A 222,001-nucleotide genomic window follows, 5' to 3' on the forward strand; every position below is an offset into this window, starting at 1 on the left:
ACAGTTGCATGGCGATTCCCCAATCGATGGCCTCTCCAGCTTCGCGGATCGAGGTTAACCAAGAGTCAATCGCCCGCCGAAATCCGCCCTGACCGGCCGAGGAACCAGCGACGCCGCCTCGCCGCACTCTGCGGAAGCCGGGCTCGGCCGATGACGTCCTGAGACTTTGTCATCGCGTCTCCCCGCAGGGCAAGTCGTCGGAGCATTAGAATTAGACCGACGAAACCGTTTTCCCATCTACAGCGGACAACATGCGCCAAGCAGGCCCGCAAGGTGGCGGGCCTGCAGAAGGGGATCGATTACTGGAAGACCTGCGCGCCACCATGATCCGCCAGCCAGGCGTCGTGCAGCCATTTTTCGGTGCGCCGCCGCCCGGGCAGGGAAATCCAGAAGATGTCACGCTCAAAGACCATGACCTCTTCGCCGGGGCCGACAATCACCCAAAACCACAGCTTGTCGGGCGCTGTGCTGCGCATCTTGACCTTCATGCCGGTCAGGACCAGCCGTTGCCCGTCAAGGGTGATCGTTTCTTCATGGGGGGCGATCCAGTGGAGCTGATGGGCCGCGCGCAAATCGGGCGCATGACTTTGCAGAAATTGCAACGCGATCTCGTGCGCACGCTCCTTGCTCGGCAAGGGGCCCTTGGCCATATCGACCGTCATCCGGGCATACCCCAGCAGACGATCCCCAGCCTCGACGCTTGAGACATGTTCCCCCCCCAAGCTGCGGTTGGGTCTGCCCCGCCGGCTGCGCCCGCGTCAGAACAGCAGGGCGACCGTCAACGAGAACCTCGCCGGAATAGGGAGCCGGGTGCGCAATACGGAAATCAAGATATGAAAAGGGCGCCGATCAGGCGCCCCATATGTAGATTCCGGTGGAAACTCGAGCCCATAAGGTGAGAAAGCGGGTCTGTTCTACCCCCTCAATGGGTCCAGTTCGCCCGCCGGTTCGTCGCGAAATTCTCGCCGTAGCCCATCGGACGGATGTTGACCTTGCGCTTGTGCCCCTCGGTCACCGTGTAATCCAGCCCCTGCGCCTTGGCGAAAGCCTCCGCCGCCGCGCGGCTGTCGAACTTCAGACGCACCTGCGACTGGGTGTCGTCGGTCCCCGTCCAGCCCATCAGCGGGTCCAGATTGCGGGCATCCGCCTGCAGGAAATCGAGATACCAGAGCTTCGTTTTCGCCTGACCGGATTGCATGGCGTTGCGGGCCGGTTGGTAGATGCGTGCGCGCATGGGATCCCCCTTTGTCTTGCCAAGACCTAGGCCGATCCGCGGAAAAATTCAAGCTCTGCATACAATGGTGTGCAGTACGTGTGCCCGATCCGACGCGGCGTTCCGATCTGGGAAAGGGTGCTACCGGCCGGGCTTGGGGAGCGAGGGGTGGGGGTGGTGCCCCGGCCGGTAGCTAATCGCTGCTTGCCTGAACAATATGAGAACTTCCGCGCACAAAAGCAAGCACAAACTATCCATAAGGTCATGTTTTCCATCAGAAAAATGCGCCTCCCCCTTAACCTTCGCTTAACATCTGCAGCAATCCCTTGAAAGAGAACGAAAAGGGACCGACATTGGGGCGGATCAAGGAGGCCCCATGCCCCACAACAACACCGACCGCCCCACCCCGCGCCCCGAGGTTCTGACCCGTCCGAAGCTTGAGGGCGGCAAGCGATTCGTGATGAAGAGCGAATTTTCCCCCGCGGGCGACCAGCCGACGGCGATTGCGGAGATCTCGAAAGCCGTGCTGGCGGGCGAGCGCGATCAGGTGCTTTTGGGCGCCACCGGCACCGGCAAGACCTATACGATGGCCAAGGTGATTGAGGCGACGCAGCGCCCGGCAATCATCCTTGCCCCCAACAAGACCCTGGCCGCGCAATTATACGGCGAATTCAAGGGCTTCTTTCCCGACAACGCGGTCGAGTATTTCGTGTCCTATTACGATTACTACCAGCCCGAGGCCTATGTCGCCCGCACCGACACCTATATCGAGAAGGAATCGATGATCAACGAACAGATCGACCGGATGCGCCACTCGGCCACCCGGGCGCTTCTGGAACGCGACGACGTGATCATCGTCGCCTCGGTCAGCTGCATCTATGGCATCGGCTCGGTCGAGACCTATTCGGCGATGACCCAGGATCTGAGCGTCGGCGGCCTGTACGAGAGCCGCAAGTTCCTCGCCGATCTGGTGGCGCAGCAATACAAGCGCCTCGATGCCGCCTTTCAGCGCGGTTCGTTCCGGGTCAAGGGCGACACCGTCGATCTCTGGCCCGCCCACCTTGAGGACCGCGCCTGGCGGTTTTCCTTCTTCGGCGAGGAGCTGGAGGCGATCATCGAATTCGACCCGCTCACCGGCGCCAGGACCGACAGTTTCCAGCAGATCCGCATCTATGCGAACAGCCACTACGTCACCCCCCGCCCCACCCTGCAGCAGGCGACGAAATCGATCCGGATCGAGCTGGCACAGCGGCTCAAGCAGCTCCATGACGAGGGCAAGCTGCTTGAGGCGCAGCGGCTGGAACAGCGCACCAACTTCGATCTGGAAATGCTCGAGGCGACCGGCGTCTGCAACGGCATCGAGAATTACTCGCGCTATCTGACCGGCCGCGCCCCGGGCGAGCCGCCGCCGACGCTGTTCGAATTCATCCCCGACACCGCCATCGTCTTTGCCGATGAAAGCCACGTCACCGTGCCGCAGATCGGCGGCATGTATCGCGGCGACTACCGGCGCAAGTTCACGCTGGCCGAACATGGCTTCCGGCTGCCCTCCTGCATGGACAACCGGCCGCTGAAATTCGAGGAATGGGATGCGATGCGGCCGCAATCGGTCTTCGTCTCGGCCACGCCTGCGCCCTGGGAGCTGGAACAGACCGGCGGCGTCTTCACCGAACAGGTGATCCGGCCGACGGGGCTTTTGGACCCGGAGGTGGAAATCCGCCCGGTCGAGACGCAAGTGGATGATCTGCTGGACGAAATCCGCAAGGTCGCGGCGCGGGGGCTGCGCGTTCTGGTGACCACGCTGACCAAGCGCATGGCCGAGGATCTGACCGAATATCTGCACGAACAGGGCATCCGGGTGCGCTACATGCATTCCGACATCGACACGATCGAGCGCATCGAGATCCTGCGCGATCTGCGGCTGGGCGCCTTTGACGTGCTGATCGGCATCAACCTTCTGCGCGAGGGGCTCGATATTCCCGAATGCGGGCTGGTGGCGATTCTCGATGCCGACAAGGAGGGGTTCCTGCGCTCGGAAACCTCGCTGATCCAGACGATCGGGCGGGCGGCGCGCAACGCCGATGGCCGGGTGATCATGTATGCCGACCGCATCACCGGCTCGATGCAACGGGCGCTGAACGAGACCAACCGGCGGCGCGAAAAGCAGATCGCCTACAACCTCGAACACGGGATCACGCCGCAGACCGTGCGCAAGAATGTCGAGGATGTCCTGGCCGGGCTTTGGGCTGGCGATACCGACATGGCGCGCGTCACCGCCAAGGTCGAGGCGCCGCAGATCGGTTCGAACCTGGCGGCGCATCTGGAGGCTTTGCGCGCGAAGATGCGCAAGGCGGCCGAGAACCTCGAATTCGAGGAGGCGGCCCGGCTGCGCGACGAGGTGAAGCGGCTTGAGGCGGTCGAGCTTGCGGTCTCGGATGATCCGCTGGCGCGGCAATCGGCGGTCGAGGAGGCGGTCGAAGCCGCGACCCAGGCCAAGGGCCGCTCCACCGCCGGGCGGCCGGGGCAGCGCGGCGGGGTGAAGCGGCCAAAGAAGCGCTAGCCCCCTGCCCTAGCGGCCGACGCTGACATAGCCCTCGAAGCCCGCCTTTTTCGCATCCCGCGCGGAATAGATGTTGCGCAGATCGGCCATCCGCGGCGTCGTCATCTTCTTTGCCAGTTTCTTCAGATCGAGGGCGCGGAACTCGTTCCACTCGGTCAGAAGCACGACGCAATCGGATTTCTGCACCGCCTTGTAGGCATCGTCCATCCAGCTGACACCGGGCAACAGATGCTGCGCCTCGCGCATGCCCTGCGGATCGACGGCGCGCACCTTCGCCCCCGCCCCGATCAGCGCGGGCACGATGGTCAAAGACGGCGCATCGCGCATGTCATCGGTGTTCGGTTTGAAGGCAACCCCCAGAACGGTAATGGTTTTGCCATTCACCGAGCCATCGCAAAGATCGACGATCTTGTCGATCATCCGCCGTTTCACCTCGTCATTGACCTTGATCACCGTCTCGGTGATCTGCATCGGCACGGCATGATCCTGCCCCATCCGCGCCAAGGCCTGGGTATCCTTGGGGAAACACGAGCCGCCATAGCCCGGCCCGGCATGCAGGAACTTGTTGCCGATCCGGCCATCCAGCCCCATGCCGCGCGCCACTTCCTTCACATCGGCGCCGACCTTTTCGCACAGCCGCGCGATCTCGTTGATGAAGGTGATCTTCGTCGCCAGGAAGGCATTGGCGGCGTATTTGATCATCTCGGCGGTCTCAAGATCGGTGTAAAGCACCGGGAATTCGCGCAGGAAGAGCGGCCGGTAAATCTCGCCCATCACCTCGCGCGCGCGCTCCGAGGAGACACCGACCACCACCCGGTCGGGGCGCATGAAATCGTCGATCGCCGCGCCCTCGCGCAGGAATTCCGGGTTCGAGGCAACATCGAAATCCGCATCCGGGCGGGCCTTGCGGATCACCTGCTTCACCGCGCGATTGGTGCCCACCGGCACGGTCGATTTCGTCACCACGACGGCATAGCCGGTCAGCGCGGCGGCGATCTCCTCGGCTGCGGCCATGACATAGCTCAAATCGGCATGGCCATCGCCGCGCCGCGTCGGCGTGCCCACCGCGATGAAGACCGCCGCCGCGCCATCGACCGCCGCCGCCAGATCGCCGGTGAAGGACAGCCGCCCCGCCGCCACGTTCTTCGCCATCAGCGCGTCCAGGCCGGGTTCATAGATCGGCACCTCGCCGCGCAGCAACCGCTCGATCTTGGCCGGGTCCTTGTCGACGCAGACCACGTCATGCCCGAAATCGGAAAAGCAGACCCCGGAAACCAAACCGACATAGCCCGTGCCGATCATCGCAATCTTCATCTCAATTCCTTTCGTCGTGGCCCGACAAAATTCGTTGCCCGGCGCCGCGAAGTCAATCCGCACCGTGCCGGGCCGCGGCGAATGTTTGCATCTGGCCGGAAAACGGCGCCTTTTTGCCCCCTTCGCAGGTCGCTGCGGATGCAATGCTGCCCCGCAGCATGAAATCATCCACAGGGGGGTGCGAAAGTGCAACACTTTATGGAACCCTTATGGAACCGTCCCAGAATTCCCCTTTGCATTTATCGGCTCATATGCTTTTCTCGCCATGATGCTGCCGGGCTTGGCGGCTCTCTACAGCAATGACGGAGATTGACATGAAAAAGATCGCTACCATCGCCCTGGCCCTCGGCCTCTCGGCTTCGACCGCTTTCGCCGGCGGCTACACCGCTCCGGTCGTCGAAGCGACCCCGGTCGTCGCCCAAACCTCGTCGTCGAACGCCGGCATCCTGATCCCGGCGCTGCTGCTCGTCGGCGTCGCCGTGGCTGCCTCGTCGAACTGATTTCGACCAATCAGGCTCGCCTGACAGGCCGGAAAGCGCAAGCTTTCCGGCCTTCTTCTTTGCGCCAGATCATCGCCACGACCCGGCAGATCAGATGCAAAAGGGGCGCCCCGCAGAGCGCCCCTTTGCATGTCGATCGCCAAAGTGTCAGTCGCGCAGGGACTGCAGGGTCAGATAGCCCAGTCGCGGCCCGATCCATTGCCGCGAGGACAGCACCGTCCCCGCCGCCGAGACGATATAGCTGTTGTCGAAGGCGAAGCCATAGCCCTCGCAATGCACGGCCACCGGCGTCCCCTCGAACCGCATCCCGGCAAACTCATAGCCGGTGGGCGCGGCGGTGCCGGTCCGGCAGTCCAGCGGCAAAGGCCGCTCCCTGCCCAGCCCGTCCAGATAGCGCAGCTCGATCTTCACCTGCGTCGTGCGCCGCCCCTGCACCGCGCCGATCAGCGGCCCGATATCCGACGACATCAGATCGTTGCCAAAGCCGCGCGTGCCCGCCAGGATGCCGCCACGGGTGATCACCCCCTGCCCCGAGGGCGAGAACCAGGTCCGCATGCCGTTGTTCTCGCCGCGCAGCCCGAAGACCGAGGTGGATTTCGTCGCCTCGAGCGAGACCAGCATCAGCGGCCCCGGATTGGCCGCCAGCGCCTCGCGCGCGATCTGCTGCGGATCGGGGGCGGCGCCCTTCGGTCCGCGATGGAACAGCCCGCGCAGCATCGCCTTGACCTCGGCCGTCGCCTCGCGCCCGGTTTCCAGCCGGCTCTGATCCGTGCCGCAAGCCGCAAGCCCGGCAACAAGCGCCAGCGCGGCCAGCGCGGCCCGACGCATGTTCGTCATCGCCAGAATCTCCCCCATTCGTTGTAAAGCGAGCCGGTCTGCGCGCCGTGGACGGTGTCGAACAGCCGTCCGTCGATATCCAGCCGCGCGCCGCCGTCCCGCTGCAACGGACGGATCGTCGTCTTCAGCGTGTTGACCGAGGGCTTGCCGGTGCTCCAGGCCACCGGGATCGTCAGGCGGATGCCCTTGTCGAACGAGCCCTCGCCATAATCCTCCGAAGACATGTCGGTGATCGTCGCGAAGGCGCCGACCTTCCAGCCATTCTCGAACTGGCGGTCAAGCTCGATCGTGCCGCCCCAGTCCTGCGCCAGATAGCGGCCCAGATGCACCTCGCCGACATAGCCGCGGCCGAAATCGTAATAGGCCGAGACATGGCCGGTGGCGGTGTCATAGTCCTGAAAGCCGAAATGCTGGTCGAAATCGCGCTGTTTCACCCAGTTCGCCTCGATCCCCAGCGCCAGACGGCTGTCCACGGGTTTCCACAGCACCTCGCCGGAAACCCCGCCATACATCCGTTCCAGATAGCCCACCGTCACGCGCGAGAAGACATCGGGCATCGGCTGGCCGTAATGGCTGAGCGTCAGATATTGCAGCGCCAGATCGCCCTCGCGCTGATACTCGACCAGATCCGAGCGCACATGCTGCACCACCGAATCCGAGACCCGGGTGGAATTGTCGAGATTGCCCACCACCTTCTGCCGGACCAGACCCGACATCACCAGCCCCGGGGCCAGCTCGTATTTCGCCGACAGCTGGGCGCCGAAATCGGCCCGCAGCGGATTGTCGGGGTCGAAGATCGAGGCCTCGGCATAGGGCGTCAGGCCCCAGCGGAAGCGCGGATAAAGATCGGCGGTGCGCACCTGCGCCGGATCATGCGCGTCCGCCGCGGTGATCGTCGTCACCGGCAGGATATCGAGCGCACGGGTGTTTTCCAGCCGCTCCAGATCGCGGCGATGGAAGGTGACCGAGGAAATCGCCAGACCGCGTTCGACCGAGGTGATGGTGATCGTCTCGACCGAGGGCGGCAGGGCGCGGGTGGCGGCGCGGGCGGCATGGCCGATCGCCTGCGGCTGCGCGCCATAGGTCATGTTGCGGATGCGCAGCTCGGCCCGCGTCGCGGAAAGCGACATCGATTCAAGAACTTGCCCGTCCTTCTCCAAGGACTGCGCCAGCGCGCCCTGAATCGCGGGCTGCGCGGTCGGGTCCTTGCTCCATTCGCCCGACCAGCCCAGCCGGTCGGCGGTGACGGGCGGGCGCGGCTGCACCGGCAGGGGCGCCCGCTCGATGCCCGAGGCAAAGGGCGGCTCCTGCGGGTTGATCGCGCGGGTGATCTGGAAGCCGAACTTGTCGCCATGCATGTAGAAGAGCTGCAGGTGGGTAAAGGCTCCCAGCTGGTAATCGGCGCCGATATTGAGCGCGCTTTTCTGGTCCCAGTCGCCAAGCTTGGTTTCCTGCACATAGGCGTCCGAGGAATATTCGGCCTTCAGCGTCAACCGGTCGGTCATCGCATAGGACAGGCCGAAGAAGGGCGCGACATCGCCCCTGAACCAGAACTTGCCGTTGAACTGGCCACCGTTCGAGCTGTAATCATAGTCCGGGCGCGTCCCGAAGCTGCCGATCGATCCTTTCGAGCCAAGACGGCCCCAGCCCAGACCACCGGTCACCCGCAGACGATCCCCGATGCTTTTCGTGGCGACGATATATTCCGAGGAATAGACGCCGGTGCCGACGAAATCGTTCAGACCGACCGCGACGGCGGGGCGCCACCGCCCCTCCTCCAGCATCTGCCAGCGGATATCGAACGAGCGATCGTAAAGCGCCTCGTATCCCGAACCGTCGTCAAGCGGCATCAGCCCGGGCGCGCGCGAATAGCGGAAGGCACCGACCAGATGCGGCGCGATCTGGAAGGTCAGCGTGCCCCGGGTGGTGCCGTCGTCCAGGGCCGTCACACCCACCGCAAGTTCGCCATCGGGAAACATCTCGGCCGAGGGCATGTCGAGCACGCCGGGCATCCCGAAGGTGTTGCGCGTTTTGCCGAGCAGCGGATCGGCCAGCGCAGGCGCCGCGCCAAGGGTCGCGGCAAGAACGACAAGGCTGGTGGCCGAAAGCCAGCGGCCAAGACCGGATTTTCCCGGTTGCGGCAGGGGCGCAATCGCAATCTGCACGAGGATCTCCCAAATCTTTTCCCCGTTATACCCGGTTTCCGCCTCCAGACGAGAGCGAAACGCACCGATTGTGGCAGGAATGTGGGGGAATGGCAGGAAAGCCGCAACCTGTGGGGGATGCCGCAAAGGCTGGGGGTCCGGCGGCGCCAAACCGCCGGACCAACGCTCACAGGCAGGCGTCGAACAGCGCGCGGGTGTTTTCGCGCGTCATCGCGACGGGGTTGCCACCGCAGGAGGGATCTTCCAGCGCCATCTCGGTCAGCATCTCCAGATCCTCGGATTTGACGCCCATTTTCGTCAGCGTTTCGGGGATCTTGAGGCTGGCATTCAGCGCCACGACCGCGGCGCGGAAGCCGTCAAAGCCGCCCGGGATACCGATATAGGCGGCGGCTTTCTCGATCCGCTCCGCGATGGCGGCGCGGTTGAAATCGAGCACCATCGGCATCACGCAGGCATTCGTCGTGCCGTGATGGGTGCCATAGACCGCGCCGACCGGGTGGCTCAGCGCATGGATCGCGCCAAGGCCTTTCTGGAAGGCCACCGCCCCCATCGCGGCGGCCGACATCATATGGGCGCGGGCCTCGATATCCTGCGGGTCCTTGTAGACCCTGGGCAGGTTTTCGAACACCAGCCGCATCCCCTCCAGCGCAATGCCCTGCGACATCGGGTGATAGAAGGGGCTGCAATAGGCCTCAAGACAATGGGCCAGCGCATCCATGCCGGTGCCTGCGGTGATGAAGGCGGGCATGCCCACCGTCAGCTCCGGATCACAGATCGTGACCGCGGGCATCAGCTTCGGATGGAAGATGATCTTCTTCTTATGGGTGAGCGAATTCGTCAGCACCCCGGCACGCCCCACTTCGGACCCCGTCCCCGCCGTCGTCGGCACGGCGACGACGGGGGCGATTTTCGTCGCATCCGCCCGGGTATACCAGTCGTCCACATCCTCCAGATCCCAGACGCTCAGACCCTCGCGCTGATCGGCCATCAGCGCGATCATCTTGCCCAGATCCAGCGCCGAGCCGCCGCCGAAACAGATCACCCCGTCATGGCCGCCCGCCTTGTAGACGGCGATGCCCGCGGCCATATTGCCCTCGTTCGGGTTCGGATCGACCTCCGAGAAACAGGCCCGGCCCAGCCCGCCCTTGTCCATGATCTCAAGCGCTTGGCTCGTGATCGGCAGGCTGGCCAGCGCCTTGTCGGTGACCAGAAGCGGCTTTTGGATGCCCACCGCCTTGCAGTGATCGGCCAGTTCCGAGATCCGGCCGCAGCCGAATTTGATCGGCGTCGGGTAGTTCCAGTTTCTGTTCGGAACGCTCATTTCGTCACCTTCTTCAGATGGTAGGATTTCGGCCGCGTGACCGAATGATAGCCAAGCGCCGACAGCGCCGCGCCGCGGCCGGTGTCCTTGCAGCCGGTCCAGCACAAGGCCGGGTCCAGATAGTCGCAGCGGTTCAGGAAGACGGTGCCGGTCTCGATCCGCGCGCCGATGGCGGCGGCGCGGTCCACATCCTGCGTCCAGAGCGAGCAGGTCAGCCCATAGGGGCTGTCATTCATCGCGGCGATGGCTTCTTCGTCATTGGCCACGGCCATGATGCCGACCACGGGGCCGAAGCTTTCCTCGCGCATCACCCGCATTTCGTGGTTCACATTCACCAGGATCTGCGGGGCCAGATAGGCGCCGCCGTCGTCTTCAGGGAAAAGCGCGGGATCAATCAGCGCCGTCGCCCCCTCGGCGATGGCCTCGGCCACCTGTTCACGCACAACATGGGCAAAGCGCTTGTGCGCCATCGGGCCAAGCGTCGTCGTCTGATCGAAAGGATTGCCCAGTTTCAACGCCTTGACCCAGGCCACCGCCTTTTCGACGAAAGCATCATACAGGCTTTCATGCACATAGATCCGCTCGATGCCACAGCAGCACTGACCGGCGTTGAACATCGCCCCGTCCATCAGGCTGTCCACCGCCGCGTCCAGATCGGCGTCCTCCATCACATAGCCCGGGTCCTTGCCGCCCAGCTCCAACCCCAGCCCGGTAAAGGTGCCCGCCGCCGCGCGTTCGATCGCCGCGCCGCCGCCGACCGAGCCGGTGAAATTGACGAAGTTGAAGGCGCGGTTTTGCAGCAGCTCCTCGGTCACGTCATGGGTCAGATAGACGTTCTGGAACACGTCCTCGGGCAGGCCCGCCTCGGTGAAGGCCTCGACCAGACGCTCGCCCACCAGCATCGTTTGCGTGGCGTGTTTCAAAACGACCGTGTTGCCCGCGATCAGCGCCGGAACCAGCGTGTTGATCGTGGTAAGGTAGGGATAGTTCCACGGCGCGATGATGAAGACGACGCCGACGGGTTCGCGCGCCAGCATGCGTCGGAACTTCTCGCTGTCTTCGACCACGGTGGGCGCAAGGGTCTTTTCGGCGATCCCGGCCATGTAGTTCGTGCGCTCGTTCACGCCGCCGAATTCGCCGCCAAAGCGCGTCGGGCGGCCCATCTGCCAGGCCAGTTCCTCGACCACGCGGTCTTTCATCTCGTTGAGCTTCGCCACCCCCGCCTTGACCAGCGCGATGCGGTCTTCAAGCGGCCGCGCCGCCCAGGCGGGCTGTGCCGCCCGGGCGCGGGCGGCGACCGCCTCGGCCTCGGCCAGCGTCAGCGCCGGGCGCTCCGCATAGATCCGCCCATCCACCGGCGAGATACATTGGATCATCTTCGTCATGTCGACCTTCCTTTGGGGCGCCCTCGCCCCGGTGAACCCGTTACGCCCGCTCAAACCCGCGGTGCCGTTCCCAATCGGTCACGACGCGCAGGCTTTCCTCGATCTCCCAGCGCGCGGCGTGATAATAATGTTCCACCACATCTGCCCCCAGCGCCCGCGCAAGGAAAGAGGAATCCTTCAGCGCCTCGGCCGCCTCGATCAGCGAGCGCGGCACCGCGGGCGCGGTCTCGGACTGATACAGATCGCCGTTCACCGGCTGGCCCGGGTCAAGCATCTGTTCGATCCCCTCCAACCCCGCCGCCAGCAGCGCCGCGCAGGCCAGATAGGGGTTCAGATCGGCGCCGCCGATGCGGCATTCGATGCGGACGGATTTGGTGTTCTCGCCGCAGATGCGATAGCCCGCGGTGCGGTTGTCAAGCGACCAGACCGCTTTTGTCGGCGCGAACATGCCAACGCAGAAGCGCTTGTAACTGTTGACATAGGGCGCCAGGAACACCGAAATCTCGCGCGAAAACGCCAGCTGCCCGGCCAGATAATGCCGCATCAGCGCGCTCATGCCATGTTCGGCGGCGGGGTCGTGAAAGGCGTTCTTGCCGTCCTTCCAGAGCGACTGGTGGATGTGGCTCGATGACCCCGCCTTGCGGTGATCGTATTTCGCCATGAAGGTCACGCTGGCACCGTGTTGTTGCGCGATTTCCTTCACCCCAAGCTTGATCAGGCTGTGCATGTCGGCAGTGTCGAGCACGTCGGAATATCGCGCGTTGATCTCTTCCTGACCGGCCTCGGCCTCGCCCTTCGAACATTCGACCGGAATGCCCGCGGCGTAAAGCTTGTTGCGGATGTCGCGCATGATCTTTTCATCGCGCGCGGTGCCCATCAGGTTGTAATCGACATTGTGGCGTGCCATCGGCGTCGGCAGCGGATAGCCCGCATCGAACAGCGCCGGGAAGCTTTCCTCGAACAGGAAAAACTCCAGCTCGGTCGCCATCATCACGTCAAAGCCCATGGCTTTCGCCCGCTCGATCTGCCGTTTCAGCACCGTGCGCGGCGCATGGGCGACCGGCTCGTGGCTGTGGTGATCGAGCAGGTCGCACATCACCAGCGCCGTGCCCGGCGCCCAGGGGATGGTGCGCAGGCTCGCCAGATCGGGCTTCATCACATAATCGCCATAGCCGCGCGCCCAGCTGGACGCCTTGTAGCCCGGCACGGTGATCATCTCCATGTCGGTCGCCAGCAGATAATTGCAGCAATGCGTCTCCTGATGCGCGCTTTCAAGGAAATGCGCGGCATGGAAGCGCTTGCCCTGCAAACGACCCTGCATGTCGCAAAAACAGGCGATGACGGTGTCGATCTCGCCGCTGGCAACGGCCTTCTTCAGCGCGGCAAAGGTCAGGTTGGCGGGCATCTTTCTCTCCTCCTCGGGCGGGGAAAGGCCGGGGCAGCCCCCGGCCCCACCGATCAGTAGCGATAGGGCACGCCGGCCTTGACCATCGTGTCGTTGTATTTGCGGATGATCCCGACCACCTTCGCCTTGAGCGGGCTTTCGGCGGCAATCTCGTCCCAGAACTTCTGCGCGGCTTCCTCGATCTTCGCGTAATCCTCGGGCGGCAGCGAGGTCAGCGTCATGTCGGCGCCCTCGACGCGCAGCTTCGCCTCGCCCGCCCAGTACCACCACTGGCGGCGGTAATGCGACTGGTCGAAACAGGTCTGCAGCAGCTGTTGCAGATGCGCAGGCAGGGCGTTCCAGCGCTCCAGATTGGCGAAGAAATGCCCGATCCAGGCGCCCGAGATGTTGTTGGTCAGGAAATAGGGCGCCACTTTCGACCAGCCCGCGGTGTAATCCTCGGTGATGCCCGACCAGGCCAGACCGTCCAGCTCGCCGGTCTGCAGCGCCACTTCGACATCTTCCCAGGGCAGCGTGACCGGAATGACGCCGAATTGCGCGAGGAACCGCCCCGCCGTCGGGAAGGTGAAGACGCGCTTGCCCGACAGGTCGGCAAGCGATCTGACCGGCTCCTTCATGTTGAAGTTGCACGGGTCCCAGGACCCCGCCGAGATATGCCTGATGCCGACCTTGGCGTATTCCTCCTTCCAGATCTGATCGAGCCCCCAGCTGTTGAACAGCGCGGGCACATCCAGCGAATAGCGCAAGGCCAGCGGGAAATAGCCGCCGAAGACCGTCACCTCGGTCGGGCTGGCCATGCTGTCATCATCCGACTGCACCGCGTCGATGGTGCCGTTCTGCATGGCGCGGAAGAGCTCGCCCGTCGGCACAAGCTGATCGGCGGTGTAAAGCTCGATCTCCATCTGGCCGTTCGCAATGGTGTTGAAGGCGTCGATGGCGGGTTTCACCACCTCCTCGGCCAGCACCGTGCCCGCATAGGTCTGCAACCGCCACTTGATCGGCGCCGATTGCGCCAGCGCCGGGGTCGCAAGCCCCGCCGCAACCCCCACCGCGCCGGTGGCGAGGAACGTCCGTCTGGTCGTCGTCATTTCTCTCTCCTTGTCGGTTGCTGCCCCGTTTTCGGGGTCGTTCTTCACTCAGCGCCCCAGCATCACCTGCGGCAGCCAAAGCGCGATTTGCGGAAACACCATGATCAGCCCCAGCGTCAGCACCATCACCAGAACGAAGGGCCAGACCGAGCGGTAGATCACCGGAAGCGTATAGTCGGGCGGCGCCAGCGCCTTCATCAGGAACAGGTTGTAGCCAAAGGGCGGGGTCAGATAGGCGATCTGGCAGGTGATCGTGTAAAGCACGCCATACCAGATCAGATCGAAGCCCAAGGCCTTGGCAAGGCTGACATAAACCGGCGCGACGATGACCAGCATCGCGGTATCGTCCAGAAACATCCCCATCACCAGGAAGCTCAGCTGCATCAGCACAAGGATCTGCCAGGGTTCGAGCGCCAGATCCCTGGTGAAAAAGCTCTGGATCGAGCGCCCGGCCCCCAGCCCGTCAAAAACCGCGCCGAAACTCAGTGCCGCGGTGATGATCATCATGAACATCACGGTGATCAGCAGCGTCTGTTTCGTCGCGGTTTCCAGCACATGGCGGCTCATCCGGCCCTTGGCCCAGGCGACCAGCACGGTTGCCGCCACGCCGATCACCGAGGTCTCGGTCAGGCTGGCCCAGCCGTTGAGAAAGGGCAGCATCATCGCCACGAAGATGAAGACCGGCAGCAGCCCCGCCCGCAGCAGGCGGAACCTTTCGGCGCGGGTGATCGCGGCGCGTTCCGCGGCCGACATCCGCGGCGCCAGCGACGGGTTCGCCCAGGTGCGCAGGACGATGTAAAGAATGAACAGCGCCGCCATCAGCAGACCCGGGATGATCCCGGCCAGCCACAGGTTCGACACCGGCTGGCGCGCGATCATCGCATAAAGCACCAGCACGACCGAGGGCGGGATCAGGATGCCAAGGCTCGATCCCGCCTGAATCACGCCGGAAATCATCAGCTTGTCATAGCCGCGCCGCTGCAATTCGGGCAGCGCGATGGTGGCGCCAATGGCCATCCCCGCGACCGAAAGCCCGTTCATCGCGGAAATCAGCACCATCAACAGCACGGTGCCGATGGCAAGCCCCCCCGGCAGCGGCCCCATCCAGACGTGAAACATCCGGTAAAGATCCTCGGCCAGCCGGGTTTCGCTCATCACATAGCCCATGAAAATGAACATCGGCAGCGTCAGCAGCGCCGTCCATTTCATCAGCTTCATCACCGCCGAAAAGCCCATGTCGGCGCCGCCGTCGCCCCACAGCGTCAGCGCCGCGACCACGGCGACGATGCCGATGGCGCCAAAGACGCGCTGTCCGGTCAGCATCATCAGAAGCATCGTCGAGAACATCAGCGCGGCAATGGTGTTGTAATCCATCACAGTTTCACTCCGCGCAGGGTGGCCAGATCGCGGATCAGCAGCGCGACCGCCTGCAGCAGCATCAGCCCGAAGGCAAGCGTGATGACCGACTTGACCGGCCACAGCACCGGGCGCCAGGCGGTCGGATTTCGTTCCGACATTTCAAAGGAATAGACGGTGCTGTCAAAGGCGCCATAAAGCATCACGCCCAGATAGAACATCAGGCAGAAGACGGTGAAGACATCGGTCAGCGCCCGCCCCCTGTGCGACAGGCGCCCGTAGATCAGGTCCATCCGCACGTTCACGTCGGTCTGCAGCGCCCAGGGTGCCCCCAGCATGTAATAGGCGACCAGCGTGAACTGCGCCATCTCGAGCGTCCAGAGCGCCGGGACATGCGCGGCCTTGGTCAGCATCGAGACGATCATGATCGCCATGATCGCGTAAAGCAGATACATCGCGAACCGGCCGATGCGCCGGTTCAGCCCGTCAATGAAATGCACATAGGCGACAAGCACGCGGGGCATCAGGCGGCCTCCCTTGCGGCGGACGGACAGCTTGGCGCGGCAGCGGCACGCGGGATCTGCGCGCAAGCGGCGACGCGCGGCCCCGCCACCGCGCATCCCGTGATGACGACCGCGCTTTTTGTCGGTTCTTTCACCCTGGCTCCCTGATCTTGACGGCGATTCTGCGACCGCCTGTCCTGCAGGCTTGACCGGACGCCAGAAGCTGTCAACATATTTTCAGAAGGTGCAATTCTGTCACGATTTGTTCGGCGGGCGCGGAAGGCTTTGCCGCAGGAGGGGTGCCCGTTTTGGCGGCAAGACGCTCGATCGAAGAAGAGCTGCGCGGCGCGATCGACACGATGACGCGCGCGGAACGGCAATTGGCGGGCCATGTGCTGCGGCATTATCCGGTGGCGCTGCTGGGCTCGGTCACGCAGCTGGCGCGGGCGGCGCAGGTCAGCTCGCCCACGGTGGTGCGGCTGGCGCAGAAAATGGGCTTTGGCGGCTATCCGGGGCTGCAGGGGGCGGTGCGCGACGAGCTGGAGGCACGGCTCGAAGGGCCGCTTGCCAAGCACGACCGCTGGTCGGCACAGGCGCCGAAGGCCCATGTGCTCAATCGTTTCGCCGATGCGGTGCTGGGCAATCTGCAGGCGACGCTGGCGCAGATCGACCAGCAGGATTTCGACGCCACGGCGGCTCTGATGGCCGATCCCGCGCGCAAGGTCTTTGCCACGGGGGGCCGGATCACGCTCGCCATGGCGGAATATTTCGTCACCCATATGAAGGTGATCCGCCCAGAGGTGGAGCTGCTGCTGCCGGTCTCGAACGCCTGGCCCCCGGCGCTGCTGGAGATGCGCAAGGGCGATGTGCTGCTTGCCTTCGACATCCGCCGCTATGAGAACAACGTGCTGCAACTGGTTGAAATGGCAGCCGAACAAGGGGCCGAGGTGGTGCTGATCACCGACCCCTGGATCAGCCCCGCGGCGGCGCATGCGCGTTATCGGTTCTCGGTTCAGGTCGAGGTGCCCTCGGCTTGGGACAGCACGGTGGCGATCCAGCTTCTGGTCGAGACGCTGATGGCGGCGGTGCAGGATCTGACCTGGCAAAGCACCGCAGAGCGGATGGCGCGGCTGGAAGCACTTTACGAACGCGCGCGGTTCTTCCGGGGACGAAAGTAAGGGGGGGCGCTGCCCCCCTCTTGGCCTCGCGGCCAATTCACCCCCCGGGATATTTCGGGCAAGATGAAAGCAGGACCCGGCTGCCCTTTCATCTTGCCCCAAATATCCCGGGGGTGCGGGGGCAGCGCCCCCGCCCTCAGGCGCCGATCACCAGCAGATCAGCCGCATTGAGGCCGAGCGTGACCTCGGTCCCCACCTGCGGCGGCGCGGCGTGGCTGTTGTTGAAGGTGTCGAAGGCGATCGGCTGGCCCGCCAGATCGGCGCGCAGCCGGATCACCGAGCCGAGGAAATCCACCTCGCGGATCGTCGCGGTCAGCTGCGTATCGTGGTTGCCCTGCCCCAGCGTCACAGCCTCGGGGCGCAGGCCCAGCGTCACCGCGCCGGGGGGCAGCGGCCGCGCCAGGTCGATCTCGGTCGCGCCCAGCCGCACCCGGCCGGTCGCGGCGTCCAGCACCTGAACGTCAAGCGTGTTCAGCGTGCCGACGAAGCCCGCGACAAAGCGGGTGGCGGGGCGGTTGTAGATGTCAAAGGGCGTGCCGACCTGATCGGCGATCCCTTCATGCATCACCACGACCCGGTCCGACATCGAGAGCGCCTCTTCCTGGTCATGCGTCACGAAGATCGTGGTGATGCCCAATTCGCGCTGGATCGCCCGGATCTCGTTGCGAAGCGAAACCCGCACCTTGGCATCAAGCGCCGACAGCGGCTCATCGAGCAGCAGCACCGAGGGTTTCGGCGCCAGCGCGCGGGCCAGCGCCACGCGCTGCTGCTGGCCGCCCGAAAGCTGGAACGGATAGCGGTTGCCCAGCTCGGGCAGACCGATCAGCGCCAGCATCTCCTCGACCCGTTTGGCGATCTGCACCTTCGGCGTGCCCTTGACCTTGAGCCCGAAGCCGACATTCTGCGCCACGGTCAGGTTCGGAAACAGCGCATAGGCCTGAAACACCATGCCGATATTGCGCTGGTTCGGCTTCAGATCCGTCACCTCCTTGCCCGCAATGGTGATCGTGCCGGTCGTCGGCGTCTCGAACCCCGCCACCATCCGCAGCACCGTGGTTTTCCCGCAGCCCGAGGGGCCCAGAAGCGAGATGAATTCGCCCTTTTCGACGCTCAGGTTGAAGTCCTTCACCACGCGCAGCGTGCCGAAGCTTTTCTCCAGATGGGTCAGCGCAAGATAGCTCATCGCGGGGCCTTGTCGTGTTTGGTGAACCGGGTGACGAGCTGGATCAGCCCCATGCAGGCCCAGGTGATGATGAAGGCGATGGTGGCAAGCGCGAAAGGCTCATAGGCGCGGTTGGCCCCCATCAGTTGCAGATAGGGCCCGAAGGCCGGGCGATCGAGCAGCGCCGCAAGGGTGAATTCGCCCATGACGATGGCAAAGGTGACGAAGGCGCCCGAAAGTACTGACACGAGCACATTGGGCAGGATCACCCGCGCCAGGATCGTGCCCCATCCCGCCCCCAGCGACTGCGCCGCCTCGGTCAGCGTCGCGACATCAATGGTGCGCAGCCCGGTATCGACGGCGCGATACATATAGGGCAGGCTCAGCGTCGCATAGCCGAACAAAAGCAGCAGGTTGGTGCCCGATGTGGTGCCGGTCAGCGGCAGCCAGCTTGAGGTGTTGTAAAGCCGGATATAGCCGAAAACGATGACGATGGCCGGAATGACCAGCGGCAGCAGGGTGACGAATTCGATCACCGGGCGCCATTCGGGCAACTTGAGCCGCACCCAGAACGCCGTCGGCACCACCAGAAGCACGCCAAAGACGATGGTCAGCACCGCCATCAGAACGGAATAAGAAAAGGTCTCGCGAAAGCGCGGATCGGCAAAGACGACGCGGTAGGCCTCAAGACTGTATTCGCCGCGTTTCATCGACAGCGAGAATTCGACCAGCCCCACCAGCGGCAGGATGAAATAGGCCATGCCCAGCAGCAGGATGGCCCAGGCGGCGGCGGTCCTCATTTCAGCCACCTTTCCGACCGCATCCTGAGCCAGATGTAGAGGATATTGGCCAAAGCGGTGATCAGGATCATGCCAAAGGCCATCGCATAGCCCAGATGCGGATTACCGAGCACATCACCGCGGATCTGCGCAAAGAGCATGATCGGCACGATGTTCAGGCTTGATCCGGTCAGCGCGATGGCGGTGGCAACGGCGCCGAAGGCATTGGCGAACAAAAGCGCGAAGGTGCCCAGCAGCGACGGAAACAGGATCGGCAGCGCCACCGAGGTCCAGTATTGCACCGCGCTTGCGCCAAGCGATTGCGCCGCCTCGCGCCATTCGCGTTTCAGACCGTCGAGCGCGGGGGTGATGATCAGGATCATCAGCGGGATCTGGAAGAAGATATAGGTGATCGTCAGGCCCCAGAACGACAGGATGTTGAAGCCGTAAGCGCGCAGGTTGATGCCGAATTCGGTGCGCAGCCAGACGGTGACAAGCCCGAGCGGCCCGAGCGTCGCCAGAAAGGCGAAGGCGAGCGGCACGCCCGCGAAGTTCGAGGCGACGCCGGAAAAGGTGAGCAAAGGCGCGCGGATCACCCGCGGCAACCCGCCCAGCACCATCGCGGCGGCCATCAGAAAGCCGATCAGCGCCCCAAGCGCCGCCGAGGCCACGGAAATCTTGATCGAAATCCAGTAGCTTGACAGGATCGAGGGGGTGAAAAGCCCGATCAGGTTTTCAAGGGTGAAACTGCCATCGGCACGCTGAAAGGCGCCGATCACGATCTTCATCGTCGGCGCGATCAGGAACAGTCCGACGAACAGCGCGAAAGGAACGAGGCCCAGCCAGGCAAGGCGCAGCCGTCGGCGGGACGGCGCAGCCGGGGGGGCGGCGGAAGGGGAAATGTCGGTCACGGCGGCCCTTGGTCGGGAGCGGGGGAACCGCCCCCGGAAACCCCGGAGGCGGCACGGTCTTTCGAGCCGATTACTGGACGTTGGCGCCCACGACCTTGTCCCAGCCCTCGGTGACAACGGCCTTGTTGGCATCCTGTTCCGCAAGGGTCGGGAAATAGGCGGCCTGATAGGCTTCCGCCGGGGGCAGCTTGGCCATCGCCTCGGCATCAAGCTTGCCCGCCGCCGCCATCGCGTTGAACCGCGCCGGGTGGCAATAGCCCTTCAGCCAGAGGTTCTGGCCTTCATCCGAATAGAGATATTCCATCCAGAGTTTCGCAGCATTCGGATGCGGCGCATAGGCCGAGATCGCCTGCACATAGACGCCCGCCAGAACGCCGGTCTTCGGCACCACCACCTCGACCGGCGGGTTGCCCTTGAGCGTGTCGCGCGCCGACAGCGCGTTGTAGTCCCACATCACGACGATCGGGGTCGCGCCTTGCGCCAGCGTGCCCGCCTTGCCGATCACCGGCACGAAATTGCCCGCGTCGTTCATCGCCTTGAAATACTCAAGCCCCTTGGCCCCGGCTTCGGCCCCGGCCTTGCCGCCATTGGCCATGCCCGCGGCCAGAACCGACAGAATCGCCTGGTTCGAGGCGCGCGGATCGCCCGCCAGCGCCACCTGGCCCGCGTAATCCGATTTCAGCAGATCGGCCCAGTCGGCGGGCGGGGTCGGCACCAGATCCTTGTTCACCATGAAGGACATGACGCCATAGTAATCGCCATACCAGTAGCCGTCGGCATCCTTGATCTCGGCGGGGATCTCGTCCCAGGTCGAGACCTTGTAGGGCTGGATCAGCCCCTCTTCCTTGGCCTGCGGGCCAAACGACAGGCCCACGTCGATCACGTCGGGCGCCTGCGGGCCGGTGTTGCCCTTGTTGGCGCGAATGGCCTCCAGCTCGTCGGCCGAGCCCGCGTCCGGGTTCAGCTCGTTCACCTTGATGTCGGGATACTTGGCCTTGAAGCCCTCGATCACCGCCCCGTAACCGCACCAGTCATGCGGCAGCGCAATGGTCGTCAGCTGGCCTTCGGCCTTGGCGGCGGCTTCCAGCGCGGCCAGGTCTGCGGCCTGCGCAAGCGCCGTCGTGGCCAGCAAAGCGGCCGCACCGGCAAGGACGTGCATCGGTTTCATCTGTCTCTCTCCCCGTTATCGGAAGGTTGGGCCCACTTTGGGCACCAGCCAGCACCTAGGCGCGTTCTGTGACAGTCTGTTGACAGCAAGCCCCCCGGCGGTCGGTCGTGGCCGACAGACGAAGGTTTGCCCGAAAACCAGCCGCTTGCAACAATTCTGTTGTCAGGCCGTCACATTCAGCCACAACGCGAGTCTGCCGCTGCGGCAGTTCGCGCGAAGGTGGGGGATGTGCGGGGGGGGGGTAGCTTTTTCGGGCAACTGCGTCATTCTGATCTTGAGAAAACCGAACGGGAGGATGGAATGGCCGAGATCAGCAAGGATTTCACCGGGCAGACGGTGATCTGCACCTTCGAGATGACGCCTGCGACGGCGATGGAACTGATGGAGGCGCTCAAGGCCGCCTATGCCGAGTGCATCAGCAAATCGGCGGGTTTCCTGGGCGCGGGGCTGCACATGAACGACGCCCACACCCGCATCGCCACCTATTCGAAATGGGAACACCGCGGCGATTATCAGGCGATGCTGCGCAGCCCTGAGATGATCACCCGCAACCGCCACATCGCCACTTTGTGCCGCAGCTTCGAGCCGGTGATGTATGAGGTCGCGGCGGATTTCTAGGTCCGCTCCGGCCCGATTTAGGGGGCGTTACCCCTGTGGGCGCAGGATCGGTGCCTGCGCCGCATGGACCGGGTCCCGCTTCCGGGGCAGGCCCGGTTCTTCACGCTCCGCCTTTTGCGGGCCGGAAGTCCTGCGCTTGTCGATCACATCGCAGACCTGCGGGCCGCGATCGTCGCCGAGGGCGGGGCGGGCGCTGGCCGGGACGCTTTGGCGCCCCGGCGGTCCTTGGACTGCTGTGGCGCGTGACCTCGGCCATGGCCTCGGTCAGACGTTGTCCCGCCAGCGATTCACCATCGGATAGCGCCGATCGAGCCAGAACGCCCGCGTCGTCAGCCGCGGCCCGGGCGCGGACTGGAAGCGCTTCCATTCGGAAATGTAAAGCAAATGCTCGATCCGCTTCACCGTGGCGCGGTCAAACCCCGCCGCGACGATCTGATCGACCGACTGATCGCCCTCCACCAGCCGCTCCAGAATCGCATCCAGCACCTCATAGGGCGGCAGGCTGTCCTGATCCTTCTGGTTCTCGCGCAGCTCCGCGCTTGGCGGCTTGTCGATGATCGCGACCGGGATCACCTCGCCCGCGGGCGCCTGCATCCAGGGCCGATGCGTCGCATTGCGCCACCGACAGGTCTCGAAGACACGGGTTTTATACAGGTCTTTCAGCGGGTTATAGCCCCCCGCCATGTCGCCGTAGATGGTACAGTAGCCCACCGCCACCTCGGATTTGTTGCCGGTGGTCAGAAGCATCGCGCCGAATTTGTTCGAAATCGCCATCAGGATCACGCCGCGCAGCCGCGACTGGATGTTCTCCTCGGTCACATCGGGCGCGGTGCCCGCCAACACATGGGCCAAAGCGCCCTCGACCGCCGCGCGCGGTGCCTCGATCTCGACCGTATCAAGCCGCGCCCCGATCCGCCGCGCCAGATCGGCGGCATCGTCAAGCGAGCCCTGCGAGGTGTAGCGCGAAGGCAGCATCACGCACTGCACATTCCCGGCCCCGAGCGCATCGGCGGCAATGACCGCCACCAGCGCGGAATCAATCCCGCCCGAAAGCCCCAGAACCACCTTGGAAAACCCGGATTTGCGCAGATAATCCTGCAGGCCCAGCACCATGGCGCGGTAATCCTGCTCGATGTCGCCGGGCGGCGGCACGATCTCGCCCGGCACCGCCCGCCAGCCCGCCGCCCCGCGTTCCAGATCGACATGCACCAGCGCTTCCTCGAAGGCGGGCAGCTGCACCGCCACCGATCCATCGGGGTTCAGCACGAAACTGGCGCCGTCAAACAGCTGATCATCCTGCCCGCCGACCATGTTCAGATACAAAAGCGGCAGCCCGGTTTCCGCCACCCGCGCCCCGGCCACCTGCCGGCGCAGATCCAGCTTGCCGCGCCGATAGGGCGAGCCATTGGGCACCATCAGCACCTCGGCCCCCGCCGCCGCCAAGGCCCCCGCCACATCCGAATGCCAGGCATCCTCGCAGACCGGCACGCCAAGCGCCAAGGGGCCAAGCCGCAAGGGGTCGCTGACCGGGCCGGAATCGAAAAGCCGCATCTCGTCAAACACATCGTCATGCGGCAGATGATGCTTGAGCGCGCGGGCGATCACCCGGCCCTCCTTCAGCACCCACCAAGCGTTGTAACGGCCGGTTTCATCGACATAAGGCCCGCCGATGCCCAGCGCCGGACCGTCGCTCACCTGCGCCGCCAAAGCCTGCATCGCCGCCAGCGCATCGCGCAGGAAGGCCGGTTTCAGCACCAGATCCTGGGTCTGATAGCCGGTCAGGAACATCTCGGGCAGCGCCACCAGATCGGCCCCCGCGGCGCGGCCCGCCTGCCAGGCGGCCAGCGCCTTCTCGGCATTGGCGGCCAGCGCCCCCACCGTCGGGTTCAGTTGCGCAAGGGTGATGCGGAAACGATCGGTCATGCTGGATCCTGTCTGTTGCCCCTGATGTAACGCCAAGGGCGGGCGGGGAAAAGCACCCGGGCGCGAAATCCGCGGCCGCCGGGCGCTTGTCACGCTTTTGGCACGCCATTAGGTTTGCGCCGATCGGCCAACAGTCAGGGGAAAAGCATGGGGCAAGCGGGCAAGCGGGGGCTGATGCTGGCGGCGGCATTGGTTTTCGCCGCGACGACGGCAGCGGCCGAGGAAGTGCTGACCAAGCAATACGACGACGGCGGCATCTACGAAGGCACGTTCAAGGACGGCAAGCAGGACGGCCATGGCAAATACCGCCTGCCCTCGGGCTATGAATATGAAGGCGCGTGGCGGGCGGGCGAAATCGTCGGTCAGGGCCGCGCCCGCTTTCCCGACGGCTCGATCTACGAGGGCAGCTTTGCCCGCGGCAAGCCCGAGGGCCGCGGCAAGATCACCTATCCCGATGGCGGCAGCTACGAGGGCGACTGGGTCGCGGGCGAGATCACCGGCACCGGCGTCGCGCTTTATGCCAACGGCACCCGCTACGAGGGCCGGTTCGCCAAGGCGCTGCATGACGGCGCGGGCGTGCTGACCGGCCCCGACGGCTACCGCTACGAGGGCGACTGGGTGCAGGGCGTAAAACAGGGCCGCGGCAAGATCACCTATCCCGACGGCGCCCGCTACGAGGGCGAGATGGCGGGCGGCCTGCGCGCGGGGCGCGGCAAGCTGATCCTGAAGACCGGCGTCACCTATGAGGGCGACTGGAAGGCCGGGCTGATGGAGGGTCAGGGCGTGCTGATCCAGCCCAATGGCGACCGCTACGAGGGCGCGATGGTGGCGGGCAAGCGGCAGGGCAAGGGCCGGGTGATCTATGCCAATGGCGATCTTTACGAGGGCGATTTTCTGGCCGACAAGCCGCAAGGCCAAGGCCATTTCCGCGGCGCCGACGGCTATGACTACACCGGCGGCTGGGTCGAGGGCCGGATCGAAGGCCGGGGCCGGGCACGTTTCCCCGACGGCTCGGTCTACGAGGGCGATTTCCGCAATGACATGCCCGAGGGCCAGGGCAGGATCACCTATCCCGACGGCGCCAGCTACGAAGGCGGCTGGGTCGCGGGCAACATCGCCGGGCGGGGTGTCGCCCGCTATGCGAACGGCCTTGTTTATGAAGGCGAATTCCTGGAGGCCCGGCAGCATGGCAAGGGCCGGATGACCTATCCCGACGGCTATGTCTATGACGGCGACTGGGCCGACGGCACAAGGCAGGGACGCGGCCGGGCCACCCATCCCGACGGCACGATCTACGAGGGCGGCTTCGAGGCCGGGCAGCGCTCGGGCCAGGGCAAGCTGATCACGCCCGACGGCTTCACCTATGACGGCATGTGGCGCGACGGCGAAATCGACGGTCCGGGCAAGGCCATCTACGCCAATGGCGATGTCTACGAGGGCAATTTCGTGCAGGGCCGCCGTCAGGGCAAGGGGGTGATGCGCTACGCCTCGGGCAAGGTCGCGGGCGGCACCTGGGCCGACGACCGTCTGGCCGAACCGGCCCGGCCGCTGCCCCCGCCGCCGCAACCGCAACCGCAACCCTAACCCCGGCCCGCGCCGCTGCCGCCCGGCAGCCCAGCACAATTTCGCCGTGATTTTTCGCATCCATACTGCCGTTATTGGCATCCGGGCGGGGAATGCGGTAAGATGGTAAGAAATGTGTAGGGGAAACCGGGGTATTGCTGAGGCAGGCGGGATTCGGCCTGCGTGGGCGGTCCGCGCGGAACAGCCCGCATCACGCGGGCAGGTGGGTGTGTTGGCAAGTCAGCAGTCCGACATTGATGGCGTCGACGGCCGCAAGGAAATCGACCGCCTGTTCGATCTGGAATACGGCCGCCCGCTGGATACGGCCCTCCGTATCGGTGTCATCCTTTGCGTGGGTGTGCTGCTGTATTTCTACCTCGGAACCACGATGCCGCTGTGGTGGATCGCCGCCCAGCTGATCGGCCATGCCGCGCATTTCCTGTTCCTGCGCAGCCGTGGCGAGACCTGCTCGCGCGGCGAGGTGCTGATCGCGGGGGGGCTGTTCTGGTATCTGGTCGCCGCCTTCATCTGGCTGCCCGCCGAGTTGATCACCGCGCCCGACCCCGCCTTGCGGATCGGCGGCGCAGCCGGGATCGGGGCGATGCTCGTCTTTCTGATCTACCGCTCGGACCGGGTGCTGACGATCATGCTGGGCGAGATCGCGGTGATCGGCGCCGCCATCGCCTGGGTGATCTTCCGCACCATCCAGCAGATCGATCATCCCGGGGCGATCCTTGGCACGGCCTTGGCGGCGGTGGGGCTGCATATCTATTTCTCGCTGACGCTGCTGGCGCATCGCCGCATGAGGATCGAGGCCGAACGGGCCGCGCTGCGCTCGGTCCAGGCGCAGAAGATGGAGGCGATCGGCCAGCTTGCGGGCGGGGTTGCGCATGATTTCAACAACATCCTGACCGCGGTGATCGGCAATCTCGATCTTTACGACGCCATGGACACCGAGGCCGAGCGGCTCAATGCGGTGACCGAGGCGAAGACGGCGGCCCTGCGCGCGGCAGAGCTGGTCAAGCAGCTTCTGGCCTATGCCCGGCGCACGCAGATGCGGATTGCGCGGCGCGATGTCGGCGCGCTGCTCGAACAGCTGCAGCTGCTGACGCGGCGGCTGCTGCCCTCTTCGATCACCCAGGATTTCGAAGCGCCGCCGGCGCCGCTCTGGGTGGCGCTGGATGAAAACCAGTTCATCACCGCGCTGGTCAATCTGGTCGTCAATGCCCGCGATGCGATGCCGGGCGGCGGCACGCTGACGGTCTCGGCGCGGCCGGTGCATCTGTTCACCGACGACGTGCAGCCCGATGGCACGGTCCTGCCCGCGGGCGATTACGCCGAGGTGACGGTGGCCGATACCGGCACCGGCATCCCGCCCGAGATCCTCCGCCGCGTCACCGAACCTTTCTTCACCACCAAGGCCGTGGGTCAGGGCTCTGGGCTGGGGCTGAGCATGGTCGACGGATTCGCCCGGCAATCGGGCGGGCTTCTGACCATCGACAGCTCGCCCGAGGGCACGGCGATGCATCTTCTGCTGCCGATCGCCCCCGCCGAGGAAATCCGGCCCGACACCGCCCCCGACACGACCAATGACATGCCGCCCCCCGGGGCGCCGCAGGCGCAAGGCCGGGCGCAACCGGGCGGCCGCGGCACCGCGCCGGGGCTGCGGATCTCGCAGGCCTGAGCCGCGCCGCGATTTTTCGCGCCGCGCATTTTCGGGCTTTTCATTTTCCCGCCGCCCCGCCATAGTCCCGCCATGGCACGGAACTCGATCAGTTTCATCGGCAAGCGCGGGGCTTTCGCCCCCCTTCTGTCCGTGCGCGGCCTCCTTCTTCTGAGCCTGCTCTGAGCGTGCCCCCGGGCGCGACCGCTCAGATGTATCAGCGCCCACCCCCCGAACCCCAGGCGAGACGCTGGCATTCGGGAGACCGCAAGGCTAAGACACCGACATTGAACATTCTCAGGCTCAGACCATGACCGACAAATCCCGCGTTCTGATTTTTGACACCACGCTGCGCGATGGCGAACAATCGCCCGGCGCCACCATGACGCATGACGAAAAGCTCGAAATCGCCATGTTGCTCGACGAAATGGGCGTCGACATCATCGAAGCCGGTTTCCCGATCGCCTCGGAAGGCGATTTCGAAGCCGTCTCGGCGATTGCCAAAGCCTCGAAAAACTCCGTCATCGCCGGGCTGTCGCGCGCCAATTACAAGGACATCGACCGCTGCTGGGAGGCGGTGAAACACGCCGCCCGGCCGCGCATCCACACCTTCATCGGCACCTCGCCGCTGCACCGCGGCATCACCAACCTCGGCACCGAGGAGATGCTGGAACGTATCCAGGACACCGTGAGCCATGCGCGCAACCTGTGCGAAGACGTGCAATGGTCGGCGATGGACGCGATCCGCACCGAGCGCGACTATCTGTGCCGCGTCGTCGAATGCGCGATCAAGGCGGGGGCCACCACGATCAACATTCCCGACACCGTGGGCTACACCCTGCCCTCGGAATCCTCGGACATCATCGCGATGCTGCTGGAAAAGGTGCCGGGCGCCGACGAGGTGATCTTCGCCACCCATTGCCACAACGACCTTGGCATGGCGACGGCGAACGCCTTGGCCGCGGTTTCGGCGGGGGCGCGGCAGATCGAATGCACGATCAACGGTCTGGGCGAGCGCGCGGGCAACACCGCGCTGGAAGAAGTCGTGATGGCGATCAAGGTCCGCAAGGATCTGATGCCCTTCACCACCGGCATCGACACGACGAAGATCATGCATCTGAGCCGCCGCGTCGCGCAGGTCTCGGGCTTCCCGGTGCAGTTCAACAAGGCCGTCGTCGGCAAGAACGCCTTCCTGCATGAATCGGGCATCCATCAGGACGGCGTGCTGAAAAACGTCGAAACCTTCGAGATCATGAAGCCCGCCGATATCGGCCTGACCGAGACCAATATCGCGATGGGCAAGCACTCGGGCCGCGCCGCGCTGCGCACCAAGATGCGCGATCTGGGGTTTGACCTCGCCGACAACCAGTTGAACGATGTCTTCGTGCGCTTCAAGGCCTTGGCCGACCGCAAGAAGGAAGTCTATGACGACGACCTGATCGCGCTTTTGACCGACAGCACCGCGAACACCGATCAGGACTTCCTGCAGGTGAAATGGCTGCGGGTGATCTGCGGCAGCGACGGGCAGGAAGCGGAACTGAAGATGCTTGTCGATGGCGTTGAAAAGACGGCGACATGCGCGGGCGACGGCCCGGTGGACGCCTGTTTCAAGGCGGTGCAGGCGATCTATCCGACCAAGGCCGAGCTGAAGATCTATCAGGTCCATGCCGTGACCGAGGGGACGGATGCGCAGGCCACCGTCTCGGTGCGTCTGGCCGAGGATGGCCGCATCGTCACCGGCTCGGCCGCCGATACCGACACGATCCTCGCCTCGGTCAAAGCCTATGTCGGCGCGCTGAACCGTCTGCGCGTGCGCAGCCAGAAGACCGCGCCGGATGCCGATGTGAAATCGATCAGCTACAGGCTGTAATCCGTCCAACCACGAAAGCCCCCGGACCTTGCGGCCCGGGGGCTTTTTCTTTTCAAGACAGAACGTTGCGCCGGACCTTCGGGCGCAAGGACGGCGGATCAGCGCGCCGCGCGCAGGATCGCCGCTGGCAATTGGCCAAGCGGCATTTCCTGACCCACGGCGCCGCGGGCCATTGCCTCCTTCGGCATGCCGTAGACGATGCAGCTTTCCTCGTCCTGGCCAAGCGTGGTGGCGCCGGTGTCGCGCATCTCGCGCAGGCCGCGCGCGCCATCGTCGCCCATGCCGGTCATGATCACGCCCACCGCATTACGCCCGGCAAAGCGCGCCACCGAGCGGAACAGCACATCCACCGAAGGCCGGTGCCGCGACACCAGCGGCCCCTCGCGGATCTCGACATGATATTGCGCGCCGCTGCGGGCGAGAAGCGTGTGCTTGTTGCCCGGCGCGATCAGCGCATGGCCGCGCAACAGCCGGTCGCCCGGTTTCGCCTCGCTCACCGTGATCGCGCAAAGCCCGTCCAGACGCTTGGCGAAAGCCCCCGTGAACAGCTCCGGCATATGCTGCACAATCACGATCGGCGGGCAATCGGGCGGCATCGCCTGCAGCAATTCGCGCAAGGCCTCGGTGCCGCCGGTCGAAGCGCCGATCGCCACGATCTTTTCGGTGGTGCGCAGCATCGCCCCGCTTTCGCGCGGCGGCGCCAGCATCGCATCGGCGCTGAGCTTGGGCTGCACCGGCCGTTCGCGCATCGGCTGCACCTTGGCAGAGGCGGCCTGCACAAGCACGTCGCGAATCCGCTGCGCACTTTCGGAAATATACTGCTTCACGCCGATCTCGGGCTTGGCGATCACATCGACCGCCCCCGCCGACATCGCGGCAAGATAGGTCTCGGACCGATCGGAGACGAGCGACGAACAGATCACCACCGGCAGCGGATGCTGCGCCATCAGCTTGCGCAGGAAGGTCAACCCGTCCATCCGCGGCATCTCGACATCAAGGATGATGACATCGGGCACCATGGATTTCAGCCGCTCGGCCGCGGCAAAGGGATCGGCGGCGGTCGCCATCACCTCGAGCCGCGGGTCGGAGCCGATGATGTCGGCCAGCGCCTGACGCACCAGCGCGCTGTCATCGACGATGAAGACCCGGACCGGGCGGCCATCGGGCGGCAGGCGGGTGGATTTCGGATCGGGCATCGCGGTCATTGCCTAGTCCTTTCGAAAGATCGCGGTCCCCGCGGGGGTCAGACCCTCGGGCAGGCTGCGCAGGTTGTCGGAATGGCCCAGAAGCAGATAGCCCCCCGGCCGCAGGCATTGCATGACATTGCGGATCGCCCGGATCCGGTCCTCGGCGTTGAAATAGATCAGCACGTTGCGCAGGAAGATCACATCGGCAAGCGGCACCTGGCCCTCGAGCTTGCCAAGCAGGTTGGCGGCGCTGAAATGGGCGCGGTTGCGCAGCGCCGGGGCGATCCGGTAGACGCGCTGCTTGGGCGAGATCCGCGCCCCCGGTTTCGAGCGCAGCAGATAGTCCGAGCGCAGGTCGAAGGACAGCCCCGACAGCTCCGAGGAGGAATAGATGCCCAGCCGCGCCTTGCGCAGGATCGCGGCGGAAATGTCGGTGCCGACCAGCCCCCAGCGCAGCCCGCCCGGCACCTTGTGGCTGTAGCGATCCAGCACGATGCCCGCCGACCAGAGCTCAAGCCCCGAGGAGCAGGCGGCGCTCCAGACCACAAGCGGATGCGCCCGCCCGGCGCCGGTCTCGATCAGCTTCGGCAGACCGACCGAGTCAAGCCAGTCGTAATGCGCCTTTTCCCGGAAGAAACTGGTGGTATGGGTTGCCAGACTTTCGACCAGCCGCTGGATTTCGGCAGGCCCCTCGGGGCTTTGCAGATGCATCAGATACTGATCGTAATCCTCGAGCCCCAGCGCCACCACCCGCCGGTCCAGCCGATAGGAGATGAATTGCGTGTTCGACGGGTCGATCCGGATCCCGGCTTCCGCCTTCAGGATCGTCACAAGTTTCTGCGCCGCCGCCGTGCTCATCGGCACCGTCGGTTGCGTCAGCAGGTCGGCATAGGCCTGAGAAGAGCCGCGCAAGGCCATCATCTCCGTCAATCGAAGTCGAACGGCCCGGGCAAGGCTGCCGAGCCCGATTGACCCAGCGCCGCGCGCAGGTCGATCATGTAGACAAGCTCCCCCTCGACCCGGGTCAGCCCGAACATCGCCCCGGAATTCCAGCCGCCCGGCACCGAGGGCACCGGATCGACCGCGGCCTCGTCGACCTCGACCACGGTGCGCACCCGGTCGACGACGATGGCGATCGCCGCCGCACGGTCGGTCTGCAGGTCAAGAACGATGATCCGGCCGTTGCGGTCATCGACCTGCCGCGCCAGGCCCAGCGACTGCGCGATGTCCATCACCGCGATCCCTTCGCCGCGCAGGTCGATCATGCCCAGCAGCGCCGCCGTGGCATTGGGCAGCGGCGCAATCACCTGATGGTCGAGGATCTCGCGCACATCCGCCACATCGGCCGCCAGAATCTGGTTGCCGATATCGAAGGTCACATAAGCCCGTCGCGTTTCGGTTGCTTCGGTATCGACCGGGTGGCCGAACTGCGACGGTTCCTGGAGAAGCGGGGCGGCAGTCATCCGGAGATCCCTTTCGTTTCCTGTTGGCGCCCCGGTGGCGGACCCTCCGGGGCAGAGCTGCCCGGCCCTCGGCGGGCCGGACAGGGTGTCGGGCCGCGCCCGCGGTGTCAGATCTTCTCGAAATCCGAGTCGTCCACGTCGTCTTCCGACAGATCCAGCGCGAAGCCGCCGTTGCGGGTGCCCGCCGCCACGCGCGTCTTGCGACGGCTGGCCGGGGCCGCGGCCGGGGCCTCCTGCCGCGCGGTGCGGGTCCAGGCCGCATCCTTGGCACGTTCGGCCCGGTCGGCGCGGCCGGGTTCGCCCTGCACCTTGAAGAAGCCGATCACGTCATGCAGCTGCTCGGACTGGCTGGCCAGTTCCTCGGAGACCGAGGCGGCTTCGGTCGAGGCCGAGGCGTTGCGCTGGATCACCGTGTCGAGCTGGCGGATCGCCAGGTTGATCTGATCGGCGCCGGTGTTCTGCTCGCGCATCGCGGCCGAGATCTCCTGCACCAGATCGGCGGTGCGCTGGATCGCCGGGACCAGCTCGCCCAGCATGTCGCCGGCATTGCGGCTGACCTCGACCGAGCGGATCGACAGCTCGTTGATCTCGCGCGCCGCCTGCTGGCTGCGTTCGGCCAGCTTGCGCACCTCCGAGGCCACCACCGCGAAGCCGCGCCCATGCTGGCCCGCCCGCGCCGCTTCCACCGCCGCGTTCAGCGCCAGAAGGTCGGTCTGCCGGGCGATTTCCTGGATGATGGTGATCTTGTCGGCGATGGTCTTCATCGCACCGACCGCCTCGTCCACCGCCTTGCCGGTGTCGATCGCACGTGTCGAGGCCTGGGTGGCGATCTTCTCGGTCTGCGCGGCATTGTCGGCCGACTGACGGATGTTCGCCGTCATCTCTTCCATCGCCGAGCTGGCCTGTTCCGCCGCCGCCGCCTGCTCGGTGGCGCCCGAGGACAGATCCTCGGCGGTCGCGCTCATCGCATGGGCCCCGGCCGAGACGCTTTGCGACGACACATGCATGTCGATCACGATCTCCTGCAGCTTGCCGACCATGGTTTCGAGCGCGATGCCAAGCGAGTCCGCCTCCGAACGGCGCTTGATCGACACCGTCAGATCGCCGCGCGAGATCGACTCGGCCACATTGGCCATGCCGTCCAGCGCCACGGTCATCTCGCCCAGCGCCTGCATCAGCTCGCCGATCTCGTCCTTCGAGGTGACGCGGGTATCGACCTTCAGATCCCCTTCCGCGACCTTGCGGGCGACGCTCACGGCGCGGTTCATGCCCCGGGTGATGCCGATCAGGATCAGCGTCGCCGCCAGCAGCGAGCCCAGGATCGCAATGCCCGAAATCGTCAGGATCAGCGTCTTGCTGTTGGCATAGCTGGCGTTCAGCTGCTCTTGCGATTTGGTCATCGCCGCGCCGGCGACTTGCGAAATCTTGTCAAGCATGCTGTAGAGCTGCGCGATTTGCTCTTTCATCTCGCCCTGCATGAGCACGGCGGCCTTGCCTTCGGAATTGGCGAAGGTCAGCTGTTCAAGATCATCGTTGATCGAGAGGAAATCCGTCACGATCCCCTCGATCGCATTCACTTCGGCCGGGAAGCGGGTGCCCATTGCCGTGTCGAGCGCGTCCACCGCCTCGGTCAGGGCGGCGCGCAGCTTCTTGACCTCCTCCAGCCGCGCGGCGGTGCCCGCGTCGCTGCTGTCCATGATCGCAAGCGCATTCATCGTCGCGATTTCCATGGTCGCGCGTTCGACCTGCATCACCTGCATCTTCGCCACATCGGCGGGAACCGGCAGCACCGGGGCCTGCGCCACGGCCTTTTGCAGCCCATCGATCGCGATATCCATTTTCTTCAGCTGGTCGTAGGACGTGCCCGAGAAGAGCGCCTCGGCCTTCGCCACCGTCGCCTGGCGCGACAGCCTCAGCAGCTCGGTGCGGGTCTCGGCCACCAGTTTCACTTGCGCGTCAAGCGCGGTCAGCTCCGCCCCGAGAACCCCGGTGTCAAGCGCGCGCATCTCGTCGACAATCTTCGTCCGCTCGACCCGGTCGGCGGCGACACCATCTTCCAGCGCCTGCATGTCCGCCTCGGTGTCGGTGGAGATATGCTGCAGCGTCTTGATGTCGGAATTGGCGTAACTGTTCTTCAGCATCACAGAAAGCGTCTGCATGCGCGCCTGCACATTGGCCATCCGGTTCGCATCGGCATTGGCCGATTGCAACGAGGACAGGCCGATCCAGGAAATGGTGGCCAGAAGCGCCAGAACCACCCCGAAGGTGGCCATCAGCTTGGCCTTGATCGTCAGCTTCATGGTTGTCTCACTTTGTTCGGTTCAAGCCGCCTGTTCGGGACGGAAGAGGTTTTCGGGATCGAGAAGGAGGATGAGATCGTCGCCACGCCGAAGCGCGCCGGTGACATAGTTTGAAGGCCAGGGAGAGCCGTTTTCCGGCAGCGACTCGATCGCGGCGGGATCGATGTCGATCACCTCCTGCACCTCGTCGGCCAGCATCGCGAGCCGGAAGGAATCGGCGCCAAGGGTGATATCAAGCACCACCACCCTGCCCTCGTTCGCGGCATGAACCGGCATCCGCAGCCGTTGCCGGATATCGACCAGCGGCACGACGGCGCCGCGCACGTTGATCAGCCAGGGCGCGAAGGCCGAGGCGCGGGGAACCCGGGTGCGCGGGATCGGGTCGATGACCTCATGCACATGGCTGACCGGGATTGCCAAGGCCTCGCCGCAGACGCGGATGATCAGGGCGATGGAATTGCTGTCCTCCTCGGCAAGGACGGCGGGGACGGAAGACTCTGTCATCGGGCGCCTCCTCAGGCCGCAAGGCTGATGCCGGTGCCGCCCAGACGGCGCAGCAGCATCGCCACATCCAGGATCAGCGCCACCGTGCCATCGGCCAGGATCGTCGCCCCGGCGAAATCGTCGAGATCGGCGTGATAGGCGCTCATCGGTTTGATCACCGTCTGGTGCTGGCCAAGGATGTCATCGACCACCAGCCCCATCCGTTCGCCCTCGGCGCGCACGATCACCACGCGGCGGCGGCCGTCGTTCTCGACCGTGCCCTCAAGCGCATCGGCCAGATCGACGAAGGGCACCAGATGTTCGCGAATCCGCAGCATCCGCCGCCCGCTGTTGCGCGTCAGTTCGGTGACGTCGAATTCGACGCATTCCTCGACCGCGATCAGCGGCAGCACGAAGACATCGGGACCAAGCCGCACCAGCAGCCCGTCGATGATCGCCAGGCTGAGCGGCAGGCGCAGCGTCAGCCGCGTGCCCTCGCCCTTGCGCGAGGTCACCTCGACCGTGCCGCGCAGCCCGGTGATCGCCGAAAGCACGGCATCCATGCCGACCCCGCGCCCCGAGACCGACGAGACCTTGTCGGCGGTGGAAAAGCCCGGCGCGAAGATCATCTGCGCCAGCGCCGCCTCGGTCGGGCGGGCATCGGCGGTCAGCAGGCCCCGGTCGATCGCCTTGCGCCGGATCTTGTCATGGTCCAGTCCGCGGCCGTCATCCTCGATCACGATGACGATCTCGCCCGCATCCTGCGAGGCGGCCAGCCGCACCCGGCCCTGCGCCGGTTTGCCTGCCGCCACCCGCTCGGCCGCCGATTCGATGCCGTGATCGGCCGAGTTGCGGATCATGTGCACCAGCGGTTCGCTGAGCCGGTCGAGCACGTTCTTGTCGATTTCGGTCTCGCCGCCATCGGTGACAAGGACGACATCCTTGCCCAGTTCGGTCGACAGATCGCGGACAACGCGGCGGAATTTGCCGAAAACCGTCTCGATCGGCAGCATCCGCACCGACAGCGTGGTGTCGCGCAGCCCGGTGACCAGCCGATGCACCTCCTCGACCAGACCTTCCAGCGTCGCATCGCCCAGCCGCGCCGCGGTCTGGTTCAGCCGGGCCTGGGCGATCACCAGCTCGCCCAGCTGATCAAGGATCGAATCAAGCTTGGCCGAGGGCACGCGCACCGTATCCTGCCCCGCCATCATCTGGGTCCGCGGCGCGGACCGGGGCGCGGTTGCGGCCGGGGCCGGGGCCGCAGGCGCCGGGGCCGCGGCGGCGGGCGTCTCGGCCGAAGGTGCCTGCTCCGGCGCGGCCGGGGCGGGGGTCTCGTCCTGATCCAGCGCCACGATGCGCGGATCGGCGTCATCGGCAAAGACGAAAACCGTTTCGATCGCCGCACGCGGCTGCGCCGTGGTCAGCTCGACCACCCAGCCCAGATGCGATTGCGTCGGGTCCAGGCTTTCCAGCGCCGGCAGGTCCGAGACATCGCAGCGGACCCGGCAGGCGCCAAGATCGCGCAGTTCCGCCAGCAGCAGATCGGGGCGCATGCCGCAGCGCAGCGCGCCTTTCGACGGGCGGAACGACACTTCCCAGCGGGCAAGGCGCACCACCGCGGGCGGCGCCCCGGCCACGGCGCCTTCCAGCGCCGCCAGAATCCGCCGCGCCTGATCCGAGCCGACCAGCTCCGCCGTCGCGACCTCGTCGCCCCCGGCATCAAGCAGCGCAATCACGTGATCGCGGCCTTCCAGCGCCGCATCGAGCAGCGGTTTCGAAATGCCGATCTTGCCCTCGCGCACGCGGTCGAAGGCATCTTCGAAATGGTGCACGAAGGCCGACAGGGCCGGAAAGCCGAACATCGACCCCCCGCCCTTGAGCGTGTGCAGCGCCCGAAACACCGAATCGATCGCCTCGGGCGAGGCCTCGGTCTCGAGATCGAGCAGCATCTGCTCGAGCTGCGTCAGCAGATCCCGGGCTTCATGAATGTAACTCTGGGCGGCGGGGTTCATCGGATGTCCCTTCTGTCCGTCAACCGGCCAGCTTGCGCGCGACGGCAACCAGCATGGCGGCATCGAAAGGCTTGTTCAGCCAGCCTGTGGCGCCAAGCGCCTTGCCCTCGGCCTTGGCCTCGGGTTTCGTCTCGGTCGTCAGCATCAGGATCGGCACGCCCGAGCCCTTCGGCTCCTGCCGCGCCTTGCGGATGAACTCGAAGCCGTTCATCACCGGCATGTTGAGATCGACCACGACCAGCGACACCGGCTCGCTTTTCAGCTTCGCCAGCCCCTCGAGCCCGTTTTCCGCCTCCACCACGCGGTAGCCCACCCCGGACAGGGTGAAGTTCACCATGTCGCGGATTGCCTTGCTGTCATCGATCGTCAGTACGGTTTTCGCCATCCTCAGCCCTCCCATCCCAGTTGTTCGAGCGCATCGCGGCTGGCGGCATCGACACTGACAGGGCGCCCGGCGGCGGCGGCGGCAGCCATGGCGGCCAGCGCCAGCTGCATCGCCACCGCGCCCAGACGCTCTTCCCCCTCGAACTGCACCTGCACCGCCCCCTCGCCTGCGGCGAGAAGACCCAGAAGGCGCTGGCGGCAGTCTTCAGCATCGGCCACGGCCAGATCGGCCGGGATCGCCAAAGTCAGCATTGTGTCGTCGGTCACATCAGCCTCTCTTTGCGTCGACAAGTCTCGGTTGCAAGCGTTACGCGCGATGTCTTGCGGTATCGTTAATCGCCAAGGGCAGAGAGCGCGGCAAAGAGGCGGGGCCGCGAGGCGAACGGTGCGGAAAATTCTTCACATCTCGTGACGGGCCTAGAGGCTTTCTTAACCCTCCGCGCCGACAGTGGCTGCCGTCGCGGCGCCTCGCCGCCGGTCAGGGTCAGGCAGGGTCAGGCAGGAATGGACAGGCAAACTTCCGTGCACGCGGTACGTCGCGACATGATCGCGTCGCTTGATGCGCTGTCTTCGCTGCTCGTTGATGTGCGCGGGCATCTGCTGACGGTGAACGACCGCACCGGCGCGCTGATCAGCGCGCAGCAGGAGCCGGTCCCCGGCGTCATCCATATTCCCGAGCTGGCGGGCGATCTGGCGCGGGCGATGCGGCACTGGTCGGCCAGCATGGCGAATGGCACCAGCCGCACACTGCTGCGCGAAACCCGCATGCTGCTGAACGGGCTGACGCGGATTCGCATCTTCTTTCAATTCCTTGCCACGATCACCTCGATCCAGATCTCGCGCAGCCGCTCGGGCCAGCTCAGCGCCTTCGTCGGCGCCCTGCGGGGGGTTTCGGCGCAGATCGAAACCGAACTTGCGCAGGCGCAGGGCGGGCTTGACGCCTTTGACCAGTCCTTCGAGGCCATCCTTGCCGTCGCGCGCGAGGGCGCCGATCATCTTGATCCCGCGGCCCGCCGCCTGACCGAGATCCTGGCGCCGATCGTCGCCGGACAGGCGCAGATGACGACGCGGCGGAACCGGGTCACGGCGCAGGCGCAAGAGCTGTCGGGCCGGATCGAACAGGTGGTCGCCCGTCTGGTCAGCACGTTCCAGTTCTCGGATTCGGCGGCGCAGCGGCTTGAACATGTCGAGACGATCCTGGCGCGCGCCGCCGCCCGCCCGCCCGGGCCGGAACGCGCGGCCTTCGAGCGGCTGGCCGCGGCGCAGCTGCAGGGGCTGGAGCGGGATACCGGCGACGTGCTGGCGCTGCTCGAAGACAGTTTCCACACCATCGAAGGGCTTGGCGGCGGTTTCGTGGCCGAGCTTGCCGCGCAAAGGGCCGAGGTGGAGCCGCTTCTGGCGGCGCAGGACCGCGCCTTTGGCCAGCTGAACGAGGCCCTGGCCGCGGTGATGCCGATGCTGCAGGGGATCATCGCCCGCTCGGCCGGGTTCGAGGGACAGATCGACCTGCTGCACCAGCGGCTCGACAATCTGGCGGGCATCGGCCAGACGATCGGGCTGGCCGGGGTGAACTCGCATCTGGAAGCGGCCCGGGCCGAGGTTGGGCAGAAGGAACTGACCTATATCGCGATGTCGGTGAAGGAGACGGCGCAACAGGCGCTCAAGACCTTTGCCGATACCGGGCGCACGCTGGATCAGCTGCGCAAGAGCTTCGACACCGGGGAATTTTCCGCGCTGCAGGACGGGATGAACCGGCTTGAGGCCGATCTGGGGCAGATCGCCGCCGGGCTGGAGCAGGCCCGGACCCGTCAGGGGCTGCTGTCGCGGCTGGAAGACGAGACGCGGACGGAAACCGCGGCGCTGGCGCGGCTGGCGATCTCGGGACGGCAGATGACCGCGGCGCTGGTGCAGACGATCCTGCGCATCGAGGCTCTGGGCGCGCTGCTGCGCGAGGGGCTTGGGGCGACGCCGGATCTGTCCTGTCTGGACGAGATTTCACCGATCTACACGATGGACCGCGAACGCGAAATCCACGCCGAGGTGATCGGGCTGCCGATGGCGGCGGCCGGTTTCGGCGCGGCCGAGCTGGCCTCTGCCGCGGCGCAGGACACATTGGATTCGATCCTGTTCTGAGGATTGCCGTCCATCGCGCCCCTTGCCGCGGGGCTTGCCCGGCGCTTTGGCTCCAGCGCAGCCCCCCTGTTGCGCGGCCCCCCGCTGCACGGTCGATGCGCGCCGCAGATCAGCGGCCGCTGGCCGTTCCCTTCCCGCATCGGCGCCAACCCCCTGATTTGACGCCTGAAGATGCGCCTTGACGGCGCGGGCATCCGCGGGCAGTCTGGCCGCGATGGTTCCCGGCCAAGCCACGCGCGGCCGGGTGAAAAGGGAATACGGTGAGGTGTAGGCATCAGCCGCCAAACCCGTAACTGCCCCCGCAACTGTAAGCGGCGAGCGCCCCCCGGCAACCACTGGCCCCGAACGCGGGGCCGGGAAGGTGGGGGAAGCCAGGACCCGCAAGTCAGGAGACCTGCCATCAGCGTCATCAACCACCGGGCGGGGTGTCCCGGAAGGAGCATGCGATGGATCTGCGCAAGCGGCGGCCTCTGGCCGGGCCGCAGCCTTTTCGGGCCCCTGCCGGGCGGTCCCTGCTGCCGCGTCCCGGGGCGGGGCCGGACTTTGCCCGCAAACCGGGCCCCCTGCCCGCGCCGCCCCGCCCGGTCGCCCCCGCCCGCCGCAGGAAGTCCCCCCGCTGCGAAAGGAAAACGCCGTGACCGTGGTCGAGCTTTCCGGGGTGTTCTGGGGGCCGAAAGGGCAGCCGGACATCCTGTCGGACATCTCCTTTGCCGTGCCCGAGGGGCAGATCCTGGCGATCTGCGGCGCGAACGGGGCGGGCAAATCCTCGCTTTTGCGGCTGCTCTACCGCCACCATGCGCCCCGGCGCGGCACGGTGCGGCTGCTGGGCCGCGATCTGTGGCTGATGAGCGCGCCCGAAGCCGCCCGCGCGCTAGCCGCGGTGCTGCAGGAACAGCCGGGGGAATTCGGCCTGACGGTCCGGCAGATCGTCGCGCTGGGGCGGTTGCCGCATCGCCGCGGCTGGGGCGCGGGGCTGGCCACGCCCGACGGCGCCGATGCCGCCCTTGTCGATGCGGCGCTGCACCGGCTCGACCTTGCGCCGCTCGCCCAGCGCAGCTTCGGCACGCTCTCGGGCGGCGAGCGGCAGCGGGTGATGATCGCGCGCGCGCTGGCGCAGCAGCCGCGGGTGATCGTGCTCGACGAGCCGACGAACCATCTCGACATTCGCCATCAGCTTGACCTGCTGGCGCTGCTGCGGGGCCTTGGGCTGACGGTGATCACCACGTTGCACGACCTGACCCTGGCCGCCGGCTTTGCCGACCGGGTGCTGGTGCTGCACGAGGGCCGGATTCTGGCCGATGGCCCGCCCGGAAGCGCGCTGACCGAGACGGTGCTGGCCCGGGCCTTCCGGGTGCAGGCGCAGATCGACCGCAGCGGCGCCACCCCCCGGTTTTGCTTCCATCTCTGACCCTCCCGAAAGGACCCCCCGATGATCGCCCGTTCCCTTGCGCTTTTGTGCCTGACCGCCTCGGCCGCGCTGGCCGATCCGGTCAGCGTGCAAAGCTGCAACCGCACCGTCAGCTTCGATGCCCCGCCTGCCCGCGCGATCTCGAACGATGTCAACCTGACCGAGATGATGCTGGTTCTGGGCCTGCGCGACCGGATGGTGGGCTATACCGGGATTTCGGGCTGGAAGACGCTTGACCCCGAGATGCGGGCGGGCGTGGCGGAACTGCCCGAGCTTTCGGCGAAATATCCGACGAAAGAGGTTCTGGCCGCGGCCGAGCCGGATTTCTTCTTCGCGGGCTGGAACTACGGCATGAAGGTCGGCGGCGAGGTGACGCCCGAGACGCTGGCGCCTCTGGGCATCAAGACCTACGAGCTGACCGAAAGCTGCATCCATCTGGGGCCGCGGCCGCGCGCCAGCATGGAGGACATGTACACCGACATCCTGAACCTGGGCCGGATCTTCGGCGTCAGCGAGCGGGCCGAGGCGCTGGTGGCGGGCTGGAAGGCCGATCTGGCGCGGCTGACGGCGGGGGTCGATCACAGCACCCCGCCGCGGGTCTTTGTCTATGACAGCGGCGAAAAGGCCCCCTTCACCGCGGGCGCCCATGCCATGCCCAGCGCGCTGATCGAGGCCGCGGGCGGGCGCAACATCATGGACGATCTGGAAAAAAGCTGGGCCGAGATCGGCTGGGAAACGGTGGTGGAGCGCAACCCCGAGGTGATCGTGATCGTCAATTACGGCGATGTGACGGCCGCGCAGAAGATCGCCTTCCTGAAGGACAACCCGGCTTTTGCCGGGATCGCGGCGGTGCGCGATGACCGTTTCGTGGTGCTGGACTATGTCGAGGCGACGCCCGGGCCGCGCAATATCCGCGCCGTCGAAAAGCTGGTGGCGGGCTTTCGGTGAGGGATATCAAGACGCCCCGCCGCGGTCCTGCGGCGGGTGTGACGGCGCGGCTTGCCCTTGCGGCGGGGCTTGTCGCGGTGCTGATCGCGGTGATCGGCCTTGGCGTCAGCCTGGGCGCGGTGCGCATCCCGCTGACCACGGTCTGGGGGGTGGCGCTGGACCATCTGGCGCCGGGCTTGGTCACCCCGGACTGGAGCCCGGGGCGGGAAAGCATCATCTGGGAGATCCGCTTTCCGCGGGTGCTGCTGGCGGCGCTGGTGGGGGCGGGGCTGGGCCTTGTCGGCGCGGCGCTGCAGGCGGTGACGCGCAATCCGCTGGCCGATCCGCATCTGATGGGGATTTCCTCGGGCGCGGCCTTCGGGGCGATTGCGGCGCTGTTGCACACCGGGCTGTTTCTGGGGCTGCTGACGGTGCCGCTTCTGGCCTTTCTGGGCGCGCTGGCGGCGACGGCTCTGGTGCTCGGCGTCGCGCATCTGGCCGGCGCCAGCAGCGCCGAGCGGCTGGTTCTGGCGGGCGTCGCGGTCGGCTTTGTCGTGATGGCCGGGGCCAATATCCTGATTTTCCTGGGCGATCCGAAAGCCGCGCATACGGTGGTGTTCTGGATGCTGGGCGGGCTGGGGCTGGCGCAATGGTCGCATCTCCTTTGGCCCCTGGCCGTGCTTTTGCCCTGCGGGCTTTGGCTTTGGCTGCAATCGGGGCGGCTTGACGCGGTGGGGCTTGGCGATGAAACCGCCGCCAGCCTTGGTCTCGAGGTCGGCCGCTTCCGGCTGACGGTCTTTGCCGTCGCCGCGCTGATCACCGGGGTGATGGTGGCCTTTTCGGGGATGATCGGCTTTGTCGGCCTGATGATGCCGCATCTGGTGCGGATGGTGCTGGGCAGCGCCAATGCCCGCGTCCTGCCCGCTTCGGCCTGGGCGGGGGCGGTGTTCCTGATCCTGGCCGATCTTTGCGCCCGCATCGTCATGGCGCCCGAGGATCTCTCGATCGGCATCGTCACCGGCCTGACCGGGGGGCTGTTCTTCCTGTGGATGATGACCCGCCGCGCCTGAGCCGTCAGCCCGCGTCGAAACGAAACAGCGCCAGCGAGCGTTCGCGTTCGTTCACCTGCAACGGCCGGTTCACCGGGGCATGGGCGCGGGCGGTGCAATCGGCGCGTTCGCACAGATAGCAGTTCAGCCCGATCTCCACCGGCCGGGTGCGGGACAGGTCGATCCCCTCGGCATAGATCAGCCGCGGCGCATAGGCGACATCGCAGCCAAGCCCGATCGCCAGCCGCTGCGCCGGGGCGCCATGCGTGCCCCCCGCCCGTGTCACCGTGCGCGCCACCGAGAAGTAGCTCGCCCCCTCGGGCATGCGGATCACCTGCGTCTGCACCCGGTCGGGCATTTCAAAGGCGGCATGGATGTTCCAAAGCGGACAGGTGCCGCCAAAGCGCGAAAACGGAAACCGCCCGGCGCTGAAGCGTTTCGAAAGATTGCCCGCCCGGTCCACCCGCACGAAAAAGAACGGAATCCCCCGCGCGCCGTCGCGTTGCAGCGTCGACATCCGATGCGCGGTCTGCTCGAAACTGGTGCCGAAGCGATGCGACAGCAGCTCGACATCATAGCGGTTCGCCTCGCAGCTGGCCAGAAACCGGCCGTAAGGCATCATCAGCGCCGCAGCGAAGTAATTCGCCAGACTCACCCGCATCAGCGCCGCCGCCGCCGGGTCCTCCAGCCCCGCCTCGGCGATCAGCCGCGCCAGGATCGGCTCCTGCTCCAGACTGGCCAGCAGCACCCCGATCTGAAAGCGGCGGCTGGCCTGGCCCAGCAGTTCCGAAAGCAGCAATTCCCGCCGCTCGGGGTCATAGCGGCGCAGCTGGCCGCGCATCACCTCGGCCGGGTCGATCCGCACCGTCACCCCATGCGCCGCCAGCCGCCCGGTCAGCGCCAGATGCGGCTCGTGCCGGTGCAGGGCGAGTTCGCCCGCCAGATCCTCGGCGGCACGGTCGAGCGCGTCGACATGGTTGCGCCGGGCGTAAAACCAGGCCCGCACCGCCTCAACCGGGCGCGAGGTCTCGCCCAAAGCCTCGACCTTGTCGCGGTCGGTCAGCGGGTTCTCCTCGGCCATCGGCGCCAGCACCGCCGCGCGATGCGCCGCCTGCAGCCGCACGAAAGCCGCCGCGATCCGCGGCGAGGCCTGCAACACCGCCTCGATCTCGGCGCGCGGCACGGCATCGGCCCCGGCGGCGGGCGTTTTCAGCGCGGCGGCGAAATCGGCGGCCAGCTGCGCATCCGCGGCGGGCGAGAGTTCCGAGATGTTCAGGTCATAGACCTCGGCCAGCCGCATCAGCAGCTTGACCGAGGCCGGGCGCTGATCGGCCTCGATCAGGGTGATGTAGCTGGCCGAGACCCCAAGCTCTGCCGCCATCTGCGCCTGCGTCAGCCCCAAAGACTGCCGCAGCACTTTCAGCCTTTGCCCGATGACCAGCTTTTCCGCCCGTGGCGCCATGTGACAATCCTTACAGATTTCCCGCCTGTCACATGACGAAAGTGACAGAACAACCCAATGCTTTCAAACACATAATGCACATGCAGCGTAACATTACTAGCCTGACTTCACCCGAGTCACCCGGGGCCAGAAGCCCCGCCCCGAAAGGATCCCCATGTCGCTGGATTGCCCATCCCCCACTGCCCCGCCGCTGGTCCTGCGCAGCCTTCCCGGTCAGGATCTTGTGCTGACCCCCGAGGCGCTGGCCTTTCTGGCCGAGCTGCAAAGCCGTTTTGGCACCCGGATTCACGCGCTGATGCTGGCGCGCGCCCGGCGTCAGGCGCGGATCGACGCAGGCGCCCTGTCCGATTACCTGCCCGAAACGAAAGAGATCCGGCAAGGCATCTGGGAGGCCGCGCCGGTGCCCGAGGCCCTGCGCGATCGTCGGGTGGAAATCACCGGCCCGGTCGAGCGCAAGATGATGATCAACGCGCTCAATTCCGGCGCCCGGGTGTTCATGGCCGATTTCGAGGATGCGACGGCGCCGAGCTTTGCCAATATTGTCGCGGGCCATCGCAACATGCTCGACTACCGCGACGGCACGCTGGAGTTCGACGATCCGAAGACCGGCAAAAGCTATCGCGTCGGCGCCGATCCGGCGGTTCTGATCGTGCGGCCGCGCGGGCTGCACATGGCCGAGGCGAATGTGCTGCTGGCCGGGCAGCCGATCTCGGCGGCGCTTTTCGATTTCGGCCTGACGCTGTGGCATTGCGGCCGGGCGCTGGCGGCCAGCGGGCGCGGCCCGTTCTATTACCTGCCGAAGCTGGAAAGCCACCACGAGGCGCGGCTGTGGAACGAGGTCTTCGTCTTCGCCCAGGACCGCGTCGGGCTGGCGCGGGGCACGATCAAGGCGACGGTGCTGATCGAAACCCTGCCCGCCGCCTTCGAGATGGACGAGATCATCTGGGAGCTGCGCGACCATATCGCCGGGCTGAACTGCGGGCGCTGGGATTATATCTTCAGCTACATCAAGACCTTGCGCAACCACAAGGCGTTCACCCTGCCCGACCGCGCCGAGGTGACGATGGACCGCGCCTTTCTGGCCAGCTATGCGGCGCGTCTGGTCAAGGTCTGCCACCGGCGCGGCATCCACGCCATGGGCGGCATGGCGGCGGCGATCCCGGTGCGCGACGACCCCGAGGCCAATGCCCGTGCCTTTGCCCAGGTTCGCGCCGACAAGCTGCGCGAGGTGGGGATGGGCCATGACGGCACCTGGGTTGCCCATCCCGATCTGGTGCCGGTGGCGATGGCGGTCTTTGACGCCGAGATGCCGGGGCCGAACCAGATCCGCATTCCGCGCCAGGCCTGGCGGATCGAACCGGCGATGCTGTTGCGCCCGCATGAGGGCCGGGTGACCGAAGAGGGTCTGCGCACCAATATCTCGGTGGCGCTCGACTATCTGGCGGCCTGGCTGTCGGGGCGCGGCGCGGTGCCGATCCGCAATCTGATGGAGGATGCGGCGACGGCCGAGATCTGCCGCGCGCAGCTGTGGCAATGGCGCCATCATGGCGTGTCGGTGGCGCTTGCGGCGGGCGGCAGCCGGGCGGTGAGTTCCGACTGGCTGGGCGAGCTGATGCAGCAGGAAATCGCGGCGGTGCTGGACCGGATCGGCGCCAATGCCTTCCACCGCGGCCATTACGCCACCGCCGCGCGGCTGCTGCTCGAAGCCGTGACCGCCGAAACCCTGCCCGATTTCCTGACCACCACCGCCTATGCGGTTTTGAACGCGCTCGACTGATGGACCCGATCCCGCTGTTTTCGCCCTTTGGCGGCCCGATCCCCGAAGCTTGCCTGAGACCCTCGGCGCAACCTTTTCCCGCTTCCCCCAAACCCCGGGCAGAGCCCGTCGAAAGGAAACATCATGAAGAAAAGACAGACTTTTTCGGAAATCCGCTCCGCTATCCTGTGCCGCTACCCCTCCGGGGTCACGCCGGGTGGCGTGGCGGTCGATGACATCGTGCAGCTGCGGCTGCAAAACACCTGGGACACCCATCTCGACATCGCGCGCGAGATGGCCGGGGTGATGCGCGCCGACATGGCGGCCTATGACGCCGATCCGACGAAATTCACCCAATCTCTCGGCTGCTGGTCGGGCTTTCACGCTCAGCAGATGATCAAGGCGGTGAAACGGATGCGCGGCACCGCGCGCGGCACCTATGTCTATCTGTCGGGCTGGATGGTCGCCGGTCTGCGCAACCGCTGGGGCCATCTGCCCGACCAGTCGATGCATGAAAAGACCGCCGTCGCCGATCTGATCGCAGAGATTTATACCTCGCTGCGGCAGGCCGACGAGGTGGCGATGAACGATCTCTTCAAGGCGCTGAAAGCCGCGAAGACCGAGACCGAGCGGCAGGCGGCGATTGCGGCGATCGACGGGTTCGAAACCCATGTCGTGCCGATCATCGCCGATATCGACGCGGGCTTTGGCAACGAACATGCGACCTATCTGCTTGCGAAAGAGCTGATCAAGGCCGGTGCCTGCTGTCTGCAGATCGAAAACCAGGTCTCGGATGCCAAGCAATGCGGCCATCAGGACGGCAAGGTGACGGTCCCGCGCGAGGATTTCATCGAGAAACTGCGCGCCTGTCGGCTGGCCTTCGAAGAGCTGGGGGTGGAGGATGGGGTGATCGTCGCCCGCACCGACAGCCTGGGCGCCGGTCTGACGCAGAAGGTGCCGGTGTCGCAGCGCCCGGGCGATCTGGCCTCGGACTACATCAAATGGCTGGCGACCGAGCCGATCACGGCCGAAAACCCGATCCGCGAGGGCGAACTGGCGCTTTACCGCGACGGCGCTTTCGTCAAGCCGCAGCGGCTGGCGAACGGGCTGTTCCCGTTCCGCCCCGGCACCGGCCGCGCCCGGGTGGTGGAAGATTGCATCGCCTCGCTGACGCTGGGGGGCGCCGATCTTCTGTGGATCGAGACCGACACGCCGAATGTGGATGAAATCGCCGGGATGGTGGCCGAGATCCGCAAGGTCGTGCCCGATGCGAAGCTGACCTACAACAACTCGCCCAGCTTCAACTGGACGCTGAACCTGCGCAAGCAGGTGCGCGCGCAATGGCTGGCCGAGGGCACGATCACCGAAGACGCCTATCCGAACGGCCCCGAGCTGATGAAGCCCGACTATGACGACACGCCCCTTGGCCGCGAGGCCGATGCCTGGCTCAAGGCCTTCCAGACCGATATCGCGACGCGGGCGGGGGTGTTCCACAACCTGATCACCCTGCCCACCTTCCATCTGACCGCGAAATCGATGGATGAACTCTCGCGCGGCTATTTCGGCGAAGACAAGATGCTGGCCTATGTCGCCACGGTGCAGCGCGCGGAAATCCGCGGCGGCGTCTCGGCGGTGAAGCACCAGCACGAGGTCGGCTCGGATCTGGGCGACACCTTCAAGGAGATGGTCGCGGGCGAGCGCGCGCTCAAGGCGGGCGGGCATGCCAACACGATGAACCAGTTCGCAGCAGAGTAAACCAAAGGGAGGGCTGAAACGCCGTGCCGCCCCACGACCCCGGGGCGGCCGGTTCTGCCCGTTTCCGACCCCGGCTCAGGCGAAGACGGCGGGCACGGCGCCCTGCGGCCCCGCCCCGATCAGCGTCGCCAGGCTGGCCATCGCCGCCCAGTCGATGCCCTGCACCGGCGCCAGCCCGGCGCGGTGGCGCAGCAGCGCCAGCCGCTCCGCACAATCCGCAAGCGGCCCCGACCCCAGACCGCCCGGCAGGATCTGCCGGTCGGGCAAGGCCTGACGCAGCTGCGCGACCAGCTGCGCCGCGCCCCCCCCGGCGGCCCCGGCAGCCATCCGCGACCCGGTCACGATCACCACCGCCCCCGCCTCGTCGCGCAGCGCGGTCAGGATGGCCCCGATCGCGGGCTCAAGGATCACCCGCACCGACAGCCCCGCCAGCCGCAACAGATCCGCCTTCAGGATCGTGCCGATCATCTCGGTCTCGCCCGGGGGCAGCACAAGGCAGACCCGCCCGCGCGGATCGAGCGGCTGCGACGGCCGCCCCGCCCGCTGCAACAGGCTGTTGAGCCGGGTCAGGGCCAGCGCCCCCTCGGCCAGACCCAGGGCCGCGGCCGCCTGCATCTGGCCGAGCCGCTGCAGGCAGGCCTCGACGAAACCGGCCCGCGCCTGAAGATCGTCGCGCGCCAGCACCGGCAGGACCGGCTCGGCCGCGCAATCCAGCAGCCTTTCGACGAAATCGGGCACCCGCCGCAACAGGTCGGACTGCGCAAAGGACCCCTGCGCATGATCCTGCGCCAGATCGTCAAAGACGCGCTGCGCCAGCGCCAGCAGATCCGCCTCGGGCCGCCAGGAGGTCCCGGACAGCAGCTGCGCGGCGTGATGATGCAACACCGCCTGCCGCAGGGGCCAGCGGTCAAACCGGCGCCGGCCGGTCCAGCCGACCGCAAGCAGCCGTGCCCGCGCCAGCCGCGGATCGGCGGCGATCTGCCCCATCGCGGCGCAAAGCTGCGGCCCCGGCCCCTTGATCCAGGAGAGCCAACCGTCGTCGAGCGCGACCCCGGCACCGCTGAGCGCGAAATCGCCCGGCAGCGCCGCAAGCTCGGCCCGGATCGGCGCCCCCGCCGACGCAGGCTCCGCCGCGGTCGCGCGCCCGCACAGCACCAGCCGCAAAAGCCGTTGCCCCTCGCGCAAAGAATGTTCCATCGTATCCATTTTCACCGCCATGCGCGCACATCCCTGAACAAGGGCCTGAACAGGGGCGGGAAACGGCGACACGAACCAAGGCGCGGGCCTCAGGCTTCACGTCCCCCCGGTTCACCCCGCCCGAAACGTCTGCGATGGCAGGTCTCCTGGCTTGCGGGTCATCGCGCCCCCGGACCTTCCCGGGCGCGGCCCAGTGGCATTTCCGGCGTTGCTCGTCGCTCACAGTTGCGGGGGCAGCCGCGGCCTTGCCCGGACGGGCGCACCGCATTCCCTTTTCAGGCGCAGCCCGGAAGCGGCGCCACCATCGCGGCAAGGATGAAAGCAAGCGGCGGCGCTGTAAACGGGTTTGCGCCCCCCGGGGGCGTCTGCGCGGCACTCGGTCGCAGGCGGGGCGGCCAATCGCCTGTCTGCACGGGCCGGGACGGGCCCTGGGCTGCGGGCACGGCCGGGGCAAGGGGAAACTATATATTGACAGCAAGTGGCAATTGATTGCTATATCGTGACGCTCTGGGTCTTGCGGTTCGCCGCAGGCCAAGAGGGAAGCCGGTGCAAGTCCGGCGCTGCCCCCGCAACTGTAAGCGGCGAGCGCGGCTGATCACGCCACTGGGCCCCGGCCCGGGAAGGCCAGCCAAGCTGTGACCCGCAAAGCCAGGAGACCTGCCCGGAGCTGTTATGACCACCGCTGGCGGAGGGCCGTGCGGGGCGCTTTTCGGACCCCTTGCCGGGGCCGTTTCGCGTTCCCGTCCCTGCAAAAGCCCAAGGACGAGGACCGCGATGCCGATCGCCGATGTTGCTTTGACTGCCCCAGCGGGCTTTGCCACCGTGCGCAGCCGCGATGGCGCGCTTGTGCCCTTTGACGCCCGCCGCATCCTTGCGGCGCTGGCGCGGGCGGGCGATGCCAGCGGCGAATTCGGCGCCGCCGAGGCCGGGCGGCTGACGCAGGCGGTGCTCGACCGGCTGGCGCTGCAAACCCCCTCCAGCCCCCCCGATGTCGAGACGATCCAGAACACCGTCGAGGCGGTTCTGGCCGATACCGCCCATGTCGCCACCGCCCGCGCCTATGCGGTCTACCGCGAGCAGCACGCCCGCCTGCGCGAGGACCGCCGGGTGATGATCGATGTCGAACGCTCGGTCAGCGAATATCTGGAACGCTCCGACTGGCGGGTGAATGCCAATGCCAATCAGGGCTATTCGCTGGGCGGGATGATCCTGAACATCTCGGGCAAGGTGACGGCGAATTACTGGCTGAGTCACGTCTATCCGCCCGAGGTCGGCGCGGCGCATCGCGAGGGCGACATCCATATCCACGATCTGGACATGTTCGCGGGCTATTGCGCGGGCTGGTCGCTGCGCACGCTTCTGCACGAGGGGCTGAACGGCGTGCCCGGCGCGATCGAATCCGCTCCGCCCGCGCATCTGTCCAGCGCGCTGGGGCAGATCGTCAACTTTCTGGGCACGTTGCAGAACGAATGGGCGGGGGCGCAGGCGTTTTCCTCCTTTGACACCTATCTGGCGCCCTATGTGCGGCTCGATGGGCTGAGCTATGCGCAGGTCCGTCAGGCGATGCAGGAATTCATCTACAACCTCAACGTGCCCTCGCGCTGGGGCACGCAGACGCCCTTCACCAACCTGACCTTTGACTGGACCTGCCCCGAGGATCTGCGCGATCAGGTGCCCGTGGTGCAGGGCCGCGAAGTGGGGTTCACTTACGGCGATCTGCAGGCCGAGATGGACCTGATCAACCGCGCCTATATCGAGGTGATGACGGCGGGCGATGCCAAGGGGCGGGTTTTCACCTTCCCGATCCCCACCTACAACATCACCCCCGATTTCCCCTGGGAAAGCGAAAACGCCGATGCGCTGTTCGAGATGACGGCGAAATACGGCCTGCCCTATTTCCAGAACTTCGTGAATTCGGAATTGCAGCCGCATATGGTGCGCTCGATGTGCTGCCGGTTGCAGCTCGACCTGACCGAGCTGCTCAAGCGCGGCAACGGGCTGTTCGGCTCGGCGGAGCAGACCGGCTCGCTCGGCGTTGTCACGCTGAACTGCGCGCGGCTGGGCCATCTGCACCGCGGCGACGAGGACGAGCTGATGGTAGCGCTCGACCATCTGGCGCGGCTCGCGCGCACCAGCCTTGAGATCAAGCGCAAGGTGATCCAGCGCCATATCGATGCGGGGCTTTTCCCCTATACCAAGCGCTACCTTGGCACGCTGCGCAATCACTTCTCGACGCTCGGCGTGAACGGGCTGAACGAGATGGTGCGCAATTTCACCGCTGATGCCGAGGATATCACCACCGAGGCGGGCAAGGCGCTGGCCTTGCGGGTGCTTGATCGGCTGCGCGCGCAGATGGTGGCGTTTCAGGAAGAGACCGGCCATCTTTACAACCTTGAGGCAACCCCGGCCGAGGGCACGACCTATCGCTTCGCCCGCGAAGACCGCAAGCGCTTCCCCGATATCCTGCAGGCGGGCACGGCCGATCAGCCCTATTACACCAATTCCTCGCAGCTGCCGGTGGGCTTCACCGATGACCCCTTCGCGGCGCTGGCGCATCAGGAAGCGTTGCAGGCGAAATACACCGGCGGCACCGTGCTGCATCTTTACATGGGCAGCCGGGTCTCCTCGGCCGAAGCCTGCCGCAAGCTGGTGCGCCGGGCGCTGACGAACTTCCGCCTGCCCTATATCACCGTCACCCCCACCTTCTCGATCTGCCCGAAACATGGCTATATTGCGGGGGAACACGAATTCTGCCCGAAATGCGATGCCGAGCTGATCGCGAAGAAACGCGCCTGCACCTGCTGACCCCGAAGGAGAACCCGATGAACAAGCCGCTGGACCTGACCGAGCTGGACACTGCCCTGAGCCTTGACGATGCCGAACGCACCCGCTGCGAGATCTGGACGCGGGTGATGGGCTATCACCGGCCGATGGCCTCCTTCAACACCGGCAAGAAGGGCGAGGCGGCCGAGCGGGTCTATTTTTCCGAAGCGCGGGCGCATCTTGGCTGAGCTGGCGATCTCCGGCCTGGTGCGGCACTCGACCTGCGACTGGCCGGGGGAGCTGGTGGCGGTCCTGTTCACCCAGGGCTGCCCCTGGTCCTGCCGCTATTGCCACAACCCCGACCTGATCCCGGCCCGGGCGGGAACCCTGCCCTGGTCCGAGGTGCGGGCCTTTCTGGACAGCCGCCGCGGGCTGCTGGACGGGGTGGTGATCTCGGGCGGCGAACCGACCTTGCAGGCCGCCCTGCCCGCGGTCCTGGCCGAGATCCGGGCGATGGGCTTTCGCACCGGGCTGCACAGCGCCGGGCCTTACCCCGAGCGGCTGGCGCGCGTGCTGCCGCTTCTGGACTGGGTGGGCTTTGACGTGAAGGCGCCCTTTGCGGACTATCCGCGCATCACCGGCGTGCCCGGATCGGGACTGCGGGCGCAGGAAAGCCTGCGCCTGCTGCAAGAAAGCGGCGTTGCCCATGCGCTGCGCACGACGGTGCATCCGCTTCTGCTTGGCCCCGGGGATCTGGACCGGATCAGCGCCGATCTGGCCGGGATGGACCTGCCGATGGCCGAGCTGCAACCCTTCCGCGCCGAGGGCTGCATCGACACCGAGCTTTGCGCGACCTGAGCGCTTCGCCCCTCACTCCGAGCCGGAATAGGGGGCGAAGCGGGTTTCCTCGGGGCGCAGCCGCAGGGGCTTGCCCAGCGTCGGAAAGGCGCGCTGCGGGCAATCGGCGCGCTCGCACAGCTTGCAGCCGGGGCCGATCTTCGTGGCCAAATCGGGCGCGCGCAGGTTCATCCCGCGCGCATAGACCAGCCGGTCGGCATGCGCCAGATCGCAGCCCAGCGCGACGGCGAAGCGCTTTTCCGCCGCACCGAAGCCGCCGCCGCCCTGCCGCACCTGCCGGGCGATCCACAGATAGCTGCGGCCATCGGGCATCTGCGCCACCTGCCGCAAGATCTCGCCCGGGCGGGAAAACGCCTCGTAGATGTTCCACAGCGGACACGACCCGCCGATGCGGGAAAAGTGGAAATCCGTGGCCGATTGCCGTTTCGAGATATTGCCCGCCCGGTCCACCCGGATGAAGAAGAACGGCACGCCGCGCGCCTCGGGGCGTTGCAGCGTCGACAGCCGGTGGCAGACGGTCTCGAAACCGACACCAAAGCGGCTGGCCAGCAGCTCGATATCGTAAGACAGCGCCTCCGCCGCGGCCAGAAAGGCGCGGTAAGGCATGATCAGCGCCCCGGCATAATAATTCGCCAGCCCCACCCGCAAGAGCGCCTGCGCCTCGGGGTCGAGCTGCGTCGCCGCGCACAGCCGCGCCATCAGCCCGCCCTGCTCCAGAAGCGCCAGTTGCGTGGCGATCTGAAAGGCCTGCTGGCCGGGCGTCAGATGCGCCCCCAGATGCAACAGCCCCGCCCCGGGCTCGAACCGGCGCAGCGTGCCGCCCTCGGCATGGAGAATGCGGATGCCGTGCCGGGCCGCCAGACGCTCGGCCAAGGGCTGCGCCATCCGTCCCGCGGGCAGATCCGCCCCCACCGCCTCGGCCGCGGTATCCAGATCGGGGACATGGTTGCGGCGTTCGTAAAACCAGTCCCGCACCGCCTCGAAAGCGGCGGGGGTAGAGCTTGCAGGCGTGCTGATCTGCCCCGCCAGCGCATCGGCCCGGTCGGACAGATCGCGCAGCCGCGCCTGCATCGCCACGATCGCGCGCGCGACGGCGGGCATGTTCGCCGCGATCTCCCGCACCTCGGCGAGGCTCGCCCCCGCGCCCTGATCGGCCAGCGCGGCGCGCAGCTCGGCAATCAGCCGCGCCTCGTCGGCATCCGAAAACAGCTGCACATCCAGCCCGAAAGCGGCGTTGAGCTTGAGCAGCACCGGCACCGTCAAGGGCCGCTGGTTGTTCTCGATCTGGTTCAGATAGCTTGGCGAAATCTCCAAAGCGCGGGCAAGGGTCGCCTGGGTCAGGCCGCGATCCTCGCGCAGGCGTTTCAGCCGCACCCCCATGAATGTCTTCGTCATCTTCGCAACCTTCGCAATTTGCCGCGCCAGCCTTCACAATATAACGCATTATCAATACTTTAACGGAAGATCAAAAGCAAGGAAAGCTGCCTTTGCCAATCTTGCAAAGGTTTCCCATGTCCCTCCCCCCTGCCCCGCCGACCGTTCTGGTCGAGATGATCTTTCCCGATCAGGCGAACCATTACGGCACGCTGTTTGGCGGCCATGCGCTGGCACTGATGGCGCGGGCGGCCTTTGTCGCCGCCTGCCGCCGCGCCGCGGGCTCGGTGGTGATGGCGCGCTCGGAACGGGTGGATTTCACCACCCCGATCCGGGTCGGCGAGATGCTGGAGCTGCGCGCCGAGATCCTGCGCGAGGGGCGCAGCTCGATGACCGTGGCGGTGCGGGGCATCGCCCAGCCGATCGGCCCCGGCGCCCCCCGCCCGGCACTCGAGGGACAATTCGTGATGGTCGCTGTCGATGCCGACGGCCGCCCCCGCCCGCTTTCTTCCGCAATCTGACGACAAGACCAAAGACAAGGAAAGACCCGATGAAGACCCATGACCTGCGCAGCTACCGCTCGGCCGAGATCCTGCCGCGCGCCGACCAGCTGGCCTGGAAAATCGCCGAAGTGGCCGCCGATCCGGTGCCGGTGCTGCCCGAAGTGACCGAAATGATCATCAACCGGATCATCGACAATGCCGCCGTCGCCGCCGCCTCGGTCGGGCGCCGCCCCGTCGCCTCGGCCCGGGCGCAGGCGCTTTGCCACCCGATGCGGCGCGGCGCCACCGTCTTCGGGATGGCGCACGACACCCGGGTCTCGCCGGAATGGGCGGCTTGGGCGAATGGCACGGCGGTGCGGGAACTGGATTTCCACGACACCTTTCTGGCCGCCGATTACAGCCATCCGGGCGACAACATCCCGCCGATCCTGGCGGTGGCGCAGCACACCGGGCGCTCGGGCGCCGAGCTGATCCGGGGGATCGCCACCGGCTATGAAATCCAGGTCGAGCTGGTGCGCGGGATCTGTCTGCACGAACACAAGATCGACCATATCGCCCATCTCGGGCCCTCGGCGGCGGCGGGGATCGGCACGCTGCTGAACCTGCCCGCCGAGGTGATCTATCAGGCGGTGCAGCAGGCGCTGCATGTGACCACCACGACACGGCAAAGCCGCAAGGGCGAGATTTCCAGCTGGAAGGCCTTTGCCCCGGCTTTCGCGGGCAAGATGGCGATCGAGGCGGTGGATCGCGCCCTGCGCGGCGAGGGCGCGCCCAGCCCCGCCTGGGAGGGCGAGGACGGTTTCATCGCCTGGATGCTTTCCGGCCCCGAGGCGCGTTACACCGTCCGCCTGCCCGGCCATGGCGAGCCGAAGCGCGCGATCCTTGACACCTATACCAAGGAATATTCGGCGGAATATCAAAGCCAGGCCCTGATTGATCTCGCCCGCCGCCTTGGGCCGCAGATCGGCGACCTTGCGCAGGTCGACAGCATCGTCATTCACACCTCGCATCACACCCATCATGTGATCGGCACCGGCGCCAATGACCCGCAAAAGATGGACCCCGATGCCAGCCGCGAGACGCTGGATCATTCGATCATGTATATCTTTGCCGTCGCGCTGGAGGATGGCGGCTGGCACCATGTCCGCAGCTATGCCCCCGAACGCGCGCACCGGCCCGAGACGGTCGCGCTCTGGCACAAGATCTCGACCGTCGAGGACCCGGACTGGACGCGCCGCTACCATGCCCGCGATCCGAAGCAAAAGGCCTTTGGCGGCCGCGTCGTGGTGACGCTGAAGGACGGGCGGCAGATCGTCGACGAGCTGGCGCTGGCCGATGCCCATCCCGACGGCGCCCGACCGTTCCGGCGCGAGAATTACGTGCGCAAGTTCCTGACCCTGTCCGACGGCATCCTGAGCGGCGCGGAACAGACCCGCTTCCTCGAGGCGGCGGAAAATCTGGCCGATCTGCCCGCCGACGGGCTGGATGTCTTGAATTTCACCGTGGCGGCCGATGCCCTGGGCGCGCCGCGCCCGCGCGGCATCTTCGATTGGCAATGAGGGGGAAAACATGTCCGGTTCGATCGTGAAACCGAAGAAATCCGTGGCCCTGTCGGGGGTTGTGGCGGGCAATACCGCGCTGTGCAGCGTCGGCCAAAGCGGCAACGACCTGCAGTATCGCGGCTTTGACATTCTCGACATCGCCGAGGCTTGCGAGTTCGAGGAAGTGGCGCATCTGCTGATCCATGGCACCCTGCCGACGCTGGCCGAACTGGCCAGCTATCGCGCCAAGCTGCGGGCGCTGCGCGGGCTGCCCTTGGCGGTGCGCCAGACGCTCGAGGCGATCCCGGCCGCCGCGCATCCGATGGATGTGCTGCGCTCGGGCGTCTCGGCCTTGGGCTGCGTGCTGCCGGAAGCCGCCGATCACAACACGCCCGGCGCGCGCGACATTGCCGACCGGCTGATCGCGGTGCAGGGCTCGATGCTGCTTTACTGGTATCACTTCGCGCAGAACGGGCGGCGCATCGAGGTCGAGACCGAAGACGACAGCATCGCCGGGCATTTCCTGCATCTGCTGCATGGCCGCCCGGCGGGCGAGGAAGCGGTGCGGGCGCTGCACACCACGCTCAACCTTTATGCCGAGCATGAATTCAACGCCTCGACCTTCACCGCGCGCACCATCGCCGGGACCGGATCGGATCTTTATTCCTGCATCGCAGGCGCCATCGGCGCGCTGCGCGGGCCGAAACACGGCGGCGCGAATGAACAGGCCTTCGAGATCCAGAAGCGCTACGCCACCCCCGACGCGGCCGAGGCCGATATCCGCGCAAGGGTGGCCGCGAAAGAGGTGATCATCGGCTTTGGCCATCCGGTCTATACGATCGCTGATCCGCGCAATGTGGTGATCAAGCAGGTGGCGCGGCGGCTGGCGCTGCATCACGGCGCACTGCGGATGTTCGATATCGCCGAGCGGATCGAACAGGTGATGGCCGAGACGAAGGCGATGTTTCCGAACCTCGACTGGTATTCGGCGGTCTCCTATCATCAGCTTGGGGTGCCGACGATGCTGTTCACGCCGATCTTCGTCATTGCCCGCAGCGCGGGTTGGGGCGCGCATGTGATCGAGCAACGGCTGGACGGCAAGATCATCCGCCCCTCGGCCAATTACACCGGCCCCGAAACCCGGGCCTTCCTGCCCCTTGAAGCCCGCGGCGGCCTTTTGACCGCGCCCAACCGGACGGAGTGAGACATGCCCTATCTGATCGGTTCCGATCATCCCGAGGCCCCGGCAGGGGCGCGGTTTCGCGCCGCCCTGGCCCGGCCCGGCATCCTGCGCCTGCCCGGGGCGCATAACGGCATGGCGGCGCTGCAAGCCAAGGCCGCAGGGTTCGAGGCGCTGTATCTGTCGGGGGCGGCGATGTCGGCCTCGATGGGGCTGCCCGATCTGGGCATCCTGACGGTGGACGAGGTCGCCTTTTTCATCCGCCAGATCACGCGGGCCTCGGGCCTGCCGCTTCTGGTCGATGGTGACACCGGCTATGGCGAGGCGCTCAACGTCATGCACATGGTCCGGGTGTTCGAAGAGGCCGGGGCGGCGGCAGTGCATCTGGAAGACCAGCTTTTGCCGAAGAAATGCGGCCATCTGAACGACAAGAAACTGGCAAGCCCGGCCGAGATGGCGGCGAAGGTCGCGGCGGCGGTGCGGGCGCGGCGGCATCTGGTGGTGATCGCGCGCACCGATGCGGCCGCCGCCGAGGGGATCGAGGGCGCCGTGGCGCGGGCGCAGCTTTATGTCGAGGCCGGCGCCGATGCGATCTTCCCCGAGGCGCTGACCTCGGTCGAGATGTTCCGCGCCTTCCGCGACCGGCTGCCCGGGGTCAAGCTTCTGGCGAACATGACCGAATTCGGTCGCACCCCGGCCCTGACCGCGGCCGAGTTCGAGGAGCTGGGCTATCAGATGGTGATCTGGCCGGTGTCCTCCCTGCGGGTGGCGAACCGCGCGCAGGAGCGGCTTTACACCGCGCTTGCCCGCGACGGCGCCACCACCGCGCTGCTGCCCGAGATGCAGACCCGGGCCGAGCTTTACGCGACGCTGGGCCTTGCGGCTTTCGAGGCGCTCGATGCCTCGATCGCGCAAAGCGTGCTGCCAAGCGTGGGCTGACAGAAAGGTGACAGGGGGGGCGGCGGTCAGATCCCGACCGCCCCCTTGCCCGAAGGCCGCGAGCTGCGATCATCGCCACCGCGCGCGGTTTCAATATCCGGTCGCGGACCTCGTGGCTGCGGGTTTTGCCACGGCGCGTTTCCCGGCGGCACTGCGCCCCGGCCTTGCACCCGAGCCGCGCCGCACCGACAGGTGCAAGCTTCAAGACCCGTCCAGCCGCGATCCCGGCCTCTTCCGGCCAGACCCGCCTGGCCCGGACACGGCCTTGCGCGGCGCCGCCCAGCCTCGGCGTTGGAGGTGAGCGGGCGGTCAGGTGATCCGCGGGACATGCCTCCGAGGCCCCCGGTGCAGGGCCGAAGCTCAGCGCCCCCCGTCGGCTCCGGGCAAGAAACATGCGCCAGACACGATGTCGCGGGTAGAAATTTGTGCAAATAAGCTCTGGAATGTCAACTTTTTGCGCAGTATGCGAAGCCTCATCCGAGCATTTTGTGGAAAAATCCCTATGAACAGCATCGACGAGAAGCTTCAGCCCATCCTGACAGAGGTGATCCGGCGCAACGCAGGAGAGCCCGAGTTCCATCAGGCCGTCCATGAAGTGCTTGAAAGCCTGGGCCGCGTCGTGGCCAAGCACCCGCAATATCTTGACCTCGCGCTGATCGAACGGATCTGCGAACCCGAGCGCCAGATCATCTTCCGCGTGCCGTGGGTCGACGACCAGGGCCGTGTCCAGATCAACCGCGGGTTCCGCGTGCAGTTCAACTCGGCGCTTGGCCCCTACAAGGGCGGCATGCGCTTCCATCCCTCGGTCAATGTCGGGATCATCAAGTTCCTGGGCTTCGAACAGACCTTCAAGAACGCCCTGACCGGCATGCCCATCGGCGGCGGCAAGGGCGGGTCGGATTTCGACCCCAAGGGCAAGTCCGATGGCGAGATCATGCGGTTCTGCCAGTCGCTGATGACCGAACTTTATCGCCATCTTGGCGAACAGACCGACGTGCCGGCGGGCGACATCGGCGTCGGCGGCCGCGAGATCGGCTACATGTTCGGGCAATACAAGCGGCTGAACAACCGGTTCGAGGCGGGCGTCTTCACCGGCAAGGCGCTGGCCTATGGCGGATCGCGGGCGCGGACCGAAGCCACGGGCTACGGCAACACCTATTTCGTGCAGGCGATGCTTGAGACGAAGGGGCTGTCGTTCGACGGCAAGACGGTTGTCGTGTCGGGGTCGGGCAATGTGGCGATCTATACGATCGAGAAGGTGCAATCCTATGGCGGCAAGGTCGTCGCCTGCTCCGATTCCAGCGGCTATGTTCTGGACGAGGCGGGCATCGACCTCGAGCTGCTGAAGGAGGTCAAGAACATCCGGCGCGAACGGATCGCGGAATATGCGCGCCGTCGCGGTGCGGGGGTGCATTTCATCCCCGCCGGTCAGGGCTCGATCTGGGATGTGCCCTGTCAGATTGCCATGCCCTCGGCGACGCAGAACGAATTGTCCGGCAAGGATGCGGCGCAGCTGGTGCGCAATGGCGTGATCGCGGTCGGCGAAGGGGCGAACATGCCCAGCACGCCCGAGGCGGTCAAGGTCTTCCAGGATGCGGGCATTCTTTTCGCGCCCGGAAAGGCCGCGAACGCGGGGGGCGTGGCGACCTCGGCGCTCGAGATGCAGCAAAACGCCAGCCGCGACAGCTGGACGTTCGAGCAGACCGAGCAGCGGCTGGCCAGCATCATGCGCAACATCCACGACACCTGCCACGCGACAGCCGAGGAATATGGTGCGCCGGGCAACTATGTCCTGGGGGCCAATATCGCCGGTTTCGTGCGGGTGGCCGAGGCGATGCGGATGCTCGGTGTGATCTGAACTCGCACCGGCGCAAGCCCTGACAGGCTGCTGAAGAAATCCTTGCGGGGAATGATCCCCCCGGTTTTGGCGGCGGCGTTTAGCGTTGGACTGGTCACAGGCGATCGGTCCGGGGCCGGACGCCGCCCCTTTGTCAGGCGGCGAGCCGCCCGGGCAGTCGATCGCCTTGCCTTGCGACGGGGCCTCGTTGGCGGCCTTGTAATGCCAGGGCATCAGCTGGCTGTAATCGGTCAGCTCACGCCCCTTTTCGACCTGATCGATGACCCAGCTCAGATATCTGCGCCGTCGTCGCAACTCGTCATGTCGTCGGAGTGCAAAGTTCGAGCGATGCCCTGCGCCGCGATGCCCATCTAACACATTGTAATTGCGCGCGTTATCGCCTGTTATCGGCTATTCCCAGCTGTTCCCGGTTTTTGGCCGATGTACGGGGTGTTTTTGTCGGGTGACAGCTTGCACATGACCCTGAAGGCCCCTGCGTCTAACATTACGATCATCGCTTGTGTAACCTCGTGTGTCACCTCAGGCAACCCACGAGATACACCCAACAAACTGATATCATTGGATATATCAGCATTTAGGTGGCGGAAGCGGTGGGATTCGAACCCACGGAGGGGTCTCCCCCTCGCTGGTTTTCAAGACCAGAGCCTTAAACCACTCGGCCACACTTCCGTGCCCCCTGCCCTAACCGCTCTCACGCGATTCTGAAAGCATCCGGCAAACGAAATCCGCAACCGCCGCCCGCGCGCGCTTTTCTTGCCGCGCCGAACCCGCTACAGTCGGCGCGAAACGCCGGGGCGGCGGCGCCTGACCCCGGTTCGGAACGGTCCCGCCAAGGGGCTGCGGCAACAACGGCCGGGGCCGGACGACGGGCCGGGGCGGCCTGTGGCCCGGTCTGGCGGACAAACGGGCAGGGGCAGACGGGCATGACAGGATCGATGCGGTGGGTCTTGGCGCTGGGAGCGGCGCTGACAATGGCGGGATGCCAGTTGACGGGGGACGGCGCAGACCCGGCCGACGCCCCGAAAGAGGGCGCGAAACCCGCCGCCACCTCCGCTCGTATCGTCGAGCGCGATGTCGAAGCCCCCGAGGTCTTCTCGGCCAATGACACCGGGCTTTGGGACGGGCGGCCCTCGCTTGGCGGCGTCTGGGTCGCGCATCCGACCGTCAAGGACCCCGAACGGGTGATCATCCGCAACCCCGCCAATGGCAAATTCGTCATCGGCGCGCTGTTCCGGCGCGAACGCGAAAACCCCGGGCCGAAGCTGCAGGTCTCCTCGGATGCCGCAGCCGCGCTGGACATGCTGGCGGGGGCGCCGACGAAACTCTCGGTCGTGGCGCTGCGCCGCGAGGAACAGGCCGATCCGGCCGCCACCGCCGCCCCGGTCAAGGACGCCCTGCCCCCGGCCGAGGATATCGCGACCACGCCGCTGGCCAGCCCGCCGCCCCGGCCGGGCGCGAAACCCGCCGCCGCGCCGCCCAAGGGCGCGGGCAAGCCGGGTGCCGACATCGCCGCCGCGGCAGGCGCAGCCCTTGCCGCGACCGGAACCGCACCGCAAAAACCCGCCGCAACCCCGGCCAAACCCGCCGCAGCGGGCAAGGGCCTGGTGCAGATCGGCATTTTCTCGCAGGAGGCGAATGCCAAACGCGCCGCCGACCAGCTGAAGAAATCCGGCATCGGCAGCACGATCCGCACCGAGACCGCCAAGGGCAAGACCTTCTGGCGCGTCGTCGCGGGCCCGGCCGGATCGGCCGCCGACAGGACCGCGCTGCTGACCAAGATCAAGGGCCTCGGCTTCCCCGATGCCTATGCCGTCTCAAGATAAGGACGCCACTGCCATGTCGCCCCTCCGACTGCTTGCCCTCGCCGCACTTGCGGCGCTGACCGCCCTGCCCGCCGCCGCCTTCGACACCCGCGCCCGCACCGCTTGGGTCTATGATCTGACGACGCAGACCGTGCTTTTGGAAAAGGATGCCGATATCGCGGTGCCGCCCGCCTCGATGTCGAAGCTGATGACGCTGAACATGCTGTTCGAGGCGCTGTCCGAAGGCCGGGTGACGCTGGACACCACCTTTGCCGTCTCGACCAAGGCCAAGCAGATGGGCGGCTCGACGATGTTCCTGAATGAAATGGACCGGCCGAGCGTGCGCGAGCTGATGCAGGGCGTGGTGATCAATTCGGGCAATGACGCCTGCGTGGTGGTGGCCGAGGGGCTGGCGGGCTCGGAAAGCGCCTTTGCCGCGGGGATGACCGAACGGGCGAAGATGCTGGGCATGACGCGCTCGACCTTTGCCAATGCCTCGGGCTGGCCGCATCCCGACCAGCGCATGTCGATGCATGATCTGGGGATTCTGGCGGTGCGGCTGATCACGCAATTCCCGCAATATTACCCGCTGTTTTCGGAAACGCAGTTCAACTACAAGAACCGCGCCCCGGCCAATGCGCATAACCGCAACCCGCTGTTGAAGATCGCCGCCGCCGACTGGCATGCCGACGGGCTGAAGACCGGCCATACCGAGGAGGCGGGCTACGGCCTTGTCGGCTCAGCGGTGATGGGGGATCGGCGCATCGTCTTCGTGATCTCGGGTCTGGCGTCAGAGGCCGACCGGGCGTCGGAAGCCGAGGCGGTGGCGAACTGGGCGTTTCGGCAGTTCGTGATGAAGACGGTGGCGAAAAAGGGCACCCGGCTGGCCGAGGCGCCGGTCTGGCTGGGCACCGAGGCCAGCGTCGGGCTGGTGCCTGCGGCCGATGTCGCCATGCTGATCCCGGCGGGTGCGGCCGAGGGGGTGAAGGCCGAGGCGGTCTTTGACGGCCCGGTCACCGCGCCGGTGACAGCGGGCACCGAGCTGGGGCGGCTGGAAATCACCGTGCCGGGGCTGGGGCTGCGCAAGGTGCCGCTGGTGGCGGAAACCGACGTGGCCGAGGGCGGCTTCCTGGTGCGCTTCACCGCCGCCGCGGGCCGGCTGCTGTCGCAGACCCGCCAGATGGTGGCCGGCTGAGCCGATGTTCATCACCTTCGAGGGCATCGACGGCTCGGGCAAATCCACCCAGGCGCGGCTTTTGGCCGAGGCTTTGGCGGGGCTTGGCCGCGATGTCATCCGCACCCGCGAGCCGGGCGGCAGCCCCGGGGCCGAGGAAATCCGGGCGCTGGTGCTGCAGGGCGATCCCGACCGCTGGTCGGCCAGAACCGAGATCCTGCTTTTCACCGCGGCGCGGCGCGACCATCTGGAACGCACGATCGCACCGGCGCTGGCCGCGGGCAAGGTGGTGATCTGCGACCGCTTTGCCGACAGCACGCGGATGTATCAGGGGCTGTCGCGCGGCGATCTGCGCGGGCTTGTCGATGAGCTGCACCGGTTGATGATCGGGCGCGAGCCGGACCTGACCTTCCTGATCGACATTGCGCCCGAAGTGGGCCTTGCCCGTGCCAAGGGGCGGCAGGGCCATGAGGAACGCTTCGAGGATATGGGGCTGGCGATGCAGGCCCGGATGCGCGATGGCTTCCTTGGCCTTGCACAGGAATTTTCCAACCGTTTCAAGGTGATCTCGGGCGACCGCCCGCCCGGGGCCGTCGCCGCCGAAGTGCTCGATGTCACCCTTGCCGCGCTTCGGGCCCGCGCATGAGCCGCGACGAGCTGCCCGATCCGACCCAGGTCGAAGGCGCCCCCCATCCACGCCAGACCCTGCATCTTTACGGGCAGGAAAAGGCCGAGGCCGATTTCCTGAGCGCCTTCACCTCGCACCGGCTGCACCATGCCTGGATGCTGACCGGCCCGCGCGGCGTCGGCAAGGCGACGCTGGCCTGGCGTATCGCCCGGTTTTTGCTGAGCCAGCCGCGGGAAGACGGCGGCGGGCTTTTCGGCACGCCCGAGCCCCCGCGCAGCCTGGACGCCGACCCCGAGCACCCGGTCTGCCGCCGGATCATGGCCGGGGCCGAGCCGCGGCTGTTCCACCTCAAACGCGGGCCGAACGACAAGGAAACCGCCCTCTCGGAAGACATCCGCGTGGTCGAGGTGCGCAAGCTGACCTCGTTTCTGCATCTGTCGGCGGCAGACGGCGGGCGGCGCGTGGTGATTGTCGATGCGGCCGACGAACTGGCCACGGCCGGGGCGAATGCGCTGCTGAAACTGCTCGAAGAGCCGCCGCCCTTGGTCACCTTTCTGCTGGTCACGCACCAGCCCGCGCGGCTTTTGCCCACGATCCGCTCGCGCTGCCGCGAATTGCGGCTTGCGGCGCTGGCCCCCGAGGATCTGGCGCAGGCGCTTCAGGGCGCGGGGGCCGAGACCGAGGACACCCTCGCCCTCTCGGCGCTTGCGGGCGGATCGGTGGGCGAGGCGATCCGGCTGATCAATCTGGACGGGCTCGAGGCTTACCGGGCGCTGATCGGGCTGATGACCGGTCTGCCGCGGATCGACCGGCAAAAGGCCTGGGCGCTGGCCGAGGGCATGACCGGGCGCGGCAACGAGGCGCGGTTTGATCTGATGCTTGGTCTGATGGATCTGTTTCTGGCCCGTCTGGCCCGCGCCGGTCTGACCGGGGCGCCGCAACCCGAGGCCGCCCCGGGCGAGGCCGCGCTGCTGACGCGCCTTTGCCCCGATGGCGCGGCGGCGCAGAAATGGGCCGGGCTGCATCAGGATCTGGGCGCGCGGGCGCGGCATGGCAAGGCGGTCAACCTTGACCCGGCGACGCTGGTCATGGATATGGTTCTTGCCATCAACGCCGCGCCTTAGGCGGCAGGAGAGTTCCTTGACCGCGCCGCTTCCGCTTCTTGTCGACAGCCATTGTCACCTTGATTTCCCCGACTTCGCCGAGGAACTGCCCGAGGTCGTCGCCCGCGCCCGCGCCGCCGGGGTGAGCCGAATGGTGACGATCTGCACCCGGCTGCGCAATGTCCCGCAGGTGCGCGCGATTGCCGAGGCGCATGAGGGCGTGTTCTGGGCCGCGGGCACCCATCCGATGAGCGCCGCCGAGGAACCGATGGCGACGGTCGCGGAGCTGGTCGCGCTGGCAGCGCATCCGAAGTTTGTCGGCATCGGCGAGACCGGGCTTGATTATCACTACACCGCCGAAAGCGCTGATATCCAAAAGGTTTCCCTGCGCCTGCATATCGAGGCGGCGCAGGAAACCGGCCTGCCGCTGATCATCCATTCCCGCGCCGCCGATGACGACATGGCCGCGATCCTGACCGAGGCGATGCGTGCCAAGCCCTTTGGCTGCGTGATGCATTGCTTTTCCTCCGGGCCGGAGCTGGCGCGGGTGACGCTCGAACTCGGCTGCTATCTTTCCATGTCCGGCGTCGCCACCTTCCCAAAATCGCAGGAAATCCGCGACATCTTCAAGACCGCGCCCTTGGACCGCATCTTGCTGGAAACCGACGCGCCCTATCTCGCCCCTCCGCCCTTCCGCGGGCGTCGCAACGAACCCGCCTATACGGCGCATACCGCGAAGATCGGCGCCGAGGTTTTCGGGCTGTCCCTGGCCGATTTCGCCGCCGCTACGACCGCGAATTTCGACCGTCTTTTCGCAAAGGCCCGCCATGGCTGACCGGCTGCGCTTCACCATCCTTGGCTGCGGCTCCTCGGGCGGTGTGCCGCGCATCGGCGGCCATTGGGGCGAGTGCGATCCGGCCAATCCGAAAAACCGCCGCTCGCGCTGCTCGCTGCTGATCGAGCGGATCGGTGCCGCGGGCATCACCCGCGTCCTGATCGACACCTCGCCCGATCTGCGCGAACAACTGCTGCGCGCCGAGGTGGCGACGCTCGATGCCGTGGCCTTCACCCATCCCCATGCCGATCACATGCACGGGCTGGATGACATTCGTCAGATCACCTTCAACATGCATGCGCGGCTGCCGGTCTGGGCCGACGACCCCACGACCGAGGCGCTGATCAACCGCTTCGGCTATGCTTTCGTGCAGCCCGCGGGCAGCGCCTATCCGCCGATCTGCGACCTGCGGACGATCGACGGCCCCTTCACCGTGACCGGCGCGGGCGGGCCGGTGACGCTGGTCCCGTTCCGCGTCGCGCATGGCAATATCCCGGCGCTGGGCTTTCGCATCGGCGGATTGGCCTATCTGCCCGACGTTTCGGCCATTCCCGAGGAGGCCTGGCCGGTGCTTGCCGGTCTCGATATCTGGGTGCTCGATGCGCTGCGCAGGAAGCCGCATCCGAGCCATGCGCATCTGGCGCTTTCGCTCGAGTGGATCGCGCGGGCGGCGCCGAAAGAAGCGGTGCTGACGAACCTGCATATCGATCTCGACCATTCGGATCTGGAGCGCGAAACCCCCGCCCATGTCCGCGCCGCCTTTGACGGGATGGTGCTGGACCTTCCCGCCGCATGAGCGCGCTGATCGACGTGATCCTGCCGGTCTTTTTGGTGATCGGCTTTGGCTATGTCGTTGCGTGGAAAGGGCTTTTCAGCGCGTCGGCGGTCGAGGGGCTGATGCGGTTTGCGCAGAATTTCGCCGTGCCCGTGCTGCTGGCGCGCTCGATCGCGACGCTTGATCTTTCCGCCAGCTACGACGCCGGGCCGATGCTGTCCTTCTACGCGGGCGCGCTGGCCTGCTTTGCCATCGGCGGCCTTGCGGCGCGGCTCTGGCTGAAACGCAGCGGCCCGGATGCGGTGGCGATCGGTTTCGCCTGCATGTTCTCGAACTCGCTGCTTCTGGGCGTGCCGATCACCGAGCGCGCCTATGGCCCCGATGCGCTGGCGGGCAATTTCGCCATCATCTCGTTTCACTCGCCCTTCTTTTACACGGTGGGAATCGTGGCGATGGAATGGGTGCGCAGCCACGGCACCGGCGCGGGGCTCTCGCGCGTGGGGTGGAACGCGCTCGTCGGCATCCTGCGCACGCCGCTGGTCATCGGCATCCTCTGCGGCTTCGCGCTGCAGGCGTTCTCGGCGCTGACGGGCCAGCCGCTGCCCGGGCCGCTGATGGCGGCGATGGAGATGATCGCCAAGGCCGCGCTGCCCGCGGCGCTCTTCGGTCTGGGCGGGGTGCTCTTGCGCTACCGCCCCGAGGGCGACTTGCGCGCCATCGCCATGGTCACCGCGCTGTCGCTGATCGTGCATCCGGGCATCGCCTATGCGCTGGCGCATGGCGTTTTCGACGTGCCGACGGCGGGGCTGCGCTCGGCGGTGCTGACGGCGGCGATGGCGCCGGGGGTCAATGCCTATCTGTTTGCGAACCTTTACGGCACGGCGCAGCGCGTCGCCGCTTCAAGCGTGCTGATTGCCACCGCGCTTTCGATCCTGTCGATCTGGGTCTGGCTCGCGATCCTGCCGTAAGCAAGGGGGGCGCTGCCCCCCGTCCCTGCGGGACTCCCCCCGGGATATTTGTGGCAAGATGAAGGGCCGCACAGCCCTTTCCGACTGTGTTTCACCTTGCTCCAAATATCCTCGGGGGGTGAATTTTGCGCAGCAAAAGAGGGGGGCAGACAGCCCCCCTCTCGCGGTTCGGATCTGGTAGGCCGTCTCAGGCCGGGCTCAACCCGCGCAGCCGCTCCGAGCGGCGGCGCAGCAGTTCCACCACGGTCAGGAGCGCCACCGAGATGATCACCAGAAGCGTCGCCACCGCCAGGATCGCCGGGCTGATCTGTTCGCGGATGCCGTTCCACATCTGCCGCGGGATTGTCTGTTGGTCATTCGCCGCGATGAACAGCACCGCCACCACCTCGTCGAAGGAGGTGACAAAGGCGAACAGCCCGCCCGAGACCACGCCCGGCATGATCAGCGGCATCTGCACCCGGAAGAAGGCGGTGCGCGGATTGGCCCCCAGCGAGGCCGCGGCACGGACCAGCGACTGGTCGAAGCCCGAAAGCGTCGCCGTCACCGTGATGATGACGAAGGGAATGCCCAAAGCCGCATGGGCGAGGATGATGCCCGGATAGGTGCCCGCCAGACGGCCCCATTCGAACCGGCCCTGCGCGTCAATCCCCGGCACCCATTGGCCGGAGTAGAAGAAGAACATGCCGGTGGCCGAAATGATGATCGGCACGATCATCGGCGAGATCAGCACGGCAGTGATCTGCTTGCGCCAGGGCATCTCGGGCCGGGTCAGGCCCAGCGCCGCGACGGTGCCAAGGCCGGCCGAGATCAGCGTGGCGAAAACCCCGATGATCACCGAATGTTTCGTCACCTGCACCCAGGTCGCATTTTCCCAGAAATCCCACCAGAAGGCCATGTCGCGCGGCGCCTCGGGGTTCTGCATCCCGAAGGTGATCAGGCTGTCATACCAGCGCAGCGAATAGCCCGCGGGATCAAGCCGCATCATCTTCTCGGTGAAGGTGAAATAGGGCTCGGCGTTGAAGCTGAGCGGGATCACGATGAGGATCGGCGCAATCAGGAACAGAAGGATCAGCGCGCAAAGACCAAGATAGGTGTAGTGCCACAGCTTTTCGAGCGGGCTTGCGTAGACGGGAAGGGCCATCGGGGTGTCCTCTCAGCCGAGCTTCATCTTGTCGATGCCGACGATGCGGTCGTAGATCCAGAAGAAGATCAGCACGACGATCAGCAGTTGCGCGGCCAGCGCGGCGGCCAGCGACCAGTTCAGCGATTTCTGCATGTGGAAGGCGATCAGGTTCGAGATCATCTGACCATCGGCGCCGCCGACCAGCGCCGGGGTGATGTAATAGCCCATCGCCAGGATGAAGACCAAAAGCCCCCCCGCCCCCACGCCCGGCAGCGTCTGCGGCAGATACACGCGCCGGAAGGCGGTCCAGGAGGTCGCCCCCAGCGACCGGGCGGCGCGGACATAGCTGGGCGGGATCGTCTTCATCACCGAATAAAGCGGCAGGATGGTGAAGGGCAACAGGATATGGGTCATCGCGATGATCGTGCCCATCTCGTTGTAGATCATCTGGATGCGGCCCTTGTCATCGATCACGCCAAGCCAGACCAGCAGATCGTTCAGCACCCCCTGTTGCTGCAAAAGCACCATCCAGGCGGTCGTGCGCACCAGAAGCGAGGTCCAGAACGGCAGCAGCACGAAGATCATCAACAGCATCGCCTTGCGCATCGGCAAGGTGGCCAGCAGATGGGCGATCGGAAAGCCGATCAAAAGGCAGATCGCGGTGATTTCCAAAGACAGCGTCAGCGTGCGCAGCATCAGCTTCTTGTAGACCGCCTGGCCCTCGGGCACCGGCACGATCGCACCCGTCGCGTCGCGCCTGAGATCATTCGCCGCCAGATAGAAATCCAGCGTGAAGGGCGAGGCGGCGGAGCGCATCGCCCGCCAGACATTCGGATCGCCCCATTTCCTGTCCAGCTTGAGGAAGGCCTCCTTGTAGGGCGGCTGCATCTTCTCGGCGCCGCGCGCCGCCGCGGTAAACAGCGAGCGCGTCCCGGCGACATCGTAATTGACCCGCGTGCCCGCCTCGCCCGCGGTCTTGTTGCGCTTCATCGCGACCAGATCGGCATGCAGCGCGGCATAGGCGGCCTCGTCGATGGCGCTGCCGGGCGGATTGGCGTCGAACCAGGCGCTCAGCGCGGGGACATGGGCGGAAAAGCCGTCGTTATAGACGGATTTGAACAGCATCTGCCCGATCGGCACGATGAAACTGATCAGGATGAACAGAAAAAGCGGCGCAACGAGCAGAAGGGCGCGGCGGCGGCGCACGGCCAGAGATTCGGCGAGCGCCGCCTTGAGCGGTCGGCCGTCGGCGGTGGTCAAAGGCGCATGGGATAGGTCAGCGGTTGCGTCGGTCATTCGGTTCCCCGGTCATGCAAAGTTGCCCCGCCGCAGCAGGCTGCGGTCGGCGGCAGGACAGGACGGGGTTGCCCCCGTCCTGAAACAGGCGGATCAGGCGATCAGCCGGCCAGCCAGGCGTTGAACTTTTCGTTCAGCTCGGTGTCGTGGTCGGCCCAGAAGGTCGGATCGGTCCAGATCGGCGCCTTCATGTTTTCCGGGTTGGTCGGCATGTAGGGCGCCATTTCGGTCTTGCCGTCCTGGTAAAGCCCGACCAGCGCATTCGAGGATTTCCGCGCCGGACCATAGGAGATCCATTTCGCCTGATCGGCCAGACGCTGGGTATCGGTGGCGAAGGCAAGGAATTTCTTCGCATCTTCCAGGTTCGGCGCCCCCTTCGGGATCACCCAGAGGTCGTAATCCATGTAGGAGCCGTCCCAGACTGTGCCGAAGGGCTTGCCCTCGGCGACTTCGGCGGCGAAGAACCGGCCATTGTAGCCGTTCGTCATCACCACCTCGCCATCGGCCAGCAGTTGCGGCGGCTGCGCCCCGGCCTCCCACCAGACGATGTCCTTCTTGATCGTGTCGAGCTTCGCCAGGGCGCGTTTCACCCCCTCGTCGGTGCCCAGCACCTCATAGATCTGGTCGGGGGCGACACCATCGGCATAAAGCGCCAGCTCCATCGTGCGCTTGGCCGCTTTCAGCAGGCCGCGCTTGCCCGGATATTTCGTGGTGTCGAAGAAATCGGCCACGGTCGTCGGCGGGGTGTCGCCGACCTTGGTCTTGTCATAGGCGATCACGGTCGCCCAGACGATGCTGGCGACGGCGCAATCCTGGATCGCGCCCGGCACGAAATCCTCGGTGGCCGGGGTGCCATCGGGGGCGGGCGGCAGCATCGCCGGGTCGATCGGTTCCAGCAGGCCCTCGTCGCACATCTTGATCGCATCCGACAGTTCGACATCGGCCAGATCGATGGTGACGTTGCCCGCCTCGGCCTGCGCCTTGAGCGGCGTCGCCGGGTTGTCGGCGTCGATCGAGTTGATCTTGACGCCGGTCATCGCGGTGAAGGGCTTGTGATAGGCCTCGACCTGACTGACCGTATAGGCGCCGCCCCAGGAAACGACGTTGAGCTCTCCCGCCTGCGCGGCGGCGGAAACGCCGGCCAGCGCGGTGGTGACGATCAGAAGTTTCTTCATCAGCTTACTCCCTTGTTGATGGCTCTGTTGGATGGTCCGCCTGCGGATGTGTCCCCGCTTTGCGGTGATGCGGCGCGGCCGCCGCATCGAAAGCTGTCCCTTGCTCCGACCTTACATCGGATCGAGCGCGCGGGCATCGGCCGGATGCCAGCCGATCTTCACATGCTGACCGGCCTGCAGCTTGGTCTGACCGATCGTATTGCGCGATTTCATCACGAAATCCGTGCTGCCCGCAACCTTCATGCGGGTGCGGAAAATGTCGCCCATGTAGATCACCTCCAGCACTTCGGCATCGATCATATGGGCGCCCGGCGGCATCATCTCGGGCTTGAATTCCACCCGTTCGGGGCGGATCGAGACCAGCGTCTCCTGCCCCTTGTGGCGGATGTTGACCGGCGTCGCGTCGATGATCTCGCCGGTGGCCAGCCGCACCAGGCATTTCTCGCCGTCCAGCTCCTCGACGGTGCCGGGCAGCTTGTTGTTCTCGCCGATGAAGCCCGCGACGAAGCTGTTGTTGGGCCGCTCGTAAAGCACATCCGGCGGGGCAAGCTGCTGAATCCGGCCATCGTTGAACACCGCGACGCGGTCCGACATCGTCAGCGCCTCGCCCTGATCATGCGTCACATAGACGACGGTCAGGCCAAGACTGTCATGCAGGTGCTTGATTTCAAACTGCATGTGCTCGCGCAGCTGCTTGTCGAGCGCGCCGAGCGGCTCGTCCATCAGCACCAGCGCCGGATCGAAGACCAGCGCGCGCGCCAGCGCCACGCGCTGCTGCTGGCCGCCCGACATCTGCGCCGGACGGCGGTTGGCGAATTTGCCCATCTGCACCATGTCAAGCGCGCGTATCACCTTGGCCTCGCGCTCGGCCTTGCCCATGCCCCGCACCTCAAGCGGGAAGGACAGGTTTTCCGCCACCGTCATATGCGGAAACAGCGCATAGTTCTGGAACACCATGCCGATGCCGCGCTTGTGTGGCGGCAAGTCGTTGATGTTGGTGCCATCGAGCAGGATGCGCCCGTTCGTCGCCGTCTCGAAGCCCGCAAGCATCATCAGGCAGGTGGTCTTGCCGGAGCCCGAAGGCCCGAGCATGGTCAGAAATTCGCCCTTCGCAATCGACAGGTTCAGGTCTTTGACGACAAGCGTCTCGCCGTCATAGCTTTTCTGCACATGGTCGAAAACGACGAATCCCTCGTCGGTCATTGTCGCAGTCAATGCGGGCTCCCCGTGGTTTTTCTGGTTCGTTAGCTCCCGTGGGGTTGACTAAAACAGTGCCGATCCCGGATTTCAACCGTGATTTCCCATTCGCGTGAACGCAGCGTCAGGTGCCGCCGCTTCGGTCACAAAACCGTCAGAATGCGTCAGATCACGGCTGATGTGCGACCAGTTCGCGCAGAGCGCCCGATCAATTTGGCGGCGCTGCAAAAACCTGCCCGCGGGGGGGCCATAGGCTTTTTGGACAGGCTCCCCGGCCCAGACCACCCCGGCCAGGGCCGGAAGGGCCCGAATCAGGGTCGCTTTCGCCGCCAGATCAAGGGCGGCGAGTCCCACCGGGCCGGGCCAGAAACTCTCTACCCAGAGCCCCTCGACCGAGAGCAGCGCATGCCGGGGCAGCAGCAGATGCAGATAAAGCACCCCGCCCGGCGCCCGCGACCGGCCATGGCGCACCCGCGCGCCGCCCCAGCCCGTTGCCGCCAGATGCCCCGCCCGCGCCAGAAAGCCGCCCGGCACCGCGATGCCATGCAGCGCCGAAAGCTGCACCGGCGCGGTATTGCCAAGCCGCCCGGCCCCGATCTCGACCGGGCGCAGCTGCGGATCGGCGGCCAGCTCTGCCGCATCGACCCGGCGCGTGCCGATCCAGAGCACCGGCAGCGGCGGGCCATCGCGCACCGTGACCAGATCGCCCGGGCGCAGATCCTCGACCGGGACCGGACCGCGCGGCGTGGCGACGCGGCTGCCCGCGACCAGACAGGGCACGCCCATCGCATGCAGCATCCCGGGCGCCCGCACCGTGGCGGGGGCGACCCCCGCAAGCGTAACCGAGGTGCCATCCGGGAAGATCAGCCGCGCATTGCCCAGCCCGTCATCGCCGACCGTCACATCCCGCACCGTGACCGGCGCGCGGGTGCCATCGTGCAGCCCCGAGACATCGAGCTGGTCGGTGGTCAGCCCCCCGTTCAGCGAAAGGTTGAAATCGGTGATGACATCGCTGCCCGCCCCATCCGCCATCACGATCGTGTCGGCGCCAAGCCCGGTGACCAGACTGTCATTGCCCGCGGCGCCGGTGAGCCGGTCGTTCCCCGCGCCGCCCAGCAGGCTGTCGCCAAAGGCCGAGCCGAGGATCGTGTCGGCGCCTCCGCCACCATCGAGCGTGACCTCTGTCAGCGCCAGGGTGGCGTCGAAAGCATCGCCGGCATCAGTCCCGTTGACCCGCTCGATCTCGGTGAAATACATCGAGGCGGTATCGCCCGTATAGGTCGCCGAAGCCGCCCCCCAGTCCAGCCAGGTGATCTGCGCCCCCGGACCTGAAAGCTGCAAGACATCGACATCGGAGCCGCTTTCGCCGCCAAAGATCATCCCGCTGCCATCGCCGTGGGAAAACAGGAACGTGTCGGACCCGCCCTCGCCGAAAAGCTCGTTGCCGCCGGTCCCGCCCGAGAGCGTGTCATTGCCCTCCCCGCCCGACAGCGTGTCGTCGCCGGCCCCGCCCGACAGCATATCCGCGCCCGAGCCGCCAACCAGGTTGTCATTGCCCCCGGCCCCGTCGATCACCACCCCCGAGGTGGTGCCAGCCGCGCTCACGTTGTCGGCAAAGCCGGTGCCGTAAATCCCCTCGATATTGTCGAAGCTGACGGAATTGCTGCCCTGGGTGGCGGTGCCAGCCTCGGCGCCGGTGAAGATGACCTGCACCCCGCCCTGCGTGTCCTGGCTGAAATCGAGCACGTCGAAATCGAGGCCGCCCGCGGTGGCGGTCGCGCCGCCAAAGACGGTGTCGCTGCCCCAGTTGGTTTCAAGATAGATCCGGTCGGCATCGGCATCGCCATAGATCAGATCGTTGCCGCTGTTGCCCGCCAGCCGATCGGCGCCGTCGCCGCCCCGGATCGTGTCATTGCCCTCGCCGCCCGACAGCGTGTCGGCGCCGGTGCCACCGTCGAGGCTGTCATCCCCGGTGCCGCCCTGAATCGTGTCGAGCCCGGCCCCCCCCAGCAGCGTGTCATTTCCGTCCTCGCCCTGAATCGAATCGTTGTCGGCGCCGCCATCCACCAGATCATTGCCCGCTCCGGCAAAGATCATGTCATTGCCCGCATCGCCAAACAGCGTGTCATTCCAGACATATCCGGTCGAATTGGCATAATCGTCGATCAGATCATTCCCGAGGCCCCCCCGCACGCAGTCGCCGCCGGTGCCGAAGGTGATCGAATCATTGCCCGCGCCACCATCGATCGTGTCGGCCCCGCCCTCGCTGGCGATCACGTCATCACCCGCCCCGGCCGCGATGCTGTCGTTGTAGGCGCCGCCATGGATCACATTGACCAGATCGGGGTCGAAGCTCATCGAGGCCAGCGAGTCGTAGATCGGCCCGTTGGACACGTCGGCGCCGCTGATCCCGTCGTTGAGGGCCGAGACCTGATAGGTCACACCCGGCGTCAGCGGCCGTGTCGTCACGTTGCCGATGATCGTGCCGCCGATCTCCAGCGTGAACATCTGCACCACAATGCCCGACGGGTCGGTAAAGGCCGCAGCCCATTCGGCATAGACCCGCCCGGAAGAGAGCAGCGCACCGCCCGCGTCATAGACCGCGACGAACTGGTTCGTGTCGTTGCCGTATTCGTCGGCCATGTAATTGCTGTCGCCGGACAGGGAGGAGTCGTCATCGGTGAAAACGAATGTCCGCCGCGAGGTCGAATAATCCCAGGCGGGATCGACCCTGAACTGCGACCCCGGGCCGAACGTCGCGCCACCGCCGACAACCTGGACCTGGGCGCCATAAAATCCCTGAACAGTCCAGGTCGTCATCTTCCGCGCGCCTCATCCTCCCCGGCGCTGCCGGGACTTTGGGTAAAGGTGACGCAAATTTCCCAATACGGGCTTAACGCTGATGAAAAACCCGGGCCGGGGTCAGGGTCTGGCCGCCGGGCCGGAAACGACGAAGCCCGGGGTGGTGCCCCGGGCTTGCGGCCATCCGGCCAGTGGTGCGGTTGAAAAGACTCGAACTTTCACGGGAGTTACCCCACAGCGACCTCAACGCTGCGCGTCTACCAATTCCGCCACAACCGCATGTTCTGGCTTGGTGAGGGGCGATTTAGCCGAGCCTGCGGGGAATGAAAAGCCCCAATTTGCGGGTTTTTCAAAAACTCTTGCGCCGCGCCCGAAAAAAGGCGCGCAAGCGCGCCCCTTTCGGCCCTGTTTTCCGGGGCTTGCCCCGTCAGGGCGCCGCCGTGGCAGCGCCTTTCGCGGGCAGCATCGCCGCCCCGGTCGAGACCAGCGACGCCGCCGCCCCGGCAAAGCCCGCAAGCCCCCCCGCCGAAGCCGATTTCGTCGCGACCGTCGCCCCCGGCGCGGCCGGAGCGGGCGTCAGAACCGGCACCGGCAGCACCGGCAAGGCCTCGGCCCGGCCATTGATCGCCAGCGCGGCCTTTTCGATCAGCGCCGCCCGGTCGGTCTGTTCGGGCAGGAACACCGGGGTCTGGCCCGCCGCCAGCGCCGTCTGCGCGACATCATACCAGTCCAGCGCCAGACCGGGCTGCGCCGCAATGCCGACGCCCGAGACCAGATGGTGGCCGATCATCTCGGCATAGACCATATTGCCGGTGCCCGTCAGCACCAGCGCCGAGGCCAGCGCCATTTCGGCATCTCCCTGGTCATAGCCGACCCCCAGACAGACCCTGGCGGTGGCCGCCAGCTGCGCCTCGGGCATGGCCGCGGTTTTCAGCCAGCCCTGCATCCCCGCCACCATGTCATCGCGGGGCGTGCTGGCAACCTTCGCCACCTGATCCTTGAGCGCGGCGGCAAAGCCCTTGCACTGATCGGCGATCTGCGCCGGGGTGAAGCCCGGGATCTGCGCCGCCAGCGCCGCCCCATCCGCCTTGGCCGAGGCCGAGACGGCGCAGAACTGCTCGCCCAGCGCCTGCGCCGGATCGCTCATCGCGGCCACGCTCTGCGGCGCGCCATTCGCCCCGGATTTCGCGGCCACAGCGCTGCAATAGCTGGCCATCGTCAGCTTCGGCGGCGTCATCGCGGCGGCGAAATTCGGCAGGGCCGGCGCGGGCGCAGGCGCGGCCGGCTGCGCCACCGGCACCGGCGCGGGCAGCGCGGGCAAAGACGGCACGGGCGCGGGCACGACCGGCTGCGCGGCGCTCGTCGAAGGGGCGCCGCCCGGCTTCACCTCGCAGGTGCCATGGGTGCAGGCAAACATCGCAGGTGTCGCCCCGGCGAGCTGGAAATCGTTGCGCTGATAGCCCTGCGGCGTCGAGGCGAAGACCTGCACCGTGCAGGCCGGGCCGTTGCACCAGAAGCCCGACCCCGAGACCGAGGTATCCAGCATGTAATCGGTGCGCCCGTCCTTATTCAGATCGGTCATCGTCACGAAACCGGCGCGCTGCATCAGCAGCGTCGGATCGACATTGGCGTTGCGGGCAATTTCCTGCACGGCCAAGGAGACTTCGGGCGGCAACCCGCCGATCGAGCCGCCCGGCATGGCCGCAAGCGCGCCCCCCGCGGTCGCGGTGCCCAGCATCTGATCGCGCTGCGCCAGCAGCATGCCGCGGACGCCCTGCGGGCTGGTGGCGAGGACCTGTTGCACCTGCGGCCCGCCGATCATCGCGCGGTTATAGCCGGTGACCAGGATCTGGCGCTCCATCTCGGTCAGCTGGCCGGTGGCGGGAAAGCCCAGCAACACCTGATATTGTGAGATCGCCGCGCGCGATTTCGGGCCGATCGCCCCGTCGGGCGTGCCCACCGGATAGCCGAAATAGTTCAGCGCGGTCTGCACTTCGCGGTTCTGCTCGCGCTGCGCGGCCGACATCGCGGGCTTGTGCGCGGTGGAGCGATGCACCGGCGCGGCACGGCGCTGGTTCTGATCATTGGCGATGGCCGCCCCCAAAAGCCCCCCGACGATCAGACCGCCAATCACGTCGCCCCCGTCGGCAAAGGCCGGAGCGCCGGTGTTGAGCCCGACCCCAAGGGCGAGCAGACCGGAAACAAGACGACTTTTCATGACTCCCTCCGAAACGGGACCAGACAGACGCGCCCTGCAGCCCGCTCCCACGGGGCGGATCACGGTTGATCACCTTTGGTCAACCTTGCTCAACTCTTCGCCCGAATCATCCTTGAGGCAAGGTTTTTGTTGGTTTAACCCGACAGGACAGGAGAATTGCCGATGCCCGAATGGATCACCTCGGACCGTCTTGTGCCCTATCCCGAGGCGCTGGCCTTCATGGAGGCGCGGGCGGCTGCGATCGCGGCCGGAACCGCCGGCGAGGCGATCTGGCTGCTCGAACATCCGCCGCTTTACACCGCGGGCACCTCGGCACGGGCCGCCGACCTGACCGACCCGGACCGCTTCCCGGTCTATGCGGCCGGGCGCGGCGGGCAGTATACCTACCACGGCCCCGGGCAGCGCGTCGTCTATGTGATGCTGGATCTGAACAAGCGCGGCCGCGACGTGCGCTGCTTCGTGCAGGCGCTGGAACATTGGGTGATCGGCGCGCTGGCCGAGTTCAACGTCAAGGGCGAGATCCGGCCGGGCCGCGTCGGGGTCTGGGTCGCGCGCCCCGAGAAGCCGCCGCTGCCCGACGGCTCGCCGCGCGAGGACAAGATCGCCGCGATCGGGGTGAAGCTGCGGCGCTGGATCAGCTTTCACGGCCTGTCGATCAATGTCGACCCGGATCTGAGCCATTTCTCCGGCATCGTGCCCTGCGGCATCCGCGAGCATGGCGTGACCTCGCTCGTCGATCTGGGCCTGCCGGTGACGATGGCCGATCTCGACCTGGCGCTGCGGACCCGGTTCGCGACCGATTTCACCCCGCGCTGCGGCGGCTGAGCCGCCCCCGCGACGCCCCCGCAACCGCTGTCCCGACGGCCGCCCCGCCGCCCGGAAAAGGGCACCGCAGCGGGCGCATTTCATCTGGCATTCACTTTGCATCCGAAATCTTGCCCCGCAGGTCATGGAATTGAAACAAAGGGATATGCGCGACCTTTTGCCTTGTGGTAAAGCGTGAACCGGGTAAGGAATCTGCCCCTTGGCCCCGGCTCGAGACCGGGCAAGCAAACAGACCAAGGATACAGCGATGAAGATCAGCCTCACTGCCGCCACGCTCGCCGCGCTCGTGCTCGCCGCCCCCGCTTTCGCGGGCGACGCCGCGAAGGGCGAGAAAGAATTCAACAAGTGCAAGACCTGCCACTCGATCATCGCGCCCGACGGGACCGAGATCGTGAAAGGCGCGAAGACCGGCCCGAACCTCTACGGCGTCGTCGGCCGCACCGCCGGCACCTACCCGGAGTTCAAATACAAGGACTCGATCGTCGCGCTCGGCGCCTCGGGCTTCGCCTGGACCGAGGAAGACATCGCGACCTATGTGAAAGACCCGGGCGCCTTCCTGAAGGAAAAGCTTGACGACAAGAAAGCCAAGTCGGGCATGGCGTTCAAACTCGCCAAGGGCGGTGAAGACGTTGCGGCCTATCTGGCCTCGGTCGTGAAATAAGCCTTCCGCAACGGCGGAACCGGCCCGGTCGGCCCCCGACCGGGCCTTTTCCTTTGGCGAAAGCAGCAAAGGGGCGTATCCTGCCCGGATCAACCGGAGGATCCCGATGCAGCTGCGCTATGTCATCCTTTATGTCCCCGATGTCGCCGCCACGATGGATTTCTATGCCGAAGCCTTCGGGCTTGCGCGCGGCTTCCTGCATGAAAGCGGCACGTTCGGCGAAATGGTCACCGGCGAAACGAAGCTCTGCTTTACCGCGGTTTCGCTGATGGAGCAGATCGGCAAACAGGTGGCCACCACGCCCCCCGCCCTGCCCTCTTTCGAACTGGCCTTCGAAACCGAAGATGTCGCCGCCGCCCTGGCCCGGGCGCTGGCCGCGGGCGCCAGCCTGGTGCAGGGGGTCGAGCGGATGGACTGGGGCCAGACCACCGCTTACGTCCGCAGCCCCGAAGGCACGCTGGTCGAGCTTTGCACCCCGGTCACGGCCTAGGCCCGACCGCCCTTTCCCCTTGGCGCAGATATCCCCCGGGGGGGGGGGGGGGCCGAAAGACGGGGGGCAGCGCCCCCCTTCCCCACCCGATCAGATGCCAAGCATATGATTTTCCTGACGATCTTATTCCGCCCCGCAGGCCTTGACCAAACCCGCCCCTCCCCGTAGGTTCGGCCGAATTTTGCCCCGGAGAGTCGCGCCATGCCCATGAGCCCCCAGTCGTCGGAAAAACCCACCGCGCTCATCGCCACCGCAGACGGACAACTCTTCTACGGCCGCGGCTTCGGCGCCACCGGCGAAACCGTCGCCGAGCTGGTCTTCAACACCGCGATGACCGGCTATCAGGAAATCATGACCGACCCCTCCTATGCCGGGCAGGTCGTCACCTTCACCTTCCCCCATGTCGGCAATGTCGGCGTCACCCCCGAGGATGACGAGACCGCCGATCCCGTCGCCGCCGGACTGGTGGTGAAATGGGACCCGACCGAGCCGTCGAACTGGCGGGCAGCGGAAAATCTGGTCGGCTGGCTGGAACGGCGTGGCCGGATCGGCGTCGGCGGCATCGACACCCGGCGCCTGACCCGGGCGATCCGGCAGCAGGGCGCGCCCCATGTGGCGATCGCCCACAACCCCGAGGGCGTCTTCGACATCGAGGCGCTGGTGAAAAAGGCCCGCGACTGGAAAGGGCTTGTCGGGCTTGATCTGGCGAAAGAGGTCACCTGCGCGCAAAGCTACAGCTGGAACGAACAGCGCTGGGCCTGGCCCGAGGGCTACACCCGCCGCGAGGGTCCCGGCTTCAAGGTCGTCGCCATCGATTATGGCGCGAAACGCAACATCCTGCGCTGCCTCGCCTCGGCGGGCTGTGACGTGACGGTTCTGCCCGCCAGCGCCACCGCCGAAGAGGTTCTGGCGCTGAACCCCGAGGGCGTGTTCCTCTCGAACGGCCCGGGGGATCCGGCGGCCACCGGCACCTATGCGGTGCCGATGATCCAGGGCGTGCTGAAAACCGATCTGCCGCTTTTCGGCATCTGCCTTGGCCATCAGATGCTGGCGCTGGCGCTGGGCGCGAAGACGATCAAGATGAACCACGGCCACCACGGCGCGAACCATCCGGTCAAGGATCTCACCACCGGCAAGGTCGAGATCACCTCGATGAACCACGGCTTTGCCGTCGATGCCCAGACCCTGCCCAAGGGCGTGACCGAAACGCATGTCAGCCTGTTTGACGGCTCGAACTGCGGCATCGCGGTCGAGAATCGCCCCGTCTTTTCGGTGCAATATCACCCCGAAGCCAGCCCGGGGCCGCAGGACAGCCTGTATCTGTTCGAGCGCTTCGCCGCCGCCATGGCCGCCCGCCGCGCCGCCTGAGACAAGTTATCCACAGACGTTCGCGCTGTGTTCCGGCCGCCCTCGGGCGGCCGAAAAAATGACTCCTGGAATCCGCTTCGAAAGGCATTTTGGTTAACCCAAGATTAACCAAAAAAGCCAAACCTCACCCCCGAACTCAACCAGGGGGCGAAATGCGCAACTCCAGTCACCACAAGACAAGGCGCATCACGGCGGAGGCCCCCTGGCCGAAAGCCGCCCGGCCCGGCGCATCGCCCCGGCAGGACAGCGGCCCCGAGGCGGCGGAGGATCAGGAGACGGCGGAGCAGGTGACGGTCGGGCGGCCACAGCGACCGCAGCCGGATCGTCGGCCTCTGGGGCAGATCCTGCTCGAGATGGGCGCGGTGCAGCCGGGCGATCTGCTCAAGGCCGTGGCGCTGCGCAAACGCCAGGACGCGCGGCTGGGCGACATCCTTCTGACGCAGGGCTGGGTGACCGAGGCCGATCTGATGGCAGCTCTGGCAAAACAATCCGACGCCGCGGTGATCGACCTTCTGGCCGAACCGCCCGACCCGCGGCTGATCGACACGTTCGGGCCGGAACTCTGCCTGAAGGAGGCGATGGTGCCCTGGCGGCGGATCGGCGGCGTCACCCTGATCGCCACCGCCCGGCCCGAGCAGTTCACCCGCCTTGCCGCCGACCTGCCGCCCGACTACGGCCCCTACCGGATGGCGCTGGCACCCGAGCGCGACGTGCACGGGGCGCTGCTGGCGCGGCGCCAGACCGCCCTGATCCGCCGCGCCGAGGTCAAGGTCGACCCCGACCGCTCCTGCCGCAACCACAACGAGAAACTGGCGGCGCGGCTGGTGCTTGCGGTCACCGCCGTCTCGGTCGCAGGGCTGGTCCTCGCCCCGGTCGCGGTCTTTGCGGTGCTGTTCTTCTGGGCGATGGTCACGCTTTACGCCACGATGGGGCTCAAGCTGGCGGCCTGGATCGCCGAGATGACGGCGCAGCGCCGCGACCGCGCCACCGCCGCAAGGCGGGCGCTGCGCCCCGCGCTGATGCAGCGGCTGCCGATGATCTCCATCATGGTGCCGCTTTACAAGGAACGCGACATCGCCACGCGGCTGGTCGCGCGGCTGTCGCGGCTGACCTGGCCGCGCGAGTTGCTCGATATTCTGCTGGTCGTCGAACAGACCGACCTGACCACGCGCGAGGCGCTGTCGGGGGCAAAGCTGCCGCGCTGGATGCGCGTCGTCACCGTGCCCGCGGGGCCGATCCAGACCAAGCCGCGGGCGCTGAACTATGCGCTGACCTTTTGCCGCGGCACGGTGATCGGGGTCTATGACGCCGAGGACATGCCCGAGCCCGAGCAGCTGCATATCGTCGCCCGCCGCTTCGCCGAAAGCCCGCCCGAGGTCGCCTGCCTGCAAGGCATTCTGGATTACTACAACCCGCGCACGAACTGGCTCGCCCGCTGTTTCACCATCGAATATGCGGCCTGGTTCCGCGCCATGCTGCCGGGCCTTGCGCGGCTGGGCCTTGTGGTGCCGCTGGGGGGGACAACGCTGTTCTTCCGCCGCGGCCCGCTGGAGGAGCTGGGCGGCTGGGACGCGCACAACGTCACCGAAGACGCCGATCTGGGCATCCGTCTGGCGCGGGCGGGCTACCGGACCGAGCTGATCCCGGCGGTGACGCATGAGGAGGCCAATTGCCGCCCCCTCCCCTGGGTCAAGCAGCGCTCGCGCTGGCTCAAGGGCTATGCGATGACCTGGGCGGTGCATATGCGCGATCCGGCGCGGCTCTGGCGCGACCTCGGGCCGAAGCGGTTCTTCGGCGTGCAGATCCTGATCCTTGGCGCGCTGTCGCAATATCTGCTGGCGCCGCTTTTGTGGAGCTGCTGGCTGATCCTGTTCGGGGTCTGGCATCCGGTCGAGGCGCTGATGTCGGAAAGGCTGGAAAACCTGCTGCTCTTCACCTTCGTGCTGACCGAGATCGTGAACATCACCGTCGGCGCCTGGGCGGTGCGGGGCAAGGATCACCGCCATCTGATCCCCTGGGTGCCGACGCTGAACCTGTATTTTCCGCTGGGCGCGCTGGCGGGCTGGAAGGCGATCTACGAGGTGATCACCCGGCCTTTTTACTGGGACAAGACCGTGCATGGCGTCTTTGACGGGCTGCACCATATGTCCGCCCCGGCGCTGCGCCCGGACCCGGAGACGCCCCCGCCCGGCCCGCCGCCGCGCACGCCGCTGGCGCCGCAGATCGACTGAACCGGCTCAGGGATGTTCGGTGCGCGCCTCGGCATCCAGCTTCAGCCGGGTCTCGAAAGCCTGCGAAATATGGTGCCGCAGCGCCGCCGCCGCCGCCTCGGCATCGCCCGCGCCGATCGCATCGACAATCGCCTGATGCTCGTCGAGCGCCTTTTCCCCCCGCCCCTCGGCCGCCAGCGAGGTCGTCGCCAAAAGCGCCATCGAGCGATGCACAAGGTCAAGCTGCTGCACCAGATAGCGGTTGTGCGAGGCCAGATGCAGCTGCCGGTGAAAGCGCTTGTTCGCCCGGGCCAGCGCGATCGGATCGTCCTGGCTGGCGCGATCAAGATCGATCATCTCCTGCAGCACCCGGATTTCCTCGGGCGCGGCATGTTTCGCCGCCAGCCGCGCCGCCAGCGCCTCAAGTTCCGCCCGCACCGCGTAAAGCTCGGCCAGCTGGTTGTGATCGAGCGAGGCGACAATCAGCGAGCGGCCGTCGCGCGCCAGCATCGCCTGGGTTTCCAGCCGCTGCATCGCCTCGCGCACCGGCGTGCGCGACACCCCGAAGCGTTCCGCCAGCTCTGATTCGACCAGCCGGTCCCCCGGCCGGTAAAGCCCGGCATCGATCGCTTCGAGAATGAGCGTATAGGCGTCCTTCTGCATCGAAATCCCGACCTTTCCAATTCCGCGCTCCCATTGTATGCCGCAGTATGCGGACTCGGAGCGGGGGGCAGATTAGGCGCAGCCTTGCGCCGTGACAAGCCGCCACAGTTGCAAATCCGATGCTTTGCCCTAGCTGCCCGACGCTTCCTGGTGAGATCATGCCCGCCTCTGCCTTTTCCCACGTCTGCCACTGGGTCTTCGACCTCGATCACACGCTTTATCCGTCCTCGGCGCGGCTCTTCGATCAGATCGAAACCCGGATGACCGCCTATGTCATGCGCGCGCTCGGCGTTGACGCCGCCGAGGCCGACCGGCTGCGCGATCAATACTGGCGCAGCCATGGCACCACGCTGGCCGGGCTGATGCAGGTGCATGGCGTCGATCCGACGCCCTATCTGCACGAGGTGCATGACATCGATTTCTCGGCGCTGACGCCCGATCCCGACCTGCGCGCGGCCATCGCCGATCTGCCGGGGCAGAAGATCGTCTTCACCAACGGCTCCGCCCCCTATGCGCAAAAGGTGCTGGCGGCGCGCGGGCTTGACGGGCTTTTCGACGGCATTTTCGGGGTCGAACATGCCGAGTATCACCCCAAACCCGCCGCCCGTGCCTTTGCCACCGTCTTTGGCCGCGCCGGGGTCGATCCGGCCCGCGCCGCAATGTTCGAGGATGATCCGCGCAACCTCGCGGTGCCGCATCAGCTTGGCATGCGCACCATACATGTGGCAGAGCATCCCGCCCCCGCCCCCCATATCCAGCACCATACCGCCGACCTGACGCGGTTCCTGCGCAGCCTGCGCGCGCCCCGCCATCACTGACGCGCTGCCGGGGACAGTCACGGTTAAAATAATTCTAACCTTCTGACGCGCGACAACTTGACGCGAATCCCTGCATCCGTATACAAGCGCATGCAGATTTGGCCGTCCCGGGGGATGGCTCTGGGAGACAGCAGCATGACCATGACGACCGCCGCCGGCGCTTTCTCGGGTTCCGATCACGGCCACGCCGAAAAAAAGGACTATACCCTTGCGATGTATCTGATCGCGGCGGTGGTGATCGGGATTGTCGTGGCGGCCGTGGCCACCATGGGCCTTGGCGGGCTGATCCTGTGCGGCGTCGGCGCCACCTGGTTCATGCTGGCGCTTCTTGTCGTGATGACTGCGGGCGGCTGAGCCCCTCCACCGCGTACCGCACCAAGGCCCGGGTCGCAGCCCGGGCCTTTTGTCTCAGCGACCTTTTGCTGGCTCGTTTTTTGCTTGCATTGCGCAGATTTTCCTTGGGTCCGACTCGCAACCGCCCCTCCCCGGCGAAAGGAACCAAGATGAGCACCACACGACCTTCGAATGACACCGCCGCCGCCCTCACCCTGTATCTGATCGCCATTGCGATCTTTGCGGTGATCGTCGCCTCCTATCTGATCGGCGGCCTTGGCGGGCTGATCACCTGCGGCGTCGGCCTGACCGCCGTGGTGATGGTGACGATGGCGGTCAGCGCCCGCAACTGACGGGCCGCGTGCGGCCAAATTGGCCGAAGGCGGTTGAAACCGGTCGCGGTTGCGCCATCTTGAGCCCAAAGCTCAGGGAGAGTGCCATGACCGAGACCGCCGCACCGCCGCGCCTGTCGACCGACATCCTGATTTCCGGCGGCGGTGTCGCCGGATTGACCGCCGCTGCCGCTTTCGGCGCCGCCGGGTTCACCACGATCTGTGTCGATCCCGAACCGCCGGTGACCGCGGAAACCGACGCCGGTGCCGACATGCGCACCACCGCCTTCCTGCATCCCTCGCGCGCGGTGCTGGACCGCGCCGGGCTTTGGGCGCGGCTGGCACCGCATGCGGCCCCGCTGCAGGTGATGCGGATCATCGACGCGGGCGGCGCCCGGCCCGAGGCGCGGATCGTGCGCGATTTCGACGCTGCCGACCTTTCCGACGAGCCTTTCGGCTGGAACTTCCCGAACTGGCTTCTGCGCCGGGAAATGGTCGCGCGTCTGGCGGAAATCCCGCTTGTCGATTTCCGCCCCGGCGTGGCGACGGTGGGGCTTTTGAGCCGCGAAAGCGGCGCCGAGGTGCGACTTTCGGATGGCACACTGGTCACGGCGAAGCTGGTGATCGGCGCCGACGGGCGCAATTCCTTTGTCCGTGAGGCCGCCGGGATCGGCACGAAAACAACGCATTACGGGCAAAAGGCGCTGGTCTGCGCGGTCACCCATCCCAGCCCGCATGGCAATGTCTCGACCGAGGTGCACCGCTCGGGCGGCCCCTTCACGCTGGTCCCCCTGCCCGACCGCGACGGCAAACCCTCTTCCGCGATCGTCTGGATGGAGCGCGGCCCCGAGGCGGAACGGCTGGCGGCGCTGCCGGTGGCAGAGTTCGAGCGCGAGATGACCGAGCGCTCGACCGGGGTTCTGGGGCCGCTGACGCTGGTCACCCGCCGCGCGCTCTGGCCGATGATCACGCAGATCGCCTGCCGCTTCTCGGCCGAGCGTGTGGCGCTGATCGCGGAAGCCGCGCATGTGATCCCGCCGATTGGCGCGCAGGGGCTGAACATGAGCCTCGCCGATCTGCGCTGCCTGCTGGAACTGGCCGAAAAAGACCCGGCGCATCTGGGCGGGGCGGCGATGCTGGCGCGCTACAACCGCCGCCGCTGGCCCGAGGTGAAGGCGCGCGAGGTCGGGATCGATTTCCTCAACCGCGCCTCGATGGTGGAGCCGCGGCCGCTGCGCGATCTGCGCGCCGCGGCGCTGGGCGCGCTTTATGCGTTCAAGCCGGTCCGCAAGACCCTGATGCGGGCGGGCTTGGGGATGCGCTGACGGGGTGCGGCCCTGCGGCCCACCCCGAAAAGGGGGGCGCTGCTCCCCTCTTGGCCTTCGGCCAATTCACCCCCCGGGATATTTGCGGCAAGGTGAAAGGATGGGGTTTATCTTGCCCCAAATATCCCGGGGGTGAGGCGAAGCCGAGGGGGCAGCGCCCCCTTGCTCAGACGCTGACCACGGCGCGCAAGGTTTCTCGGGACAGGCTGTCCTTCGTGCCCTCCATCGCCACCGCGCCGCGCTTGAGCACATAGAAGCGGTCGCCCAGATCATGCGCGAAGTCGAAATATTGTTCGACCAGCACGATCGCCATCCCCTTGGTATCGCGCAGATATTTGATCACCCGGCCGATCTGGGCGATGATGTTGGGCTGGATCCCCTCGGTCGGTTCATCGAGCAGCAGCAGTTTCGGCTTCATCAGCATCGCCCGCGCGATGGCGAGTTGCTGCTGCTGACCGCCCGAAAGATCACCGCCGCGGCGGTTCAGGAAGTCTTTCAGGATCGGAAACAGCTCGTAAATCTCGTCGGGGATGAAACGCTCGGCCCGCGGCAGCACGGCAAAGGCGGTTTCCATGTTTTCCCGCACCGTCAGCAGCGGAAAGATCATCCGACCCTGCGGCACATAGGCAAGACCGCGCCGCGCCATCGCCTGCGGCGGCACGCGGCCGACCGCCTGCCCGTCGAGCGTGATCCCCCCGCCCGAGCGCGGATGCGTGCCCGCAATCGCCTTCAAAAGCGAGGTCTTGCCGACCCCGTTCGTGCCCATGATGCAGGTCACCTCGCCCGCCCGCGCCGCGATATCGACGCCATAGAGGATCTGCGAACCGCCGTAATGCAGCGTAAGTCCTTCGGTTTTCAACATCTTCAGCGCCCCAGATAAACGTCGATGACCTGCCGGTTCGCGGTCACGTGATCGAGCGAGCCTTCGGCCAGAACCGCGCCTTCATGCAGCACGGTGACCTTGCAATTCAGTCGGCGCACGAACTCCATGTCATGCTCGACCACCACGACGGCATGGGTCTTCGCCAGCTCAACGAGCAGCGCGGTGGTCTGCTCGCGTTCGGCCAGCGTCATCCCCGCCGCCGGTTCATCGACCAAGAGCAGCCGCGGTTCCTGCGCCAAGAGCATGCCGATCTCCAGCCATTGCTTCTGTCCGTGCGACAATTCCCCGGATTTGCGCGACAGCGCTTCCCCAAGACCCACCTGCGCCGCCAGCGCCGCGACCCGCGCATGATCGGCAGCTTTCGGCGTCCAGACCAGCACCCGCCAAGGGCTGCGCGGCGCCTTCAGCGCCATCATCAGGTTTTCCGCCACGGTCTGATCCTCGAAGACCGTCGGGCGCTGGAACTTGCGGCCCACGCCTTGCCGGGCGATCTGCGCCTCGTCGAGTTTCAGAAGGTCAATCGAGCGTTCCCCCCACAGCACCCGGCCCTCGTCGGGGCGGGTCTTGCCGGTGACGATGTCCATGAAGGTGGTTTTGCCCGCGCCATTCGGGCCGATCACCGCGCGCAGCTCGGCCGGGCCGATGGAGAAACTGAGGTTGTTGATCGCCCGGAATCCGTCGAAGGTGACGGAAATACCCGAGACTTCAAGCAGTTCGCTCATTGGCTTGCCTCCCGTTCCATGAACGCGCCGTCATTCGGGCCCATGGGCGCGCCGCCGCGGCGGGGCGGGCGCAGACCGGCCAGCAGATCGACGAGGCCCGACAGCCCCTTTGGCGCGAAAAGCGTGACAAGGACGAAGGAGAGACCGAGCAGCACCTGCCACCAATCGACCCATTTCACCGTGTAAAAGCCAAGCGGCAGATCCGGCGCGCGGCCCCCGGTGAACCAGGTCGAGACCAGCGAGACGAAAGCGGCGCCAATCACCGCGCCCCAAAGGCGGCCCCGCCCCCCGATCGCCACCCAGACGGCGAGATAGATCGAGGCGATCGGCGCCACCTCGGCCGGGTTGATGATCCCGGCTTGCGGGTAGTAAAGCGCCCCGGCCACGGCGGCGATCAGCGCGGTCAGGGTGAAGACGAAGAGCTTGTAGCCCTCGACCGGGTAGCCAAGGAAACGCACCCGGGCCTCGTCGTCGCGGATCGCACGCATCACCGAGCCGAACTTGCCCGAAACGATGAAGGCGCAGGCGAGATAGCCAAGGCCGAGCGCAAGCGCGGAGGCCCAGAGGAACCAGACCGAGAGCCGGTCCTGCCCGGCCCAGTCAAGGCCCGGGATGTTCTGCAGCCCCGACAGGCCGTTGTTGCCGCGCAAGCCGCTGTCGTTCTGGAACAGGTAAAGCGCCAAGGCGAGGGTCATCGCTTGGGTCAGGATCGAGAGATAGACCCCGGTGACGCGGGAGCGGAAGGCGAGCCAGCCAAAGCCCAGCGCCAGAAGCCCGGGGACGATCACGACAAGCGCCAGCTGCGCCGGAAGCGATCCCGCCAAGGCCCAGATCGCCGGGAGTTCCGAGGCGCCGACGACGCCGAAGATCTGCGCCGCGATGGCGTCACTCATCTCTTGCGGGGTCATTGGCAGACCATGGGCCGAGGCCAGCACGATCTCGCGGCTGCGCGCCACCATCAGCCACATGCCGATCATGTAACCGCCCAGCCCGAAAAAGGCGAAATGGCCAAGCGACAGGATTCCCATGTAGCCCCAGACCAGATCCATGGCGAGGGCGATCAGGCACAGACACAGCGTCTTGCCGAGCGTCTTCACCATCGAGGTCGAGACGAGATCAAGCCCGTAGGCATTCGACAGCACCGTGACCGTCAGCGTGAAGAGCGCAAGAAGGCTGAGGAAAATCAGAACCGAGGGGTTTTTGACAAGGAACCCTTGTGTCATCGGCTGTGTCATCGGGGTCTCCGGGATCTGGCGGCGCCGGGGGCTTCGCGCCCCCGGACCCCCGCGAGGTATTTGGGGCAAGATGAAAGGGCGGCGGGGGGCATCGGCTCAATCTCCGGCGGCGCGGCCGCGCAGCGCGATGATGCCGCGCGGGCGGAACTGGATGAAGATGATGATGAACAGGATCATCCAGGTCTGGGCGGCAAGGGTGTTGGCGGGGTTGAGCGCCTCGATCCCCTTTTGCAGCCCGCCGACAAGGGTGGCGCCCGCCAGCGTGCCCCAGATATTGCCGACGCCGCCGACGACCACGGTCATGAAGCTTTGCACGATGTAATCGGCGCCAAGTTCCGAGGTGACCTTGGCGAAAAGCCCGATGGCAACGCCCGCGATCCCGGCGATGCCCGAGCCAAGGCCGAAGGTCAGCATGGTGATGCGGTCGGGGTTGATCCCCATCGAAGCCGCCATGGACGGGTTCTGCGTCACCGCGCGGACCTCGAGCCCCAGCCGGGTGCGTTTCATCACCAGAAGGAAAAGGCCAAGGAAGGCCAGCGCCAGGATGAAGATGGCGATGCGGATATAGCTGATCGCGACGATGTCGTTGAGCACAAGGGCGCCGTCGAGCCATTCGGGCGCGGTCAGCGGCCGGGCCTGGGTGCCGAAGATGTTCTTGAAAAGCTGCTGCAGCGCGATCGAGATCCCGAAGGTGGCGAGCAGCGTTTCCAGCGGGCGGCGTGCGAGATGGCGGATCACCAGCCGCTCCATCGCCACACCGGCGGCGAAGGTGACGGTAAAGGCCAAGGGCAGCGCGACCACAATCGAGATCGTGTCGTCGGTGATGACGTGCTGCACCACATAGCCGGTATAGGCGCCCATGGTGATGAATTCGCCATGCGCCATGTTGATCACCCGCATCACCCCGAAGGTGATCGCAAGGCCGATGGCGGCCAGGAAATAGATCGAGGCGAGCGAGAGCGCATCAAGCGTCAGATCCGCGCCCCGCATCGCGGAAACCTTGAGCGAGACCGATTGCAGCGCCGTTTTTGCCGCCGTGGTCACGGCGGGGTCGGGTTCGGCGTAGATGTCGGCAAAGCGATGCGCGGCAAGGGCGGCTCTCACCTCGGCCGGGGTGGCACCGGCGGGCACCCGGCCCGCGGCTTCCAGCGCCGCATAGGCGGTTTCGCGTTTCGTCGGATCGCCAAGCTCTGCCACGGGAACGCCGCCAGCCGCGCCGTTTTCGAGATGGGATTCAAGCGCCGCGCGCAGATCGGCCGGGGTCAGGCGTTTGGGCGCAAGCCCTTGCGACACCAGCAGATCATAGGCCTCTGCCTCGGGGAAACCGGGCGTTCCGGGGGTCAGGAGCGCGGCGACATTTCCCGTGGGTGCGGCGTCGAAGACCTGGCGCGAGGTGGCAAGGATCGGGTTCAGGGCGGCGCGGAAATCGAGACCGAGATCGGCGCCGAAGCTTTCGATCGCGGCGATGCGGGCGGCGGGGGTGGCGCCGAAGCGGATCGTCAGCAGAGCCAGCAGCCGTTCCTTTTGCGCCTTGATCGCCGGGTCGGTTTCAGTGTCGAGCGAGGCGGCCAAGGGCGCCAGATGCTCGGCTGCGCCGTCGCGGGCAAGCGTCGTCAACGCGGCCAGGCGCTGCTTCGGATCGGGAGCGGACAGTTGAAACTGAATGAGCGCCGCGGCAATCAGGCCGCGGACCCCGGCATTGGGCTTGATCTCGGCAATCTCCGCTTTCGCCGCCATGCCCCGGTCGGCGCCGGTGACGGGATCAGCGAGCGCGTAGCCGTTCGCCGTTTTCGTCACCCGGAAGATCGCGCCATCCGCCTTGCGCGCGCCCAGTTTCTTCTCGGCCCAGGCCTGCAGGAACGCGGGCGCCCCCGGCCCCGCATGCCCCAGCGCGGCAATCACCGGGCCGATGCTCTGGCGCGACGGCTTGGCAATGGCGGCGGCATTTTGCGCAATGACGGCGGCAAGGCCGGTCTGGACGGTGGCTGCGGAAACGGGCGGGGCGGCGTCTTGGGCGGCGACAGGCAGGGCCAGCACAAGGCTTGCCGCCAGCGCCAGAAAAAGGCTGCGCATGGGAAAATCCGGGCTGCGGGAGGGGGCGTCCTGCCCCCTCGGTTTTCATTTGAAATCAGCTCAGTAGTTCGATTTCAGCTGCACGCAGGTCTTCGTTTCGGTGTTGTACATACCGCAGTTCAGATCCTTCCAGTCCGAGGTCAGCACGGCGGATTCGGGCAGGAAATCGGTCCAGGCATCGCCCGGCACCGGCTCGGTCTGGCTGATGATGTCGAACTGACCGTCTTCCTTGATCTCGCCGATCAGCACCGGCTTTGTCAGATGGTGGTTGGGCAGCATTTCCGACATCGTCCCGGTCAGGTTCGGGAATTTCTGCCCGATCATCGCGGCACTGACCTTGTCCACCTCGGTCGAGCCCGCCGCCGTGACCGCATTCACCCACATGTTGAAGCCGATATAGGTGGCCTCCATCGGGTCGTTCGTGGTGCGGTTGTCATTGCCGATGAACTTGTGCCAGGCCTCGATGAAGGCCTTGTTTTCCGGCGTGTCGGCGCTTTGGAAATAGTTCCAGGCCGCCAGCTGACCGACCAGGTTCTTCAGATCGCCAGCGCCAAGGCCCGAAAGCTCCTCCTCACCGACCGAAAAGGCGACCACCGGAATGTCATCGGCGGTGATCCCCGAAGCCGCCAGCTCCTTGTAGAACCCGATATTCGCATCGCCGTTGATCGTCGAGATCACGCCGACCTTCTTGCCATCGGCGCCAAGCGCCTTGACGTCGGCGACGATCTTCGACCAGTCCGACTGCCCAAAGGGCGTGTAGTTGACGAAAATATCCTCGGCCGGGATGCCCTTCGATTTCAGATAGGCTTCCAGAATGTTGTTCGTGGTGCGCGGATAGACGTAATCGGTGCCCAGAAGCGCGAATTTCTGCACCCCCAACTCGTTGAGGAAATACTCCGTCGCCGGGATCGCCTGCTGGTTCGGTGCCGCCCCGGTGTAAAAGACGTTCTTCGAACTTTCCTCGCCCTCGTATTGCACCGGGTAGAACAGAAGCCCGTTCAGCTCCTCGATCACCGGCAGCACCGATTTGCGCGAAACCGAGGTCCAGCAGCCGAACATCACATCGACCTTGTCCACCGTCAGCAGCTCGCGCGCCTTTTCCGCGAAAAGCGGCCAGTCGGAGGCCGGATCGACCACGACCGCCTCCAGCTGCTTGCCCAGCACCCCGCCCTTCCTGTTCTGCGCCTCGATCAGCATCAGGACCGTGTCCTTCAGCGTCGTTTCCGAAATCGCCATCGTGCCGGACAGCGAATGCAGCACCCCAACCTTGATCGTGTCGCCCGCGGCAAAGGCGATGCGCCCCGTCATCGACATGGCACCGGCCGCCGCAGCGGTCATCAGCAGATTGCGCCGAGTAATCATCTCTTTCCCTGTTCCTGTCTTGCAGCCCCGAAGCCGGGCCGTTTGTGATCTGGTGGCGGGTCAGGGCCCGCGGGATCAGCAAAACCGGCGTGCCGCGATGCGGCAAGCGGGGCGCAAGCAGGAAAGGGACCAAGACGCGGAATTGTGCGCGCGCAAGGCAAACGCCCGGTCTTTGCGCAAGAACCGGGCGTTTTGGAAACGGGTTTGGCGCGAATCTTGCGTGTCAGGCCAGATCGGCCGCTTGTTCAAGACCGCCTTCCCGGATCAGGAAAGCGACGATCTCCCCGATGCCGACGCCATGGCGCAGCTGCGCCATCACATAGGGGCGCGCGCCGCGGGCACGTTGCGTGTCTGCCTCGAGCAGCACCGGATCGACCCCCACATGCGGCGCCAGATCGGTCTTGTTCACCACCAGAAGGTCCGATCGCGTCACCCCGGGGCCGCGCTTGCGCGGGATGTCCTGCCCGGCCGCGGTGTCGATCACATAGATTGTCAGATCGGCCAGTTCCGGGCTGAAAGTGGCGGCCAGATTGTCACCGCCCGACTCGATCAGGATCAGCGCAAGATCGGGGTGGGCCCGCGTCAGATCGGCAATCGCCGCAAGGTTGATCGAGGCATCCTCGCGGATTGCCGTATGCGGACAGCCGCCGGTCTCGACGCCGCGGATGCGGTCGGCGGGCAGCACCTGCGCGCGCATCAGCGCCTCGGCATCCTCGCGGGTGTAGATGTCATTCGTCACCACCGCCATCGAGAGCCGGGGGGCAAGTGCGCGGCAGAGCTGCTCGGTCAGCGTGGTCTTGCCGGCGCCGACCGGGCCGCCGATGCCGACGCGCAAAGGTCCGTGTGTCATGTCTTGAAAATCCTCACCTCAAGCGTTTCATGCGCGGCCGAGGCGATCTCGGCGCGAAAGGCGGATTGCGCCAGATCGGCGGGGGTGGCGGTGGCGGCGCGGGCGGCAAGCTGCGCGATGATCGGATGCAGCGCCGCCAGAACCCGTTGCCCCGCCGCCTGCCCCAAAGGGATGAAGCGGACCCCGACCGAGACAAGATTGGACGCGAAAGCATGTTGGAAAAGGGCAATCACCTGGTCCGGCGGTAAGCTTGTTTCCTTGGCCGCAGCAGCCACCGCCAAAGGCAGCGGCATCGGATTTGTGCAAGTTCCGGTCATTTCCGCCCGTGCCCGCGCAAAGGCCGCCCCCTGCTCCTCGGTCTCCCGCAACCGCTCGGCCGTGCCCGCCAAGGCCCGCGCCAGATCGGAAAGCGCCGCCAGATCCGCGCCCCGCAGACCGCAGGCCAGAAGCACCGCATCGTTCCAGCCCGCCCCGTGTTCCAGGATATCCGAAAGCCAATCGCCCAGCTCCGCCTCGGTCCGGACCTCCCCCGCGACAACCGCCTGTTCCAGCCCGTGGCTATAGGCGAAAGCCCCGGTCGGAAAGGCCGGGGACAGCCATTGCACAAGGGCGAGCAGGTCGAGATCAGGCGTGGACATGGAAGGGACCGTGGTCATGCCCCATCGTGCGGCCACTGCCATAGGCGCCGCTTTCGGGGCGGAACGGTTCCATGCGCTTGTCGACCCGCGCGCCAAGGCCACGCAGCATCGTTTCCAGCACGTGATCGTCGCGGATCAGAAGCCGGTCGGGCTCGATCTGGCAGGGCGTGTGGCGGTTGCCAATATGCCAGGCAAGCCGGGTCAGATCGCCGGTGACGACCAGCACCGGCTCCAGCCCGCAGCGCACCTCGATCAGCCGCCCGTCGTCCAGCGCGAAAGCCTCGCCACCGCGCAGGTTCGTCACCTCGGGCAGATCGACCAGAAATTCGGCACCCGAGGCCGCGACCAGACGCTTGCGCCGCAAAAACCGCGCCTCGTAATCCAGCGCGATGTGATCGGCGGCCCCGCTCCAGCCGCCCGCAGGCAGAACGCGGCTTGCCCGGTGCATCAGCGACATGATTTCCTCCGTTCTTCAGAGCTTTTTAAACATGACTTGGCAGCATGGTAAGGACGAAACCCGGAACGGAGCGACGGATGCAGCTCAAACCCCCTGCCGACGAACTGGCCGAAATCCGTGCCGAAATCGCCCGGCTGCGCGCCCGCGAAGGCGCGCTGCGCGAGATTTTGCTGCGCGACGCGGCGATGCCGAAGATCGGCCGCTTTCACACCGTCGAGCTGGTGACGCACCGCCAGCGCGTCTTCGATCCGCGGCTTCTGCCCGAGGAAATCCGGCTCGATCCCGCCTATACAAGGGAAAAGGTGACCCGCGTGCTGCGCGCCAGCCGCAAGGGCCCCGCTCAGCCGAGCGATGGCGCCGATCAGCCTGCCCCCTGCGCGGCGCTGCGCGCCAAGCTTATTGCCGGTCAGCACCCGCATTGACACGTCAATACAGGAAGTAGCGCTGCGCCAGCGGCAGGGTTTCCGCAGGCTCGCAGGTCAGGATCTCGCCATCGGCCCGCACCTCATAGGTTTCCGGGTCCACCTCGATCTGCGGCGTCGCGGCATTCAACTGCATCGACGCCTTGCCGATCGTCCGCGTGCCCCTGACCGCCAGCACCTGTTTCGACAGGCCCAGTTTTTCAGCCACGCCCTCGGCCTTGGCGGCGGCCGAAACGAAAGTGACGGCGCTGTGCGACAGCGCCTTGCCAAAGGCGCCGAACATCGGCCGGGTGTAAAAGGGCTGCGCCGGGATCGAGCCGTTCGGATCGCCCATCTGCGCCGCGACGATCATCCCGCCGATCAGCACCATCTCGGGCTTGGCGCCGAAAAACGCCGGATGCCAGAGCACCAGATCGGCGCGTTTGCCCACCTCGACCGAGCCGACATGCTCGGCCAGCCCATGGGTGATCGCCGGGTTGATCGTGTATTTGGCGATGTAGCGGCGCACCCGGAAATTGTCGTTCGCGCCCGTCTCCTCGACCAGCCGCCCGCGCTGTTTGCGCATCTTGTCAGCGGTTTGCCAGCAGCGAATGATCACTTCGCCAACCCGCCCCATCGCCTGACTGTCGGACGAAATCACCGCCATCGCGCCGATGTCGTGCAAGATATCCTCGGCCGCGATCGTCTCCTTGCGGATGCGGCTTTCGGCAAAGGCCACATCCTCGGGCACCTTGGTGTCAAGGTGGTGGCAGACCATCAGCATGTCGAGATGTTCCTCGACCGTGTTCTTCGTATAGGGCCGGGTCGGGTTCGTCGAAGACGGGATAACGTTCTGCGACGACACGACTTTCAGGATATCGGGCGCATGGCCGCCGCCCGCGCCCTCGGTGTGGAAGGCATGGATGGTGCGCCCCTTGAAGGCCGCCAGCGTGTTTTCGACAAAGCCCGATTCATTCAGCGTGTCGGTGTGGATCATCACCTGCACGTCCATGTCCTCCGCGACCGACAGACAGCAGTCGATCGCAGCCGGGGTCGTGCCCCAATCCTCGTGCAATTTCAACGCACAAGCGCCCGCCTTGACCTGCTCGATCAGGCCCTCGGGCAGGCTTGCATTGCCCTTGCCCGCAAGGGCCAGGTTCATCGGGAAGGCCTCGAAGCTTTGCAGCATCCGCGCGATATGCCAAGGCCCCGGCGTGCAGGTGGTGGCGAGCGTGCCATGCGCCGGGCCGGTGCCACCGCCCAGCATCGTGGTGATGCCCGACGCAAGGGCATCCTCGATCTGCTGCGGGCAGATGAAATGGATATGCGTGTCGATCCCGCCCGCGGTCAGGATTTTGCCTTCACCCGCAATGACTTCCGTGCCGGGCCCGATGATCAGCGTCACGCCGGGCTGGGTGTCGGGGTTGCCCGCCTTGCCGATCCCCGCAATCCGCCCGTCGCGCAGACCCACATCGGCCTTGTAGATGCCGGTGTGATCGAGGATCAGCGCATTGGTGATGACGGTGTCCATCGCGCCCCCCGATCGCGGGATCTGGCTTTGCCCCATGCCGTCACGGATCACCTTGCCGCCGCCGAATTTCACCTCTTCTCCGTAGGTTGTCAGGTCTTTTTCAACCTCGATGATCAGGTCGGTATCCGCCAGCCGGACCTTGTCGCCGGTCGTCGGGCCGAACATGTCGGCATAGGTCGCGCGGGAAATGAGACGCGGCATCAGAGATCTCCCATCACTTTGGCATTGAAGCCAAAGACGCGGCGGGCACCGGCCAGCGGCACAAGCTGCACTTCGCGCGATTGGCCCGGCTCGAAACGGACGGCGGTTCCGGCTGCGATATCAAGACGATAGCCCCGGGCGGCCGCGCGATCAAAGGACAGCCCCGGGTTCGTTTCGGCAAAATGGTAATGCGAGCCCACCTGCACCGGGCGATCACCGGTATTGGCCACCATCAGCCGGATCGCCAGGGTGCCCGCGTTCAGTTCGATATCGCCTTCTGCGGGAAAGATTTCACCCGGAATCATCTTGGAAATCATCGGCTTACCTCAGCGGATCGGGTGGTGGACGGTGACAAGCTTGGTGCCGTCGGGGAAGGTCGCCTCGACCTGGATCGAAGGGATCATCTCGGCGATCCCCTCCATGCACTGATCGCGCGAAATCACATGCGCGCCCGCCTCCATCAGATCGGCGACACTGCGCCCCTCGCGCGCCCCTTCGACGACGAAATCGGAAATGATCGCAATGGCTTCGGGGTGGTTCAGCCGCACCCCCCGCGCCAGCCGGTTGCGCGCCACCATGGCGGCCAGGCTGACGAGCAGCTTTTCCTTTTCACGCGGGCTCAGGTTCATCTTGTCCCCTCAGGTTTGCCAGACGCGCGGCGGGGGCGCGCCCCGTCGCAAGGCGCCCATCAGTTGCAGGATCTGTTGGCGCAGGGGCCAGCCATCCTCGGCCAGCAGGCGCAGCACGCATTTGCCATCAAAGCCCGAAGCCGCCGCCTCGACACCCGAGACCGTCAGCGCGGCGCGGGCCGGGCCCACCGCATCCTCGGCCCCCTGCGCGCAGAGCACAAGCGTCGCAAAAGCGCGCGCGGACCCCAGCAGCGCGCCCCGCACCCCTTTGGCGATGATGTTCGAATTCTGCAGGAAGGGCTCCAGAAATATTGGCTTTCCCGCTCTGTTGATCCTGCGAATATCGCAAAAGTGCAAATCTTGCACGATCTCGCCCATCGCGGCGCGGCCCAGCACCACCGCTTCCAGCAGCAGGCAGCCGGCCTCTTCGGCCAGATCCACCGTGGTCTCGCGGTGAAGGCGCGCATGGTCGAACAGGATGGTTTCCTGCGGCAGCCAGTCAAGCCAGCCGCCCTGCCCCACCCGATGCGCCACCGTCACCCGGGCCGCCTCCCCCTCGGCGCGATAGGCGCGCTCGGCGGCCTGCGTGGTCGCCACGACCTTGGCGGCTCCGTCCAGATCAAGCCCATATTGCAGCGTATCCCCAGCCGTGAGCCCGCCCGAGGTGTTCAGAAACACCACCTCCGGCACGCCGCGCACATGCGGCAGCAGCGCCTTGGCCGAGCCGCGCTGCACAAGCCCCTTCAGACGCGCGCCCTCGAAAGCCACGGACGCCTGGCCATGGCTGCGCTGCAAGCGAGAGGGGCGCGCGGAATCGAACATGGTCGCAGCAAACGCCCGCCGCGGCCGCGCGTCCATGTCGGGGCAGGCGCGCAGCGCCAGCAAGATCGCGGCCAGCCCGGAGCTGCACAAATACGCGCCATCTTGCCCGCAAATTCAGCGCCGCGAAAATCAGCCCAGCGGCCCCGGACGGCGCTCCTCGGACAGCATCACATTGGCTTCGATCTGCCCGACACCGGGCAGGGTCATGATGCGGCGGCGCAGCACGCGCTCGAAATCGGCAATGTCGCGGGCGCCGACCCGCAGCCGGTAATCGAAACGACCAAGGACGTGCTGAACCACCTGCACCTCGGGGATCGCCTGCACGGCGCGCTCGAAATCCTCAAACGAAATCCGCCCCTTGGTGGCCAGCTTGATGCCCAGAAAAACGGTGACGCCAAACCCAAGGGCCTGGCGGTCCAGCACCAGCCGCCGCCCGGCGATCACCCCGGCCTCCTCCAGCCGTTTCACCCGCCGCCAGGCCGCAGGCTGCGACAGCCCGAAGCGGCGGCCAAGTTCGCCCGCGCCCAGCGTCGCATCCTGCGCCAGCGCCCGCAAAATCGCCCGGTCGATATCATCGAGCGCGATCACAGCGGCAGCTCCGCCGTGTCCTTCAGCGTCGAAATCAGCATCAGCGCATCGGTATCGGCGATATGCGGCAGCGCCAGGATGCGTTCGCGGTAGATCTCCTGATAATGCGCCATGTCGCGGGCGATGACGTTCAGCCGCACATCGACCTGACCGAGGAATGTCTGAATTTCAATGACTTCCGGCACTTGCCGCGCAGCCTCCAGGAATTCGTCGAAAAACCCGGGCTGGGTCTTGTCGAGCGTGAAGCGCACCGAAACCTCGATCTCCCAGCCCAGTTTGCGCCAGTCGATCACTGCTTCCTCGGCGCGGATCACGCCGCCTTCGCGCAGCCGTTCAAGCCGCCGCCACAGGCTCGCCGCCGTCACCCCGGCCCGCGCGGCCAGTTCGGCGCGGGGCAGCCCCGGGTCGGCCTGCATCTGCCGCAGGATACGGCGGTCGATATCGTCTACCTGCATGATTTTTTCCGAATTGCATCTTTCGACGCATGATCTTTATCAAGAATAACGATATTTCACGAAGTTTGAATGCGCAATCCCTCCAAACCGCCTATGCTGCCCTCATCATAACTGGAGGAACGCCATGCGCGTGTTTTATGATCGCGATTGCGATGTGAACCTGATCAAGGACAAGAAAGTTGCCATTCTGGGCTACGGCTCGCAGGGCCACGCCCATGCGCTGAACCTGCGCGATTCGGGCGCGAAAAACGTCGTCGTCGCGCTGCGCGAGGGCTCGCCCTCGGCGAAGAAGGCCGAAGGCGAGGGCCTCAAGGTGATGGGGATTGCCGAAGCCGCCGCCTGGTGCGACGTGATCATGTTCACCATGCCCGACGAGCTGCAGGCCGAGACCTACAAGAAATACGTCCATGACAACCTGCGCGAAGGTGCTGCGATTGCCTTTGCCCACGGCCTGAACGTGCATTTCGGCCTGATCGAGCCGAAGCCGGGCATCGACGTGATCATGATGGCGCCGAAAGGCCCGGGCCACACCGTGCGCGGCGAATACACCAAGGGCGGCGGCGTGCCCTGCCTGTTTGCCGTCCACAATGACGCGACCGGCAAGGCGCAGGACATCGCGCTGAGCTACTGCTCGGCCATCGGCGGCGGCCGCTCGGGCATCATCGAGACGAACTTCCGTCAGGAATGCGAAACCGACCTGTTCGGCGAGCAGGCCGTGCTTTGCGGTGGTCTGGTCGAGCTGATCCGCATGGGCTTTGAAACCCTGGTCGAAGCCGGTTACGAGCCGGAAATGGCCTATTTCGAATGCCTGCACGAAGTGAAGCTGATCGTGGACCTGATCTACGAAGGCGGCATCGCGAACATGAACTACTCGATCTCGAACACCGCCGAATATGGCGAGTATGTTTCGGGTCCGCGCATCCTGCCCTATGACGAGACGAAAGCCCGGATGAAAGCCGTGCTGACCGACATCCAGACCGGCAAATTCGTGCGTGATTTCATGCAGGAAAACGCCGTCGGCCAGCCCTTCTTCAAGGCCACCCGTCGCATCAACGACGAACACCAGATCGAGCAGGTCGGCGCGAAACTGCGCGCGATGATGCCCTGGATCGCCAAGGGCAAGATGGTCGACCGTTCGCGCAACTGAGCCGCGCGACAGGACTTCGGGGGGCGCCTTGCGGGGCGCCCCTTTTTCGTTCAGGCTTGGGCCAAAGGAGAGCCCGATGAGCGAATTGAACGAAAAGCAGCTTGAAGCCCTGGCGGTCGAGCGCGCCAAGATCTTCACCCCCGGCTGGTTTGCCGATCTTTTGGGCGCAAGGCTTGGATTTGGCGACACTTTCTGGCTTGGGCTTTTCGGCGTGCTGCTGTTCGTCGTGCCCGCCGTGGTGCTGATCGGGGGGGTGCTTTACGCGCAGGCGGCCGCGGCGCTGATGCCGTTCTTCCGCATCACCGCCGGGCTTTACGGGCTTTGGACGCTGGGCGTGTTGCAGGCGCTGTTGCGGATCGGCGCGCGCGGCGGCTATCCGATGGTGGGGCTGGTGGTGACGGCCGGGATCGCGCTTGCCGGGTTTTACACGGCCGTCACGCTCTAGGTCTCAGGCGGTGGCCTCTTCCACCGCCGCCACGATCCCCTCGACCGTCTCCGCCAGAAGCCCGGCATCCTCGCATTCGGCCATCACCCGGATCAGCGGCTCGGTCCCCGATTTGCGGATCAGGATACGGCCCTGACCGGCGATCCGCCCCTCGGCATCCGCGATCACTTTTCGAACATTTTCATTCTCAAGCGGCAGCTGACCGGCCCTGAACTTCACGTTTTTCAACATCTGCGGCACGGTCTCGAATTGCCGCGTCAGTTCCGAGGCGCGGCGCCCGGTCTCGGCCATCGCGGCCAGGAACTGCAGCCCGGCCATCAGACCATCGCCGGTCGTGGCGTAATCGGTCATCACGATATGGCCCGATTGCTCGCCACCCAGGTTGAAACCGCCCGCGCGCATCCGCTCGACCACATAGCGATCGCCCACCGCGGTGCGTTCAAGCCGCAACCCCCGCCCGGTCAGGAACCGTTCCAGGCCAAGGTTCGACATCACCGTGGCCACCAGCGCGCCACCGCGCAACAGCCCGGCTTCGGCCCAACGCGCAGCAAAGAGCGCCATGATCTGGTCGCCATCCGCCACCAGACCGTTCTCGTCCAGGATCATCACCCGGTCGGCATCGCCATCAAGGCTGATCCCCAGATCCGCGCCATGCGCCAGCACCGCCTCGGCCGCGGTCCGCGTATAGGTCGAGCCGCATTTTTCATTGATGTTCAGACCGTTGGGCTTGGTGCCGACCTCGATCACCTCGCAGCCCAGCTCCCACAACACCTGCGGCGCGGCCTTGTAGGCGGCGCCATGGGCGCAATCGATCACCACCTTCAGCCCGGCCAGCCGATCGCGCGCCGGAAAGGTGGTCTTGGCATATTCGACATAGCGCCCCAGCCCGTCGTCGATCCGCTTCGCCCGGCCAATGTTCATCGGTTGCGCAAGACGGATCTCGCCCGCCACCAGCGCTTCGATTTCCAGCTCGGCCTCGTCCGAGAGCTTGAAGCCATCGGGGCCGAAGAACTTGATTCCATTGTCCTTTGCCGGGTTGTGGCTGGCCGAGATCATGATCCCCAGATCCGCCCGCATCGAGCGGGTGAGATAGCCCACGGCGGGCGTCGGCACCGGGCCGAGCAGAAGCACGTTCATCCCCGTCGAGGTCAGCCCCGCGGTCAGCGCATTTTCCAGCATGTAGCCCGACAGCCGCGTGTCCTTGCCGATCACCACCCGATGCGCATTGCGCCCGTCGCGGCGGAAATACCGCCCCGCCGCCGCCCCCAGCTTCAGCGCCATCTCGGCCGTCATCGGCCAGCTGTTGGCCTCGCCCCGCACCCCGTCGGTGCCGAAAAGTTTCCGCGTCATGGCGTGTAACCCCTTGTGATGGCGTTAAAAAGCCGGATGCCTTGGGCGATCTCGGCGACATCGTGAACCCGGTGCATCTGCACCCCCTGCCTGAGCCCCGAAAGCGTCACGGCGAGCGTTCCCGGCGCGCGGGCATCGGCCTGATCGACCCCGGCGATGGTGCCGATGAAACGCTTGCGCGAGACCCCCAAAAGAAGCGGGCAGCCCAGACCATGAAACAGCGACAGCCCGCGCAGCAGCGTCAGATTATGATCAAGCGTCTTGCCAAAGCCGATGCCGGGATCGAGCAGCACGCGAGCGCGGTCGATCCCCGCCGCCTCGGCCACCGCCAGACGCGCCGCCAGATGGTCATAAACATCCAGCAAAACATCGTCATAGCGCGGCTCGGCCTGCATCGTCGCGGGCGTGCCCTGCGCATGCATCAGGCACAGCGCGGCCCCCGATCCCGCCACCGTCGCCGCCATCGCCGGATCGAAGAGCATCGCGGAAACGTCATTCACCAGCCCCGCCCCCGCCGCCACCGCGGCGGCCGCCACCGGGGCCTTGCGGGTGTCGATTGACACGGGCAGCGCGAAGCCTTGCGCCCGCAGCGCGGCAATCACCGGGGCGGTGCGGGATATCTCCGCCGCGACAGGCACTTCCGCAGCGCCGGGACGGGTCGATTCGCCGCCGATATCCAGAATGTCGGCCCCCGCAGCCGCCAGGGCCTGCGCCTGGGCCAAAGCCGCCTCGGGCGCATCGAACCGGCCGCCATCGGAAAAGCTGTCGGGCGTCACGTTCAGGATGCCCATGACCGAGGGGCGCTCAAAGCCCACCCCGGCCAAGGCCGGGCGCGGCGCAGTCAGCCGCTCCAGCAGCGCGGGCGGGATGTCAGAGGCCGCAACCAGCCCCTGCGAGCCCGTCCGCGTCAGCGCCTCGGCATGGGTGAACCAGCACCAGCCCCCCGCCAGCGGCAGCGCCGCTTCGGGCCGGACGGCATCGGTCTGGGCAATCGGGCGATAATAGATCTCCATGCGTCTCTCTTCGCGAAAGAGCCGCCGCTTGGCAAGGTGAAGCAATGCTTAACGGTCGATCGCCAGCACCGGCACGCGACTTCCCGCCGGGGCTGAAACATCGCCGTGAAGCTCGAGCCGGGTTGCCGCCATCTGCTCGGCCAGCCACAGGATCAGCGTGCCGGTGTCGCGCACCGCGCCCTTCGGACCATCGACCGCGTCCAGAACGATCTTCGAGGGCGCCCAGACCAGCATCTGGCCGCGCCGCATCGCCCAGTCGATCTCGGTCCGCGTCGCCACCACCACGCAGCGCGGATCGCGCGCCGCCAGCACCCAGGCGTTCTGCTCGATGGCGAGCAGGTCGATGCGCCGCTGCGTCGGCCGATGCCCGGTCTCGGGCGGGGGCACGGCGGGCATGCCCACCGCCAGAATCACCGGCGCGCCCGAGGCCGCCAGACGGTCGAGCCGCGCCGACAGATCCGGCGCCGCGATCACCGCATTCGAGAGATAGGCGACGACCGGATGCAGCGCGGCCTCTTCGTCCAGCGTCTTCACCGGCACCGAGGCGCGCGCGCGCACGATCTCCACCCCCAGCGCACCGGGACCACGGTCAAGCTTCTCGATCCGCACGAAAACCCGCATCGCACGCGGCTGCGCCAGAATCCGCTCCGCCACCCGTTCCGCCAGCGTTTCCAGCAGGTTGAGCCGCTCCGCCGCAAGTTCCGCGGCAATCGCCTCGGTGATGCGGTCATAAGACAGGATCCGGTCCACATCGTCTTCAAGCGGGCCGGTTTCCGGCGTCACCTCGACCACGACGTTGAAATTCAGCCGCTGGCCATGGCCGCGCTCCTGCTGGAACGCGCCGATATCGGCCAGCACGACATGGTCGCGCAGGCTGATGCGGTCGCGCGGATCGGCGGGCGCCGAAGCCAGCGCGCGCTCTTCGGGATGGGCAAAGGCAAGAGACGTGTCGGAGTGCATGAAGGCCACCTTTCGCCCCCAGATATAGAAACGGGGCAAGGCGAAGCCCACCCCGAAACGTCATGCACGCGCGCGGTTGCGACCTTAACGGATCGAGGCCGTCTGCAGCGGGCGCCGATAGAAGGTATGCGCGCCGATCTGCGCGGTGCGCTGATAGCTGCGCGTCCAGGTCGGGCTGACGCCGACGGTGTGGAAGAAGGTGGCGCCATCGGTCAGCCGCCGCGGCGCACCGTCGATCATCGCGCGGGCGATTTTCGCCGCCTGATCCCAGGCCTCGCGATCGCCCGCCTGATCGGGGCGCCCGTCGCAGGTCCAGCTGAAGGCGCAACCGCCGCGCCCGCCCTGCCCGACCACGCCGCAGATCGTCTTCGGAAACCGCGGATCGTCGAGCCGGTTCAGCACCACCTCGGCCACCGCCACCTGACCTTGCAGGGTCTCGCCGCGGGCCTCGTGATAGATCGTCTGGGCCAGACATTCGAATTGCGCATCGCCGCGCGCGCGGGGCTGCAGCGCCAGCCAGCTTGCATTGATCGCGGCCGGCGCCGCGACGGTCTTTTCGCGCTGCCACGGCCAGCTGCGCGGCACCGGCGCGGCGGTGATCGCCGCAACCCGGTCGGCAGGCACCGATTGCAGACCGACCCGCTCCTGAAACAGCAGCTGCATCAGCCCCTGCTCGGCCACCGCCGTGGGATCGTTCGACTGGCTTACCGTCGTTTCGGCACGCGAGCCTCCGGCAAGGGCCAGGAGGATAAGCACCCCCCCCGTCCAGCTTTTCAGCACTGACATGATCTTCTTTCGATAAGGACAATCGCCCCGGCCCGGAGCCGCGACGGCACGGGCATAGCTCAGCCCGACGGGATTTGTCTACCACACGAAAGCACGCGGATCATGCCCACCGCTAAAGCGGCGGAAATCCGCGCAAGCGAGGGGCCGACTCACCCCTCGGGTTACTAAATGCGACTAAAGGTAACGGTGGAAAAACGCCAGAACTTTTGTTCTGTTAACCTTAAATTTACGCAACATTTTGCGTCAGAACCGATTCCGTGGCGCCAGAAGCGCGAAATGGGCGGCTGCCAGCCGCGCGACCGGCACCCGGAACGGGGAACAGGACACGTAATCGAATCCGGCGGCCCGGCAGAAGGCGATTGATTCGGGGTTTCCGCCATGTTCGCCACAGACCGAGATCGTCACATCCTGCCGCGCCGCCCGCCCGCGCGAGGCGCCCATGAGCAAAAGCTCCCCCACCCCTTCGACATCCAGGATGTGGAACGGGTCCTCGGCATAGACATGCTGATTGACATAGGTCGACATGAACCGGCCCGCATCGTCGCGCGACAGCCCATAGGTCATCTGCGTCAGGTCGTTGGTGCCAAAGGACAGGAAATGCGTATGTTGCGCGATCTCGCCCGCCCGCAGCGCGGCCCGCGGCGTCTCCACCATCACCCCCAGACGATAGGCGAAATCCGCCTTCATCTCGGTGCGCACGGCGCTGGCCACGGCATCGATGCGGGTCTTGACGATCTCGACCTCGCGCGCAGCGGAAACCAGCGGGATCATTACCTCGGGCACCACCGGGGCGCCGCGACGGCTGGCCTCGACGGTCGCCTCAAAGATCGCCCGCGCCTGCATGTCGTAGATTTCCGGCACGGTGACGCCCAGCCGCACGCCGCGCATCCCCAGCATCGGGTTGAATTCCGACAAAGCCTCGACGCGCCGGGTGACTTCGGACAGCGGCCGGTCCAGCGCCTCGGCCAGCTCGCGCATCCCCTCGCGGTCATGCGGCAGGAATTCGTGCAGCGGCGGGTCAAACAGCCGGATGCACACGGGCAGCCCCGCCATGATATCGAAAAGCGCAATGAAATCCGCGCGTTGCATCGGCAGCAGACGATCCAGTGCCACCCGCCGGTCATTCGGCGTATCGGCAAAGATCATCTCGCGCATCACCGTCAGCCGGTCCTCGTCAAAGAACATGTGCTCGGTCCGGCACAGCCCGATGCCGTCGGCGTCGAACATCCGCGCGGTGCGGGCGTCGTCGGGCGTGTCGGCATTCGCCCGGATGCCGATGTCGCAGACCGTCTCGGCCCAGCGCAGAAGCGTGCGAAAGCCGTCATCCAGCGCCGGTTCCAGCATTTCCGCCGTGCCCGCAAGCACCTCGCCATTGCTGCCATCAAGCGTGATCAGCTCGCCTTCCAGAAAGGTCCGCCCGTCGGGGCCGCGCAGCGAGCGGTCGCGGGAGTTGATCTGCACCTCGGTGCAGCCGACGATACAGGGCAGCCCGAGACCGCGGGCGATCACTGCCGCGTGCGAGGTCATGCCGCCGCGTTCGGTCAGCACGGCGACGGCGGCATGCATGCCGCGGATATCCTCGGGCCCGGTTTCGCGCCGCACCAGGATACAGGGCTCGCCGCGCGCGGCACTCGCCTGGGCGGCGGCGGCGGTGAAGACGATCCGGCCCACGGCGGCGCCGGGGCTGGCCGCGATGCCGCGGGCAAAACGGTCGCGCGGCGCGCGCGGATCGACCTGATAATGCAGCAGTTCCGTCAGCGCACGCGGTTCGACCCGCAACAGCGCATCCTCGCGGGTGATGATCCCGTCCTCGGCCAGAGCCACGGCGATCTTCACCGTCGCCCGGGCCGAGCGCGCCACCCGCACCGCATCGATCACCGAAATCCGCCCGCCCTCTACGGCGAATTCCAGCTGCATCTCCTCGCGCAGCCGCGCCCGGCAGCTGGAACCATAGCCGCACAGCACCGCAAACAGCGCGGGCGCCAGTTCCTCAAGCGAGAGCCCGCGCGGATCGCGGGTCAGAAACAGCGTGTCATCAGAGCGCGCGCGCCCCTGCGACTGGCCGCGAAACCGCCCCATGATCCGCGGCGCCCCGGTGACGCTGTCGACAAATTGCATCGTGCCGGAGCCGGAAATCCCCGGCCCGATCCCCAGCGCCATGCGCTGCACCAGAAGGCCCAGCACAGCATCGGGCGGCGCGCCCTTGGCCTGGCGCAGCAGCCGCGCCGTCGTCCCCTCCCAGGCGCGCGCCATCGAGCGCAGCACCTCGGCCAGTTGCCGGGCCGGGTCTTGCGGGAAGGGCTCGTCGGTTTCGGCGTGATAGGCGGACAGCGCGGCGGCCAGCGCGCCTTCGCCGGGGCCGGCGTGGAACATGTCGGGGTCGAGCCGCGCGACATGGGTGGCGTAGCTTTGCACGAAACGCAGGTAAAGCGCATCGGCGGCCTCGCGCCCGTGGCTGTCGCACAGCCGCGCATGCATGGCGTCATTCATGCCGACATTCAGCACCGTGCCCGGCCCGCCCCATTCGGGGTTTTCCGGGGAGGATCGCACCGAAACCAAGAAATCATTGCCGAAAACCGCGGCGATGCGGCCGGTGTCGGGCATCTGCCCGGCGGCAATGGCGCGCACGGTTTCGACCGGCAGGGCGACGGTGGTGGGCACCGGCAGATCGAGCCGGATCAGCCGTTGCAGACATTTCGCCCGCCAGCCGTGCCGGGTGGCCAGCACCGGCGCAGCGGGAGAGAGTTTCACGAACTCGGAGAAGTCGGCGATTTTCTGCATTGCGGCGAGCCCCTGACGACAGCAGGATAGGCCGAATTGTGACAGGCGCAAGTGTGACCTTGGGGCGCGGCTGTCAGAGCTTCGGCCTGCCCCGCCGAAGGCGCCTCCGGCGGGGATATTTGCGGCAAGATGAAATCAGCCGTCGAGTTTCGTCAGATCGGCGACGCTTTGGCAGATCTGCCGGATGCGCGAGAGCAGATTGAGCCGGTTGCGCCGCACGATCGGGTTTTCGGCGTTGATCTGCACCGCGGTGAAGAAGGCGTCGATGGGGGCGCGCAGTTTCGCCATTTCGGCCATGGCCGTGGCGAAATCCTCGGCTTGCATCGCCGGGGCAAGCGCCGCTTCGGCGGCGTCGAGCGCGGCGAAAAGCGCGCGTTCCGCGTCACCTTCCGCGAATTTCACGTCAGCGCCGAAGGAGTATTCGACGCCATCCTTGGCCTCGGCTTGCGTCAGGATGTTGTTCGCGCGTTTGAAACCCTGGATGAGGTTGGTGCCATCCTCGGTCTTGAGGAAGGCGCTCAGCGCCTCGGCCCGTTTCACCACCAGCGTCAGGTCGTCATTGCCGGGCATGGCCAGAACGGCGTCGATGACATCGTGGCGGATGCCCTCATCCTTCAGGAAGACCTTGAGACGGTCGTGGAAGAAGGAGAGGAGGTCAATCCGCACGCCACTGTGCCCGTCCAACACCCGAGCAGCGATTTTTTTCGCGGCAAGCCTGCATTCATCAAGCGTCAAGTCGTCGCTCGAAATGCTCTGAGCCAAGAACTCGAGGTTTCGCTCCGATCGCCAATCTTCAATTGAATGAAGCAAAGGCTGCTCGGGATTGGTGCGCTCCGCAAGGAGCAAATCCGCAGGGTCAATATGTGCAAGCAAGCTGTCGGCCTCAACGCGGCGCAAAGCCGGCCCAAACGACGACGAGAGAGCAAGCCGCACCCCATTCCCCAGCACCAGCCGGATCACGCCCAGCGCGGCGCGGCGGAGCGCGAAGGGGTCTTTGCTCCCCGTGGGCTTCTCATCGATGGCCCAGAAGCCGGTCAGCGTGTCGATCTTGTCGGCCAAAGCCACCGCCACCGTCACCGGCTCCGACGGCACGGCATCGGACGGACCCAGCGGCGAGTAATGGCCCTTGCAGGCATTGGCGATCTCTTCGGACAGACCCTGCGCACGGGCGTAATAGCTGCCCATCAGCCCCTGCAGTTCCGGGAATTCGCCGACCATGGCCGAACGCAGGTCGGATTTCACCACCAGCGCGGCTTTTTCCGCCTGATCCGGGTCGGCCTTCACAAGCGGCGCAATCTCGCGCGCCAGCGCGGCGATGCGCTCGATCCGGGCCTTTTGCGAGCCAAGCCTGTTGTGGAAGGTCACGTTCGCCAGCCCCGCGCCCATGCCCTCCAGCCCCTCGGTCTTCACCACCCGCAGGTCATGTTCCCAGAAGAAGCGCGCATCCGACAGCCTTGCCGACAGCACCTTGAGGTTGCCCTTGAGGATCGTCGCGCCGTGATCGACCGTCTCGCGGTTCGCCACGGTGACAAAGCCCTCGATCCGGCCGGTTTTAGGGTTCTTGACCGAGAAGAACTTCTGATGTTCCCGCATCGAGGTTTGCAGCACCTCGGGCGGCAGATGCAGGAAGTCCTCGGCAATCGCGCCCATCAGCGCGACGGGGAATTCGACCAGCCCCGCGACCTCGGTCAAAAGGCCCTTGTCCTCGACCAGTTCCAGCCCCTGCGCGAAAGCCAGCTGCGTCGCGTCGTGCCAGATCATCGCCTCGCGCTCAGTCGAATCCAGCACCACCTTGGCGGCTTTCAGCTTGGCGGCGTAATCGGCAAAGCCGGTGACGGCAAAGCGATCCGGCGCCATGAAGCGATGCCCGGCGGTGGTGTTGCCCGCCTTGATGCCGTCGATGTCCAGATCAACCACCGAAGCCCCGGTGTCATCGGACAGAAGGCACAGGATCGAATGCAGCGGGCGCACCCATTTCAGCGTGCCATTGCCCCAGCGCATCGATTTCGGCCAGGGGAAGCTGCGGATCGTCTTTTCCAGCACCTCGGCGACGATCTCGTGCGCGGCACGGCCGGGCTTTTCGATCACCGCGAAATAAACCTGGCCCTTCTTGTCGTCGCGCTTTTCGAGCTGTTCCAGCGTGAGGCCCGTGGAGCGCAAAAAGCCCTGCAGCGCGGCCTCGGGCGCGGTGACGGCCGGGCCCTTGCGTTCTTCGCGGAGCGTCGGGCTTTCGGTCGACAGCCCGTCAAGCACCAGCACCAGACGGCGCGGGGTCGAAAAAGCCTGCGCATGGCCATAGGTCAGACCGGCCTCGACCAGACCGTCGGTCACCATCTTGCGCAGGGTGTCGCGGGCCATCGCCTGCATACGCGCCGGAATTTCTTCCGAGAAAAGTTCGATCAGCAGTTCGGGCATGTCAGTTTTTCCCCGCAAGGTCATTCGGTTGCTGCCAGACATAGGCCCGGCCATCGGGATAGACGGCGACGACACGATCGACGCCGGGGGTGATGTTGCGCGCGCCAAGGAAGGCCAGCGCCGCGCCCGAAGCCAGATCGGCGCCGATCCGCGCGGCGTCGAAACAGGCGGGCGGCTGCGGCCCGGGCCGGGGCGCGGCGGCGTCATATAGCGCGAAGGTCTCGGTCAGAAGCGCGAGCGACAGCGGCGTACGGAAACAGCCAAGCCCCCCCGGCCCCGCCTGCCAGTCCTCGGTCAGGATCGGCTCGGGCTGGCCGGTTGCGACCGCGGTCAGCGCGATTTCGGCGGGCACCGCGCCCGAGACCAGCGCCAGCGCCGCCGCAACGGGCAGAAGCGGTGTCACGCCTGCGCCTCCGGCCGCCAGCCGCCCGCGGTGGTGGTGACGAAGGCATCGGCGCATTTCTTGGCGAGCGCCCGGACGCGGCCGATATAGGCCTGCCGTTCGGTCACCGAAATCACCCCCCGCGCATCGAGCAGGTTGAACAGATGGCTGGCCTTGATGCATTGGTCATAGGCCGGATGCGCCATCACGATGCGCTTGCCGGAATTCGGATCCTCGGCCGGGAAGGCCAGAAGCCGTTCGCATTCCGCCTCGGCGTCCAGGAAATGCTGCAACAGCACCTCGGTATTCGCGCCGTCGAAATTGTGGCGGGAATATTCCTCCTCGGTCTGGCGGAAAATATCGCCGTATTTCAGCGGGATCGGCGAGGAAGGATCGTTGAAGGGCATGTCCATGACGTGATCGATGCCCAGCACATACATGGCCAGACGTTCCAGCCCATAGGTCAGCTCGCCCGAGACCGGCTTGCAATCATGCCCGCCAACCTGCTGGAAATAGGTGAATTGCGACACTTCCATGCCGTCGCACCAGACCTCCCAGCCCAGACCCCAGGCGCCCAAGGTCGGGCTTTCCCAGTCATCCTCGACAAAGCGGATGTCATGCAGGCCCAGATCGATGCCGATGGCTTCCAGCGAGCCGAGGTAAAGCGCCTGCAGATCCGGCGGGCTGGGTTTGATCAGCACCTGATATTGATAATAATGCTGCAGCCGGTTCGGGTTCTCGCCATAGCGGCCATCGGTCGGCCGGCGCGAGGGCTGCACATAGGCCGCGGCCCAGGGCTGGCTGCCCAGACTGCGCAGGGTGGTGGCCGGGTGGAAGGTGCCCGCACCGACCTCCATGTCATAGGGCTGCAAGACCGCGCAGCCCTTCGAGGACCAATAGGTCATCAGCCGCAGGATGATCTCCTGAAACGAACGGGGCGCAGCAGGTTTTTCCATGTCACCGACCTTGAGAGCGAAACGCCCCCTCTCTAGGCAAGGGGCGCAACAGGGTCAACCGGATGCGGCCTTGCGGGGCGGAAATTGCCGCGATTGGGGGGTGACGTGGACGCGCATCCTGTTAACTTGCGCCCCATACGGGGCGATAAGATTGCAGGGGGCAGCATGGGGGCGGGGAAACGGTCGGCGCTGGTCGCGGGCGTGCTGGGGATGACGCTGACGGTCTGGGCCAGTCTGGCACCCGGTCTGGCGGCGGCGGAGACCGCCTGGGTGCAGATCGAGGCGCTGCCGACGCTGGATCAGGCGCAGGCGCGGCTGCGCGATCTTGCGGCCAGCTTCCCCGATGCCGCGGGCTTCGCCCTGCCCGGTGGCTGGTATGGTCTGGCGCTTGGCCCCTATGACAGCCCCGAAATCGCCGCCGAGGCGCTGCGGCAGATGCGCAATGCGGGCCTGATCCCGCCCGACAGCTATGTGGCCGAAGCCACCCGTTACCGGGCGCAGTTCTGGCCGCCCGAAGCCGCCGAAAGCCCGGCCCTCTCCGCGCCCTCCCCTGCCCCGGCGCCCTCCCCCGAACCGGCGGCTGAACCGGCGCCCGAACCAGCGCCGCCTCCGGTCGAGACGCTCGCCGATACGCGCCGCGCCGAGGAGGCGATGGGCCGCGAGGGCCGGATGCAGATTCAGGACGCGCTGGAATGGGTGGGCGTTTACAGGGGCGGCGTCGATGGCGCTTTCGGGCGCGGCACCCGGGCCGCGATCGCCGCCTGGCAGGAGAGCCACGGTTTCGAGCCGACGGGCGTGCTGAAATCCACCGAGCTGCGGCAGTTGCTCGACGGCGTGACGGCCGAGAAATCGGCGCTCGGCCTCACGCCCATCGAGGAGACGAAAGCCGGGATCGCCATCGACCTGCCGCTGGGGCTGGTCGAATTCGACCATTACGACCCGCCCTTCGTGCATTACCGCGCCAAGGGCAATTCCGGCGTGCGGGTGCTCTTGATTTCCGAACCGGGCGATCAGAACACGCTCTACGGGCTTTACGACGCGATGGCCACGCTGGAAATCGTGCCGACGACCGGCCCGCGCAGCCGCGACAAATCCGGCTTTTCGCTGGTGGGCGAGGATGCGCAGATTCATTCCGTGACCGAGGTCCGGCTCTCCAAGGGCCTGATCAAGGGCTTCACGCTGGTTTATCCCGCCAAGGACGCGCCGCGGATGGCGCGGGTGCTGGCGGCGATGAAGACAAGCTTCACGGCCCTGGGCGAGACCGCGCTCGATCCGACGCTGGGCCAGCCGATGGCGGTCGGACGCGCCGATCTGATCGCGGGGCTGGACGTGCGGCACCCGGAATTTGCCCGCTCGGGGCTGTTCATCGACGCCAAGGGCGCGGTGCTGACCGCAGCCGAGGGGCTGTCGGCCTGCGGCAAGGTCACGATCGAGGGCGCCCCGGCAAAGATCGCCTTTGCCGATCCGCGCCTTGGCATTGCCGTTTTGCAGCCGCGCGCCCCCCTGTCCCCGCCCGCGGTGGCGCGGTTCGAGACCGTCACCGCAGGGCGCGGCGCGGCGCTCGCCGTGGCCGGGTTCTCCTATCCCGAGGCGCTGTCGGCGCCGGTCGTCAGCTTTGGCACGCTGTCCGACCTGACCGGACTTGCGGGCGAGCCCGAGCGGGCGCGGCTCGCCGTGAAGACGCTGCCGGGCGATGTCGGCGGCCCGGTGCTGGATGGCGCGGGGGCGGTTTTCGGCATGGTGCTGCCGCAGGGCGGCGCCGATCTGCGGCTTTTGCCGCCCGAAATGACGGTGGCGGTGCAAAGCGCGGCGCTGCTGCCGGTGCTGGCGGCACAGGGCTTTGCGCCGCTGCCCGCCGAGGCCGGGGGCACGCTGGCGGCCGAGGATATCTCGGCCTTGGCGCAGGGCTTCACCACGCAGATCGCCTGCTGGAAATAGCGCCACCTCCGAAGCGGCACCGGGCGGACCGGACCCGAGCGGGGCTTTGCAAACATCGCGAAATTGGCCAGTTAATTTGCCCGATTTCGCAAGTTTTGTCTTGCGCCGCGTTGCGGCGAGGTTAGGTTTTGCTCTGACCTCCCGCTTTGCGGGCTGCGTTTTCGGGGAGATCTGAGATGTTCGAAAAGATTCTGGTCGCCAACCGCGGCGAGATTGCCATTCGCGTGCTGCGCGCCGCGAATGAACTGGGCAAGAAGACGGTCGCCGTCTATGCCGAGGAAGACAAGCTCAGCCTGCACCGGTTCAAATCCGACGAGGCCTATCGCATCGGCGCCGGGCTGTCGCCGGTGGGCGCCTATCTGTCGATCGAGGAAATCATCCGCGTGGCCAAGGCCTCGGGCGCGGATGCGATCCACCCGGGCTATGGGCTTTTGTCGGAAAACCCCGAATTCGTCGAGGCTTGCGACAAGGCGGGCATCACCTTCATCGGCCCGAAGGCGGAAACGATGCGGGCCCTTGGCGACAAGGCCTCGGCGCGCAAGGTGGCGATGGCGGCGGGCGTGCCGGTCATTCCGGCGACCGAGGTGCTGGGCGAGGATTTCGAGGCGATCAAGCGCGAGGCGGCCGGGATCGGCTATCCCTTGATGCTGAAAGCCAGCTGGGGCGGCGGCGGGCGCGGCATGCGGCCGATCCTTGGACCCGATGAGCTGGTCGAAAAGGTGCGCGAGGGCCGGCGCGAGGCCGAGGCCGCCTTTGGCAATGGCGAAGGTTACCTTGAAAAGATGATCCTGCGCGCGCGCCACGTCGAGGTGCAGCTGCTGGGGGACAATCACGGCGGGCTTTATCACCTTTATGAGCGCGACTGCACCGTGCAGCGGCGCAACCAGAAGGTCGTCGAACGCGCCCCCGCCCCCTATCTTTCGGAAGACCAGCGCGCCGAGGTCTGCGCGCTGGCGCTGAAAATCGGCAATGCGGTCGGCTATCAGAACGCGGGCACGGTCGAATTCCTGATGGATATGGACAGCGGCAAGTTCTACTTCATCGAGGTGAACCCGCGCGTGCAGGTCGAACATACGGTCACCGAACAGGTCACCGGCATCGACATCGTGCAAAGCCAGATCCGCATTGCCGAGGGCGCGACGCTGGCCGAGGCGACCGGGGTCGCCGCGCAGTCCGATATCAAGCTCAATGGCCATGCGCTGCAATGCCGGGTGACGACCGAGGACCCGCAAAACAACTTCATCCCCGATTATGGCCGTCTGACCGCCTATCGCTCGGCCACCGGGATGGGCATTCGTCTGGATGGCGGCACGGCCTATGCGGGCGGCGTGATCACGCGCTATTATGACAGCCTGCTGGTGAAGGTCACCGCCTCGGCGCAGACCCCCGATCAGGCGATCAGGCGGATGGACCGGGCGTTGCGCGAATTCCGCATCCGCGGGGTGTCGACGAACATCGACTTCGTGATCAACCTGCTCAAGCATCCGACCTTCCTGGACATGAGCTACACGACGAAGTTCATCGACACGACGCCGGATCTGTTTGCCTTCAAGAAGCGGCGCGACCGGGCGACGAAGATCCTGACCTATATCGCCGACATTTCGGTGAACGGTCACCCCGAGACCGCGGGCCGTCCGACCCCCCCGGCCGAGGCGAAACCGCCCCGCCTGCCCGCCCTGCGCGGCCCGGTCGCGCCCGGCACGCGCGACATGCTCGACCGCGACGGGCCGAAGGCGGTGGCGGACTGGATGCGCGCGCAGAAGAAACTGCTCATCACCGACACGACGATGCGCGACGGCCATCAGTCGCTTCTGGCGACCCGGATGCGCTCGATCGACATGATCAAGGCGGCGCCGGTCTATGCGGCGAACCTGCCCGGCCTCTTCTCGGTCGAATGCTGGGGCGGCGCGACCTTTGACGTGGCCTATCGCTTCTTGCAGGAATGCCCCTGGCAGCGGCTGCGCGACATCCGCGCGCGCATGCCCAACATCCTGACACAGATGCTTTTGCGCGCCTCGAACGGGGTCGGCTACACGAACTATCCCGACAATGTCGTGCAGTTCTTCGTGGCCCAGGCGGCGAAATCGGGCGTTGACGTGTTCCGCGTCTTCGACAGCCTGAACTGGGTCGAGAACATGCGCGTGGCGATGGATGCGGTCGTTGAAGCCAACAAGATCTGCGAAGGCACGATCTGCTACACCGGCGACATCCTGAACCCGGAGCGGGCGAAATACGACCTGAAATACTACGTCGGCATGGCGAAGGAGCTGGAGGCCGCGGGGGCGCATGTGCTTGGCCTCAAGGACATGGCGGGGCTTTTGAAGCCCGCCGCCGCCCGCGCGCTGGTGAAAGCGCTGAAAGAAGAAGTCGGCCTGCCGATCCATTTCCACACCCATGACACCAGCGGCATCGCGGGCGCCACGGTTCTGGCCGCGGCCGATGCGGGTGTGGATGCGGTCGATGCGGCGATGGATGCCTTCTCGGGGGGCACTTCGCAGCCCTGCCTTGGCTCGATCGTCGAGGCCGTGGCCCATACCGACCGCGACACCGGCCTTGATATCGCGGCGATCCGCGCGCTTTCGACCTACTGGGCGGGGGTGCGCCAGCAATATGCGGCCTTCGAGAGCGGTCTCGAAGCCCCGGCCTCGGAAGTCTATCTGCATGAGATGCCGGGTGGCCAGTTCACAAACCTGAAGGCGCAGGCGCGCAGCCTTGGCCTTGAGGAACGCTGGCACGAGGTGGCGCAGGCCTATGCCGATGCCAACCAGATCTTCGGCGATATCGTGAAGGTCACGCCCTCGTCGAAAGTCGTGGGCGACATGGCGCTGATGATGGTGGCGCAGAATCTGACGAAAGACGACGTGCTGAACCCGGCCAAGGACATGGCCTTCCCCGATTCGGTGGTGGACATGCTGCGCGGCAATCTGGGCCAACCGCCCGGCGGCTGGCCCGAAGCGATCGTGGCGAAGGTGCTCAAGGGCGAGACCCCCAGCACGGAGCGCCCCGGCAAGCACCTGCCCCCGGTCGATCTGGAGGCCGTGCGCGCGAAACTGTCGGCCGAGATGGAGGGCCGCGCCGTCGATGACGAGGATCTGGCGGGATACCTCATGTATCCCAAGGTCTTCCTCGATTACATGGGGCGGCATCGGATCTATGGCCCGGTGCGCACCCTGCCCACCCCGGTCTTCTTCTATGGCATGGCGCCCGGCTCGGAAATCGCGGCCGAGATCGACCCGGGCAAGACGCTGGAAATCCGTCTGCAGACGGTGGGCGAGACCGACGAGACCGGCGATGCCAAGGTCTTCTTCGAGCTGAACGGCCAGCCGCGCACGGTGCGGGTGCCGAACCGGCAGGTGAAGGCGGCGACCAAGGCCAAGCCCAAGGCCGATCCGGCCAATCCGGGCCATATCGGCGCGCCGATGCCGGGCTCGATCGCCGCGGTGGCGGTGACGGTGGGGCAAAAGCTGCGACCGGGCGATCTGATGCTGACGATCGAGGCGATGAAGATGGAAACCGGCCTGCATGCCGAGCGCGAGGCCACGGTCAAGGCGCTGCATGTCGCGCCGGGGGCACAGATCGATGCGAAAGACCTGCTGATCGAGCTCGACTAGGCCGCTCCGCGCCAGAAGACACCGGGCGCCCCAAGGGGCGCCCGATCCTTTTTCAGCCTCAGCCGACGCGGCGTCCGCGCACCCAGACCCCGCGCAGGGCCGCCGTGCGCTCGATCCGATGCGCCCGGATCAGATCGGCGCGCAGCCCCGGTGCGATCCGGCCACGGTCGGTCAGCCCCACCGCCTGCGCCGGCGCCGCCGTCACCGTGGAGAGCCCGCGCGCCACATCGCCCCAGATATCGCCCAGCAGCAGCGCCGCCGACAACAGCGCCCCCGGCACGTAATCCGACGACAGGATGTCGAGCAGATCCGCCTCGGCCAGCGCCTGCGCCGCGACATTGCCCGAATGCGAGCCGCCGCGGATCAGGTTCGGCGCCCCCATCATCACCGCAATGCCATGGGCGCGGCAGGCCTGCGCCGCCTCGAAAGTGGTCGGGAATTCGGCAAAGCGCACCCCATGCGCCTGCGAGGTCACGACATGCTCGGGCGTGGTGTCGTCATGGCTGGCCAGCGCCGCCCCCAGACGGCGCGCGGCCGCCACCGCCCCCGCCTCATGCACCGCGCCGTGCCGCGCCTTGAGCGCCTTTTCCTGCTCGACATGGGCCAGGAATTCCGCCTCGCTCAGCCCGTGTTTCTTGCGCACATAATCACGCAGCTTCGAGAGGTCGCGAAACTGCCGCGCCCCGGGGGTGTGATCCATCAGCGACACGATGCCCACCCGATCCTCGGGGCCGAATTTCGCCAGCTCCTCAAGCAGCGTTTCCGAACAGATCTCGGCGCGCAGATGCAGGTAATGCGAGATCCGAAAGCCGTCGCGCGCCCGCATCTGCAGGATCTCATCGGCCAGATCGCGGGCATATTCGCGGTAATCCGACCGCGCCGAGGTGCCGATCGAGCCGACCCGCAGCGCATCGAACACCGTGGTGATGCCCACCGAACACAGCTCGGCATCATGGGCGATGATCGCATCCGTATGCGGCCAGGCCACTTTCGGGCGCGGCTCGATATGGCGCTCCAGATTGTCGGTGTGCAGCTCGATCAGCCCCGGCGCCAGCAGATCGCCCTCGCAGTCCAGCGCGCCTTTCGGCACCGCCCGGCCCGTGCCGATCTCGGCGATCCGCCCCTCGCGCAGCAGCAAATGCCCGGGCATCACGCCCTCGGGCAGCACAAGCATGGCATTGGCCAAAATCGTCTCGGTCATCCGTTTCTCCGGGGTTTTGTTTGCAAACAGGGATTTGGCAGGCGATTGTCACATTGCGGTGACGCTTTGGTGCGACAGGGGGGCCATGATGATCAAACGCTATGCCCTTTATTTCGCTCCCGCCGAGGCGGGTCTCTGGCAGGCCGGGTCGGCGTGGCTCGGCTGGGATGCCGCCACCGGTCGCCCGCTCGGCCAACCCGATCTTGCCGGGCTGCCCGACGCCACGGCGGCGGCCCGCAAATACGGCTTTCACGCCACGCTGAAAGCCCCGTTCCGGCTCGCCGAAGGCATCGCGCCCGCGGCCCTGCATTCGGCGCTGGCAAAGACCGCCGCGGCGCTTGCCCCGGTGCCCCTGCCCGGCCTTGCGATGACCCGGCTCGGCCGGTTCCTGGCGCTTTGCCCGCAGCCCCAGCCCGCGGCGCTGACCCGCCTTGCCGCCGAGGTCGTGACCCGGTTCGAGCCCTTCCGCGCGCCGCTGAGCGCCGCCGAAATCGCCCGGCGCCGCCCCGAGCAGCTCAGCGCGCGGCAGCGCGACCTGCTGACCAGCTATGGCTATCCTTTTGTTTTCGAGGAATTCCGTTTTCATTTCTCGCTGACCGGCGATGTTGACGCGGACACGCTGGAGCGGCTGGCGCCGCTTGCCCGGGATTTCTTTGCGCCGCATCTGGCCCAGCCGCTCCGGCTGGACCGGCTGTGCCTCTTTGGCGAGGACGAGACCGGGCGCTTTCATCTGCTGGCGGCGCAGGCGCTGTCGGGCTGAAGCGCCGCGATCAGCGCGGCGATCCCCGCCTCGGGCGGGCCGTCGTTGACGATCCGCACCGCGCCAAGCCCCGGCGGCAGCGCCAGCGCCGCGCGCTCCAGCCGCCGGTCGATCTCGGCCGCCGCCTCGCGCCCGCGCCCGGCCAGCCGCGCCCGCAGCACGGCGGGCGAGGCGGTGATCTCGATCACCCGCAGCGCAGGATAGGCCGCCAGACACTCGGGCAGCGCCGCGCGCGAGCCGTTGAAGATCACGTCGCGCCCCGCGGCCAGCGGCGCCAGCTCTGCCGCGCGGATGCCATAGCCCAGCCCATGCGCAAGCCAGGACAGCGCAAAGCCGCCCGCCCCGCGCAGCGCGGCGAATTCGGCCGCCGGAAGGCTTTCGAAATCCTCGCTCTCGGCGGGCGGGCGGGTGATCGTGCGCCGCGCCCGATGGACCCCGGGCCGGGCCGCAATCAGCCCGGCGATCAGCGTATCCTTGCCCGCGCCCGAGGGGCCGACGATGGCGAACAGCCGCCCGCTCATGCCGCCCTCGCGGGGGTGAAGCCGGTGACATCGACCAGCCGGTCGGCCACCTGCGCGCGGGCGGCCTCGTCGTGGAAGATGCCCAGAATGGCGGCGCCGCGGGCCTTGGCCTCGCCGATCAGATCGAGCACGACGGCGCGGTTGACCGCATCAAGCGAGGCGGTGGGCTCATCGAGCAGCAGCACCGGGAAGGGATGGGCGAAGCCGCGGGCGATGTTCACCCGCTGCTGCTCGCCGCCCGAAAAGGTGGTGGGCGAGAGCGCCCAGAGCCGCTCGGGGATGTTGAGCCGGGCAAGCAGCTCCGCGGCCCGGGCCAGCGCCTGCGGCTCGGGCAGGCCGAGGGTCAGAAGCGGCTCGGCCACCACGCGCAGCGTCGGCACGCGCGGCACGACGCGCAGGAACTGGCTGACATAGCCCAGCCGCTCGCGCCGCAGCGCGATGATCTGGCGCGGCGTGGCGGTGACCAGATCCAGACCCGCCACCTGCAAACGTCCGGTTTCGGCACGATAATTGCCCCAGATCATCCGCATCAGCGTCGATTTCCCGCTGCCCGAGGCGCCGGTCAGCGCCACGCATTCGCCCACCCCGACGCGCAGATGCGCCCCCGCCAGCACCGGCAGCACCGCCGCGCCCTGATTGTGCAGGGTGAAGCTTTTCGACAGATTTTCGATCTCGATCATCGGCTCAGACCTGCAAGACAGAGGAAACAAGAAGTTGCGTATAGGCGGCCTGCGGATCGTCGAGCACCTGATCGGTCAGCCCCGCCTCGATCACCCGGCCGCTCTTCATCACCATCAGCCGGTCGGCCAGAAGCCGCGCCACGGCGAGATCATGGGTGACGATGATCACCGCCAGACCCATCTCGCGCACCAGTTCGCGCAAAAGGTCCAGCAGCCGCGCCTGCACCGACACATCCAGCCCCCCGGTCGGCTCGTCCATCAAGACCAGCCGCGGCCCGGTCACCAGATTGCGCGCGATCTGCAGCCGCTGCTGCATCCCGCCCGAGAAAGCCCGCGGCCGGTCATCGATCCGCGCGGGGTCGATCTCGACCCGGCCCAGCCAGTCGGTCGCGGTGTCCCGGATCGCGCCGTAATGCCGCGCGCCGACCGCCATCAGCCGCTCGCCGACATTCGCCCCCGCCGTCACCCCCATGCGCAGCCCGTCGCGCGGGTTCTGATGCACGAAAGCCCATTCGGTGCGCGCCAGATGCCGCCGCTCGGGTTCCGCCATCATGCGCAGATCGCGGCCGCGATAGAGGATCCGCCCGCTATCCGCCGCCAGATGCCCGGCAAGGCAGCCCAGCAGTGTCGATTTCCCCGACCCGCTCTCGCCGACGATCCCCAGCACCTCGCCGGGGTAAAGATCAAAGCCGACATCGGTGCAGCCGATCCGCCCCCCCCAGGCCTTGCCCAGACCCTCGACCAGCAGCAACGGCCCCGCTTCCGGCTCCGGCTTTTTCCTGGTCCAAATACGCCCTTGCGCGCTGTCCATCACGCGACCCCCTCCGACAATCGTCCCAGATGCCCGGCCGCCCGCCGCCCGGCGCAAAAATCGGTGTCCGAGCAGCAAAACATCCGCCCGCCCGCATCATCGGTGATCACCTCATCGAGATAGCTCGTCTCGGCCCCGCACAGATCGCAGGCCGCCTCGGCCTTCGTCGCCTCGAACGGGTGATCCTCGAAATCAAGGCTGACCACCCGCGTATAGGGCGGCAGCGCGTGGATGCGGCATTCCCGCCCGGCGCCGAAAAGCTGGATCGCCGGGCAATCGCCCAGTTTCGGATTGTCGAATTTCGGGATCGGGCTGGGGTCCATCACATGGCGCCCCTCGACCAGCACCGGATAGGCATAAGAGGTCGCAATCGCCCCGTGCCGCGCGATATCCTCGTAAAGCTTCACATGCATCAGCCCGTAATCGGCCAGCGCATGCATCCGCCGCGTCTCGGCCTCGCGCGGTTCCAGAAAGCGCAGCGGTTCGGGGATCGGCACCTGAAAGACCAGGATCTGATCCTCGGTCAGCGCCGCTTCCGGAATGCGGTGGCGGGTCTGGATCAGCGTGGCGTCTTGCGTGTGGGTGGTCGTGGCCACCCCCGCCGTGCGCTCGAAGAAGCGGCGGATCGAAACCGCGTTCGTGGTGTCATCGGCGCCCTGATCGATCACTTTCAGCACGTCTTCGGGGATCAGACAGGCTGCCGTCACCTGCACGCCGCCGGTGCCCCAGCCGTAGGGCATCGGCATCTCGCGCGAGGCGAAGGGCACCTGATAGCCCGGCACGGCCAGCGCCTTCAGCAGGGCGCGACGGATCATCCGCTTGGTTGCGGCGTCAAGATAGGCGAAGCTGTAACCTTCAGACATGATGGCCCCCGGAACAAGGAACGGACGGATGTTGCACTGGATCTTTTTCGCGGTGGCGGGCGCGTTCCTCGTCGGATCGTTCCTGCGCACCAAGGCGGGCGGTGGCGATGCCCCCCGCGACGACAGAACCGCGCCGGGCAAAGAGGAAGACTGAGATCATTGCCCCGCTCCCCCGGCCTCGCGGCGCAACCGCCGGATCAGTTCCAGTTCGGACTGGAAATCGACGTAATGGGGCAGCTTGATATGCTCGAGGAACCCGGTCGCCTGGATGTTGTCGCAGTGGCTCAGCACGAATTCGGCATCCTGCGCCGGGGCGCCGGTGGCCTCCTCGCCCAGTTCCTCCCAGCGCAGGGCGCGGTCAACGAGGCTCATTGAAATCGCCTTGCGTTCGGACTGGCCAAAGACCAGCCCGTAGCCGCGGGTGAATTGCGGCGGCTCGGTCTTCGAGCCGGTGAACTGGTTCACCGTCTCGCATTCGGTCAGCTCGACCTCGCCGATCTCGATGGTGAAGCCGAGTTCGGGGATCTCCATTTCGACCGTGCAAAGGCCGATGCGCAATTCGCCGACAAAGGCATGGGTGCGCCCGTAGCCGCGCTGGGTGGAATAGGCGAGACCGAGCGTGAAACCCTCGTCCGCCCGCGCCAGCGCCTGCAGCCGCAGCGCCCGCGCGGCGGGCAGCTCCAGCGGCTCGCGGGTCAGATCGGGGGGCGTTTCAGCACCCGCGGTCACCGGCTCCATCAGCCCGTCACGATCCAGAAGCCCCAGCACATGCGGCGCGGGCGTCGCTTCGGCCGGGGCGCGGGCGGCGGGCGGCACCTCGCCCTCGGCCAAAAGCGCGAAATCCAGCAGCCGATGCGTGTAATCGAAGGTCGGCCCCAGCACCTGCCCGCCCGGCACATCCTTGAAGGTGGCGGAAATCCGGCGCGTGATCTGCATCGTCCCGGTGTCGACGGGCAGGCTTGCGCCAAAGCGCGGCAGCGTCGTGCGATAGGCGCGGATCAGGAACACCGCCTCGATCAGATCGCCGCGCGCCTGCTTGATCGCCAAGGCCGCCAGTTCGCGGTCATAAAGCGACCCCTCGGCCATCACCCGGTTCACCGCCAGCGTCATCTGTTCGGCGATCTGCGCCACCGAAAGCTCCGGCACGGCGGGATCGCCGCGGCGGTCCTCGGCCAGCCAGGCATGGGCGGCGTCAATCGCGCGCTCGCCCCCCTTGGTTGCCACATACATCAGAGCGTCTCCACAAAGGTTGAACGCGGCAGCGCCGAAAGGCTTTCCTCCGCGCAGAAATAGCAATCGAACCCAAGCGGATAGCGGGACCGATTGAGGACAAAGGGCTCGATCGCGGGCAGCCTTGCCGCGTGCTGCGTCGCAATCCCCGGACCGCGCAGGCGGGCATTGGGCGGCGTCAGCGCCGTCATTTCGACGATCAGCGTCACCGAGCGGTCGGGATAATCCGGCGTGCCAAGGCGAAAGCGATCAAGCGGCAGATCCGCCCAGGCACCCAGCGCGAAGACGGCCTCTTCGGGGGCCGAGATCGGCGCGGCAAGGTGAAAGGCGATCCAGTCGCGCAGTGCGGGCGTGTCAAGGCCGGGCGCCAGAAAGAGCGGCGTGGTGTCATCGGCCAGCGTCAGCAGAACCGCCCCGGCGGCGGGCGACAGCGGCGCGGGCGGGCGGGCGCCGGTGATCGGCTGCACCCGGCCCGGCCGCGCCATCGCCTGCAGGCAGGCGCGGAAGGCATGGGCCGCGTCTTGCGCGGGATCGGCGAAACCGCCGGAAAGGGCGTGCATGTCCATGATCAGTCCTCTCCCCGGACCAGCGTGAAAAATTCGACCCGGGTCGCGGCGGCCTTTTCGGCGCGCGCGCGGCGCCGGGCGGCTTCCTCGGCGCGCAGCGGCGCCAGAACCTCGGCCTCGATCCGGCCCGCCTGATCGCCCTGCAAAAGCGCATCCGCCACGGCGGCGCGGGTGGCGTGATCCTTGTCGCGGCCCTGCACGAAAGCCTGCCCCACCCGGCCATCGGCCAGCCGCAGCGTGCAGCGCGTCACCGTCATCTCGCCCAGATTGAACGGCGTCCCCCCCGCCCCCATCCGCCCGCGCAGCATCACCGCGCCCAGCTCGGGGCGGCGCAGCCAGTCGAACGGCGGCAGATCGGGCAGAAGTTCGGCCAGACGGGGGCCGGAGGCGCGGGCCAGCAGCCCCAGCGTCGCAGCCCGGGTTTCGGGGCCGGTTCCGGGGCCGGAACCGGGGCGGGTCGAGGTGTCGAAGGCGGAAGCAGACATCTTGCGGATTTGTCCAGTTATGTATACAACTAGACAACTATTGCGACACCGCCACCGATTCCGCCAGTGAAGTTTCGATGACAAAACGTGACCCCGTCTGGGCGGCGATTGCCGCGATCCTGCGCGCCGAGATCGTCTCGGGCGCCTGCCCCCCCGGGGCGAAGCTGCCGACCGAGGCGGCGCTTTCGGCACGCTTTGGCGTCAACCGCCACACCGTCCGCCATGCCCTGGCGGCGCTTGCCGCCGAGGGGCTGGTGGTGGCACGCCGCGGCGCGGGGGTCTTCGTGGCCCTGAGCCCGCGCGCCGATTACGCGCTGGGGCGGCGGGTGCGGTTTCAGGAAAACGTGCTGGCCTCGGGGCGCGCGCCCTCGCGCCGGGTGCTGCGGCTGGAAACCCGCCCGGCCGAACCCGCCGAGGCGGCGGCGCTGGGCGTTGACCGGGTGCATCTTTACGAGGGGCTGTCGCTGGCCGATGACGTGGTGCTGGCGCAGTTCCGATCCGTCTTTCCGGCCGAGCGTTTCCCCGATCTGCCCACGGCGCTGCGCCGGACCTGCTCGGTCACCACCGCGCTGGCCGAGATGGGGGTGAGCGATTACACCCGTGCTTCGACCCGGATCACCGCGAAGATCGCGCGCGGCCCCCGGGCGGGGCTGATGCAGCTGGCCGAGGGCGCGCCGCTTTTGCGTACCGAGGCGGTGAATGTCGATGCCGCGGGGGTGCCCATCGAATACGGGCTGACCTGGTTTGCGGGCGATCGCGTCGCGCTGACGGTCGCGCCCGAGGCAGGGGGTCAGCCGGGCAGGCCCTCGTAACGGTCCAGGAATTCTTCCGCCGGCAGGGTGCGGAAATCGGCAAGCCGCGCCCGCAGCGTCGCATGGTCCCAGTCCCACCAGGCCAGCGCCAGCAGCCGTTCGGCCACGGTCTCGGAAAACCGCATCCGCAAGGGCACGGCGGGGCAGCCCGCGACGATCATGAAGGCGGGCACGTCCTTCGTCACCACCGCGCCCGAGGCGACGATGGCGCCGATGCCCACCGTGACCTCGGGCTTGATGATGGCGCCATGCCCGATCCAGCAATCGGCGCCAAGCTGGGTCCGGCGCCCGGCCCGCTGCGCGAAAAAGGCCGCATCATCGCCCACATCGTCCCAGTAATAGCTTGAACGATAAAGGAAATGATGCTGCGCCGCATTGCGGAACGGATGATCGGTCGGACCGATCCTTGTCATCGCGGCGATATTGGCGAATTTCCCCACCGTGGTGTTGGCAATGTCGGAGAACCGGTCGCAATAGCTGTAATCGCCCATCTCGACGTTGATCAGCCGCGCGCCGCGGCCGACCTCGACCCAGCCGCCGAAGCTGGCATTGACGATCTCGCAATCGGGCGCGATCCGCGGTGTCACGGGATGCAGTTTCGGCATGATCTACCCCTTGATGAAACGGGCCCGCAGCCAGCCCGACAGGCTGTCCATCGCCATCACCATCACGATGATCAGGACGATGTAATAGCTGACCTCTTCCCAGTCCTTCTGGGTCTGGATCGCCTGGGTCAGCAACAGCCCGATACCGCCGCCGACCAGCGCGCCGATGACGGTGGCCGAGCGGGTGTTGCTTTCCAGATAGTAGAGCACCTGGCTCAGGATCACCGGCGCCACCTGCGGCACCACCCCGAACCGGGCTTGGGCGACCGCGGGCGCGCCTGTCGAGGCGATCCCCTCGCGCTGCTTTTCGTCAATGTTTTCTAGCGCTTCCGAGAAGGTCTTGCCAAAGGTGCCGGTGTCGGTCAGCAAAATCGCCAGCGCGCCGGTCAGCGGCCCCGGCCCGAAGGCGCGGCTCAGGATCACCGTCCAGATCAGCCCGTCGATGCCGCGCAACAGATCGAAGATCCGCCGCAGGCCAAGCCGGATCAGCCGCCCGGGGCTGAAATTCGACGCCGCCAGAAAGGCCAGCGGAAAGGCGATCAGCGCCGCCCCGAAAGTGCCAAGGAAAGCCATCAGCACCGTCTCGCCCAGCGCCCAGACGACATCGCCATGCCGCCACATCCGGTTTTGCCAGATGTCGGCGGCCATCGCCGCCAGATTGGAGCGGTCCGGCTCCAGCCGCGGCTGCCACAGCGCCAGAGCGGCCAGCTCGGCGGCGCTTTTGCCGTGGAACCGGCTTTGCAGATCGAAGAAGAACAGCTCCCATCCGGCCTCGTAGCGGAAGGTTTCCGTGCGCGCGGGCGTCATCGAGAACCGCCACCACGGGCCGCGGATATCGACCCGCGTCGCCGAGGCCGAAAGCCAGTCCGGGCGTGCCGCGCCCTCGGGCAGGGTGACCGCGATCTGCCGCCCCTCGCGGCTGACGCGGATCTGCCCGAAACCGGCGCGCTCGATCACCGCGCCCTGCGCGACATAGGTCACGCGCGAGCCATCGGGCAGCGCGATCTGCGGCTCGGCGCCGTCCTGCACCCAGTCGGGAAACTGTCCGGGGGCGTAGCGGCCCTTGGTCTCGCCCTCGATCGCGACATCCAGCCCGGGCTTGCGGCGATCCTGCGTGACATGGGTCTTGAAGCTCCAGAAATCGCCCAGCAGCACGGCGGCGTTTTCCGGCCGCATCCGCGCCGCGATCCCGGGCAGATCAAAGCTGAAGAAGATCGTCGTCAGATAGACGAGCAGCACGACAGGCGCGGCCAGCAGCAGGGCACGGCGGCGCGCAAGGCGCTGGCGAAGCCCGGTCCGGGCCAGCGCAAGCGTGGACGATGTGACGGCGGCGGTCATGCCGGTTGGCCTCCCTGCACCAGACGCGCGCGGGCGCGGTCGGAGAAATGATCGACAAGGACGATGGTCAGGAACAGAAGCGCGAAGATCGCCACCACCTGGTCGTAGCGCCCCTGCCCCCATTGCAGCGTCGTGCGCAGATCGTAGCCGATGCCCCCCGCGCCGACGAAACCGAGGATCGCCGAGGCGCGGATGTTGATTTCAAAACGCAACAACGCATAGGAGGACCAGTTCGGCGCCACCTGCGGCACGACGGCGAACCAGATCCGCGCCAGCCAGCCGGCCCCAACCGAGGCCAGCCCCTCGACCGGTTTCAGATCGGCGTTCTCGGCGACCTCGGAGAACAGCTTGCCCAGCGCCCCCGCGGTATGGATCGTGATGGCGATCATCGCGGGCACCGGGCCGCCGCCCAGAAGAAAGATCAGGACCAGCGCGATGACGATTTCGGGCATCGCCCGCATCACGTCCATCGACCGCCGGATCGGCACGACAAGCCAGGGCAGCGGCGCCAGCGCGCGGGCCGACAGCACCGCCAGCACCGCGGCAAGCAGCCCGCCCAAAAGCGTCGAGACCGCGGCGATGTTCAGCGTCTCGATCAGCGAGGGCAGATATTGCCGCAGATAGCCCGGCAGGTTGGCCCAGTCGCGCGCCGCCTCGGACAGAATTTCAATCGGAAAATCCGCGACATGCGCGATGCCGTCGAAAAAGCTTCCGGCATTGCGGGCATCGGCCGTGCGCCAGCCCGAGGCCATCAGCACAACAAACAGCACGCCGATCAGCGTGCCATAAAGCCGACGGCGGCGCACCAGCGCCAAATACGTCTCGGTGATGGGCGGGGCGGTCTTGGGTGGGGCAGCCATCATCTTGCGCCTTTCGTGACAAAAGGACGGGGGCCGAAGCCCCCGCCCGAGGGTGTTGAAACCTGTGGCTGCTGAAATCAGTTCCCCTGCGTCGCGCGCCGGGTCTCGACGATGATGTCGTAGAAATCGGCGGTGATCGGCGTGAAGCCCGCGGTGTCGCCCGCCGCGACGCCATAGGCGCAGTCCTTGTCGCGGGCGTGCAGGCCCTTGACCAGCTCGGTCATCTTCGCCTTCACCTCTTCGGGCAGGGCATGGCGCAGCACCACCGGACCCTCCGGGATCGGCTCGGATTTCCAGATCTCGACGATGTCGTTCATGTTCACCAGACCCGCATCGACCGCCTTGCGCAGCGCGCCCGAATTGTAGCCGTCTTCCCAGTTGCCCTGACCATCGGCCCAGGTCACGCCCGCGTCGACATCGCCATTCACCACCGCGACGATGGTCTGTTCATGGCCGCCGGTGAATTTCACCGTCTTGAAATAGCCCGAGGCGCCATCGGCCAGGTCTTCGCGCTTGATCTCGGGATGGGTCTTCGGGATCTCGACCGAGGGGATCAGATAGCCCGAGGTCGAGTTCGGATCGCCAAAGCCGAAGACCTTGCCCTTGGCGTCCTCAAGCTTGGTGATGCCGCTGTCTTTCCGCGCGATGCCGATCGAACGATAGGTGAAGGAGCCGTCCAGATTGGTCTTCACCAGCGCCACATCGACCGCCTTCGGGTCGGTCAGATAGACCTTGGCATAGGCCGAGGCGCCAAGCCAGGCCATGTCGATGGTGCCACCCAGAAGCCCCTGCACCACACCGTCATAATCGGCGGGGGCGAACAGCTTCACCGGCACGCCCAGGGTTTCCTCGGCATATTTGCGCAGGCATTCGTTCGAATTCAGCCGGTCTTGCGCGTTTTCACCGCCCAGAAGGCCGATGTTGAACTGGGTGATGCCCTCGGCATGGGCGGCAGAGGCAAGAATCGTCGTGGCAGCCAGAACGGCGGGAAGGATCTTCATGGTCGTCTCCGGTTGAACCCGGCCACCCCGGCCGGGAAAGGGGTCAGGCGCCCAGCATCACGCTGGCGTAACTGGCATCGGCGCGCACATCGGCGGGGATCGCAGTCGAGGTCGCGGCCTCGTTGAAACTGGCGTCGGCGCCATAGATCTCGCGCGCGATGCCGGTGGAAAGCTGGTCGGGGCGGCCGTCAAAGACGACGCGGCCGTCGCGCATGCCGATCACCCGGTCGCAATAGCGCCGCGCGGTATCAAGCGTGTGCAGGTTGGCAATCACCATCCGCCCGTCCTCGGTCTGGATGCGCTTGAGCGTGTCCATGACGATCTGCGCATTCATCGGGTCAAGGCTGGCGATCGGCTCGTCGGCAAGGATGATCGCCGGGTCCTGCATCAGCGCCCGGGCAATGGCGACGCGCTGCTGCTGACCGCCCGAAAGCGCCTCGGCGCGTTTCGCCGCCTGATCGGCGATGCCAAGCCGGTCAAGGATCGCCAGCGCCCGGGTGATATCGGCATCGGACCACAGATCGAAGATCGCCGCCAGCACCGGGCGACGGCCCAGCAGCCCATGCAGCACGTTCGAGGCGACATCGCGGCGCGGCACCAGGTTGAATTGCTGGAACACCATGGCGCAGCGGCTTTGCCAGGCGCGTTTCTCGGCCCCCCGCAGCGTCGCAACATTGCGGCCTTCAAACAGGATCTCGCCGGCGCTGACATCGGTGAGCCGGTTGATCATCCGCAACAGCGTCGATTTCCCCGCCCCCGAGCGGCCGATGACGCCGATGAAGCCCGGGCGATCAAAGCGCAGCGAGACATTGTCCACCGCACATCGGCCCGCGAAATCCCGCGTCAGGTGTCGCAATTCCAGCATCTGTTCCCCCGGTTTCAGCGTCGCGGCCCTTCTCGCCCGCTTGCGCAACAAAAAGATGGCAGTTCGTTAAAGCTTCGGTAACGAAGTTCGCCGGGGACCGGCCAAGGCAAACCCCCCGGGCCTTGCGGTCCGGGGGGCGGCTGTCGGATCTTCGAAAAGGCGGGGGGGGGTTATTCGACCTTGCCGATCGACCAGAACAGCGTCTCGCCCGAGCTGTCGTCCACGCCGTCATTGTCGGTGACGACGAAGCCCTCGCCCGCCGCGTCGATGGCGAAACCTTCCACCTTGTCGAGCACATAGCCCTTGCTGGCCGCCAGATCGGGCAAAAGGTCCCGCACCAGCGCCTTTTTCACCACCGGCAGCGGCCCGCCCAGATCGGCGGGGGTCAGATCGGCCAGCGCGACGCGGTAAAGCCGCTTCACCGCTGCCCTGTCGGCCAGCTGGTTGTCGCGCTCGATCAGATAGGCGAAATCGCCGTGCAGGGTGATTTCCGACAGCCCGACCCAGCCGCCCTCGGGCGCGGCATCGAGCGGATACTGCACCGCGCCCCATTTTTCGTCGTCCAGATCATAGGAGACCAGCTTCACCATCCCCTTCGGATCGTCCTTCCAGGGCCGCTGCACCGCAAGCCAGAGCCGGTCGCCCGCCAGCGCGATCCCTTCAAAGCCGAAACGGGTCTCCTGCACGGCAAGTTCCGGCGGCAGGCCGATCTGCTTGTCGATCGCCCCCGTCTCATCCACATGCACGATGCCATGCGGGATCATCTTGTCGGTGCGCCCCTCGGTCGCGAGCCAGAAGCCGCCCTTGCCATCGCTGGCCAACCCCTCGATATCCATCAGCTGCGCCGGATCGCCCCCCCGCGTCACCGTCAGCGCCGCGGTGATCCGCGCCGGTTTCTGCGTCGCGTCGAGGGTATAGATCGCCGGTGCCGCCGCGAGCACACTGTCCGAGGCGGCGAAAAGCTGCCCCGGTTGCGCCGGATCGGCGGTCAGCGCCGAAAGCGCCGCCCAGCCGATCAAGGGCTCGGTGCCCGCGCTGGTCAGCGTCGGATAGGCGGGCGGGGCGTCGGAAAGCGCATAAAGCATCACATGCGCCGGGGCGAGCCCGTCTTCGCGCAGATCGACCTCATTCGCCGTCGCCAGAAGCCCGCGGGCCGGGATCGCCACCAGACCTTCCGGGCTGATCCCCGAGGGCAGGATCTGCAAGAGTTTCGGCGCCGCGAGATCGGCCAGATCATAGACCGCCACCAGCGAGGCCCGTTCCGAAGCGACGAACAAAAGCTTGCGCCCGTCGAACTCCGCCACCTCGACCGATTCGATCTCGACGCCTTTCTTGTTGCGCTTGTCGGGGTAATGGCCCAGCGCCGCCATCTCGCGCTCAAGGCTGGCGCCCGCTTCAAAAACGACGCTGCCGTCCTTGTTCCAGATCGTGAAACCGCGGGAACCGCCCTTCCAGTCGCCCTCGTTCGCGGTGACGAAATGCTCGGTGTCGATCCATTTCACCCCGTCGGGTTCGCGCGCGACCCCCTCTTTCTTGCCGGTGAAATCGAGCTTGCCGTCCTTCTTCGTGTCGATCCCCGCCAGATCGACCGTGCCCGCGGAAAAATGCGTGGCGACCTTGCCATCGGCGCCGATCACCACGATTTCGTTGTTTTCCTGCAGCGTCACGACGATCTCGCCCGCCGCGTTGATCGCGACGAATTCCGGCTCGGGATCGTCGCCCGCCACCGCGGCCAGCCCGGTCAGCTCGATCTTTTGCAGCGCGCCGCAGTCCACCGCCCCCTTGGCCAGCGGCAGCTTGACCAGATAACCCGCGGGCATCTGCGGCAAATCGCCCTCGTTCACCTCCTCGTCGCGCTCGTTCTCGATTGCGACGGCCAGGAAACTGCCATCGGGGGCCTTGGCGACAGAATCGGGCTGCCCGCCCAGATCGCAGTCCGCCACGATCTTTTGCCTGCCCAGATCCACCGTCACCAGCTTCCCCGAGGGCTGGGCATAGCTTTCCGAGGTGTTCACCCCGGCAAAGGCGAGATCGCCCAGCACCACCGTCGTCGTCGGCTCGCCGCCCATCGCCACCGTGCCAAGCGGTTTCGGCGCGTGCGGATCGGCAATGTCGATCAGCCCCAGAACGCCCAGCGGGCTGTCGGAATAGATCAGCTTCTGCCCGTCTTCGGTCGCGGTGATGATCTCGGCCGAGGAGGGGTGGCCCGCCTCGGCGCCGGTGGCATTGAGCGGCGTCGCAAAAGCGGAAATGCGGTTGAAGCTTTGCTCGGCATGGGCGGGAAAGGCCGTGGCAAGCGCCAGCGCCGAGGTCAGGCAAAGGCTGCGAAAGGTCATGGGATCGTCCTGTCAGGTTGCGTCGCCGGACCATCCCTGCGGCGCATGACGGCGCTGTGACAAAGCGACGGCGGCCTGACGTTTGACGGTAGTGTGAAGTTTTTGTGACACCTTAAGGTTGTTCAGAATTGCTCAACCCCTTGGATCAAGACTTGCGCGCACAAGACGTTGGGCGCGCAGGCTGAACAGGTGTTTCATGGCGGATATTCGGGTTTATCTGGGCAGAATCGGGGTGCAGGTCGGGCTTTGCGCCGGCCTGTTCGCGCTTTTGCTGGCGGTGCTGGGCTGGACCGCGCAGCAGGGGCTGTCGGGGTTCGGGACGCAGACGCGTGAGATGGCCGAGGAACGGCTGCCCGATCTGCGGGCCTCCAGCACGCTCGTGGCGCAGATCGCGGCCTTGCCGCAGGGATTTGCCCAGCTGTTGCAGGCGCCCGACGCAGCGGCAGTCAGCGCCGCCAATGCCACGCTGGCGGCGCAGATCGGGCGCCTCGCCGCAACGCCCGAGGCTGCGGCGGTGCCCGGGCTTGGCGCCGATTTCACCCGGCTGCAGGCGCGTCTGACGGCGCTGACCGGCGCGCTGTCGGAGCGGATGGCGGCCGAGGCGGCGCTGGCGCAGGCGCTCAGGGACATCGATTCGGTGCTGGCGACGGTGGTGACGGGCTTCAACGCCTATGAGCCGAAGGACGTGATCCGGCTGCGCACGGAAATCATCCGCATTCTGACCGAGACCGATCCGGCGGCTTTCGGGCCGCGCGGGCGGAAATTCGCGGAGGCGGCGGAAAAGGTCGCGCGCTCGGTGCCCGAGGCCAAGGCCGCGGGGCGCGCAAGGCTGCTGGATCTGGCCAGCCCCGAGACCGGGCTTGTCGCGCTGCGCCGCGCGGTGCTGCGGACGGGCGCCGAGGCCTCGGACCGGGCCGGAGAGGCGCTGGCCGCGACCGAGCAGATCACCACCAGCGTCACCGCGGGCGGTTTGACGGTGCTTGAGTCGGTGGCGGCCGACATCGGACGGCTGGAGGACGACGCCGGGCGCACGATCCGCAGCTTCAGCCTGTTGCTGGCGCTGGCGGGGCTGGCGCTGGGCGGGGTCGTGCTGGCGCTGCAGGGGCTGATCGTGCGGCCGCTGCGCCGCCTGACCCTGCGCACCCGCGGTCTGGCCGCAGGCGATCTGCGCGTGCTCGACACGATGCGCCGCCGCGGTGGCGAGATCGGCGCGCTGCAGGAATCGCTGCTGATCTTTCGCGACATGCTGGAACAGAATGCGCGTCTGGCCGAGGCCGCGCAGCGGGCCGCCGCCGAGCGCGAGGCCGAGCATCGGGCGCTGCTTGCGCATGAACGCGCCGCCGAACGCGCCGAGGCCGAGCGCGCCGAGGAGCGCCGCGCCGCCGCCGCCGCCGCCGAGGCCGAGCGCCGGGCGCTTGAAGCGGCGGTGGAAGCGGAACGCGCCGCGCAGCTGGCCGAGCAGCAGCAGATCGTCGCCGCGCTGGAAACCGGGCTGCACCGGCTGGCCGCGGGCGATCTGACGGCGGTGATCGCGACCCCCTTCCCGCCGCAATACGAAAGCCTGCGCAGCAATTTCAACGCCGCGCTGGGCGAGCTTGCGGCGCTGGTGCGGACGATCCGGCACAGCACCGAGGGGATCCTGTCGACCTCGGCGGCGCTGGACCGCGGCGCGGACGAGATGTCGGCGCAGGCCGCCCGGGCCGCCGCCTCGCTGGAAGAGACCGCGGCGGCGATGACCGAGCTGGCGGGATCGTCGCGCACCGGGGCCGAGCGGGCGGCGGAAACCGCGCGCAGCGCCGAACGGATGCGCGCCGACATCCAGACCGCGCAGGCGACGGTGAACCGGGTGGTCGAGGCGATGGGACGGATCACCGCCTCTTCGGATGCGATCGCGCGGATCATCTCGGTGATCGACGACATTTCCTTCCAGACCAACCTGCTGGCGCTGAATGCGGGCGTCGAGGCGGCGCGGGCGGGCGAGGCCGGGCGAGGCTTTGCCGTCGTCGCCTCGGAGGTGCGCGATCTGGCGCAGCGCACCACCGCCGCCGCCGCCGAGATCGGCGGGCTGATCGGCGAGGCGCGCAGCAAGGTCGGCGAGGGCGAAACCCTGGTGAGCGAGGCCGACCGCGGCCTGGCCGCCGCCGTCGCGGTGATCGAGGCGATCGTCGGCCATGTGCAGGATCTGGCGCAGATCAGCCGCGAGCAATCGGCCAGCATCGGCGAGGTGACGGCGGCGACCGAGGTGCTGGATCTGGCGACGCAGAAAAGCGTCGAGGGGGTGGAGCGCACGGCGCATTCGGGCCGCGATCTCCTCGCCGCGGCGCAAAACCTGTCGCAGGCGATCGCGCGATTCGATCTGGGCGCCGGTGTCGGCACCGCGGCGCCTTCGCGCGCCGCCTGAACCGGCTGGCCACGCGACGCAGGCACCGCCTGCCGGCCGGGGCGACGCGGGGCCCCCTTCACGAAACTGGAAAGGGGGGCGCTGCCCCCTCTTTTCCTTCGGAAAATCCCACCCCCGGGATATTTGCCGCAAGGGGAAAGCAGCCCCCCGTTTCGTCTCACCTTGGCCGAAATATCCCGGGGGGAGTCCCGCCGGGATGGGGGGCAGCGCCCCCCGTCCCCGCCGAAGCGGTGGCGGTTTGGCGATGCCGCCGGGGCGCTTTCGGGTCTTGCGGCAGTTTTTCGTCCGAACGTGCATTTTCCTCTTGCAGGCCCCGGCGCGATTTCATAAATCCCCCCTCACCGAAAGGCAGCGCGGGCGTAGCTCAGGGGTAGAGCATAACCTTGCCAAGGTTAGGGTCGTGAGTTCGAATCTCATCGCCCGCTCCAATCGGAACCGGTCGCAAGACCACACCTCAGGCCGCAAGGCCATCGCCAAGGATGCGGGCGTAGCTCAGGGGTAGAGCATAACCTTGCCAAGGTTAGGGTCGTGAGTTCGAATCTCATCGCCCGCTCCAGACGAAAAACCCTCCCCTCGGGGAGGGTTTCGTCTTTTCGGCTTCCGGCTTAACATCCGCCCCTGCCCGCCCTATAAGGCCCTGAAACCAAGAGGAGCAGCCGATGCGGACAGCCACGATCCATCGCAAGACCGCCGAGACCGAGATCTCGGTGACGGTGAACCTTGACGGCACCGGGGTGTACCGGAATGCCACCGGCGTCGGCTTTTTCGATCACATGCTGGATCAGCTCTCGCGCCATGCGCTGATCGATCTCGACATCACCGCCACGGGCGATCTGCATATCGACGATCACCACACCGTCGAGGATACCGGCATCGCGCTCGGCCAGGCGCTGAGCGCGGCCTTGGGCGACAAGCGCGGCATCCGCCGCTACGGGCATTTCGTTCTGGCGATGGATGATGCGCAGGTCGCTTGCGCGCTCGATCTGTCGGCGCGGCCGTTTCTGGTCTGGAATGTCGATTTCCCGACGCAGAAGATCGGCACTTTCGACACCGAACTCGTGCGCGAATTCTTTCAGGCGCTCGCCACCCATGGCGGGATCACCCTGCATGTCGACCGCGTGCATGGGGTGAACAGCCACCACATCGCCGAGGCCGCCTTCAAGGCGGTCGCCCGCGCGCTGCGCAGCGCGGTCGAGCCCGATGCGCGGATGGGCACCGCCCTGCCCTCGACGAAAGGGGCGCTCTGATGAGCCTGACGGTTCTGGTCGATTACGACAGCGGCAACCTGCATTCGGCGCAAAAGGCCTTCGAGCGGATGGCGCGCGAGGCCGGGCATGGCACGGTCGTCGTCACCTCCGAGCCTGATGTGGTGGCGCGCGCCGACCGGATCGTGCTGCCGGGCGACGGGGCCTTTCCCGCCTGCCGGGCGGCGCTTGTGCGCCACAGCGGGCTGTTCGAGGCGGTGGGCGAGGCCGTCACCCGCCGCGCCGTGCCCTTCATGGGGATCTGCATCGGCATGCAGATGCTGGCGACGCGCGGGCTGGAATTCGAGCCCACCCCGGGCTTTGACTGGATCGGCGGCGAGGTGGTGCGGATCGCCCCCGCGGATGCCCGGCTCAAGGTGCCGCATATGGGCTGGAACGATCTGGTTCTGGATCACGCCCATCCGGTGCTGGAGGGGATCACCACCGGCGATCATGCCTATTTCGTGCATTCCTATCATTTCGTCGTGGCGGACCCCGTGCATCGGCTGGCGCATGCCGATTATGCGGGCGCGATCACCGCGATCGTCGGGCGCGATAACATTGTGGGCACGCAGTTCCACCCGGAAAAATCGCAGCGCACCGGGCTGCGGATCATCGCGAATTTCCTTGGCTGGAAGCCGTGAGAGATTTCGCCTCGGGCTTTCGCCCGAGGCGACCCGGGCGGGGGCTCCGCCCCCGCACCCCCGGGATATTTGAGGCAAGATGAAAGCAGGCCCCGAGGCTTACTTTGCCTCGAAGGCGCAGCCGGTCTGGAAGCCGAGTTTGCCCAGAACGATGGCGGCCGGGCAGAAGCCGGTGAAGGCCGACTGGATCAGGTTCAAACCGATGAAGACGGTGAACCACAGGAAATACGCCGACACGGTCCAGGTCAGCACGACGCTGAGCAGAACCATGATCCCGGCAAAGACAAGAACAGCGCGGTCAAGGGTCATCGGAAGCCTCCGGTTGCGGATGTCATTGCCCCTCAGATAGCATCATCGCCAGACAAATTCAAGTTCTCGAATATTTGCGCGCTTGACCTTGCCGCCGCGCAGCGCAACTGAAAGGCAAAGGGAGAGCGCCATGGCCAGCACCAGTTTCATCGTCGAGGGGATGCATTGCGGCGCCTGCACCGGGCGGGTGGAGCGGGCGTTGCAGGCGGAAGCGGGGGTGACGCTGGCGGCGGCCAATCTGATGGCGCGCTCGGTCCGGGTCGAGTTCGAGGCGCCCGCGCGGGCGGAGGCTTTGGCCGGGGCGCTGGCGCGGGCGGGCTATCCGGTTGCCGAGGCCGAGACCTGTCTGGACTTCGGGGCGGAGGATCCGGGGCGGGTTGCGGCGGCGCTGCAAGCGGCGTCCGGGGTGCTCTCGGTCGCGGTGGCGCCGGATGGCACCGCCCGCGTGCGCTATGCGCAGGGCACGGTGGCGCCCTCGGAGCTGCTGCGGCGGCTGGAGGACATCGACGTGCAGGCCCGGGTGATCAGCGCGCCCCCCGCCCCGGCCCCGGTGGCCGAACGGCAGGCAGCGGAAGCGGCGCGGCTGAAGCATCAATTCCTGCTGTCGGCGCTGCTCACCGCGCCGGTCTTCTTCCTGGCGATGGGGCCGCATCTTTACCCGCCGCTGCATCACATGCTGGCCCGCGCGATCGGCGAGGACGGGATGCAGAACGTGCAATTCCTTTTCACCACCCTGGTTCTGGCCTTCCCGGGCCGGGTCTTCCTGCGCCTGGGCCTGCCGGCGCTTTTCCGCCTTGCGCCCGAGATGAACTCGCTTGTGGCGCTTGGGGCGCTTGCCGCGTGGGGGTATTCGGCGCTGGTCGTGCTGGTGCCGCAGATCCTGCCGCCCGGCACCTTTGACGTTTATTTCGAGGCGGCGGCGGTGATCGTGACGCTGATCCTGCTTGGCCGCTGGCTGGAAGCCCGCGCCAAGGGGCGGGCGGGCGCGGCGATCTCGCGGCTGGTCGCGCTGCGCCCGGCCACGGCGCGGGTGCAGCGCCCGGGCGGCACGGTCGAGCTGCCGGTCGAGGAACTCGCCCCCGGCGATCTGGTCGAACTGGCGCCGGGAGAGCGGGTGGCGGTGGATGGGATCGTCACCGAAGGCCATGGTTTCCTTGACGAAAGCATGCTCACGGGCGAGCCCGTCCCGGTCGGGAAAGCCCCGGGCCAGCCAGTCACCGGGGGCACGGTGAACGGCACTTCGGCGCTGGTCTTCCGCGTCACCGCGACCGGGGCGGATACGGTGCTCTCGCGGATCATCGCACTGGTGGAGGCGGCGCAGGGGCAGAAACTGCCGGTGCAGGCGCTGGTCGACCGCGTCACCCGGGTTTTCGTGCCGGTGGTGATGGCGCTGTCGACGCTGACCTTCGCGGTCTGGGTCGCGCTGGGGCAAGGGCTGGCGCCCGCGCTCGTCGCGGCGATTTCGGTGATGATCATCGCCTGCCCCTGCGCGATGGGGCTGGCCACGCCGGTTTCGATCCTTGTGGGCACCGGGCGGGGGGCCGAACTGGGCCTTTTGTTCCGGCGCGGCGATGCGCTGCAACGGCTGGCCGAGGTGCGCACGCTTGCCTTTGACAAAACCGGCACCCTGACCGAGGGGCGCCCGACGCTGACCGATGTTTTCGTGCTTCCGGGCCTGAGCGAAGCCGACCTGCTGCGCCTGGCCGCCGGGGCCGAGGCACGCTCCGAACACCCCCTCGCGCAGGCCGTCGTGCAGGCTGCCGAGGCCCGCGGGATCATGCCCGCCCGCGCCCGCAAGGTGGTGGCAACGCCCGGCCGCGGTCTTTCGGCCGAGGTCGAGGGACGTCCGATCCTGTTGGGCAATGCCGCCGCGCTGCGCGAGGCCGGGATCGACCCCGCCCCGCTGCTGGCCACGGCCGAAGTCTTTGCGCAGGATGGCAAAACCCCGGTTCTGGTGGCGCTGGATGGTGCTCCGCTTGCCGTGCTCGCGCTCGCCGATCCGCCGAAAGCCCACGCCGCCGCGGCCGTTGCGGCGCTGGCGCGCGAGGGGATCGCGGTGGCGATGATCTCGGGCGATGTCGCGGCCACGGCCGAGGCGGTCGGGCGGCAGCTGGGCATTTCGCGCGTCATCGCGGGGGTCCTGCCCGCGGGCAAGGTCGCGGCGCTGGAGGAGATGAAACGCGCGGGTGCCGTGGCCTTCGTGGGCGATGGCATCAACGACGCCCCTGCCCTTGCGGCGGCCGATGTGGGGCTGGCGCTCGGCTCGGGCACCGATGTCGCGATCGAGGCGGCCGAGGTGGTGATCGTCGGCGCCGATCCGCGCGGAGCGGCCCGTGCGGTCGCGCTCTCCAAAGCCGTGATGCGCAACATCCGGCAAAACCTGTTCTGGGCTTTCGCCTATAACGCCGCGCTGATCCCGGTCGCCATGGGCGTGCTGGTGCCCTTTGGCGGACCCGGCCTGTCGCCGATGCTGGCCGCCGCGGCGATGTCGCTGTCCTCGGTTTTCGTCGTCAGCAACGCCCTCAGATTGCGCCGCGCCGCCGCCTGAGCATCGGCAAAACGCCGCCCATTGTCGCCCGGGCGTGGAAAATTCCTTTGCCGCGGGGATCACGGCTCGGTATCAGGGCTGAAACGAACCCGTGAGCGACTGGAGGCCACATGCTGTCCCGCCGATCCCTGCTGCTGAGCTTTGGTGCCGCCCTGGCGCTTTCGGCTTGCGGCACGGGCCGTCAATCGTCGAAAAACCCGCCCGATGGCCTGCTGAAACCCGGCGAAAGCCCGGCGATGCGCGCCAAGATCAACCGCTGGGCCGATCATTACGGCGTGCCGCGCAGTCTGGTGCACCGGATCGTGCAGCGCGAAAGCAGCTACAATCCGGGCGCCCGCAACGGCCCCTATTACGGGCTGATGCAGATTCATCCGCGCACCGCCGGGCTGATGGGCTTCGAGGGCAGCGGCGCCGATCTGCTCGATGCGGATACGAACCTGAAATACGGGGTGAAATACCTGCGCGGCGCCTGGATGTGCGCCGATGGCAGCGAAAGCCGCGCCATAAGCTGGTATTCCAAGGGCTATTACTACGAAGCCAAGCGCCGCGGCATTCTGGACGAGGTCGGGCTCGCCTGAGCCGTCCCGCCACCGCAGATCAAACGCCCCGCCGGACCCTGTCCCGCGGGGCTTTTCACTCAGTCCTGCGCCCGCAACACCTGCGCCGGCCGCACCGAGAGCGGACGCGCCGCAAACAGCGTGCCCGCCGCCAGCACCGCCGCCATGCCGCCCGCGACGATCGCCCCGGCTGACAGCGGATCGAAGCGGAAGGGCGCCTCCATCACGAAGGTCAGCACCGCCCAACCGGCCAGCGCCCCCACCGCCACCGCAATCGCCCCCGAGGCCGCGCCAAGGATCAGCGCCCGCAGGGTAAAGGACCGCAGGATCAGCCCGCGCGTCGCCCCAAGCGTCTTGAGCAGCGCCGCTTCCCGCGCCCGGGCCTCCTCGCCCGCCGCCGCCGCGCCCAGAAGCACGGTGAAGCCGGTCAAAAGCGTGACCGAGGCCGCCAGCGCCACCGCCTGCGCAATCGCGGAAAGCGCGTCACTGACCCGCGCCATCGCCTCGCGCACGGGGATGGCGGTCACGGTCGGAAAGTCTTTCGACAGCGCGCGCAGGATCGGCGCTTCATCCGTGGGCGGCGCGTAGATCGTCGCCAGCTCGGTATGCGGCGCCCCCGCCAGCGCATTGGGCGAAAAGGTCAGCACGAAGCCGATCCCCATGGTGGAAAAATCGACATCGCGGAACGAGGCGATTTCGGCCTCGATATCCCGCCCCAGAATGTTCACCGTCAGCCGGTCGCCCAGGTTCAGCCCCAGTTCCGCGGCCTCCTTGGCCGAGACCGAGACCAAGGGCGGCCCCGCATAATCCTTGGGCCACCATTGCCCCGCGGTCAGCTTTTCGCGCGGGGTTTCGGCAAAGGTCACGCCGCGATCGCCGCGCAAGACCCAATGCTCGCCCGCGACCTTGCGCGCATCTTGGCCGTTGATCTTCGTCAGGATGCCGCGCAGCATCGGCACGGTATCGACACGCGAGACACCGGCGAAATCCTGCATCCTTTCCACCAGCGCCGGGCGCTCGGGCGGGGGAATGTCCATCAGGAAGAAGGCAGGGGCGAGTTTCGGCAGGTCTTTCGCGATGGCGCCGCGCAGCCCGCTTTCGACCTGCCCCACAGCGGCCAGCACCGAAAGCCCAAGGCCCAGCGCCAGAATGACCGCCGTCGCCTCGGATCGCGGCGCACCGATCGCGGCGAGCGCCGCATGCAGCGCCGGAAACCGCGCCACGCGCGGCCCAAGGCGTCGGGCCAGATGGCGGATGCCCGCTGCGGCCAGCGCCAGCAGCCCCAGCGCCGCGGCAACGCCGCCCAAAGTGCCCAGCGTCAGCGCGGGCAGGCCAGAAAACGCCACCGCCGCGCCCAGAAGCATCGCCGTCAGCGCGCCGATCAGCGCCAGCATCCCCGGTCCGGGCAGGCCGCGCCGGGCCGTCTGCGCAGCGCGGTAGAGCGTGGCGGCGCGCAGCTCGGACAGCTGCGCCAGCGGCCAAAGCGCAAAGATCGCCGCCGTCAGCGTGCCGTAAAGCGCCGCCTCGAGCAGCGGGCGGGCGGCAAGCGTCACCGTGACCGGCACCGGCATCGCGGCGGCGATCGGGCCCTGCGCCGCCAGCACCAGCGCCGCGGCCAGCGCAAGCCCCGCCAGCACGCCAAGCACCGTCAGCACGGCCAGCTGGATCAGGAACGCGCCCCGGATCGTCGCCCCCGAGGCGCCCAGCGCCCGCAGCGTGGCAATCGTCGCCGCCTTGCGCGCGATCCAGGCCTGCACCGTGGCAAAGATGCCGACGCCCCCCACCGCCAGCCCGGCCAGCCCCACCAGCACCAGAAACGACCCCAGCCGGTCGGTGAACCGCTCGACCGCGGGGGCGGCGCGGCGTTCATCGCTCCAGCGCATCCCGGCGCCCTCGAAGCGCTTTTGCGCCGCGGATTTGAGCGCGGGCAGGCTTTGCCCCTCGGGCAGGGTCAGGCGGTATTGGGTTTCGTAAAGCGAGCCGGGGGCCAGAAGCGGCGTGCGTTCGAGCGCCGAAAGCGCCACCACCGAGCGCGCGCCAAAGGCCATGCCCGCGCCGCCCGCATCGGGTTCGCGCAAGAGCCGCGCCATGAAAACGAAGTCCTGCCCGCCAAGCCGGAAGCGATCCCCGGGCTTCAGCGCCAGCCGGTCAGCCAGCACCGGATCGAGGAAGGCACCGGGCAGACCGCCCTGCCCCGCCAGCGCAGCCACGCCCACCGGCGGGTCCAGCGCCACCTGCCCGAGAAGCGGCCAGTTTTCATCGACGCCCTTGAGCTGGGTCAGCGCGGTTTCCGCACCGTCGCCCGTGCTGGCCATCGAGCGCAGGTCGACCACCTCCGAGACCCGCTCGCCCTGCGCCATGATCCAGTCGCGCTCAGGCACAGTCGCGCGGCGATAGGTGAATTCCAGCTGCGCCTGCCCGCCCAGCAGCACCGCGCCCTGATCGGACAGCCCGGCCCGGATCGCCTCGCGCACAAGGCCCACCGCAGCAATCGCCGCCACGCCCAGCATCAGGCACAGAAGAAAGATCCGGAACCCCCTGATTCCGCTGCGCAATTCCGCGCGCGCGATGGAAAGCGCCAGCCTCATGCCAGCCGCCCGTCGGCCAGACGCACCAGACGGCTGCAGCGCGCCGCCAGATCCGGCGCATGGGTCACCAGCACCAGCGTCGCCCCGGTTTCCGCCTGCAGGGTGAAGAGAAGCTCGATGATCGCGGCACCATTGGCCGCATCGAGATTGCCGGTGGGCTCATCGGCCAGCAGGATCGCCGGGCGCGGCGCGACGGCGCGGGCCAGCGCCACGCGCTGCTGCTCGCCGCCCGACATTTCCGATGGATAATGGCTGCGCCGATGACCGAGCCCGACCCGGGCCAGTTCCGCCTCGGCGCGGGGCAGCGCATCCCTGGCCCCGGCGATCTGCAAGGGCAGCGCGACGTTTTCCAGCGCCGTCATCGTGGGGACAAGGTGGAAAGACTGGAACACGATCCCCATATTGCCGCGGCGAAAGCGGGCCAGATCATCCTCGCCCAGAGCGGTCAGATCGCGGCCCAGCGCCAGAACCTGCCCGGAGCTGGCGCGTTCCAGCCCGCCCATCAGCATCAGGAGCGACGACTTGCCTGACCCCGACGGCCCCACCAGCCCCACGCTTTCGCCGCGCAGGATATCAAGCGTGATGGCATGCAGGATCTCGACGGGACCGGCATTTCCGGCCAAGGTCAGTCGCGCGTCGGCAAGGGAGAGAACGATGTCGGTCATCTGGGCCTGTCTGCAAAGGGGATCAACCGGATATGGGGTGCGGCGGCGGCTGGGCAAGGCGGCGCTTGCGGGGATTTTCGCGCTTGGCATCGGCGGAACGGCCGCGGCCGGGCCGGTGACGCTTCTGGCGGTGGGTGACAGCCTGACCCAGGGTTACGGGCTGGACCCGGATCAGGGGCTGGTGCCGCAGCTGCAGGGCTGGTTGCGGGCACGGGGCGCCGAGGTGACGGTGATCAATGCGGGGGTGTCGGGGGATACGACATCGGGCGGGCGGGCGCGGCTGGGCTGGTCGCTGACGCCCGAGGTCGATGTGGTGATGATCGCGCTTGGCGGCAATGACATGCTGCGCGGTCAGCCGCCCGCACAGGCGCGGGACAATCTGGACGCGATGCTCTCCGAGGTGACGGCGCGGGGGCTGCCGGTGGCGCTGGTCGGGCTGAAGGCGCCCGGCAATTACGGCCCGGACTGGCAGGCCGGTTACGATGCGATCTGGCCCGAGCTGGGGGCGAAATACGGCGCGGTGGTGGTGCCCGATCTGCTGGCGCCGATCGCCGCAAAGACGCCCGAGGCGCGCGCGACGGAGGGGCTGATGCAGGGCGACAACATCCACCCCTCAGCCAAAGGCGTGACGCTGATTGTCGACGCCTTGGGGCCGAAGGTGCTGGAGGTGCTGGGCCGGGTGCCCCCTGCGCCCTGAAACATCTGGGGCAAGGGCGTATTTGGACCAAGAAAAAGTCAGCGGTTTCGGTCAAGCGCGATCAGCAGCGCGGCGCCGAGGAGGGACAGGGCCGCGCCGAGGAAGGCGGCAAGGCCATAGCCGCCCAGGCTGGTGCCAAGCGCAAAGCAGAGGGCAGAAAAGGCGTCGCCCGCGAGCTTTTGCAGCGCGATCAGCGAGGCACCCGCGCCCGGGCGCTCGGCCATCAGCTCCTGCAGATAGGCCATGGGTTGCGTCAGCACGATGGCGCCGCCGATCGCGCCCGAAAGGGTCAGCGCCCAGACCGCGGGGGTCTCGGCCAGAAGCGGGATGCCCGCCAGATGGACGGCGTAGAGAAACGTGCCCAGCGCGATCAGCCAGGTCTGGCGGACCCGGCCGATGACAAAGGGCAGCGCCAGCATGAAGGGGACCTCAAGCCCGGCCATGATCCCTGCATAAAGCGCGGTATCGGCGGCGCCGCGGAAGGGAATGCCCGCAAAGACCAGCCCGACGACGATGATGTAAAGCATCACCGCGCCGTTGATCGTGCCCAGCGCCAGAACCCGGATCAGCACCTGCGGATGGGCGATCTCGGTCAGCGCCTCGCGGAACGAAAGGCCCGAGGGCACGTCTTCCCAATGGGTTGCGCCATCGCGCGGCCAGAGCCGAATGGTCAGCCCCAGCATGGCAAGCGCCAGCACAAGGCAGACCGGATAGACCGCGGTCAGCGGCGTCGTGCCCTGAAACACCAGCGACCAGATCGGCAGCACCACGACCCAGGGCAGCGCGAAAAGCGCGCGCAGGGTGGAGAGGACGGCGGGCCGGTCGGCCTCGGGCTGGGTGGTGGCGGCGAGGCGGGCGAGCGCGAAGATCTGCCCGAAGATCGCGCCGGAGATCGGCAGCAACAGCGCATGGGCCAGCACGAAGGCGGGGGTGCCGGGGGCGAATGCCATCAGCGCGGTGCCCAGCGTCAGCGCGGTGACGGTGGTCAGCGCGATGGCGCGGCGATTGGCGCGCTGATCGGCCAGAATGCCGAAACCGACCGAGGTGGCGACGGCGACCAGCGAGGCGACGATCAGAAGCGCCGAAAAGGCGTGATCGGACAGGCCGAAGACCTTGACCGCAAGCGAGGACATATAGGGCGCGATCGTCGCGGCATGGGCGCCGAAAAGCACCAGCAGGCAGGCGGCCAGCATCAGGGTGCGGTCGCGCAGGATCGGGCGGAAGGGGGCGGCGAGGGACATGAGGCCTGATGCGCCTGGCAGAGGCGATTCTCAACCCCCTACGGCAGCACCTTGCCGGGGTTGAGGATGCCCTTGGGGTCGAGCGCCGCCTTGATCGCGGCCATCATCTGCAGGGCCACAGGGTCCTTGTGCGCCGCCATCGTCGCGCGTTTCGAAATGCCGACGCCATGTTCGGCGGAAAAACTGCCGCCCAGGGCAACCGCCCCGGCGCTGACCGCCGCGCGGATCGCCTTGGCCAGCGCGGGATCGGGGCGCGAGGGATAAGCGGTGTAATGGATATTGCCATCGCCCAGATGCGCGATCACCAGCTCCTCGGCGCCGGGGTCAAGAGCGGCCAGAGCGGGCGTCATCCGGGCCAGGAAAGTCTCCAGCCGGTCCAGCGGCAGGGCGATGTCGCAATCGACGATATCGGGCGTGGTGAAGGTGATCTCGGCCGCCGATTCGCGCATCTCCCACAGTTTTCGGCGCTGGCTGGCGGATTGCGCGATCACCGCTTCGGTGACCTGCCCGGCCTCGAGCGCGGCGCCCAGCAGGGTTTCCAGCGCGGCACCGGGATCGGCGCCGGGGACGGTGGTCGCGGTCTCGATCAGCAGATTGACCGGGCGGGGCACATAGGGACAGGCGAGCGCCGGTTTCAGCCGGGCAAGCCGCGCCATGTAGCGATCCGGCATGAACTCAAACGCCTCGACCGCGCCGCCGCTGCCCGCCTGCACGGTGTTGAGCAGCGCAAGCGCTTCGGACAGGCTCTCCAGCCCGACCAGCGCCGTGGCGTAAGCCGTGGGGGCGGGGACCAGTTTCAGCACCGCGGCGGTGATGATGCCGAGCGTCCCCTCGGCCCCGATCAGCAGATCGCGCAGATCGTAGCCGGTGTTGTCCTTGTGCAGGCCGGTCAGCCCGTGCCAGATCCGTCCATCGGCCAGAACCACCTCCAGCCCCAGACACAAAGCCCGGGCCGAGCCGTAACGGACCACATTCGAGCCGCCCGCATTGGTCGACAAAAAGCCCCCCACCATCGCCGAGCCCTTGGCGCCAAAGCTCAGCGGAAAGGCCAGCCCCTGTTCGGCGGCAAGATTATGGAGGGTTTCGAGCACCACCCCGGCCTCGGCCACCACGGTCCGCGCGGCGGGGTTCAGATCGCGGATGCGGCGCATGCGGGCCAGCGACAGCATCAGCGCGCCGGGCGCAGCGGTGCCGCCGTTCAGCCCGGTATTGCCGCCGACGGGCACGACCGGCGTGCCGGTCTGATGCGCCAGACGCAGGACCGCCGCCACCTCCTCGGTGGAGCCGGGACGGACAACGGCCAGCGGCTCCCAGGTGTAATGCCCGGTCCATTCGCGGCCACAGGCCAAAGCTTCGGCCCCGCGCAGAACCTGCGCAGGGCCGAGAAGGTCGCTCAGTCGGTCAAGAAGATCCATCGGATCGCCCGTTTCAGGCCCGCTTTCGCATCTTTGAGCCAAGAAAAAACATGCCGCTTTTTCTTGGCCTAAATACGCCCTTTCGCGGGTGGCGGCAGGCTCAGCGCCAGCAGAAGAAATCCGACGGCGCCTTGGCCAGCAACTGCTTCGCCAGTTCCGCGCCCAGCGCCACGCCATCGACGGCCGGACCCCGGATCTCGCCGGTGATCGTCTCGGAGCCATCGGGACGCAGGATCTCGCCGCGCAGCCAGATCTGATCGCCTTCCAGCACCGAAAGACCGCCGATCGGGGTCTCACACGAGCCGTCCAGCGTCAGAAGGAAGCTGCGTTCGCAGGCCAGCCGCAGCCCCGAGGGCGCGTGATGGATCGCATCGAGCATCCTCTTCGCGCGGGTATCGGCCTCGCGGCGTTCGATCCCGATGCAGCCCTGCGCCACGGCGGGCAGCATCTCTTCGGGCTTGATCGCGGATTTCGCCACTTCCGACATGCCCAGACGGTTCAGACCGGCCAGCGCGAGGAAGGTGGCATCGGCCACGCCTTCGCCCAGTTTCTTCATCCGCGTCTGCACGTTGCCGCGGAATTCGACCAGTTTCAGATCGGGGCGGCGCGACGCAAGTTGCGCGCGACGGCGCAGGCTGGAGGTGCCCACCACCGCGCCCTCGGGCAGCTCGGCGAGCGAATTGTATTTCATCGAGACGAAGGCGTCGCGGGTGTCTTCCCGCGGCAGGTAGCAGTCGAGGATCAGCCCCTCGGGCTGGATCGTCGGCATGTCCTTCATCGAATGCACGGCGATGTCGATCGCGCCCGCCAGCATCGCCTCTTCGATTTCCTTGGTGAAAAGGCCCTTGCCCCCCACCTCTTTCAAAGGCTTGTCGGCGGCGATCAGCGCCGCATTGTCGCCCGAGGTCTTGATCACGACGATCTCGAAGGCCTCTTCGGGCAGATCGAAAGCGGCCATGAGCCGCGAGCGGGTCTCAAAGGCTTGCGCGAGCGCCAGGGGGCTGCCGCGGGTGCCGATCTTCAGCGGGGCGTTGGGCGAGGGCATCTGTTCCATGCGCTTGGCATAACCGCGTCAGATTGCCCGCGCAAGCTTTACAAGTGTCAACAGAGCTTGACATTCAGCCGCAGGGGACGCTGAAAGGAAGCAAGTAAGGAGGCCCCCTATGACCGACAAGACGATCCTGCGCGCCCTCAAGGGCGAAGTTCTTCCCACGCCGCCGGTGTGGCTGATGCGGCAGGCGGGCCGTTATCTGCCCGAATACCGCGCCACCCGCGCGCAGGCGGGCGATTTTCTCAGCCTGTGCTACACGCCGGACCTTGCCGCCGAAGTGACGCTGCAGCCGATCCGCCGCTATGGCTTTGACGCCGCGATCCTGTTTGCCGACATTCTGCTTTTGCCGCAGGCGCTTGGCCTTGATCTGTGGTTCGAGACCGGGGAAGGCCCCCGGATGTCGACCGTGACCTCGATGGAAGGCGTCAAGGGCCTGAAGGGCAAGGACGATATCCACGACAAGCTTGCCCCGGTCTATGAGACCTGCAAGATCCTGAGCCGCGAGCTGCCGAAGGAAACCACCTTCATCGGCTTTGCGGGCATGCCCTGGACCGTGGCCACCTACATGATCGCGGGCCGCGGCTCGAAGGATCAGGCGGCGGCGCACAAGTTCAAGGACACCGACCGGGCGGCGTTTTCGGCGCTGATCGATGCGGTGACCGAGGCGACGATCGAATATCTGTCGAAACAGGTCGAGGCGGGCTGCGAAGTGGTCAAGCTCTTCGACAGCTGGGCTGGCTCGCTCAAGGGCCAGGATTTCGAGGATTTCGCGGTCGAACCCGCCCGCAAGATCACCGCCGAGATGAAGCGCCGCTTCCCCGGCCTGCCGGTCATCGCCTTCCCGCGCGAGGCGGGCCAGGGCTATATCGGCTTTGCCGAGAAGACCGGGGCGGATTGCGTCGCCATCGACAATTCGGTCTCGCCGGACTGGGCGGCGGAAAACGTGCAAAAGGGCAAGACCTGCGTGCAGGGCAACCTCGACCCGTCCTACATGGTGACGGGCGGCCAGGAGCTTGTCGACGCGACGAAAAAGGTCGTCGCCGCGTTCAAGAACGGGCCGCATATCTTCAACCTTGGCCATGGCATCACCCCCGAGGCGAACCCGGACAACGTCACGCTTCTGATGGAAACCATCCGCAAGGGCTGAGCGCGCAAGGGCGTATTTGGACCAAGAAAAAGGGGGCCGCGCGGCCCCCTTTGCATTTGCGGCGCAGCGGTTCAGAAGCTGCGCGGTTTTTTCGGACCGGGCTTGCCCGCGGGTTTCGCCCCCGGCTTGGCAAAGCTTTTCGCGCCGTATTTCGGCGCCGGTTTGCCCTCTTTCGCGGCGGCGCCATGGCCGCCTTCGCGCGCCCAGGGGGCGGCCTTGCGCGGTTTCGGCGCGGCGGCAGCCTCGCCCGCGGGCTTGCGGGCGGGACGCTCGGTCTTTTCGAAGCGCTCGGCGCCCTCTTCGCGCGGCGGGCCCTTGCGATGCGGCTTCGGCGCGGGCTTGTCGCCATAGCTGCCGCGCGGCGCATAGGGTTTCTTTTCATAGGGCTTGCGATCGCCGGTCTTGGTCCAGCGGTCGGGCTTCGGCGCCGGACGATCCAGCCCCTCGGGCATACCCGGCAGGTTTTCCACCGTGCATTTGCCTTCCATCACCCGATCCGGGCCCAGACCCGCCTCGAAACGGTCGGCCATCGATTCATGGATCTGCACGAAGGTCTGATCCTGCATCACCCGGATCATCCCGATGTCGCGCCGGGTCAGATCGCCCGCGCGGCAGAGCATCGGCAACAGCCATTTCGGGTCCACCCATTGGTCATGGCCCATCGAGAGCCGATACCAGCGCGCAGCCCCGAATTCCTCGCGCGCGCGGGGTTTCGGCCCCTCGCCCACGCTGACCGGGATCACATCCTCGGGCGCGGTGCGGGCGGCGCGGAAATGGCGCAGCACCGCGGCGGCCAGCTGCTTCGGCTCATGCGTTTCCAAAAGCCGGGCGATGGCGTCGAATTCCTCGGCCGTCGCGGGCTCGACCAGCGCCGGTTCGGTCAGCAGACGTTCCTGATCGCGGGCCAGAATATCCTCGGGTGTCGGCGCCCCTTCCCAGGTCACCGAGACCTGCGCCTCGCGCAGAAGCCGTTCGGCCTTGGCGCGCACGTTCAGCGGCACGACCAGCGCCGAAAGCCCCTTGCGCCCGGCCCGGCCGGTGCGGCCCGAGCGGTGCAACAGCCCCTCGCGGTTCATCGGCAGATCGGCGTGAATCACCAGCTCCAGCCCCGGCAGGTCGATGCCGCGCGCCGCCACGTCGGTGGCGATACAGACCCGCGCCCGGCCGTCGCGCATCATCTGCAGCGCGCGCGAGCGTTCGTCCTGCGTCAGCTCGCCCGACAGCGCCACGACCGAGAAGCCCCGGTTCAGCAGCTTGCCGGTCAGATGCGTCACCGCCGCCCGGGTCGAGCAGAAGACGATGGCGCGCTCGGCCTCGTGCAGGCGCAGCAGGTTGACGATGGCATTTTCACGGTCAGAGCGGTCGACCAGCACGCCGCGATAATCGATATCGGCATGGCTTTCGCGCGCCGAAACGGTGGAAATCCGTTCCGCCTCGCGCTGGAAGGTCTGCGCCAGCCGCTCGATCTCGCGCGGCACGGTCGCCGAAAACATCAGCGTGCGACGCCCCTCGGGCGCGGATTCCAGAATGAATTCCAGATCTTCGCGGAAGCCCATGTCCAGCATCTCGTCGGCTTCATCGAGCACGACGGCCGAGAGCGCCGACAGATCCAGCGCACCGCGGCGGATGTGATCGCAGATCCGCCCGGGCGTGCCGACAACGATATGCGCGCCGCGTTCCAGCGCCCGCCGCTCGGCGCGGGCATCCATGCCGCCAACGGCGCCGGTGATCACCGCCCCCGCCTTTTCGTAAAGCCAGCTCAGCTCGCGGCTGACCTGCACGGCCAGTTCACGCGTCGGCGCGACAACCAGCGCGCGCGGCAGATCCGGGTAAGGCGAGATGCCGTTTTCGCCCAGCAACTCGGCCGAGATCGCCAGCCCGAAAGCCACCGTCTTGCCCGATCCCGTCTGCGCCGAGACGAGGAGATCCCGTCCGGCCAGCTCGGGGCGCGTCACCGCGTCCTGAACGGGCGTCAGGGCATCATAGCCCCGCGCGGACAGAGCCTCGGCAAGCGCCGCGGGAAGATGGGGGAAGTCGGTCATATGGGGGGGGCTTTCGCTACTATCAAAGCGCAGCCCATACGCCCAATCCGCCCAAAAGGAAAGCCCCGTTCTGCCGTCACGGCAAATATCCCGCTTTCGCCGGGCCAGATATTCCGGGGCGGCCCCCTGCCCCGTTGCCTTTCCGCGCGCCGGGCGCGAGAATGGCCCAAACGGAGGGTTCCATGCGCAAGCTGATCGTGTTCGCTGTTCTGGGCTTTGGCGTTCTGACCGGCTGCGGCACGCCGCAAGAGCGCTGCATCAACCGCGAAACCCGCGAGATCCGGCACCTGCAGGACATGCTCGATGAGGTCGAGGGCAATCTGGCGCGCGGCTATGCCTATGAGGATTACGAGGTGCCGATGACGCGCTGGGAGCAATGCGGCACCGAGGTGATCCGTCACGGCAACGGCACGGTGATCGAGAGGCCGCGCATGTGCCTTGAGGATTACACCGTCACCCGCACCCGCGAAGTGGCGATCGACCCGGTCTCGGAACGGCGCAAACGCGACGGGCTGCGCGACAAGATCCGCGAGATGACCCCCGCCGCCAATGCCGCGATCCGCGCCTGCCGGGAAACCTATCCCGAGGAATAGGCCCCCTTTGGTGCCCCTAGCGCCGCCGCCGCACCACCCGGCGCGCGGCGGTTTCGGGCGCGGTTTGGGCCGGTTTCGTCGCATGCGCGATCGGACGCGCCGCCCGGATCACCCGGAAGGCGCCATCGCGGCCGCCGGGCGGGGTCAGGTCCTCGAGCTCGTGGAAACACGCGCGCAGCACGGCATCATAGGGCAGGTGCCGGTTCGCCACCATCCAGAGCGTCCCCGAAAGCGACAAAAGCCCCGCCGCGGCGCGGATGAAGGCCACCCCCAGCGCGGGATCGGCGGCGCGGGAGGTGTGGAACGGCGGGTTCATCACGATGGCCAGCGGCCGGGCGTCAAGCGTCACCCGGGTCGCATCCGCCCAGTGAAACCGCGCCCGCGGATCGGTCAGGTTGCGTTTCGCACAGTCCAGCGCGGCATGATCCGCCTCGACCAGATCGACCGCCTCCACGCCCTTGCGCGCCAGAACCTGCGCCGCCAGCCAACCCCAGCCCGCGCCCAGATCGACCACCCTTGCGGGCAGCGTCTCGGGCAGGCAGGCCGCGAGCAGCGCCGAGCCGCGGTCGATGCCATCGGCCGAGAAGACCCCGGGCAGGGTGGTGAAGCCCGGCGCTGGCTGCAGCGGCCGCGCTTCCCAGCCCGCCAGCGCGCCCGGCGTCGCGGCAAAGGAAAAGATCTTGCCATGCGCCTTGGCGATCGGGTCGGTGACCGGCAGCAGCGCGCGCAGGTCTTTCAGCAGCGAATCGATGCCGTCGGTCTTCAGCCCGTCGACCCAGATCGGCCCGCCCGGCACGACGCGGGCGCAGGCCTCGGCCAGCAGCGCCCGCGCCTCGGCCTTGGCGCGCGGCACGAAGACCACGGCGGCGGCAAAGCCCTGCTCGCCGGTCGCGGGGGCAACCGCGTAGCCGCGCCCGGCCAGCGCCGCGTGATCGGGGAAGAACCCCTGCACCAGTTGCAGCCGGTCCCTTGGCAGATCGGACAGGTCGGTCTCGGCGGTGGGACGGTAGACGACGATCCGCCCTTCGGAGGGCAGGGCTTGCGGCGCTTCAAGCGCCAGCGACAGACGGGGATGGCTCATCAGATCGGAGGGGTGCCCCCCTCACTCCTTTTCCATGGTGCATTGCAAAGGGTGCTGGTGACGGCGGGAAAAATCCATCACCTGCGCCACCTTGGTCTCGGCCACCTCGAAGGAATAGACGCCGACGACGGCCAGCCCCTTCTTGTGCACGGTCAGCATGATCTCGAAGGCCTGGGCATGGGACATGCCAAAGAAGCGTTCCAGAATATGCACGACGAATTCCATCGGCGTGTAATCGTCGTTCAGCAGCATGACCTTGTACATCGGCGGCCGGGCGGTGCGCGGCGCGGTCTTGACCGCAAGCCCGGCCTCGCCCGCGCCATCCCCCTCGCCGTCTCCGGCGCGAGGGGCGCTGAGGTATAGGGGGTGAAGCACGGGCAGTCCTCCGCAGGGTCAAAAGGGTCGAATCGGTGTCAAATGTCCAAGATCGCAGGGAATCGTGGCTCCGGGGTTCAATATAGGATCATGGCGCGGCAAGAAAAGCCAGTGCGGCGCATCTTGCCAACCGCGCGCCCCGGCGTCAGGTTGCCCGCAAGGAGAGCCCCGATGACCCTGACCACGATCGGCTTTGATGCCGATGACACGCTTTGGCACAACGAGCGGTTCTTCCGCCTGACCCAGGCCCGGTTTCACGACCTTCTGGCCGATCACGCCGAGGCGGCGCAGCTGGAACAGCGCCTGCTCGCCGCCGAGCGCCGCAACGTCGGCGCCTATGGCTTTGGCGTCAAGGGCTTCACGCTGTCGATGATCGAGACCGCGATCGAGGTCAGCGCGGGCCGCGTCCCCGCGGCGGTGATCGGCGAGATCCTGGCCGCCGGGCGCGAGATGCTGGCGCATCCGATCGAGATCCTGCCCCATGCCCGCGAGGCGGTCGAGGCGCTTGCAGGCCGCTACCGGCTGGTGCTGGTGACCAAGGGCGATCTGCTCGATCAGGAGCGCAAGCTGGCGCAATCGGGGCTGGGCGATCTTTTCGACGCGGTCGAGATCGTCTCGGACAAGCGCCCCGACACCTATCGCGCGGTCTTCGCGCGGCACGGCACCGGCGCCGATCAGGGGCTGATGGTGGGCAATTCGCTGAAATCCGACGTGCTGCCGATGCTGGATGCGGGCGGCTGGGGCGTGCATGTTCCGCATGAGATGACCTGGGCGCTGGAACAGGCGCAGCCCCCCGCGGCGCATCCGCGTTTTGCCGAGCTACCGGATCTGGGCGGGCTGGCGGGGCTTGTCAGCGCGATCGAGGCGCAGGCCGGGGGCTGATCTGCGATCGCAAACCACAAGCGATGGCATGTGCCCAGGCCGCAGCCGCAACATATTGACAGAATTCCGCCCCCGCGTTGCCCGAAGGCCTCACTTGAAGCCGTTGAATCTTCGTGGTTTTCAGCGCGGGGAAGGCGTGCTAAAGTTGCGCCCAAGCCCCAGACCACAACGGGGTACATAGAGGCAGTAAGGGCAGTTATCGTGACCAGGCTGACGCACTGGGGCCGTTCGGGTCTTTTGGCAATCTTCTTGGCGCTGCTTCCGGTGGCGCTGTCGGCGGCGCCTTTTGCCGCCTATGTGATGGACGCCCGCACCGGCGAGGTTCTTTACGAAAAGAACGCCGACACCCGGCTGCACCCGGCCTCGCTGACCAAGATGATGACGCTCTACATCGCCTTTCAGGCGATCGAATCGGGCGAGGCGAGCCTTGACACGATGGTCACGGTCTCGGCCAATGCGGCCGGTCAGGCGCCCTCGCGGCTGGGGCTGCGCACCGGACAAAAGATCGCGCTGCGCTATCTGATCCGCGGCGCCGCGATCAAATCGGCCAACGATGCGGCGGCCGCGATCGGCGATTTCCTTGCGGGCGACGAAGCGCGTTTCGCGGCGCGGATGAACCGCACCGCCAAGGCGCTTGGGATGAAGAATACCACCTTCAAGAACGCCAACGGCCTGACCCGTCCGGGGCATCTGTCGACCGCGCATGACATGTCGATCCTCGGCCGCCACCTGCTTTACGATTTTCCTCAATATTACAACCTGTTCTCGCGCCGGACCGCGGATGCGGGCATCGCCCATGTGGCGAATACCAACCGCCGCTTCCTCGACGCCTACGAGGGCGCCGACGGCATCAAGACCGGCTATACCGTGCCCGCGGGCTTCAACCTGACCGCCTCGGCGCAGCGCGGCAACAAGCGCATCATCGCGACGGTCTTCGGCGGCACCTCGCCCGCGGCGCGCAACGCGAAGATGGCCGAGCTGCTCGATCTGGGGTTTGAGCGCGCGCCCGGCAAGGTCAATGCGCAAAAGCCCGAGCCGCCGATGCTGATGGCCAATGCCGACAGCGAAATCGCCGGGCCGCAGGTTGAGGCCGCGCAGGAGGCCGAGGATGGCGACGAGGAGGCGGTGAAACTGGCCGCCGCCGCCGCCGGGGCTGCCACCGTGGCGGCCCGCGCCAGCGCCCTCGAGATCGCAGGTCTGGCCCGCAGCCCGCGCCCGCAGGCCCGCCCGGCCACCGCCGCAGCGCCCGAGCCGGAAGAGGCGCCGGTGCAACTGGCCGCTGCCGCGCCCGAACCCGCGCCGCTGGAGCAGGTCACCGCGCCGCAACCCGAAACGCTGGCGATGATGGAGCCCGCCGACGAAAGCGTCGAAGCGCAGGGCGACACCGATCCCTCGGGCCCGGTCTTCATCCAGACCGCCACCGCGCAGCCCGAGACCCTGGCGCTTGGCGCCTCGGCGCAGGTGCCGCGCAATGACACGGTGATTCTGGCCGCGCTGACGCCGCCCGCGCCGATGCCCGAGGGCAAGCGCGAGGTCGTCGCCCGCGCCTCTTCCTCGGGCGGGCGCAACTGGGGCATCAGCCTTGGCAAATATCCGTCGCAATATGCCGCCGAACAGGTGCTGCTGAAGACGGCGCTGATGGAAAGCACGGCGCTGTCGCAGGGGCTGCGCAAGGTCGCGACCCGCAAATCGGGCTATGACGCGCTTTTCGTCGGCCTCAGCCGCGGCGATGCCGATCTGGCCTGCGCCCGTCTGGCCGCCCGGGCGGTCGATTGTTCGGTGATCGGGCCGTAACCACCCGCGACAAGAGCGTATTTTTGCCAAGAAAAAGCCCGGACCGTTCAAGGGATCCGGGCTTTGCTTTTTCTTGGTCCAAATACGCCCTTTGCGCCATGTCAACTTTTGGGACGGTCGTCGTATTTGCCCGACAGGATGCGTTCGGCATCGCCCTTGGGGTCGTCATATTGCCGATTGCGCAGCGACCACAGGAAAGCCACCAGGCCGAAGCCGCCCAGAAACAGCGAAATCGGGATCAGATAGGTCAGGACCGACATCTTGGCCTCCGTTCGGGCTATTTCAGCCGCATCGAGTTCAGCGACACTGTAATCGACGAGGTCGACATCGCCAAGGCCGCCGCAAGCGGCGTGGCAAGGCCCACCAGCGCCAGCGGCACGGCGACGATGTTATAGGCGGCGGAGATCACGAAATTCTCCTTGATGCGGCGCCGCGCCTGTCCGGCGATGCGCAAAGCATCGCCCACCGGCGCCAGATCGGCGCCCAGAAGCACGATGTCCGAGGCCGTGCGCGCAGCATCCAGCGCCGAGGCGGGCGAGATCGAGACATGCGCGGCCGCCAGCGCCGCGGTGTCGTTGAGCCCGTCGCCCACCATCAGGACGCGCCGCCCCTGCCCCATCAGATCGGCGACCAGCGCCGCCTTTTCGGCGGGCAGCGTGCCCGAATGCCATTCGGTGATGCCCAGCCGCCCCGCCAGCGCCGAAACCGCCGTCTCGACATCGCCCGAGACCATCAGCACCCGCTTGCCCTGCGCGGTCAGCAGCGCCACCGCCTCGGCCGCGCCCAGACGCAGGTGATCCGAAAAGCGGAAGGTCACCGGCTCGGCCGCGCCCAGACGCAGATGCGTGGCCGTGCAATCGCAGGGCGCGGCGCCGACCCAGTCGGCCCGGCCCAGCCGCAGCGCAAGCCCGCCCAGCCGCCCCTCGATGCCAAAGCCCGGCACTTCGCGCAGATCATCGAGCACGACGGGGCGGATGTCGCGCGCCTCGGCCGCCGCCACCAGCGCCCGCGCCAGCGGATGCGACGACGCCTGCGCCAGCGCCGCCGCGACCGAGAGGGTTTCCTCCTCAAGCGCCTCCAGCCCTTCCAGAACCGGCGTGCCCATGGTCAGCGTGCCGGTCTTGTCGAAGACCACCGTGTCCACCTCGGCCAGCCGCTCCAGCGCGGTGCCGTCCTTGATCAAAAGCCCCTTGCGGAAGAGCTTGCCCGACGCCGCGGTGATCACCGCGGGCACGGCAAGCCCCAGCGCGCAGGGGCAGGTGATGATCAGAACGGCGGCCGAGATATTGACGGCAAAGCGCAGATCGCCGCCGGTGGCCCACATCCAGTAGCCGAAGGCGGAAAACGACAGCGCATGCACCAGCGGCGAATAGGCCCGCGCGGCGCGTTCGGCCAGGGTTGTGTAGCGGGTCTTGGCGCTTTCGGCCATCGCCACAAGGTCCGCCATCCGGTGCAGCGAGCTGTCCTTGCCAGCCGCGGTGACGCGCAGCGTCAAAGGCCCGGTCAGGTTCACCTCGCCCGCCGAGAGCATCGTGCCCGGGCCCACATAGACCGGCAGGGTTTCCCCGGTCAAAAGCGAGCGGTCGGTTTCCGAGCTGCCCGCCGTCACCTCGCCATCGGCCGGGATGCGGCCGCCCGGGCGCACCCGGATCAGATCCCCGGGCTTCAGATCGGCCACCGGCACGATGGTCTCGACGCCGTCGCACAGAAGATGCGCGCGCGGCACTTCCAGCGCCGCCAGCTCCTCGGCCGCCGAGCGCGCCACGGCGCGGGTGCGGTAGTCAAGATAGCGGCCGACCAGCAGGAAGAAGGACAGCATCACCGCGGCGTCGAAATAGGCGTGATGGCCGTGGTTCATCGTCTCGAAGATCGAGATCGAGGAAGCAAGGATCAACGCCAGCGAGATCGGCACATCCATGTTGACGCGGCCGTGTTTCAGCCCGCCCCAGGCCGAGGCGAAGAAGGGCTGGCCGACAAAGACCACGGTGGGCAGCGCGATGGCGGCGGAAATCCAGTGGAACATGTCGCGCGTCGCGGCCTCGGCCCCCGACCAGACCGCGATTGACAACAGCATGATGTTCATCATCGCGAAACCGGCGACGCCGATCCGCATCAAAAGATCCCGGCCGCGCTTGTCGGTTTCCGTGGCCGAGAGCATGCCGGGGTCCAGCTCATAGGCCTCGTAGCCGATTTTGGCCAAGGCCTCGACCAGCGCCTCGGCGGTCACCCCCGCCTCGGCATCGACCGAAACGCGCTTCAGCGTCAGGTTGACCCGCGCCGAGCGCACGCCCGGCTGCGCCTCCATCTCGCGTTCGACATCGGTGATGCAGACCGCGCAATGGGCGGTGGGCAGCGACAGCATGATCCGCGCCCCCTTGATATCGCCCGATTTCGCCAGGTCCTCGGCCGAGGGCGCGGCCAGGCAGGCCGGGCAGGCGGAAGCGGAGAGGTGATCTTCGGTGACCCCCGCGGGGGAGGTCGCCGAGACAAGGGGGGCAGCGGTCATCGGTCTCAGCCTTCGACGAAGAAATCGAGGCGCTGGCGGAACAGCACCCCGTCCGCGGATGTGGCAGAAAGGTGGATCAGCCAGGCCCCGGGGGCAAGGCTGAGGGGCGCGGAATAGACGCCATTCGTGCGGGTCATCTGCGGGGTCCGGTCCTCGGCCGCCATGGTGGTGCGGCCGACCAGAACCTCGAGCTGGCCCAGCGGCGCGGGTTGCCCCGCCCGGTCGCGGATGTCGAGGGTGAGCACGCCATCCGCATAGGCGGGCTTCACCGTCCAGCCCAGCCGCTCCTGCGCGGCGCGGTCGGCATCGAAGCTTTGCGAGGCGACATAGGAATTGGCCACTTCAAGCCCCGGGAAGGTCTTCACCGCCTGCACCGCCATCGTCACGTTGACGGCGATGATCAGCCCGAAGAAGGCCACGAACATCAGCAGGACCTTGCGGCCGGTCAGCGGTTTTGCCATCTCACTTGCCCTTGCCGTTGAAGACCGTTTCGGCGGAATCCGACACCGGCTCGTCTTCGCCGACCTGTTCGACCCAGATCACGATCCCGGTGCGCTTCGCCCCGGCCAGATCCGACGCGGGACCAGCATCAAGGTAAAGGCGCTGGTTGTAAAGCTGGTCGGCGGGCACGGTGATCGTGTCGCCCTCGACCCCTTCCAGCGTCAGCTTCAGCGCCCGGCTTTCCGCGTCATCCGCGGTGGTGGCCGAGATGCGGAAGGTTTCCTCCGAGCCGTGCTTGTTGCGGATGCGCAGGGTGTAGATGTTGCGGATCGTGCCGTCGGATTGCGTCACGAACAGCGGATCGCGGTTCGGCGTGACGTTGAAGTCAAGCGGCGAGCGCAGCACCAGCGCCACCACCAAAGCGATGCCGAAGCCCGACCAGAGGACGAAATACAACAGCGTGCGCGGCCGCAGCACGTGTTTCCAGATATTCGTCACCTTGTTGCCGGCGCGCTCGTTCGCCTCGTCCTTCAGCGCCATGTAGCCCACCAGACCGCGCGGCTTGCCGATCTTGTCCATCATCTCGTTGCAGGCGTCGATGCACAGCCCGCAGGTGATGCATTCGAGCTGCTGGCCGTTGCGGATGTCGATCCCCATCGGGCAGACGTTGACGCAGGCCATGCAATCGATGCAATCGCCCTGCCCCTCGGCCAGTTTCTCACCCTTTTGCAGCTTGCCGCGCGGCTCGCCGCGCCATTCGCGATAGGCAATAGTGATCGTGTCCTCGTCCATCATCGCGGCCTGAATGCGCGGCCAGGGGCAGGCATAGATGCACATCTGTTCGCGGGCAAAACCGCCAAAGGCAAAGGTCGTCGCGGTGGCGATGGCGATGGTGGTGTAAGCGATCGGCGAGGCGTCGCCGGTGAGAAGATCGGAAAGCAGCGTCGGCGCATCGGTGAAATAGAACACCCATGCCCCCCCGGTGGCCAGACCGATGAACAGCCAAAGCCCCCATTTGATCAGCCGCTTGCGGATCTTCTCGGCATTCCAGGCCTGACGGTGCAGGCGGATGCGGTTGTTGCGGTCGCCCTCGACCCAGCGTTCGACCAGGATGTAAAGATCCGTCCAGACCGTCTGCGGGCAGGCATAGCCGCACCAGACCCGGCCGAGCGCCGAGGTGAACAGAAAGAGGCCAAGCCCCGCCATGATCAGAAGGCCCGCGACGAAATAGAATTCATGCGGCCAGATTTCGAGCCCGAAGAAGAAGAAGCGCCGGTTGGCAAGATCGAGCAGGACCGCCTGATCGGGCAGCGCCGCGCCGCGATCCCAGCGCAGCCAGGGGGTGATGTAATAGATGCCCAGCATCAGCGCCATCAGCACCCATTTGAGCGAACGGAACTTGCCGGAAATGCGTCGGGGGAAAATCGGTTCGCGCGCGAAATAAAGCGGCGCGTCGTCGGGACTGGGTTGATTGGCGCTCACGGGTGTCTCCGTTGGCTGGGCTCCGTCCTGACACGATTGAACAGGAACGGGCCGGGTTTGCAACTGCACCTTAAAGCTATATTGCCGATGCAGCTTTTTGGACATGCTTTCCCCGGATCGGGGCATTTCGGCCAGACCGCCCCTTGATCGCAAGCGCGCGGGGGCAGATATGCTGAAACACACCGATGCCCCAGGAAACGCGCGAACAGGTCGGGGCATCGGTGCTACCCGGGGGGGCAGACCACCCCCCCGGGATCAGGTTTCGCTGTTACTGGCCGCCACCCAGGCTGTGCACATAGGAGGCCACCGCGCGGATCTGGGCTTCGCTCAGACGCGGTTTCGCGCCATCGGCCGCCCAGCTCCAGGACGGCATCACGCCGCCGCGGCCATACTGGATCGTGCTGGTGATCGTCGCCGCATCGCCGCCGTAAAGCCAGATCGCATCGGTGAGGTTGGGCGCGCCCATCTCCACCATGCCCTTGGCATCTTCGCCATGGCAGGCCACGCAGTTTTCGGCAAAGACCTGCTGACCCGCGGTCGCCTTGGCCTCGTCGGCCGGCTGCCCGGAGATCTTCAGCACATATTGCACGACCTCGTCGATCTGCGCCGGCTCAAGCAGTTCGTCGGTCAGATGCGCAGGCATGTTCGCGACCGGCAGCGTGTCCGGATCGAGCGGATCGCGGATGCCGTGCTTGATGTTGGTATAGATCGTCTCGATCGAGCCGCCATGCAGCCAGTCGCCATCGAGCAGGCTGGGGAAGCCGGTGTTGCCGCCCGCCCCCGCGCCATGGCACTGCGCGCACCAGGTGCGGAACACCGCGGCGCCCGCATTGCGGGTGTAGGTCACCAGCTCGGGATCGGCCGCGATCGCGGTAAGATCCGTCGCCACCAGCTTTTCTTCCACCGCCTTGTTCATCTCGGCGAATTTGGCGATGTCCTTTTCGACATCGGCCCGGGTCGAAGACCCAAGCAGGCCCGGCGTCGCCCCCGAGGCGAAGATCGGCCAGGCCGGCATCGCGATCGAATAGGCCACACCCCAGACGATGGTGGCGTAGAAGGTCCACAGCCACCAGCGCGGCAGCGGCGTGTTCAGTTCCTCGATGCCATCCCACGAATGTCCCGTGGTCTGCACCTCTTTCTTGGTCGTCGGTTTTTTGCTCATCTCCACGCCTCCTTACCGCGTGGCGCCGCCGTGGCGACCGGGGTCTCAGCCCCGGCCACGATCAGCGGGTTTGTCTTCATGGCGGAAAGGGATGTTCGCGATATCGTCGTGAACCTTGGAGGAGCCAGGCCGGAAGGCCCAGATCACGGCACCGATGAAGGTGAGCAAAAGCGCAAGCGCCGCCCAGCTGTCAGCGAATTCACGCAAGATATGATAGTCCATCCCCAGCTCCTTCAGCGACTTGCCACGGGTTGGAAGGTCGAGAAATCGACCATCGTGCCGAGCACCTGCAGATAGGCCACCAGCGCATCCATCTCCGTCAGGGCAGGTTTGCCATCGAAGTTGCGGATGTTGACCTTTTCACCGTAATTCGCCACCAGCGTTTCGCTGTCGGCATTCGGGTCCGCTTGCGCCACGAAATCGGCCTTGGCGCTGGCGATCATTTCCGAGGTGTAGGGCACGCCGACAAGGGCGTCGGTGCTGATACGGTCCTCGATCCAGGTGCTGTCCAACGGCACGTTGGCCAGGTAGCTGTAGCTCGGCATCACCGATTCCGGCACCACCGATTGCGGGTTCGACAGGTGTTCGACATGCCACGCATCCGAGTAGCGGCCGCCGACGCGGGCGAGGTCGGGCCCCGTCCGCTTCGAGCCCCACTGGAACGGGCGGTCATACATCGATTCCGCCGCCAGGCTGTAATGGCCGTAGCGTTCCACCTCGTCGCGCATCGGCCGGATCATCTGCGAGTGGCAGACATAGCAGCCCTCGCGGATGTAGATGTCCCGCCCGGTCAGCTCGAGGGGGGTGTAGGGACGCATGCCCTCCACCTTCTCGATGGTGTTTTCCAGGTAGAACAGCGGTGCGATTTCCACGATGCCGCCGATGGTGACGACAAGGAAGGCGAAGATCAGCAGCAGCGTCGCGTTCTTTTCCAGAACGTGGTGTTTGTCCATGATTGACATCTGCGTTGCTCCTTATTCCGCCGGAACCGCAACGGCGAGATTGGCCGTCTTCGGTTGTTTCGCGACCGTGGCCCAGAGGTTGTAGGCCATGATCAGACCGCCCAGCAGGTAGAGCACGCCGCCGGTGCCACGCACCACATACATCGGGAATTTCGCAGCCACGGTGTCGGCGAAGGCGTTCACAAGGAAGCCCTGCGCATCGACTTCACGCCACATCAGGCCTTCCATGATGCCGGTCACCCACATCGAGGAGGCGTAAAGCACGATCCCGATGGTGGCGAGCCAGAAGTGCCAGCTGACCAGCTTGAGCGAGTAAAGCCCCGAACGGCCCCACAGGCGCGGCGTCAGGAAGTAGAGCATGCCGAAGGTGATCATGCCGTTCCAGCCCAGCGCGCCCGAATGCACGTGACCGATGGTCCAGTCCGTGTAGTGCGAGAGCGAGTTGACCGCCTTGATCGACATCATCGGGCCTTCGAAGGTCGACATGCCGTAAAAGCCGATCGAGACCACCATCATCCGGATCACCGGATCGGTGCGCAGCTTGTCCCAGGCGCCCGAAAGCGTCATCAGGCCGTTGATCATGCCACCCCAGGACGGCATCCACAGGATCACCGACATCACCATGCCCAGCGTCGAGGCCCAGTCGGGCAGCGCGGTATAGTGCAGGTGGTGCGGACCGGCCCAGATATAAAGGAAGATCAGCGCCCAGAAGTGGACGATCGAGAGCTTGTAGGAATAAACGGGACGCTCGGCCTGTTTCGGCACGAAGTAATACATCATGCCGAGGAAGCCCGCGGTCAGGAAGAAGCCCACCGCGTTGTGGCCATACCACCATTGCGTCATCGCATCCTGCACGCCCGCCATCAGCTGCACCGATTTGGTGCCGAAGATCGAGACCGGAACCGCCAGGTTGTTGACGATATGCAGCATGGCGATGGTCACGATGAACGACAGGTAGAACCAGTTCGCCACGTAAATGTGGGGTTCCTTGCGCTTGAAGATCGTGCCGAGGAAGGCGATCAGATAGGCCACCCAGACCACCGCGACGAGGATGTCGAGGTGCCAGTTCAGCTCGGCATATTCCTTGCCCTGCGAGCCGCCCAGCAGATAGGAGGTCGCGGCGGTGACGATGATCAGCTGCCAGCCCCAGAACACGAACCAGCCCAGGCTGGTGCCGCCGAAGAGACGCGCCGCCGAGGTGCGCTGCACGACATAGAAGGCCGAGGCGATCAGGGCGTTGCCGCCGAAAGCGAAGATCACCGCCGAGGTGTGCAGCGGACGCAGACGCCCGAAGTTCAGCATCCCGTTGCCGAACTCAAGGTTCAGCGCGGGAAAGGCGAGCTGGAAGGCGATGATGACGGCGACGAGAAAGCCGACAATGCCCCAGAAGGTGGTTGCGATCACGCCGGCGCGGATCACGCCGTCGAAATACTCGTCTTTCGAGGGCTTCGGGTCCCCCATGGTGCGCAGCACCCAGATGAACGCGATCACGGCCGCAAGCGCGACCTCGACCATGTTCACCATATACGGCAAATCTCGCGCCTGACTGGCGGCGTAAGCGGCAATAGCCGCCACGACGCCAAGCGCGACAAGCTTGACGTAATCCCACATTTTTTTGCGTCCCTTCGCGTTTTTAATTCCCGCACCGACGATTCGGCCGGAGCGGAAAATCTCTCTCTCTTGTTCTTTGTGACCTCAGGGTATGACACCCGCTTTGACCTTGATCAAACTCTTGACAAGAGGGTGCGACCGTTCGTCGCGCCGTGTCAAGGTGTCCACTTGAAAGCTTGATCCGCGTCAAGGCGTAACCGGACGGAAGCCGTTAATTTAAGGACAGAATCGGCACATGGAGGGATCTCATGGCCTACAAGACAGTTTTGACGATTGTGACGGATGTCTCACAGGCACGGCTTCAACTTGAGTCGGCGATGGCGGTGGCGCGCGCCGAAGATGCGCATCTGGAGGTGCTCTGCATGGGCGTCGACCGGACCCAGACCGGCTACTATTACGCCGGGGCCACGGCCTTCGTGCAGCAGGAGGTTCTGGACCGCGCACAAGATGAGGCGCGCGAGCTGGAACGGGTGATGCGCGAGCGTCTGGCGGGGGCGGAGATCCGCTGGAGCAGCGAGGCCGTGGTGGCGCAGATCGGCGCGATCGCGACCGTCGTCGGGCTGCGCGCCCGCTTCGCCGATCTGGTGGTGATGGGGCATCCCTATGGCAAGGGGCGTGGTCAGGAACTGGAAGCCGCGGTCGAGGCCGCGCTCTTCGAGGGGCAGTCGCCGGTGATGATCATGCCCGATGCGGCGATACCGTCGCTGGCGCCGCGCCGTGTCGTGGTGGCGTGGAACCAGTCGAACGAGGCGATGAACGCGATCCGCAAGGCGCTGCCGCTGCTCAAGGCGGCGACGCTGGTGGACATCACGGTGATCGACCCGCCCGCGCATGGACCGGAACGGTCTGACCCGGGCGGACAGCTGAGCCAATGGTTGGCGCGGCATGGCGTGAAGGTCGAAGTGTCGGTTCTGGCCAAGACGCTGCCGCGGATCTCGGATGTGATCAACCGCCATGTGCGCGACACCTCCTCGGATATGGTGGTGATGGGCGCCTATGGTCACTCGCGCTTCCGCGAGGCGATCTTGGGCGGCGCGACACGCAACATGCTGGAGATGGCCGAAGTGCCGGTCCTGATGGCGCATTGAAGGAAGACGACTGCCACTCACGCAAAGGAACGGCGCCCTGCGGGGCGCCGCTTCATCTTGCAAGGGTCAGTTCACCTTGGTCCAGACCTGCGCCTTGCAGATCAGCCCGCCCGCAACGCAGCCCGAGAGCTTCATCGACTTGCCCGAAAGCGCGATCTTGCCGATGTAGATCTTGTTGTTGGAGGGCCGCCAGACCTTGCCCGCATAGGCCCCCTCGCCCGCGGGCACCATGTCGATGACGATCTGCCGTCCGGTATTGGGCGAGTCGTAAGGCCCCGTCTCCTTGAACGATTTTACGATCGTGCCGCAAAAGGCCGGACCGCAGGGCGCGATCTTCACATGGGCATAGGCGCCATCATCGGGCTGGGTCTGCCACAGCCCCTCGATCGGATCGGCCGCCGCCATCCCCGCCACAAGGCTTAGCGCCACCGCCATCAGCGTTGTTCTCATCGGTTCCTCCTCCCGGTTTTCCTCTGCGTCATTGCGACACAGAGCCCGATTCCCGGCAAGCCTGACGTGGCGTTGACCGCGGCCTTGGCAAGCGCGGCCGCCCGTGGCAAGAGGCGGAGAGCGACAAGGAGCCAGCCCATGATCCTCTACCCGGCAATCGACCTCAAGGACGGCAACTGCGTGCGGCTTTTGCACGGCGAGATGGACAAGGCCACGGTCTTCGGCACCGATCCGGCGGCACAGGCGGCGAAGTTCGAGGCGGCGGGCTGCGCCTGGGTGCATCTGGTCGATCTCAACGGCGCCTTCGCGGGCGAGCCGGTAAACGCCGCCGCGGTCGAGGCGATCCTGGCGCGGATCAAGGTTCCGGCGCAGCTTGGTGGCGGCATCCGCGACATGGCGACGATCGAGCGCTGGCTCTCCAAAGGCCTTGCGCGGGTGATCCTTGGCACGGTGGCGGTGGAAAACCCGGCCCTGGTGCGCGAGGCCGCCAAGGCCTTCCCGGGGCAAGTGGCGGTGGGCATCGATGCGAGGAACGGCAAGGTGGCGACCAAGGGCTGGGCCACGGAAACCGATGTGCTGGTGACCGATCTGGCAAAAAGCTTCGAAGATGCGGGCGTGGCGGCGATCATCTACACCGACATCCTGCGCGACGGCGCGATGACCGGCCCCAATATCGAGGCGACCGAAGCCCTTGCCCGCGCGGTCTCGATCCCGGTGATCGCAAGCGGAGGCGTGTCGTCTCTGCCCGATCTGATCGCGCTGCGCGACACCGGCGTGATCGCAGGCGCGATTTCGGGCCGCGCGATCTATGACGGCGCGCTTGATCTGCAAGCGGCGCTTGCAGCCCTGAAGGCCTAGGGGGGGCGCTGCCCCCGTCCCTGCGGGACTCCCCCCGGGATATTTGTGGCAAGATAAAGGGCCTTGTTTTCATCTTGCCACAAATATCCCGGGGTGCGGGGCAGAGCCCCGCTCGACGCTTTCCAAGCCGCAAGACGCCCGCTAGAAAGGCGCCAAAGGAGTGCCCCATGCTCAAGACGCGCATCATTCCCTGCCTCGACGTGGCCGATGGCCGCGTGGTGAAAGGCGTGAACTTCGTCAATCTGATCGACGCGGGCGACCCGGTCGAGGCCGCCAAGGCCTATGACGCGGCGGGCGCGGACGAGCTGTGTTTCCTTGACATCCATGCCACGCATGAAAACCGCGGCACGATGTTCGATCTGGTGACCCGCACCGCCGAGCAATGTTTCATGCCGCTGACCGTGGGCGGGGGCGTGCGCACGCATGAAGATGTGCGGGCGCTGCTTCTGGCGGGGGCCGACAAGGTCAGTTTCAACTCTGCCGCCGTGGCCAATCCAGATGTGGTGGCCGAAGCCGCCGATCGCTTCGGCAGCCAGTGCATCGTCGTCGCCATCGACGCGAAGACGGTCGAACCCGGCCGCTGGGAAATCTTCACCCATGGCGGGCGCAAATCGACCGGCATCGACGCGGTGGACTTTGCCCGCACCGTCGAGGCGAAGGGGGCGGGGGAAATCTTGCTCACCTCGATGGACCGCGACGGCACCAGGGCCGGGTTCAACCTCGCCCTGACCCGCGCCATCGCCGATGCGGTGAAGATCCCGGTGATCGCGTCGGGCGGCGTTGGCACGCTTGATCACCTGGTCGAGGGGGTGACCGAGGGCCATGCTTCGGCGGTTCTGGCCGCTTCGATCTTCCATTTCGGCACCTACACGATCGGCGAGGCCAAGGCCCATATGGCCGCCGCCGGCATTCCGATGAGGCTTGCATGACCGCCCTGTCCCGTCTGGCCGCCACCGTGGAATCCCGCAAGGGCGCCGATCCCGAGAGTTCCTGGACCGCGAAGCTTTTCGCCAAGGGCCCGGAAAAATGCGCCGAGAAATTCGGCGAGGAAGCGGTCGAGGCGATCATCGCCGCGGTGAAGAACGACCGTGCGAACCTTGTTTATGAAGCCGCCGACGTGCTTTACCACCTCACGGTGATGCTCGCCGCGCGCGACGTGAGCATGGACGAGGTTCTGGCCGAACTTGACCGCCGCGCGGGCACCTCGGGCATCGCCGAGAAAGCCGCGCGGGGCTGAAAGGTCGCGCTCGAAGCGCTTGCAAAATCCCCCCCTGCCCCGCAGGCTGAGCGAAACGGGAGGGGAAAATGAGCGAGACACCCAAGGGCTACTGGGTCGGCCATGTCACCGTGGAGGATCCGCAGGCCTATCAGGCCTACCGCGCTGCCAATGCCGCCGCCTTTGCGAAATACGGGGCGCGCTTCCTTGTCCGCGGCGGCGAGATGGAAGTGGTCGAGGGCGATCTGCGCCCGCGCACCCTGGTGATCGAATTTCCCAGCCTCGCCGCCGCCCGCGCCTGTTACCTCAGCCCGGAATATCAGCATGCGCTGGGACTGCGCACGCCGGTCTCCGTCGCCGATATCTGTATCGTCGAAGGCTGGATCGGTTAACCGATCTGCCCGCGAACCCCGCCGGTCTGGGCGCGGTCCAGCAGAAGGTGATCAAGGATCACGCAGGCCATCATCGCCTCGGCCACCGGCACGGCGCGGATGCCGACGCAGGGGTCGTGGCGGCCCTTCGTCACCACTTCGACCGCCTCGCCCGCGGTGTTGATCGAGCGGCGCGGCGTCAGGATCGAGGAGGTCGGCTTGACCGACATCCGCACCACGACCGGCTGGCCGGTGGTGATGCCGCCCAAGATCCCGCCCGCGTGGTTGCTCAGATATTCCGGCCCGTTCGGCCCCATCACGATCTCGTCGGCATTCTCGGTGCCCAAAAGCGCCGCCGCCGCCATGCCCTCGCCGATCTCGACGCCCTTGACCGCGTTGATCGTCATCATCGCCGCCGCCAGATCGCTGTCCATCTTGGCATAGATCGGCGCCCCCAGCCCCACCGGGCAGCCCGTCGCCACCACCTCGATCGCCGCGCCGACCGAATTCTGATCCTTGCGGATCGCGGCGAGATAGTCGGTCCACTCCGCCACCGCCGCAGCATCGGGCAGGAAGAACGGGTTGCGCAGGATTTCGGCAGCGTCGAAATTGGCGCGGTTCAGATGTTTCTCGCCCATCTGCACCATGTAGCCGGTGATCGTCAGCCCCGGCACCAGCGCCTTCAGCACCGCCTGCGCGACGCCACCCGCCGCCACCCGCGCCGCAGTTTCCCGCGCCGAGGACCGCCCGCCGCCGCGCGGATCGCGCAGCCCGTATTTCTGGTGATAGGTGATATCGGCATGGCCGGGGCGAAACTGCCGCGCGATCTCGCCATAATCTTTCGAGCGCTGGTCGGTGTTCTCGATCATCAGCTGAATCGGCGTGCCGGTCGTGCGCCCCTCATAGGTGCCCGACAGGATGCGCACCCGGTCCGGTTCCTGCCGCTGCGTCGTCATCGCCGATTGGCCGGGACGGCGGCGGTCCAGAAACACCTGGATGAACTCTTCCGAGATCTCGATGCCGGGCGGGCAGCCGTCGACCGTGGCGCCCAGCGCAGGCCCATGGCTTTCGCCCCAGGTGGTGACGCGGAAGATGTGACCGAAGCTGTTGAACGACATGGGCGCCTCCGTTTGCACCTGCCTTAAGCCAAGGCCGCGCGCCGATAAAGCGCGAATTGCCCCGCCCACCCCCCGCAGACTGCGGAATTATCCCCGGGATTCCGCAGGCTTCACGACTTATCCACGATAATCTGCTTTACAGAGAGGGCTGCAGGCCCCACGATATCTTGTAGGGACGGCAGGGAAAACTGCCGCTCATAGTGGCCCCCGCGAATCCTTGGGGGGCTCTTTGATGGGCACACAGGCAAGCGGGACGCGCATGGCACTGAGCGAAGATTTCCTGGACGGCTCTGATCTGCATCCGATCGATGTGGTCGAAAGCGTTGCGCTGGCCTATGACTGGGACTTCGACCGCGTCGCCCATGACCAGATCGCGATGACGATCGAGGGGCAGTGGCGGTCCTATGCGATCACGCTGGCCTGGTCGGACAGCGAAGAGACGCTGCGGCTGATCTCCACCTTCGAGCTCGACCCGCCCAAAGACCGCGAAGGCGCGCTTTACGAGCTGCTCAATGCGATCAACGATCAATGCTGGACCGGCGCCTTCACCTATTGGGCGGCGCAAAAGCTGATGGTCTGGCGTTACGGGCTGGTGCTGGCGGGCGGTCAGGACGCCGCGCATGAGCAGATCGACCGGATGCTCCGCTCGGCGCTGACGGTGTCGGAGCGCTTCTACCCGGCGATGCAGCTGGCCACCTGGGGCAATGACACCCCCGAGGCGGCGATGAAAGTCGCCATTGCCGAGGCTTACGGTCGCGCCTAATCTGCCCCCAAAAGGGGGATTGCGATGGATTTTTCCGATATCGAGGCCCGCGGGCTGGTGCTTTTGGGCTGTGGCAAGATGGGCTCGGCCCTGCTTGCGGGCTGGCTGCGGCAGGGGCTTTCGCCGGCATCCGTGCATGTGGTCGAACCGTTTCCAAGCGACTGGCTGAAGGCGTCGGGCGTGGCGCTGAACGGGGATCTTCCCGCCGCGCCTGCCGTGGTTCTGGTGGCGGTGAAGCCGCAGATGATGGCCGAGGCGCTGCCGGGCCTGCAGGCGATGGGCGGCGGCGAGACCCTTTTCGTCACTGTGGCCGCAGGCACGACGCTTGCGAAATATGCAGCGATTCTGGGGGCTTCGACGCCGGTGGTGCGGGCGATGCCGAACACGCCCGCCGCGATCGGCCGCGGCATCACCGCGATCTGCGGCAATGCGCGGGCGACCCCGGCGCATCTGGATCTGGCCGAGGGGCTTCTATCTGCCGTCGGTCAGGTGGTGCGGCTGGAGGGCGAGCATCAGATGGATGCGGTCACGGCGCTGTCGGGGTCGGGCCCGGCCTATGTCTTTCACCTGATCGAGGCGCTGGCCGCGGCGGGCGAGGCAGAGGGGCTGCCCGCCGATCTGGCGATGAAACTGGCCAAGGCGACGGTGGGCGGCGCCGGGCAACTGGCGGAAGATGCGGCCGAAAGCCCGGCGCAGCTGCGCGTCAACGTCACCTCTCCGGGCGGCACGACGGCGGCGGCGCTGGCGCATCTGATGGACCCCGAAACCGGCTTTCCGGCGCTGTTGCACCGCGCGGTCAAGGCTGCGGCCGATCGCGGCCGGGAACTGGGCCAATGAGCCAGATCAGCTACGACGACTTCGCCCGCGTCGATATCCGGGTGGGGCGCATCATCGAGGTGCAGCCCTTCCCCGAGGCGCGCAAGCCCGCCTACAAGCTGCGGGTCGATTTCGGCCCCGAGATCGGCATCAAGAAATCCTCGGCGCAGGTGACGGTGCATTACACGCCCGAAACCCTGCTGGGGCGTCAGGTTCTGGGCGTCGTCAACTTCCCGCCGCGCCAGATCGGGCCGTTCCGCTCCGAAGCTCTGGTGCTGGGCCTGCCCGATGAAACCGGCGCCGTGGTGCTGATCGGCCCGGGGCAGGATGTGCCCTTGGGCGGGAAGATGTTCTGATGCGGGTTCTGGTCACGCGGGCGCTGACGCCGCGCATCGAGGCGATCCTGCGCGACGAATTTGCCGCCGAGTTTCGCACGCTCGACGCGCCGATGACGCTGGCCGAGGCGCAGGACGCGCTGGCCGCCTATGACGCGCTCCTGCCGACCCTGGGCGATGCCTTGCGGGCCGAGGCGTTCAGCGGCCCGATCCGCGCGAAATTGCTGGCGAATTTCGGTGTCGGCGTGAATCATATCGACGTGGCGGCGGCGAAGGCGGCGGGGCTTTTGGTGACGAACACCCCCGGCGCCGTCACCGATGCCACGGCCGATATCGCGATGACGCTGTTGCTGATGTCGGCGCGGCGCGCGTCCGAGGGCGAGCGGATGCTGCGCGCGGGCGGCTGGACCGGCTGGGCGCCGACGCAGATGCTGGGCGCGCATGTGACGGGCAAGCGGCTGGGCGTGATCGGCATGGGGCGGATCGGTCAGGCGGTGGCGAAACGCGCCCATTTCGGCTTCGGCATGCCGGTCAGCTATGCTGCGCGCAGCCCGAAAGCGCTTGATTTCCCGGCCATTCCCCTGCCCCTGCCCGATCTGCTGGCACAATCGGATTTCGTCGTGCTCGCTGTGCCCGCAACGCCCGAGACGCATCACCTGATCGGCGCGGCGGAACTGGCCCTGATGGCCCCCCATGCGCATCTGATCAATGTCGCGCGCGGCGATGTGGTCGATGAGGCCGCGCTGATCGCGGCGCTGCAGGCGGGCCGGATCGGCGGCGCCGGGCTTGATGTCTATGAACATGAGCCCCGCGTCCCCGCCGCCCTGACCGCGCTTCAAAACGTCACGCTGCTTCCGCATCTGGGCACCGCGACCGAGGAGGTCCGCGATGCGATGGGGCTGATGGCGGTGGAAAATCTGCGCGCCTTCCGTGACGGCACGCCGCTGCCAAACCTTTTATGAAGGCTTGACGACAGCCGCGGCCCGGCAGAATTTGACCCCGACCCTGGGGGAGCCTTCATGTATCAGCCAGCCATCACCGCAACCGGCGTCTTCGTGCCGCCCGATGCGATTTCGAACGACGACCTTGTGGCCGCGTTCAACACCTATGCCGACCGATTCAACGCCGCGCATGCCAAGCAGATCGCCGCGGGCGAGATCAGCCCGGTGGAGCATTCCTCGTCGGAATTCATCCTGAAAGCCTCGGGGATCGAGAGCCGCTATGTGATGGACCGCAAGGGCGTTCTGGACCCCGACCGGATGTATCCGGCGCTGCGCCAGCGGTCGGATGATGAACCCGGGATCATGGCGGAAATGGCGCTCGACGCCTGCCAAAAGGCGCTGGCGAAAGCCGGGCGCACCGGGGCCGAGATCGATCTGGTGATCTGTGCCGCCTCCAACATGGAGCGCGCCTATCCCGCGATTGCGATTGAAATTCAAAAGCTTCTGGGCGCCAGCGGCTTTGCCTTCGACATGAATGTCGCCTGTTCCTCGGCCACTTTCGGGATTCAGGCCGCCGCCGACATGATCCGCGCGGGCTCGGTGCGGCGTGCGCTGGTGGTGAACCCGGAAATCACCTCGGGGCATCTGGAATGGCGCGACCGCGATTGCCATTTCATCTTCGGCGATGTGGCGACGGCCACGCTGATCGAGCGGCAGGAGGACGCGGCGCAGGGCTTCGCGATCCGGTCGGTGAAATGCGCCACCGAGTTTTCGAACAACATCCGCAACAACAACGGCTTTCTGCGCCGCACCCGGCCCGATGGGCTGGCCGACCGGCGCGACATGCAGTTCATGCAGGAGGGCCGCAAGGTCTTCAAGGAAGTGCTGCCGCTGGTGTCGGCGCATATCCTGCATCATCTGGAGGCCGAGGGCGTGGCGGCAAGCGATCTGAAGCGGCTCTGGCTGCATCAGGCGAACAAGACGATGAACGATTTCATCGGCCGCAAGGTGCTGGGGCGCGATCCGGAACCGGGCGAGCAGCCCAACATCTTGCAGGAATTCGCCAATACCTCCTCGGCCGGGTCGATCATCGCCTTTGACCGGTTCTCGGATGACATGGCGCCGGGCGAGACCGGGCTGATCTGCTCTTTCGGCGCAGGCTATTCGGTCGGCTCGGTGATCGTGGAGCGGTTCTGAAACAAGATTGGCGAAGGCCATCGCCTTCGCCACAGCACGCCCTGTCCCCTTGTCCAGCCGCGGCCCAAAGGCCGTCGGCCAGCGCCCGCCCCGCCCATGGCGGGCGCTTCTCGCCCGCCGGGACGGGCGCCGGCCTCTGGTGCGCTTGGGGCAGGCGGTCTTGGCCCCGAGGTCGCGTAACGGGCGGGCAAAGGCAGTGCCTTTGCCTTTCCGCCCGAACGGCCGGTTTTACTCCGCCGCCCAGTCCGCCACCGGCGGGCAGGTGCAGACCAGATTGCGGTCGCCATAGACGTTGTCGACCCGCCCGACCGGCGGCCAATATTTGTCCACCCGGAAGGCGCCGGGCGGGAAACAGCCCTGCTCGCGGCTATACTTCCGGTCCCATTCCGCCACCAGATCCTCGACCGTATGCGGCGCGTGATGCAGCGGGCTGTCCTCGGCGGCAATCCGCCCCTCGGCCACGTCGCGCACCTCTGCGCGGATCGCCAGCATCGCGGTGATGAAGCGGTCGATCTCGGCCTTGGTCTCGCTTTCGGTCGGCTCCACCATCAGCGTTCCGGCCACCGGCCAGCTCATCGTCGGCGCATGGAACCCGTTGTCGATCAACCGCTTGGCGATATCATCCACGGTCACGCCCACTTCGGCAAAGGGGCGGGTGTCGAGGATGCATTCATGCGCCACCCGGCCCCGGTTGCCCATGAACAGGATCGGATAGTCGGCCTTCAGCCGCGCCGCGATGTAATTGGCATTGAGGATCGCCACGCGGGTCGCCTGCGCCAGCCCCTCGCCCCCCATCATCAGGCAATAGGCCCAGGAAATCAGCAAGATCGACGCCGAGCCATAAGGCGCGGCCGACACCGCCCCGGGCTTGCCATCGGTCTCGACATGGCCGGGCAGATAGGGTGCCAGATGCGCCTTGACGCCAATCGGCCCCATGCCCGGCCCCCCGCCGCCATGCGGAATCGCAAAGGTCTTGTGCAGGTTGAGGTGGCTCACATCCGAGCCGCATTCGCCCGGCTTCACCAGCCCCACGAGCGCGTTCATGTTCGCGCCGTCCAGATAGACCTGCCCGCCAAAGCGATGGGTGATGGCGCAGATTTCCTTCACCGTTTCCTCGAACACGCCATGGGTCGAGGGGTAAGTGATCATGCAGGCCGCCAGCCGGTCGCCCGCCTGCGCCGCCTTGTCGGCGAAATCCTCCAGATCCACGTCGCCATTCGGCGCGGATTTGACCACCACGACCTTCATCCCCGCCATCGCCGCCGAGGCCGGGTTGGTGCCATGCGCCGAAACCGGGATCAGACAGATATCGCGTTGCCCCTCTCCCCGCGCGCGGTGATAGGCGGCAATCGTCATCAGCCCGGCATATTCGCCCTGCGCGCCGGAATTGGGCTGCATCGAAAACGCGTCATAGCCGGTGATTTCGCACAGCTTCGCCGTCAGATCCTCGATCATCTCGGCATAGCCGCCCGCCTGATCGGCCGGAACGAACGGGTGCAGCGAGTTGTAGCGATGCCAGGTCAAGGGCGCCATTTCCGCCGCCGCATTCAGCTTCATCGTGCACGACCCCAGCGGGATCATCGCCCGGTCGAGCGCCAGATCGCGGTCGGACAGACGGCGCATGTAGCGCATCATTTCCGACTCGGCGCGGTTCATGTGAAAGACCGGATGCGTCAGATAGTCGGTTTTCCGCAGCATTTCCGCCGGGAAGCCAAGGGTTTGCCCCATCGGCGGCACGGTCTTGATGCCGAAGCTATCAAGCAGCCGCACCAGCACGTCTTCGTCGGTCAGCTCGTCGATCGAGATGCCGACGCGCCCCTCGCCCACCTTGCGCAGGTTGATCCCGTGCTGACGCGCGGCGGCCATGATGCCCTGCTGTCCCACGCCCACCCGCACGGTGATCGTGTCGAAAAATGCCTGCGGCGCCACATCGGCCCCGGCGGCGACCAGCGCATCGCGCACGCGGACCGCGTTCAGATGCACCCGCTCGGCAATCGCGCGCAGCCCCTTCGGCCCGTGGAAAACCGCATAGAAACTGGCGATCACCGCCAGAAGCGCCTGCGCCGTGCAGACGTTCGAGGTGGCTTTTTCGCGCCGGATATGCTGCTCGCGCGTTTGCAGCGACAGCCGGTAGGCCTTGTTGCCGCGCGCGTCGATCGAGACACCGACAATCCGCCCCGGCATCGTGCGTTTCAGAGAGTCGCGGCAGGACATGAAGGCGGCATGCGGACCGCCAAAGCCCATCGGCACGCCAAAGCGCTGCGCCGAGCCGACCGCAATATCGGCGCCCATCGCGCCCGGCTCCTTGAGCAGGCACAAAGCCAGCAGATCCGTCGCCACCACCGCAATCGCCCCGGCTTCATGCAGCATCGCGATGTAATCGGTGAAGTCGCGGACATGGCCATAGGTGCCCGGATACTGGAAAATCGCCCCGAAAACCGCATCGGGCACCAGCTCGTCGGGCTGGCCCTTGACGATCTCGATGCCGAAGGGCGCGGCCCGGGTTTCCAGCACCGCCACCGTCTGCGGATGCAGGTTGAGATCGACAAAGAACGCCCGCGATTTCGACTTGGCAGAGCGTTCCGCCATCATCATCGCCTCGGCCGCGGCGGTCGATTCATCAAGCAGCGAGGCATTCGCCACCGGCAGCCCGGTCAGATCGGCGACCATGGTCTGATAGTTCAGCAGCGCCTCCAGCCTGCCCTGCGCGATTTCCGGCTGATAGGGTGTGTAGGCGGTATACCAGGCCGGGTTTTCCAGCACATTGCGCTGGATCGCGGGCGGCGTCGCGGTGCCGTAATAGCCCTGCCCGATCAGCGAGGTCATCACGGCGTTCTTCTTTTGCACCTCGCGCAGCTTGTCATGCAGCTCATGCTCGGTCATCGGCGGCCAGGACAGCGGCTTGGCCTGCCGGATCGCCCGCGGCACCGTCTCGTCGATCAGCGCGTCGAGGCTTTGCACCCCCACCACCTTGAGCATCTCCGCCATCTCGGACGGGCTTGGCCCGATGTGGCGGCGGTTGGCGAAATCGTAAGGGTCGTAGTCGGTGGGGGCGAAGGTCATGTTTTTACTCGATTATCCGATAAAGTCCTCATAGGCGCCCGCGGACATGAAGCCCTCGACCGCCGCCAGATCGGCGACCTTCATCTTGAAGAACCAGGCCTCCATCGGCTTTTCATTCACCAGCGCGGGGGTGTCGGGCAGGGCCTCGTTCACTTCGACGATCTCGCCCGCAAGCGGCGCCAGAATATCGGACGCGGCCTTGACCGATTCGATCACCGAAACCTCGTCGCCCTTCTCGACCTTGCGGCCCACCTCGGGCAGCTCGACAAAGACGACATCGCCCAGCTGTTCGCTGGCGTGTTCGGTGATGCCGACGACGACAAGGTCGCCCTCGACGCGCAGCCATTCGTGTTCGGGGGTGTAACGGATCGGCATCGTTGGCTCCTATCGTTTGTAGCTGGTGGGGTGGAAAGGCAGGTCGGTGACGCGGGCGGGCAGCCGTTTGCCGCGGACCTCGCCATAAACGATGGCGCCGGGGGCGAGGCTCGCGGGCAGGCAGGCCATCGCCATCGGCGCGTCGATCGAGGGGCCAAAGCCGCCCGAGGTGACCCGGCCGATGGCCGCGCCGCCCGTCGCTTCGGCATAGATTTCAACGCCTTCGCGCATCGGTGCCCGGCCCTCGGGGCGCAGGCCGATGCGTTTGCGGGCAGCGCCCTCGCGCAGCTCGCGCAGGATGCGGTCGGCGCCGGGGAAGCCGCCCTCGCGCGCGCCGCCGCTGCGCCGGGCCTTCTGGATCGCCCAGGCAAGCCCCGCCTCGACCGGCGTGGTTTCGGTGTCGATGTCATGGCCGTAAAGCGGCATCCCGGCTTCCAGCCGCAGGCTGTCGCGCGCGCCAAGGCCAATGGGCGCCACTTCGGGCATCGCCAGAAGCGCGCGGGCGAAGGCCTCGATCACGCTTTCGGGCACGGAAATTTCAAAGCCGTCCTCGCCGGTATAGCCCGAGCGCGAGACCCAGAGATCGGCGCCGTCCCAAACGAAGCTCGCCGTGTCCATGAAGCGCATCGCGGCGACGCCGGGGATGAGCCGCGCCAGCGCGGTTTCCGCCTGCGGGCCTTGCAGCGCCAGCAGGCCGCGGCCCTCGACCACGATCACGCCCGGCACATGGGCGCGCAGATGCGCGATATCGGCCTCGGCGCAGGCCGCGTTGACGACCAGAAACAGATGATCGCCGCGGTTCGCCACCATCAGATCATCCAGGATGCCGCCCGCGTCATTGGTAAACATCGCGTAGCGCTGCCGGTTCAGACCAAGCCCGGCGATATCGACCGGCACCAGCGCCTCGAGCGCCGCCACCGCTTCGATCGGCAGGATCACCTGCCCCATATGGCTGACATCGAACAGCCCGGCCGCGGCGCGGGTATGCAGATGCTCTTTCAGCACCCCCATCGGATATTGCACGGGCATGTCCCAGCCCGCAAAGGGGACCATCTTCGCCCCCAATTCCACATGCAGATTGCAAAGCGCCGTGCGCTTCAAGCCCGTATCCCCGGCCATCGCATCCCCCAAGCCGGAAACCCGGCACCGAATCCCTGGGCTTTCGCCCGCTCGATGCCCCCCCTGTCCCTGCCTGTCGGCGCCTGAGATCGTTATCCCTTCGGCGGACCCGTTTCGGGTCACTCTCCAGAGTTCTTTGTCAGAACGGTCCTTTTGCCTGAGAGTTTACCGGGGCGGTTGCTCCTTCGGCCCTGACCTTGCGGCCAGCGTCTCCCGATCCTGACGCCCCCGATCTAGCCCGTCGTGCGACACTCTGGCAAGAGGGAAAAACAAATCCGACGCTTTCCAGAGAAAATCCGACACCCGCGCGCCAAGGCAGCAAAAAAGGGCCGGAAAACCGGCCCCCCCCTTTATCTTGCCCCAAATATCCCGGGGGTCTGGGGGCAGCGCCCCCAGCCGTCACGCCTTGGCGCGCACCTTCTGCATCAGCGGCATCAGATCGGCCATCTCCGGCCCATGCGCCTGACCGGTCAGCGCCTTGCGCAGCGGCATGAACAGCCCCTTGCCCTTGCGGCCGGTGGCTTCCTTCACCGCCGCGGTCCAGGCGGCCCAGCTATCCTTGGCAAAGGGCAGATCGGGCAAAAGCGCCAGCGCCACGGCGACGAATTCGGCATCTTCCGGGTCGATCACCGCCTCGGCGCCCTCGATCACCAGCTCGGCCCAATGCGCAAGATCCGAGAGCTTGTCGATGTTTTTCGAGGCCACCGCCCAGAAATCCCGCGCCAGATGCGGCGGAATGCCCAGCTTGCGGATCTCCTCCTCGACTCTCTCGAACGGCAGGTGCTGGTTGCGCGCCCGCGTCAGCGGGATCAGGTCTTCGGGGTCGAATTTCGTCGGCGCCGCGCCGAACTGGCTCAGATCGAAGCCCTCGGCGATCTCGTCGAGACTCATCCGCAGCTCGACCGGCTGGCTCGATCCCAGCCGCGCCATCAGGCTCAGAAGCGCCTCGGGCGCGATGCCATTCTCCCGCAGATCGCGGATCGAAAGCGTGCCCAGACGTTTCGACAGCTCCTCGCCCTTGGCACCCGTCAGCAGGCTGTGGTGCGCAAAGCTCGGCGGCACGCCGCCCAGCGCCTGCATGATCTGGATCTGCGTCGCGGTATTCGTCACATGGTCGGCGCCGCGCACAATATGGGTCACGCCCATCTGAATATCATCGACCGAGGAGGCAAAGGTGTAAAGCACCTGTCCGTCGGCCTTGATCAAGACCGGGTCCGAGACCGAGGCGGCGTCGATCGAAATATCGCCGATGATGCCATCGTGCCATTCGATCCGGGTCTGATCGAGCAGGAAGCGCCAGTAGCCGTCACGCCCCTCCTCGCGCAGCCGCGCCTTGTCCGCGTCCGACAGCTTCAGCGCCGCGCGGTCATAGACCGGGGGCCGGTGCATGTTCAGCAGTTTCTTGCGCTTGAGGTCCAGCTCGGTCGGGCTTTCGAAACATTCGTAAAACCGCCCCACCGACCGCAGGCTTTCCGCCGCCGCCTCGTAGCGGTCAAAGCGGGCCGACTGGCGTTCCTCGCGGTCCCAGGTCAGGCCGAGCCATTCCAGATCCGCCTTCAGCGCATCCACATATTCCTGCTTCGAGCGTTCCTGGTCGGTATCGTCGATGCGCAGGATGAAGGTGCCGCCGGCCTTGCGGGCGACAAGGTAGTTCATCAGGGCGGTGCGCAGGTTGCCGACATGGATATAGCCGGTCGGCGAGGGGGCGAAGCGGGTAACGACGGTCATCGGGCTCTCCTGTTGACGGTCTGCTCTTTCACAGGCTGGCGCTTTTGTCCATATCTGGCAGGGAAAGCCCGCGCCCGCGAAAAGCAAGGAACCGTGAAGATGCAGCAGTGGAAAGGCCGCGAGGCACCGAGCCTGGCCGAGATCGAAGCGATGGCCGAAGCCGCCCGCGCCGCCCTGCCCGAGGCGTTCCGCGGCCCCGCCGCCGCGGTGGTGCTGCGGGTGGAGGATTTCGCCGCCGATGCGGTGCTGGACCAGATGGGGATCGAAGACCCGTTCGAGCTGACCGGGCTTTACGAAGGCGTGCCGCTGACGGAAAAGTCGGTCTTCGACCCCAGCGGGCCGGATGTGATCTGGCTGTTCCGGCGTCCGATCCTCGATGAATGGATCGGGCGGGGCGATGTCGCGCTGGATGCGCTGGTCGCGCATGTCTTCGTGCACGAACTCGCGCATCATTTCGGCTGGTCGGATGACGATATCGCCCGCATCGACCGCTGGTGGGAGTGACCGGGGCCACCCCCGCCGAACCGTCCCGCCGCTCTGCCCCCCATCAGGCGGCGTCGGTGATCGCCATCCGCACCAGCGTCTGGTTGAGCAGGATATAGGCGATCTCGCCGAAGGTGACCGGGCCGGTGAAGGCGCCGGTGCGCTGGCCTTCCAGCTCGCCATAAAGATAGTTCAGGATGCAGTTGCAAGAATACTGCCCCTCGCCCGCCTCGCCCGCGCCCTGCGCGAAGGCCTGGGCATAAGAGCCCAGCGCATTGGCCAGCCGATATTCCACCCCGGCCAAGACCGGGGCATAGAATTTCACCTCGCCCGCCGCGACGTCGACCGACTGGATCGAGACATTGACCAGCGCGCCCGCATAATTCGCCACCAGCGGCAGCCGGGTGTCGATGCCGTTTTCGCTGATGTAGCGCGCCAGATCGACCTCGGTCCCGTTGACGGTCGCGGTCCGCGCCGAAAATCCGCCCTCGGCGAAGGTGAAGGTCAGTTTCGCATCATCGCCCTGCGCGAAGATGTTGAGAATGTCGAGATCGATGGCGACGCCTTCGGGCAGGGCGACATGCAGCAGCACCGCGCCCTCGTCATGGCCCTTGCCGGTGGTGCCGTCAAAGACCTTGGGCGCCTTCTTGCCGATGTCATCCAGATGCACGCCGGTGATCCAGCCCGTCAGCGGCTGATCGAACAGCCCCGGCCAGCTCTGCCCCTCCACCGCGAATTGCGCATGCGCGACCGAAAAGGCCGGGATCATGATCATGGTGACACCGCCGGGCTGGTAGCCTTCGGCGATGCGGGGCAGCTCGTCCACCCACAGATGGCGCGGCCTGGCGGCGCTGCCCTTGGGGAAGGTGGTGCAGAACAGCTTGTCGCGCACCACGGCCCCGCCCGCCTCGGTGACGAAATAGACCGTGGTGCCGCCGATCCAGGACCCGCGCGGCAGCTGCGCCAGCAGCGTTTCATCGCCCGCGATCACCATCACCTCGCCCGCCTCGATCCGTTTTGCCGCCGCGGCGACCGTGAGCATTTCGTTCTTCATCGGTCGTCTCCGTTCAGAATTTCGCCGCATCGGCCAGGGCAAAGGGGTTCTTCGCCACGAACTCCCGCAATTCCCCGATCTTGCCGGTCAGGGTCGCCGGTGCCTCCGCGACTTCACGGCGCAACCGCGCAACCAGGATGCGCGTGGCCAGCGAGGCCGAAGACAGATCGGAGGTGCCGGTCAGAACCCGTTTCCAGCGCGGATCGGAGAGGTCGGGAATCATGTTTCTCCTCCTCAGGATGTGCGGCGGATCAGATCAGCAATGCATTAAAGACCGGTTTCGGCCCTTTCCCCCCGCGTGCGAACCTGCAATGGTGCCGCCAAAGACCCGAAACCGGCCCCCCCGGACCGCAGGAAAGACCCGGCATGACCGCCATTTTGACCGTCACCCTGAACCCCACCGTCGATCTGTCGATCCATGCCGATCAGGTCGCCCCGGAGCGCAAGCTGCGCTGCACCCGCCCCGAGACCGATCCCGGCGGCGGCGGGCTGAATGTCAGCCGGGCGATCTCGGCGCTCGGCGGCCATTCCACCGCCTTCGTGGCGCTTGGCGGGCCGACCGGCGACAAGGTCATGCATCTGCTCGCCGAACAGGGGATCGGCCTTGCCCCCTTCCCGGCGCCCGGCGAAACGCGGCAAAGCCTGACCGTCACCGATGCGGCGACGGGCGAACAATACCGTTTCGTCATGCCCGGCCCGACCTGGTCGAGCGGGGATGTGACGAAGGTGATGGACCGGATCGCGAAGGCGGCGCCGGAAAACGGCATCGTCGTGCTGTCGGGCAGCCAGCCGCCGGGCGTGCCCGACGATTTCCCGGCGCGGCTGGCGACGAAAATCGCCCGCACCCGGGCGCGGTTCTTCGTGGATACCTCGGGCAAAGCGTTGCACCGGTTGTTGACCGCCGGGGCGAAGCCGGTGGACGTGCTGCGGATGGACGATCTTGAAGCCGAGGAGCTGGCGGGCCGCACCCTGCCCGCGCGCGCCGACAGCGCCGATTTCGCGCAGGATCTGGTGAAACGCGGCATCGCCCATGCCGTCGTCATTGCCCGCGGCGCCGATGGCAACGTGCTGGCGACCGAGACCGAACGCTGGGTGGCGCAGGCGATTCCCGACAAGGTCGTGTCGAAGGTCGGCGCGGGCGACAGTTTCGTTGCCGCCTTCACCCTCAGCCTTGGCCGCGGCCTCCCCCTGCCCGAGGCGCTGCGCTGGGGCGCGGCAGCGGCGGCGGCGGCGGTGATGACGCCCGCCACCGACCTGTGCACGCTGGCCGATGTGAAACGGCTCTTGCGCAGCTCGACGCTCGAAAAGATCTGAGCCCAAAACCAGGGACGCGGGGGGCGGCGCCCCCCGCGCCCCCTAGCCTGCGCGCCGCAGCAGGAGGGTCAGCGCAAAGATCCCCGCCGCCACCGCGACGATCGACGGCCCCGCCGGGGTGTCGAAAGCCAGCGAGGCCTGCAACCCGCCCAGCACCGCCAGCGCACCAAGCGCGGTGGCGCCAAGTGCCATCGCCTCGGGGCTGCGCGCCAGCTGCCGCGCCGCCGCGGCGGGCACGATCAGCAGCGCCGCGATCAGCAGCGCGCCGACGATCTTGATCGCCACCGCCACCGTCAGCGCCAGTGCCAGCACCAGCACCAGCCGCTCGCGCCGCGGATCAAGCCCCGAGGCCTGTGCCAGCTCCTCGTTCACCGTGGCGGTCAAAAGCCCCTGCCAGCGCCAGGCCAGCACCGCCGCCACCAGCGCCGAGCCCCCCCAGATCACCGCCAGATCGGTGCGGCTGACCGCCAGGATGTCGCCGAACAGAAAGGCCGAAAGATCAACGCGCAGCCCGGAAAAGAACGAGGCCGCGACAAGGCCGAAGGCCAGCGCCGAATGGGCGAGCACCCCCAGAACCGTGTCCATCGCATGGCCGCGCCCCGACAGGCTGGCCACCGTCAGCGCCATCGCCAATGCCACGGCGAGCGTGCCCGCATAGACCGAGACGCCAAAGCCATAGGCCAGCGCCACCCCAAGGATGGCGGCATGTGCCGTCGCATCACCGAAATAGGCCATGCGCCGCCAGATCACGAAAGAGCCGAGCGGCCCCGTCGCCAGCGTCAGCCCGACGCCGCCCAGCGTCGCCCGGGTCAGGAAATCGTCAAGCATCGTGGCGGCACTCCGGTCCATGCACATGGCCATGCGGATGCGCCTTGTGCGGCGCGGCGGGGTCGTGACCGTGGCCCTCGTCCGCCTCGTGGTCGTGGTCATGCACATGGCGGTAGAGCGCGAAGGCCCCGCCGGTGCCCAGCCCGAACAGCGCGCGATATTCCGGCGCGGCGGAGACCACCTTGGGCGTGCCCGCGCAGCAGACATGGCCGTTGAGGCAGACCACCCGGTCCGAGGCCGCCATCACCACATGCAGATCATGGCTGACCATCAGCACCGCGGCGCCGGTCTCGGCCCGGACCTCCTCGATCAGCCGGTAAAAGGCCGCCGTGCCGGGCTGATCCAGCCCCTGCGTCGGCTCGTCCAGGATCAGCACCTGCGGCGCGCTCAGCAGCGCGCGGGCCAGCAGCACGCGCTGGAACTGCCCGCCCGAAAGCCGGGCGAGCGGCCGCGGCCCCAGCCCCGGCACGCCGACCCGGGCCAGCGCCGCAGTGGCGGCGGCATCGCTGACACGCCGGGGCAAGGACAGGAAACGGCGCACCGTCATCGGCAGACCGGCGTCGATATGCAGCTTTTGCGGCACATAGCCGATGCGCAGCCCGGGCGCGCGGACAACCCGCCCCGTCGCCGCCGGTTCCAGCCCGATCAGCGCCCGGATCAGCGTCGATTTCCCCGAGCCGTTCGGGCCGACGACAGTCACGATCTCGCCCGGCGCAAGGGTGAAATCCACCCCCGCCAGCACCACCGCCTCGCCGTGCCGCACCGAGAGATTTTCTGCGAAAATCAAGGGGATCATGTCGCAGCCCCGGCCCGGGCACGACAGGCGGGGCAAAGCCCCACCGCCTCGAAACTGGCGCGTTCGACGGCAAAGCCAAGCGCCCCCGCCACCTGATCGAGCGCCGCGCGCACCGGCGCCGCCTGCGCCTCGGCCACGGCGTCGCAATCGCGGCAGATCAGGAAGACCGGCGCATGGGTTTCCCCGGGATGCATGCAGGCGGCAAAGGCATTCAGCCCCTGCACCCGATGCGCCAGACCCGCCTCGACCAGAAATTCCAGCGCCCGATAGGCGACGGGCGGCTGGTTGCCGAACCCCTCGGCCGAGAGCCGGTCGAGCACCTCATAGGCGCCCATCGCCCGGTGCGCTTCCAGCAGGATCTGCAACACGCGCTTGCGCACCGGGGTAAAGCGCAGCCCCCGCCGCGCGGCCTCCGCCTCGGCGCGCGCCAAGGTGTCGCCCGCGCAATGCGCATGGTCGTGATGCGCGAAGGCGCGGCCCGGATCGGTCTTGCCGTTCATGTTACTCTATCACATTTTGCTTGACTTGTTATCTCATAACATAGAGAACCGGCTCCCGACCCGCAAGCCTTGCCGAGGAATCCCATGCAACGCCCCGCCCTGACCGCCCTGCTGCTGTCCGCCCTTGCCAGCCCGTCCCTTGCCGAGGTGCCGAAGGTGGTGACCGACATTCCGCCGGTGCACTCGCTTGTCGCGCAGGTGATGGGCGATCTGGGCAGCCCCGCCGTTCTGCTCGAACAGGGGGGGAATGCGCATTCCTATCAGCTCAAACCCAGCCAGGCGGCAGCGCTGCAAGAGGCCGATCTGGTGCTTTGGGTCGGCCCCGAGATGACGCCCTGGCTTGATCGGGCGATCGACGGGCTGCAAGGCCCGGGCAAGGCGGTGGCGCTGCTGGATGCGCCGGGCACGCTGCTGCTTGATTTCGGCGGCAAGCCGCATGTCGGCGGCCATGACCACGACCACGCCCATGAAGACCACGACGCGCATGGCGAAGACCACCACCACGAGGGGCTTGACCCGCATGCCTGGCTGTCGCCGGTGAATGCGGGGACATGGCTGACGCTGATCGGCTCGGAACTGGCGCGGCGCGACCCCGAACATGGCGCAACCTATATCGCGAATGCGGCGCAGGCGCGGCTGCGGCTGGCAACGCTCGACGCGCAGCTGATGGCGGACCTGGCGCCGCTCAAGGGCCGCCCCTTCGTCACCTTCCACGATGCCTATGGCTATTTCAGCAGCCATTACGGTCTGACCTCGGCGGGCTCGGTCTCGATGGGCGATGCGGCCGATCCCGGCGCCGCGCATCTGGCCGAGCTGCGCGACAGCCTGGGCGCCAAGCGCGTCGTCTGCGCCTTCCCCGAGGCGAACCACGATCCGAAACAGGTCGAGATCCTGCTTGAGGGCACCGGGGCGAAACGCGGCGCCGCCCTTGACCCCGAGGGCTCGACGCTGAGCTATGGGCCCGGGCTTTATAACGCGGTGCTGACGGGGCTCGGCCAGGCGATGCGCGACTGCCTCGCGCCGTAATCCCTTGTTCTTCCGGGCCTTCCGTGCTGGAGTATCACCAGAGCGGGAGGCCCCATGACATCAGACATCCGCCGTTTCGGCACCACCGCCACCGGCCAGAGCGTCGAGGCGATCACGCTGCGCGCGGGCGAGCTGACCGCCCGTGTCCTGACCTTCGGGGCGACGCTGCAGGATCTGCGGCTGGCGGGCACGCCCTGGCCGCTGGTGCTGGGCTCGGACCTGCTCTCGGCTTACGAACAACGCCTGCATTGGTGCGGTGCCGTCGTCGGACCGGTGGCGAACCGGCTTTTCCGGGCGCAGGTGACGCTCGACGGGCGCCTTTGGCAGGCGCAGCCCAATGACGGCGCGAACCTGCTGCATTCGGGCGCCGAGGGGATTTCGCAGCAGGTCTGGACGATCGAAGCGGCCGGAGCCGAAGCCGTGACGCTGCGCCTTGATCTGCCCGATGGCGCGGCGGCGCTGCCCGGCAACCGGGTGATCCGCGCCAGCTATCAGCTGACGCCCCCGGCCACGCTGGAAATCACGCTTGCGGCCGAAACCGATGCGCTGACGCTGATGAACCTGGCGCATCACCCCTATTGGAACCTGGACGGCACGGCGACGACGGCGGGGCACTGCCTCTCGGTCGCGGCCGATCAGATCCTGCCCACCGATGCGGAAAACCTGCCGCTGGCCCCGGTGCCGGTCGAGACACTGACCCTTGATCTGCGCGCCCCCCGGCCGCTGCCCGAGCTGCCCCCGGTCGATCACAATTTCTGCCTGTCAGGCAGTGGCTTGCGCCCCGTGGCGCGGCTGACGGGGGCAAAGGGCGTGAGCCTTGATCTGCACACGGACGCGCCGGGGTTGCAGGTCTATGACGGCCGCGCGCTTCACTCCGCCCCCTTCCCCGGGCTGATGGGCAGCCCCTATGGCGCCCATGCCGGGGTGGCGCTGGAGCCGCAGCTTTGGCCCGATGCGCCCCGCCACGCCGATTTCCCGCCGATCACGCTTGCGCCGGGCACGCCTTGGCGGCAACGTAGCGCCGTGCACCTGACCCGCCGTCCCGCCGCTTGAAGAGGCCCCATGACCGCGCCTGCCCCCTCGGATCTGACGCAGCTTTTCGCCGATCTGGCCAGCGCCTTCGGGCTCAGCCGCGCCGCCGGGCAATGCCTGGCCGCGATCTGGCGGGCCACCGACACCCCCTCGGCCGAGGATCTGGCGACGGGTCTTGGCCTGTCGCGCTCGAATGTTTCGGTCGCGCTCAAGGAATTGCGGCAGGCCGGTCTGGTGCAGGTCAGCCGCAAGCCCGGGCTGCGGCGCGATTTCTTCACCGCCGATCCGAACCCCTGGGCGCTGTTGCGCGCCGGTCTGGCCGAGCGGCACCGGCGCGAGATCGCGCCGCTGGTTGACCGGCTGACGGCCCTTGCCCAGGCCGAGGAGGACGCGCGGATGCAGGATCTGGCCGAAATGGCCGGGGCGGCCTCGCAATGGTTTGCAAAGCTGATGCGCCGCGATCTGACAGAGCTGATGCAGACGACGGGCGCCGAAAAGAAGGCGAAGAAAAAGCACCAGCGCGACAAGTGAGGCCCGACCGGCCCCGCGGTGCGAACAAAAACAAACGGCGCCCGAAGGCGCCGCCTTGGGTCGCGCTGTCGTCGCGGCGGATCAGACCTTCATCTCGACGCCCAGATGCTTGGCGACGGTGAAGATGTCCTTGTCGCCCCGCCCTGAGAGGTTGACCACGATGATATGGTCTTTCGGCAGCCCCGGCGCAATCTTCATCACATGCGCCAGCGCATGGCTGCTTTCCAAGGCCGGAATGATGCCTTCGGTGCGGCAGCAGAACTGGAACGCCTCCAGCGCCTCGGCATCGGTGATGCTCACATATTCGGCGCGCTTGATATCGTGCAGCCAGCTGTGCTCCGGCCCGATGCCCGGATAATCAAGGCCCGCCGAGATCGAATGCCCCTCAAGGATCTGCCCGTCCGCATCCTGCAGCAGATAAGTGCGGTTGCCATGCAGCACGCCCGGCCGCCCGCCGGTCAGGGACGCGCAATGCTGCATCCGGTCATCGACGCCCAGCCCCCCGGCTTCGACGCCGATGATGCGCACCGACGGGTCATCAAGGAACGGATGGAACAGCCCCATGGCGTTCGAGCCGCCACCGACACAGGCGATGATCGTGTCGGGCAGACGGCCCTCGCCCTCTTGTTCCTCCAGCTGCCAGCGGGTTTCGCGGCCGATGATCGACTGGAAATCGCGCACCATCGCCGGATAGGGCGCCGGCCCCGCGACGGTGCCGATGCAGTAAAAGGTGTCGCGGACATTGGTCACCCAATCGCGCAGCGCGTCGTTCATCGCGTCTTTCAGCGTGCCGCGCCCCGAGGTCACCGGCACCACCTCGGCGCCGAGCAACTTCATCCGGAACACGTTCGGCGCCTGCCGTTCCACGTCGGTGGCGCCCATGTAAACAATGCATTGCAGCCCGAACTTCGCGCAAACGGTGGCGGTCGCCACGCCATGCTGGCCCGCCCCGGTCTCGGCGATGATCCGGGTCTTGCCCATGCGCCGCGCCAGCAGGATCTGCCCCAGCACGTTGTTGATCTTGTGCGCGCCGGTGTGGTTCAGCTCCTCGCGCTTCAGATAGATCTTGGCGCCGCCCAGCTCCTCGGTCATCCGCGGCGCCAAATAAAGCGGCGAGGGACGGCCGACGTAATGCTTCCACAACGCCTCCATCTCGGCCCAGAAGCTCGGGTCGGTCTTGGCGTGCTCGTATTGCGCCTCGAGTTCAAGGATCAGCGGCATCAGCGTTTCGGACACGAAGCGCCCGCCGTGAATGCCGAACCGGCCGCTCTCGTCCGGGGCCGTCATGAAACTGTTGAGCCGATCTTCCGCCATCGCCATCCCCTGTATCCTGCGCGCCAGCAGCAGATAGCGCGCCCCCCCCTCGGGGTAAAGTTCCTGCTCTTTATCTTGCCACAAATATCCCGGGGGTGTGGGGGCAGCGCCCCCACCCTACCCTTGGGCCGCCGCAACAAAGGCGGCGATCCGGGCCGCGTCCTTGACCCCGGGCGCGGATTCCACCCCCGAAGACACATCGACCTGAGCCGCCCCGGTCAGCCGGACCGCCTCGGCCACGTTCCCGGGCGTCAGCCCGCCTGCCAGCATCCAGGGCCGCTGCCATTGCCGCCCGGCAATCAGCCGCCAGTCAAAGGCAAGCCCGTTGCCACCGGGCAGCGCCGCGCCCTTGCGCGCTTTCGCATCGACCAGGATCTGGTCCGCCACGGCCTCATATTCGGCAATCGCCGCCAGATCGGCGGCCTCGGCCACGCCCAGAGCCTTCATCACCGGCAGGCCGAACCGCGCCTTCACCGCCGCCACCCGGGCGGGGCTTTCGCGCCCATGAAGTTGCAGCATGTCAAGCGGCACCGCATCGGTGATCGCCTGCAAGGTCGCATCGTCGGCATCGACCACAAGCCCGACCTTGGCCAGACCCACCGGCGCGGCCAGCGCCAGATCGCGGGCGGCGGGAAGCTCCAGATGCCGGGGCGAGCGGGGGAAAAACACAAGGCCGATGTAGCCCGCCCCCGCCGCAGCGGCAGCCTCCACATCGGCCAGTGTTCTCAGCCCGCAGATCTTGCAGCGCACCCCGCCGGGGCGACCGCGGTTGACGGCGACAGTGACCACGGCGCCCTCAGGCGCGCGGCTTGTCGAGCAGCGCCAGAACCTCGTCCTTCGGGCCCTGCGTCTTTTCCTTCAGCCGACCCAGTTCGCGCTCCAGCGTCGCGGCCTGTTTCGTCGCCTTGCGGGCGGTCTTGCGGAAACGATGCTCGCGCAGATATTCCCAGACGAAGCCCACCGCCAGACCCAGCACCATGCCGCCGAAGAAGACGAAGAACAGCGGCACCGGCAGATGCAGGTTGAAGCCCACGAAAGCCTCGACCTCGGAGGTCAGCAGGCTCAGCGTCACCACCTCGCGGTTGGACATCGCCAGCGTCACCAGAACAAGGATGAGCACAGCCAGGAACAGGTAGCGGATCGCGCGGAACATCGGGTCTTACTCCTCTCCCCCGTTCAGCCGGTCGCGCAGAAGCTTGCCGGTCTTGAAGAAGGGCACGTGTTTTTCCTCAACCGCGACCGAAGTGCCGGTGCGCGGATTGCGCCCGGTTCTAGCGTCCCGTTTCTTCACCGAAAAGGCGCCAAAGCCGCGCAGCTCGACACGATCACCGCGGGCCATCGCCTCGATGATCTCGTCGAAGATCGTGTTAACGATCTTCTCCACGTCGCGCTGAAACAGATGCGGATTCTCTTCGGCGATCTTGGCGATCAATTCAGAGCGGATCATGCGTCATCTCCCCCGTCATCCGGCTCGACCCGGACTGGTTCTTGCGCCGACTATAGGAGGAATTTTCCGCGACACAAACAGCAATGGCTTGGAAAGGCGGGAAATTATCGCCTGTCCGCGCAGTTTCGGCGCCGATCTGCGGCGCTCGGACGCAGTCCCCCATCGGCTTACCCCGCGGAAAGCCGGTTTTCCACCGCCCCGCGGCCCGTGGCGAATCGCGCAAAACAAAAGGCCCCGCACCGGCGGGGCCTTTCCGATCCCTTGCGGGAAAGATTATTCGCGGCCCTTGAGCGCGGCGCCGAGGATGTCGCCGAGCGAGGCGCCCGAGTCGGAGGAACCGTATTGTTCCACGGCTTCCTTCTCTTCGGCGATCTCGCGCGCCTTGATCGACACGCCCAGCTTGCGGGTCTTGCTGTCGATGTTGACAACGCGCACATCGACGTGATCGCCGACCTGGAAGCGCTCGGGGCGCTGGTCGGCACGGTCGCGGGCCAGATCCGAACGGCGGATGAAGGACTTCATGCCGTTGTATTCGACCTCGATGCCGCCGTCTTCGATCGCGGTGACGTTCACGGTGATCACCGAACCCCGTTTCACGCCATCAACCGCATCCGAGAAGGTGTCGGCATCGAGCGCCTTGATCGAGAGCGAGATGCGTTCCTTGTCGGTGTCGACTTCGGTGACCGCCGCGCGCACGACGTCGCCCTTGCGGTATTCCTGGATCGCTTCTTCGCCGCGCTTGTCCCACGACAGGTCGGACAGGTGCACCATGCCGTCGATGTCGTTTTCAAGGCCGATGAACAGACCGAATTCGGTGATGTTCTTGACTTCACCCTCGATCACGCTGCCGACCGGATGGGCATCCGCAAAGGCTTCCCACGGGTTGCGCAGGCATTGCTTGAGGCCAAGCGAGACACGACGTTTCGCGGTGTCGATCTCGAGCACCATGACATCGACTTCTTGCGAGGTCGAAACGATCTTGCCGGGGTGGACGTTCTTCTTGGTCCAGGACATTTCCGAGACGTGAACCAGACCCTCGACACCGGCTTCCAGCTCCACGAAGGCGCCGTAATCGGTGATGTTGGTGACACGGCCCTTGTGCACCGAGCCCAAGCTGAACTTGGTCTCGACCGAATCCCACGGGTCGTTCAGCAGCTGTTTCATGCCGAGCGAGATACGATGGGTGTCCTTGTTGATCTTGACGACCTGGACCTTGACGGTCTCGCCGATCGTGAGGATCTCCGACGGGTGGTTGACGCGGCGCCAGGCCATGTCGGTGACGTGCAGCAGGCCATCGACGCCGCCCAGATCAACGAAGGCACCGTATTCGGTGATGTTCTTCACCACGCCGTCGACGATCTGACCTTCGGTCAGGTTGCCGATGACTTCGGCGCGCTGTTCGGCACGCGATTCTTCAAGGATGGCACGACGCGACACGACGATGTTGCCACGACGACGGTCCATCTTGAGGATCTGGAACGGCTGCTTGAGACCCATGAGCGGGCCGGCATCGCGCACCGGACGGACGTCAACTTGCGAGCCCGGCAGGAAGGCCACGGCGCCGCCGAGATCGACGGTGAAGCCGCCCTTGACGCGACCGAAGATGGCGCCATCGACGCGCTCTTCCGAGGCATAGGCTTTTTCGAGACGGTCCCAGGCTTCTTCGCGACGGGCTTTCTCGCGCGAGATGACGGCTTCGCCACGGGCGTTTTCGACGCGATCGAGGTAAACTTCGACCTCGTCGCCAACGGCGATCGAGGGAGCTTCACCGGGATTCGCGAATTCTTTCAGATCGACGCGGCCTTCCATCTTGTAGCCGACGTCGATGATGGCCTGGCCCGCCTCGATGGCGATGACCTTGCCCTTGACGACAGACCCTTCCTGGGGGGTGTCGATCTCGAAGCTTTCCTTCAGAAGGGCTTCGAATTCTTCCATGCTAGCTTTGGCGCACATGCGTTCAAGTTTCCTTTATATGGGTTTTCTGGCCATGCGGTTGGCTCCGCCGGTCTTTCGTTGCGTATGCCGAAGGGGGCAGACCTGCGCCTGCCCCCGTGGACGTGGCCCCTATAGGCGGGAATCGCCTGTGGGGCAAGGGTTTTCGGCCCCGGTGCCTCAGTCGATGCGGGTCACCAGCTCCGAAAGCGGCTTGCGCACCTTCTTCATGCCGGCGAGCCAGTCGCCCTCGGTCGCGCGGTAGCCCAGCGGCATCAGCGTGACGGCGCGCAGGCCCTTTTCCCGCAGACCCAGGATTTCATCCACCGCGGCCGGATCGAAACCTTCCATCGGCGTCGCGTCGACCTCAAGCTCGGCCGCCTGCGCCAGCGCGATGCCAAAGGCGATATAGGCCTGATGCGCGGCATGGGCGGCGTTCACCTCCGCGCTGCGGGCAAGGTAATTGGCTTTCAGATTGTCATAATAGGCGGCAAGCATCTCACGCGGAATGCCGCGTTCGGCGACATGCAGATCGACGACGGCATCGATGCGCTCGGCGGTGTAATTGTCCCAGGCGGCAAAGACGAGCAGATGCGAGCCGTCCACGATCTGCGTCTGCCCGAAAGCCGCGGCCGAGATCTTCGCGCGCAGCTCCTTGTTGGTGATGACCAGAATTTCAAAGGGTTGCAGCCCCGAGGAGGTCGGCGCCATCTGCGCCGCGGTCAGGATCTTTTCGACCTTGTCTTCGGAAACGGCCTTGGCCGGGTCCATCTTTTTCGTCGCATAGCGCCAGGTCAGGGTATCAAGCAGCATCGAGGGGCATCCTTTCGCGGTTGAGCGTATGACGCCAAGATATGCGCACAACCGCGCGAAGCAACGAAAGCTTCTGCGCTTATCTGCACAGCCGTTCGGATACCACCGCGCAGGCCGCCGCAATCGCCGCGTCAATGCTCAAATCCGAGGTGTCGATCACCACCGCATCGGCCGCGGGTTTGAGCGGCGCATCGGCCCGGGTCATGTCGCGGGCGTCGCGCTCCTTCACCTCGGCCAGCACCTGCGCGGCGTCGCCGCCGACCTCCAGCCAGCGCCGATGCGCCCGCACCTCGGCACTGGCGGTCACGAACAGCTTCACCTCGGCTTCGGGGCAGATGACGGTGCCAATGTCGCGCCCATCCAGCACCGCGCCGCCCGCGCGCCGCGCGAAGTCGCGCTGGAAATCGAGAAGCGCCTGCCGCACCTCGGGGATGACGGCGACCTTCGAGGCCGCCTGCCCGGCGTCCAGCGTGCGCAGATCATCCCGCGCCAGATCCCCGGGCGTCAGCCCGCGCGCGGCGGCGACCGGATCGCCGCCCTTGACGCCGACGGCGCGATAAAGCGCCCCGGTGTCGAGATGCGCAAAGCCGAACCGCGCGGCCACGGCGTGCGAAATCGTGCCCTTGCCCGCCGCGGCAGGCCCATCGATGGCCACGGTGAAAATCATTCTGAACCTCGCTCGGGGCTTCTACGTTGCAATTTGCGTATTTGGACCAGGAAAAACCATGGGCTTTTTCTTGGCGCAAATACGCCCTTTCGACCTTAGTCCCGGGTGATCGTGGCGCCAAGATCGCGCATCAGATCCTCGAAAGCTGGGAAGGAGGTCGCGATCGGCGAGCCGTCATCGACCGAGATCGGCTGCTGCGACACAAGCCCAAGCACCAGAAAGCTCATCGCGATGCGGTGGTCGATATGGGTGGCGACGGTGGCGCCGCCGGGCACGCCCTCCGGCCCAAGCCCGTGCACGATCAGCGTGTCTTCGTCTTCCTCGACACGCACGCCGCAGGCTTCGAGGCCGCGCGCCATCGCCGCGATGCGGTCGCTTTCCTTCACCCGCAGCTCATGCACGCCGCGCATCACCGTGGTGCCGGTGGCGCAGGCGGCCAGCGCCGCCAACACGGGATATTCGTCGATCTGGGCGGCGGCGCGTTCGGGCGGCACTGCGATGCCGCTGAGCGCCGAGTGACGCACGCGCAGATCGGCCACAGGCTCGCCGCCCTCCTCGCGTTCATTGAGAAATTCGATATCGGCGCCCATCTCGCGCAGGGTCAGGAACAGCCCGTTGCGCGTCGGGTTCTGGCTGACCCCCGGCACAAGGATGTCCGAACCCGGCACCAGCAGCGCCGCGCAGACCGGAAAGGCCGCCGAGGAGGGATCACGCGGCACCGCCACCTCTTGCGCGCGCAACTCCGGTTGGCCCTGCAGGGTGATCCGGTTGCCCTCGGGCGTGGCTTCGACCGTCACCTCGGCGCCAAAGCCGCGCAGCATCCGCTCGGTGTGATCGCGGGTCGGCGTCTTTTCGATCACCACGGTCTGCCCCGGCGCGTTGAGCCCCGCCAGAAGCACCGCCGATTTCACCTGCGCCGAGGCCATCGGCGTCGTGTAAGTGACCGGCACCGGCTCGGCCGCGCCGACCAGCGTCATCGGCAACCGCCCGCCCGCGCGCCCGTAAGACCGCGCCCCGAACAGCGCCAGCGGATCGGTCACCCGCCCCATCGGCCGCTTGCGCAGGCTCGCATCGCCGGTGAAGGTGGCCGTGATCGGGCTCGTCGCCATGCAGCCCATGATCAGCCGCACGCCGGTGCCCGAATTGCCGCAATCGATCACCTCGGCCGGTTCGGCGAAGCCGCCGACCCCCACCCCCTCGACCGTCCAGGCGCCGGGGCCGGTGCGGGTCACGGTGGCGCCAAAGGCCTGCATCGCCTTGGCCGTATCCAGCACGTCCTGGCCTTCAAGCAGCCCGGTGATCCGCGTCGTGCCCACCGAGAGCGCCCCAAGGATAAGCGCCCGATGCGAGATCGACTTGTCACCCGGCACCGCGGCCACGCCCGAAAGCGGGCCGCCCCTGCGCGAGGTCATGCGAATGGGGGAACCGTGAGCGGACATGAAAGCCTCCCTGAATGTCAGGGTCCTGTTAGCGCACCGCGCCCCGACCGAAAAGCCCCTGCTTTTTCTTGGCGCAAATACGCCCTTTCGCGGCTTACGGCTTGCGGAAGGTGGCGTAATCGGGCACCCGGCCTTCGCGCAGCGCCTTTTGCTCATACCGGGTCGAAAGCCAGTCGTCCCAAGGCGTGCCGGAATGGGCGACAAGGTCAAACCCGGCCTTCGGCGCCTCGATCAGCGCCTGCTCCATGTAATTCGGGATATCGGTGGCGACGCGGAATTCGGCGCCCGGGGCAAGGATGCGGAACAGCGCGCCCAGATAACCGGGCGTCACGAAGCGGCGGCGATGGTGGCGGCGCTTGTGCCAGGGGTCGGGATAATTCAGGAAGGCCTTGGCGATGCAGCCCTCGGGCAGCACCTCCATCACGTCGCGCACATCGCCCGGCCAGATCGCGACGTTGGACACCCCCGCGGTGCGGATCTTGCCCAAAAGCATCGCGACACCGTTGATGAAGGGTTCGCAGCCGAGGATGTTCACCCCCGGGTTGCGGGCAGCCATATGCACCATATGCTCGCCGCCGCCGAAGCCGACCTCAAGCCACAGGGCCGCGTCCTTGCCGAAGATCGTGCCGGGATCAAGGATCTCGCGCCCCGGATTGTCCTCTTTCGAGATGCCCGCGGGGGTGAGCGAGGCCAGATCCTCGCTGATATAGGTCTTTTGCGAGGCCCGCATCGTCTTGCCCGAGCGGCGGCCATAGAAATTGCGCCACTCCGGTTGCGGGGCGGGCGCGGCGGTCTCGGGGGGGGCGGGGCTCTCGGTCATGGGGCTGCGCCTTAGGGCGCAAAGGGGTTCGCGGTCAAGGGGGGACGCGCGGCGATGATTTCGCCTCGGGCAATCCCGAGGCGAAATACCCTGCAACGCATGAAAAAGGGGGCCGAAGCCCCCTTCCCCGTGATCTTTTGAAACCGGCTCAGACCGCTTTCTTCAGCGCCTCGACCAGATCGGTGCGCTCCCAGCTGAAGCCGCCATCGGCTTCCGGCGCGCGGCCGAAATGGCCATAGGCCGAGGTGCGCGCATAGATCGGGCGGTTCAGATCCAGCTGCGTGCGGATGCCGCGCGGCGTCAGATCCATGCATTCCGCCACGATCCGTTCGATTTCCGCATCCGGCAATTCGCCCGTGCCATAGGTGTCGGCGTAGATCGACAAGGGCTTCGCCACACCGATCGCATAGGAGACCTGAATCAGGCAGCGCTTCGCCAGACCCGCGGCCACCACGTTCTTCGCCAGATAGCGCGCGGCATAAGCGGCCGAGCGGTCCACCTTGGTCGGGTCCTTGCCCGAGAACGCCCCGCCGCCATGCGGCGCCGCGCCACCATAGGTGTCGACGATGATCTTGCGCCCGGTCAGACCCGCGTCGCCATCCGGCCCACCGATCACAAAGGTCCCGGTCGGGTTCACCCACCATTCGGTCTTTTCGTCAATCCAGCCCGCGGGCAGCACTTCGCGGATATAGGGTTCGACGATGGCGCGGATGTCGTCCGAGGTCTGGCTTTCGTATTTGTGCTGCGTCGAGAGCACGATCGAGGTGACGCCAACCGGCTTGCCATCCTCGTAGCGCACCGACAGCTGCGATTTCGCATCCGGGCCGAGCGTCGGCTCCTTGCCGGATTTGCGCACCTCGGCCAGACGGCGCAGGATCGCATGCGCATATTGGATCGGCGCGGGCATCAGCTCGGGCGTCTCGTCGGTCGCATAGCCGAACATGATGCCCTGATCGCCCGCCCCGTCCTTGTCGACGCCTTGCGAAATATGCGCCGATTGCGGGTGCAGGTAATTGGCGAAGTTCAGCGTCGCCCAGTGGAAGGCGTCCTGTTCATAGCCGATATCCTTGACGCAATCGCGCACGATCCCGTCGATTCGGCCCATGAACTCGGCCAGTTTCGCCTTGTCGGAAAGACCCACTTCCCCACCGACAACCACCTGATTGGTGGTGGCGAAGGTCTCGCAGGCGACGCGGGCATTCGGTTCTTCGGCAAGGAAGGCATCCAGAACGGCATCGGAGATGCGGTCGCAGACCTTGTCGGGGTGACCCTCCGAGACGGACTCGGAAGTGAAGACATAGTTAGAACGTGACATGGGGAAGTGCTCCATTGATGTGTTCCCACCCCGCCAGGAAGCCGTTGGAGTGGTGGGGGGACGCTAGCCCCCGATCCGGCGACGGTCAACGCGCGATTTGCGCCCAAGCGCCCAAACCAGCACAACTGCGGCGATAAGACCTGCAAGCCAGGGTCCGTCGCCGGTGCGGGCATAGGGCGGCGCGGGCAAGGACCCGGGCAAGGCCGCATCGATCACGCCCTGCTGCCCCATGCCGAGGCTTTCCACCACCCGGCCGCGCGCATCGATCAGCGCCGAAATCCCGGTATTGGCCGACCGCGCCAAGGGCAGGCCGAATTCGATCGCCCGAAACCGCGCCTGCACCAGATGCTGCACCGGGCCTGACATCTCGCCGAACCAGGCGTCATTGGTGATCTGCAACAGCCAGTCCGGGCGGCGATCGGAATGCATGTCCTGCGGAAAGACCGCCTCGTAGCAAATGAGCGGCTGCACAAGGCCAAGCCGCCCCAGATCCAGAAGCTTGCGCGCCGTGCCCGCCGAATAGCCGTTGCCCTCGCGCGCGGCAAAGGCGGTGATGCCGAACCGCGCCAGCGCATCGCCAAAGGGGATATATTCGCCAAAGGGCACCAGATGCACCTTGTCATAGACCGGGCCGATCTTGCCGCCCGCCTCGATCATCGCCAGCGCATTGAAATAGCGCAGCCCCTCCTCGCGCTGGATGCCGACAGCGACGGGGGCGCCGCGCGCCGCCTCGGCGATCATCTTCAGGCCATCACCCGCGCGATCGAGCAAAAACGGCACCGCGGTTTCCGGCCAGAGGACCAGATCGGGCGCCGCCTTGCCGGGCGCAGGCGGCTGCGCGGTCAGATCAAGATGGCGGAAGAAGAATTCCTCGGCGTATTCGGGGCGCCATTTCAGATCCTGCGGCGCATTGGGCTGCACGATGCGCAGATTGACCGGCGTCGCGCGCGGCGGCACCGGCTGCGCCAGCTGCCAGCTGCCCGCCCCCCAAAGCGCCGCGATCACCGCCGCCGAAACGCCCGCCGCGGGCAGGCGCCAGTTCGCCCGCGGCATCAGCCAGGGCAGCACGGCGAGACCCAGCGTCAGCGCGCTCAGCCCCATCGCGCCGACAAGGGCCGCGCCCTGCGACAGCGGCGTGTCGATCCAGATATGGCCGAACAGCACCCAGGGCAGCCCGGTGAAGATGTAGCTGCGCAGCAGATCGGCGCCGAAAAGCCCGAGGGCGACGCCCGCGGCGCGCGAGACCGAAGCGCCCCCCAGCCGCGCGCCAAGGCTCATGCCCAAGGCCCAGAAGAGCCCCATGCCCAAGGCCATGAAGATCAGCGCGAAAGGCGCCATCCAGCCGTAGATCTCGGGCTCGACGAAGAAGGGCTCGACGATCCAGAACATCGCCAGCGCCGCATAGCCGCTGCCCGCCGCCAGCCCGACCCGAAAGGGCGAGGTCGCCTGCCCCATTGCGATCAGAAGCGAGAGCGCAATCAGCGCCACGCCCCACAGCCCGAAGGGCGCCTGTCCCAGCGCCACCCCCGCCCCAAGGAGCGCGGCCAGCCCCCAGACAAGGATCTTGACCGCGGGATTATAAAGCGGGGGCACGCGCATGGAAGTTCCGTTCTGTTCAGTCTATTCGGCGGCAACGCCCGGCAGCCGCACCCGCAGCCGCTTGACCCGGCGCGGATCGGCGTCCACCACCTCGAATTCGACGCCGTTTTCCGCCACGATCACCTCGCCCCGGGTCGGCACGCGGTCGATCTGCATGAAGACAAGCCCGCCCAAAGTGTCGATCTCGGCGCCTTCCGCCGCATCGGCCAGTTTCATCCCGATCTCGGCCTCGAAATCGGTCAGCGGCGTGCGGGCCTGCACCAGCCATTGACCGGGCTTTTCCAGCTTCCACAGACCGTCTTCTTCCTCGTCATGTTCGTCCTCGATCTCGCCGATCACCTGCTCGATCAGGTCTTCGAGCGTCACCAGACCGTCCACCCCGCCATATTCGTCGATCACCAGCGCCATATGGATGCGTTGCAGCTGCATCTTTTGCAGCAGCACGCCAATCGGCATCGAGGGCGGCACATACAGCAGCGGGCGCAACAGCTTGCGCAGCGAGAACCGGCCCGGGGCGCCGCCAAAGCCATGCGCCAGCGCCAGATCCTTCAGGTGCACCAGCCCCATCGGACTGTCGAGCGTGTCCTTGAACACCGGCAGGCGCGAATAGCCCTGGGTGCGGAAGACCTCGACCAGCTCGTCGCGGGGGGTGGTGACCGGAACGGCGACGATTTCGGCCTTCGGCACGGCGACATCGCCCACCCGCATCTTGCGCAGGTTGCCCAGCCCCGGCAGGCCCAGAGGGGCGGCCGCAGCGGCGGCGGATTGCGCCTCGGCGGGATCGGCCTCGCCCGGAGAGGCGCCAAGCGCCCCCAATATGCGCCCGAAAAAGCCTCTAGGCTGAGGTTCGTTGCTACTCTCGCCGGCTTCGGGTTCCGAAGCGGGCGCGGCGGCGGCGGAATTGCTTCCGTCTGCGACTTGTCCCATCGTTCCTTCCAAATGTGCCCCGGCGGGGCTAGATCTCGTAGGGATTGGAAATCCCCAGGGCGGTCAGGATACGCACTTCGATGCTTTCCATCAACTGCGCGTCTGCGTCGCGCACATGGTCATAGCCCAGAAGATGCAAAACGCCATGTATCACCAGATGTGTGACATGATCGTGAACGGATTTGCCCGCGGCCTCGGCCTCGCGCGTGCAGGTCTGAAAGGCAATCGCGATATCGCCCAGGGAATCGCGCTCGCCCGGCACGAAGGGCTCGGGGAAATACGGCTCGTCGCCATCCTCCTCGGCCGCCAGATCCTGCGCGGGCCAGGACAGCACATTCGTCGGGCTGGGCTTGCCGCGGAATTCGGCGTTCAGATCGGCGATCCGGGCATCGTCGCAGCCGATCAGGCTGATTTCCCAGGCCTCCGGGTCAAGCTCCTGATCGGTCAGGACCACCCGGGCCACACGTTCCGAAAGCCCGGCAAGGTCGATCCCCTGCCAGGCCGGTTCCTCGATCAGACAATCAACCAGCGGTTCCTTCATCCGACCGTTCATAGGCGTCAATGATCCGCGCCACAAGCGGGTGACGCACCACATCGGCGGCGGTGAAATAGTTGAAGGCGATCCCCTTCACCCCGCCCAGGATGCGTTCGGCATCGGCAAGGCCGGAGGCGGTGCCGCGCGGCAGGTCGATCTGCGTGCGATCGCCGGTGATCACCATGCGGCTCCCCTGCCCCAGACGGGTCAGGAACATCTTCATCTGCATCGTCGTGGCGTTCTGCGCCTCGTCCAGAACGACAAAGGCATTCGACAGCGTGCGCCCGCGCATGAAGGCCAGAGGCGCGATTTCGATGCGCTTTTCCTCCATCAGCTTGGCCATCTGCTTGGCAGGCAGAAAGTCGTTCAGCGCGTCGTAAAGCGGCTGCATGTAGGGGTCGACCTTGTCCTTCATGTCGCCGGGCAGAAAGCCCAGACGCTCGCCCGCCTCGACCGCGGGACGGCTCAGGATGATCTTGTCGACCAGCCCGCCGATCAGCATGGTCACGCCGACAGCGACGGCCAGATAGGTTTTCCCCGTCCCCGCGGGACCGATGCCAAAGGCCATCTCATGCTCGAACAGCGCCCGCACATAGGCCTTTTGCGCCTCTGTCCGCGGTTCGACCTGTTTCTTGCGGGTGCGGATCTCGTATTTCCCGGCCGCGAACATCTCCAGCTGTTCATCGACGGACACGCCGTCATGGCCCAGATCCGACATCCGGATCGCCGCGTCGATCTCGCCCGCGTCGATGGGCTTGCCCGCCTCCAGCCGGGCATAAAGCGCATTGAGCACCCCCCCGGCCAGCCCCTGCGCGTCGGGCGTGCCGACGACCGCCAGCTGATTGCCGCGGCGCAGGATATGCACCGAGAGCTTGTGCTCGATCTGCGCCAGATTGCGGTCAAACTCGCCGCAAAGGTCAATCAGCAACCGGTTGTCGGGATACTCAAGAAGCGTCTCGTAAGCCTCCTGAGTGCGGGGCGGGGGTGTGATCGCGCTGAAGCCCAACAACGTCTCCCTTGGTTGGCGTGGCTCAAAGATATGGTGCACCCCACCCGGCTCTCACGCAAGCAATGGTTTGCGCAAAACCAGCCCGCGGGAAAAAAATGCGCCTGCACCAATGGAAAGCGGCCGCGCAGGGCACTGCGCGACCGGACCGCCCAAATTTCAGGCAGATGCTGATTTCCCAATCAAAGCGGGTCGCTGATCGGTGATCCATCCTTGAACGGGCCGACGGCGGTGTTCGGCGGCGCCGCGCCCGAGCAGATCGGCTTGCCGTAATCATCGACGCGCGCGGTCATGTAGCCCTCGACGCCGTCATCGATGATCCAGTGATCGCAGCCCTCGGGATCGACCCAGACCCCGGCCTTGAGCGTGCTCAGATGGTGGGCGTTGATGCCGCGGTCGATCGACTTGTCGGGGCCATAGCTTTCATCACAGGCCGCCAGAGCCAGCGCCGCAGCCCCCAGAAGCAGAAGTTTCGTTCCGTTCATCGTGGTGCCCCTCACTTCACGCAGATCACTTCGACGCGACGGTTCTGTGCCATGCCCGCGGCGGTGGCGTTGGTCGCTTTCGGCATCCGCTCGCCATACCAGTTCACCGCCAGCACCGGGGCGCCGACCTGCTGCGCCACGCCCGCCACGGCCTCGGCGCGGCCCTTGGACAGGCGCATGTTGTATTCATCCGAGGCGCGGCTGTCGGTATGGCCGGTGATGATGAAGCTGCGCGCCTGGGCAGACCGGAAGAACTTTTGCAGCGCGCTGCGCCCCGAAGCGGTCAGCTTGGTGCTGTCGGTGGCGAAAAGCGTGTCGGTCTGCAACACGCCGCAGACATTGCGGTGGCAGACCGGGCGACCGTCGCGGGTCTTGCGCGCATCCATGTAGCCCTCGGCGCCGTCATCCATCGCCCAGTGCTCGCAGCCGTCGGGGTCGATCCAGATCGCCGGCATGTAGGTTTCGGCCTTTTGCTGCGCCGCCACCGGACCCAGCGAAGCCGCCAGCACCAGAGCCGCCGCCCCGAAGACCGCGACCACGGGTTTGCCCCCCAGGGTCAATCTTGTCATCCCCCACGCCTCCTCGATATGGACCACCCCGGCCGGGCCGGACCGGGGCGTTAACGAACATGAACCACAGTAACAAAACCTTGAGCCAAGGAAAGGGCTTTCGCCCGGTTATTGTGGCGCCAGCGGGAACAAACCGGGGCGCAATCCGCATGAATTGGGACAGTTTCGGCGCAAAGGCCCGAACGGCCCCGTTATCGGGAACGCTGTCCCGGACTGCCCCAGCGGGTCAGAGCAGTTCGCCCGCCAGCGAATTCGGCGCCGAGGCGGTGATTCTCACCTGCGCCAATGTGCCCGGGCCGATGCCCTCGGCCGCCACATGCACCGCATGCAGGTAATCCGACTTGCCGACCCATTGCCCGGGCAGACGGCCGGGTTTCTCGAACAGCACGCCCACGGCGCGCCCGACCATCGAGAGCTGCGTGGCCTTCTGCTGCGCGGTGATCAGCGCCTGCAGCTCCTGCAACCTGGCATCCGCCACCTCGGCCGCGACCGGGGTGCGGCTGGCGGCGGGCGTGCCCGGACGCGGCGAATATTTGAACGAGAACGCCGCGCCAAAGCCCACGGCACGGATCAGATCGAGGCTGGCCTGATGATCGGCCTCGGTCTCGCCGGGGAAGCCGACGATGAAATCCGACGACAGCACCAGATCGGGCCGCGCCGCCCGCAGCCGCCCGACCAGGCGCAGATAGTCCTCGGCGGTATGCTTGCGGTTCATCGCCTTCAGGATCGGGTCCGAGCCCGATTGCACCGGCAGATGCAGATAGGGCATCAGCTTCGGTTCGTCGCCATGCGCGTCGATCAGATCCTCGGCCATGTCATTGGGGTGGCTCGTGGTGTAGCGGATGCGGTCCAGCCCGTCGATCCGGGCCAGCGCCCGCACCAGACGGCCAAGGCCCCAGACGCCCTCCGGCCCCTCGCCGTGATAGCCGTTGACGTTCTGACCCAGAAGCGTGATTTCGCGCACCCCCTTGGCCACCAGCTTTTCCGCCTCCGACAGGATGCGGGCCACCGGGCGCGAGAGTTCGGCGCCGCGCGTATAGGGCACGACGCAGAAGGCGCAGAACTTGTCGCAGCCCTCCTGCACGGTCAGAAAGGCGGTGGGGCGGGTCTGCACCGGGCGTTCGGGAAGCTTGTCGAACTTGTCCTCGGCGGGGAATTCGGTGTCCACCGGGCGCTCGCCGCGCGCCACCGCCGCCACCATCTCGGGCAGGCGGTGGTAGTTCTGGCTGCCCACCACCAGATCGACCAGCGGCATCCGGCGCATGATCTCCTCGCCCTCGGCCTGCGCGACACAGCCCGCGACACCGATCGTCAGGCCCGGTTTCGCCTCCTTGAAGGGGCGCAGCCGGCCCAGATCGGAATAGACCTTTTCGGCGGCCTTTTCGCGGATATGGCAGGTGTTGAGCAGCACCATGTCGGCCTCGGCCGGATCGTCGGTCAGGGTATAGCCCTGCACGCCCATCGCCTCGGCCATGCGCTCGCTGTCATAGACGTTCATCTGACAGCCATAGGTCTTGATGTGCAGCTTTTTCGGCGCGTCGGACATGGGGCCTCCCGGGGTTGGCGCCCGATACCGCAAACGCGCCGATGCCGCAAGTTTTGCGGCGGGACGGTGCCGCCAGAGCGAAAAAAAAGGGCCGGTTGCCCGGCCCCCAAGTCAGCGATGAGAGAGTGCGGGGACGCTGGCCGACCGCGATCTTACTTGGTCAGGATCAGCTTTCCCTGCCGCGTGATACGCAGCGTGTAGGTTTGTCCGTCGAGGTCGATCTGCGCCAGATTGCCGCCCCGGGTCAGGATGCGGGCGTCATGCGCGGGCAGGACCGGGGTGGCGCTGCCCGACAGCGGAAGGCTCATGTTCATGCGCGCCCCTCCCTCCGGTCAAGAACCGCCTCGTGGCGGTGGGCGTGATCAAGCCCGGTGCACAGCGCGGCGACCAGATCGGAGAGCGAGAAGGAAACCTGCCCCCGGTCGTCGCGCTGCGGCGCGGCCGGACAGGTGCGGAAGGAAAGGGCAAGGGCCATGGGCGGATCCTCGGGTTGCGATCGATGACCGAAACCTGACAGAAATTATTAGGTATGTAAAGTCCGATTCTTTTAGTCGGATACACTCTGGCACGCCGCCGCCGCCGCGGGCTCGGGCTGCGGCACAGGTTGCGGCTCTGGCAACGGTTGCGGGCGGCCGAAATGATAGCCCTGCGCGGCCTCGAAGCCGAGTTCGCGCAGCAGATCGGCCACCTCGGCGCTTTCCACCCCCTCGGCCACGGTGTGCAGACCGAGCGCCTGCGCCAGCATCACGATGGCGCGCAGGATCGGCGCGTTGCGCGCATCCGCCTGCAGCCCCAGCACGAAGGATTTCTCGATCTTCAGCCCGTCGATCGGCAGATCGCGCAGATGCGACAGCGAGGCGAAGCCGGTGCCGAAATCATCGAGCGTGATCCGCAGCCCGGCCGCGCGCAGCCGCGCGAAGCCCGCCACCAGCTCGGGGGTGCGCTGATCGACCAGCACCGTCTCGACGATCTCCAGCTCAAGCTGCGCCGGCGCCACCCCGGCCCGCGCCAGCGCCCGCAGCAGATGCGTGGCGAAATCGCCCCGGCGCAGGCTGTGCTCCGAGACATTCACCGCCACCCGGCCCAACACTGTCCCTGTCCCTGTCCCCGTCCCGGCGCGGCGCAGATCGGCCAGCACCCGGCGCAGCACCGCCGCATCCAGAAGGGCGGCACATTCGGGATCGTCCAGCGCCTCGGCCCAATCCCCGGGGCCGCTGACCTGCCCGGCCCGGTCGAAGATCCGCACCAGCGCCTCATGGCCATCCGGGGCGCCATCGGCCAGCCGCAGCTTCGGCTGATACCAGACCCGGATCCGGTCTTCCTGCACCGCGTCGCGCACGCAGCCGATGGCCCGCCGCCGCGCATCGACCCGCGCCAGCATCGCGCCGCGCAGGAAATCGGCGCCGCCGCCCGCGCGCTTGACCTCGCTCAGCGCCGCCTTGGCGCGGGCAAACAGCGCCTCGGGGGCGCGGCCATCCTCGGGAAAGGCCGCAAGCCCCATCGCCGCGCGCAGCCGCACCGTGCCGCCGACCCCGGCCAGCGGCAGCTCAAGCGCCGCCGCGGCCGCCGCCGCCAGCCCCCGCGCCGCCGCATCGGGGTCGGCGGCGGGCAGCAGCAGCGCGAATTCGTCGCCCACCAGCCGGGCGGCGACCCCCGCCCCGGGCAGCAAGGCCGCCAGCCGTCCGCCGATCTCCTGCAAGATCGCATCGGCGCGATCCGCCCCGAGGCGGTGGTTCACCGCGCCGAAATCCGCAATGTCGATCAGGACCAGCGCCAGCGGCTCCGCCCCGGCACAGGCCTCGCGCAGCTGGCCGCGGAAATGATGCCGGTTCGCCAGCCCGGTCAGATCGTCGAGATGCGCCAGCCGCCACAGCCGCTGCCGGTCTTCCTGCGCCCGGGTGATGTCGCAAACGACACCCTGCACCCGCTCGACCCGGCCCCGCGCCCACAGCGCCTCGCCAAACAGCCGGATCTGCCGCAGCGCGCCATCGGGGGTGCGGATCGCCGCCTCCAGATCCAGCGGCGGATGCAGCGCCTCGGGCGTGGCAAGACAGGCCCGCAGCTGGCTGCGCAGCGGCTCCGAGACCAGCCGGTCGAGCAGCGTGTCAAGCCGGTCCGCCGGGCCGGGCCGCAGCCCGAGAATGTCGAACATCCGGTCCGAGCCCTGCAGCCGGTCCAGCACCGGGTCCCAGCACCAGGCGCCGACCTCGGCCATGCGCTCGATCTGCGCCAGCCAATGCGCGCGGGTCTGCGCCAGCGCCACTTCGCGCGCCTGATCCTCCTCGAAAAGATGCCGCCGCTCGGCCTCGAAAAGCACCAGCGCACAGCCCCCGCCCGCAGTCTGCCGCGCCGAGACCAGACAGCGCCGGGCACCGCCGCGGCGGTCGGGCAGCGCCAGCGACGCCTCGTCAAGCCGCCCGTTCAGCCGCAATTGCGGCAAAAGCTGCGTCGTCCAGAACAGCCGCCCCGCCGGCGACAGCAGCCCCGGCAGATCAAGCCGACCGATCACCTCGGCGGCGGGGCGACCGATCCAGTCGCACAGCGTCGCATTGGCGCTTTCGATGCGCCCGGCCGCATCCAGCTGCAAAAGCCCGCAGGGCGCTTCCCGCGCGGCGGCGCCGTCCTGCGCGGCAGGATCGGAAGCGGGCCTCGCGCAGACCGGAACGGGCTCTGGCGGCGGCGGGCACATCGCGGGTCAGACCTGCGGCGGGGGGGTGTCGAAGGCCGCCCGCAGCGCCGCCACCACCGCCTGCGGATGGCTGATATGCGGGCAATGGCCGGAACTGTCGAGCCGCACCAGCCGGCTGCCCGGGATCGCCCGATGCACGAAATCGACCGCGGTTTCCGGCGCAATCGGATCGTCGGGCGATTGCAGGATCAGCACCGGCACCCGCAGCCGCGGCAAGAGCGCCCGGGTGTCGGAAAAGAAGGTGGCGCGGGCAAAGGCCGAGGCGATCTCGGGGTCGTTGCGCTGCAGCCGCTGGGCGAAGTCCCGCGCCAGATCCGGCCGGTCGGGATTGCCGGTGGCAATCGGCGCGAAACTGGCGGCCCAGCCGAGGAAATTGCGGTCCATCAGGGCCAGCAGGTCCTCGACCATGTCGCGGCTGAACCCGCCGTGATAGCCCTCCTCGTCCAGATAGCAGGCCGAGGGGCCGATCATCACCAGCTCGGCGAAAAGGTCGGGCCGCTCCAGCGCCGCCAGCGCGCCGATCATCGAGGAGACGGAATGGCCGACGAAGCGCACCGGCCCGAGATCCAGATGCGCGAGCAGGCGGACGACATCCCCGGCATAGCCCTGCAGGCGGGCGTGGCGCTGGCGGTCATAAAGCGCCGGATCGGCCAGGCCGCAGCCCGCGTGATCGAACAGCACCACCCGATGCCGCGCCGAAAGCGGCGGCGCAACGTCTTTCCAGACCGTCTGGTCGCAGCCATAGCCATGCGCCAGAACCACCGGCGCCCCCTGCCCGCCAAGCATGCAAAGGTTGCAATCCAGGCCGTCAAGCATCCGCCCTTGCCCCCGAAAGTTGAATCGGTCGTGCCGCAAAGATAAGTCTACCGGTCAAAATTCGTTCTGCAAACCTTGCGACGCGAAAATCTTTGCCCCCCGGCCCCCGGCCCGCGCCCGCGTCCGCGCCGGTCAAGCCCGCTTGCATTTGCCCGCGCCATCCGCGACGTTGCGCAAAAAGGGGCCAAGGGCATGGACTACGCTTCCCAGACCGACTTCCTGAACATGGCGCGCGAGGTTCTGGCCCAAGGGCCGGTGGCGGTGATCCTGGCCGAGGATCTGGTCGAGGTGGACAGCACGCTGCGCCACCATCTGAAGCTGGGCTTTCGCACGCTGATCCTGTGCGCCCCCGCGGCGCTGCGCCTGCCCGACGATCTTGCGGCGCAGGTCCACCGCATTCCCTGGATCGCCGATCACCCCGAGGCTTTTCTGGACGCGCTCAATCCGCTGATCGCCGCGGCACCGGCGGGCACCTGGTTCTATTACGGCTTCAACGCCGAATACCTGTTCTTCCCCTTCTGCGAGACCCGGTCGGTGCGGGAAATGCTGGCCTTTCACACCGAGGAACGCCGCTTCGGCATGCTGAGCTATGTGATCGACCTCTATGCGGCCGATCTGGGCCGGAACCCCGACGGGGTGAACCTGGCCGAGGCGATGCTCGACCGCACCGGCTATTACGCGCTTGGCCGCCCCGATCCCGACAATCAGGGCCGCCCGCGCGAACGGCAGCTGGATTTCTTCGGCGGCCTGCGCTGGCGCTTCGACGAGCATATCCCCCCGGCGCGGCGCAAGATCGACCGGATCGCGCTGTTCCGCACCGCCCCGGGGCTGATGCTGCGCGCCGATCACACGCTCTCGGACGAGGAGCGGAACACCTTTGCCTGTCCCTGGCACCACAATCTGACGGCGGCGATCGCGTCTTTCCGGGTGGCCAAGGCGCTCAAGCGCAATCCGGGCTCGACCTATGACATCCCGACGTTCCGCTGGCACAATTCGGTGCCCTTCGAATGGTCGAGCCGCCAGCTGCTGGATCTGGGCCTGATGGAACCCGGGCAGTGGTTCTGAACGGGGGCCGCGTGTAAGTGTGCTGTGCCATTGAAACTTGCCGCAATTCACCGACATCACGAACTCGTTACTTGCTAACGTATTGTAATATATGTGTAAAAATTAGCCCCCTCGTCGGGGCGCGATTTCGTGCCATAGAAAGTGCCGCAATTGCCATTCATCAGGCCCGCAAATTTCTTCCGGCATTTTGCACGCGGTGCGCGCCTTCCAGGACGCGTGAGGAACAAATGCGAAAGGCCCGATGCGAACATCGGGCCTTTTCGTCGAAGCGGATGATCCTGCGATCACGGGTCGTCCGGCGGCGGATCGGATTTCTTGCGGCGCGGCTTGCGGCCAGGTTCCGGCTTGTCGATCGCCTTTGCAAAAAGCTTCCAGACATCGATCTTGTGCCAGTCCTCGGCCAGAAACGGGTTTTCGGCACTGGCGCAATCCGTGCGACGTTCGAAGGCTGCCGCAAAATGCCGAAGTTCCACTTTCGAAGACCCGTCAAGTGTCGCCGCAACAATCGCCCCGATAACCAGCTCCATGAAAACTCCGAGCCGATTTGCCGAACCGGCGATCAGGCGCGGCAGAAAATCGTCCTGATCGAGCCCACCGGTTTCGAACCTCGCCCCTTCGACAAACTGCGTCAGGATGCTGGTCAGCATCTTGCGATCAGTCGCATAGGCGAGCGCAGGAATGCCGATCACATTGAGCCGACGCGCGAGCTGAGGATCCTCGTTGAGCAGCACCTGCAGGGTCTCGGTGCCCGAAAGAACGAGACAGACCGGCCATTGATCGTTCTGGGTGAGCGTCTTGAGGGTGCTCAGGACGGCGCGGCGCTGAAGAACATTGGCGCTTTCCAAAAGATCCTGAGCTTCATCGAGATGGAGGATCTCGACACCCTGCTGCTGCAACTGCCAATGGATCACCTCCCAGATGTCGGACGCGCTGTCGGTGTCACGACGCTTTGGGGAGTCCTGGCCGATACAGCCGAGTTCCCGCAGGATTGCGACGCCGACGGACTTCAGGTTGGCCGGGGTTTTCACCTTCACCGACAGGATGAGGCGGTCGCCCGGGCGGCCGCTCTTGCCGTTGAGGGTTTCGAGCTCCGAGAAGAGCACGTCGAGCGTGCGGGTCTTGCCGCTGCCCGTCGGCGCCAAGAGAGCCAGTCCACGGGCCTTGCGCAAGGTTCCGGTGGCTGCCGCCGCCTTGCGCTGTTCATGCAACATGAGGATTTCCTCAAAAACATGGTCATAGCGCTTGGTCCGCACGAATTTCGCTTCCAAAGCGGCGTTCTTGGTGGCCGCCGCCTTGATGCGTTCGAGGGTCTCGTTGGAGCGGGGTGCAGCGGTCGTCATTCCGAAATCTCCACGTAATCGTCGTCGTTGTCGTCGGTCCGGCTGTCATTGTTCCCGCTGGCGGAGGCGGGCGGCGTCGCCGCGTCTGCGGCGACTTCGCACTGGGCGATGCGAAGCATATCGTCAAAATCGTCTTCGAGCAGCGCGCCGAGCGTCGGCCCATCGGCGGCTTCGATGGCGTTGGGGCTCTGATCGATGTGGCTCATCGAGCGGGTAATTTCCTTCTCGATGCGGATCAAAGTTTTCGAGTTCAACGAGTCCGGGCCGACGTTGCAGCGCGTTTTCGCGGCATCGACGATGGCGCGAACGCTGTTCAGGGTATCTTTGACCGTGCGCCTGCTTTCTCGCGCGAGCAGCTTGTTCTGTGCGCGCATCACGGCCAGGGTCTCCTGCCAGTCGGCAAGATGGATCCCGTCGAAGAAATCCCATTTCGCCCTGAGCGGGTGCCATTCACCGTCCCAAAGCACCGAAATCCACCCCAGATTGTGCTCATCGACGCGACAGTCCAGCATATCGTTCTTCTCGTGCAGGTGGATATGGGCGGTGAGTTCGCTCGCATACTCGATCCCGAACAGGATGATGCCACGGCCCGTCACTTGCCTGCGGAAGCGGCGTCCGAACGCCTCCCGCCGTTCGTAGCCAGACAAGTCATCGACAAGCGGATATTTGGCCGTCAGCCGCGCCCACGCATGTGCGGGTGTCTCGCCGCCCAAACCGAAATGGGGCTCATGATGATAGCAATCGACGATCCATTTGACCAAAATACGCGTCAATTCATCATCAGTGAGGCAGGCCGTTTCCGCGCTCGGGTAGTCCCCGCGTTCCTGGGTATTGGAGAAGGTGCGACCCGGCAGGAGCGGCATCACCTTCGTGCCGACAGTGCGGAAAAAACGTTCGATGGTTCCGCGTTGGCTGGGTTCTCCGGCTTCGGTATACATCACGCTTGCCTGCATGGCGGCCGCCGCCATACGGATGCGCTGGGGCACGAAACCTGTCCCGTTGTCCATGACGGCCAATTCCCACCGGCCGCCTTGGCACCAGTCACTTTTGCAACCATACGCCGCAGCGATGTCGCTTTTGTTGCGTGTGGCCTGCTCCATCACCCGCAACGTCGCTTCACGACACGGCGCCGAGGTGACGACGATGCCAAGGATGCAGCGCGTCGCGACATCAATCGCCACGACGGCCCAGCGACGCGTCCGCTCGAGCTTGCGCAATTGCTCAACCGTCATTTTCGCTGCGCGGCCGCTGTCGATTGCGATCGACAAGACATCGAGTTGAACCTCGTCGATCTCGATGCGCTCGAGAGGGCGCGTGACCATCAAACCGGTGTCGGTGATCTTAAACTTGCTCTTCGCCGCCTTTTCTCCGTGACGATTGGCATAGGTCTCGAGCGGATCGAGCTTGTCGATCTCGCGATAGACCGTCCGCAGGCAGGGGTATTCAAGCTGGTCTTGTCCGCATTGCCTCCGGCGGGCATTTTCTTCGTCGATGGCATTTTCCACCGCCGTGAGCACCAAGCTGCCGCCCGGACGCTGACGACTTTGATATTCAGCGCGCACCACGGTGCGCAAGATGCTGGCGGCCGCAAGATCAAGCCGCCGAGCCGAAGGCCGGGTCACCTTTTTGGGGGCGAGGGCAAGGAGATCCTTCCCCGCCTCGGTGTAGGCGTTCATCATCTTGCGCATGGTCTTGAGCGAGGGCACATCGAAAACGGCACGCTTGGTGCGATGATTTTTTTTGCGCCCCGCATGGGCGTAGACATCCATGTGCGCCTTCAGCGCCGGAAGCTGCGCCTTCATGCTCGCGTCGCTGCGGGACATTTCGCCGTTACGCTCCTTGGCGAGCAGCCACTCCGTCATTGCGACATTGGCGTTGAGCTTTTCCGTCTCATCATTGTCCAGACGGGCGAGGATGCTGCCAGTGGCCGTTTTCCGCTCGCGCCGGTGCTCAGCGGTGAAATACCCCTTGATGACGCGATAATCCGGGCTGAGGCGCAGCTTTTCCAAAGCCGCGAAATCCAGAAACTTGCGCAGGCGCGGCTCACTCAGGGTTTCGAGCCAGAGCCCGGCCTCGGTGACCTCGGTGACGCAGTATTGCGTGGTGCCGATAAAGACCAGATCTTCAAGATTGGCGATGCGGGCGGCAGATTTGGTCATTTCATACTCCTGTGTTGGCTGACCAGTGGGGTGGCAGTTGGGTGCAGGGCCCCGGTCGCCTGCGCTCGGGTGCGCAGGCGTTGGGCGTTCGAAGATTTCGCGAGGGATCAGATGTGGCCGGGCGCCATGCCGGCGGGAATGACCCAGCCGTCAGGTTCGATCAGCGTGCCCGGGCGCACCGACAAGAGGCCGTTGCCGATGGCGCGGACCACCGCCGGGAAGGCGCGTTCGCCGAGGCCGGTCCAGTTGATCAGGCTTTGCACGCTGATTTCGTCGGCGAGGGTGGCGGCGAAGGCTGCAATCTGCTGGTCCGCGTCAGGATCCTGCGAACGACGATAGTTCCGGATCAGGAGAGCATTTCGGAATTGCACCTCCGTCACATGGCGCTCCGTCCGGACCAGAATATTGTCGAACAGTTCCGGCATGAGATCGGCACGCATCATCGCAACCTTTGTCAGGAACTCCTTGTCCTGCGAGAGCTTCCAGGGCTTGACGAGGACCGCGATCTTGCGACCGTCGCGCAACCGCACGATGAGGTCGGGATAGTGATGCCGGTCCTTGTCGATCCGCTTGTCCTCATAAGTGACCCGAAGAGCCTGAGTGTCGATACGCTCCGTCAGCGGGTTGTTTTCGAGGCAAACGAAAATCCTATATTCTTGGTAGCTTTCCTGCTCGCGGATCATGATGGCATCGTCGCCAACGTGGCGGGCAGACACACTCAGACGGCAACTCGCGGTGGATTTGCGGATCACCTTGCGCGCCGAAATGGCCGGGATCACCGCCCGGGGCTTCGGACCCTCAAACGGCGACGGAGCCTTACGCGGGGCGCATTTCGGCGGCTGATTTTCCGGCATATAGCCGAGCTTTTGTTTGACGCTCTGCATGCGTTGGCGGTGCGCGTCGATCATGGCGTGGATACCCCGCATCACAGCCCCCCATTCGACGAAATCGCTTTATACGCAGGGAATTGGCCGTTGCCGGCCGCCTCCAGTTCGGTCATCAAGCGACCCCGCAGTTCAGAGAAGAACTGCGCGATATCGTCCCCGGGATCGGGGTGGTAAGGGAGCAGGGGGAGCCCCAGGAACACGCGATAGAGAGAGTCCCCCAGAATGGAGACGATGTTGATAATCCGGGACAAATCGGACGCGGAAACGCCCTTGATCCGCGACTGCCCCGCAGTCGTACGCCGCTGATTGATGCCGCCCATTTCCGCGACATAACGGCGGTGAAGAGCCTCCTTCATCTCGCCGGGATCCCGCAGAAATTCGTTGATCAGCACCACCGCGAGTTCGGCCGCATCGGGGGCATGGGCGTCGAGAATCTCGACGGCGGGCGCGAGTTCAGGGCGGACGGTTTCGCGCTGGTAGAGCGACAGCGCCAATTGGATAGAGATTTCTTCACGCATAGCTTCTCCTTTCTCGAACTTGTCGAGGGGTCCGGGTTACGGGTCCATGGGAGGCCTCTTGCGAGGCGGGCTGTGCCATCGCCGTCATGACGATGGAGGTCAGGATTCAGGCAAAGCGCGACCGTGGCCACGGTCAGGGCATTGCTGGGCAGAATGGTTGTGGTGTATTTGTCGGCGTTTCGCCGACCGGATTGATCAGGCTATTATGCCTATCGCCGTCCGGCCTGCTTGCGAAAACGAGGTGGCCATGACTGCCAACTCATTGCAAGAAATACATTTTTCGACCATGTGCGAAAAATGGAATGAAGGGACTTTATCGCTGACGGCCCCGGCGCGGTAGTTGCGTTGCCAGCACGTCACTTGCATTTTCCCGCCCGAATTTTTCGCGGCCAGGCATGGAGCCATAACCGAAACGGAATTTGCAACTGCGCGCAACAATACGATCAGGATCGCAATGAATCGCAGCAGCGGAGTGCCAATATTGAGGGTGCCCGTGGGGATGGGCGCGACATTCTCAGACACCGAGTCGCCGAAACTGGGCATGAATGCGCTGGTCATTTTTCGCTCCGGTACGCTGCGGAAAGTTTTCGAATGACCCGGTCGTGAAAGACCGTCTTGCGCTCCCAGTCGGGGCACTCCTTCTCAGACAAGTCGTCAGGCATGAATTTCAGAGAGATGTCGTATTCGTCATCAAAGAACTTGAACACCGCGATGGGAGCGGTGATATCGGCGTGGCTGATCTCGAGGCTCGCGCGCCCCTTGTTGCCGTGCGGGAGTTGGTTTTCGGCCAATCCCTCGATCCATCCCGCGATGAATGGCCCCAAACTCGGGAAGATCTTCACACCTTCAAGTTGTTCCGCCATGACGTTGCTCAGAATTGCGAGAAGTCCCTCACTCTGGGTTGACGCGTGCCATAGCTCGATTTCGTCGGCCCAAACGGCTCCATCGAGCAGTTTGAGGTCGGTCACCGCGCGAATGAATGCGGGTGCTTCCTTCATGGCGACGCCGCCAGCGATACCCAAACTGACATGAAAAAAGTCAATCGCGTCCATCGGTAGCGCGCCGCGCCCCCGCCCACCATTTTTGCGAAGCCCATGTTCCATCAGGACACGGCTGACCACTTCGGTGCTGACGAGCGATACGCCGAAGATCTCCGCGATCTTGAGAGCCATCTGGGTCGAGTTCGCCATGGGAAGGGTCCTTCTGCGTTCGTGCTTATGATTTAGGGCACAATTTTTCGCAGCGCAAGGCTAAAGAAAATATTTCGGGATATAATTTCGTTGAGCTTGGTTGGCCCGTCCGGACCGGTCCATGATCTTCGGTCGATCTGCAGCCCTGATCGCGCCCCCGCTGGCGCAGCGCCTCACTTTGCGATCTGGCGTTGCTCCAGGGTCTCGTCGTTGCCATCACTGCGCATCGCGTCGGCGATCAAGTGATCGACCATCTCGTCGAAATATCCGATCAGTTCGCGGTGCAGCGTGCGAAATTCCGCCGCGACGGTTGCTTCGAACGCGCTCTGCCGCACGCGGACCATCACTGTGGTGCGACGCTGTCGGGGATAGCGGTAGGGACGAACGCCATGCTTGCGGCAGAGCGCAATGAAGATCCGCACCGACCAGCTGTCGGGGAAAGTATATTGCATCTCGGTTTCCGGCTCGTCGGCGGGTGCCGCAGACCCTAGGCGAGCCTGCAGGCGGTCGATCGCAGCTCCGGCGGCGGCGCGCTCGCCTTCGGTCGCGCCGCGCGCGAACAGGGCCTCGAGCCGGGCAAGCTTGTCACGGATTTCGGCGTCTCGGGACATCGGGTCTCCTATATATTCGGGCGTGGGCACGGAATACCCCTCCCAGAGTCTTCAGGTCCAGCCCCCGAGATCTGGAATGTCGAAACGCCGTGCGCCCGGATGCAAGCGGCCCTCTGCGAGCAGTGCGGCAAAAACGGATTGATCGGGGCGGCCGAGCCGATAATAGCGCGAAAATGTGCGTGCCCAGCCCTCGCTCGGCGCGATGCGAATAAGCGGCGACGTGACTGTGCGCGCGCCTTCGCGCAACCGCGGGTGGCCAGAGACGACACCCACAAAAACTGGCAGATCTTCAACGACCGCGCCACACCAGCGTTCGATCAGGGGCGCATCGGCAAGGTGGATCGCCTCCGGCTCGGCGTCGGCGAGCGCGTCGAGATAGTCGCACAAGCTGACCAGATCGCGCCCCAAGATTGGAGCCGCAGGATCCGAGCCTTGCATCCATCGGTAGGTCCCAAGCAAAATGGGGATTTCGGGGGCGATATCGCGCGCCCCCCCTTGATGCGGATGCATCGTGTTGCGCAGCGTGTCGGATAGGTGCTGCATGGGGCGCAGCGGATCGATGATCTCGTCGGGCGTCATACGGGGCCTCCTTGCTTTTGCAAATGTGCGAAAAACTGCGCCAGTTCAGTGATGCCGGGGCCGATGAGCGTAGCCGCGGACCACCGCGACCCAGGCCAGCAAATTGCGCAGGCTCAGGCCCTGGGCACCGAGGACAGCCAGATGGGTACGACCGTCAGCAACGGTATCCACATCGTCGATGTCGGCAGTCATGCGGTCGTAAAGCCGCAAAAGATCCGGCAGTCCCGGCTCCGGCACATGGATCACACGACACCGATCTTGCAGCGGCGCAGGGACGCCGCGAAGGTCATTCGCGGTCAAGATCCAGCTGATGTTGGAGACATCGATCCGCACCCGGTGGACCGGGCACTCATAATGCGCCGCAGTCCCGGGATCGAGCACTTCGAGCAGGCTCGTTGCGATGGACGTACTCATGCCACGATCGCTGTAGACAACGCCCGACTTGTCGATTTCATCCACGAGCATCAGCGGGTTGGCCACACGCGTCGCTAACAGGGTCTCGACGGGTACGCTGGGCGTGGCGCTGCCCCAGCCCCGTTCCACGCCGCCGACACGGAAGCCCGAAGACCCCGACCCGACGTCGATCCGCCTGAGCGGTACGCCAGCAAACTCTGCGAGCCGGCGAGCATAATGACTCTTGCCGCAGCCCGGGCTGCCAACGAGCAGCATCGGGGGCAGGCGCAGCCCTTTGCGGCCATTGGAGAGAGCGGCCAACAACTGCTGCTGGATCGCCGCAGAGACTGCCGCTATCCAGGGCGCTTCGGCATGCAACGCCGCAACCAGCTCATCGACTTCATGCGCGGTCTGCGGGCCCAGAATGCGCGCGCCCTCGCGCGCAAGACGACGGAGCGGCTCGCGTTGTTCGGGCCGCAACGCAATGAAGCCGGGCACGCTGGAGAGCTTGCGTTTGACGCAGGCTTCGATGCGAGTCTGGAAACGGTTTCCCGCAAAATACGCCATGTTGCCGTGACGCGCGCGCCAGCGTTTGCGCAGCGCATCCATCAGTTCGGCGGCGTCTGCGACGTCGAGCAAAGGCGAGACGATATCGATCCTTTCGGTCATCGGGCTCCCTCCGACACCTCGGCGCAATGGCGCGAAGGACGGCGAATGCCCCGGCTGCTAGGGGGGCACGACGAGGGCGGCGGACATGCGCGGGCAAGCCCGCGAGCGGGAGACGTCAGGTAGGACATGATATGCTCCAGTCATGCGACCACGACCGACGAAGATCGGTCGGAGCGCAGGTTGAGGCGGTGCGAAAACTGCCAGCGCAGCTTCGCGGGGTCAGAGATATGCGGGTGGGCGGCCAGACCACGACCAACCGTTCAAGGTCAGTGCGGCAAGGCCTCATGGATGGATTCGGAGAGCTTTGATGAGGTGATGGTGGCCCAAGAGACAGCTCGAGTCAATACTAAGGTATTGACTTAAAAAGGAAATGTGAAAAACTGAACCGCGCGACGTTTATCTCGCCGTGGGGTGGCTGCATCAATTGCCGGGCACCGCCCTCCCCGCCTCGATCCCGGCAATGGGAAAAAGTTGCGGCGCGATACATGCCCGGGGCATCCGCGATGCGAAAAGACCCATCGCGCGTGGCTTCTGGCCGGGCACCCGCCCCATGCCGCCCCCGCCCGGCGCCGAAACAGGTGACAACGCCGCCCCTCGCCGCCATGATCAGCACCGGGCATCGGGGAGGAGAGAGAAGGTGTTTTCGCAACGCAAGGTCGCGCAACTTCACGTCAGGCTGATCGAAATCGACCCGCCGATCTGGCGCCGATTGCTCGTCCCGTCGGACTGGACCCTTGCCAAGCTCCACCGCGTTCTGCAGGCGGCCTTCGGTTGGACCGATGCGCATCTGCACGAATTCCACATCGGCGGGCTGCGCTATGGCGATCCGGATCTGCTGGATGATGGCTTCGACGGCCCTCGGGTTTTTGACTATGCCGATGTGCGCCTTCTCGATTTTCTGGGCCAGCCCGAGGCGGTCTTCGTCTACGTCTATGATTTCGGCGACAACTGGCAGCATGAAATTCGGATCGAAGCCTGGCCCGAGGTCGAGGCTGCTCCGAAACAGGCGCAGTGCCTTGACGGCGCCCGGGCGCGCCCGCCCGAAGATGTCGGCGGACCTTGGTCCTATGGCGACTTTCTGGAAGTGATCCGCGATCCCGAACACGACGATCACGCGTCGAACCTCCGCTGGGCGGGCGGGCATTTCGACCCGGAGTGGTTCGATCTCGAGGTGATCAACAAGGACCTGCGCAACGCGATGCGCTCCAACGCTGCGCGGCGCCTGCATCAGCCGAAGCCGAAGAAGGGGTAAGGATGTGTGGCCGCGGCAGACGCCCGGCTACAAAGAAATTGTGGGCTCAAGGGGCAAGTTCAGCAAGCAAAGGCAGCCGGTGCGGTTGTTGCATTGAGACCGCAGAACCCGCCCTCTGCGAAGGCGACGGCCTGCTCGACGTGCCCGGCCCAGAGCGGCCGGTCGCGGCTCGACGCGCCTTTTCTCGAAGCGGCCGTTCAGGCAAGGCGCAGCGATGGAGCCGAGCAATCCATTCCGGCCAGCTGTGGGGGGCAACGTGGGGTGTAACATTCGCACGAGAGAGTGAAATCGTGTCATCCGCCGCGCCGGGCCTCCCATTGCAGGCCGAGCGCATAGGCCCCGGCGGTGGCGACGAGGGCTCCGACAAGCACCGTCAGGGCGAGGATGGTCCAACTGATCCAGTCGACCCCGAGGATGAAGAAATTGTCGTTCCAGATGCCCCAGACCGGGATCGACGGGCGCCACAGATGCACTTCGGAAAAGGCGGCGCCGACAAGAAGGCCGTTGAGGATCGTCGCAAAGCCCGCCCCGACGCCGCGCCACAAAAGCGCCAGCGCCAGCGCCAGCAGGCTTGGGACATAAACGGCGATGTTCACGAGCCACAACTGCGCGCTGATCGTGTAGCACCAGCTGTTCGCTTGCCGGAGGTGATCGGCATCATGGATCACGATCATCGCGATCATCACGATATTGGCCCAAAAGATCACGCGGCGGGCCCGGTTCGCCCTGTGGTTTTCGCACATCGAGGTCATTTTCGCGCTCATCCGTTCCCCTTTTCTCCAAGCCCGAGCAGATCGGCCCAGAGCGGGGCCTTGTCGCGGGCGAGGACTTCGACATGTCCAAGCGACGAGAGCCCGTAGTCCGCCGGAGCGAAGATACGATAGCTTGCGCCCGACGGGGCAAGCGCCGCGGCGTAGCGCCGGACGGCGACCGGCGGCACGACCATGTCATCGCTGGCGGTGCAGATCGTGATTTCGGGGCCCTCGAGGGCGTAGTTCGGCCGGGGCAGGGAATGGCCGATGTCGCTGTCGTAAAAATCGCGCCGGGTACACCATCTGCGCCATTGCCAATACACCCCGGCGGGCAGATCCGCGCCCAGCAGCAATCTTTTGCCGGGCATGTAGCCGGCCATCGCCGTCGCGGCCGGCCCCAGCACGAACCAGAACGCCAGAACCTTTGGCCGATACCGCCACGGGTGGTCGGTGAAATGGCCGATGCCCGCCCCGATCGTGACGATCTTCTCGACGCGATCCGGAGCGCGGTGAAACGGAAGGCCCAGACCGCCAAGGCTGTGGCCCAGAACCCAGAGCGGCCCCTTGGGCGCCAGAATGGCCAAGGCCTCTTGCGCCGCCGCCTGATCGCGCACTGCCCAATCGGCAAAGGTCGCAGCACTCTCGCGCAGGGGCCGGACGGCGGAGCAACCGAAATCGCGGTAATCATAGGTCAGCACCCCGATCCCGCGCGCCCCCGCCCAAGCCGCGAAATGGCGGTAGAACCGCTGCGGCACCCCGGTTGCGCCATGCAGCACAAGATTGGCGCGGGCCGCCCCCGGGGCCGGATACCATGTCCCGATCAGCCGCGCCCCGTCAGCCGGGATCTCGATCCTTTGCGGAGCCCACCTTTGCGGAACCTTGTCCATCTGCGCCTCGTCAAATCCGTAGACCGATCGGTCCAATAGTGATGTAGACCAATCGGTCCATCGCCGCTATCTCTTTTTCATGAGTGAACCGACTTCCCGTGACCTGCTGCTGCGCACCGCCTCCCGGCTCTTTCGTCTGAAAGGGTATTCCGGGGTCGGGCTCGCGGAAATCCTGACCGAGGCCGGGCTGCCAAAGGGCTCGCTTTATTATCATTTTCCCGGCGGCAAGGTGGAGCTGGCGGATGCCGCGACCCGTTGGGCGGGGGCATGGCTCGAGGCGCTTCTGGACCGCACCTTCGGGGCGGCCCCCGGGTTCGAGCTGGGCGCGCTGCGGAGTTGCGAGGCGATCGCGGCGGCGGTGACCTCCGAGACCCATGTGCCCGCCTGTCCGGTGCTGAGCATCCTGCAAGCGGTTCCGATCGAACCCGCGCTGCGCGTGACGGCGCAAGAGGTCTATGGCCGCTGGACCGACTGCATCGCCGGGCATGCCGCAAGGCTTGGTCACGCCGATCCGCGCGGGGCGGCCTTTGCCTTGCATATCAAGCTGCAGGGGGCCTGGGTCATGGCCTATGCGCAGCAATCGAACGCGCCTTTCGTCGCCTTGGCCGAGGATCTGCGGCGCGCCGTCTGACCCTGGTCGGGGGGCCAGAGGTCAATCGACAATGACTTCGCAGGTCAGGGCCGTTGGCGCCCCCTGCGCCAGATAGCGTGTCACGATGGCATGCAGCCCGGCCGGGGCAAGGGGTTCGCGCGTGGCTGCAAGCGCGTCAAGCGACCACCAGCGGAATTCGTCAAGGATCCGCGCCTCCTCGGCATCGCGCATCACCGGAACGAACGGCCCGGTCTCGACCAGATAATAGTCCTCGCGATAGCAATAGCGGCGCCCGTCGTAGCTGAAGGTATGCTGCCGTTCCCAGAGGCGCGGGCCGATCACGGCCCCGGCCCGCCCGACTTCTTCTTCCAGTTCGCGGCGCAGACAGGCCTCGGGGGTCTCTCCGTCCTCGAGACCGCCGCCGGGCGGAACCCAGAGATGGCGCCCGCCATCGACCCGGATCCGCATCATCAGCACTCGGCGCTCGGGGGTCAGCAAAATAGCCCGGATCACGCGGCGATGCACAAGGGTCATGCTGTCCTTGCCCGATCTTGCAGGCCCGAGCAAAGTCGCAAGATTGCCCGGGCTGCGGCCCCACGAGCTGTCCTTGCACTGCTTCCGTCACTCAGATACATCTTCGCCATGATCCGTTCGCGTCTCAAAACTGCCCAAGGCATGTATTACCGCCGTCCCTGAGGCGGTAAAGGACGTTTCTGATCCCAAACCGCCACGACAGGGTGGTTTGGATCTTCTTCCCCCCGGTCGTGGCTCTTGAACCGGAGCCTGCTATGACCACCAGACAACTGTGTATCGACTATCTCGACGCCCTCAACCGCGGCAGCCTCGATGACGTGCTTGCCCTATTTTGCGAAGACGCCACGGTCGTCTCGCCGCTTTACGGCGAAAGCCCTGCGGTCAGTTTCTACCGCGACCTTTTCGCCGACACGTCGCGCTCGGAAACCACGCTTCTCAACGTGTTCGAGGCCACCGACGACGGGGCGGCGATTGCGCTGCATTTCCAGTATCTCTGGACGCTTTGCGACGGCAACACGGTGTCGTTCGAATGCGTCGACGTGTTCCGGCTCTCCGAGACCCGCGACCGTTTCGCAAAGTTGACGATCATCTATGACACCGCGCCCCTGCGCGGCGACTTCGAAGCGCTCAAACGCGCCTGACCGATGGCGGACCGGGGGCGCAAGGCTGCTGCCTCCGGCCCCCGGGGAGGAGGGCGGGGGGGGGGGCGAGGTCGACCGGCGCGCGACAGCTGACCGGGCGATCACCCCCTCGGCGTCAAGCCTCTAGCCCCGGGCCGGATCGTCCCGCGCGTCGCAAGACGGGGGCCCCGCCGTCGCCGCGCCCTGCGCCGCATCGGAAACGGCCGCGACAATGTCGTCGATCCATCCTGCCTGCCCCGTGCCTTTCAGCAGGTTGGCCCCGATCATCGCGGCAAACAGAAGTTTGGCCCTGCCCGGGTCGATCTTCCCTTCCGCTTGCTGCAAGAAGGTCTCGTAAAGGCTTTCCGCTCCCGCGAGGAAGACCCCCCGCAAGGCGTTGTCTTGCGGCATCCGCCCGGCCTCCTCGCCATGCGCCACGATCGGGCAGCGCCAGTCGGGCGCTTTCGGCGACAGGTAGGCATCGACCAGCGGCGCAATCGAAGCGGCCTGCGCACCGATCTCGCGCCAGCTGCACGCCGCCTTGTCGAAGCCGTCAGCCCAGGCCGCAGCCGCAAGCGCCTCCTTGGTCGGGAAATGCTTGTAAAACCCCCCCTGGGTCATCCCCGCCTCTCGCATCACCTCGGCAATGCCGACGGCATCGTAACCGCGCGCGCGCAACAACCTGCCCGCAGCAGACACGATCCGCTCATGATTGGCCGCCGCTTGCTCTTTGCTCGAACGTCCCATTGCAGGCTCCCAAATAGCGTTTGACAATACTCTATATTGATATAGAGTTCCGTCATACGCTATAAGACTCATCCGCACCCTGCGCAAGTCAAACACCGGAAGGACCGCCCCATGTATGCTGCCAACGACACCGCCATCCTGCTCGTCGATCCCTACAACGACTTTCTGAGCGAAGACGGAAAGGCATGGCCCCTCGTCAAGGAGATCGCCGAGAAAGCCGGCCTTCTGGACAATCTGCGCGCCGTCATCGCGACGGCTCGGGCGGGGGGCTTTCCGATCTTCTTCGTCCCGCACCATCGCCACGAGCATGGGGATCTCGATCACTGGACGCATCCGACCCCCTATCAGCGCCGCAGCGCGGACTTGCTGATCTTCGAAAAAGGGAGCTGGGGCGGAGAGTTCCACGACGATTTCCAACCGCAGCCGGGCGACGTGGTCGTGCAGGAACACTGGGGCTCCAGCGGCTTCGCCAATACCGATCTCGACATGCTTCTCAAGCAGCGTGGCATCCGAAAGATCATTCTCATCGGCATGATCGCCAACACCTGCATCGAGGCGACGGCGCGATATGGTCAGGAACTCGGCTATCACGTGACGCTCGTCACCGACTCGACGGCGGCCTTCAGCGACGCGGCGATGCATGCGGCGCATGCGATCAACGGCCCCACCATCGCCCATGAGATCTTCACCACCCGTGAGCTGCTGACGCAGTTGCAAGGCTGACGCGCAGGGCCCAGCGGCCAAGGGCGCCGAGGGGGCGCGTCAGCGAACCTCCGGTGCCCTTCGTGTCAAAGACCTCGGGTACCCCCCTGCGGCAGCGCTTGGGCCTGCCGGTGCGACGAACTTGGGACTGACACCCCGTTCGATGATCCCGAGGCATCACCTGTCCCCGTCCTGACCCTCAAAAACGCGGTTCCGGATCAGGTGCAGCTCCCCAAACCCGGACCTGGCCGACCTGCAAAGCCATGACCGCGCCAAGGCGCGGCTTGCGGCAGGAGAGGACGAACTGATCCCGGCGGAGTATGCGAACCGCCTTCTGAATGGCGAAAGCGCCCTGCGTGTCTACCGTGATCTGCGCAGCCTGCCCCAGGCTGCACTGGCCGAGAAATCGGGCGTGAAGCGGGTCACCGTGGCCGAGATCGAGACCGACCGAAAGCAGGGCTCGGTCGCGACATTGCGCGCCTCGGCCGATGCGCTTGGCGTGAGGCTGGATGATTTGACGGAGTAACGTCGGCCCATTGCCGCCGGTCGGCCCTTCCAGCGGCAATTTCCGAACCGGTCATTCGAGCGCGCTGCAGCAATAAGCGTATGCGGCGCGAAGCGGATGGACGTGCGGATGCCTGCCTAAGGCTTGGCGGAGGCGCGAGGATCTGGAAGCCTACCGTTAGGCTGCCGCATTGCGCTTGCAGAAATCAGCCGAACATCACACGCGTGCTCCGAGGCTTCACCGGTAAGATCGCGCTCAAGCGGGTCAATCGATGACGTCTACGACGAATGACGGCAGCGCGCCCGAAACCGAAAAGTTCGGGCGCAGCGAGGATCAACTAAGACGCTCATTTTCAGATCGCAATATCAGAGACCAACGGTCTTCAGGCCAGCCTCGGTGTACCGCTCGCCCTCGATATGAATATTCGCTGTTGCGGCCTTGATCCGCGCGCGATCCTCCGTCGTAAGGACAATCTCGGCGGCACCCACGTTCTCTTCGAGCCGATAGGCCTTGCTGGTTCCCGGAATGGGCACGATCCAGGGCGCTTGCGCCAAGAGCCAAGCCAGAGCGATCTGCGCCGGTGTCGCGTCCTTCTCTGCCGCGATCTGCCTGAGCAGGTCGACCAGCGCTTGGTTCTTCTCCATCGCCTCAGGCGTGAAGCGCGGCAGGGTCTTGCGGAAGTCGGACTCGGCCAGAGCGGTATCCTTGTTCATCGCCCCGGTCAGGAAGCCCTTCCCAAGCGGGCTGTAGGGGACAAGGCCGATGCCCAGTTCCTCGCAGGCGGTGAGAATTCCATTGGTTTCCGGTCCGCGCGTCCAAAGCGAATATTCGTTTTGCAGCGCCGTCACCGGCTGCACGGCATGTGCCCGCCGCAGCGTCGCGGCCCCGGGTTCAGACATGCCGAAATGCAGAACCTTTCCCTCGGCAATCAGGTCCTTGA

The 222,001-nt window shown here is 66.4% G+C and carries 211 protein-coding genes, 4 tRNA genes and 5 riboswitches (2 of these 220 cut by a window edge); of the genes, 79 read left to right on the forward strand and 136 right to left on the reverse strand.

Annotation, left to right across the window (positions count from 1 at the left end; all coding sequences use genetic code 11):
• The 3 genes from AC4PTB_RS10710 to AC4PTB_RS10720 form a co-directional block, all read right to left on the reverse strand.
• On the reverse strand, positions 1–10 hold the start of the coding sequence (locus AC4PTB_RS10710; protein ID WP_136905713.1) for a hypothetical protein. 179 nt of this gene lie to the left of the window's left edge; only the first 10 of its 189 coding nucleotides appear in the window; the start codon lies at positions 8–10; the stop codon falls past the left edge of the window.
• 289 nt (positions 11–299) lie between these two features.
• The gene (locus AC4PTB_RS10715; RefSeq protein WP_492189941.1) at positions 300–650 is read right to left on the reverse strand and encodes a hypothetical protein; all 351 of its coding nucleotides are present in this window, start codon (positions 648–650) and stop codon (positions 300–302) included.
• A gap of 272 nt (positions 651–922) precedes the next feature.
• Positions 923–1,234, reverse strand: coding sequence for an ETC complex I subunit (locus AC4PTB_RS10720; protein ID WP_492189942.1), 312 nt, complete (start codon positions 1,232–1,234; stop codon positions 923–925).
• A 355-nt stretch (positions 1,235–1,589) separates the two neighbouring features.
• Here AC4PTB_RS10720 and uvrB point away from each other — a divergent pair, with 355 nt between their 5' ends.
• Positions 1,590–3,773 carry an excinuclease ABC subunit UvrB gene (gene uvrB / locus AC4PTB_RS10725; RefSeq protein WP_492189943.1) on the forward strand — a complete coding sequence of 728 codons (2,184 nt, stop codon included), beginning with the start codon at positions 1,590–1,592 and terminating at the stop codon, positions 3,771–3,773.
• 9 nt (positions 3,774–3,782) lie between these two features.
• Here the strand turns inward: uvrB and AC4PTB_RS10730 are convergent, their stop codons facing one another.
• Positions 3,783–5,087 (reverse strand): UDP-glucose dehydrogenase family protein, encoded by a 1,305-nt coding sequence (locus tag AC4PTB_RS10730; protein ID WP_492189944.1) that lies wholly within the window; start codon positions 5,085–5,087, stop codon positions 3,783–3,785.
• On the opposite strand from AC4PTB_RS10730, the gene AC4PTB_RS10735 reads away from it, so the two are divergent.
• Together AC4PTB_RS10735 and AC4PTB_RS10740 are read left to right on the forward strand one after the other, a co-directional pair.
• Positions 5,065–5,400 (forward strand): hypothetical protein, encoded by a 336-nt coding sequence (locus AC4PTB_RS10735; protein WP_492189945.1) that lies wholly within the window; start codon positions 5,065–5,067, stop codon positions 5,398–5,400. The genes AC4PTB_RS10730 and AC4PTB_RS10735 overlap by 23 nt on opposite strands.
• Position 5,401: 1 nt before the next feature.
• A complete protein-coding gene (locus AC4PTB_RS10740) occupies positions 5,402–5,587 on the forward strand; it encodes a hypothetical protein (RefSeq protein WP_492189946.1) in 186 nt (61 codons plus the stop codon).
• Positions 5,588–5,734: 147 nt separating this feature from the next.
• On the opposite strand, the gene AC4PTB_RS10745 is transcribed toward AC4PTB_RS10740, so the two are convergent.
• The 8 genes from AC4PTB_RS10745 to AC4PTB_RS10780 form a co-directional block, all read right to left on the reverse strand.
• Entirely contained in the window at positions 5,735–6,424 is a 690-nt protein-coding gene (locus AC4PTB_RS10745; protein WP_492189947.1) for a YjbF family lipoprotein, read from the reverse strand.
• On the reverse strand, positions 6,421–8,589 hold the full coding sequence (locus AC4PTB_RS10750; RefSeq protein ID WP_492189948.1) for a YjbH domain-containing protein: 2,169 nt from the start codon (positions 8,587–8,589) through the stop codon (positions 6,421–6,423). The genes AC4PTB_RS10745 and AC4PTB_RS10750 overlap by 4 nt, the downstream gene beginning before the upstream one ends.
• Before the next feature lie 166 nt (positions 8,590–8,755).
• Positions 8,756–9,910, reverse strand: coding sequence for an iron-containing alcohol dehydrogenase (locus AC4PTB_RS10755; protein ID WP_492189949.1), 1,155 nt, complete (start codon positions 9,908–9,910; stop codon positions 8,756–8,758).
• A complete protein-coding gene (locus tag AC4PTB_RS10760; protein ID WP_492189950.1) occupies positions 9,907–11,295 on the reverse strand; it encodes an aldehyde dehydrogenase family protein in 1,389 nt (462 codons plus the stop codon). Before AC4PTB_RS10760 ends, AC4PTB_RS10755 begins: the two co-directional genes overlap by 4 nt.
• Before the next feature lie 40 nt (positions 11,296–11,335).
• Positions 11,336–12,700 (reverse strand): glutamine synthetase family protein, encoded by a 1,365-nt coding sequence (locus AC4PTB_RS10765; RefSeq protein ID WP_492189951.1) that lies wholly within the window; start codon positions 12,698–12,700, stop codon positions 11,336–11,338.
• A gap of 53 nt (positions 12,701–12,753) precedes the next feature.
• Positions 12,754–13,788, reverse strand: a complete 1,035-nt coding sequence (locus tag AC4PTB_RS10770; protein WP_492189952.1) for a TRAP transporter substrate-binding protein — start codon at positions 13,786–13,788, stop codon at positions 12,754–12,756.
• A gap of 48 nt (positions 13,789–13,836) precedes the next feature.
• On the reverse strand, positions 13,837–15,162 hold the full coding sequence (locus tag AC4PTB_RS10775; protein ID WP_492189953.1) for a TRAP transporter large permease: 1,326 nt from the start codon (positions 15,160–15,162) through the stop codon (positions 13,837–13,839).
• The gene (locus AC4PTB_RS10780; RefSeq protein ID WP_492189954.1) at positions 15,162–15,668 is read right to left on the reverse strand and encodes a TRAP transporter small permease subunit; all 507 of its coding nucleotides are present in this window, start codon (positions 15,666–15,668) and stop codon (positions 15,162–15,164) included. The genes AC4PTB_RS10775 and AC4PTB_RS10780 overlap by 1 nt, the downstream gene beginning before the upstream one ends.
• Positions 15,669–16,006: 338 nt before the next feature.
• Between AC4PTB_RS10780 and AC4PTB_RS10785 the strand changes: the two genes are divergently transcribed.
• Entirely contained in the window at positions 16,007–16,825 is an 819-nt protein-coding gene (locus tag AC4PTB_RS10785) for a MurR/RpiR family transcriptional regulator (protein ID WP_492192628.1), read from the forward strand.
• Positions 16,826–16,961: 136 nt separating this feature from the next.
• Here AC4PTB_RS10785 and AC4PTB_RS10790 read toward each other — a convergent pair whose 3' ends face one another.
• From AC4PTB_RS10790 to AC4PTB_RS10805, 4 genes are all read right to left on the reverse strand, one after another.
• Complete coding sequence (locus AC4PTB_RS10790; protein ID WP_492189955.1) at positions 16,962–18,008, reverse strand: ABC transporter ATP-binding protein; 1,047 nt, start codon at positions 18,006–18,008, stop codon at positions 16,962–16,964.
• On the reverse strand, positions 18,005–18,787 hold the full coding sequence (locus AC4PTB_RS10795; protein ID WP_492189956.1) for an ABC transporter permease: 783 nt from the start codon (positions 18,785–18,787) through the stop codon (positions 18,005–18,007). Before AC4PTB_RS10795 ends, AC4PTB_RS10790 begins: the two co-directional genes overlap by 4 nt.
• Positions 18,784–19,668, reverse strand: coding sequence for an ABC transporter permease (locus AC4PTB_RS10800; RefSeq protein ID WP_492192629.1), 885 nt, complete (start codon positions 19,666–19,668; stop codon positions 18,784–18,786). The genes AC4PTB_RS10795 and AC4PTB_RS10800 overlap by 4 nt, the downstream gene beginning before the upstream one ends.
• Positions 19,669–19,747: 79 nt before the next feature.
• Entirely contained in the window at positions 19,748–20,845 is a 1,098-nt protein-coding gene (locus AC4PTB_RS10805; protein ID WP_492189957.1) for an ABC transporter substrate-binding protein, read from the reverse strand.
• Positions 20,846–21,145: 300 nt separating this feature from the next.
• On the opposite strand from AC4PTB_RS10805, the gene AC4PTB_RS10810 reads away from it, so the two are divergent.
• Complete coding sequence (locus AC4PTB_RS10810) at positions 21,146–21,463, forward strand: antibiotic biosynthesis monooxygenase family protein (protein WP_492189958.1); 318 nt, start codon at positions 21,146–21,148, stop codon at positions 21,461–21,463.
• 264 nt (positions 21,464–21,727) lie between these two features.
• Here the strand turns inward: AC4PTB_RS10810 and AC4PTB_RS10815 are convergent, their stop codons facing one another.
• Positions 21,728–23,386, reverse strand: a complete 1,659-nt coding sequence (locus AC4PTB_RS10815) for an NAD+ synthase (protein WP_492189959.1) — start codon at positions 23,384–23,386, stop codon at positions 21,728–21,730.
• A 147-nt stretch (positions 23,387–23,533) separates the two neighbouring features.
• Between AC4PTB_RS10815 and AC4PTB_RS10820 the strand changes: the two genes are divergently transcribed.
• The 3 genes from AC4PTB_RS10820 (at position 23,534) to AC4PTB_RS10830 (ending at position 28,482) form a co-directional block, all read left to right on the forward strand.
• Positions 23,534–24,970 carry an MORN repeat-containing protein gene (locus tag AC4PTB_RS10820; protein WP_492189960.1) on the forward strand — a complete coding sequence of 479 codons (1,437 nt, stop codon included), beginning with the start codon at positions 23,534–23,536 and terminating at the stop codon, positions 24,968–24,970.
• A gap of 211 nt (positions 24,971–25,181) precedes the next feature.
• Complete coding sequence (locus AC4PTB_RS10825; protein WP_492189961.1) at positions 25,182–26,633, forward strand: sensor histidine kinase; 1,452 nt, start codon at positions 25,182–25,184, stop codon at positions 26,631–26,633.
• A gap of 289 nt (positions 26,634–26,922) precedes the next feature.
• Positions 26,923–28,482 (forward strand): 2-isopropylmalate synthase, encoded by a 1,560-nt coding sequence (locus AC4PTB_RS10830; protein WP_492189962.1) that lies wholly within the window; start codon positions 26,923–26,925, stop codon positions 28,480–28,482.
• Between the two features lie 98 nt (positions 28,483–28,580).
• On the opposite strand, the gene AC4PTB_RS10835 is transcribed toward AC4PTB_RS10830, so the two are convergent.
• From AC4PTB_RS10835 to AC4PTB_RS10870, 8 genes are all read right to left on the reverse strand, one after another.
• Entirely contained in the window at positions 28,581–29,687 is a 1,107-nt protein-coding gene (locus AC4PTB_RS10835) for a protein-glutamate methylesterase/protein-glutamine glutaminase (protein WP_492189963.1), read from the reverse strand.
• 3 nt (positions 29,688–29,690) lie between these two features.
• Positions 29,691–30,581 carry a CheR family methyltransferase gene (locus AC4PTB_RS10840; protein WP_492189964.1) on the reverse strand — a complete coding sequence of 297 codons (891 nt, stop codon included), beginning with the start codon at positions 30,579–30,581 and terminating at the stop codon, positions 29,691–29,693.
• A 14-nt stretch (positions 30,582–30,595) separates the two neighbouring features.
• A complete protein-coding gene (locus tag AC4PTB_RS10845; RefSeq protein ID WP_492189965.1) occupies positions 30,596–31,132 on the reverse strand; it encodes a chemotaxis protein CheW in 537 nt (178 codons plus the stop codon).
• A gap of 107 nt (positions 31,133–31,239) precedes the next feature.
• Entirely contained in the window at positions 31,240–33,432 is a 2,193-nt protein-coding gene (locus tag AC4PTB_RS10850) for a HAMP domain-containing methyl-accepting chemotaxis protein (RefSeq protein ID WP_492189966.1), read from the reverse strand.
• A gap of 21 nt (positions 33,433–33,453) precedes the next feature.
• Positions 33,454–33,936 carry a chemotaxis protein CheW gene (locus tag AC4PTB_RS10855; protein WP_492189967.1) on the reverse strand — a complete coding sequence of 161 codons (483 nt, stop codon included), beginning with the start codon at positions 33,934–33,936 and terminating at the stop codon, positions 33,454–33,456.
• Between the two features lie 11 nt (positions 33,937–33,947).
• Positions 33,948–35,927, reverse strand: a complete 1,980-nt coding sequence (locus AC4PTB_RS10860) for a chemotaxis protein CheA (protein WP_492189968.1) — start codon at positions 35,925–35,927, stop codon at positions 33,948–33,950.
• Between the two features lie 19 nt (positions 35,928–35,946).
• On the reverse strand, positions 35,947–36,312 hold the full coding sequence (locus AC4PTB_RS10865; RefSeq protein ID WP_492189969.1) for a response regulator: 366 nt from the start codon (positions 36,310–36,312) through the stop codon (positions 35,947–35,949).
• Positions 36,313–36,314: 2 nt separating this feature from the next.
• Positions 36,315–36,578 carry a hypothetical protein gene (locus AC4PTB_RS10870; protein WP_492189970.1) on the reverse strand — a complete coding sequence of 88 codons (264 nt, stop codon included), beginning with the start codon at positions 36,576–36,578 and terminating at the stop codon, positions 36,315–36,317.
• A gap of 255 nt (positions 36,579–36,833) precedes the next feature.
• Here AC4PTB_RS10870 and AC4PTB_RS10875 point away from each other — a divergent pair, with 255 nt between their 5' ends.
• The 4 genes from AC4PTB_RS10875 to AC4PTB_RS10890 all read left to right on the forward strand — a co-directional run bounded on the left by AC4PTB_RS10875 (position 36,834) and on the right by AC4PTB_RS10890 (position 41,849).
• Complete coding sequence (locus tag AC4PTB_RS10875; protein WP_492189971.1) at positions 36,834–38,444, forward strand: hypothetical protein; 1,611 nt, start codon at positions 36,834–36,836, stop codon at positions 38,442–38,444.
• A 198-nt stretch (positions 38,445–38,642) separates the two neighbouring features.
• A riboswitch (cobalamin riboswitch) is annotated at positions 38,643–38,860 on the forward strand.
• A 218-nt stretch (positions 38,861–39,078) separates the two neighbouring features.
• The gene (locus tag AC4PTB_RS10880; RefSeq protein ID WP_492189972.1) at positions 39,079–39,852 is read left to right on the forward strand and encodes an ABC transporter ATP-binding protein; all 774 of its coding nucleotides are present in this window, start codon (positions 39,079–39,081) and stop codon (positions 39,850–39,852) included.
• A 21-nt stretch (positions 39,853–39,873) separates the two neighbouring features.
• Complete coding sequence (locus AC4PTB_RS10885) at positions 39,874–40,800, forward strand: ABC transporter substrate-binding protein (RefSeq protein ID WP_492189973.1); 927 nt, start codon at positions 39,874–39,876, stop codon at positions 40,798–40,800.
• Between the two features lie 5 nt (positions 40,801–40,805).
• The gene (locus AC4PTB_RS10890) at positions 40,806–41,849 is read left to right on the forward strand and encodes a FecCD family ABC transporter permease (protein ID WP_492192630.1); all 1,044 of its coding nucleotides are present in this window, start codon (positions 40,806–40,808) and stop codon (positions 41,847–41,849) included.
• A 4-nt stretch (positions 41,850–41,853) separates the two neighbouring features.
• Here AC4PTB_RS10890 and AC4PTB_RS10895 read toward each other — a convergent pair whose 3' ends face one another.
• Complete coding sequence (locus tag AC4PTB_RS10895) at positions 41,854–43,290, reverse strand: short-chain fatty acyl-CoA regulator family protein (protein WP_492189974.1); 1,437 nt, start codon at positions 43,288–43,290, stop codon at positions 41,854–41,856.
• 154 nt (positions 43,291–43,444) lie between these two features.
• Between AC4PTB_RS10895 and aceB the strand changes: the two genes are divergently transcribed.
• Together aceB and AC4PTB_RS10905 are read left to right on the forward strand one after the other, a co-directional pair.
• Complete coding sequence (gene aceB, locus AC4PTB_RS10900) at positions 43,445–45,067, forward strand: malate synthase A (RefSeq protein WP_492189975.1); 1,623 nt, start codon at positions 43,445–43,447, stop codon at positions 45,065–45,067.
• A 123-nt stretch (positions 45,068–45,190) separates the two neighbouring features.
• The gene (locus AC4PTB_RS10905) at positions 45,191–46,801 is read left to right on the forward strand and encodes an isocitrate lyase (RefSeq protein WP_492189976.1); all 1,611 of its coding nucleotides are present in this window, start codon (positions 45,191–45,193) and stop codon (positions 46,799–46,801) included.
• A 75-nt stretch (positions 46,802–46,876) separates the two neighbouring features.
• Here the strand turns inward: AC4PTB_RS10905 and AC4PTB_RS10910 are convergent, their stop codons facing one another.
• Positions 46,877–48,019 carry a hypothetical protein gene (locus AC4PTB_RS10910; protein ID WP_492189977.1) on the reverse strand — a complete coding sequence of 381 codons (1,143 nt, stop codon included), beginning with the start codon at positions 48,017–48,019 and terminating at the stop codon, positions 46,877–46,879.
• Positions 48,020–48,117: 98 nt separating this feature from the next.
• A riboswitch (cobalamin riboswitch) is annotated at positions 48,118–48,319 on the reverse strand.
• Positions 48,320–48,490: 171 nt separating this feature from the next.
• A riboswitch (cobalamin riboswitch) is annotated at positions 48,491–48,677 on the forward strand.
• Between the two features lie 95 nt (positions 48,678–48,772).
• Here AC4PTB_RS10910 and AC4PTB_RS10915 point away from each other — a divergent pair.
• The 3 genes from AC4PTB_RS10915 to AC4PTB_RS10925 are packed head-to-tail and all read left to right on the forward strand — an operon-like array spanning position 48,773 to position 51,619.
• Entirely contained in the window at positions 48,773–50,803 is a 2,031-nt protein-coding gene (locus AC4PTB_RS10915; protein WP_492189978.1) for a ribonucleoside triphosphate reductase, read from the forward strand.
• Between the two features lie 17 nt (positions 50,804–50,820).
• Positions 50,821–51,009 carry an anaerobic ribonucleoside-triphosphate reductase gene (gene nrdD, locus AC4PTB_RS10920; protein WP_492189979.1) on the forward strand — a complete coding sequence of 63 codons (189 nt, stop codon included), beginning with the start codon at positions 50,821–50,823 and terminating at the stop codon, positions 51,007–51,009.
• Entirely contained in the window at positions 51,002–51,619 is a 618-nt protein-coding gene (locus tag AC4PTB_RS10925) for an anaerobic ribonucleoside-triphosphate reductase activating protein (protein ID WP_492189980.1), read from the forward strand. The genes nrdD and AC4PTB_RS10925 overlap by 8 nt, the downstream gene beginning before the upstream one ends.
• A 12-nt stretch (positions 51,620–51,631) precedes the next feature.
• Here the strand turns inward: AC4PTB_RS10925 and AC4PTB_RS10930 are convergent, their stop codons facing one another.
• Positions 51,632–53,014 carry a short-chain fatty acyl-CoA regulator family protein gene (locus tag AC4PTB_RS10930; RefSeq protein WP_492189981.1) on the reverse strand — a complete coding sequence of 461 codons (1,383 nt, stop codon included), beginning with the start codon at positions 53,012–53,014 and terminating at the stop codon, positions 51,632–51,634.
• A 116-nt stretch (positions 53,015–53,130) separates the two neighbouring features.
• Here AC4PTB_RS10930 and AC4PTB_RS10935 point away from each other — a divergent pair, with 116 nt between their 5' ends.
• The 5 genes from AC4PTB_RS10935 (at position 53,131) to gdhA (ending at position 59,014) form a co-directional block, all read left to right on the forward strand.
• On the forward strand, positions 53,131–53,514 hold the full coding sequence (locus AC4PTB_RS10935) for an acyl-CoA thioesterase (protein WP_492189982.1): 384 nt from the start codon (positions 53,131–53,133) through the stop codon (positions 53,512–53,514).
• 29 nt (positions 53,515–53,543) lie between these two features.
• The gene (locus AC4PTB_RS10940; RefSeq protein ID WP_492189983.1) at positions 53,544–55,055 is read left to right on the forward strand and encodes an MmgE/PrpD family protein; all 1,512 of its coding nucleotides are present in this window, start codon (positions 53,544–53,546) and stop codon (positions 55,053–55,055) included.
• Positions 55,056–55,065: 10 nt separating this feature from the next.
• Positions 55,066–56,241 carry a bifunctional 2-methylcitrate synthase/citrate synthase gene (gene prpC, locus AC4PTB_RS10945; RefSeq protein ID WP_492189984.1) on the forward strand — a complete coding sequence of 392 codons (1,176 nt, stop codon included), beginning with the start codon at positions 55,066–55,068 and terminating at the stop codon, positions 56,239–56,241.
• Between the two features lie 3 nt (positions 56,242–56,244).
• Positions 56,245–57,156 (forward strand): methylisocitrate lyase, encoded by a 912-nt coding sequence (gene prpB / locus AC4PTB_RS10950; protein ID WP_492189985.1) that lies wholly within the window; start codon positions 56,245–56,247, stop codon positions 57,154–57,156.
• Positions 57,157–57,658: 502 nt separating this feature from the next.
• A complete protein-coding gene (gene gdhA, locus AC4PTB_RS10955) occupies positions 57,659–59,014 on the forward strand; it encodes an NADP-specific glutamate dehydrogenase (RefSeq protein ID WP_492189986.1) in 1,356 nt (451 codons plus the stop codon).
• Positions 59,015–59,593: 579 nt separating this feature from the next.
• Here the strand turns inward: gdhA and AC4PTB_RS10960 are convergent.
• Positions 59,594–59,683, reverse strand: a tRNA-Ser gene (locus AC4PTB_RS10960).
• Positions 59,684–59,949: 266 nt separating this feature from the next.
• On the opposite strand from AC4PTB_RS10960, the gene AC4PTB_RS10965 reads away from it, so the two are divergent.
• The 7 genes from AC4PTB_RS10965 to AC4PTB_RS10995 are packed head-to-tail and all read left to right on the forward strand — an operon-like array spanning position 59,950 to position 66,299.
• Positions 59,950–60,837, forward strand: coding sequence for an SPOR domain-containing protein (locus AC4PTB_RS10965; protein ID WP_492189987.1), 888 nt, complete (start codon positions 59,950–59,952; stop codon positions 60,835–60,837).
• A gap of 13 nt (positions 60,838–60,850) precedes the next feature.
• Positions 60,851–62,011 carry a D-alanyl-D-alanine carboxypeptidase family protein gene (locus AC4PTB_RS10970; RefSeq protein ID WP_492189988.1) on the forward strand — a complete coding sequence of 387 codons (1,161 nt, stop codon included), beginning with the start codon at positions 60,851–60,853 and terminating at the stop codon, positions 62,009–62,011.
• A 4-nt stretch (positions 62,012–62,015) separates the two neighbouring features.
• Complete coding sequence (tmk, locus tag AC4PTB_RS10975) at positions 62,016–62,636, forward strand: dTMP kinase (RefSeq protein WP_492189989.1); 621 nt, start codon at positions 62,016–62,018, stop codon at positions 62,634–62,636.
• Complete coding sequence (locus tag AC4PTB_RS10980; protein WP_492189990.1) at positions 62,633–63,742, forward strand: DNA polymerase III subunit delta'; 1,110 nt, start codon at positions 62,633–62,635, stop codon at positions 63,740–63,742. The genes tmk and AC4PTB_RS10980 overlap by 4 nt, the downstream gene beginning before the upstream one ends.
• Positions 63,743–63,758: 16 nt before the next feature.
• The gene (locus AC4PTB_RS10985; protein ID WP_492189991.1) at positions 63,759–64,556 is read left to right on the forward strand and encodes a TatD family hydrolase; all 798 of its coding nucleotides are present in this window, start codon (positions 63,759–63,761) and stop codon (positions 64,554–64,556) included.
• Positions 64,549–65,352, forward strand: a complete 804-nt coding sequence (locus AC4PTB_RS10990) for an MBL fold metallo-hydrolase (RefSeq protein WP_492189992.1) — start codon at positions 64,549–64,551, stop codon at positions 65,350–65,352. The genes AC4PTB_RS10985 and AC4PTB_RS10990 overlap by 8 nt, the downstream gene beginning before the upstream one ends.
• On the forward strand, positions 65,349–66,299 hold the full coding sequence (locus AC4PTB_RS10995; protein ID WP_492189993.1) for an AEC family transporter: 951 nt from the start codon (positions 65,349–65,351) through the stop codon (positions 66,297–66,299). Before AC4PTB_RS10990 ends, AC4PTB_RS10995 begins: the two co-directional genes overlap by 4 nt.
• 187 nt (positions 66,300–66,486) lie before the next feature.
• Here AC4PTB_RS10995 and AC4PTB_RS11000 read toward each other — a convergent pair whose 3' ends face one another.
• The 7 genes from AC4PTB_RS11000 to AC4PTB_RS11030 form a co-directional block, all read right to left on the reverse strand.
• Positions 66,487–67,440, reverse strand: a complete 954-nt coding sequence (locus AC4PTB_RS11000) for an ABC transporter permease (RefSeq protein ID WP_492189994.1) — start codon at positions 67,438–67,440, stop codon at positions 66,487–66,489.
• Positions 67,441–67,452: 12 nt separating this feature from the next.
• Entirely contained in the window at positions 67,453–68,718 is a 1,266-nt protein-coding gene (locus tag AC4PTB_RS11005; RefSeq protein WP_492189995.1) for an ABC transporter permease, read from the reverse strand.
• Positions 68,719–68,819: 101 nt separating this feature from the next.
• The gene (locus tag AC4PTB_RS11010; protein ID WP_492189996.1) at positions 68,820–69,893 is read right to left on the reverse strand and encodes an ABC transporter substrate-binding protein; all 1,074 of its coding nucleotides are present in this window, start codon (positions 69,891–69,893) and stop codon (positions 68,820–68,822) included.
• Between the two features lie 111 nt (positions 69,894–70,004).
• Positions 70,005–71,096 (reverse strand): ABC transporter ATP-binding protein, encoded by a 1,092-nt coding sequence (locus tag AC4PTB_RS11015; RefSeq protein WP_492189997.1) that lies wholly within the window; start codon positions 71,094–71,096, stop codon positions 70,005–70,007.
• 84 nt (positions 71,097–71,180) lie between these two features.
• On the reverse strand, positions 71,181–73,910 hold the full coding sequence (locus tag AC4PTB_RS11020) for a Hint domain-containing protein (protein ID WP_492189998.1): 2,730 nt from the start codon (positions 73,908–73,910) through the stop codon (positions 71,181–71,183).
• Positions 73,911–74,084: 174 nt separating this feature from the next.
• Positions 74,085–74,171: transfer RNA gene (locus AC4PTB_RS11025), tRNA-Leu, on the reverse strand.
• Between the two features lie 148 nt (positions 74,172–74,319).
• The gene (locus tag AC4PTB_RS11030) at positions 74,320–76,110 is read right to left on the reverse strand and encodes a peptidoglycan-binding domain-containing protein (protein ID WP_492189999.1); all 1,791 of its coding nucleotides are present in this window, start codon (positions 76,108–76,110) and stop codon (positions 74,320–74,322) included.
• A gap of 162 nt (positions 76,111–76,272) precedes the next feature.
• On the opposite strand from AC4PTB_RS11030, the gene lipB reads away from it, so the two are divergent.
• The 5 genes from lipB (at position 76,273) to AC4PTB_RS11055 (ending at position 81,685) form a co-directional block, all read left to right on the forward strand.
• The gene (gene lipB, locus AC4PTB_RS11035; RefSeq protein WP_492190000.1) at positions 76,273–76,935 is read left to right on the forward strand and encodes a lipoyl(octanoyl) transferase LipB; all 663 of its coding nucleotides are present in this window, start codon (positions 76,273–76,275) and stop codon (positions 76,933–76,935) included.
• 247 nt (positions 76,936–77,182) lie between these two features.
• Positions 77,183–77,596, forward strand: a complete 414-nt coding sequence (locus tag AC4PTB_RS11040) for a c-type cytochrome (protein ID WP_492190001.1) — start codon at positions 77,183–77,185, stop codon at positions 77,594–77,596.
• Between the two features lie 106 nt (positions 77,597–77,702).
• Positions 77,703–78,086 (forward strand): VOC family protein, encoded by a 384-nt coding sequence (locus AC4PTB_RS11045; protein WP_492190002.1) that lies wholly within the window; start codon positions 77,703–77,705, stop codon positions 78,084–78,086.
• 201 nt (positions 78,087–78,287) lie between these two features.
• Entirely contained in the window at positions 78,288–79,454 is a 1,167-nt protein-coding gene (carA, locus tag AC4PTB_RS11050; protein WP_492190003.1) for a glutamine-hydrolyzing carbamoyl-phosphate synthase small subunit, read from the forward strand.
• 152 nt (positions 79,455–79,606) lie between these two features.
• Positions 79,607–81,685, forward strand: a complete 2,079-nt coding sequence (locus tag AC4PTB_RS11055) for a glycosyltransferase family 2 protein (protein ID WP_492190004.1) — start codon at positions 79,607–79,609, stop codon at positions 81,683–81,685.
• 6 nt (positions 81,686–81,691) lie between these two features.
• On the opposite strand, the gene AC4PTB_RS11060 is transcribed toward AC4PTB_RS11055, so the two are convergent.
• On the reverse strand, positions 81,692–82,327 hold the full coding sequence (locus AC4PTB_RS11060; protein WP_492190005.1) for a GntR family transcriptional regulator: 636 nt from the start codon (positions 82,325–82,327) through the stop codon (positions 81,692–81,694).
• Between the two features lie 158 nt (positions 82,328–82,485).
• Here AC4PTB_RS11060 and AC4PTB_RS11065 point away from each other — a divergent pair, with 158 nt between their 5' ends.
• The 4 genes from AC4PTB_RS11065 to AC4PTB_RS11080 all read left to right on the forward strand — a co-directional run bounded on the left by AC4PTB_RS11065 (position 82,486) and on the right by AC4PTB_RS11080 (position 85,135).
• Complete coding sequence (locus tag AC4PTB_RS11065) at positions 82,486–83,145, forward strand: pyrimidine 5'-nucleotidase (protein ID WP_492190006.1); 660 nt, start codon at positions 82,486–82,488, stop codon at positions 83,143–83,145.
• Positions 83,146–83,280: 135 nt separating this feature from the next.
• Entirely contained in the window at positions 83,281–83,499 is a 219-nt protein-coding gene (locus tag AC4PTB_RS11070) for a hypothetical protein (protein ID WP_492190007.1), read from the forward strand.
• 149 nt (positions 83,500–83,648) lie between these two features.
• Positions 83,649–83,831, forward strand: a complete 183-nt coding sequence (locus AC4PTB_RS11075) for a hypothetical protein (RefSeq protein ID WP_492190008.1) — start codon at positions 83,649–83,651, stop codon at positions 83,829–83,831.
• 86 nt (positions 83,832–83,917) lie between these two features.
• Positions 83,918–85,135, forward strand: coding sequence for a UbiH/UbiF family hydroxylase (locus AC4PTB_RS11080; RefSeq protein ID WP_492190009.1), 1,218 nt, complete (start codon positions 83,918–83,920; stop codon positions 85,133–85,135).
• Between the two features lie 166 nt (positions 85,136–85,301).
• Here AC4PTB_RS11080 and urtE read toward each other — a convergent pair whose 3' ends face one another.
• The 8 genes from urtE to AC4PTB_RS11120 form a co-directional block, all read right to left on the reverse strand.
• The gene (gene urtE, locus AC4PTB_RS11085) at positions 85,302–85,997 is read right to left on the reverse strand and encodes an urea ABC transporter ATP-binding subunit UrtE (RefSeq protein WP_492190010.1); all 696 of its coding nucleotides are present in this window, start codon (positions 85,995–85,997) and stop codon (positions 85,302–85,304) included.
• 2 nt (positions 85,998–85,999) lie between these two features.
• Positions 86,000–86,740, reverse strand: a complete 741-nt coding sequence (gene urtD / locus AC4PTB_RS11090) for an urea ABC transporter ATP-binding protein UrtD (RefSeq protein ID WP_492190011.1) — start codon at positions 86,738–86,740, stop codon at positions 86,000–86,002.
• The gene (gene urtC, locus AC4PTB_RS11095) at positions 86,737–87,963 is read right to left on the reverse strand and encodes an urea ABC transporter permease subunit UrtC (protein WP_492190012.1); all 1,227 of its coding nucleotides are present in this window, start codon (positions 87,961–87,963) and stop codon (positions 86,737–86,739) included. Before urtC ends, urtD begins: the two co-directional genes overlap by 4 nt.
• 108 nt (positions 87,964–88,071) lie before the next feature.
• Positions 88,072–90,048, reverse strand: a complete 1,977-nt coding sequence (gene urtB / locus AC4PTB_RS11100; RefSeq protein ID WP_492190013.1) for an urea ABC transporter permease subunit UrtB — start codon at positions 90,046–90,048, stop codon at positions 88,072–88,074.
• Positions 90,049–90,108: 60 nt separating this feature from the next.
• Positions 90,109–91,386, reverse strand: a complete 1,278-nt coding sequence (urtA, locus tag AC4PTB_RS11105) for an urea ABC transporter substrate-binding protein (protein ID WP_492190014.1) — start codon at positions 91,384–91,386, stop codon at positions 90,109–90,111.
• A gap of 247 nt (positions 91,387–91,633) precedes the next feature.
• Positions 91,634–92,260 carry an urease accessory protein UreG gene (gene ureG / locus AC4PTB_RS11110; RefSeq protein ID WP_492190015.1) on the reverse strand — a complete coding sequence of 209 codons (627 nt, stop codon included), beginning with the start codon at positions 92,258–92,260 and terminating at the stop codon, positions 91,634–91,636.
• Positions 92,257–92,898, reverse strand: coding sequence for an urease accessory protein UreF (locus AC4PTB_RS11115; protein WP_492190016.1), 642 nt, complete (start codon positions 92,896–92,898; stop codon positions 92,257–92,259). The genes ureG and AC4PTB_RS11115 overlap by 4 nt, the downstream gene beginning before the upstream one ends.
• The gene (locus AC4PTB_RS11120; RefSeq protein WP_492190017.1) at positions 92,885–93,355 is read right to left on the reverse strand and encodes an urease accessory protein UreE; all 471 of its coding nucleotides are present in this window, start codon (positions 93,353–93,355) and stop codon (positions 92,885–92,887) included. Before AC4PTB_RS11120 ends, AC4PTB_RS11115 begins: the two co-directional genes overlap by 14 nt.
• A 77-nt stretch (positions 93,356–93,432) precedes the next feature.
• On the opposite strand from AC4PTB_RS11120, the gene AC4PTB_RS11125 reads away from it, so the two are divergent.
• Positions 93,433–93,777, forward strand: coding sequence for a hypothetical protein (locus tag AC4PTB_RS11125; protein ID WP_492190018.1), 345 nt, complete (start codon positions 93,433–93,435; stop codon positions 93,775–93,777).
• 4 nt (positions 93,778–93,781) lie between these two features.
• Here the strand turns inward: AC4PTB_RS11125 and ureC are convergent, their stop codons facing one another.
• The 6 genes from ureC to AC4PTB_RS11155 all read right to left on the reverse strand — a co-directional run bounded on the left by ureC (position 93,782) and on the right by AC4PTB_RS11155 (position 97,982).
• A complete protein-coding gene (gene ureC / locus AC4PTB_RS11130) occupies positions 93,782–95,488 on the reverse strand; it encodes an urease subunit alpha (RefSeq protein ID WP_492190019.1) in 1,707 nt (568 codons plus the stop codon).
• A complete protein-coding gene (locus tag AC4PTB_RS11135) occupies positions 95,488–95,793 on the reverse strand; it encodes an urease subunit beta (RefSeq protein ID WP_492192631.1) in 306 nt (101 codons plus the stop codon). The genes ureC and AC4PTB_RS11135 overlap by 1 nt, the downstream gene beginning before the upstream one ends.
• A gap of 21 nt (positions 95,794–95,814) precedes the next feature.
• Positions 95,815–96,117, reverse strand: coding sequence for an urease subunit gamma (locus AC4PTB_RS11140; protein ID WP_492190020.1), 303 nt, complete (start codon positions 96,115–96,117; stop codon positions 95,815–95,817).
• Positions 96,118–96,126: 9 nt separating this feature from the next.
• Entirely contained in the window at positions 96,127–96,939 is an 813-nt protein-coding gene (locus AC4PTB_RS11145) for an urease accessory protein UreD (protein WP_492190021.1), read from the reverse strand.
• A gap of 129 nt (positions 96,940–97,068) precedes the next feature.
• Entirely contained in the window at positions 97,069–97,527 is a 459-nt protein-coding gene (locus tag AC4PTB_RS11150; RefSeq protein WP_055212972.1) for an Lrp/AsnC family transcriptional regulator, read from the reverse strand.
• Positions 97,524–97,982 carry an Lrp/AsnC family transcriptional regulator gene (locus AC4PTB_RS11155; RefSeq protein WP_492190022.1) on the reverse strand — a complete coding sequence of 153 codons (459 nt, stop codon included), beginning with the start codon at positions 97,980–97,982 and terminating at the stop codon, positions 97,524–97,526. Before AC4PTB_RS11155 ends, AC4PTB_RS11150 begins: the two co-directional genes overlap by 4 nt.
• A gap of 124 nt (positions 97,983–98,106) precedes the next feature.
• Between AC4PTB_RS11155 and ilvC the strand changes: the two genes are divergently transcribed.
• Together ilvC and AC4PTB_RS11165 are read left to right on the forward strand one after the other, a co-directional pair.
• The gene (gene ilvC / locus AC4PTB_RS11160) at positions 98,107–99,129 is read left to right on the forward strand and encodes a ketol-acid reductoisomerase (protein ID WP_013066950.1); all 1,023 of its coding nucleotides are present in this window, start codon (positions 98,107–98,109) and stop codon (positions 99,127–99,129) included.
• A 76-nt stretch (positions 99,130–99,205) separates the two neighbouring features.
• Positions 99,206–99,574 carry a hypothetical protein gene (locus AC4PTB_RS11165; RefSeq protein WP_492190023.1) on the forward strand — a complete coding sequence of 123 codons (369 nt, stop codon included), beginning with the start codon at positions 99,206–99,208 and terminating at the stop codon, positions 99,572–99,574.
• A gap of 3 nt (positions 99,575–99,577) precedes the next feature.
• On the opposite strand, the gene glmM is transcribed toward AC4PTB_RS11165, so the two are convergent.
• The 8 genes from glmM to AC4PTB_RS11205 form a co-directional block, all read right to left on the reverse strand.
• Positions 99,578–100,924 (reverse strand): phosphoglucosamine mutase, encoded by a 1,347-nt coding sequence (glmM, locus tag AC4PTB_RS11170; protein ID WP_492190024.1) that lies wholly within the window; start codon positions 100,922–100,924, stop codon positions 99,578–99,580.
• On the reverse strand, positions 100,921–101,937 hold the full coding sequence (folP, locus tag AC4PTB_RS11175; RefSeq protein ID WP_492190025.1) for a dihydropteroate synthase: 1,017 nt from the start codon (positions 101,935–101,937) through the stop codon (positions 100,921–100,923). Before folP ends, glmM begins: the two co-directional genes overlap by 4 nt.
• Positions 101,938–101,985: 48 nt before the next feature.
• Positions 101,986–102,897 (reverse strand): dihydroneopterin aldolase, encoded by a 912-nt coding sequence (locus AC4PTB_RS11180; RefSeq protein ID WP_492190026.1) that lies wholly within the window; start codon positions 102,895–102,897, stop codon positions 101,986–101,988.
• An 84-nt stretch (positions 102,898–102,981) separates the two neighbouring features.
• Entirely contained in the window at positions 102,982–103,683 is a 702-nt protein-coding gene (locus AC4PTB_RS11185; RefSeq protein WP_492190027.1) for a cell wall hydrolase, read from the reverse strand.
• A gap of 243 nt (positions 103,684–103,926) precedes the next feature.
• Positions 103,927–106,464, reverse strand: coding sequence for a putative PEP-binding protein (locus tag AC4PTB_RS11190; RefSeq protein WP_492190028.1), 2,538 nt, complete (start codon positions 106,462–106,464; stop codon positions 103,927–103,929).
• Between the two features lie 135 nt (positions 106,465–106,599).
• Positions 106,600–108,879: a glycine--tRNA ligase subunit beta gene (gene glyS / locus AC4PTB_RS11195; protein ID WP_492190029.1), complete on the reverse strand. Its 2,280-nt coding sequence runs from the start codon at positions 108,877–108,879 to the stop codon at positions 106,600–106,602.
• A 1-nt stretch (position 108,880) separates the two neighbouring features.
• Complete coding sequence (locus AC4PTB_RS11200) at positions 108,881–109,282, reverse strand: DUF6446 family protein (protein ID WP_492190030.1); 402 nt, start codon at positions 109,280–109,282, stop codon at positions 108,881–108,883.
• Positions 109,279–110,217 carry a glycine--tRNA ligase subunit alpha gene (locus tag AC4PTB_RS11205; RefSeq protein ID WP_492190031.1) on the reverse strand — a complete coding sequence of 313 codons (939 nt, stop codon included), beginning with the start codon at positions 110,215–110,217 and terminating at the stop codon, positions 109,279–109,281. The genes AC4PTB_RS11200 and AC4PTB_RS11205 overlap by 4 nt, the downstream gene beginning before the upstream one ends.
• Before the next feature lie 165 nt (positions 110,218–110,382).
• Here AC4PTB_RS11205 and AC4PTB_RS11210 point away from each other — a divergent pair, with 165 nt between their 5' ends.
• On the forward strand, positions 110,383–112,155 hold the full coding sequence (locus AC4PTB_RS11210) for a peptidoglycan-binding protein (protein WP_492190032.1): 1,773 nt from the start codon (positions 110,383–110,385) through the stop codon (positions 112,153–112,155).
• A gap of 176 nt (positions 112,156–112,331) precedes the next feature.
• The gene (locus AC4PTB_RS11215; protein ID WP_492190033.1) at positions 112,332–115,766 is read left to right on the forward strand and encodes a pyruvate carboxylase; all 3,435 of its coding nucleotides are present in this window, start codon (positions 112,332–112,334) and stop codon (positions 115,764–115,766) included.
• 58 nt (positions 115,767–115,824) lie between these two features.
• Here AC4PTB_RS11215 and AC4PTB_RS11220 read toward each other — a convergent pair whose 3' ends face one another.
• Positions 115,825–116,967, reverse strand: a complete 1,143-nt coding sequence (locus tag AC4PTB_RS11220; RefSeq protein ID WP_492190034.1) for an alpha-D-ribose 1-methylphosphonate 5-triphosphate diphosphatase — start codon at positions 116,965–116,967, stop codon at positions 115,825–115,827.
• Positions 116,968–117,055: 88 nt separating this feature from the next.
• Between AC4PTB_RS11220 and AC4PTB_RS11225 the strand changes: the two genes are divergently transcribed.
• Positions 117,056–117,727, forward strand: a complete 672-nt coding sequence (locus tag AC4PTB_RS11225) for a DUF1045 domain-containing protein (RefSeq protein WP_492190035.1) — start codon at positions 117,056–117,058, stop codon at positions 117,725–117,727.
• On the opposite strand, the gene phnN is transcribed toward AC4PTB_RS11225, so the two are convergent.
• The 4 genes from phnN to AC4PTB_RS11245 are packed head-to-tail and all read right to left on the reverse strand — an operon-like array spanning position 117,694 to position 120,602.
• Positions 117,694–118,248: a phosphonate metabolism protein/1,5-bisphosphokinase (PRPP-forming) PhnN gene (gene phnN / locus AC4PTB_RS11230; RefSeq protein ID WP_492190036.1), complete on the reverse strand. Its 555-nt coding sequence runs from the start codon at positions 118,246–118,248 to the stop codon at positions 117,694–117,696. The two genes, AC4PTB_RS11225 and phnN, sit on opposite strands and share 34 nt — an antisense overlap.
• Positions 118,245–118,928 carry a phosphonate C-P lyase system protein PhnL gene (gene phnL, locus AC4PTB_RS11235; protein ID WP_492190037.1) on the reverse strand — a complete coding sequence of 228 codons (684 nt, stop codon included), beginning with the start codon at positions 118,926–118,928 and terminating at the stop codon, positions 118,245–118,247. Before phnL ends, phnN begins: the two co-directional genes overlap by 4 nt.
• Positions 118,929–118,932: 4 nt before the next feature.
• Complete coding sequence (gene phnK / locus AC4PTB_RS11240; protein ID WP_492190038.1) at positions 118,933–119,739, reverse strand: phosphonate C-P lyase system protein PhnK; 807 nt, start codon at positions 119,737–119,739, stop codon at positions 118,933–118,935.
• The gene (locus tag AC4PTB_RS11245) at positions 119,739–120,602 is read right to left on the reverse strand and encodes an alpha-D-ribose 1-methylphosphonate 5-phosphate C-P-lyase PhnJ (protein WP_492190039.1); all 864 of its coding nucleotides are present in this window, start codon (positions 120,600–120,602) and stop codon (positions 119,739–119,741) included. The genes phnK and AC4PTB_RS11245 overlap by 1 nt, the downstream gene beginning before the upstream one ends.
• A gap of 28 nt (positions 120,603–120,630) precedes the next feature.
• On the opposite strand from AC4PTB_RS11245, the gene AC4PTB_RS11250 reads away from it, so the two are divergent.
• Entirely contained in the window at positions 120,631–120,756 is a 126-nt protein-coding gene (locus AC4PTB_RS11250) for a hypothetical protein (RefSeq protein ID WP_492190040.1), read from the forward strand.
• 2 nt (positions 120,757–120,758) lie between these two features.
• On the opposite strand, the gene AC4PTB_RS11255 is transcribed toward AC4PTB_RS11250, so the two are convergent.
• From AC4PTB_RS11255 to phnG, 3 genes are read right to left on the reverse strand one after another with little or no spacing between them, the layout of a single operon-like run.
• Complete coding sequence (locus AC4PTB_RS11255) at positions 120,759–121,832, reverse strand: carbon-phosphorus lyase complex subunit (RefSeq protein ID WP_492190041.1); 1,074 nt, start codon at positions 121,830–121,832, stop codon at positions 120,759–120,761.
• Positions 121,832–122,398 (reverse strand): phosphonate C-P lyase system protein PhnH, encoded by a 567-nt coding sequence (phnH, locus tag AC4PTB_RS11260; protein ID WP_492190042.1) that lies wholly within the window; start codon positions 122,396–122,398, stop codon positions 121,832–121,834. The genes AC4PTB_RS11255 and phnH overlap by 1 nt, the downstream gene beginning before the upstream one ends.
• 2 nt (positions 122,399–122,400) lie before the next feature.
• Complete coding sequence (phnG, locus tag AC4PTB_RS11265) at positions 122,401–122,883, reverse strand: phosphonate C-P lyase system protein PhnG (protein ID WP_492190043.1); 483 nt, start codon at positions 122,881–122,883, stop codon at positions 122,401–122,403.
• Positions 122,884–122,960: 77 nt separating this feature from the next.
• Here phnG and phnF point away from each other — a divergent pair, with 77 nt between their 5' ends.
• Positions 122,961–123,695 (forward strand): phosphonate metabolism transcriptional regulator PhnF, encoded by a 735-nt coding sequence (gene phnF / locus AC4PTB_RS11270; protein WP_492190044.1) that lies wholly within the window; start codon positions 122,961–122,963, stop codon positions 123,693–123,695.
• Here the strand turns inward: phnF and AC4PTB_RS11275 are convergent.
• From AC4PTB_RS11275 to AC4PTB_RS11300, 6 genes are all read right to left on the reverse strand, one after another.
• Positions 123,674–124,300, reverse strand: coding sequence for an LbetaH domain-containing protein (locus AC4PTB_RS11275; protein ID WP_492190045.1), 627 nt, complete (start codon positions 124,298–124,300; stop codon positions 123,674–123,676). The genes phnF and AC4PTB_RS11275 overlap by 22 nt on opposite strands.
• 3 nt (positions 124,301–124,303) lie before the next feature.
• Complete coding sequence (gene phnE, locus AC4PTB_RS11280; RefSeq protein ID WP_492190046.1) at positions 124,304–125,638, reverse strand: phosphonate ABC transporter, permease protein PhnE; 1,335 nt, start codon at positions 125,636–125,638, stop codon at positions 124,304–124,306.
• A complete protein-coding gene (gene phnE / locus AC4PTB_RS11285) occupies positions 125,635–126,498 on the reverse strand; it encodes a phosphonate ABC transporter, permease protein PhnE (protein WP_492190047.1) in 864 nt (287 codons plus the stop codon). Before phnE (AC4PTB_RS11285) ends, phnE (AC4PTB_RS11280) begins: the two co-directional genes overlap by 4 nt.
• 77 nt (positions 126,499–126,575) lie before the next feature.
• Positions 126,576–127,499 carry a phosphonate ABC transporter substrate-binding protein gene (gene phnD, locus AC4PTB_RS11290; protein WP_492190048.1) on the reverse strand — a complete coding sequence of 308 codons (924 nt, stop codon included), beginning with the start codon at positions 127,497–127,499 and terminating at the stop codon, positions 126,576–126,578.
• Positions 127,500–127,542: 43 nt separating this feature from the next.
• Positions 127,543–128,364 (reverse strand): phosphonate ABC transporter ATP-binding protein, encoded by an 822-nt coding sequence (gene phnC, locus AC4PTB_RS11295; RefSeq protein WP_492190049.1) that lies wholly within the window; start codon positions 128,362–128,364, stop codon positions 127,543–127,545.
• Positions 128,365–128,534: 170 nt separating this feature from the next.
• A complete protein-coding gene (locus AC4PTB_RS11300) occupies positions 128,535–130,700 on the reverse strand; it encodes an esterase-like activity of phytase family protein (RefSeq protein ID WP_492190050.1) in 2,166 nt (721 codons plus the stop codon).
• A gap of 196 nt (positions 130,701–130,896) precedes the next feature.
• Here AC4PTB_RS11300 and AC4PTB_RS11305 point away from each other — a divergent pair, with 196 nt between their 5' ends.
• The 5 genes from AC4PTB_RS11305 to hisH all read left to right on the forward strand — a co-directional run bounded on the left by AC4PTB_RS11305 (position 130,897) and on the right by hisH (position 134,989).
• The gene (locus tag AC4PTB_RS11305; RefSeq protein ID WP_492190051.1) at positions 130,897–133,101 is read left to right on the forward strand and encodes a methyl-accepting chemotaxis protein; all 2,205 of its coding nucleotides are present in this window, start codon (positions 130,897–130,899) and stop codon (positions 133,099–133,101) included.
• Between the two features lie 353 nt (positions 133,102–133,454).
• Positions 133,455–133,529: transfer RNA gene (locus AC4PTB_RS11310), tRNA-Gly, on the forward strand.
• A 53-nt stretch (positions 133,530–133,582) separates the two neighbouring features.
• A tRNA-Gly gene (locus tag AC4PTB_RS11315) sits at positions 133,583–133,657 on the forward strand.
• Positions 133,658–133,760: 103 nt separating this feature from the next.
• A complete protein-coding gene (gene hisB / locus AC4PTB_RS11320) occupies positions 133,761–134,348 on the forward strand; it encodes an imidazoleglycerol-phosphate dehydratase HisB (RefSeq protein ID WP_492190052.1) in 588 nt (195 codons plus the stop codon).
• Positions 134,348–134,989 (forward strand): imidazole glycerol phosphate synthase subunit HisH, encoded by a 642-nt coding sequence (gene hisH, locus AC4PTB_RS11325; protein WP_492190053.1) that lies wholly within the window; start codon positions 134,348–134,350, stop codon positions 134,987–134,989. Before hisB ends, hisH begins: the two co-directional genes overlap by 1 nt.
• Before the next feature lie 99 nt (positions 134,990–135,088).
• On the opposite strand, the gene AC4PTB_RS11330 is transcribed toward hisH, so the two are convergent.
• Complete coding sequence (locus tag AC4PTB_RS11330; RefSeq protein ID WP_492190054.1) at positions 135,089–135,298, reverse strand: YgaP family membrane protein; 210 nt, start codon at positions 135,296–135,298, stop codon at positions 135,089–135,091.
• Positions 135,299–135,428: 130 nt separating this feature from the next.
• On the opposite strand from AC4PTB_RS11330, the gene AC4PTB_RS11335 reads away from it, so the two are divergent.
• Together AC4PTB_RS11335 and AC4PTB_RS11340 are read left to right on the forward strand one after the other, a co-directional pair.
• Positions 135,429–137,846 carry a heavy metal translocating P-type ATPase gene (locus tag AC4PTB_RS11335; RefSeq protein WP_492190055.1) on the forward strand — a complete coding sequence of 806 codons (2,418 nt, stop codon included), beginning with the start codon at positions 135,429–135,431 and terminating at the stop codon, positions 137,844–137,846.
• A gap of 110 nt (positions 137,847–137,956) precedes the next feature.
• On the forward strand, positions 137,957–138,424 hold the full coding sequence (locus AC4PTB_RS11340; RefSeq protein ID WP_492190056.1) for a transglycosylase SLT domain-containing protein: 468 nt from the start codon (positions 137,957–137,959) through the stop codon (positions 138,422–138,424).
• Positions 138,425–138,483: 59 nt separating this feature from the next.
• Here the strand turns inward: AC4PTB_RS11340 and AC4PTB_RS11345 are convergent, their stop codons facing one another.
• Together AC4PTB_RS11345 and AC4PTB_RS11350 are read right to left on the reverse strand one after the other, a co-directional pair.
• Positions 138,484–140,991, reverse strand: coding sequence for an ABC transporter permease (locus AC4PTB_RS11345; protein WP_492190057.1), 2,508 nt, complete (start codon positions 140,989–140,991; stop codon positions 138,484–138,486).
• Positions 140,988–141,656: an ABC transporter ATP-binding protein gene (locus AC4PTB_RS11350; RefSeq protein WP_492190058.1), complete on the reverse strand. Its 669-nt coding sequence runs from the start codon at positions 141,654–141,656 to the stop codon at positions 140,988–140,990. The genes AC4PTB_RS11345 and AC4PTB_RS11350 overlap by 4 nt, the downstream gene beginning before the upstream one ends.
• Here AC4PTB_RS11350 and AC4PTB_RS11355 point away from each other — a divergent pair.
• Positions 141,646–142,353, forward strand: coding sequence for an arylesterase (locus tag AC4PTB_RS11355; RefSeq protein WP_492190059.1), 708 nt, complete (start codon positions 141,646–141,648; stop codon positions 142,351–142,353). The two genes, AC4PTB_RS11350 and AC4PTB_RS11355, sit on opposite strands and share 11 nt — an antisense overlap.
• A 38-nt stretch (positions 142,354–142,391) precedes the next feature.
• On the opposite strand, the gene AC4PTB_RS11360 is transcribed toward AC4PTB_RS11355, so the two are convergent.
• The 3 genes from AC4PTB_RS11360 to hemC all read right to left on the reverse strand — a co-directional run bounded on the left by AC4PTB_RS11360 (position 142,392) and on the right by hemC (position 146,054).
• A complete protein-coding gene (locus AC4PTB_RS11360) occupies positions 142,392–143,594 on the reverse strand; it encodes an MFS transporter (protein ID WP_492190060.1) in 1,203 nt (400 codons plus the stop codon).
• Between the two features lie 38 nt (positions 143,595–143,632).
• Positions 143,633–145,009: an FAD-binding oxidoreductase gene (locus tag AC4PTB_RS11365; RefSeq protein WP_492190061.1), complete on the reverse strand. Its 1,377-nt coding sequence runs from the start codon at positions 145,007–145,009 to the stop codon at positions 143,633–143,635.
• A gap of 100 nt (positions 145,010–145,109) precedes the next feature.
• Positions 145,110–146,054 carry a hydroxymethylbilane synthase gene (hemC, locus tag AC4PTB_RS11370; protein WP_492192632.1) on the reverse strand — a complete coding sequence of 315 codons (945 nt, stop codon included), beginning with the start codon at positions 146,052–146,054 and terminating at the stop codon, positions 145,110–145,112.
• A 118-nt stretch (positions 146,055–146,172) separates the two neighbouring features.
• Between hemC and hemE the strand changes: the two genes are divergently transcribed.
• Complete coding sequence (hemE, locus tag AC4PTB_RS11375) at positions 146,173–147,207, forward strand: uroporphyrinogen decarboxylase (RefSeq protein WP_492190062.1); 1,035 nt, start codon at positions 146,173–146,175, stop codon at positions 147,205–147,207.
• 71 nt (positions 147,208–147,278) lie between these two features.
• Here hemE and AC4PTB_RS11380 read toward each other — a convergent pair whose 3' ends face one another.
• Positions 147,279–149,249, reverse strand: a complete 1,971-nt coding sequence (locus AC4PTB_RS11380; RefSeq protein WP_492190063.1) for a DEAD/DEAH box helicase — start codon at positions 149,247–149,249, stop codon at positions 147,279–147,281.
• A 182-nt stretch (positions 149,250–149,431) separates the two neighbouring features.
• Here AC4PTB_RS11380 and AC4PTB_RS11385 point away from each other — a divergent pair, with 182 nt between their 5' ends.
• Positions 149,432–149,842, forward strand: coding sequence for a hypothetical protein (locus AC4PTB_RS11385; protein WP_492190064.1), 411 nt, complete (start codon positions 149,432–149,434; stop codon positions 149,840–149,842).
• Between the two features lie 16 nt (positions 149,843–149,858).
• Here AC4PTB_RS11385 and AC4PTB_RS11390 read toward each other — a convergent pair whose 3' ends face one another.
• On the reverse strand, positions 149,859–150,923 hold the full coding sequence (locus AC4PTB_RS11390) for a class I SAM-dependent methyltransferase (RefSeq protein ID WP_492190065.1): 1,065 nt from the start codon (positions 150,921–150,923) through the stop codon (positions 149,859–149,861).
• Positions 150,924–150,944: 21 nt separating this feature from the next.
• Positions 150,945–151,298, reverse strand: a complete 354-nt coding sequence (gene clpS, locus AC4PTB_RS11395; protein WP_492190066.1) for an ATP-dependent Clp protease adapter ClpS — start codon at positions 151,296–151,298, stop codon at positions 150,945–150,947.
• A gap of 171 nt (positions 151,299–151,469) precedes the next feature.
• Between clpS and AC4PTB_RS11400 the strand changes: the two genes are divergently transcribed.
• Positions 151,470–152,180, forward strand: a complete 711-nt coding sequence (locus AC4PTB_RS11400; RefSeq protein WP_492190067.1) for an HAD family hydrolase — start codon at positions 151,470–151,472, stop codon at positions 152,178–152,180.
• Between the two features lie 300 nt (positions 152,181–152,480).
• Positions 152,481–153,974, forward strand: a complete 1,494-nt coding sequence (locus AC4PTB_RS11405) for a D-alanyl-D-alanine carboxypeptidase family protein (protein WP_492192633.1) — start codon at positions 152,481–152,483, stop codon at positions 153,972–153,974.
• 101 nt (positions 153,975–154,075) lie between these two features.
• Here AC4PTB_RS11405 and ccoS read toward each other — a convergent pair whose 3' ends face one another.
• The 8 genes from ccoS to ccoN all read right to left on the reverse strand — a co-directional run bounded on the left by ccoS (position 154,076) and on the right by ccoN (position 162,138).
• Complete coding sequence (ccoS, locus tag AC4PTB_RS11410) at positions 154,076–154,234, reverse strand: cbb3-type cytochrome oxidase assembly protein CcoS (protein WP_444462647.1); 159 nt, start codon at positions 154,232–154,234, stop codon at positions 154,076–154,078.
• A 17-nt stretch (positions 154,235–154,251) separates the two neighbouring features.
• Complete coding sequence (locus AC4PTB_RS11415) at positions 154,252–156,480, reverse strand: cation-translocating P-type ATPase (protein ID WP_492190068.1); 2,229 nt, start codon at positions 156,478–156,480, stop codon at positions 154,252–154,254.
• A gap of 5 nt (positions 156,481–156,485) precedes the next feature.
• The gene (locus tag AC4PTB_RS11420; protein ID WP_492190069.1) at positions 156,486–156,941 is read right to left on the reverse strand and encodes a FixH family protein; all 456 of its coding nucleotides are present in this window, start codon (positions 156,939–156,941) and stop codon (positions 156,486–156,488) included.
• Between the two features lies 1 nt (position 156,942).
• Positions 156,943–158,403: a cytochrome c oxidase accessory protein CcoG gene (ccoG, locus tag AC4PTB_RS11425; protein ID WP_492190070.1), complete on the reverse strand. Its 1,461-nt coding sequence runs from the start codon at positions 158,401–158,403 to the stop codon at positions 156,943–156,945.
• Positions 158,404–158,671: 268 nt separating this feature from the next.
• Positions 158,672–159,565 (reverse strand): cytochrome-c oxidase, cbb3-type subunit III, encoded by an 894-nt coding sequence (gene ccoP, locus AC4PTB_RS11430; RefSeq protein WP_492190071.1) that lies wholly within the window; start codon positions 159,563–159,565, stop codon positions 158,672–158,674.
• Positions 159,566–159,610: 45 nt separating this feature from the next.
• Entirely contained in the window at positions 159,611–159,787 is a 177-nt protein-coding gene (locus AC4PTB_RS11435) for a cbb3-type cytochrome oxidase subunit 3 (protein ID WP_492190072.1), read from the reverse strand.
• An 11-nt stretch (positions 159,788–159,798) separates the two neighbouring features.
• Complete coding sequence (gene ccoO, locus AC4PTB_RS11440) at positions 159,799–160,527, reverse strand: cytochrome-c oxidase, cbb3-type subunit II (RefSeq protein ID WP_492190073.1); 729 nt, start codon at positions 160,525–160,527, stop codon at positions 159,799–159,801.
• Positions 160,528–160,539: 12 nt separating this feature from the next.
• Positions 160,540–162,138 (reverse strand): cytochrome-c oxidase, cbb3-type subunit I, encoded by a 1,599-nt coding sequence (gene ccoN, locus AC4PTB_RS11445; protein ID WP_492190074.1) that lies wholly within the window; start codon positions 162,136–162,138, stop codon positions 160,540–160,542.
• Positions 162,139–162,386: 248 nt separating this feature from the next.
• Between ccoN and AC4PTB_RS11450 the strand changes: the two genes are divergently transcribed.
• The gene (locus AC4PTB_RS11450) at positions 162,387–163,226 is read left to right on the forward strand and encodes a universal stress protein (RefSeq protein WP_492190075.1); all 840 of its coding nucleotides are present in this window, start codon (positions 162,387–162,389) and stop codon (positions 163,224–163,226) included.
• A 66-nt stretch (positions 163,227–163,292) separates the two neighbouring features.
• Here AC4PTB_RS11450 and AC4PTB_RS11455 read toward each other — a convergent pair whose 3' ends face one another.
• Complete coding sequence (locus AC4PTB_RS11455) at positions 163,293–163,676, reverse strand: DUF2147 domain-containing protein (RefSeq protein ID WP_492190076.1); 384 nt, start codon at positions 163,674–163,676, stop codon at positions 163,293–163,295.
• Between the two features lie 138 nt (positions 163,677–163,814).
• Between AC4PTB_RS11455 and hisA the strand changes: the two genes are divergently transcribed.
• The 4 genes from hisA to AC4PTB_RS11475 all read left to right on the forward strand — a co-directional run bounded on the left by hisA (position 163,815) and on the right by AC4PTB_RS11475 (position 166,142).
• Positions 163,815–164,534, forward strand: coding sequence for a 1-(5-phosphoribosyl)-5-[(5-phosphoribosylamino)methylideneamino]imidazole-4-carboxamide isomerase (hisA, locus tag AC4PTB_RS11460; RefSeq protein WP_492190077.1), 720 nt, complete (start codon positions 163,815–163,817; stop codon positions 164,532–164,534).
• 167 nt (positions 164,535–164,701) lie between these two features.
• Positions 164,702–165,463: an imidazole glycerol phosphate synthase subunit HisF gene (gene hisF / locus AC4PTB_RS11465; protein ID WP_492190078.1), complete on the forward strand. Its 762-nt coding sequence runs from the start codon at positions 164,702–164,704 to the stop codon at positions 165,461–165,463.
• The gene (locus tag AC4PTB_RS11470; RefSeq protein ID WP_492190079.1) at positions 165,460–165,771 is read left to right on the forward strand and encodes a phosphoribosyl-ATP diphosphatase; all 312 of its coding nucleotides are present in this window, start codon (positions 165,460–165,462) and stop codon (positions 165,769–165,771) included. Before hisF ends, AC4PTB_RS11470 begins: the two co-directional genes overlap by 4 nt.
• 68 nt (positions 165,772–165,839) lie before the next feature.
• Positions 165,840–166,142 (forward strand): DUF1330 domain-containing protein, encoded by a 303-nt coding sequence (locus AC4PTB_RS11475; RefSeq protein WP_492190080.1) that lies wholly within the window; start codon positions 165,840–165,842, stop codon positions 166,140–166,142.
• Here the strand turns inward: AC4PTB_RS11475 and aroC are convergent.
• On the reverse strand, positions 166,139–167,239 hold the full coding sequence (aroC, locus tag AC4PTB_RS11480) for a chorismate synthase (RefSeq protein WP_492190081.1): 1,101 nt from the start codon (positions 167,237–167,239) through the stop codon (positions 166,139–166,141). The two genes, AC4PTB_RS11475 and aroC, sit on opposite strands and share 4 nt — an antisense overlap.
• A gap of 259 nt (positions 167,240–167,498) precedes the next feature.
• On the opposite strand from aroC, the gene AC4PTB_RS11485 reads away from it, so the two are divergent.
• The 5 genes from AC4PTB_RS11485 to AC4PTB_RS11505 are packed head-to-tail and all read left to right on the forward strand — an operon-like array spanning position 167,499 to position 171,291.
• Positions 167,499–168,002, forward strand: a complete 504-nt coding sequence (locus AC4PTB_RS11485; protein ID WP_492190082.1) for a type III secretion system chaperone family protein — start codon at positions 167,499–167,501, stop codon at positions 168,000–168,002.
• A 24-nt stretch (positions 168,003–168,026) separates the two neighbouring features.
• Positions 168,027–168,839 (forward strand): pyrroline-5-carboxylate reductase, encoded by an 813-nt coding sequence (gene proC, locus AC4PTB_RS11490; RefSeq protein ID WP_492190083.1) that lies wholly within the window; start codon positions 168,027–168,029, stop codon positions 168,837–168,839.
• Positions 168,836–169,174 carry a tRNA-binding protein gene (locus AC4PTB_RS11495; RefSeq protein ID WP_492190084.1) on the forward strand — a complete coding sequence of 113 codons (339 nt, stop codon included), beginning with the start codon at positions 168,836–168,838 and terminating at the stop codon, positions 169,172–169,174. Before proC ends, AC4PTB_RS11495 begins: the two co-directional genes overlap by 4 nt.
• Entirely contained in the window at positions 169,174–170,115 is a 942-nt protein-coding gene (locus tag AC4PTB_RS11500; RefSeq protein WP_492190085.1) for a 2-hydroxyacid dehydrogenase, read from the forward strand. Before AC4PTB_RS11495 ends, AC4PTB_RS11500 begins: the two co-directional genes overlap by 1 nt.
• Positions 170,116–170,172: 57 nt before the next feature.
• Positions 170,173–171,291: a beta-ketoacyl-ACP synthase III gene (locus AC4PTB_RS11505; protein ID WP_492190086.1), complete on the forward strand. Its 1,119-nt coding sequence runs from the start codon at positions 170,173–170,175 to the stop codon at positions 171,289–171,291.
• Positions 171,292–171,519: 228 nt separating this feature from the next.
• Here the strand turns inward: AC4PTB_RS11505 and gcvP are convergent, their stop codons facing one another.
• The 4 genes from gcvP to gltX form a co-directional block, all read right to left on the reverse strand.
• A complete protein-coding gene (gene gcvP / locus AC4PTB_RS11510; protein WP_492190087.1) occupies positions 171,520–174,354 on the reverse strand; it encodes an aminomethyl-transferring glycine dehydrogenase in 2,835 nt (944 codons plus the stop codon).
• Between the two features lie 12 nt (positions 174,355–174,366).
• Positions 174,367–174,723, reverse strand: coding sequence for a glycine cleavage system protein GcvH (gene gcvH, locus AC4PTB_RS11515; protein ID WP_492192634.1), 357 nt, complete (start codon positions 174,721–174,723; stop codon positions 174,367–174,369).
• Between the two features lie 15 nt (positions 174,724–174,738).
• Complete coding sequence (gcvT, locus tag AC4PTB_RS11520; RefSeq protein WP_492190088.1) at positions 174,739–175,848, reverse strand: glycine cleavage system aminomethyltransferase GcvT; 1,110 nt, start codon at positions 175,846–175,848, stop codon at positions 174,739–174,741.
• Positions 175,849–175,983: 135 nt separating this feature from the next.
• Positions 175,984–176,074: riboswitch (glycine riboswitch) on the reverse strand.
• Positions 176,075–176,247: 173 nt separating this feature from the next.
• A complete protein-coding gene (gene gltX / locus AC4PTB_RS11525) occupies positions 176,248–177,576 on the reverse strand; it encodes a glutamate--tRNA ligase (protein WP_492190089.1) in 1,329 nt (442 codons plus the stop codon).
• A 99-nt stretch (positions 177,577–177,675) separates the two neighbouring features.
• Here gltX and AC4PTB_RS11530 point away from each other — a divergent pair, with 99 nt between their 5' ends.
• The gene (locus AC4PTB_RS11530) at positions 177,676–178,080 is read left to right on the forward strand and encodes a metallopeptidase family protein (protein WP_492190090.1); all 405 of its coding nucleotides are present in this window, start codon (positions 177,676–177,678) and stop codon (positions 178,078–178,080) included.
• A gap of 43 nt (positions 178,081–178,123) precedes the next feature.
• On the opposite strand, the gene AC4PTB_RS11535 is transcribed toward AC4PTB_RS11530, so the two are convergent.
• Together AC4PTB_RS11535 and AC4PTB_RS11540 are read right to left on the reverse strand one after the other, a co-directional pair.
• Complete coding sequence (locus tag AC4PTB_RS11535) at positions 178,124–179,113, reverse strand: DUF6976 family protein (RefSeq protein ID WP_492190091.1); 990 nt, start codon at positions 179,111–179,113, stop codon at positions 178,124–178,126.
• A 13-nt stretch (positions 179,114–179,126) separates the two neighbouring features.
• Positions 179,127–179,336, reverse strand: a complete 210-nt coding sequence (locus AC4PTB_RS11540; protein ID WP_492190092.1) for a hypothetical protein — start codon at positions 179,334–179,336, stop codon at positions 179,127–179,129.
• A gap of 143 nt (positions 179,337–179,479) precedes the next feature.
• Between AC4PTB_RS11540 and AC4PTB_RS11545 the strand changes: the two genes are divergently transcribed.
• Positions 179,480–180,427, forward strand: a complete 948-nt coding sequence (locus AC4PTB_RS11545) for a 1-phosphofructokinase family hexose kinase (RefSeq protein WP_492190093.1) — start codon at positions 179,480–179,482, stop codon at positions 180,425–180,427.
• A gap of 42 nt (positions 180,428–180,469) precedes the next feature.
• On the opposite strand, the gene AC4PTB_RS11550 is transcribed toward AC4PTB_RS11545, so the two are convergent.
• Genes AC4PTB_RS11550 through AC4PTB_RS11560 form a run of 3 tightly spaced genes read right to left on the reverse strand, consistent with a single transcriptional unit; the run spans position 180,470 to position 182,551 of the window.
• The gene (locus tag AC4PTB_RS11550) at positions 180,470–181,255 is read right to left on the reverse strand and encodes a metal ABC transporter permease (protein ID WP_492192635.1); all 786 of its coding nucleotides are present in this window, start codon (positions 181,253–181,255) and stop codon (positions 180,470–180,472) included.
• Positions 181,248–182,051 carry an ATP-binding cassette domain-containing protein gene (locus tag AC4PTB_RS11555; protein WP_492190094.1) on the reverse strand — a complete coding sequence of 268 codons (804 nt, stop codon included), beginning with the start codon at positions 182,049–182,051 and terminating at the stop codon, positions 181,248–181,250. Before AC4PTB_RS11555 ends, AC4PTB_RS11550 begins: the two co-directional genes overlap by 8 nt.
• Entirely contained in the window at positions 182,048–182,551 is a 504-nt protein-coding gene (locus tag AC4PTB_RS11560; RefSeq protein ID WP_492190095.1) for a Fur family transcriptional regulator, read from the reverse strand. Before AC4PTB_RS11560 ends, AC4PTB_RS11555 begins: the two co-directional genes overlap by 4 nt.
• Positions 182,552–182,635: 84 nt before the next feature.
• On the opposite strand from AC4PTB_RS11560, the gene AC4PTB_RS11565 reads away from it, so the two are divergent.
• The 3 genes from AC4PTB_RS11565 to AC4PTB_RS11575 are packed head-to-tail and all read left to right on the forward strand — an operon-like array spanning position 182,636 to position 185,140.
• Positions 182,636–183,577 (forward strand): zinc ABC transporter substrate-binding protein, encoded by a 942-nt coding sequence (locus AC4PTB_RS11565; protein ID WP_492190096.1) that lies wholly within the window; start codon positions 182,636–182,638, stop codon positions 183,575–183,577.
• Positions 183,578–183,631: 54 nt separating this feature from the next.
• On the forward strand, positions 183,632–184,630 hold the full coding sequence (locus AC4PTB_RS11570) for an aldose epimerase family protein (protein WP_492190097.1): 999 nt from the start codon (positions 183,632–183,634) through the stop codon (positions 184,628–184,630).
• 9 nt (positions 184,631–184,639) lie between these two features.
• Positions 184,640–185,140, forward strand: coding sequence for a GbsR/MarR family transcriptional regulator (locus AC4PTB_RS11575; protein WP_492190098.1), 501 nt, complete (start codon positions 184,640–184,642; stop codon positions 185,138–185,140).
• A gap of 81 nt (positions 185,141–185,221) precedes the next feature.
• Here the strand turns inward: AC4PTB_RS11575 and trpB are convergent, their stop codons facing one another.
• From trpB to AC4PTB_RS11680, 21 genes are all read right to left on the reverse strand, one after another.
• Positions 185,222–186,454: a tryptophan synthase subunit beta gene (gene trpB, locus AC4PTB_RS11580; protein WP_492192636.1), complete on the reverse strand. Its 1,233-nt coding sequence runs from the start codon at positions 186,452–186,454 to the stop codon at positions 185,222–185,224.
• 117 nt (positions 186,455–186,571) lie between these two features.
• Entirely contained in the window at positions 186,572–187,243 is a 672-nt protein-coding gene (locus AC4PTB_RS11585) for a phosphoribosylanthranilate isomerase (protein ID WP_492190099.1), read from the reverse strand.
• Positions 187,244–187,250: 7 nt separating this feature from the next.
• Positions 187,251–187,607 carry a lipopolysaccharide assembly protein LapA domain-containing protein gene (locus AC4PTB_RS11590; protein ID WP_492190100.1) on the reverse strand — a complete coding sequence of 119 codons (357 nt, stop codon included), beginning with the start codon at positions 187,605–187,607 and terminating at the stop codon, positions 187,251–187,253.
• A gap of 6 nt (positions 187,608–187,613) precedes the next feature.
• Positions 187,614–187,901 (reverse strand): integration host factor subunit beta, encoded by a 288-nt coding sequence (gene ihfB, locus AC4PTB_RS11595; protein ID WP_055210004.1) that lies wholly within the window; start codon positions 187,899–187,901, stop codon positions 187,614–187,616.
• Between the two features lie 273 nt (positions 187,902–188,174).
• Positions 188,175–189,854, reverse strand: a complete 1,680-nt coding sequence (rpsA, locus tag AC4PTB_RS11600) for a 30S ribosomal protein S1 (RefSeq protein ID WP_110805942.1) — start codon at positions 189,852–189,854, stop codon at positions 188,175–188,177.
• A gap of 159 nt (positions 189,855–190,013) precedes the next feature.
• Positions 190,014–190,646, reverse strand: coding sequence for an NAD(P)H-dependent oxidoreductase (locus tag AC4PTB_RS11605; RefSeq protein WP_492190101.1), 633 nt, complete (start codon positions 190,644–190,646; stop codon positions 190,014–190,016).
• 79 nt (positions 190,647–190,725) lie between these two features.
• The gene (locus AC4PTB_RS11610; RefSeq protein WP_492190102.1) at positions 190,726–191,313 is read right to left on the reverse strand and encodes a (d)CMP kinase; all 588 of its coding nucleotides are present in this window, start codon (positions 191,311–191,313) and stop codon (positions 190,726–190,728) included.
• A gap of 95 nt (positions 191,314–191,408) precedes the next feature.
• Entirely contained in the window at positions 191,409–192,752 is a 1,344-nt protein-coding gene (gene aroA / locus AC4PTB_RS11615; protein WP_492190103.1) for a 3-phosphoshikimate 1-carboxyvinyltransferase, read from the reverse strand.
• 94 nt (positions 192,753–192,846) lie between these two features.
• The gene (trmB, locus tag AC4PTB_RS11620; RefSeq protein WP_492190104.1) at positions 192,847–193,572 is read right to left on the reverse strand and encodes a tRNA (guanine(46)-N(7))-methyltransferase TrmB; all 726 of its coding nucleotides are present in this window, start codon (positions 193,570–193,572) and stop codon (positions 192,847–192,849) included.
• A 148-nt stretch (positions 193,573–193,720) separates the two neighbouring features.
• The gene (gene metK / locus AC4PTB_RS11625; protein ID WP_492190105.1) at positions 193,721–194,887 is read right to left on the reverse strand and encodes a methionine adenosyltransferase; all 1,167 of its coding nucleotides are present in this window, start codon (positions 194,885–194,887) and stop codon (positions 193,721–193,723) included.
• 7 nt (positions 194,888–194,894) lie between these two features.
• A riboswitch (SAM-SAH riboswitch) is annotated at positions 194,895–194,943 on the reverse strand.
• Positions 194,944–194,950: 7 nt separating this feature from the next.
• Positions 194,951–196,486 (reverse strand): apolipoprotein N-acyltransferase, encoded by a 1,536-nt coding sequence (lnt, locus tag AC4PTB_RS11630; protein ID WP_492190106.1) that lies wholly within the window; start codon positions 196,484–196,486, stop codon positions 194,951–194,953.
• 21 nt (positions 196,487–196,507) lie between these two features.
• Complete coding sequence (locus AC4PTB_RS11635; protein WP_492190107.1) at positions 196,508–197,413, reverse strand: transporter associated domain-containing protein; 906 nt, start codon at positions 197,411–197,413, stop codon at positions 196,508–196,510.
• Between the two features lie 28 nt (positions 197,414–197,441).
• On the reverse strand, positions 197,442–197,954 hold the full coding sequence (ybeY, locus tag AC4PTB_RS11640) for an rRNA maturation RNase YbeY (RefSeq protein ID WP_492190108.1): 513 nt from the start codon (positions 197,952–197,954) through the stop codon (positions 197,442–197,444).
• Positions 197,935–198,954: a PhoH family protein gene (locus AC4PTB_RS11645; protein WP_492190109.1), complete on the reverse strand. Its 1,020-nt coding sequence runs from the start codon at positions 198,952–198,954 to the stop codon at positions 197,935–197,937. Before AC4PTB_RS11645 ends, ybeY begins: the two co-directional genes overlap by 20 nt.
• Positions 198,955–199,136: 182 nt before the next feature.
• Positions 199,137–199,439 carry a hypothetical protein gene (locus tag AC4PTB_RS11650; protein WP_492190110.1) on the reverse strand — a complete coding sequence of 101 codons (303 nt, stop codon included), beginning with the start codon at positions 199,437–199,439 and terminating at the stop codon, positions 199,137–199,139.
• A gap of 11 nt (positions 199,440–199,450) precedes the next feature.
• The gene (locus AC4PTB_RS11655; protein ID WP_492190111.1) at positions 199,451–200,008 is read right to left on the reverse strand and encodes an OmpA family protein; all 558 of its coding nucleotides are present in this window, start codon (positions 200,006–200,008) and stop codon (positions 199,451–199,453) included.
• Between the two features lie 226 nt (positions 200,009–200,234).
• Positions 200,235–201,554, reverse strand: coding sequence for a tRNA (N6-isopentenyl adenosine(37)-C2)-methylthiotransferase MiaB (gene miaB / locus AC4PTB_RS11660; protein ID WP_492190112.1), 1,320 nt, complete (start codon positions 201,552–201,554; stop codon positions 200,235–200,237).
• A gap of 152 nt (positions 201,555–201,706) precedes the next feature.
• Complete coding sequence (gene hemP, locus AC4PTB_RS11665) at positions 201,707–201,868, reverse strand: hemin uptake protein HemP (RefSeq protein WP_013066849.1); 162 nt, start codon at positions 201,866–201,868, stop codon at positions 201,707–201,709.
• Entirely contained in the window at positions 201,865–202,029 is a 165-nt protein-coding gene (locus AC4PTB_RS11670; RefSeq protein WP_492190113.1) for a hypothetical protein, read from the reverse strand. Before AC4PTB_RS11670 ends, hemP begins: the two co-directional genes overlap by 4 nt.
• A gap of 72 nt (positions 202,030–202,101) precedes the next feature.
• Complete coding sequence (locus AC4PTB_RS11675; RefSeq protein WP_492190114.1) at positions 202,102–204,243, reverse strand: putative bifunctional diguanylate cyclase/phosphodiesterase; 2,142 nt, start codon at positions 204,241–204,243, stop codon at positions 202,102–202,104.
• A 6-nt stretch (positions 204,244–204,249) separates the two neighbouring features.
• Positions 204,250–205,059 carry an alpha/beta fold hydrolase gene (locus tag AC4PTB_RS11680; protein ID WP_492190115.1) on the reverse strand — a complete coding sequence of 270 codons (810 nt, stop codon included), beginning with the start codon at positions 205,057–205,059 and terminating at the stop codon, positions 204,250–204,252.
• A 192-nt stretch (positions 205,060–205,251) separates the two neighbouring features.
• Here AC4PTB_RS11680 and AC4PTB_RS11685 point away from each other — a divergent pair, with 192 nt between their 5' ends.
• On the forward strand, positions 205,252–206,124 hold the full coding sequence (locus AC4PTB_RS11685) for a glycosyltransferase family protein (protein WP_492190116.1): 873 nt from the start codon (positions 205,252–205,254) through the stop codon (positions 206,122–206,124).
• A 284-nt stretch (positions 206,125–206,408) separates the two neighbouring features.
• Here the strand turns inward: AC4PTB_RS11685 and AC4PTB_RS11690 are convergent, their stop codons facing one another.
• From AC4PTB_RS11690 to AC4PTB_RS11730, 9 genes are all read right to left on the reverse strand, one after another.
• The gene (locus tag AC4PTB_RS11690; protein ID WP_492190117.1) at positions 206,409–207,464 is read right to left on the reverse strand and encodes a TniB family NTP-binding protein; all 1,056 of its coding nucleotides are present in this window, start codon (positions 207,462–207,464) and stop codon (positions 206,409–206,411) included.
• Positions 207,461–209,623: a TnsB C-terminal domain-containing protein gene (locus AC4PTB_RS11695; RefSeq protein WP_492190118.1), complete on the reverse strand. Its 2,163-nt coding sequence runs from the start codon at positions 209,621–209,623 to the stop codon at positions 207,461–207,463. Before AC4PTB_RS11695 ends, AC4PTB_RS11690 begins: the two co-directional genes overlap by 4 nt.
• Positions 209,624–209,730: 107 nt before the next feature.
• Positions 209,731–210,549, reverse strand: coding sequence for a hypothetical protein (locus AC4PTB_RS11700; RefSeq protein ID WP_492190119.1), 819 nt, complete (start codon positions 210,547–210,549; stop codon positions 209,731–209,733).
• Positions 210,549–211,028 carry a hypothetical protein gene (locus AC4PTB_RS11705; protein WP_492190120.1) on the reverse strand — a complete coding sequence of 160 codons (480 nt, stop codon included), beginning with the start codon at positions 211,026–211,028 and terminating at the stop codon, positions 210,549–210,551. The genes AC4PTB_RS11700 and AC4PTB_RS11705 overlap by 1 nt, the downstream gene beginning before the upstream one ends.
• Positions 211,029–211,223: 195 nt before the next feature.
• Positions 211,224–211,586: a hypothetical protein gene (locus AC4PTB_RS11710; RefSeq protein WP_492190121.1), complete on the reverse strand. Its 363-nt coding sequence runs from the start codon at positions 211,584–211,586 to the stop codon at positions 211,224–211,226.
• Positions 211,583–212,218: a hypothetical protein gene (locus AC4PTB_RS11715; protein WP_492190122.1), complete on the reverse strand. Its 636-nt coding sequence runs from the start codon at positions 212,216–212,218 to the stop codon at positions 211,583–211,585. Before AC4PTB_RS11715 ends, AC4PTB_RS11710 begins: the two co-directional genes overlap by 4 nt.
• Before the next feature lie 173 nt (positions 212,219–212,391).
• On the reverse strand, positions 212,392–212,829 hold the full coding sequence (locus tag AC4PTB_RS11720; protein WP_492190123.1) for a hypothetical protein: 438 nt from the start codon (positions 212,827–212,829) through the stop codon (positions 212,392–212,394).
• A gap of 51 nt (positions 212,830–212,880) precedes the next feature.
• A complete protein-coding gene (locus AC4PTB_RS11725; protein WP_492190124.1) occupies positions 212,881–213,408 on the reverse strand; it encodes a DUF6634 family protein in 528 nt (175 codons plus the stop codon).
• 45 nt (positions 213,409–213,453) lie between these two features.
• Positions 213,454–214,470, reverse strand: a complete 1,017-nt coding sequence (locus AC4PTB_RS11730) for an AAA family ATPase (RefSeq protein ID WP_492190125.1) — start codon at positions 214,468–214,470, stop codon at positions 213,454–213,456.
• Positions 214,471–215,107: 637 nt separating this feature from the next.
• On the opposite strand from AC4PTB_RS11730, the gene AC4PTB_RS11735 reads away from it, so the two are divergent.
• On the forward strand, positions 215,108–215,722 hold the full coding sequence (locus AC4PTB_RS11735) for a plasmid pRiA4b ORF-3 family protein (RefSeq protein WP_492190126.1): 615 nt from the start codon (positions 215,108–215,110) through the stop codon (positions 215,720–215,722).
• 293 nt (positions 215,723–216,015) lie between these two features.
• On the opposite strand, the gene AC4PTB_RS11740 is transcribed toward AC4PTB_RS11735, so the two are convergent.
• The gene (locus tag AC4PTB_RS11740) at positions 216,016–216,486 is read right to left on the reverse strand and encodes a hypothetical protein (protein WP_492190127.1); all 471 of its coding nucleotides are present in this window, start codon (positions 216,484–216,486) and stop codon (positions 216,016–216,018) included.
• Complete coding sequence (locus AC4PTB_RS11745) at positions 216,483–217,361, reverse strand: alpha/beta hydrolase family protein (RefSeq protein ID WP_492190128.1); 879 nt, start codon at positions 217,359–217,361, stop codon at positions 216,483–216,485. The genes AC4PTB_RS11740 and AC4PTB_RS11745 overlap by 4 nt, the downstream gene beginning before the upstream one ends.
• Positions 217,362–217,440: 79 nt before the next feature.
• On the opposite strand from AC4PTB_RS11745, the gene AC4PTB_RS11750 reads away from it, so the two are divergent.
• A complete protein-coding gene (locus AC4PTB_RS11750) occupies positions 217,441–217,992 on the forward strand; it encodes a TetR/AcrR family transcriptional regulator (RefSeq protein WP_492190129.1) in 552 nt (183 codons plus the stop codon).
• Positions 217,993–218,013: 21 nt separating this feature from the next.
• On the opposite strand, the gene AC4PTB_RS11755 is transcribed toward AC4PTB_RS11750, so the two are convergent.
• Entirely contained in the window at positions 218,014–218,487 is a 474-nt protein-coding gene (locus AC4PTB_RS11755) for an NUDIX hydrolase (RefSeq protein ID WP_492190130.1), read from the reverse strand.
• 254 nt (positions 218,488–218,741) lie between these two features.
• On the opposite strand from AC4PTB_RS11755, the gene AC4PTB_RS11760 reads away from it, so the two are divergent.
• Positions 218,742–219,128, forward strand: coding sequence for a nuclear transport factor 2 family protein (locus tag AC4PTB_RS11760; RefSeq protein WP_492190131.1), 387 nt, complete (start codon positions 218,742–218,744; stop codon positions 219,126–219,128).
• Positions 219,129–219,251: 123 nt separating this feature from the next.
• Here AC4PTB_RS11760 and AC4PTB_RS11765 read toward each other — a convergent pair whose 3' ends face one another.
• Positions 219,252–219,854: a TetR/AcrR family transcriptional regulator gene (locus AC4PTB_RS11765; RefSeq protein ID WP_492190132.1), complete on the reverse strand. Its 603-nt coding sequence runs from the start codon at positions 219,852–219,854 to the stop codon at positions 219,252–219,254.
• 111 nt (positions 219,855–219,965) lie between these two features.
• On the opposite strand from AC4PTB_RS11765, the gene AC4PTB_RS11770 reads away from it, so the two are divergent.
• Positions 219,966–220,577 carry a cysteine hydrolase family protein gene (locus AC4PTB_RS11770; protein WP_492190133.1) on the forward strand — a complete coding sequence of 204 codons (612 nt, stop codon included), beginning with the start codon at positions 219,966–219,968 and terminating at the stop codon, positions 220,575–220,577.
• Positions 220,578–220,968: 391 nt separating this feature from the next.
• Positions 220,969–221,082: a hypothetical protein gene (locus AC4PTB_RS11775; protein WP_492190134.1), complete on the forward strand. Its 114-nt coding sequence runs from the start codon at positions 220,969–220,971 to the stop codon at positions 221,080–221,082.
• A gap of 344 nt (positions 221,083–221,426) precedes the next feature.
• Here the strand turns inward: AC4PTB_RS11775 and AC4PTB_RS11780 are convergent, their stop codons facing one another.
• A protein-coding gene (locus tag AC4PTB_RS11780; protein WP_492190135.1) for an aldo/keto reductase crosses the window boundary here: on the reverse strand, positions 221,427–222,001 show its 3' portion. 415 nt of this gene lie beyond the right edge of the window; the window shows 575 of its 990 coding nt (coding positions 416–990); the start codon falls outside the window, past its right edge; its stop codon occupies positions 221,427–221,429.

This window comes from Rhodobacter sp. 4.3.4, assembly GCF_058724655.1.

Excerpts from the sequence above, each read along its gene's own strand:
- AC4PTB_RS10715 (WP_492189941.1), bottom strand. The coding sequence starts at position 650 with ATGGCCAAGGGCCCCTTGCCGAGCAAGGAGCGTGCGCACGAGATCGCG.
- AC4PTB_RS10720 (WP_492189942.1), bottom strand. The coding sequence starts at position 1,234 with ATGCGCGCACGCATCTACCAACCGGCCCGCAACGCCATGCAATCCGGT.
- uvrB (WP_492189943.1), top strand. The coding sequence starts at position 1,590 with ATGCCCCACAACAACACCGACCGCCCCACCCCGCGCCCCGAGGTTCTG.
- AC4PTB_RS10730 (WP_492189944.1), bottom strand. The coding sequence starts at position 5,087 with ATGAAGATTGCGATGATCGGCACGGGCTATGTCGGTTTGGTTTCCGGG.
- AC4PTB_RS10740 (WP_492189946.1), top strand. The coding sequence starts at position 5,402 with ATGAAAAAGATCGCTACCATCGCCCTGGCCCTCGGCCTCTCGGCTTCG.
- AC4PTB_RS10745 (WP_492189947.1), bottom strand. The coding sequence starts at position 6,424 with ATGACGAACATGCGTCGGGCCGCGCTGGCCGCGCTGGCGCTTGTTGCC.
- AC4PTB_RS10755 (WP_492189949.1), bottom strand. The coding sequence starts at position 9,910 with ATGAGCGTTCCGAACAGAAACTGGAACTACCCGACGCCGATCAAATTC.
- AC4PTB_RS10760 (WP_492189950.1), bottom strand. The coding sequence starts at position 11,295 with ATGACGAAGATGATCCAATGTATCTCGCCGGTGGATGGGCGGATCTAT.
- AC4PTB_RS10765 (WP_492189951.1), bottom strand. The coding sequence starts at position 12,700 with ATGCCCGCCAACCTGACCTTTGCCGCGCTGAAGAAGGCCGTTGCCAGC.
- AC4PTB_RS10770 (WP_492189952.1), bottom strand. The coding sequence starts at position 13,788 with ATGACGACGACCAGACGGACGTTCCTCGCCACCGGCGCGGTGGGGGTT.
- AC4PTB_RS10775 (WP_492189953.1), bottom strand. The coding sequence starts at position 15,162 with ATGGATTACAACACCATTGCCGCGCTGATGTTCTCGACGATGCTTCTG.
- AC4PTB_RS10780 (WP_492189954.1), bottom strand. The coding sequence starts at position 15,668 with ATGCCCCGCGTGCTTGTCGCCTATGTGCATTTCATTGACGGGCTGAAC.
- AC4PTB_RS10785 (WP_492192628.1), top strand. The coding sequence starts at position 16,007 with ATGACGCGCGCGGAACGGCAATTGGCGGGCCATGTGCTGCGGCATTAT.
- AC4PTB_RS10790 (WP_492189955.1), bottom strand. The coding sequence starts at position 18,008 with ATGAGCTATCTTGCGCTGACCCATCTGGAGAAAAGCTTCGGCACGCTG.
- AC4PTB_RS10795 (WP_492189956.1), bottom strand. The coding sequence starts at position 18,787 with ATGAGGACCGCCGCCGCCTGGGCCATCCTGCTGCTGGGCATGGCCTAT.
- AC4PTB_RS10805 (WP_492189957.1), bottom strand. The coding sequence starts at position 20,845 with ATGAAACCGATGCACGTCCTTGCCGGTGCGGCCGCTTTGCTGGCCACG.
- AC4PTB_RS10810 (WP_492189958.1), top strand. The coding sequence starts at position 21,146 with ATGGCCGAGATCAGCAAGGATTTCACCGGGCAGACGGTGATCTGCACC.
- AC4PTB_RS10815 (WP_492189959.1), bottom strand. The coding sequence starts at position 23,386 with ATGACCGATCGTTTCCGCATCACCCTTGCGCAACTGAACCCGACGGTG.
- AC4PTB_RS10820 (WP_492189960.1), top strand. The coding sequence starts at position 23,534 with ATGGGGCAAGCGGGCAAGCGGGGGCTGATGCTGGCGGCGGCATTGGTT.
- AC4PTB_RS10830 (WP_492189962.1), top strand. The coding sequence starts at position 26,923 with ATGACCGACAAATCCCGCGTTCTGATTTTTGACACCACGCTGCGCGAT.
- AC4PTB_RS10835 (WP_492189963.1), bottom strand. The coding sequence starts at position 29,687 with ATGACCGCGATGCCCGATCCGAAATCCACCCGCCTGCCGCCCGATGGC.
- AC4PTB_RS10845 (WP_492189965.1), bottom strand. The coding sequence starts at position 31,132 with ATGACTGCCGCCCCGCTTCTCCAGGAACCGTCGCAGTTCGGCCACCCG.
- AC4PTB_RS10850 (WP_492189966.1), bottom strand. The coding sequence starts at position 33,432 with ATGAAGCTGACGATCAAGGCCAAGCTGATGGCCACCTTCGGGGTGGTT.
- AC4PTB_RS10855 (WP_492189967.1), bottom strand. The coding sequence starts at position 33,936 with ATGACAGAGTCTTCCGTCCCCGCCGTCCTTGCCGAGGAGGACAGCAAT.
- AC4PTB_RS10860 (WP_492189968.1), bottom strand. The coding sequence starts at position 35,927 with ATGAACCCCGCCGCCCAGAGTTACATTCATGAAGCCCGGGATCTGCTG.
- AC4PTB_RS10865 (WP_492189969.1), bottom strand. The coding sequence starts at position 36,312 with ATGGCGAAAACCGTACTGACGATCGATGACAGCAAGGCAATCCGCGAC.
- AC4PTB_RS10885 (WP_492189973.1), top strand. The coding sequence starts at position 39,874 with ATGATCGCCCGTTCCCTTGCGCTTTTGTGCCTGACCGCCTCGGCCGCG.
- AC4PTB_RS10895 (WP_492189974.1), bottom strand. The coding sequence starts at position 43,290 with ATGGCGCCACGGGCGGAAAAGCTGGTCATCGGGCAAAGGCTGAAAGTG.
- aceB (WP_492189975.1), top strand. The coding sequence starts at position 43,445 with ATGTCGCTGGATTGCCCATCCCCCACTGCCCCGCCGCTGGTCCTGCGC.
- AC4PTB_RS10905 (WP_492189976.1), top strand. The coding sequence starts at position 45,191 with ATGAAGAAAAGACAGACTTTTTCGGAAATCCGCTCCGCTATCCTGTGC.
- AC4PTB_RS10910 (WP_492189977.1), bottom strand. The coding sequence starts at position 48,019 with ATGGCGGTGAAAATGGATACGATGGAACATTCTTTGCGCGAGGGGCAA.
- AC4PTB_RS10915 (WP_492189978.1), top strand. The coding sequence starts at position 48,773 with ATGCCGATCGCCGATGTTGCTTTGACTGCCCCAGCGGGCTTTGCCACC.
- nrdD (WP_492189979.1), top strand. The coding sequence starts at position 50,821 with ATGAACAAGCCGCTGGACCTGACCGAGCTGGACACTGCCCTGAGCCTT.
- AC4PTB_RS10930 (WP_492189981.1), bottom strand. The coding sequence starts at position 53,014 with ATGACGAAGACATTCATGGGGGTGCGGCTGAAACGCCTGCGCGAGGAT.
- AC4PTB_RS10935 (WP_492189982.1), top strand. The coding sequence starts at position 53,131 with ATGTCCCTCCCCCCTGCCCCGCCGACCGTTCTGGTCGAGATGATCTTT.
- AC4PTB_RS10940 (WP_492189983.1), top strand. The coding sequence starts at position 53,544 with ATGAAGACCCATGACCTGCGCAGCTACCGCTCGGCCGAGATCCTGCCG.
- prpC (WP_492189984.1), top strand. The coding sequence starts at position 55,066 with ATGTCCGGTTCGATCGTGAAACCGAAGAAATCCGTGGCCCTGTCGGGG.
- prpB (WP_492189985.1), top strand. The coding sequence starts at position 56,245 with ATGCCCTATCTGATCGGTTCCGATCATCCCGAGGCCCCGGCAGGGGCG.
- gdhA (WP_492189986.1), top strand. The coding sequence starts at position 57,659 with ATGAACAGCATCGACGAGAAGCTTCAGCCCATCCTGACAGAGGTGATC.
- AC4PTB_RS10965 (WP_492189987.1), top strand. The coding sequence starts at position 59,950 with ATGCGGTGGGTCTTGGCGCTGGGAGCGGCGCTGACAATGGCGGGATGC.
- AC4PTB_RS10970 (WP_492189988.1), top strand. The coding sequence starts at position 60,851 with ATGTCGCCCCTCCGACTGCTTGCCCTCGCCGCACTTGCGGCGCTGACC.
- tmk (WP_492189989.1), top strand. The coding sequence starts at position 62,016 with ATGTTCATCACCTTCGAGGGCATCGACGGCTCGGGCAAATCCACCCAG.
- AC4PTB_RS10980 (WP_492189990.1), top strand. The coding sequence starts at position 62,633 with ATGAGCCGCGACGAGCTGCCCGATCCGACCCAGGTCGAAGGCGCCCCC.
- AC4PTB_RS10990 (WP_492189992.1), top strand. The coding sequence starts at position 64,549 with ATGGCTGACCGGCTGCGCTTCACCATCCTTGGCTGCGGCTCCTCGGGC.
- AC4PTB_RS10995 (WP_492189993.1), top strand. The coding sequence starts at position 65,349 with ATGAGCGCGCTGATCGACGTGATCCTGCCGGTCTTTTTGGTGATCGGC.
- AC4PTB_RS11000 (WP_492189994.1), bottom strand. The coding sequence starts at position 67,440 with ATGGCCCTTCCCGTCTACGCAAGCCCGCTCGAAAAGCTGTGGCACTAC.
- AC4PTB_RS11005 (WP_492189995.1), bottom strand. The coding sequence starts at position 68,718 with ATGACCGACGCAACCGCTGACCTATCCCATGCGCCTTTGACCACCGCC.
- AC4PTB_RS11010 (WP_492189996.1), bottom strand. The coding sequence starts at position 69,893 with ATGAAGAAACTTCTGATCGTCACCACCGCGCTGGCCGGCGTTTCCGCC.
- AC4PTB_RS11015 (WP_492189997.1), bottom strand. The coding sequence starts at position 71,096 with ATGACCGACGAGGGATTCGTCGTTTTCGACCATGTGCAGAAAAGCTAT.
- AC4PTB_RS11020 (WP_492189998.1), bottom strand. The coding sequence starts at position 73,910 with ATGACGACCTGGACTGTTCAGGGATTTTATGGCGCCCAGGTCCAGGTT.
- AC4PTB_RS11030 (WP_492189999.1), bottom strand. The coding sequence starts at position 76,110 with ATGAAAAGTCGTCTTGTTTCCGGTCTGCTCGCCCTTGGGGTCGGGCTC.
- lipB (WP_492190000.1), top strand. The coding sequence starts at position 76,273 with ATGCCCGAATGGATCACCTCGGACCGTCTTGTGCCCTATCCCGAGGCG.
- AC4PTB_RS11040 (WP_492190001.1), top strand. The coding sequence starts at position 77,183 with ATGAAGATCAGCCTCACTGCCGCCACGCTCGCCGCGCTCGTGCTCGCC.
- AC4PTB_RS11045 (WP_492190002.1), top strand. The coding sequence starts at position 77,703 with ATGCAGCTGCGCTATGTCATCCTTTATGTCCCCGATGTCGCCGCCACG.
- carA (WP_492190003.1), top strand. The coding sequence starts at position 78,288 with ATGCCCATGAGCCCCCAGTCGTCGGAAAAACCCACCGCGCTCATCGCC.
- AC4PTB_RS11055 (WP_492190004.1), top strand. The coding sequence starts at position 79,607 with ATGCGCAACTCCAGTCACCACAAGACAAGGCGCATCACGGCGGAGGCC.
- AC4PTB_RS11060 (WP_492190005.1), bottom strand. The coding sequence starts at position 82,327 with ATGCAGAAGGACGCCTATACGCTCATTCTCGAAGCGATCGATGCCGGG.
- AC4PTB_RS11065 (WP_492190006.1), top strand. The coding sequence starts at position 82,486 with ATGCCCGCCTCTGCCTTTTCCCACGTCTGCCACTGGGTCTTCGACCTC.
- AC4PTB_RS11070 (WP_492190007.1), top strand. The coding sequence starts at position 83,281 with ATGACCATGACGACCGCCGCCGGCGCTTTCTCGGGTTCCGATCACGGC.
- AC4PTB_RS11075 (WP_492190008.1), top strand. The coding sequence starts at position 83,649 with ATGAGCACCACACGACCTTCGAATGACACCGCCGCCGCCCTCACCCTG.
- AC4PTB_RS11080 (WP_492190009.1), top strand. The coding sequence starts at position 83,918 with ATGACCGAGACCGCCGCACCGCCGCGCCTGTCGACCGACATCCTGATT.
- urtE (WP_492190010.1), bottom strand. The coding sequence starts at position 85,997 with ATGTTGAAAACCGAAGGACTTACGCTGCATTACGGCGGTTCGCAGATC.
- urtD (WP_492190011.1), bottom strand. The coding sequence starts at position 86,740 with ATGAGCGAACTGCTTGAAGTCTCGGGTATTTCCGTCACCTTCGACGGA.
- urtC (WP_492190012.1), bottom strand. The coding sequence starts at position 87,963 with ATGACACAAGGGTTCCTTGTCAAAAACCCCTCGGTTCTGATTTTCCTC.
- urtB (WP_492190013.1), bottom strand. The coding sequence starts at position 90,048 with ATGCGCAGCCTTTTTCTGGCGCTGGCGGCAAGCCTTGTGCTGGCCCTG.
- urtA (WP_492190014.1), bottom strand. The coding sequence starts at position 91,386 with ATGACCGCTGCGGCGGCCGGTGCCATGTCGATGACGGGGCGCATCGCC.
- ureG (WP_492190015.1), bottom strand. The coding sequence starts at position 92,260 with ATGACACACGGACCTTTGCGCGTCGGCATCGGCGGCCCGGTCGGCGCC.
- AC4PTB_RS11115 (WP_492190016.1), bottom strand. The coding sequence starts at position 92,898 with ATGTCCACGCCTGATCTCGACCTGCTCGCCCTTGTGCAATGGCTGTCC.
- AC4PTB_RS11120 (WP_492190017.1), bottom strand. The coding sequence starts at position 93,355 with ATGTCGCTGATGCACCGGGCAAGCCGCGTTCTGCCTGCGGGCGGCTGG.
- AC4PTB_RS11125 (WP_492190018.1), top strand. The coding sequence starts at position 93,433 with ATGCAGCTCAAACCCCCTGCCGACGAACTGGCCGAAATCCGTGCCGAA.
- ureC (WP_492190019.1), bottom strand. The coding sequence starts at position 95,488 with ATGCCGCGTCTCATTTCCCGCGCGACCTATGCCGACATGTTCGGCCCG.
- AC4PTB_RS11135 (WP_492192631.1), bottom strand. The coding sequence starts at position 95,793 with ATGATTCCGGGTGAAATCTTTCCCGCAGAAGGCGATATCGAACTGAAC.
- AC4PTB_RS11140 (WP_492190020.1), bottom strand. The coding sequence starts at position 96,117 with ATGAACCTGAGCCCGCGTGAAAAGGAAAAGCTGCTCGTCAGCCTGGCC.
- AC4PTB_RS11145 (WP_492190021.1), bottom strand. The coding sequence starts at position 96,939 with ATGTTCGATTCCGCGCGCCCCTCTCGCTTGCAGCGCAGCCATGGCCAG.
- AC4PTB_RS11155 (WP_492190022.1), bottom strand. The coding sequence starts at position 97,982 with ATGCAGGTAGACGATATCGACCGCCGTATCCTGCGGCAGATGCAGGCC.
- ilvC (WP_013066950.1), top strand. The coding sequence starts at position 98,107 with ATGCGCGTGTTTTATGATCGCGATTGCGATGTGAACCTGATCAAGGAC.
- AC4PTB_RS11165 (WP_492190023.1), top strand. The coding sequence starts at position 99,206 with ATGAGCGAATTGAACGAAAAGCAGCTTGAAGCCCTGGCGGTCGAGCGC.
- glmM (WP_492190024.1), bottom strand. The coding sequence starts at position 100,924 with ATGACGCGGAAACTTTTCGGCACCGACGGGGTGCGGGGCGAGGCCAAC.
- folP (WP_492190025.1), bottom strand. The coding sequence starts at position 101,937 with ATGGAGATCTATTATCGCCCGATTGCCCAGACCGATGCCGTCCGGCCC.
- AC4PTB_RS11180 (WP_492190026.1), bottom strand. The coding sequence starts at position 102,897 with ATGCACTCCGACACGTCTCTTGCCTTTGCCCATCCCGAAGAGCGCGCG.
- AC4PTB_RS11185 (WP_492190027.1), bottom strand. The coding sequence starts at position 103,683 with ATGTCAGTGCTGAAAAGCTGGACGGGGGGGGTGCTTATCCTCCTGGCC.
- AC4PTB_RS11190 (WP_492190028.1), bottom strand. The coding sequence starts at position 106,464 with ATGCAGAAAATCGCCGACTTCTCCGAGTTCGTGAAACTCTCTCCCGCT.
- glyS (WP_492190029.1), bottom strand. The coding sequence starts at position 108,879 with ATGCCCGAACTGCTGATCGAACTTTTCTCGGAAGAAATTCCGGCGCGT.
- AC4PTB_RS11205 (WP_492190031.1), bottom strand. The coding sequence starts at position 110,217 with ATGGAAAAACCTGCTGCGCCCCGTTCGTTTCAGGAGATCATCCTGCGG.
- AC4PTB_RS11210 (WP_492190032.1), top strand. The coding sequence starts at position 110,383 with ATGGGGGCGGGGAAACGGTCGGCGCTGGTCGCGGGCGTGCTGGGGATG.
- AC4PTB_RS11215 (WP_492190033.1), top strand. The coding sequence starts at position 112,332 with ATGTTCGAAAAGATTCTGGTCGCCAACCGCGGCGAGATTGCCATTCGC.
- AC4PTB_RS11220 (WP_492190034.1), bottom strand. The coding sequence starts at position 116,967 with ATGACCGAGACGATTTTGGCCAATGCCATGCTTGTGCTGCCCGAGGGC.
- AC4PTB_RS11225 (WP_492190035.1), top strand. The coding sequence starts at position 117,056 with ATGATCAAACGCTATGCCCTTTATTTCGCTCCCGCCGAGGCGGGTCTC.
- phnN (WP_492190036.1), bottom strand. The coding sequence starts at position 118,248 with ATGAGCGGGCGGCTGTTCGCCATCGTCGGCCCCTCGGGCGCGGGCAAG.
- phnL (WP_492190037.1), bottom strand. The coding sequence starts at position 118,928 with ATGATCGAGATCGAAAATCTGTCGAAAAGCTTCACCCTGCACAATCAG.
- phnK (WP_492190038.1), bottom strand. The coding sequence starts at position 119,739 with ATGGACAGCGCGCAAGGGCGTATTTGGACCAGGAAAAAGCCGGAGCCG.
- AC4PTB_RS11245 (WP_492190039.1), bottom strand. The coding sequence starts at position 120,602 with ATGTCTGAAGGTTACAGCTTCGCCTATCTTGACGCCGCAACCAAGCGG.
- AC4PTB_RS11250 (WP_492190040.1), top strand. The coding sequence starts at position 120,631 with ATGTTGCACTGGATCTTTTTCGCGGTGGCGGGCGCGTTCCTCGTCGGA.
- AC4PTB_RS11255 (WP_492190041.1), bottom strand. The coding sequence starts at position 121,832 with ATGTATGTGGCAACCAAGGGGGGCGAGCGCGCGATTGACGCCGCCCAT.
- phnH (WP_492190042.1), bottom strand. The coding sequence starts at position 122,398 with ATGGACATGCACGCCCTTTCCGGCGGTTTCGCCGATCCCGCGCAAGAC.
- phnG (WP_492190043.1), bottom strand. The coding sequence starts at position 122,883 with ATGTCTGCTTCCGCCTTCGACACCTCGACCCGCCCCGGTTCCGGCCCC.
- phnF (WP_492190044.1), top strand. The coding sequence starts at position 122,961 with ATGACAAAACGTGACCCCGTCTGGGCGGCGATTGCCGCGATCCTGCGC.
- AC4PTB_RS11275 (WP_492190045.1), bottom strand. The coding sequence starts at position 124,300 with ATGCCGAAACTGCATCCCGTGACACCGCGGATCGCGCCCGATTGCGAG.
- phnE (WP_492190046.1), bottom strand. The coding sequence starts at position 125,638 with ATGACCGCCGCCGTCACATCGTCCACGCTTGCGCTGGCCCGGACCGGG.
- phnE (WP_492190047.1), bottom strand. The coding sequence starts at position 126,498 with ATGGCTGCCCCACCCAAGACCGCCCCGCCCATCACCGAGACGTATTTG.
- phnD (WP_492190048.1), bottom strand. The coding sequence starts at position 127,499 with ATGAAGATCCTTCCCGCCGTTCTGGCTGCCACGACGATTCTTGCCTCT.
- phnC (WP_492190049.1), bottom strand. The coding sequence starts at position 128,364 with ATGCTGGAATTGCGACACCTGACGCGGGATTTCGCGGGCCGATGTGCG.
- AC4PTB_RS11300 (WP_492190050.1), bottom strand. The coding sequence starts at position 130,700 with ATGACCTTTCGCAGCCTTTGCCTGACCTCGGCGCTGGCGCTTGCCACG.
- AC4PTB_RS11305 (WP_492190051.1), top strand. The coding sequence starts at position 130,897 with ATGGCGGATATTCGGGTTTATCTGGGCAGAATCGGGGTGCAGGTCGGG.
- hisB (WP_492190052.1), top strand. The coding sequence starts at position 133,761 with ATGCGGACAGCCACGATCCATCGCAAGACCGCCGAGACCGAGATCTCG.
- hisH (WP_492190053.1), top strand. The coding sequence starts at position 134,348 with ATGAGCCTGACGGTTCTGGTCGATTACGACAGCGGCAACCTGCATTCG.
- AC4PTB_RS11330 (WP_492190054.1), bottom strand. The coding sequence starts at position 135,298 with ATGACCCTTGACCGCGCTGTTCTTGTCTTTGCCGGGATCATGGTTCTG.
- AC4PTB_RS11335 (WP_492190055.1), top strand. The coding sequence starts at position 135,429 with ATGGCCAGCACCAGTTTCATCGTCGAGGGGATGCATTGCGGCGCCTGC.
- AC4PTB_RS11340 (WP_492190056.1), top strand. The coding sequence starts at position 137,957 with ATGCTGTCCCGCCGATCCCTGCTGCTGAGCTTTGGTGCCGCCCTGGCG.
- AC4PTB_RS11345 (WP_492190057.1), bottom strand. The coding sequence starts at position 140,991 with ATGAGGCTGGCGCTTTCCATCGCGCGCGCGGAATTGCGCAGCGGAATC.
- AC4PTB_RS11355 (WP_492190059.1), top strand. The coding sequence starts at position 141,646 with ATGTCGGTCATCTGGGCCTGTCTGCAAAGGGGATCAACCGGATATGGG.
- AC4PTB_RS11350 (WP_492190058.1), bottom strand. The coding sequence starts at position 141,656 with ATGACCGACATCGTTCTCTCCCTTGCCGACGCGCGACTGACCTTGGCC.
- AC4PTB_RS11360 (WP_492190060.1), bottom strand. The coding sequence starts at position 143,594 with ATGTCCCTCGCCGCCCCCTTCCGCCCGATCCTGCGCGACCGCACCCTG.
- AC4PTB_RS11365 (WP_492190061.1), bottom strand. The coding sequence starts at position 145,009 with ATGGATCTTCTTGACCGACTGAGCGACCTTCTCGGCCCTGCGCAGGTT.
- hemC (WP_492192632.1), bottom strand. The coding sequence starts at position 146,054 with ATGCCCTCGCCCAACGCCCCGCTGAAGATCGGCACCCGCGGCAGCCCC.
- hemE (WP_492190062.1), top strand. The coding sequence starts at position 146,173 with ATGACCGACAAGACGATCCTGCGCGCCCTCAAGGGCGAAGTTCTTCCC.
- AC4PTB_RS11380 (WP_492190063.1), bottom strand. The coding sequence starts at position 149,249 with ATGACCGACTTCCCCCATCTTCCCGCGGCGCTTGCCGAGGCTCTGTCC.
- AC4PTB_RS11385 (WP_492190064.1), top strand. The coding sequence starts at position 149,432 with ATGCGCAAGCTGATCGTGTTCGCTGTTCTGGGCTTTGGCGTTCTGACC.
- AC4PTB_RS11390 (WP_492190065.1), bottom strand. The coding sequence starts at position 150,923 with ATGAGCCATCCCCGTCTGTCGCTGGCGCTTGAAGCGCCGCAAGCCCTG.
- AC4PTB_RS11400 (WP_492190067.1), top strand. The coding sequence starts at position 151,470 with ATGACCCTGACCACGATCGGCTTTGATGCCGATGACACGCTTTGGCAC.
- AC4PTB_RS11405 (WP_492192633.1), top strand. The coding sequence starts at position 152,481 with ATGGACGCCCGCACCGGCGAGGTTCTTTACGAAAAGAACGCCGACACC.
- ccoS (WP_444462647.1), bottom strand. The coding sequence starts at position 154,234 with ATGTCGGTCCTGACCTATCTGATCCCGATTTCGCTGTTTCTGGGCGGC.
- AC4PTB_RS11415 (WP_492190068.1), bottom strand. The coding sequence starts at position 156,480 with ATGACCGCTGCCCCCCTTGTCTCGGCGACCTCCCCCGCGGGGGTCACC.
- AC4PTB_RS11420 (WP_492190069.1), bottom strand. The coding sequence starts at position 156,941 with ATGGCAAAACCGCTGACCGGCCGCAAGGTCCTGCTGATGTTCGTGGCC.
- ccoP (WP_492190071.1), bottom strand. The coding sequence starts at position 159,565 with ATGAGCAAAAAACCGACGACCAAGAAAGAGGTGCAGACCACGGGACAT.
- AC4PTB_RS11435 (WP_492190072.1), bottom strand. The coding sequence starts at position 159,787 with ATGGACTATCATATCTTGCGTGAATTCGCTGACAGCTGGGCGGCGCTT.
- ccoO (WP_492190073.1), bottom strand. The coding sequence starts at position 160,527 with ATGTCAATCATGGACAAACACCACGTTCTGGAAAAGAACGCGACGCTG.
- ccoN (WP_492190074.1), bottom strand. The coding sequence starts at position 162,138 with ATGTGGGATTACGTCAAGCTTGTCGCGCTTGGCGTCGTGGCGGCTATT.
- AC4PTB_RS11450 (WP_492190075.1), top strand. The coding sequence starts at position 162,387 with ATGGCCTACAAGACAGTTTTGACGATTGTGACGGATGTCTCACAGGCA.
- AC4PTB_RS11455 (WP_492190076.1), bottom strand. The coding sequence starts at position 163,676 with ATGAGAACAACGCTGATGGCGGTGGCGCTAAGCCTTGTGGCGGGGATG.
- hisA (WP_492190077.1), top strand. The coding sequence starts at position 163,815 with ATGATCCTCTACCCGGCAATCGACCTCAAGGACGGCAACTGCGTGCGG.
- hisF (WP_492190078.1), top strand. The coding sequence starts at position 164,702 with ATGCTCAAGACGCGCATCATTCCCTGCCTCGACGTGGCCGATGGCCGC.
- AC4PTB_RS11470 (WP_492190079.1), top strand. The coding sequence starts at position 165,460 with ATGACCGCCCTGTCCCGTCTGGCCGCCACCGTGGAATCCCGCAAGGGC.
- AC4PTB_RS11475 (WP_492190080.1), top strand. The coding sequence starts at position 165,840 with ATGAGCGAGACACCCAAGGGCTACTGGGTCGGCCATGTCACCGTGGAG.
- aroC (WP_492190081.1), bottom strand. The coding sequence starts at position 167,239 with ATGTCGTTCAACAGCTTCGGTCACATCTTCCGCGTCACCACCTGGGGC.
- AC4PTB_RS11485 (WP_492190082.1), top strand. The coding sequence starts at position 167,499 with ATGGCACTGAGCGAAGATTTCCTGGACGGCTCTGATCTGCATCCGATC.
- proC (WP_492190083.1), top strand. The coding sequence starts at position 168,027 with ATGGATTTTTCCGATATCGAGGCCCGCGGGCTGGTGCTTTTGGGCTGT.
- AC4PTB_RS11495 (WP_492190084.1), top strand. The coding sequence starts at position 168,836 with ATGAGCCAGATCAGCTACGACGACTTCGCCCGCGTCGATATCCGGGTG.
- AC4PTB_RS11500 (WP_492190085.1), top strand. The coding sequence starts at position 169,174 with ATGCGGGTTCTGGTCACGCGGGCGCTGACGCCGCGCATCGAGGCGATC.
- AC4PTB_RS11505 (WP_492190086.1), top strand. The coding sequence starts at position 170,173 with ATGTATCAGCCAGCCATCACCGCAACCGGCGTCTTCGTGCCGCCCGAT.
- gcvP (WP_492190087.1), bottom strand. The coding sequence starts at position 174,354 with ATGACCTTCGCCCCCACCGACTACGACCCTTACGATTTCGCCAACCGC.
- gcvT (WP_492190088.1), bottom strand. The coding sequence starts at position 175,848 with ATGGCCGGGGATACGGGCTTGAAGCGCACGGCGCTTTGCAATCTGCAT.
- gltX (WP_492190089.1), bottom strand. The coding sequence starts at position 177,576 with ATGACCGTCGTTACCCGCTTCGCCCCCTCGCCGACCGGCTATATCCAT.
- AC4PTB_RS11530 (WP_492190090.1), top strand. The coding sequence starts at position 177,676 with ATGCAGCAGTGGAAAGGCCGCGAGGCACCGAGCCTGGCCGAGATCGAA.
- AC4PTB_RS11535 (WP_492190091.1), bottom strand. The coding sequence starts at position 179,113 with ATGAAGAACGAAATGCTCACGGTCGCCGCGGCGGCAAAACGGATCGAG.
- AC4PTB_RS11540 (WP_492190092.1), bottom strand. The coding sequence starts at position 179,336 with ATGATTCCCGACCTCTCCGATCCGCGCTGGAAACGGGTTCTGACCGGC.
- AC4PTB_RS11545 (WP_492190093.1), top strand. The coding sequence starts at position 179,480 with ATGACCGCCATTTTGACCGTCACCCTGAACCCCACCGTCGATCTGTCG.
- AC4PTB_RS11550 (WP_492192635.1), bottom strand. The coding sequence starts at position 181,255 with ATGCTTGACGATTTCCTGACCCGGGCGACGCTGGGCGGCGTCGGGCTG.
- AC4PTB_RS11555 (WP_492190094.1), bottom strand. The coding sequence starts at position 182,051 with ATGATCCCCTTGATTTTCGCAGAAAATCTCTCGGTGCGGCACGGCGAG.
- AC4PTB_RS11560 (WP_492190095.1), bottom strand. The coding sequence starts at position 182,551 with ATGAACGGCAAGACCGATCCGGGCCGCGCCTTCGCGCATCACGACCAT.
- AC4PTB_RS11565 (WP_492190096.1), top strand. The coding sequence starts at position 182,636 with ATGCAACGCCCCGCCCTGACCGCCCTGCTGCTGTCCGCCCTTGCCAGC.
- AC4PTB_RS11570 (WP_492190097.1), top strand. The coding sequence starts at position 183,632 with ATGACATCAGACATCCGCCGTTTCGGCACCACCGCCACCGGCCAGAGC.
- AC4PTB_RS11575 (WP_492190098.1), top strand. The coding sequence starts at position 184,640 with ATGACCGCGCCTGCCCCCTCGGATCTGACGCAGCTTTTCGCCGATCTG.
- trpB (WP_492192636.1), bottom strand. The coding sequence starts at position 186,454 with ATGGCGGAAGATCGGCTCAACAGTTTCATGACGGCCCCGGACGAGAGC.
- AC4PTB_RS11590 (WP_492190100.1), bottom strand. The coding sequence starts at position 187,607 with ATGTTCCGCGCGATCCGCTACCTGTTCCTGGCTGTGCTCATCCTTGTT.
- ihfB (WP_055210004.1), bottom strand. The coding sequence starts at position 187,901 with ATGATCCGCTCTGAATTGATCGCCAAGATCGCCGAAGAGAATCCGCAT.
- rpsA (WP_110805942.1), bottom strand. The coding sequence starts at position 189,854 with ATGTGCGCCAAAGCTAGCATGGAAGAATTCGAAGCCCTTCTGAAGGAA.
- AC4PTB_RS11605 (WP_492190101.1), bottom strand. The coding sequence starts at position 190,646 with ATGCTGCTTGATACCCTGACCTGGCGCTATGCGACGAAAAAGATGGAC.
- AC4PTB_RS11610 (WP_492190102.1), bottom strand. The coding sequence starts at position 191,313 with ATGATTTTCACCGTGGCCATCGATGGGCCTGCCGCGGCGGGCAAGGGC.
- aroA (WP_492190103.1), bottom strand. The coding sequence starts at position 192,752 with ATGTCCGCTCACGGTTCCCCCATTCGCATGACCTCGCGCAGGGGCGGC.
- trmB (WP_492190104.1), bottom strand. The coding sequence starts at position 193,572 with ATGACCGAGAGCCCCGCCCCCCCCGAGACCGCCGCGCCCGCCCCGCAA.
- metK (WP_492190105.1), bottom strand. The coding sequence starts at position 194,887 with ATGTCACGTTCTAACTATGTCTTCACTTCCGAGTCCGTCTCGGAGGGT.
- lnt (WP_492190106.1), bottom strand. The coding sequence starts at position 196,486 with ATGCGCGTGCCCCCGCTTTATAATCCCGCGGTCAAGATCCTTGTCTGG.
- AC4PTB_RS11635 (WP_492190107.1), bottom strand. The coding sequence starts at position 197,413 with ATGGGACAAGTCGCAGACGGAAGCAATTCCGCCGCCGCCGCGCCCGCT.
- ybeY (WP_492190108.1), bottom strand. The coding sequence starts at position 197,954 with ATGAAGGAACCGCTGGTTGATTGTCTGATCGAGGAACCGGCCTGGCAG.
- AC4PTB_RS11650 (WP_492190110.1), bottom strand. The coding sequence starts at position 199,439 with ATGAACGGAACGAAACTTCTGCTTCTGGGGGCTGCGGCGCTGGCTCTG.
- AC4PTB_RS11655 (WP_492190111.1), bottom strand. The coding sequence starts at position 200,008 with ATGACAAGATTGACCCTGGGGGGCAAACCCGTGGTCGCGGTCTTCGGG.
- miaB (WP_492190112.1), bottom strand. The coding sequence starts at position 201,554 with ATGTCCGACGCGCCGAAAAAGCTGCACATCAAGACCTATGGCTGTCAG.
- hemP (WP_013066849.1), bottom strand. The coding sequence starts at position 201,868 with ATGAACATGAGCCTTCCGCTGTCGGGCAGCGCCACCCCGGTCCTGCCC.
- AC4PTB_RS11670 (WP_492190113.1), bottom strand. The coding sequence starts at position 202,029 with ATGGCCCTTGCCCTTTCCTTCCGCACCTGTCCGGCCGCGCCGCAGCGC.
- AC4PTB_RS11675 (WP_492190114.1), bottom strand. The coding sequence starts at position 204,243 with ATGTGCCCGCCGCCGCCAGAGCCCGTTCCGGTCTGCGCGAGGCCCGCT.
- AC4PTB_RS11680 (WP_492190115.1), bottom strand. The coding sequence starts at position 205,059 with ATGCTTGACGGCCTGGATTGCAACCTTTGCATGCTTGGCGGGCAGGGG.
- AC4PTB_RS11685 (WP_492190116.1), top strand. The coding sequence starts at position 205,252 with ATGGACTACGCTTCCCAGACCGACTTCCTGAACATGGCGCGCGAGGTT.
- AC4PTB_RS11690 (WP_492190117.1), bottom strand. The coding sequence starts at position 207,464 with ATGACGACCGCTGCACCCCGCTCCAACGAGACCCTCGAACGCATCAAG.
- AC4PTB_RS11695 (WP_492190118.1), bottom strand. The coding sequence starts at position 209,623 with ATGACCAAATCTGCCGCCCGCATCGCCAATCTTGAAGATCTGGTCTTT.
- AC4PTB_RS11700 (WP_492190119.1), bottom strand. The coding sequence starts at position 210,549 with ATGCGGGGTATCCACGCCATGATCGACGCGCACCGCCAACGCATGCAG.
- AC4PTB_RS11705 (WP_492190120.1), bottom strand. The coding sequence starts at position 211,028 with ATGCGTGAAGAAATCTCTATCCAATTGGCGCTGTCGCTCTACCAGCGC.
- AC4PTB_RS11710 (WP_492190121.1), bottom strand. The coding sequence starts at position 211,586 with ATGACCAGCGCATTCATGCCCAGTTTCGGCGACTCGGTGTCTGAGAAT.
- AC4PTB_RS11715 (WP_492190122.1), bottom strand. The coding sequence starts at position 212,218 with ATGGCGAACTCGACCCAGATGGCTCTCAAGATCGCGGAGATCTTCGGC.
- AC4PTB_RS11720 (WP_492190123.1), bottom strand. The coding sequence starts at position 212,829 with ATGTCCCGAGACGCCGAAATCCGTGACAAGCTTGCCCGGCTCGAGGCC.
- AC4PTB_RS11725 (WP_492190124.1), bottom strand. The coding sequence starts at position 213,408 with ATGACGCCCGACGAGATCATCGATCCGCTGCGCCCCATGCAGCACCTA.
- AC4PTB_RS11730 (WP_492190125.1), bottom strand. The coding sequence starts at position 214,470 with ATGACCGAAAGGATCGATATCGTCTCGCCTTTGCTCGACGTCGCAGAC.
- AC4PTB_RS11740 (WP_492190127.1), bottom strand. The coding sequence starts at position 216,486 with ATGAGCGCGAAAATGACCTCGATGTGCGAAAACCACAGGGCGAACCGG.
- AC4PTB_RS11745 (WP_492190128.1), bottom strand. The coding sequence starts at position 217,361 with ATGGACAAGGTTCCGCAAAGGTGGGCTCCGCAAAGGATCGAGATCCCG.
- AC4PTB_RS11750 (WP_492190129.1), top strand. The coding sequence starts at position 217,441 with ATGAGTGAACCGACTTCCCGTGACCTGCTGCTGCGCACCGCCTCCCGG.
- AC4PTB_RS11755 (WP_492190130.1), bottom strand. The coding sequence starts at position 218,487 with ATGACCCTTGTGCATCGCCGCGTGATCCGGGCTATTTTGCTGACCCCC.
- AC4PTB_RS11760 (WP_492190131.1), top strand. The coding sequence starts at position 218,742 with ATGACCACCAGACAACTGTGTATCGACTATCTCGACGCCCTCAACCGC.
- AC4PTB_RS11765 (WP_492190132.1), bottom strand. The coding sequence starts at position 219,854 with ATGGGACGTTCGAGCAAAGAGCAAGCGGCGGCCAATCATGAGCGGATC.
- AC4PTB_RS11770 (WP_492190133.1), top strand. The coding sequence starts at position 219,966 with ATGTATGCTGCCAACGACACCGCCATCCTGCTCGTCGATCCCTACAAC.